This is a genomic window from Epilithonimonas sp. 33E, from assembly GCF_059372615.1.
Map to the genome: position 1 here is coordinate 173015 of NZ_CM182009.1, position 230686 is coordinate 403700.

Consider the following 230686-nt stretch of genomic DNA (forward strand, 5'->3'; position numbering starts at 1 on the left):
AAATCTGCATTTTCCAAATCTCCTTTTATTGTATTAGGCTCATAGAAAAATAAATTTTGCCAAGGCCCCCATTCACAGCTGTTTTTTGTTCGCACTTTAATAATTACAGGTCTCCCTCCGAAGCTATTAAGGTAGACAACGGCTGTTTTACCAATTACCTTTGTTCCATTATTATAAACGTTGGTGTATTCCATACAGCTTGGATAACCATCAGAAACAAACGTAAAGTTCCCATCTACTTTCTCCCACTCAAAATCTGTGTTGTTGGAATCCGACCAACTTTTATCCATCCCGATTGCATCAAAGGTAATACAGTTTTTCTTTCCTGCGGTCATAACATAATTTCTAACTGTGCATGTTGTATCATAAGGATTACAAGTTCCCATATAGGACACTGGACCGCCCATATGTAGATTTTTTGTAACAGTCTGTCCGTTCTGAAATGTTGCTGTAATAATACCCTGTCCTTGATATAATGATTTGACATTTACAGTGTAATCAGTACTGCTTACAATCTGTAAATTTGGAGAAACGTTCCAAATGACTTTACTTGGCAACTTGCAGGGATCTGCAAAACTATAAGATGCAGTCTGATTAACACAGATTTTATCAGTACCCTGTAAGGCATCAGGGGCAATTGGAAACCAAGGAGCTTGTGGCTGACCATCCAGTTCTTTCATAAGCCAATTAACACTATCTTCCGTAAATGAAGTATGCTGAGTATTTTCTGAAGAGCCATAGTAGCTGTCAAATGGCGTCTCACCACTACAAACAAGATTTCTTTGCAGACTTTCTGCCCAGTTTCTGTCAGGGTTTTTAATACCTAATGAGGAAAAAGTAGGAATGAAAGAGTGATTGAATTGGAAATCTCTTAGTTCCCAATAAGAACTTCCGTAGTGATTAGCAAACCAATATCCAATATTATCAGTGGTATATTGCCAGAAACTTCCACGTACACCATCTACAACAGGCTTTCCTAAAATTGCATTAGCTATGTCATTTTGAGCAGGGTACCAACCTCCTGGTACAGTGTCCATATTACCTCTGGAATTAATGTTAGGCGCATAAGCATAGTGATAATCGAATGCTTTTTTAAAGTGAGCTATTTTTTGAAAATCTGTGTTATACGATGGCATGAAATAGCTTTCAAGACTCGCCATATGAATAGTAAAAGTCCATGTCATTCCAAAAATCAATGGAATTGTAACTTTTGTAAATGCTCTAATATTCAGAGCCAATTGATTGTTATTTCCTTGGGTTTTTCCGGTTAAAGAACCATTAGTCAAAGCAATTTTTCTTAGGTTTACAGGATAGCCATTTGAATTTGGCAGGCCATTCGTAAACATATTATTATAGTATTGCTGGTAAAAAGGGTTGCCTGAATTTGTAGAAAATCCCTGTGCAGTTATTCTACCGTTTAGGTTATTTGTATTTGCATTGTAATCATAATTATCACCAATAGTTATAGGATCTCTGTGAAATTCTATTAACTGTTGTCTCGCAGCAGGAGCTCCTAATAAATTGTCATACATCTCTCCTGCATCCAAACTGTTTCCTTCTACTTTCAATAGATGAATCAAAGCTTGGTCACCTAATGGTATGTTTGCACCTAGGTGAGGACTGTCTACACTAATCCAAAGGCGGGTGTTGTGATCAATTCCCTGTTTTTCAAGATTTGCTAAGGCATAACGGGAAATCTGCCCTCCCATGCTTGGTCCCACAATTGCAAGCTTTTCACTGCTTCCATTGAGCTTTAGTTGTGAGTTTAGATTTTTTATAAGCGTTGCCAGAGCAAGAGCATTTCTTTCAATGAAATCTGCACCACCATTTACCTCGCGGGAGTTTACAGAACCACAGGAAACTACATTGTAGGGCGCTACTGTACTTACACAATAGGTGGGCTGATTTACAATGGTTACATCATAACCTTTATCACGAAGTTCTTGTATTAGATCTCTATATTTTGTAACTCCATTTTCTTTATATGGATACATCATCATATCTTGGATAGAATGATCTCTGTCGGGGTTATAATTAACATAATCGCAGGCGAGTATCTTTCTTTTGTCCCCGGGATCGAAACCATCAACTATGATAACAGGCTTCAATAGCTTTTTCTGAGTATTGTTATTATTAGTATGATAAAAAATACGGTAATCAATTTTCCCTTTAAAAGCAAAAGGCTCATTATAGCCTTTAAATTCGGTGTCTGAAACAATAGAAAAATCGTCCGCCAAAGTATCTCCGTTGCAGAGAGATGTTGTTCCTTTTACGGCTTTGGTGGCACCGTCAACATATTTCAGAAAGAAACTACCATAGGTAGTGAGAACAGTATCATCCATAAATGTAAAATCAAATTTCAGGTTTTTGATTCCTGTGGAATTATAATTAACAGTAATACTTGTTGGTTTGAAGAGTCCATCCCCTGTAATCATTCTTGAAACTCCATCTCCAAAATCTACGTATAAAGATTTTATGGGCTTTGAACTATTACTGAAAATAAGATTGTTCTTAAACATAAAAGTTATGCTGCTGCCGGTAGTTTCCTTTTTTAATGGGGATGCCATAGTAAGATCTATTGGCAAGAATGGGGGCCGTCCAGGTATCTGTGCAAATTTTTTAGTGTTAGTATCATAAGTTAGTCCGCCGGCAGATGGATTATCCGGATTATAGTTCAATACATGGAATGTCGTGTTTATGATCCCGACTTCTATGATATTTGATTTGTATCTATTTGCATCTATGATTTGATGAATAGCGGTATTAGAAACAAACTTTGTTTGGTTACTTGCAAAATAAAGGTCATTTAATGTCTGTTCAAAGATTTTCGAATCCGCAGAGTTAAGTCCTGTTGTCATATTATAATCAAAAATAGGCGTGTACATTCCTGATCGTTCATAGATTATTCCACTGCTTACTGAAGATTGATCAACATTTGACAGCTGTTGATCCAGTTTTTGTGCGTATGTCTTTCCTAACCATAAAGACATACAGAGAATCATGATTTTTTTCATAATTTTGAAGTGTTTAAAAGATTAATATTTAATTATTGATTTTTACCAGAGAGACAAATTGCAGTTTGTCTCTCTTTTATTTACATTGGAGTTTGAGATGTCGAAGCTATTATTAGCAGATAGCCTAAGAGTATAATTGCACTGATGATTCCTAAAGTTAATCCGACAGTTTTTATATAGTTTATTTTCTTATTCAGATGTTTGCTACAGCTAACCTATGATCTTAGCTTTCATGTCTTTATATTTGTATTTCCATCAGCTATTTTTAAATTTCTGACTCGTAATCTGAAGTTCCAGTTCGTATGCTATTTTTTGTATTTATGTCAACATTTTATATTCTTCCCAATAATTGTAGCAGCTTAACGCGCAACAAAAGCTTAGGAATAAATATTTCATAAAAGTAAATTGAAGATTATGGAAAGTTTTGGTTGCCAATAGTTGCGGTATTAATATCGAAACGCCCGTCTATGATCTCGATGGTTTCTTTACCATCAGCTGACCTTAACTTTCCTGAGAATGTACCAGATACTATGGGCTGCCCTCCATATTTGGTAATGATAGTTTTGCCGGAATTTTCATACGAGGTGTACCATTTCCATGTACTGGTATTGTAATCAAATGCTTTTACATACACATAATTTTGCATTAGACCATCTATACCGTGTTTAAAATTAGAATCCATCCAGATATACTCTCCTGTACCTTTGGTAGGAATATCATGTAGGTGCATCCAAAAATTATTGATTGGCTTCCCATCTTTAAAATTATTGACATCAAGCTCATCATATTGATATGTGCTAGAAGAACTTCCCCACCAAGTAACAGCGTTGGCGCTTCCGGCAGTACTGAAGCTTCCGTCTCTGGGGTAGAATAATTTTCCGTTAACCAGACAGCCAAAAGTATTGGCACCTGTTTGTGTTTCGGCAGGAAGTTGTGAAGTATTATCTGTTTCAGTATCATTATCTCTACTGCAACAAATTACGATACATAATAGAAGAAAGATTAAATTTTTCATAATATAGGATTATTTTTTTTCTAAAGGTACTTTAACAGCGCAAGCAAAAAAATAATCGTAATTAAGAAATTTTCTACTTTATGTTAAACATAAAAACCGTTTCGGTCAGAAAACGGTTTATTTTTTATAGAAAGCATTTTTTGTTTTGGAGAAATATTCTGGAGTGACGCCAAGATAAGTCGCAATAATTTTATCCTTGACTCTTCTATTGATTTCAATAGAATCGGTAAGGAATTTTTCTACCCTTTCTTTTGGTGTCAGCATATTCATAAACTGGAAGTGCGATAGATGCCGGGCGATAAACTGTTCGAGTATTTTAGCATAAAGCTCGGTCAGAACATGTGACTGCGCAAGCATCTCATAAAAATTTTTCCGCCTGATATAAAATACGAAAGTGTCTTCCAAGGCTTGTATGTTTTCTTTATTCACTGCCTGTCCGGAAAACGAAATAAGATTGGTACAAAATTCATTTTCTAAAATAAAGGTTCTTGTTACTTCAACATTTAATGGGGTAAAATAAAAAATTCTGAGAGAACCCTTGATAATAAAAAATAGCTTGTCACAATCTTCAGTGTCCGAAATGATAATTTGGTCTTTTCGTACTTTAAATAAGTTAAAATTCTCTGAAATCAATTTTTTGTCTGACTCCATTAGTTGTTTACCAATACTTATTCTTTCGAAAATATTATGAATGATCATCTGTGGATTTTCTATAAAAATACACAATTGGCTTAATAAAAAACAACTAATTATATCACTTGTTTAGATTTAAGAAAGTGGTGCAATAATTTTAGAAAGGCATATCATCATCGTCATCATCATTCATTGCGGAGCCGGATAACTGATTATTATTCGGAATTCCAAATGCTGAATGCGGATCACTTGTAATAGTAATTCTGTCGAAACCGGAAGGTTCATCTTTTTGTCCAAAGTTGGAAGGTGTATATTCGTAATTGGTTCCGAGATCAGCAAACTTACCAATGTTCTTATGGAATGCTAATCGAACATCCGCAGTTGCACCATTTCTGTGCTTGGCGATAATGATTTCTGCCTGATTTTCCGTGCTGGTTTCTGCGCCTTCTTCATCATTATCCCAAACCGCAATTTTGTAATATTCGGGACGGAAGATGAAGGATACGATGTCTGCATCCTGCTCAATAGCTCCGGATTCTCTCAGGTCAGAAAGCATTGGTCTTTTTCCGGGTCTCGTTTCCACGGTTCTGGAAAGCTGAGAAAGTGCAATTACGGGAACATTCAGTTCTTTTGCAATTGCTTTTAATGAACGCGAAATCATTGCAATTTCTTGCTCACGGTTGCCACCACCTTTCCCGGAACTGGCTGTCATAAGCTGGAGATAATCGACCATAATGATTTTCACGCCGTATTGCATTACCAATCTTCGACATTTTGCACGGAAATCGAAGATAGAAAGCGAAGGCGTTTCATCAATATAAAGCGGTGCATTTTCCAAAGCCGAAACGTTCGTAAATAACCTTTGCCATTCATCATCAGACATTTGTCCTTTTCTCAGTTTCTCGGAAGAAATTCCGGTTTCGGAAGAAATCATCCTGGTAATTAACTGAACTGAAGCCATCTCCAGGGAAAATAATGCCATCGGAATATTGTGGTCCACACAAATGTTTCTTGCCATTGAAAGGATGAAAGCGGTTTTTCCCATCGCCGGTCTTGCAGCAATAATGATGAGGTCAGAGTTTTGCCAGCCTCCGGTTTCTTTATCCAAAGCAGTAAATCCGGACGGGATTCCTGACAGACCTTCCTTATCTTTTAGGGATTTGATTTTGTCAATCGCTTCTTTTACTAATGAATTGGCTGTGTCGAATCCTTTTTTAATGGTTCCGTTCGTGATTTCGAAGAAAGATTGCTCGGCTTTATCCAGCAATTCGAAAACGTCGGTGGTTTCTTTGTAAGAACTGTCTATAACGTTAGCAGAAACGTTGATCAAAGAACGAAGGATGAATTTTTCAAGGATCACACGCACGTGATATTCGATGTGGGCAGAAGAACTCACACCCATTGTCAGATCGATGATATAATGATCGCCACCGGCAAGGTTCAGTTTTTCATTTTTTTTCAGATCCTGAATCACCGTCATCAGATCGATTGGCGAATTGCTCTCATACAATTTCAAGATTGATGAAAAAATCGTTTGATGCCTCGGATCGTAAAAAACATCGGGCGTTAACAAATCAATAGAATGGTCAAGACCCTTTCTGTCAATCAAAAAAGTACCGATGACGATTTTCTCAAAATCTAATGCGTTGGGCGGCATTTTGCCATCCGAAATAGATAATTCCTTTGCAAAATTACCGTGAATCAAACTCGATAATGTTTCCTTTTCTGCCATTGTACAAAGATAGTTTTTTTGATAGGTTGAGGTCAATGAAAATCCTAACAAAATTATTCACAATTCCTGCAAACACCTTTTGCTGCAAGAAATCGTATGTTAGTAATTTTTAAAAGTCAAAGAAATCTGTAACAAAATGTACAAAATGCGAACTTAATATATAGAAAATCTAATAATATACAGAATTCATTACATTTAACAAAAAATAAACTTTATGCTGCAACGATTCATCAGATTAGAATTCAAAAGTTTTTTCAGGTCAAGTTCCCTGGCAGCCAATATTGTCGTTAAGATTTTCCAGCTTCTGGGAGTCTTATACATTCTTGCCATATTTGTTTTTGCTGCTTTCGGTGCATTTTATTATCCGAAAAAAGAATTACATATCGATCCATTGCCATTTATCAGTAAGTTTCTGATCTATTGGCTTATTGTCGATCTGTTCCTCAGATATTTTTTTCAACAGATGCCGACTCAGAATATCAAACCTTTTCTGACAATGAATATCAGGAAAAGTACGCTGGTCAATTATATGATTAGCAAGACGTTTCTCTCATTTTTTAGTTGGGGCGGACTTTTTATTTATTTGCCTTTGTTAGGGATTCTGCTTTATAACGGCTATGCGGTTTTGGGCAGTTTTTCTTGGGTATTTGCCCTGATTATTTTGAGTTTCACCATCAATCTGATTAATATCCTTCTCAACGGGAAAGATTTAGCTATTTGGATTATCGGTGGACTTTTAGTTCTTGCGGGCGGATTGGACTATTATAATGTTATTGCTTTATCATCGGCTTCTGAGAAGTTTTTTATGCTTTTCTATAATCATTGGTTCGCGATTGTATTGCCGATTGCACTGTTTGCAATTCTCTACACCATTTGCAGAAAATTCATTTATGACAATTTCTATCTTGACAAAGGCCTGGAAATGAAACAGGAAGTCGGGAAAACAGAAAACATCCAGTTTCTTAATAAATATGGCGTTCTCGGCACTTTCATCAACAATGATATCCGAATGATAAAACGAAGCAAGGCTGCAAAATCCATTGCTTTAGGAAGTTTTCTGTTCTTGTTTTACGGTTTGCTTTTGTTCAGTTCCCCAGCCTACAAAACGGCTTATATGCAATTATTTATGGGGCTTTTCGTCACTGGCGGATTTTTGTTTTTGTTTGGCCAAAGAGTTCCTTCTTTCGATAGTTCCTATTATCCGCTGATGATGACGCTGAACGTTCCTTACAAAGAATATCTGAAAGCGAAATGGTGGATGATTGTGAGTGCTGTGGCTGTGAGTATGGTTTTGGCAGTTGGTTATGCGTTCGTAAGTTGGGATCTGTATTTCACGTTTTTGGCGGGCGGACTTTATAATATTGGTGTTAATTCTCAGGTTGTTCTGCTGTCGGGTGCGTTTAACAAAAATCCGATTGACCTGAATGCGAGAGGAAAAACATTAGGCAAGAAAAACAATTTCAGTTTCAAAAATATCCTGCTTCTTTTGCCACAAATGGTTTTGCCAATGGCGGTTTTCGGAGTTTCAAAATATTTTTTCGGAACAACGGTAGCTGTGGCAAGTCTGGGTATTTTGGGATTGATTGGCTTTTTCCTCAGAGAAAAATTCTTCGATTTCATTGTCAAATTGTATAAAAAAGAAAAATACTCAACCATCAAAGCCTTCAAAGGCAATTAGACTTAAAATTTTGTCTTCGTTAAGTTTTACGCCTTTGTGAACCTTAAAAATGTTTTCAATATTAATAAAAAATCTTTGTGGACTTTGTGTTCAAAAAAAACTCTCACTTCTAAAATATAAATAAAATGATAACAATAAATAACCTCTCCAAAGTTTACGAAACCAAAAAAGTCTTATCCTTAGAAAACCTAGAATTTCCAAAAGGTCAAACCATTGGCTTAGTCGGGAACAACGGTGCTGGAAAAACAACCTTATTCAGCCTGATTCTGGATTTGATAGAACCAAGCTCTGGATTTGTTTCCATCGATGGCGAAAAAGTCAACGAATCTGAAAGTTGGAAAAATAAAGTCGGTGCATTCATTGATGAGACTTTTCTCATTGGTTATTTGACTCCGGAAGAATATTTTTATTTCTTAGGAGAACTCAGAGGGCAAAGCAAGGCGAATGTTGACGAATTCCTGAAAAACTTCACCGATTTCTTCAACGGAGAAATCCTGAATGCCAAAAAATATATCCGTGACCTTTCCAAAGGCAATATGAAAAAAGTCGGAATCATCGGAGCATTGATAGGAACGCCAGCTATTATTATTCTGGATGAACCTTTTGCGAACCTTGACCCTTCAACTCAAATCAAATTGAAAAACCTCATCAGAGATTGGTCACAAAACTCAGATTCCACATTCCTGATTTCCAGCCACGATTTGGCTCACACCACAGAAGTTTGTGAAAGAATTGTGGTCATCAACAAAGGCGAATTGGTAAGAGATATCCAAACTTCTCCGGAAACTTTGAGAGATTTGGAGCAATATTTTGCAGACCAAGTTTCAGTTAATGCTATTTAATGTCTCACGGATTGTGCAGATGTTGCAGATTTAAAATTTCATCTGCTCAATTTGCGAAATAAAGAATTGATTAAAAACCACAAAAGTCACAAAAGAAAAATAATATCTTTTGTGACTTTTGTGGTTCAATAATTTATTAATGTGAAGAAACTGCTTTCAATCCTACGATGGAAGCAATCAAGGTAAAAATAAAAAACAAGCGCCAGAATGTCGCCGGCTCTTTGAAGATGAAAATCCCAATCAGAACAGTTCCAACGGCACCGATTCCCGTCCATACAGCATAAGCCGTTCCTAACGGAAGTGTTTGCGTTGCTTTGATGAGCAGAAGCATACTTGCAATCAATGATATTCCGAATCCGGCATACCAAAGGTAAGATTCAGGGCCCGATGTTTCTTTGGCTTTTCCTAAACAAGATGTAAATCCAACTTCAAAAAGCCCTCCAAGAATTAAAAAAATCCAGTTCATTACTTATCAATTTTAATGATGCAAATTTCCAAATTGAATGCTACGGATTTTTTTACAAATGTTAAAAAATTAATCAGATTTCGCTTCGGATTCTGCTCAGGCTAACTTGTGTGATTCCCAAATAAGATGCAATGTAACCCAATTGAACTCTCTGGATAATCTCAGGTTGTTTTGTCAAAAGTTCTTCATAACGCTGACTGGCTGTTCTGAACTGTCTGGAAATGAATAATTCCTCAGTTTTTACCAGTTCTTTTTCAGCTAATTTTCTTCCCCAATTTGCGATATTGATATCGGATTCAAATAATTGCTGCAAAGCATCGATTTTTAATTGATACAAAACACAGTCTTCCAAAAGCTGAATATTTTCATAATTCTGATAATTATCAACATAGCTTTTCATTGGCAAAACCACGTCGCCTTCTTTACCAAACCAAAACGTAAGGTCTTGATTTTCTTGAGGAACAAAAGCTCTTACAATTCCTTTTTTAATAAAATAAACCGTCTTTTCTACTTTTCCGGCTTTGATGATAATACTGTCTTTCGGAAACTCAACTTCTGAAATCAAATTCTTTAAAACTGATTTCGAATTTTCGGGAAGTGTAAAAATTTGGTTAAGAATTGTATCAATATTCATAAGCGAAATTTAATAAAAATAAAAACTCCGAGAATTACCTCGGAGCTTGTCTATTATCTTTTGTCTAAAAAGTCTATCATCTATTTAAGACTTCCTACCATATCTTCTGGCTTAACCCACTCATCAAATTGTTCAGCTGTCAACAATCCAAGATTAACAGCTTCTTCTTTTAGAGTTGTTCCGTTTTTATGGGCAGTTTTAGCAATTTTTGCTGCGTTTTCGTAACCGATGTGTGTGTTCAACGCTGTTACGAGCATCAGAGATTTGTCAACCAATTCTTTGATTCTCGGTTCGTTTGGCTCAATTCCAACCGCACAATGGTCATTGAAAGAAATCATCGCATCTGCTAACAATTGTGCAGACTGCAGGAAGTTCGCAGCCATAACTGGCTTGAAAACATTCAGTTCATAATTTCCTTGCGTTCCAGCAAAAGAAATAGTGGTGTCGTTTCCAAGAACCTGTGCACAAACCATAGTAATCGCTTCATTTTGAGTTGGATTCACTTTTCCTGGCATAATAGAAGAACCAGGCTCATTTTCAGGAATGAAGATTTCTCCAATTCCCGAACGTGGGCCCGATGCTAATAGTCTGATATCCTGAGCAATTTTATAAAGAGAAACTGCCAATTGTTTCAACGCACCGTGTGTTTCCACAATTCCGTCATGCGCAGCCAAAGCCTCGAATTTATTCGGAGCTGTTATAAATGGCAAACCTGTAAAATCAGCAATATATTTTGCTACCAAAACGTCATAACCTTTTGGTGTATTAAGTCCAGTTCCAACAGCCGTTCCGCCAAGAGCCAATTCTTTCAAATGATCAAGCGTATTGTTGATTGCTTTTTTAGCATAATCCAACTGCGCCACATAACCCGAAAATTCTTGTCCCAAAGTCAAAGGTGTTGCATCCATCAGGTGTGTTCTTCCGATTTTGACAATGTTCTGATATTTTTTTGCTTTTTCGTCCAGCGTATTTCTCAGTTTATCCAGAGCTGGCAAAGTCGCTTTTACCACTTTAGTATAAGCTGCGATGTGCATTGCTGTTGGATAAGTATCGTTGGAAGACTGGGATTTGTTCACGTCATCATTCGGATGCACTTCCGTTTTTTCGCCCAATTGTCCGCCACTATTCACGTGAGATTTGTTAGCAACCACCTCGTTCACATTCATATTAGATTGTGTTCCCGAGCCGGTTTGCCAGATTACCAATGGAAATTGGTCATACAATTCTCCAGCAAGAATCTCATCACAAACTTTCCCGATAGCATCTCTTTTTTCATTAGAAAGAACGCCTAATTCCGCATTGGTATAGGCCGCCGCTTTTTTCAGGTAAGCAAATGCATCGATGATTTCGCGCGGCATACTTCCTTCCGGACCAATTTTGAAATTATTTCTGGAACGCTCCGTCTGCGCACCCCAAAATTTATCAGCAGGCACTTGCACTTCGCCCATCGTGTCTTTTTCGATTCTGAAACTCATTATATTTGATTTAAATTTTTAATTACCATAAAAGTCACAAAAGAAATATTCATAAACTTAGAAAAAGTTTTCTTAGCTAAGTTTTAGGGCTTTGCGACCTTAAAAACAGGTTGTTAAATTATAATTCTTTGCGGACTTTGCATTTAAAATAATCTCGCAAAGGCGATACAATTACAACCTTACGAAAATACTAAAAACTGAAAATTCAGCAAAATGAAAAAAATCAAGCGATAAATTTTGTCAGATTTAATTAAATCTTCTATTTTTGCTTAAAATTATAGCATTATGATGTTATCAGCTTTTTGGCCGTTTTACCAATTCCTTTGGACTGTTTATTTCTTCACAATGATGTTGTGCGGATTCTGGTGTATTTTGATGTTCTTCGGATTCATCGTACCACTTTGGCTAACAGAAGGTGTTGCTGAATACTTTGGTAAAATCAACAAAAACTTTGACCCGGAAAAAGTAAGATACAAGAAATTGTACGAGCAGGAAGGTGTAGAAGTTATCTACCAAAGACCAGCAGGCGAAAGACCAGCGAGTCACGGTCACCACCATTAATTAGGCAATTTTCTTTTCGTGAGAGATTGCACTCAAAGCGAAACAATATATAAGAAATCCATTCTTTCGAGAGTGGATTTTTAGTTTTAAACACAAAGTCACAAAGGGGTTCACAAGGAACACAATTAATTGCTAACATATAGATAGAGTTGTATGGTAAATATAATTTGAAAACTTCCGACATCTATCTTCCGCTTCCATCTTAAAACTTAAATCATTATCTTTGCCAACTAAAATTTACCTATGTCTAAGTCATTAATTCCGAAACTGGAAGCGATAAAACAACGATATAATGAAGTGGCCGACCTTATCATCCAACCGGATGTGATAACAGACCAAAAACGATATTCTTCACTTAACAAAGAATACAGCGATCTTGGAAAGATCGTGAAAGTATTCGATGCATATAAAGCGGCGCTTGATACGATTGCAGAGTCTGACGAAATCATCGCAGATGGTTCTGATAAAGAGTTCGTGGAAATGGCGAAACAGGAAAAGTACGAAGCCCAGGACAAGCTTCCGGGTTTCGAAGAAGAACTGAAATATCTCCTCATTCCGAAAGATCCTGCCGATGACAAGAACATCATCCTGGAAATGCGTGCCGGAACAGGTGGTGACGAAGCGGCTATTTTTGTGGAAGATATGTACAGAATGTATTCCATGTATTTCAAAACTAAAGGCTGGAAGCACGAAATCACTGACTCCAGTGAAGCATCCAAAGGTTATAAGGAATTGATAATGAAAGTGGAAGGCGAAAGCGTTTATGGCATTATGAAATTCGAGTCCGGTGTTCACCGTGTGCAACGTGTTCCGGAAACCGAATCTCAAGGCCGTGTTCACACATCAGCCATTACGATTGCAGTTTTGCCGGAAGCTGAGGAAGTGGATGTGGAAATCAATCCTGCTGATATCGAGATGCAGACTTCCCGTTCAGGAGGTGCTGGTGGACAGAACGTTAACAAGGTTGAAACTAAGGTTCAACTGACACACAAACCTTCCGGAATTGTTGTAGTTTGTCAGCAGGCGCGTTCTCAGCTGGCTAACAGAGAATTAGCAATGGAAATGTTGAGAGCGAAATTATATGACATCAAACTTCAGGAAGTGGTTGGTGATATTGCAGCGCAGAGAAAAACAATGGTTTCTACTGGTGACCGTTCTGCAAAAATCAAAACGTACAATTATCCGCAAGGAAGGGTGACGGATCACAGAATCAACAAATCGATTTACAATCTTGATGCTTATATGAATGGTGATATCCAGGAAATGATGGATGCCGTAATAATGGCGGAAAATGCTGAAAAGCTGAAAGGCGAGGAAGAAGGAATTGCATAATAGAGGTTAGATGCAAGATGTTAGAAGTTAGATTTATTCTAAATCCATATCATAAATAAAGCTCAATGGAATCTCATTGAGCTTTTTTATTTGATTTTATCAATGCCTCTCAAACCGTTGAAACGGACGCCATATTTCCAGTTGCAATAAGCGAAGAATTGATATAGTCTGTATTCAAAATCGAATCCGTAATTTTCTTTGGGATCATAATCGATGGCCACTTCGTAGAAGTTGGGATTGACACCGGAATAGAAGCGGTTATTCCATTCGGTTACGAGCAATTGGTTTCTGGCTTTCAGGCTGCTTTCCGTAAACATTGATTTAGGTTGTGCTCTGGTAGCAACGAAAGTTTCATATTCGGTATCAAAAACCGTAATTTCCCATTCGTCAGCAGAATCGGTCTTTTTCTGGGTGGATAAATTGGGCTTGGCATTATCGGATACATGTTTTGGATTTGATGTGCAAGACCAAATCAGTCCGGTAATGACAATGATGGCGAAAAGATTTTTCATTTTAATTGTTCATTTACAGTTAATCAAAATAAATGCTTCACATCGGTTTAACATTGAATCGCACGCAGCCCGACTTGAGCGGAGCTCGTTTTTGTTATTGCGATTGTACCAAATTTCAAAGGATAGCTTTACTTTCTTCGCAATGACAAAAACAGCGGGAGCGGAAGGCGGAAATAGCTGCCATAAAAATAACAAAATTGCTATTCGACGGAGTCAAAGGCTGCCCAAATAAAATTAATAAAAAAACCGTTCCAAAATTTGAAACGGCTGATTTATTTTTAAGGTTCTTTTTGCAGGACAACGAAAGCTGGGAAATGGTCGGAATAACCACCGGTAAACTTGTCGCCGTTCCATGATCGGAATGGATAACCTTTGTAATTGCCTTCTTTTGTAATGAGATAATCCGGTGCATAGATCTCAGCTTTGAAAACTGAATAATCTTTTCTTAACTCGTTATTTGGTGAGTAGAGATTGGCTGAAACGATAATCTGGTCAAATAAGTTTGGGGCATCCTGATAAGCCAAAGAAGCAACTCCTTTTTTGTACAAAGGATACATCAGATTAAGGTAATGATTGTCTTCGTTAAGGTCTTTTGGGTTGCCAACGGCTTTCAGATAATTTTTCAAACTTGGACTGATAGGATCATCATTGAAGTCTCCCATTGCAAACAACTTAGTTGAAGGATCCAGAGCTTTTACGCTGTCCATCTGCTGTTTAAGAATTGCGGCGGCAGCATTACGTTTTGGAAGAGATGCTGCTTCACCGCCACGTCTGGATGGCCAGTGATTTAAGAAGAACGCAACTTTTTCGTTATCAAGAAAACCGGTCAAAACTACGATATCTCTTGTGTATTCTCTTTTACCGCCTTCTCCGAAGATTTTCACTTCTTTTTTCCAGGATTTGGAAGGGGAGAATCTTCTTTTCTGATAGATGAAAGCGACATCAATACCTCTATAATCATAAGAGTTGTAATGGACAACTCCGTAATCGTATTTTGCGATAGCTGGTTCTTTAACAAGATCTTCGACAACCTGTCTGTTTTCCACTTCTATAAGACCAACAACAACCGGAGCGGTATTTGTGTAGGCTCTTCCCATTTCGGAAATCACTTTGGCTTCATTTTGCAGTTTTTGTTTATACACGTTATAGGTGTAATTTTTACCACTTTTTGGGGTAAACTCTTCCGAACCACCTTGTATTCTAACTACTTTTTTACCAATAAGAGATTCGTCATTCCAAGGACCGGCATAATCTTTCTCGGTAACCTCCAGATATTTTAAAGAATCCAAAGGGACGCTTCTGTGAAAAGCAGGATTGCTTCTGTCTTTTGTTCCGTCTATATAATCTGCTGAACGAACGGTATCCCAAAGGTTTTCTACGTTCAAAAATCCAACAGTTGCAGCACGAACTTGTCTTTTTTGTGCAAACACTAAGGAAATGCTAAAAATAGCGATTACGCTAAATAAATTTTTCATAATATAAAAAATGTAGGGCTACAAAAGTAATTTTTTTTATATACCTGCAAAATAAAAATTTAATGTTTTTAAAAAATGTTGTTATAACTGCTGAAAAATTAAAATTTTGTTAAAATAAAAATAAAATGTTAAAAAGTTTTAATTATCAAAAATTTATTTACATTTGCCTTCCCGTGTATAACGGACTGTATATTAGAAAAAAAGAGCAAACAAAACCTAATTGATTTATGATTAAAAAATTATCATTAATCTCCTTATTTACAATGCTTCCGGCATCATTTTACTTTGCACAGACTACGGTTTTTGCATACCTGAAAGATGCTGACGGGAAACCGGTGGAAAAAGCACAAGTTAGTCTAAAAGGAGAAGGTAATGATGTTACGGCAGACAAAATTGGTTATTTCCAGTTCGTAGATCTGAAATCCGGACATTATCAAGTTGTGGTATCCAAGCCTAATTTCGAAACCAAAACTTTGGAATTTGACGTTACTACAGAAAAAAGAAAAGATTTGGGGGTTATTACCCTTTATTCTGCATTGACAGGAGCAGATCAGGGCTTGGCAATCCTTGATAACGCCGATGATGAAGGCAGCGGACAAACCTCAACAGTCGGTCTATTGCAATCATCTCAAGATGTTTTCAACAGAATCGCAAGTTTTGACTTAGGCTTTTATTGGTTCAGACCAAGAGGTGTAGATGGTAGAACTTCTGAGAATATGTTGAACGGACTTTCTATGGTAAAATCTGATAATGGTAATGTTGATTTCTCCAATTGGGGAGGTCTTAATGAAATTGTAAGATATCCGGAAATTGCGGCTAATCATTCACCTTCTGAATATGCTTTTGGTGGAGCTAGTGGTGTTATTTATAAAAATACCAAAGCCAGTGAATACAGAAAGGGATTCCAGGCTGTTTACTCAATTACAAATAGAAATTACAGACAAAGGGTTTCTTTGAGATATACTTCCGGAATGTCAAAAAGTGGATGGGCTTTTACTGTAATGGGGGCTAAAAGATGGGCAGAAGAAGGGATTCAGGAAGGAACTTTCTATGATGCTTACGGCACTTATTTAGGCATTGAGAAAAAGTTGAATGATAATCATACGATTACACTAAATGCTTTTGCGTCTCCTTTCAGGAGATCTACTTCCAGCCCAAATACTCAGGAAGTGTATGACTATAGAGGCGTACATTACAACTCATATTGGGGATGGCAAAACGGTGAAAAAAGAAACGAACGGGTTAGAAAAGGTTTCCAACCCGTAATAATGTTACAGGATTTTTGGAAAATTAATAAGAAATCTAACCTTTGGACGTCTGTTTCCTACCAGTTTGGAAAAGATAAGGGATCAAGATTGGATTGGCAGAATGCTCCAAATCCAAGTCCAACATATTATAGAAATCTTCCTAGCTATATTGCCTCTTTAAATCCAGGGGTATTAACTGCCGATCCCAATAATCTTGGATCATTATCTGGAGCATATGATGCATATCAAACAGCAGTCAGCTTGTGGCAAAACGGAGATCCTACTGTTACACAGATAAACTGGGATAGACTATATGCTAAAAATATGGAACAAGCTCCTGTTACGAATTATGGTGTTACAGGAAGAAGGGCTATCTATTTTCAGGTAAATGATGTGAGTGATGATAAAATCTGGAATGCAGCCACACACTATACCTATAATTTTACAGATACTTCGAGGTTTATATTGAATGTTTCTTATCAGAATTATAGATCAGAACTTTATAGAGAAGTTAAAGACCTTTTAGGGGCTGATTTTGTTTACAATAGAGACCCGTTTGCTGCAACCAATAATCCTGGCACTTCCGGATTGTTTAATGAAGGAGAGGAAAATGTCGCTAAAAAAGTAGGAGACAAAATAGGCTATAATTTTATTTTCCGCAGACAAGAAGTTAAAGTTAATCCAGGATTTAAATTTTCTAACGGGGCATTTGATGTTTTTGTTTCGGGGATGTTTGGATATTCCACATCTAACAGAGAAGGTCTTTTCAGACATTATCTTTATGCAGAGTCACTTGGGAAAAGCTCAGATAAAAATTTCTGGAACTATGGTCTTAAAGGACAAATTATATATAAGTTGAACGGAAGAAATTTCTTAATATACAACGGAGCATACTTCTCTCAAGCACCATTCCTAGAAGATATTTTTATTAACCCTAGACTAAATGGTTCAGTTGCACCTAACCTTAAAAATACTATTATCAATGCAAATGATTTGAGTTATGTTGTCAATACACCTTTTTATAAAATCCGCGCGTCAGTATTTTTAGTTGATACGCAAAATGAGACAAGTGTACAAAGATTTTTTGCAGATGGTATACAGCTTACTGATCTTGGAGATACAAGTGGATCTACAGATAGCAATACAGGAGGACAATATGTACAAAGTGCTTTTGTAACTCAAGTAATGTCGAATGTAGAAAAGAGGAATCTTGGTGCAGAGATTGGAATGGATATCAAAATTTTGCCGACACTATCTTTCCAAGGGGCTGCAAGTTATGGGCAATATACTTATAGAAATAATCCTAATGTATATTTCGCATCAGATAATATAGGTATATTCTCCAACGGATTACCTTACACTGAATTTGGTAAAGCTTACATTAAAAATTATAGACAAGGGGGAACACCTCAGACGGCTTTGTCAGCAGGTCTAAGATATAGCTCTCCTAAATATTGGTGGGTAGGAGCCAACTGGAATTTCCTAGACAACAACTACTTAGATCCGTCAGCATTGATCAGATCGGAATCTTTTGTTCAAAACGGTAATTCTGGAACACCTTATTATAATATTGATGAAGACAGATTGAGAGAAATTTTGAGACAAAATAAACTTCCATCTGCTCATTTCTTTAATGCTAATGTTGGAAAATCATGGATTTTCGGTAAGTACTATCTTTTGATTTCTGCTAGTGTTAATAATATATTTGATAATACAAAATATATTACAGGAGGATTCGAACAATCCAGATATGTGAAATATGATTCTTTTGGAGAAGATTACAATAGAGCTCAAACGCTTTTTGGTCCAAAATATTGGTACACCCAAGGACGTTCATATTTTGTTAACTTACAGGTTAGATTCTAATAAATTTTAAATAATTCACAATGAAAATAAATAAAACTTTAAAAACCGTATTAATGTCTGCCGTGATTATGGGGACATTTACATCTTGTGTGAAAGAGGATGACTGGAGTACGCCGGAGATTCTTTGTAATAACAGATTCGATGCACCTACTATTTCTATGGCTGATTTAGCTGCCAAAGCGCCAGCGCTTACTGGAACTAATTACTCTGCTGCGACTTATAAAATTCCTACAGATGGACCAGCTGTGATTTTTGATGGTTATGTAGTATCGTCTGATGAAAATGGTAACTTCTATAAGACAATCTCTTTTCAGGACAAGATTGAAAATCCTACAATAGGAATGCAGATTGAGATTGACAAATCCTCTAACTATGCAGATTTTCCTGTAGGAGCACATATCAGAATCAAGGCTAACGGACTTGTATTAGGATGGGATAGAGCTACTCTTAAATTAGGTTCAGTTGATCCGACGTATGCGATTGGTAGAATTCCAAGTGTTTTATTAAACAGATATCTTTCAGGTGTTTGTAATGGAAATAATAGATTAGATGTTGTTAACCTAGTTCCAACTGTACTTCCAAATTTACTTAAAGCTTTAGACACTAAATATATTAATACATTAGTTCAAGTTCCTAATGTTCAGTTTGATGAAACTTTAGTTGCTCCAACTCAAAAAACTTATATAGAATATATTGCTGGGGTAGGACAAGATACAGATAGAGCAATAGTAGATAAAGGAAATAATTCAACAGTTTTAAGAAGTTCAGGATTTTCTACATTTGGTTCTCAATTGCTTCCAAAGGAGAGTGGGGATTTGACTTTTGTTGTAAGTAAATACAATGCTAACTGGCAAATGATAATCAGAAGTCTGAATGATGTAAATTTTAAAAACCCAAGATTTTTACCAGGTGCTCCGGACAATCCTTCAGCTTCTGCTGTTAAATTGTTCAATGGTGCAGATTTTGAAAATTGGAATACATTTTTATCAAGTGTAAATAGTTTTGGCCTTAAAAGTTATGCTACTCAAGGGGTTGGACTAGGATTGAATAATACTAATTCTTTACAAATTAAGGGGGTGCCAACAGCTAATGATTACGTCTTTACTTCAATTGCTGCTAGTGGACTTCCAACTGCACCGAAAAGAATTACTTTTTATATAAAAGGTACGGCGACAGGAAAATCTTTATCGTTTAATGTTTACAAAGCATCGGATGACACCAAGTATTATGCATTTAATCTGGGTACTTTTAAAACTGGTGCAATCTTGAATTCTACAGCTGCACAGACTAATCAGTATACAGGATCAATTGATACAAACGGACAATGGAGACTAGTACAACTTACTTTGTCTGATTTAACCGATATTAATATAACTGCAGGCAAAAATGTTTTTGCTCTTAAGACCGGGTCTTCTGGAGTATATGATATTCAAATTGACAATATAACAATTGAATAATAAAAAGAAAGACAAAACAAAAAATCCCGCAACAGCGGGATTTTCTATTTTAAAATATTCCGGAATTCTGCGTTTTCATTTTTCGCCAAAGTTTTCTTCCAAAAAATAAGACAAGAATCAATAAAATAATGGCGAGAATAAAAGCAAGTACAGGCAAAAAAATTGAAAGAATTGACATCAATCCGGCTCCGGCAGTTTCCGTAGTAGCAACTACATTATTCCCAATTCCGGCAGTAGTTGCAGTAGAAGCAGCTCTTGTACCGGCAAATCCAGCTGAAATAGTTGCAGCAGTTCCGCCACCGGCAATCAATGCCAAAGCCCATTGAGGAAAAGTTCCCAATTCCATAAACTGGCTTGCAAAAAGAATAGATCCGGCAATGGTTGCTAACGGAATCGAGATCGTATCAAGAAAATTGTCAACTACAGGAATATAATACGCCAGAATCTCAATAATTGTAGCAATGCCTGTTGTGATAAGAGTTGGCAATCCGGATAGCCATTCGAAGTTATCGTTCATTGGAATCCACCCAAGATAAGATGCAAGACTAACGGCGAACATCGGTAAAAAAACTCTGAATCCCGAAGCCGCAGCCAGGCCAATGCCAATAAAGGTGCTCAAAACGTAAGGTAAAATATCGCTCATTTGTAATTTGTTTGAGAATAAAATTACAAATTAAAAGCTGATGCTATCCTTTTTTCTTTTTACAAAGATTAATAAATTGTTTTTCAACATCAGAAAAATGTTCCGGCAAATCTTTAGAAACCCAGAATAACATAGCTAGCGTTTGTTCCCCAAAAGCATCAAAATAAGTAGCTTTATTAAGTCTGTAAGACTCTCTCAAAAGACGTTTGATTCGGTTTCTGTCTACAGCTTTTTTGAAAAATTTCTTAGAAACAGAAACACCTATTTTACAGGATTCGATCGGATACTTTTCTGATGAACTGAAGTAGATGATTCTCATATTTTCTGCAGACAGCCATTTGCCTTTCTTGAACAGAAGGTCGATCTCTGATTTTTTTTTCAGCTTTTCTCGGGAAGGATAACCGTTGATTTTCAAATTGTTATTTTCTTCCGGTTAAATGATTAATGACTTCTGCTGCAGCATACAAACCAAAAATAGCAGGAATAAAGCTGATCGTTCCATAAAATGAACGTTTGAAGTTGGTTCCATCTGTCATTTTAAGGCTGTTTTCGTCCTGTAATTCTGTAGAGAAAACACATCGGAAACCTTTGTTGATTTTCTCTTTTTTCAGACGTTTTCTTACTTGTCTTGCCAAAAGGCAATTGTTGGTTTTACTGATATCACGAACCATCACTTTGCTTGGGTCGGTTTTTCCGCCGGCTCCCATCGAGGAAACGAGTTTTATTTTATGTCGTCGGCAAGTTCTGATGAGTGTCAGTTTAGGAGTCAGAGAATCGATGCAGTCAAGAACATAATCGAATTTTTCTGATTTGATTAATTCTTCCATTCTTTCCGGCTCCAGAAATTCATTGATTTTTGTAAGCTCTAATTTTGGATTGATATCCATTAACCGGTCACCAACCAATTCTACTTTATGCTGGCCAATTGTGGAATGGAGTGCGGGCAATTGCCTGTTGATATTGGTTATATCAACCACATCACCGTCTGCGATGATCATTTTTCCAACACCGGCTCTTGCCAGGAATTCTGCAGCAAAAGATCCGACACCACCTAATCCAACGACCAAAACTTTAGCATTTTGTAGTTTTTCGATGCCTTCATCTTTAATAAGCAATTCGGTGCGTTCCAACCAAAATTTATCCATAATTAATTACTTTTTGAAGATTTTCCCACATTTGGTTTTTCAGCTCTTCCAGAGAAATACATTTAATTTCCGAAACCTTTTCGTACAATTTTGCAATTTCAAAATCGGCATCATCGGTTTCCAAAAACATCTTCCGAACAGGAAAATCTTCAATCAATTTTTGCAAAGATAAGTTATCTAAAGCTGCTTTTCCAAAACTGAGATAAAAGCCGGCATCCAAAAGCTCTTTTGCCGTGTTTTCTTTCTTGTTGAATCCATGAATGATTAGCGGCACTTTTGCTTTTTTGAAATGGAGAATTTGCGAAAATCTGCGGACACAATGGATGATAATAGGTTTTCTAATTTCTTCTGCCCAGGAAATATGATTTTGGAACACTTTGTTTTGAAGTTTTTCATCGATGTCGATTAATCCATCCAAACCACATTCGCCTAGAGCAAGACAGTTTTTTGAAAGAGAAATTTTTTTGATTCTTTCAAAATCGGATTTCCAGTTTTCCGTAATGTCTTTTGGATGTAGACCTGCAGAAAAATTTACGAACGGGATTTCTTCATTAAGTTCTAAGTTGTAGATCCCGGTCTTATTTTGTTTGTGATGATGAAAATCCAAAAAATCCATAGTCAAAGATATGAATTTAAGGTCTTTTTCTGAACACCGAATTGCTTGCAGCAGACCCCTTTGACTTTGCTCAGGATAAACTGTGGACGGATAAAGCGGATCTAATTATTATGCTGATCATAAAAAGTTAAATTTTGTTAAAATCTGTTGTCGAAACTTATTGTAAATGATGAAAAATAGTTTAATTTTACATTAAATCTTTGGTTGCGAATGAGAAAAAAATTTACTGATAAACAGACAAAAATTCTGGATGTAGCAGAAGAACTGATTGCAAAAAAAGGCTTTGAAGGCACGTCTGTGAGAGATATTTGTTCGAAAGCGAATATCAATGTGGCTATGATTTCTTACTACTTTGGTTCTAAGGAAAAGATGATGTCTTACCTTTATCAGTATCGTGTGCAGAGAACAAAAGAAAGCTTTTCTGAGTTTGCACAGACCATAAAGGAAGGAAAACCCGAAATGCAGATGAAAGAGATTGTGAATTATGTGATCTCTTTGCTTTTCAAATACAGCTATTTTCACGGTTTTGTGACGCAGGAGATGCGTTCTCTGGATAATGTGAAGGATGATCTTTTGGAGTTTTACCAGACTTGTGTCGGCAGATTGGACGAGATCATCAAAAGAGGAATTGTTTCCGGTGTTTTTCATAATGCGCCAAAGTCTGAAGATATCCTGACAATGATTATCGGGTCGACTTTGTTTGTGATCAGGAACAAAAACTTCTATGAGATGTATGTTCCTGCAAACAACGATGCACAATATATGAAAGAAGCTGAGCAGAAACTGAAGAACAGCACTTTGCTAAGTGTATTCGCTTTGTTGGATTATGACGCGGATTAGTTTTTCTCAAACTTCAGGGCTTCGTTAATATAAAATTCGATTTCTTTTGGTCTGTTTTTGAAGTCTTTTTCCGGGGATTCTTTGTTGCCTAATCTCACAATAATCATATCATATTCCGGGACTATAATAACGTATTGACCATTGAGTCCATGCATATAATAATGGTGGATTTTTGTATCATAATTAATACGAACGCCTAAACCATAAGTTCCATTGGAATGTTCAGTCGGCGTTATCATTTGGTCAACAAAATTTTCGTTGATTAACGGGATATTTTCAAATTTCCCTTTATTCAGTAGTAAATATCCAATCTTTGCAAAATCTCTTGCATTGGAATGGATACAGCAAAACGATTTTTCTATCCCAAGATCATCCGTTGTCCATTTCGCATTTTGTTCCATCCCGAGAGGTTTCCACAGTTTTGCAGATGCATAAAAAGACAAAGGCATTTGCACAGCTCTACCAACAGCAAAACCTAAAAGTTGGGGAGCAATTGATTGATATTCGAATTGTTCTCCAGGATTTTGTTTGAATTTGCTTTTGAAAATAATATCGGAAAGGGAAAATCCATAGTATAATTCTGCATTTTGAGAGAGTGGATTTTTGTAATCATTATTCCAGTCCAATCCTGTCTCCATTGATGCAAGATTCGCTAAGGTTAGATTTTTCCCAAATTTGTCATTAGAAAATTCCTGATAGAATGTAGAAAATGGTTGATTAATGCTTGCTATTCTTCCGTCGTCAATGGCCTTTCCTAATAGCAGCGTTGTTATAGTGTTGGCCATCGAAAAGGAATTACTCGGAGTCGCTTTATTATAATTCTCCCAATAATGTTCCTGCAGGATTTTTCCGTGCTGAATGATTAAAAAATAAACTGATTTTGTTTCCTTAAGATGCTTTTCCAGTTCCGGAGATAATGCCGTTTTGTTATAATTAATATCGAGTGGCCAGGGTTTTGGGTTTCCTCTTGAAATAGTTTTCGATGGGAAGTCTGTTCCGTCATTTAACGTTGGTCCGGTTTCACCTCTTAGATAAGTCAATCTTATTCCACGGAAAAGATAATTGTAGCCGGTGATATATACCGTTAAAATAATTCCGGCAATCATCAATAGAACTATATTCAGAATTTTCTTCGCCATTCAGAGAGATTTATTTGTAAAAATATTTATTTTAATCAAATATTGATAATTTTGTTTGGAATGATTTTCGATTTTCCTGATTTATGAATGATGAATTGAAAAAACAGCAGCTCAAACGATATAAAACCCTCGCCACAGGATTATTTATTCTGATGGCCGTTACTTTTGTATCGATGACGATTTTACAAAAAGGAAATCATTCACATTGGATTGGCTATATCAGAGCATTTTCCGAAGCGGCGATGGTTGGTGCTTTGGCGGATTGGTTTGCTGTGACTGCGCTTTTCAATTATCCATTAGGACTTAAAATTCCACACACCAACCTCATCGAAAATTCTAAAGAAAAAATTGGCGATAATCTTGGGAACTTTGTGGTGGATAATTTTCTTTCTCCTCAAAATATCCGTCCTTACATTCAAAAACTAAAAGTTTCGGTTTATGTTGGCGATTGGCTTTCTAAGGATAAAAATCAGAATCTTTTGATTAATGAACTGTCATCAATTCTTAAAGATATTATTAATAAACTCGATGATGAATCTGTTGTGAAATTTATTTCAAATAAAGCTGAGGAAATGACAGATTCTATCCAATTAAATTCGGTCATCGGAAACGGAATCGAATATCTTCTCAATAAAAATGATCATCAAAAAATCATTACCAACCTAAGTTCTCAAATCAAAAAGTATATTCTCGAAAATCAACAAATGATCTCTGAAAGAGTAGGAAAGGAGAGTTTCTTTTTGATTCCCAAATCTGTGGATAATAAAATTGCCGAAAAAATTACAAAAGGTTTAAGCGATTATTTCCTTGAAGTTGAAGAAAATCTTAATCATCCATTACGAGCGGAAATTACCAACAAAATCCTGGATTTTTCAAAAGAACTGAAAGAAGAATCTAAGTGGAAAACGGAGTTTGATTCGATCAAAACGGATTTTCTACAAAGTGATAAGATCAAACAATACTCATCCGATATTTGGCAATCCTTAAAATTATCATTGATGAAAGAATTGTCTGAAGAAGATTCTAAACTAAAATCTTATGTCAAAAAAAATATTGATGAATTTGTTTCTAACCTTCAAAATGATGAAAATTTCCAAAACCGAATTGACAATTGGGTTAGATTGACAGCCTATAAATATATTCTGAAAAACACTCAGAATTTTGGCGAACTCATCAGCACAACTGTCGGAAATTGGGAAGGCAAAGAGCTCAGTCGAAAACTGGAATTAGAAGTTGGAAAAGATTTGCAATTTATAAGAATCAACGGAACAATCGTTGGTGGCTTGGTTGGTTTGCTGATTTACACGATTGCGAATTTTATTTAATGAATAAACCACAAAAGTCACAAAAGAATAATCTTAATGATAAACTTTGTTATATAAATCAAAAAAACTCTTGTTACTTTTGTGGTTCAAAAAAGCCTCCAATTTTCGGAGGCTTCAATTTTTATTTCTTCTCAAGAATTTTCTCGATGATTTTATGAGTAATCATATAAGTTGGTTTTACACCTGTGAGTCCAAGTCCGCCGGAAGATAATGTACTTCCTGTTTCCAATGGATTATCCGATGCATAATAAGCATACATTACAAACAGATCCGGAGAAATGTGATGACGGATCTTGCTCGCCACCTGAATCGCTTTTTGATAATGTGCGCCTTCCATTTCCAGACCTATGGCTTTCCAGGACGTTGTCATAAAGTAAGATAAAATGTCTTTGTTCTGAAGCGATGTTCCCAAAACAGTGATCATCGGTCCTTCGAAAGATTTGATCTCATCATCTACAAAATCAGTTGCCTTTAGAGCATTTTCGAAGACATAATTATCAGCAGTACCTTCAAAGATGTGAGAAGTCGGGATCATAATATCGCCTTTTCCTCCGGTTAAGATGCCGGCTTTACCCATGATCGAAACCGATTTCACTTTCATCATATAGACTTCGCCTTTCACTTCATAAGGTCTTAGTAATTCGTCCATTACCTCAAAAGCTTGTTCTCCAAAAGCGTAATCAAAAACCAGGATCACATCGTCACCTTTATATTTTTGATTGGCGAAAACGGTATTCTTAAGTTCAGTCTTGGCAAGATCGATGATTTGAACATCAATGTTGCTTCCGCTATTGTCATCAATATAGATCATTCCTTCTTTCAGAGCGTGATCCAGCACTTTTTCCTGAAGTTCTTTTTTGTTACTGATGTCAGCAAATAATTTATAATCAACCTCTTTTGTTCCTTTTTTATTAAGAGCATCATTGGCAAAAACCATATTTTTCACAGAGTGCATATTGGCACTGATGATGTGAAGCGGTCTCATATGAAGATTGTTTTCCACCAAAACCTGTTTGATCTTATTTGCCCATTTTTCCCCGAAAAGGTGATGTCCGACTCTTTCCTGAAGAATGGCTGAGAAATAGATTTCTCTCTCTCTTAATTCTTTCCAGTCTTCCAGGCTAATCTGACCGAGCCAGTAAATAATCTTGAACAAGCGGTCGGGATTTTTATCATCTCCAAAGTTGTTATAAGCATTAAGTGTTTCATCAAAAGTTCGTCCTAAGAAGGAAGAAAGATGAATCAATGCAACTTCTTTTTCTTTTCTGCTGTATTTTTTCTCGCCTTTAGCAACTTCTTCGATGATTTTCCAGATGCGTTTCGGGCGACCTTCGTTATCCAGATCGAAACCGATGTTTCTGATTTTGTCTGCTTCCAGATAAAGGAACGTTAAGTGAGTCAGGATGTCATAAATCTCGGAGCGGCCCAAAAGAACTTCGATGTTCATCTGGTGTTCATCTATTCTGTAGCAGTTTCTACGTCTTTTCTTCGGAACGATTGGTTCAAAACTTCCTTTATCGAAGCCTTCGTCGGAAGTTAAATGGATAAAAGAACATTCTTCGATACCTTCCGGAAGACGATCAAGAACATAAAGCAAACCGTCCAGTTCTATCTTATTAGGAACGCTCATACTTCCGTAGATCTCCGGATTGATAATCATTAATAATTTTCTTAATGATTCACCCGACACTCCAGATGGTTTGAAAAATCCTCTATAGAATAAGTGTCTCATAGAGACATATAATCTTTCGATAGCTTCTGTGGTTTCTCTTGCTCTTGAATTTGCCATATATTAAAATTTTTGTAAAAGTCTGCAAAGTTATGAAAATTTATTTAAATCAAAATAAAATGTTTAAATATTTGATTTTGAGATTGTTATTGTCTTTTATTGATTGTTATTGCTTTCTTGACAACAGTTTTTAAAGTTAAACTTTCCTGTCTATATTCTAAAATAAATTTTTATTCATGTTTTGATAATAAAAACTAAACATTCTTTTCTCTTTAACTTGTGTTGATGCTGTGAAATTAAGGGGTTGTTGTTGGTTTAAATTTATTTTATTTGAAAGAGTCTATAAATTTTAAGGGGTAAACTAATTTCGAATTATATTTTTTGTAAATTTGCCTCGTTTAAAATAACACACTTTTATGTCAACATTAAGATTTAAAGCCTTAGCCGAGCTTCCATTCAGAAATTACAGAAAAGATAATTTCATAGAAGTTCCTGCAAAACTGTCTGAATTGTTTTGTCAAAATGTATTCTCAGAAGAAACAATGAGAGAATATCTGACTAAAGAAGCGTTCCAATCTATTTTGGACGCCATTAAAAAAGGAACAAAAATCCAGAGACACATTGCAGACCAGGTAGCTGTTGCGATGAAGGATTGGGCTATGTCAAAAGGCGTTACCCACTACACGCACTGGTTTCAACCGTTAACAGGTGCAACTGCTGAGAAGCACGATTCTTTCTTTACACCTATAGAGGGTGGAAGAGCTATCGAGAGATTCAGTGGCGGAATGTTGATTCAACAGGAGCCGGATGCTTCTTCTTTCCCGAATGGTGGAATCAGAAATACATTCGAAGCGAGAGGGTATACCGCTTGGGATCCGACTTCTCCGGCTTTTATTATGGGAACTACACTTTGTATTCCTTCGATTTTCATTTCTTACACTGGTGAGACTTTAGATTATAAGGCGCCATTATTAAGAGCTTTGAACGCGGTTGATGAAGCAGCGACAGATGTTTGTAAATCTTACTTCGATAAAAACGTAACAAAAGTTTCTCCGACACTGGGCTGGGAACAGGAATATTTTCTGGTAGATACAGCTTTGTATCAATCAAGACCGGATTTGGTTTTGACAGGGAAAACTTTACTTGGACATTCTCCGGCGAAAGGACAACAGCTTGATGATCATTATTTCGGTTCGATTCCTACAAGAGTAATGAACTATATGAAGGAATTGGAAATCGAATGTATGAAGTTGGGAATTCCTGTAACAACGCGCCACAATGAGGTTGCTCCAAATCAATTTGAATTGGCGCCAATGTTTGAAGAAGCAAATGTTGCTGTTGATCACAATTCATTATTAATGGATATTATGGCGAGAATTGCTCACAAGCATCACTTCCATATTTTATTTCACGAAAAACCATTTGCCGGTGTCAACGGAAGTGGAAAACATAACAACTGGTCTTTGGGAACTGACACAGGCGAAAACCTTTTGAGTCCGGGTAAAAATCCGAAGAAAAACCTTCAGTTCCTGACGTTCTTTGTGAATACTTTGAAAGCGGTCCACGATTATGCGGATTTGTTGAGAGCATCTATTGCATCTGCGAGCAACGACCACAGATTGGGAGCTAACGAAGCGCCGCCGGCAATCATTTCTGCTTTCATTGGAAGCCAGTTGTTCGGTGTTTTGGAAGAATTGGAAAAAGTGACGGACGGAAAATTATCTCCGGAAGAGAAAACAGAATTAAAACTAAATGTTGTAGGAAAAATCCCTGAAATTCTTTTAGATAATACTGACAGAAACAGAACATCTCCATTTGCATTCACAGGAAACAAATTCGAAATCAGAGCGGTTGGTTCTTCTGCAAACTGTGCGGAAGTAATGACTGTAATGAACGTAATTGCGGCTAAACAATTGAAAACTTTCAAGGCTGAAGTGGATGCTTTGATTGAAACAGGTCTTAAGAAGGATGAAGCCATTTTCAATGTATTAAGAGAATACATCAAGCAATCTAAGAGCATTATGTTCGAAGGTGACGGTTATTCAGACGATTGGGCAAAAGAAGCTAAGAAAAGAGGTCTTAACAACTTGAAAACAACGCCGGAAGCTCTTAAAATGGAATTGGATAAAAAATTCGTTGAGCTTTATGAAGAGTTAGGAATTTACTCACACCGTGAGTTCGAAGCCAGAAACGAAATCAAGCTGGAAAAATACTCAACAGTCATTGATATCGAAGCCAGAGTTTTAGCAGATATCGCAAGAAACCACATCATTCCTGCAGCGCTTAATTATCAAAACAGATTAATTGAGAACGTTAAAGGGTTGAAAGAGATTTTCAGCGAGAAAGAATTCAAGACTTTGGCAAAAGAACAATTGAGTTTGATTTCTGATATTTCCGGTAATGTTTCTCAGATCAAAGTTGGTGTTGATAATCTTTTGGCAGCGAAAGAAAAGGCTAAAAATACATCAGGAAGCCAAAAACAAGCAGAGGAATACTGTAACAAAGTTAAGCCTCTTTTTGATAACATCAGAGAGGCATCAGATGCTCTGGAAATGATGGTAGACGATGAGCTGTGGCCGATGACAAAATATAGAGAATTACTCTTCACTAGATAAATATCTACAAAAACGTTAAAGAATCTTAACTAAAAATAAAACCGCAAAGTCTAAATAAAGGCTTTGCGGTTTGTTTTTTTTTAACATTCTTAAAAAGACTGTTAAATTATGTTAAACTCAAGAACGCTCAAATTGATTTGAAATGTCCTTTAATGAGTATTGGCTATTTTTGCTATGCAATCACAAAAAACCAACTCAAGTTTAACACAAATAATTAAATATATATGAAGAAAAGAGTTCTAGTTTATATCTTATTTGTGACCACGTTTTTTTCGCTTCAGTCTTGCGTTTCTAACTATGTGGTTTCTAACAATCAAACATACAAAACTGATGCCAAGTTTGCATCATTGGATGTAAACGTAAAACCCGTAACAAACAAATCAAACAACAAAGGACAACAAGTTTTAGCATCTATTGCTAATACCAATGAGGTTATCAAAAGATCTGCTATAGAAAATGCGATCAAATACAGCAACACCATTGACAATATCTTATCTGAAGCTGAAAGTTATCTAGGAACTCCATACAGATTCGGGGGAACTTCCAGAAGCGGAATAGATTGCTCGGCATTCGTGTTATCAGTATTTGGCGCAGCAGCAGGTATGAACTTACCAAGAGTTGCAGCTCAACAATCTCAAGAAGGAGATTCTGTAGAAAAAACAGAACTTCAGAAAGGAGATCTGGTGTTTTTCTCACACAGAGGTAGCAGAATTTCTCACGTGGGAATTGTGGAAGAGGTAACGCCGGAAGGTGAGGTGAAGTTCATTCACGCAGCAACGTCCAAAGGTGTAATGGTTTCTTCTCTGGATGACAGCTATTGGGGACCAAAATTCAAATTCGCTAAGCGAATCGTTAAAGAGAACACATTGAGTGCATTAAATAATTAGAGAGACTGAAAAATATTCAGAAAAAACCTCAGAAGTATTTCTGAGGTTTTTTATTTTATAACATATAAAGGGCGACTATTCTCGATTTATTTTTTAATAAGTTTGATGTTTTGTGTAGATTTTGAACTTTGAACAGAAACATTATAAATTCCCGGTTTAAGATTCGCGATATCATATTTTTCAGAATTAAGATCTGAAAATTCTTTGATCAATTTTCCTGAAAGATCAAAAACTTTTACAGATTCTGGTTTTTCGTTATTTGAGTTTAGCTGAAAGTAGTTGTCTGTAGGGTTAGGATATAGTGTTAAGCTTTTTTTACTAAAATCACTGACTGACATTAATGGGGTAGCTGTTACATTGATATCATCTACACTCAGCAGGTTTCCATTGGTATAGTCGTTTACCCAAGCCAGATAGACAGTTTGCCCTGCATAAGCGGATAAATTAACCGTATATGGTGTTAGCTGACTTGAAATAGGAACATTGGGAGCATGATCTACTGTCTGAATATTAGTGAAAGCTGCTTTTGTAGTATTAGTTGTAGAAATTTTTAGTTTGAAACCATCATCGTAAGGGCTTACATCATGAGATCTTGCAAAAAATTCAAGAGAGATTGTAGAGTTTGAAGGTAAGGTTATAGCCGGAGAGATAAGCCATCTGTCTGCCGGTGCTATTGTAGTAAACCAGGACGGCGAGGAAACTACCGTATTTCCACTTTCCGCACTCCACTTAACAATTTCCCAAGCATTGGAAAATAATGCTGCATATGTACCGTAAGGAGTATTTGTGTCATTGTAAAGTGTCCAGTTTGCACCATATAAGTCTGTTACGTTTTCAAAATCTTCTGTATAAACTGATGTTTGCGCGTGGCATATAACTGATGTAAATAGAGCAGAGAATAGAAGTTTTTTCATATCAAATCATTTTTATTATATATAAAGATATGAAAAAAGCCATAGAATTATATTCTATGGCTATGATATTTTATCTGGAATACTTTTTATTCCTCAGATTTTTCTTCAGTTGTCGGAACAAGTGGAGATTGATCTTTTACTTCTTCTGCCATTTCTTCATCTTCATCATCCATTGCAGCAGCACCTCCTTTCATAGCATTTCTAGACATCTTAACAGCTACGATAACAGCATTGTCCGGATGCATAAAAGTGTAAGCGTCATTTTTAAGAGCCTCAACATAGAATTTGTTACCGATTCTCAATGGTGTTACATCTACAACGATTTCGTCCGGCAAGTTTGCAGGAATCGCTTTTATTTTCAGTTTTCTGAAAGTTTGTCTAAGAACACCACCGGCAACAACACCTCTTGCACGACCAGTAATTCTTACAGGAACGTCCATAATTACCGGCTTATCGTCTGATAATTGATAGAAATCCACATGTAGGATTCTGTCTGTGATTGGGTGAAATTGGATATCCTGAAGAACAGCAGGAATTGTTTGTCCGTCAACCTCAATAGATACCGTGTGTGCTTCAGGAGTATATACCAAACCTTTGAAAGATTTTTCTTCAGTAGAAAAATTCAATGGCTCTTTACCTCCGTAAACAACACAAGGAACTAATTCAGCATCACGTAAAGCTTTTGTAGACTTTTTGCCCACGCTTTCTCTTTTTGTACCTTGAATTGTAATAGATTTCATTATATAATGATTAAAATTTGAGGTTGCAAATATATAATTTTTTTCTTAGATAATGAATTTATCACTAATTGATTTGTGTTCGTGCACGCTATTCATCACATCGGCAAATAAGGATGCGCAGGAAAGCACCTTTATTTTGGAGGATTTATCCATTTTTTGCGGGATAGAATCTGTTACGATAACTTCCAATAATTTAGAATTTTCGATATTTTCATAAGCTTTACCCGAAAGTACACCGTGTGTTGCCATTGCTCTTACAGATCTCGCTCCTTTTTCCATTAAGATATCCGCTGCTTTGCAAAGTGTTCCTGCAGTGTCAATCATATCATCAATAAGAATCACATTTTTATCCTTAACATCCCCAATCAGAAACATCTCTTCAACCACATTGGCTTTTTTTCTTTCTTTATAGCAGATTACGACATCGGCACCCAGATGACCTGCGTAGTTTTTTGCTCTTTTTGCTCCCCCCATATCCGGTGATGCAATGGTAAGATTATCCAGATTAAGTGACTGAATATAGTCCACGAAAATAGTAGAAGCATAAAGATGATCGACAGGAATCTCAAAGAAACCTTGGATCTGATCAGCATGAAGATCCATCGTCATAATTCTCGTCGCTCCTGCAGCCGTCAAAAGATTGGCAACTAGCTTTGCTCCGATTGGTGCTCTCGGCTTATCTTTTCTGTCTTGTCTTGCTAATCCGTAATATGGGATTACAACTGTAATATTCTTTGCAGAAGCTCTTTTGGCCGCATCGATCATTAATAACAATTCCAAAAGATTGTCTGCCGGAGGAAAGGTAGATGCGATAAGAAAAACCCGGCTTCCTCTAACGGATTGTTCCAAAACCGGTTCAAATTCTCCGTCGCTGAAATGCTGAATATTGATTTTTCCCAATGGCTGCCCATAGAACTGAGCAATTTTTTCTGCCAACTCGTGGCTGGTTCTCGTAGAAAACAAATAACTTGCTTGATCTGACATTTTTACTTTTTTGCAAATTTAAAAAATAATGAAAAGTCTCAAAGTCTATTTGTGAACTTTTCATAGATTCTTTTCAGACTGTTCATAACCGAAAGCGTTGTAATACCCATTAACATTGGCATCAGTTAAAATAATTTTCGCTAATATTTCATAAAAAAACCAGAACATCTCTGTTCTGGTCTTAGGTTTTTTATTAACAATACTCTTCGAAAGCGGCCTGAAGATTGGCAGCAATTGCGCCTGCAGGATTACCTTCGATGTGGTGTCTTTCCAGCATATGCACCAACTCGCCATCTTTGAAAAGTGCCACAGCTGGTGAACTAGGCGGGAATGGAGCTAATAATCTTCTGGCTTCTGCTACCGCTTCTGTGTCAAATCCTGCGAAAGCTGTTACCAGATGGTCTGGCTTTTTCTCACCTGTCAAAGAGTATAAAACGCCTGGTCTTGCAGCACCGGCTGCACAACCACAAACGGAATTGATTACTAAAAGTGTTGTCCCGCTTTGCTTAAGCGCTTCATCAACTTGTTCTGGTGTTGTAAGGTCTTCAAAACCTTTATCTGTAAGTTCTGCCTTCATTGGCAATACTAAATCTGCTGGGTACATATTAAATTTATTTAGGTTAATTCGAATTGCAAATTTAATCAAATAATATTTGCATTATCTGATCAATCATTCTATTAAAATTATACCAAATATCTATTGCGCCATTTTGACTGAATTCCCAAACAAAAACCTTGAATCCGAAAATTCAAGGCTTTAATCAAATCGATATGCAAATTAAGTATATCCAGTTTTTATAATTGATAAAATATAAATGATGAATGATATCAATTATCGCTTATCAACTATCATTGATGATTTAAGAAAGTAACTTTTTAACCATTTCTGAAATGCTCTTTCCGTCAGATTTTCCTGCTAATGCTTTGGAAGCAACACCCATTACTTTTCCTAAATCTTTAATAGTCTCTGCTCCGGTTTCAGAAATGATTTTCTTGATTTCTGATTCCAGTTCTTCAGCAGATAATTGTTTCGGTAGAAACTTCTCAATGACTTTCATCTGAGCTTCTTCCACGTCAGCAAGGTCTGTTCTTCCCTGAGCCATAAACTGCTCATAAGAATCCTTTCTCTGCTTTATCATTCTTTGCAAAATCGCAATCTCCTGTTCTGCTGAAACTTCGGCTCCTCTGGCTTCGGTTTGTAGTAAAAGAATCTGAGATTTTACTGCTCTCAAAGAGTCCAAAGCTACACGGTCTTTTTCTCTCATCGCCGTTTTGATGGCTTCGCTTATTGTATTTTCTAAACTCATTTTTTCTGTATTAATGTAAAAGGTATTAATGTATTTATGATAAAATGTAAAACGCTTATCCAATATCGTTAATACATTCTATCATAAATACATTAGTACAATTCTAGTCAACATCTTTGTTAAGAAACCGGTTTTCTCTCAGTTGCATACTTCCATTATTATCAGACAAATAAGTATTAATATTCTGGTCTGATGCATTAGAACCATCAATATTGATGTTCTTTCTTTTGAAAGCAGGAACGGTTTCGAAAACATTCTCATTATCCAATTGCTGGTAACGGGAATTGAATTCTCTTAGCTTATTTCTTCTTTCCATTGCTTTTGAAGAGTCCGGTGTTTTGTTGAAGAAAGTGAATCCACTTTCAGTTTCCTGAACCGGTTCCGGCTTTTTCTCCTCTATGATTTCCTCTTTAGTTTCAATAGCAAAAGAAAATTGAGTTGGTTCTTCAACTTTTTCTTCGATGATTTCGTTAACGGCTTCTTCTTTAACTTCAGAAATAACTTGCTTTTCAATTACCGGAAATTCTTCTTCAATCGTAGGTTCGTTGATTGTGAAAGTCACTTCAACAAGCTTTTCAATTACTTCTTCTTTGAAAGACGCTTTTGGCTTTTCCTCAACTTCGAAAGAAAAAGATTGTGCTTCCAAATCTACTTCTTCATAACTCTCTTCCTCGAAAGTGAAAAGGTTGTATTCCTGCTTTTCGTTATTAAAATTATAATCGTTTGAGAAATCCTGGATTTCCTCGTTTTCGATGATTTCGATTTTTGCTTTTGGCTCTTCTACAAGACTTTCTGCAACGGCATTGGTTGGAAAGCCGGAAGTTCCGAAATCTTCATCATCCTCTAACCGAAAAAAATTTTTCCCGGACTGCACTTCAGGTTTTGATTCTTCCTGGAATCTGCTTTTGAACGGCGATTCTCTGTGAGATGAAGGACTTGGTCTGTCTTCCAAAGAATATTTGATGGTTTCAGTAACGCCGGAATGTTTTTTATTATCGTTGGAGAAACCGGTTGCAATTACCAAAACGCTCACTGCATCGCCCAATTCCTCATCAGAACCAACTCCAAAAATAATATCAGCCGTGTTTCCAGCTTCTTTCTGGATGTGGTCCATAATCACACCGATCTCGTCCATTGTTACTTCAGTCGCACCGCTTCTGATTAGCAATAGAACATTTTTCGCGCCTGTGATTTTGTTATCATTCAATAATGGAGAATCCAATGCTTTTTTAACTGCTTCTTCCGCTTTATTTTCACCGCTAGCAATTCCAGTAGACATCAATGCAGTACCAGAGTTAGCTAAAACAGATTTAGCATCGCGGAAGTCAATATTAACATCGAAATAGCCAGTAATAACTTCTGCCATTCCTTTTGCAGCGTTTGTCAACACTTCATCGGCTTTTGAGAATCCTTGTTTGAAACCAAGATTACCAAATTGTTGTCTCAGTTTATCATTATTAATGACAATCAAAGAATCAACATTATTCCTTAATTTTTCCAAACCTAATTCAGCCTGATCCAATCTTCTTTTTCCTTCAAAACTAAAAGGTACGGTTACGATTCCAACAGTAAGAATCCCCATTTCCTTGGCCACTTTTGCAATCACAGGTGCAGCACCGGTTCCGGTTCCACCGCCCATTCCGGCAGTGATGAAAACCATTTTGGTGTTTTGTCCCATTGATGCTTTGATATCATCAATGCTTTCGATAGCCGCTTTTTCGCCAACTTCCGGGTCAGCACCTGCGCCAAGACCTTCGGTCATTGTTACACCCAACTGAACTTTGTTAGCAACAGGATTGTTATCAAGTGTCTGTGCATCGGTGTTGCAAATCACGAAATCCACGCCATAAATCCCTTTCTCGTACATATGCTTCAAAGCGTTGTTTCCGCCGCCTCCAACACCGATTACTTTAATAATTGAAGAATTGCCTTTTGGTAGGTCAAATGAGAATCCTTGTGTATTATTTATATTGTCCATAGTAGTTATTTTTTATAGTTTATAGTTGATAAATGATAATCGATTTATTTATGATTGCTTTAATCATTTATCAATTATCTTTTATCATTTATGTTTTACTCTTCTACTTCCTCGAAGAATTTTTTCACTTTGTCTAAAATCGACTGACCAAAAGTCGGTTTGTTTCTTTTAGCTTCTTCTTTTGGTTTTGTAACTTCTTCCATCTGCTGAACTTGTTGAGGCTTCTCGACTTCAGCAGTTGGTTGAGCAACTTGTTGTGCCTTAGTTACGGCTTCTTCGATAATTTCTTCTTCTGTTGGAAGGATTTTTTTATCTCTGATTTTAAGACTTTCCATCAATAAACCGATGGACGTTGCGAATTCCGGTCCTTTAAGATATTGGTTTTTATCATTCGCCACATACTCGTTAGCGAAACCAATTCTGCTGTCGAAACCTGTTGTGTAATTCGCTAACTGACGAAGGTTTCTCAGGTTGGAACCACCTCCGGTTAATACGATTCCTGCAATCAGTTTTTTCTTTTGCTCAAAAGCGCCGTAACCTTTCAGTTCGGTGTTTACCATTTCCAGAATTTCTTCAACTCTCGCATTGATAATCTGAGCCAAAACCTTCAACGAAATCTCTTTGTCCGGACGACCGTGCAATCCCGGGATTGTCACGTAAGTACTGTCTTTTTCCAATTCCGGAACAGACGAACCGAATTTCACTTTCAGTTGTTCTGCGTGTTTCTCAATGATTGAACATCCTTCCTTGATATCATCGGTGATAATTCCACCGCCGTAAGGAATCACGCAAGTATGACGAATGATGTTGTCTTTGAAAATCGCGATATCCGTAGTTCCACCACCAATATCAACAATTGCAACACCAGCTTCTTTTTCTTCTTTTGTAAGAACAGCTTCAGACGATGCCAAAGGTTCCAAAGTCAATGCTTCCATTTCCAGACCAGCTTCGCGAACACATCTTGCGATATTTCTGATAGAACCCATTTGTCCCACAACAACATGGAAATTGGCTTCCAATCTTTTGCCGTGCATTCCAATTGGTTCCTGGATCTCGCCTTCAGAATCCACTTTGTATTCCTGAGGCAAAACGTGGATGATTTCTTCGCCAGGCAACATCACCAATTTCTTCACCTGGTCTTTTAGTTTCTCGATATCATCTTCCGTGATGTATCTATCCGGATGCTCTCTCATGATGTAATCCGAATGCTGGAGAGAACGGATATGTTTTCCTGCAATCCCGACAGTTACCTTGTGGATAGGAACGCCAGCGCTGGATTGCGCTTCTGCAACTGCAGTTTTGATGGAATTGATAGTTTGGGAAATGTTGTTCACGATTCCTTTGTGAACACCAAGACTTTTAGCCTTCCCAACGCCCAGGATTTCGATTTTCCCGTGAGCGTTACGTCTTCCGACAATGGCGACAATTTTAGTTGTCCCAATGTCCAGACCTACTGAATACTCTTGATTTTCCATTATATGCTCGATTTGATTTTTTATTCTACTACTACTTTTGCTTTTTTCTTTTTGTCAGAAGTTGGTTTGGATGTTGTTTCCTTTTTCTTTTCCGAAGTTTTTTTCGGTTCAGATTTCTTCTCTACTTTTTTGGGTTTCGAAGGTTCTTTTTTGACTTCTGATTTCTTAGGTTCCGCTTTTTTAATTTCTTTTTTCGGTTCCGGTTTGGGCTCCGCTTTTTTAGTTTCTGTTTTTGCCGGAACCGATGCTAAAAGTTGCGTCGGTTTTTCTTCCGGTTTTGTAATTTCAATTTTTGGTGCATTTCTCAGAATACTGTCGTTTTCTTTGAAATAAGGATTCAGTGTGGTTACAATCTGATTATTGTATTTAACCGAAATCTTTTTGTACTTCTGAGGATTCTGATAAACCAGATATTTCTCTACAAAAGTTTTAAATCCTCTAACCTTGAAATCAATATTATCTAAATCTCCAATCTCAACTTTGTAATTTCCATCGCTTGTCAGAAGATTATAATTGTCTTTTTCTTTTTTGATTCCGATGAAATATTTTTTACTGAAATCATCTTTGTCAATTTTCTCAATCAGCTTTCCGAGTTCCTGATATTCCGAAGCTTCGACATCGCCCATTACTAACATACACGGATAAGAAAAGTTTCTAGAAATCGGGAATTCAACACCTTTTTCGTCCACATAAAAATCCTTTCCGTTTTTATTCAGTCTGAAAATCGGAATGCGTTGTTTGATATCAACATTCAGATTTCCGTTCAGATTCATATAAACATTGGCACTGTCAACAAACGGAATCTCATTAATCTTTTTCTCCAATTCCGGAATCTTAACATCGCCAATCTTTTTTGTAGGATTAAATTGCTTTACCAAATCCTTGATGTCCTTTTCATCCACAAAATAAACCGGCGTTTTGGTCTGGTTCATATTAATCGATACATTCTCCATCTTGGCGTTGTTGAAACGCTTTAACGAGAAACTGAGCAGAAATCCAAAAAGGACGACTGTTACGAGTATCTTCAATATTCTCCACTTGTTTTTCATATTAATTTTTGTATTGACGTATTAATGTAAAATGTACCAATGATTTTAAAAATCGTAAATACATTGATACGTTTTACATTTTACAAACTTTGCATCCATTCCATAATCGGGTCATAAAGTGTATCAATATTTCCCGCTCCGACTGTCAATAAAATATCAAAATCTTTCTCTTTTATCTTTTCAAAAGTCTCCTGTAATGTGCAGACTTCTTTGTTGTCTGTTTCGATTTTTTCAGCTAACCAACTTGATGTGATGCCTTCAAAATTTTCCTGAAGTTCTCTCGCAGGATAAATATCTAATAACAACAAATCATCTCCGTTTTCCAGACTTCTCGCAAAATCTTCTGCAAAATCTCTTGTTCTGCTAAAAAGATGCGGTTGAAAAACCACCAGCAATTTCTTGGTTGGATAAAATGTTTTTATCGAACCAATCACTGCATTCAGTTCTGTTGGATGATGCGCATAATCATCGATATAAATCTTTCCGTTATCAAAAATATGTTTCGTATATCTTCTTTTGATGCCTTTAAAATTGGCAATTGCTTTTTTTAAAGTCTCGAAACCAACACCTAAATTGCTCAGAATCGCCAAAGCAACCGTTGCATTTTCAACATTGTGAATTCCCGGAATTTCCCAGACAAAATCTTCAACCTCCTGCGTTGGCGTATGAAAATCGAAATAGATTTTATCATGTTCCATTCTCAGGTTATCGGAATAATAATCCGCCTCCTCATTCACAGCATAAGTTTTATGTCCTCTTCCGATTGCAATTCCTTTTCTCACAAACAACTGATTATCATTCGGAACTAAAGCAGCGAATTGACGGAAACCATCTTCAATCTGAACTCTATCACCATAAATATCCAAATGGTCTGCATCAATTGATGTTACAACCGCCCAATCCGGAGAAAGGTTCAGGAAGCTTCTGTCATATTCATCCGCTTCGACCACGGAAAATTGGTTGCCGTTGTAATCGAAATTGGATTTGAAATTTTCGGAGATCCCGCCTAAAAATGCGGACGACGGAAGATTCGCTTCTTTGCACAAATGCGCAATCAATGTAGAAGTTGTTGTCTTTCCGTGAGTTCCAGCAACGGCGATGCAATCTGTATTTTCTGTAATCAATCCCAAAACTTTTGCACGTTTCAGAATCTCAAAACTTTCACTTGCGAAGTAATCCAGAATTCCGAGTTTCTTAATTGCAGGCGTATAAATAACCAAAGTTGATTCTTTATCCAACGCTACAATTTTTTCATCAATGACATCTTCAAACGTAATATCAATACCTTCAAAACCGATTTGAGCCGTTAGTTTTGTTGGCGTTTTATCATAACCCAAAACATTTTTGCCGTTGGCGTGAAAATATCTCGCCAGCGCACTCATCCCAATCCCACCGATGCCGATGAAATAGAAGTTTTGATATTTGTTTAAGATGCTCATTTTTTCTTTCTTTTATACCATTTATTGTATGGCTTTGTTGATATGTAAAAAATCTGAAAATAGTCTTTGTCCCTGGTCATTCCCATTCTCAAATATTTGATACTATCATTTTTTTCTGTCTTAATATTGAAAACAAACAGGTCTGAAAAATCTTTTGGGTAAACATTCGTTTTAGCTGCATATAAGCTTCCAATTTCTATTTTTCCATATTTTTTATCGATGTTTTCACACACAGTTTTAATTTTTTCTGGAGAAAAATAATTTTTCATATTAATATCCATATTAAAACCGGTTATTTCAGAATAGTCTTTTTTCCCACATTTAGAAATAAAATTCTCGGCAAAGCTTTTAGCTAAAGTTTGTCTTGCTTGTGTATTATTTTTTGCCGGCATATTATTATACCGATTCATACAGCTTGATAGACCTATCAAACAAAAAAATAATAATATGTGTTTCAATAATTTCATTAAACTATATCACTTTAAAAATCTCATCTACAATTCCTTGTGCCGCTTTTGGCTTGGCAAAGAATTCTAAATTATCAGACATTTCTTTTCTAAGATTTTCATTCTCACAGATTTCTGAAAGTGTGCTCCAGAATTTGTCTTTCATTTCAGAATCTTTGACCATTTTTGCCGCATTTTTCTCAACCAGAGTCAAAGCATTTTTAGTTTGATGATCCTCCGCCGCAAAAGGAAAAGGGACCAATAAAACCGGCTTTTCGGCAACTGCCAATTCTGAAATCGCAATTGCACCAGCTCTGGAAACAATCACATCCGCTGCGGAATAAGCCAAAGCCATATCGGAGATGAATTCTTTAATTTGAATTCCAAACGCTTCGATTCCGCTCATCGTGACATCGCTTATAATTTGCTGGTAGTCAGTTTTTCCGGTTTGCCAGATTAATTGATAACCTTTCTCTTTCAGTCTATCAAAATTATCTTTCCAGCCGTTGTTCAAGGTTCTGGAACCAAGAGAACCGCCAACCGAAAGAATCGTTAATTTATTTTTATCTAGGCCTAATTTTTCTTTAGCTAAATCTTTATCAATCAAATCCGTGGTGATATTCTGACGGATTGGATTTCCTAAGAAATAAGTTTTCGTTCCCGGGAAAAATTTTTCCATATCCGGATAGGCTGTGAAAACGGCTTTCGCTTTTTTAGCATTGAAAACATTCGTCTTTCCCGGCAAAGAATTCTGCTCCTGAATAAAAGTCGGAATTCCCATTTTCGCAGCAATGTACAAAGCAGGTCCGCTTGCAAAACCACCAGTTCCAACCGCAAAATCCGGTTTGAAATTTTTAATGATTTTCTTAGCCTTAATCAAACTGGAAATGATTTTAAATGGAAGCCCGATATTCTTCATAAGATTTCCTCTGTCGAATCCGGCGATGTTCAATCCTTCGATTTTGAATCCGGCTTGAGGAACCTTTTCCATTTCCATTTTTCCATTCGCACCAATGAACAAAAACTCTGCATCGGGAAACCGTTTCTGGATTTCCTGAGCAATCGCAACCGCCGGAAAGATGTGTCCACCTGTTCCGCCGCCGCTCATTAATATTTTTAGTTTTCTGCTCATATTTTTTATAATTGATAAGAGATAATTGATGATTTATAAATTATCGTTCATCATTTATTTTTTATGCGATATCATTTATTTCTTCAATACTTTGTCTTTTACCCAGACCTTCTTCATCAAAAACCTGAATTCTGGAACTTACATTCAGGATAATTCCTAGCTGAATATAGGTTACCAACATCGATGTTCCTCCGTAACTTATTAATGGTAGAGGCTGACCTGTTACGGGAATCAGATTTACGGCCACGGCGATATTCACCGATAATTGAACAAAAATCATCAGTCCAATCGCAAGAACCAGCAGCGACCCGAAAAAAGCAGGCATTTTACTGGCAATCATTACAATCCGGATAATCATTATCATATAAAGGCTAATCAGAACAAAGGCTCCAATCCAACCGTATTCTTCCACAATGATTGCGAAAATAAAATCCGAAACCGATTGGGGTAACGTCTGTTTCAAAGCACTTTTTCCTGGTCCGATTCCGTTGAATCCGCCGTGAACAATCGCTGCTTTCGCCTGCATCACCTGATAGTTTTTTGCTTTGATACTTTCGTCTTCAACATCAGCTGTTTTCTTGGAACTCGTGAAGGTTTCGATACGGCTCATCCAGGTATGAACACGGTTTCCTCCGATTAAATTCGTATTCAAAGCAATGACTAAAAACATCACAACGAAAACTACGGCAACCGAGATAAATCCCGCTACATATTGCCAGGCTAATTGTCCGATAATTAATATAATAATCGAAACCATCATAATCATCAATGCTGTAGAACCGTTGTCTTTTGCTACTAATCCGAATACAATCAGAATTGGTCCGAAGATGTAAATGATGTTCTCAATCGGAACTCTTTCCCTTTTGATTTTCTTAGTGAGATATCGGCACAGATAAATAATCAGCATCAAATAGGCAAATGACGATGGCTGAAAAGAAATCGGTGTTCCTGGGATTTTCAACCAACGCGATGCACTTGCACCTTCGATCTTTTGTCCTGTGAACATTGTAATCAACAACAGTCCAATCGTGAACAAAAGCAGAATGGAACTCAATTTCCCGATGTATTCGTACTTGACCGTTCCTACAAAACGCATAATTCCCAAACCAATGAATACAAAAATGATATGCTTGAAAACGTGACCTGTTGTGGTCCCGTTGTTCACAATATATTCCAGATTCGAACTTGCAGAATAAACCGGAAACACAGAAAGGAAGGATATCAAAATGATAACCGACCAAAGGACTTTGTCTCCTTTCAGTAATTCGAATTTGTTTTCTGTAGTTTGGTTTTCCATTTATTTTTAATGAATTAATATTCTTAATTCTTAATTGTCAATTCTTCTAAAACTTCCTTTTTAAATTGATTTCCACGGTCTTCATAACCATTGAACAAATCAAAACTTGCGCAGCAAGGCGACAATAAAACCACGTCTCCTTTTTCTGCAATTGATTTAGAAACTTCCACTGCTTTTTGCATACTGGAAGTGTCATAAATCTGTGTTTTCTTATCTTTGAAGAACTCAATAATCTTATGATTATCAACCCCTAAGCAAACAATCGCTTTTACTTTTTTCTTGACTAATTCTTCGATTTCTGTATAATCGTTTCCTTTGTCTTTTCCGCCAACAATCCAAACAACCGGCTTTTTCATACTTTCCAAAGCGAAGTAAGTGGCATTCACGTTTGTAGCTTTACTGTCGTTAATAAATTTTACACCTCTGATTTCCGCAACAGGTTCCAATCTGTGTTCAACTGCCTGGAATGTCATTAATGAATGTCTGATACTTTCATTACTTATTTCCAATAACTTTCCAGCAATACTCGCTGCTAAGCTGTTCGCCACATTATGTTTTCCTACCAATGATAATTCGTCAATACTCATTGTGAAACCTTCATTGATATTCACGACAAAATTCTCATCAATTGAGAAAGCACCTTTTTCCAGTCTTTCATCTAATGAGAATGGAACTTTAGTTACTTTCAAATCCAATTTTTCCAGAATCGATTTGCTCATTTTGTCATCCTTATTGTAGATGAAAAAATTATTAGCCTCCTGATTTTCAGCAATTCTGAACTTTGCCAAAGCATATTCTTCATAATTGTAATTGTACTGGTCCAAATGGTCTTTTGACAAATTCAATAACAATGAAATGTAGGGTCTGAAATTCTGAATATCATCCAACTGAAAGCTACTCACTTCCAATACATAATAATCAAAATTCTCCTCAGCCACCTGTTTCGCAAAACTCTTTCCGATGTTTCCACCCAATCCAACATTGAAACCGTCTTCTTTCAGGATGTAATAGATTAAAGACGTTGTCGTCGTTTTTCCGTTACTTCCTGTAATCGCAATGATTTTTGCATTGGTAAATTCCGAAGCAAATTCAATCTCAGAAGATAATCTGATTCCTCTTTCCTGAATCTTCTGAACCATTTCTGCTTTTTTTGGAATTCCCGGACTTTTGATGACCCAATCGGCATTCAGGATTTTTTCTTCGGAATGTGTTCCGTCTTCATAATCAATCCCAAGCTCATCCAATTCTTTTTTGTAATTCTCACGGATAATTCCCATATCCGAAAGAAAGACATCAAAGCCTTTGGCTTTTGCCAGATAAGCCGCACCAACGCCGCTTTCGCCTCCTCCAAGTATTACTACTCTCATCTTTGGTTATTAGTTTTTATCTAGTTTTTAAAGTGATTAGACAAATAATTGCCAGCATTACTCCTAAAATTATCATTCGGTTTACGATTTTGCTCTCGTGAAATCCTTCTTTCTGATAATGGTGATGTAATGGAGACATCTTGAATAATCTATTGTTTTGAGCATATTCCAGCCCATATTTTCTTTTTCTGTACTTGAAAACCCAAACCTGCAGAATCACAGATAAAAGTTCTATCAAGAAGACTCCGCACAAAACCGGAATCAATAATTCTTTTCTAAGGATAATTGCTAAAACCGCAATTACTCCGCCCAGCATCAGACTTCCCGTATCACCCATAAAAACCTGTGCAGGATAAGTGTTGTACCAAAAAAAACCGATAACAGCACCAACCAAAGCGAGGGCGAAAATCGTAGTTTCTCCCATATGCGGAAGGAACATAATGTTCAAATAATCAGCGAAAATCATATTTCCGGAAACATAGGCGAAAAAAGCTAAAGTCAACAAAATCACAACACTTGTTCCTGCAGCCAAACCATCGATTCCATCGGTAATATTCGCTCCGTTGGAAACTGCAGTTACAATGAAAATAACAATAGGAATGAAAACGATCCAAGCCCATTCGTGTGCTTTTGCATCGTCCATCCAGAACAAAATCCCACTGTAATCGAACTCATTATTCTTTGTAAAAGGGACTGTAGAAACCGGAATTTTCTCGTCCGGCATAAAGTTCTGTTCTACATTATTTCTGTTGATAACAGTTGCATCAGCATACTTTCTCTTAACCTCAACATCAGGATGGAAATACATTGTAACACCGACAATTAAACCCAAACCAACCTGTCCGATTACTTTGAATTTCCCGCTCAATCCGTCTTTATTTTTCTTAACTTTTTTGAGATAATCGTCCAGAAAACCGATGGCTCCCATCCACAAAACCGAAATGATCAAAAGAACGATGTAAACATTGGTGATTCTGGTAAACAACAAAACCGGAATGATAGTAGCCAAAATGATAATCAAACCACCCATTGTCGGTGTTCCTTCCTTTTGTTTTTGTCCTTCCAGACCAAGATCTCTCACCAATTCTCCCATTTGCTTTCTTCTTAGGAAATTGATGATTCTTTTCCCGTAAGCCATTGCAATGATGAGCGAAAACAAAACTGCCATCGCTGCGCGGAACGAAATGTATTTGAACAAGTTCATTCCTGGAATGTGAATCCCATGGGCAGTTAAATATTCATATAGATAATATAGCATATAGATCTATTTTCCCATTAATTGTAATAATTCCCTAATCGTTTCTTTGTCATCAAAGTGATATTTCACACCATTGATTTCCTGATATGTCTCGTGACCTTTCCCGGCTACCAGAACAATATCTTTTGGCTCAGCAAATTTGATGGCCATTTTTATCGCTTCCCTTCTGTCAGGAATCGAAGTATATTTGCTGAAGTTCTGTGGCTGAACACCAGCTTCTATTTCTTTGATAATCTGTATCGGATCTTCCGTTCTTGGATTGTCCGAAGTGATGATTGCCAAAGTCGATTTTTTTGTAGCAATGTCTCCCATTTCCGGACGTTTGGTTTTGTCTCTGTCTCCTCCGCATCCGAAAACACAAATCAATCTTTCGTTTTTGGTTCTGATTTCGTTGATGCTATCCAACACATTTTCCAATGCATCCGGTGTATGCGAATAATCGACCACAAAGAAAATTCCGCTGTCGGATTTTATCGTTTCGAATCTTCCGTTCACTCTTTGAAGTTTTGAAATTGCCTGAAGAACTTCTGTTTCGTCCATTCCTAGTTCCAAAGCGATTCCGTAAGCTAGTAACAAATTATAAGCGTTGAATTTTCCTGTCAATGTTGTCCAGAATTCTTTGTTATTAAAATTCAGCAACATGCCGTTGAAGTCCACTTCCAAAACTTTTCCGTGGAAATCTGCCATTGTTTTCAAAGCAAAGGATTTCTTTTTCGCTTTGGTGTTCTGCAGCATTACCAATCCGTTTTTGTCATCAGCATTCGTAATCGCAACTGCCGAATCTTCCAGCTCGTCAAAGAATCTCTTCTTTGCATAAATATAATTTTGGAAAGTCTTATGATAATCCAAATGATCGTGCGTGATATTTGTAAAACCAGCAATTTTGAAATGCAACCCTTCAATTCTATCTTGGGAAATCCCGTGAGAACTGACTTCCATAAAAGCATATCCGCAACCGATTTCAACCGCTTTTGCTAACATTTGATTCAGACGAATCACGTCTGGTGTTGTGTGCGTTGAAGGAATAATCTCTTCTCCGATTCTGTATTCAACGGTAGAAATCAAAGCAGATTGATAACCCAGATTTTTGAAGATATCAAATAATAAGGTTGTTACCGAAGTTTTTCCATTGGTTCCTGTAACGCCAATAAGATTCAATTTTTGAGAAGGATTTCCATAAAAATTAGAAGCCAAATGCCCTAAAGTTTTGGAAGAATCTTGAACTTTAATATAAGTTACCACAGCATTAATGTCCGCAGGCAATTCTTCACAAACGATCACTTTCGCTCCTTTCTCGATGCTTTGATTAATGTAAGAATGTCCGTCTGAAATGGTCCCTTTCAATGCAACATACAAAGAATTTTCAGCAACTTTTCTGCTGTCAAAAACCAATTCCGAAACTTCTCTTTCAAGAGTTCCGATGGTTTCCAGAGTCTGGATTCTTTGTAATAAGTCTTTTAAAATCATATATATAAGCTTTCGCTTTAATTTTTAGTTTTGAAGATTCAAATAAATCTTTTGGTTTTTTCCAATGATTGCGCCTTCTGCTGGAAATTGTCCCGTGATTTTTCCCACACCTTTATAATCTACTCTATAGCCCAGATTTTCAAGCTGTGGAATTACATTCTTGCCAATCATCCCCACCAGATTTGGCATTGAATCTCTTGTGACATTTACCTTTATGTTTGGCGTTGTCATTTTATTAAGGTTAACTTTACGTTCAACCAAAAGTTCTTTTTCAACATTCAACGGGGTTTTGAGAAAAGTTTTTCCTGCAATTTCCTTAAAAACCGGTGCTGAAACTGTTCCTCCATAGAAACCTTTTGATGTATCAGGCTGATTGACAACTACGATACAGGTATATTTCGGATTATCCGCCGGATAAAATCCTGCAAAAGAGGCCTGATATTTCATCGGTCCGTCTTTCTTCCAATATTCGAATCTGGCTGTTCCTGTTTTTCCTGCAATTTTGAGATTGGGTGTATAGATACTCTTTGCAGTCCCTTTTTCAACAGCTTTTGTCAATGCACTTGTCATCATTTCAATTGCTTTATCGGACGCCATTTTTTTAACCATGACTTCCGGTTTTGCTTCATAAAGGATTTTACCGTCTTTCATTATTTTGTCAATGAAAAGAGGCTTCACCATTTTACCTTTATTTGCAATTCCATTATAAAAAGTTACCAGTTGCAAAAGAGGAAATCTTGACGAATATCCATAAGCCAAAGATGCCAATGTTGCCTTGTTCCAACGTTTGCTTTGTGGTGTCTGAATAGACGGTTTAGCAATTCCCGGAAGTTCGATTTGCATTTTGTCGAACATTTTCCATTTTTTAAGATGATCTATAAAAACTTCCGGCTTATCTGCGTAATGCTGTGTGATAATCTTAGCGGCACCAACGTTGCTGGATTTTGCCAAAACATCACTCACGTCATAAGTTCCGCCGCCATGACCATCCGTGATTCTTTGTCCGGCATAGGTCCAGATTCCGTTTCCGATATTGACTTTAGTATTTTCGTCTATAAATCCGTCATCCATCGCTGCCAAAAGCGAAACCGTTTTGAAAGTAGAGCCAGGTTCCTGAGCATCTTTCACAGTATAGTTATAAGCATCAACATAAATTCCCGGCTCGGTTCTTCTAAGGTTAACCATAGCACGAATTTTTCCGGTTTCGGTTTCCATTACGACAACACAACCGTGATCTGCATCAAATTTTATTAACTGATTTTCTAACGCTGAATGAGCAATATCCTGAATTCTCAAATCCAAAGTGGTGTAAACATCCTGACCGTCAATAGGTTCTTTAACCTTCCAGTAATCAATTGGTTTCCATTGTGCTGAATTGATTCTTTGCTCCAGTCTTTTTCCGTCGATCCCTGTTAAAAATCTACTGAAAGCACCTTCCAAACCGGATTTTGATTCGCCATTATCCGCTCCGATGGTTCCGGCTCCGATTTGGGTTGTTGCCAATTCTCTTCGGAAATTTCTTTCTACGATAAAGCCGCCTTTATTTTTACCTTTTTTGAAAATCGGAAACTCACGGATTCTATCGTATTCATCAAAGTCCAAACCTTTTGCTAAAAGATAGTATTGATTATTTTTCTTGTTTTGTGCGTCCAATTTTGCTCTGAAATAACTTCTAGGCTTATCGAACATTTTGCTGAGAGAGTCCGTTAAAGCACCAATATTATTGGAATAGATTGTGTCTCTCATCGATTTGAAATCCAAATAGATATCGTAGCGCATAACCGTTGTTGCCAAGATAGAACCGTCTGAAGCAAACAGATTTCCACGAGCTGCTTTTAAGGTTGCTTCTCGGTAATTTTTGCTGATGTAATTATTTTCGAATTCCTCAACATTCGTATTCTGAAGAATCATAATTCTACCCAAAAAGATGACAAACAAAATGAAAGCTCCCAAAACAAAAAGGTAGCCCCACTTCAACGCATTGGAACGCTTTTTTTCGTAATTGTTATTTGGCTGCTTTATCATCTGTGCTGTCAACTTTTATCAATAATTTCATAGGGTGGCTTTCCAAACTCACCAAAGAATCCTGAACCATTTCTTTTCCCAGTTCGGATTCCATTCTAATTTTGATTAGCCTACTTTGTGCGTAAGCGTTTCTGGATTTATATTCTTCCGTTTCTTCTTTAAGCTTGTTAACGTGTTCTATTTTTTTGTTAACCAAGTGATTACTATAAATCATCACCATCAATAACCCGAAAATGAACAGAAAATATTTGTAATGTGCTTTTACCTCATCACGGTTAAGGAAATTTCCTTTTATGATGTCCATAAAAGTGAGTTTCTTTTTCTGCTTATTATAGGTTGTCTGCTTTGCCACGTTTTTATAATTGATAAGTGATGAATGAAAATTGATAATCATTTATCGCCTAGCATTTATGATTTATAACTTTGTTCCAATTCTCATTTTTGCGCTTCGTGCTCTAGAGTTTTCTTCAATTTCTTTATCATCCGGAATGATTGCTTTGGTTTGCAACAATTCGAATGCTTTTGCATAATTTCCGTAGATATCACGCTGAGGTTCTCCTTCGAACATTCCGTTTTTCAGGAAACGTTTTACCAATCTGTCTTCCAGAGAATGATAAGAAATCACGACCAATCTTCCTTCCTGCTTCAAAATCTTATAAGACTGAACCAACATTTCTTTCAACACTTCCAGTTCCTGATTTACCTCAATTCTTACCGCCTGGAAAACCTGAGCAAAGAATTTATTTTGCTTAAATGCAGGAATATAACTGAACAGATTTTTTAAATCCTCAGTTGTTTCAATTTTTTTTGATTTTCTATGATGAACAATTTCTCTCGCCAATTTTCTTGCTTCTCTCAGCTCTCCATAATGGTAAAAGATGTCCGCCAGATCTTCCTCTTCGTACTCGTTGATGATTTTCTTCGCATCAAGACCTTGCATCACATTCATTCTCATATCAAGTGGAGCATTGCTTCTTGTAGAAAATCCTCTCTCTGCTTCATCAAACTGATGAGAAGAAACTCCTAAATCCGCTAAAATCCCGTCAACTTGAGAAATTCCATAAGCCAACATCGAATTTTCCAAAAACCTGAAATTCTGATTAACTAAAGTAAATCTCGGGTCATCAATGGCGTTTTTCAATGCATCCAAATCCTGGTCAAAAGAAAATAATTTTCCCTTGTCCGAAAGTCGGCTCAAAATCTCACGAGAATGTCCGCCTCCACCAAAAGTGCAGTCCACATAAATCCCGTCCGGATTGGTTACCAGAGCGTCTACACTTTGTTTTAACAAGACAGGATTGTGATACATTGTTTTTATAATTGATGAATGATGATTGATAAATGATTTAATAATTCGGTTTAAAAACCTATTAATTATTTTTTCTTAATTACTAATTTGATTCTTCGGAATCAAGATTTCCCATCACATCTTCCGCCAGACTGGCAAAATCCGATTCGCTGACTGAGATAACCTGTTCATAAGAATCTTTATCCCAAATCTCGAACAATTCGCCGGCGCTTGTAATCACGATATCTTTCCCAAGATTTGCAAATTGTGTTAAATCCTTACTGATTTGCAAACGACCAACGTTATCCAACTCCGCCGTTTTGACTCCAGCCGTAAACATCCTGATGAAATCTGCATTTTTTTTCACAAATCGGTTAAGACCGTTTATTTTTGCCATCAGTTTTTCCCAAGGCTTCATTGGATAAACCTCAAGACACTTCTGAAACACCGACCGCTTGATTACAAATGGCTCATCTGCAAAATGTTCCATCTGCTTCGTAAGCGAAGCAGGCAGTTTGATGCGCCCTTTGTCATCGATTTTACATTCGTATGTTCCAATGAAGTTTTTCATTTGGAGCAAATTTATATAAAAATCTACCACATTTTACCACTTTTGCCCACTTTTATACTTAATGTTTATAACTTTTTTGTCTTACAACTTTCTTGGCTAATGATTTGATTTAAAATCGATTAAAATAGAATGTTGCGAAAAGCCTTACCATAAAGCATTTGCAATGAATAACTTAAAAAATTCGGGGGTAAAGTTTCGTTATTTAAAATGATTCTAACCTAAAATGATAAATGAGTATATTTGTTATATGAACTACTTAGAAGCACTTAACTGGCGATATTCTGTAAAAAAATTTGACGGAAGAAAGATCTCGTCAGAAAAATTGAATAATATTCTGGAAGCCGGAAGGTTGTCTGTCAGTTCTTTAGGACTTCAGCCGTATCATCTTTTGGTGGTGGAAAATAATGAAATGCTCAAAAAATTGATTCCGGCGTTTTATAATCCTTCACAGATCTCGACTTGTTCACATCTAGTAGTGTTGGTTTCAAAAACCAACATCAATAAGAGTTACGTTGATGGCTATTTCGGTCACATTATTAATGAAAGAGGTGTGACTTTGGAACAGTTATCCGCTTTTAGAAATAACATCAATTCATTTATAGAAAGTTATTCTGCCAAAGAATTGGAAAGTTGGTCCGAGAAACAAAATTATATTGTTCTCGGTTCGATGATTATGGCTGCTGCTCAAGAACAGGTTGATACTTGTCCAATGGAAGGTTTCAAAGCAGAAATCCTGGAAGATATCCTGAAAATCGATAAAGCGAATGAAAAAGTGGCCGTAGTTTTAGCTGTAGGTTATCGCTCGGAAGATGATATTTTTCAGAATTTTAAAAAAGTCAGGAAACCTTACGATAAGTTCATCAAATTCTTTTAACTTTATTATACCTTTATTAATTAAGGATTTATTTAACCAAAGATTCTATGATAAAAACAGACGTTCTTGTAATTGGTTCCGGGATTTCGGGCTTGTCTTATGCCATTAAAATCTCCGAACAGTTACCAGAAACAAAAATCATCATCGTAACCAAATCCAACGAAGACGAAAGCAATACCAAATATGCACAAGGTGGATTGGCTGTAGTTACGGATTTTTCCAAGGATAATTTTCAAAAACATATTGATGACACATTACGGGCCGGAGATTACATCAATAACCCGGATATTGTAAAAATGGTTGTGGAAGAAGCTCCACATCGTTTCAATGAGATTGTGGAATGGGGGGCAAAATTTGACCAGGAAAAAGGAAAGTATTCTCTCGGAAGAGAGGGAGGGCACACGGAAAACCGAATTGTACATCACAAAGATATCACTGGTTTCGAGATTGAAAGAGCGCTTCTGGAAACAGTTAATAACTCTCCGAATATTGAAATCCTGCCACATCATTATGTCATCGACCTGATAACACAGCACCACGTTCCGGGAAAGGAATTTGATAAAGGAAATATCGATTGTTACGGTGCTTATATTCTGGATGAGAAAAATAAAAAAATCAAGAAGATCACTTCGAAAATTACTTTGGTTGCAACTGGTGGCGCTGGTCACGTTTATAAAAATACAACCAACCCGATTATTGCAACAGGCGACGGAATTGCCTTTGTTCACAGAGCGCAGGGAAAGGTTTCGAATATGCAGTATTATCAGTTCCATCCAACAGCAATGTACTCTAAAAGAGACGGAATGCTGTTCCTTATTTCCGAAGCTGTCCGTGGCGATGGTGCAAAGCTTCGTACCAAAAATGGAAAGCCATTTATGCAAAAATACGATGAGCGTGAAGAATTGGCTTCCCGTGACATCGTTGCAAGAGCTATTGATAACGAATTGAAAATCAGTGGTGATGATTATGTCGGTTTGGACTGCCGGGAGATGGACAGAGAAAAATTCATCAATCATTTTCCTAATATTTATCAAAAATGCATTGATGAGGGTATTGATCCGTTCAAAGAATTGATTCCGGTTGTTCCTGCCTGTCATTATCTAATGGGTGGGATTGACACAGATAAAAATGGGCAATCTTCTATAAAAAATCTTTTTGCAGTTGGAGAATGTACCAATTCCGGACTTCACGGTGCGAATCGTTTGGCATCCAATTCTTTATTGGAAGGTTTGGTTTTCGGCCATAATGCGGCGATGAAAACCGTTGAATTGTTAAAAGAAAATGATTTCAATTTTGATGATTTGAAAGCAGTTCCCGAATGGAATGACGAAGGGATGAAAATGATGGACGAAATGGTTCTTGTAACTTACCTCAGAAAACAACTTCAGGAGATGATGAGTGACCTGGTTGCGATTGTAAGAAGCAATGCGAGATTGGAATTGGCCAAGAAAAAACAACGCGAAATCTACGAAGCAGTGACGGAACTTTATAATTATTCCATACTTTCACCTCAGCTTTCGGAATTGAGAAATCTTGTGAATGTTTCTTACCTTATTATAAAACATTCTCTGGAGATGAAAGAAAATAAAGGCGCATTCTATAATAAAGATTTAGCTACGAAACCGTTGCTTATAAACGAATAAATCCTTTTTTTAATTTAATTACCCTTTCAAAGTTTGAAACTCTGAAAGGTTTTATATTTTTACGCAAATTTTCAAAGTATGAAAAGACCAGCTTACGCCAGCGATAAAGTTTTAAAAGAATTCATAAAAACAGCTCTGGAAGAAGATATCCAAAACGGCGATCATTCGACATTGTCCACAATTCCAAAAGATTTGGAACAAAGAGCACAACTTTTGGTTAAAGAAAACTGCATACTTGCCGGAGTGGAATTGGCGGAAATTATTTTCAAGACATTCGATAGAAATTTAAAAGTTGAAGTTTTTATTAAAGATGGTCAATCTGCAAAAAAAGGAGATGTTGCTTTTATAGTCTCCGGAAAAGCCAGATCGATCTTGTCAACTGAGCGTCTGGTGCTGAATTGCATGCAAAGAATGAGCGGTATTGCAACAATGACGCACGATTGGGATTCCCGATTAGTTGGAACCAAAACAAAGCTTTTGGATACAAGGAAAACCACACCAAACTTCAGAGTTTGTGAAAAGTGGGCGGTTGCGATAGGTGGCGGAACCAATCACAGATATGGACTTTATGACATGATAATGTTGAAAGACAATCATATTGACTACAATGGAAGCATTACTAATGCTGTAAAAATGGCGAAAGATTATGTCAAAAAAAACAAACTTAAACTAAAAATTGAAGTCGAAACACGTAATCTGGAAGAGGTTGAAGAGGCGGTAAAATCTGGTGCAAACAGGATTATGTTTGATAATATGGATGTGGAAACCATGACCAAAGCAGTAAAAATAGTTAACGGGAAAACCGAAACGGAAGCTTCCGGCGGCATCACCCGCGAAGTGTTAAATTCGGTAGCGAAAACCGGTGTTGATTTTATATCGGCTGGCGCTTTAACCCATTCTTCGAACAATATTGATCTGAGTCTCAAGGCTTTAAAAAATTAACAGTTTATTAACAATACTTATCATTTTTTTTAGGACTTTTGCGGCATAAATCTTAAAAAAATGAAAATGTTATCAAAGAAGCCGGCTTTGGCCCTGATGCTGACAATGACAACGGCAAGTTTTTACTTTGCCCAATCAACAAAGGATACACTATCGAAAACCAACGAAATTGAACAAGTTGTAATAGCAGGAGTCGCTGATATCGCAAAAGATAGAAAGACTCCTGTTGCTGTTTCTACGATCAAAGAAGCTCAGATCATAGAAAAAATAGGAAATCAGGAATTTCCGGAAGTTCTGAATTCTACACCTTCTGTATATGCTACTAAAGGTGGCGGCGGTTTTGGAGATTCAAATCTTATTATTAGAGGTTTTGATCAAAGAAATATTGCAATCATGGTAAATGGTGTGCCTGTAAATGATATGGAATCTGGTGCTGTTTATTGGTCTAACTGGGCCGGATTATCTGATGTGACTTCAGCTATGCAGGTACAAAGAGGTTTAGGCTCCTCAAAACTGGCAATTGCTTCAGTAGGAGGAACGGTAAACATTCTTACCAGAGCTGCGGATAAAAAACAAGGTGGTATTGTCTCTCTTGGAGTAGGAAATGATGATTATCACAAGTCATTATTTGCTTACAACACGGGAAAAAATGACAAAGGATGGTCTTCTTCTTTTTTGATGTCCAGAACAGCAGGTAGAACTTATATTGACAATACACAATTCGAAGGATATAACTATTATTTTGCTCTTGGTTACCAACCAAATGCGAAACATGATTTTCAATTCACTATTACAGGTGCTCCACAAACACATAATCAAAGAACGTTTGCACCTACAATTGCAAATTATATAAAATACAATCCAGATCATGATAATACTCCATACAGACAATATAATTCTGACTGGGGCTATATGAATGGTGAAGCATTCCCAATGCGTGTTAATTACTATCATAAGCCAGTAATTTCACTTAATTGGGATTGGAAAATCTCTGAAAATTCCAAGTTAAATACTGTAGGTTATGGTTCTTTTGGTAGAGGTGGAGGAACTGGAGACATTGGAAAAGTAGGAGGAAAAACTTTGACACAATGGGGTGTTGATAGTAATGGGCAAATGAATTTGGATCAGGTCTATGCCGCAAATGCCTTAATAAATCCTGATACCGCTGCAGCTGGATCTACTTTGGTCAGAAGGACGTCTATCAACTCGCACAACTGGTTTGGTTTGATTTCAAGCTTTAACCACAGGGTGAATGAGAATTTCAACTTCACTGCAGGGATTGACACAAGATATTACTACGGATATCATTATCAGCTGATAACTAATTTGATGGGAGCTAGAGGTTACAAAGATGATAAGAACTCTAACATTGCTCCGAATGTTGTTTCCAGTGTTTATTCAACAAATCCGACTTGGAATCCTTTCGGAGGAAAAATAGATCCAATTGAAGACAGAATAGGATACAGCAATGATGGAGAAGTATTATGGTATGGTGCTTTTGGCCAGGCAGAATATTCTACTGAAAAATTATCGGCATTTGTTCAAGGGGCGGTTTCAAACCAAGGATTTCAAAGAATTGATAACTTTGTGAAGGATGGTGTTACTGTACAAAGAAACCAAATCGTAAATACTAAAACAGGATTCAAAGATATACTTGGATATAATATAAAAGGAGGTGTTAATTATAATTTTGATGATCATAATAACGCTTTCGCAAATATTGGATTCTATTCTAAACAGCCATTCCTGAATTCTGTTTATCCAAGTAATTACCAAGTTGTAAATCCAAATCTTACTAACGAAAAAATCTTTTCTGCAGAACTTGGATATGGATTTAGAAGCAGTATTTTTTCTGCAAATGTGAATATCTACAGAACTTCTTGGGCTGATAGATGGCAGAGAAAGAGTGTTAACTTTGATCCAAGTGCAGGAGCTAGTACTACAACTGGGTATGTGGAAATGTCCGGCATTCAAGAAGTGCATCAGGGTGTTGAATTGGATTTTGTAATTAAGCCGGTAAAAATCCTTGAAATAACAGGAATGTTCTCTTATGGTGATTATTATTATAAAGGCAATGCTAATGGATCATTATTTGATGATAATAACAATCCGGTATCATTCAACAACTCAACATCCAATTCATCTGAGTTATTCCTAGATAAAGCTAAAGTAGGAAATGCGCCTCAAACCACAGCTGCACTAGGACTTAATATAAAACCAGTTAAGGACTTATCTTTTGATACACAATGGAGATATGTTGATAGAAACTATGCTAATATTGATGTGAATACTTTCACTGATCCTATTGTTGCTGCAAAAGGTACATTAGAATTACCAAGCTTCAACCTTTTTGATTTAGGATTATCTTATAAGATTAGATTAAATAACGATAAGCAATATTTCACTATCAGAGGTAACGTTTATAATTTATTTGATACAACTTATATCCAAGAATCTGCTACCAACAATCACGTTAAAAAAGTATCAGACTTTAAGACTTCCAGCAATACGGACGCGCAAGCTCAGGCATTATATGATGCTTATATCAATAATCCAAACAACTTCTATAAAGGTTTAGACACTTCTAACAGAGTTTATTTTGGTTTCGGAAGAACATGGGCGGCTACTTTATCTTTCAATTTCTAAAACAACTAATAATAGTTTAATTAATATCTCAAATCCCGGCAATCTGTCGGGATTTTTCTATCTTTGTCAATCAAAAATCTGGATATGGAATTTTATAACATTCTTTTGCACGCGCACAAAGGTTTCGCTTACCTCGAACTTTTGCTGGTAGCTGCATTTTTAGTTCTTTTGCTTGTAACGATGTTTGGTTACAGCGGTAATATTTCAAAAGGTCTCAAAAAAGTAACATTGTTTACAATGATATTTTTTCACGTTCAATTCTTAGTAGGAATCACTATGCTGATTACGAACATTACAAAAGGATTGGATATGGGCGCTGTAATGAAAAACGCAGACCTCAGATTCCAATATGTGGAACATCCTTTCTCTATGCTGGTTGCAGCAATTTTAATGACCATCATCAACAAAAAAGTAAAATCTAACGACAAATTAACAATTCCTCTTGTATCATTAGGATTGGTTGCAATTGCATTATTCGTATTTGCATTCCCTTGGGCAAGAGTTTTCGGATAAATTACTTAACAATTTAAATTAATCAAAAAACAATGAAAGTAGCTGTAGTAGGCGCAACCGGAATGGTTGGACAAGTTATGCTGAAAGTTTTGGAAGAGAGAAATCTTCCAATTACCGAATTAATTCCCGTAGCATCAGAGAGATCTGTTGGAAACAAGGTCAAATTCAAGGACAAGGAATTTACTATCGTTAGCATGAACGACGCTATTGCAGTCAAACCCGAGATCGCTATTTTTTCAGCTGGAGGTGGAACATCTTTGGAGTTTGCTCCAAAATTCGCCGAGGTTGGAACAGTAGTGATAGATAACTCATCAGCTTGGAGAATGGATCCGACTAAAAAGTTAGTAGTTCCCGAGATCAATGCTAATGTTCTGACAAAAGAAGACAAGATCATTGCTAATCCCAACTGTTCTACAATCCAGTTGGTAATGGTTCTTCATCCGCTGAATCAGAAATATGATATCAAAAGAGTCATTGTTTCAACTTACCAATCTGTTACCGGAACAGGAAAAGCAGCTGTTGATCAACTGAATTCTGAAATTAGAGGGGAAAACCCTGAGAAAGTTTATCCTTACCAGATTTTCAAAAATGCATTGCCACATTGTGATGTTTTTGCGGATGATGATTATACTAAGGAAGAAATCAAATTGATGAAAGAACCTAAGAAAATTATGGGCGATGATACTTTCAATTTGACAGCAACTGCAGTAAGAGTTCCTGTACAAGGTGGACACTCTGAAAGTGTAAACATCGAGTTTGAAAACGAATTTGATCTGGAAGAAGTAAGAAAAATCCTTTCCGAAACGCCGGGAGTAGTTCTTCAGGATAACGTCAAAAATAACGAGTATCCGATGCCATTATATTCCGAAGGAAAAGATGAGGTTTTTGTGGGAAGAATCAGACGAGACCTTTCACAGCCGAAAACGCTCAATCTCTGGATTGTGGCAGACAACCTGCGAAAAGGAGCTGCGACCAACGCCGTTCAGATTGCTGAATACCTTGTAGCAAACAACTTAGTATAAACTAACAAAATCTAAAGAATCTTCGAAATTTCGAAGATTCTTTTTTATTAGAATGGAAACAAAAAAACAAACGGCCAATATTGCCTTCCAAAAATGGATTGCCATTGTTGGTGTTCTCCTTTTCATCGGAAAATTGATTGCATGGAAACTGACCAATTCTGATGCTGTTTTCTCCGATGCAATGGAAAGTATTGTGAATGTCATCAGTGCTTTTTTAGGACTTTATTCCTTGTATCTTGCTGCAAAACCAAGGGATGAAAACCACCCTTACGGTCATGGAAAAGTTGAGTTTGTGACTTCTGCTATTGAGGGTTCCTTGATCAGTATTGCCGGGGTGTTGATTATCTATGAAGGAACCAACAGTTTGATTTCGGGAAAGGTTCTGAGTAAGCTTGACTTAGGAATTTGGATTATTGCGGCAACGGCTGTTATCAATTACGTTATCGGTTACATTTCGATTCAGAAAGGAAAGAAGGAGAATTCGATAGTTCTGATTGCTTCCGGCAAACATCTTCAATCCGATACGATTACAACTTTGGGTGTCGTTGTCAGTCTAGGTTTGGTTTACTTTACAAAAATCGTTTGGATTGATTCTGTGGTGGCTTTGATTTTAGGAATTTATATCATTCTGATTGGTTACAAAATCATCCGTAAATCGCTCAGCGGCATTATGGATGAAGCTGATCCCGAAATGCTTGAAAGATTAGCCAAATTCCTTAATGAAAATCGAAAGCCTGAATGGATTGATGTGCATAATATGAAAATACAGCAGTTCGGAAGTAAGCTGCATATCGATGCTCACTTGACGTTGCCCTGGTATTTTGAACTGAGAACTGCTCACGATGAAATGGAAGAAGTGATCAAACTCATTGCTAAAAATACGGATCGTTCAGTTGAATTTAATTTCCATATGGATGATTGTAAGCCAACATCCTGCGCTATTTGCCAGATTTTTGAATGCCCGGTTCGTCAACACGTTTTTACCAAAAAAATCGAATGGAACGGTGAGAATATCTCCCAGCCGGATAAGCATACGCTGAAAAATTAAGCCTGAGTGATTTTCTTCCGGTAATAAAAAACAGGAATAAGAAGAATAACTGTCAATGGCTGGATCACAAACCGTCTCACATAAAAAGAGAATAGATATCCGAATTGGAACCGGTCATAGATACAATAAAGATAGATTGGGAACACGATCAGAAAAACCAGTGCAATCAATATAAAAGCCTGCTTTGTCAAATCTTTGTTCTGAAAAAGGAAATGAACAATTACTAATGAAAAAAAAGTGTTTAGTCCAAATCTTAAAAGATAACTCAATATTAATTTCTCCCAAATGAAATTAGGAAAAACTTCGTTCTGATTGGCAGATTTGAAAAAATGCAAAAACGGATCGTAGAATAATTTGTCTTCCAAACCGCGAATAGCGATTAATCCTAAAATACCACATATAACCAAAAACCACCTTAGGATTTTTGGAAATTTTAAGCACTGCAAAATTGACATGCGAACAATCATTTTACAAAATATAGATTCTTTGAATAGATAAATGCATTATGAATTGTTCAATCCACAGATTGAAAAATCATAAATTCATTATTTACTTACGAGAGTAAATTTTATAAAACGAATTGAAAGGTATTAGAATCAGGTTGATTCAGTAAGGTGCTGTCAATAATCCCGGAATGGGTAATAATAAATTTATTTTTCATTTTTGAATACTGTGTTAGGATGCAAATTTACAAAATAATTATTATTAGTTGCTAAGAATCAGCAGTTAATGTCTGAAAAAATTAAATATATTAATCGTAACTTATTATTTATCGGCTTTTCTTAAAGCAAAAAACTGAATCCAGATCAGCCAGAGAATGATGACTCCGCCATAGATAATCGCAGGGAAAATATAGTCATGCCCGATTTTTTCGTATTGAGGATATTTGAGAAAAATAATATTGAGTAATACGATTCTGGAAACATTGAGAATATGTAATAAAACTAATCCGCCCAGGACAAACAAAAATGTTTTAGAACCTTTGTAAAAAGCAAAAACAAAAGCAGAAAACAGGATCGCAACGGAGAAAACATTACAGCCTTCCACCATTCTTGTGGTGAATTTTCCGGAAGTCTGAAACAAAACGCTGTGAAGTTTCAGACTGTCTACCAATACAGTGGGAAAACCTAATGCATTCTGGACAAGAGCCACTTGTACAGCCACCCATCTTGTGAAAGGATCTACCACATCATCCATATATGCGTTAAGATAAAACTGGTACAGCAATACCACCACGATATAGATGACCACAAATCTTAACAGAATCTTCAGAACCGGCAGAAAATCTTTCATAAGGTAAAATTACAATTTTTCGTGTTTCAAATTCTATTATTAATTAACTTTGTTCTATGCAGGAACATCAGGATTTTTTAGAAGGATTTTTGAATCGGAAACCGGATACATTTGTTGCGCTTCCACAAAGTGGCTCTTCCAGAATCAACTACATCGCAAGCTCGAATGATCAAAAATATGTAGTGACATATAATGAAAATCTTCTGGAAAATGAAGCATTTTTTTATTTCTCCGGATTGTTTCAAAACCTTGATCTTAATACCCCAAAAATCTTAAAAATCAATTCTGATAGAGATCTTTATATCCAGGAATTCCTTGGAAGCAAGACACTTTCGGAGGTTATTGCTGCAGAAGGATTATCAGAAAGAGTTAAAGATTTCGTCAAAAAAAGTTTGGAAAAATTGTTCGAACTGCAAACCAAAACTTTAGGTAAGGCAGATTTCACAAAGAGTTTCGAATATGAAAGTTATGATGATCTGCCAATTACACATGACCTTTATTATTTCAAAAATTTCCTGATCGATGTTTTGGAGATCGGATATCATAAATCTACTTTGCTGAAAGAGTTTAAAACGATTTCCGGAAAGATTCAGAAACTTGAGCCAAGAACATTGATGATCCGCGATTTCCAATCCAGGAATATATTGTTGAATGACAATGATGAAGTGTTCTTTATCGATTATCAATCAGCCATGGAAGGGCCTGCAGGTTACGATGTGATCTCTTTTCTTTATCAGGCCAAAGCCAATTTTCCTGAAAATTTCAAAGAAGAAATGCTGGATTATTATTTATCACTGTGGCATCTGGAACCGGACAAAAATAACCTAAAGGAATCTTTTAACTGGCTGAAAATGATGCGTTTTCTTCAGGTTTTAGGCGCATATGGGTTCCGCGGCCTGATCCAGAGAAAATCACATTTTTTAGCGAGTCTTTTACAGGGAATTGACAATATTTATGAACTGAATCAAAACTGGAGTGAGATTGCTCTGCAGTTTCCGGAATTGTATTTTATCATTCTAAAATTAAAAAGTCAAGAAATCCAATCAAAAATTGAGGAACTGATTATTGATTGATTTTGTATCAAATTAGCAATGTCATTCCAAACTCACTATTGTAAACAATACGTTTCTTAGTCACTAATACAATACGGTAATTCAACTTTAGTAAAGAAAAAATATCACGACGAGTTCTGTCGCTGCCCGCATCTACATTTGCTTTATCAAATCATTAAAATTATTGCAAATGAAAAAGATCACAATACTCTCTTTAGACGGCGGCGGAATCCGGGGCATTATTTCATGCATCATTCTCCGTTATCTTGAAGAGATTTTACAGCAAAAAGATCATCCGAATGCGAAGCTCGGCGATTATTTTGATATGATTGCAGGCAGCAGCACCGGCGGAATCCTGGCTTCGGTTCTACTTTATCCTGATGACAACAAAAAAGCCAGATATTCTATTAAAAAAGCATTTGAGCTTTATACAGAGAAAGGTGAAGATATTTTTAATGTTTCACTATGGGAAAGTTTGATTAACCCGTTTGGATTATTCAGTGAGAAAATTTCGCAGGATAATCTGGAAAGGCAGCTCAAAGATTTTTTTGGAGGACTTGAGATCAAAGACTTTATAAAACCTTCTCTCATCACGAGTTATGATATCGAAAACAGACGGGCCAAATTATTCAATACCATTAACGCAAAACAAGCCCAGCAGAATTTTTTGGTCAGAGACATTTGTCGGGCGACAGCTGCTGCACCCACTTATTTCTCTCCGGCTCAGATCAGATCATCCTATGGACAGAGTTTTAGCCTGATAGATGGAGGAATGTTTGCCAACAATCCTGCTCTTTGCGCATATGCAGAAGCTAGAAAAATTCCTTTTGCAGATATTTTTGAAAATCCTGAAAAACCTAATTACCCGGCTGTAAATGATATGATGATAGTCTCTTTGGGAACGGGAACGGAAATGAAATCTTACCCGATCAACAAATATAAAAATGTTGGCAAATTAGCCTGGATTGGTCCGATCATCGATATCCTGCTTTCTGCCAATGCAGAAACTGTGGATTATCAGTTGAACCAAATGTTTATGACTCTTGGCAAAAGAAACAGACAGAATTATTACAGAATTAATCCTTCACTTAAAACGGCTTCTCCCGAGATGGATAATGTGAAAAAGAAAAATCTGGAAGCATTGATACAGGCAGGTTTATGCTATGTTGATGAGAACAATGAATTGCTCAATCAGATTGCTGAAAAATTAATTAAAAATAAAATTTGATACGTCAAGTTCTGGCGTCACGACCAACTACTTTTGGATTATAATTAAGGCCTCAATTTAATCTAAATTATTTTTTAACGAAAACCAATTATGATATCAGCAAAACAGCTGGTAAGGACAACTATTACCCAAACACAAAATATAATATGGAAAACCCAACAGAAACAATAAACGAAGAATTTTCCCAAAACCCGATCTATAGTATCGATTGGGAAGATATTGAGAATGAGGAATCAGACTATGATTTCTACCTGGATGAGATTGAAAGCTTTTTCAGGGAAGACTTTGACAACAACATTATTTATTAATCTTTAAAATTAAAATTTTATGAAATCAAAAACAGACTTAAAAGGTTTTTTCGAAACTGGAGATAAACCCACGCAAACACACTTTCATGAGTGGTTGGATTCTTATTGGCATAAGGATGAATCTTCCCAAATAAAGATTAACTCTACAACTGAAATTACAAATCAGACTAAAACCTCAGACGGATTCTCACAAAATGGGAAAAATGTTTTGATTGATAATGGCAGTACACCTATCAACTATAAAATAAATCTGGCAACCGACACTGAAGAAAATTTTCTTATTACAGGTGTAAAATTAGGATCAGGAGTCGTCACTTTTGTCGCTGGATCGGGAACTCCGGTATTAACTCGTATTGATAATACATTAGCTTTGAATGGAGCAAGAGGAAGTCGTTTTATGATTTCCAGAGTAGGTAACACGAATGAATTTTTAATCTTCATAAATAATCTATAATGAATTCAGCAGTTTTTTATCCAATAAATAAGCCTTTTGCAAAGCTTTCTTTGGTGAACTCTCCAAGATGTTGGTTTCATTTATCTACCAGAAAAAGTGATGTAATGATTGATTGGGGAGATGGAACAAAAGAGATAGTAACAGTAAGTAAAAACAAAACAGGTTATGGAAGTATGACATACATTAAGCATCAATATAGTATTAATTATACAGGTGATGTTAAAATATATCCTTTAGGTGGGTTAAGTGATGTACTTTCAATTGCATTTGTTGATGATGCCAGAGAATTTTTTGGGCCTACCGGAGCGTCAAAATGTACACAATACAGATTTTCCAATGAGTTTGTAAAACAATTTCCTAATATCGTTTATTTTCACGCCTATCTTTATTATTATCATGACAATAGTGGTTATGCCGGAGTAGAAATTAGTGGAGATTGGTCTGATATCCCTGATTCTCTGGAAACATTATCATTACCTATGATTAACACAGATTCTATTCCTAATATTAACTGTAGCAATTTTTCTCCTACCAGTAACCTTAAGAACCTCTTAGTGTGTTATGATAGTGCTTATGACAATAATGGTGATGGTACAATAGGGACAGGAACTAGGGTTTTCAGGTTTAATATATTGGGAGATCTGGCTAAATTGCCACCAAATATTCAGCAGGTAAGATTATGGTATTCTAGAGAAACGGCTCCAACATATTCTGGAGGTAGAAATTGGAATGCAACAATGGACTATATATTTTTATTTGGACAAAAGCCATTTTCTGGATCTGTTACTACAAAATATCTTTCCAAAGCAGATAATGATAGATTATTAAATGATTTATCTTACATATCAAGTTGGGTAGGAACTAAAACGATATATACAAGAGGAACACGATCAGCAGATTCTGATCAAGCTGTATCCAACTTACAAGCAAAAGGTGTTTCAGTAACTCCGGCAACAGCAAGTTAAAATAAAATTTGATACGTCAAGTTCTGGCGTCACGACCAACTACTTTTGGATTATAATTAAGGCCTCAATTTAATCTAAATTATTTTTTTAACGAAAACCAATTATGATATCAGCAAAACAGCTGGTAAGGACAACTATTACCCAAACACAAAATATAATATGGAAAACCGAACAGAAACAATAAACGAAGAATTTTCCCAAAACCCGATCTATAGTATCGATTGGGAAGATATTGAGAATGAGGAATCAGACTATGATTTCTACCTGGATGAGATTGAAACCTTTTTCAGGGAAGACTTTGACAACAACATTATTTATTAATCTTTAAAATTAAAATTTTATGAAATCAAAAACAGACTTAAAAGGTTTTTTCGAAACTGGAGATAAACCTACACAAGAACATTTCCACGAGTGGTTGGATTCTTATTGGCACAAGGATGAAAAAATCCCTATGGATAGCCTGAACATTGATGTATCTTCCAAAGCAGACAAAACAGCGGAAAATCTTTCTGCAGAAAATATCGCAAGCTGGAAAACAAAACTTATTGAACCGTCACAGATTACAATCGAGACTACATTAAGCATTGATACAAATAAAGATGTAAACGGTGTAAAAATGCATGGAAGAAATGTGGTAGTAAAGAATGGATCCAGCAATATCAACATACAATGCTTGACAAGTTCTGCTTCGGACTTTATGTGTACAATTACAAAAGCGGGTACAGGAAGCATAACTTTTACGAATGGGTCTGGAGTGACAATTAATCAAGTAGATTATACAAATATATTAAACGGAGGGATTGGCAGTACTGCAAAAATCCAAAGAATTGATAATGTATATTATATAAGAATCTTTAATACTTAAAAATATGAATGTAATAGAACAATATGATGCGAATAATGTTTATTATCCTATTAGTGTTAATAATTGCACTCAGATACAAAAACTTTATTTCGGTACAATTGATGAAAATATATACAAGAGCAAATCAGATTGGGGAGACGGAACTTCAAATAATGTAATTAGCACTTCAAACTATTCTGCTAAAAATTATTCGAATAATTATACAGGGAAAATTAAAATTTATTCTAATCCTAAAAAAGTTAAAGAAATCATATTTGACCTTGGGATATCCAATTTAGGTACAGAAACAAACCCATTAGGCTACATAAAAAATGTTGATTTAACTCCAGATATTTTAGATTTTTTTCCTAATTGTGAAAAATTATTATTTAATCATTATTGTTATGGTTCTGGAGACTTATCTTTTCAGGGAAAAGTGATTGGCGAATGGGCTACTAAATGTGGAAATAAGTTAAAAAATTTAGAACTAAGGAATAATGATTATCCACAGTCTAATCCAACTTTTGATCTAAATTTAATACCTTCTAATTCTGTATTGGAATCTTTGTATTTGGGTAGTGGATATGCTGTTAATAACTCTTTTGTCAACGTATCGGGCAGTTTAAATAACTTGCCATCAAGTTGTAAAATAATATATTTGGGTAATGATAAAACGGGCACAACTAACTCAGTTTCGGGTAATATTTCGCCATCGGTTGAAGAGCTATCGAGATTAGGAAGAAATACAATATCTGGAAATATTAATACTTTTTCTTCTAATTTTCGCTATTTATATCTTTTAGGAAGCAATACTGTTTCAGGGGTTTTACCTTCCTTTCCTTATTTAACTTATATTAATCTAGGAGGAAACAACACAATTTCTGGAAATTTAATAAATATTTCAACTGCTGGAACCATTTCTATAACAGGAATGAACACGATATCAGGTAATATTCCTAACCTGCCTAATACAACTTTATTAACGATAAACGGATCAAATAATCTAACAGGATCAGTTCCTGTTCTAAATTCAATAACTCAATTCACAGTTAATGGTAATAATACTTTAAATGGTGTTCTAAATCTTCCTAATGCTACATTAATAACCGTAGGAGGACAAAATACAATCACTGCTTTAAATCTACCAAAATCAAATGGAGTTGTTATTTCTGGTCAGAACAAAATAACCGGAGATTTGTTCACTCAAATAAATTCTGCAACGAGCAATATACAAATAGGAGGAGAAAATACTATTTCTTCAATTAGTGGAGTTTTTTCTAATTGTAGTACTTTCAGCATAGGTGGGCAGAATACTATTTCAGGAGATATTTTATCAAAATGCCCTAATGCCAATTCAATCGTCATTGCAGGAAATAATACAATGAATGCTTATAATAGTAAAACATATCCTTCTAATATGGGAACTCTTGATATTACAGGCTTAGCGACTTTATCAAGCACAATGGTAGATCAGATATTGATAGATTTAGCAAGAGATGTTACAAATTGGTCTGGGTCTAAAAGAATAACATTAAAAGGTAATTGCCAGCCACCTTCATCAGCGAGCGCAGCTGCAAGAGCAAATTTAACATCTGCTCCCAAAAATGTGACACTGTTAACAAATTAAAATGAAACAAATGATCAAATCAACAAAAAAAGTAAATGATGTCAATTCAGTAATCTTGACTAAGAAATGTATTTTAGTTTGGGATAAAGAAAAGTACCTTATTGTTAATGAAGTTAGTAATACAGGAAAAGTATATCCTGGCATGGAAACTTTTTACGCAGAATTCGACACAGAACAGGAATTACAAGATTACATCTCAGAAAATAATCTTGTAGAATAATCAACGCTCCTTTTTATAGGAGGAAAAATCAATAACAAAAATAGATTCTTAAGCATTCCAATAATAAAAATTACTGGAACAGCTAGAGAAATGTCTAAAAATTAAATAATTAACAAAATGAGCGACACAAACACAACAAACGAAAAAACACCAAATGAAATTTCACAAACTCTTTTTAGATTTGTGAGCCTTAGAAATCCACAGCTTGCAGACACAAGTGAGAAAAACAAGGGATTTGTTATAAGACCGAACGGTACCGAAGGAGTTTTTGACACTCAGATAGAGTCTTGGTCTACGCAGGACCCAAAGAATACCACAAAGTTCCAGGAATTAGAATTGGCTGCTGCCACTTTTGAAGAGCATGCCTTTAAAAAAGAAAAGAGTATAGAATTGCTTCCCTCTGTTTCAGACTATTACAAATTAGGAAAATCCTTAGCTAATAATGAAGATCCGGATTCTGATATCATAGATAGATTAACGACAACAGAGGCACTGAAGATTGATAATTCTGCAATGATTTCTCTTTGGGACAATCTCATTTATCAGGTCGTTACACAAAAAGATTTCTATGTGAAAGAAGCGGTTATCCAGACTTTAAAAGCAGTGCACTATATCGACACTTATAAAACTTCCGAAGCGGATAAATTAGAAAAGAGGCTTGATCTGGCAAAAACAGCAAAAGTTGTTTTACCGGCTAAGCTTTTCGTAGAAGATGCGCCGGTAGAAACTGGTGATGATATTTTTACGATTGATAAAACAGTTATTGGCAACGGCGATCACATCACTGACGAAAGCTCTGCAGCCAGAATTTTGCCGGTACAAGAGCAAAGATCTTTGTCTGTAATGCAGGAAAGTAGGCTGAAAGTAGAAGCTGAGAAAAATCTGCGCGTTACAAATGCTTTGTTAAAAAAAGATATGACACAATCCTTGAAAAAAGAATTGGAAAATCTGCAAAAAGCCTACAACAAAGCTTATAATAACGCATATCAATCGGCTTATGATGAGTACCAAATCATTATAAAACCAATTATCGATAGTAATAACATTTTATTGAGTGATCTGGAAGCAACCTTCGATGAGAATACGACGGAAGCTGAAAAGAAAGCAGCATATGAGCAATTAGAGTTAGCTGAAGTACCAAAATTTGAATTTAATTTCAAAAATGCGATTAACTTTTATGATCTGAACGCCAAATTAAGCACAGAGTCATTCAATCTTTTTATCGAATTATTTGCGGATTATGATTCCGAGGCCATTTCCAATAATATTGATGCCAATATTCCACAGGATTTACAAATCATTTCAGATACTGAGATCAGGCTTTATGGTGAGACGGTTACCTTATCGGATGATGATCTTTCTTTTCGGGATATTTTCGAGAAAGTTAATGAAGAAGTTTCTACACAATCCAAAACGGTATTATCTACTGTAGAAATGCCTCAGCAACAATATGTGAATCTGGGAGGTGCATTGGTGCCGGTTGCAAAGACATCCTTAGTGACACCCCTTTCATATTTATTATATCCTTTTTATATGAAAGTAGGGCTATTTGTATTTAACTATTTACAATTTAGCTTCAATGTTGAGAATGATTCTTGGTCTGTGGCAAAAGCTAAAGTTACTGGAGAAAACTCTACGGGAGATTCACTTGAGCAAACGCATTTACAAATTCCTGTAATTGATAATAAAGTAACTTTTCCTCTAACATTTCAAAATAAATTTAAAAAACTGAATAATCTAAAAATTGAAATTTATTTCGATAATGGTAGAGAAGCGGTTTTAGACCTTTCTCAATTAGATAATGCTGAATATACAGGATTGTTGGCTCTAAAATCTCAAAATGGCAATATCTCAGGAAATGGCATGACCCCAAAACATTTTGGAGTGAAAAGATTGGGTATTGCAGATTATCTTAAGGTACAGCAATCTGTTCATGCTTACGTTCCTGGAGAAGTGTCCAATATTGAAAATGTTATGGCGAGTGAGCTGAGACATAAGTCCTCAGTTTCCAGAGACTATTCCGAGATCACGGATACCACTTCAAAATCTCAGGAAACAGAACAAATGTCTGATACAACCAAGGCTACAAGAACTGACATGCAAACAGAAGTAGCAAAAGAAATAGAGAAGCAGCAAAGCTGGGAAGCTCATACTTCTTTTTCTGCCGGGGGAGCTAAATGGAAACTTGAGGTAGGAGGCAGCTATGCCAACAGCACGGCACAGCACGACAGTACAAGACAAGCTGTTGCTAAATCTCAGGAGCTAACGGAAAGGGCTATGGAGCGCGTACTAACCAAAGTTTCAGAAGAAAGAATCCAAAAAATTATCAAAGAACATACGGAAACCAATGTGCATGAGTTTGATAATCGTGGTAAGGTAACTACAACTACAGATTCTCAAGGAGCAAAACCACAACATATTACTGGTGTTTACAGATGGGTGGACAAGAAGATGAAAAATCAGATTTACAACTATGGCAAGCGTACGATGTTTGAGTTTATGATTCCCGAGCCGGCAAGACTGCACGCTCTGGCAACAAATGCAGTGAAAGAGCAGCTTACCGCTCCGATAGATCCTAGAAGTAATGAAGCAAAAGAGTGGCAAATGAAAGACGCTAATGTGGATGTATTATTTTTACAACACTGGGCAGATTATTATAGTGTGAAATTAACTGATTTGCCTCAAAAAGACATTTTGTATTCTACAAGTAAAGAAGAAGATTTAGACAATAGCGATATTACAAGGTTTTTAAATCTTGTAATACCTAATAATTATAAAGCATATGAGGCGGAAATAAATTATGCTTTTTATAATAGGTTTAAAAAAAATGTTGCACATTTTACATTCGATGATTTAACAGGGAAATTAATCGATAAGCCAGGACCAATAACACAAAGTTGGAATAGTGGGACAGTTGTAACAAAAGATTTACATATTGAAGGTAATTATGACCAGAAATATCACGGAGGTAATGGAACGACTAATATATCATTAGCTCTTAAAATTAAATGTACACTTTCCGATGCTTTTATGTTAAAGTGGAGACAAACCAACTTCGAAGCTATCATTGCGGCCTATACCGTAGCCAAAGAAAAATTTGATGCCGATGTAAAAGCAGCAGCAGAAGCTGCGGCGGCAGCTACAGCCGACAACAAGGAGAAAGTATCTCTTTTCTATAGAGATACGGAAGCCAATGTTCTGAAGCACAATTGTATCGCTTACCTCTTGCAAAACCAACTGGGATATGATTCGCTTGGTCAGACTACTTCAGAAGACTCAAAGACAATGCAAAGTTTCCATATGCTATTTGGGGATAATCTAGACAACTACACATCCCTAGCCAAATTTATGGAGCAGGCGTTTGAATGGAGCATTATGGATTATACCTTCTATCCTTACTATTGGGCAAACAAAGCACACTGGCAGGATCTTTATCTTACAGAGGAGACTGATCCTTTGTTCCGAAGCTTCCTACAGGCTGGTATGGCAAGGATTATTGTAACCGTTAAACCTGGTTTTGAAGATGCCGTTAACTTCTTTATGACAACCGGAAGGATTTGGAATGGCGGTGAAGTTCCTGTCATTGGTGACCCGATGTACATGTCAATCGTTGAGGAATTGAAACAGCCAACGGGTAAACCTCAAGGTAAGTATTGGATCACACGAGTACCAACAGCTTTAACCATTTTGCAGGCAAAATCTGTAGGTCTGGAAGTGACAGATGCCTTGCCGATTTTCCCGGAGAAAGATAACGGAGAAAATTGTGAAAATCCATTAGAGCTAGAATACGAAAGTGCTTTTGAACCTGTAGATGCTGTAATGCAACATGGAGCAGATACTAGTACTTTAGGATAATTTATTAATGGCGACATATGTTGTCGCCATTTCTTTTTTTAACAATATAAAATAAAGCAATGAGTTTAATAAAACCTTTAGGTGTAAACAAAATAAAGAGACTGACTTTAGAAAATCCTTTTGGGACTTCTGTAAAAAAGCAAAATAAACAAAGTAATATTTCTGACAAAATTAATAATTTGGAGGATTACATATTAGATGCTTATTGGACAAACAGATCTGGGCAAAAAGTAACAAGAGCAAAGTTTGGAGATATAGTAAAGTTTAATTTATTAGTTTCTAACGATGTTCCTGAAAATACAACATTCCTACTACAGCCTTATGAAGAAAATAGAATTAAAGATGTAAGTTTAGGGGAAGTAAAAGATATAACTGTTAAGTCAAATGGGAAAAACAAATTTGGGAGTATTGAACTTTTTCTTAATTATGATTGGGATTATATATTAGATGAAATAGGAGAGGGTGCCGAGTTAGAATTATATTGTCAGATATCAAATTGGGGGGAAACTGTTAAATTGCCATTCAATGGTAGAGGTAGATTGGCTGTAGAACTTAGAGATATTCCACAACTAATTTTAGTAAATGGTCATTGGGATAGAACATTGGAAATTTTTAATGTAGCTCCAGGAGGAGGAAGAGAGTATTATTGGGATTATTTTTTAGGCAAATCAAGAAAAAAAATTGGGAAAAATTTTTTTTCGGTGAAAAATCTTGATATTTTAAAAGACAATGCTTGTAGTTATTATGGAATAAAGACCAATAAAAATTTTTTTTACTTTGACGGAAGTAGTTTTGGCGGAGGCACCTCCAGCGGAAATGCTAGGAAACAAATAGGAAAGGAAAAGGCGAAGAAAAAATTTGGAAAATTGCTTGATACGATGAAAGGGAAAAAATATTATTTCATATCACACAGTGAAGGTGGTGCTTTTGCTTCTGGAGTTGCCGAATATTTGGTCGAAAATGGGATTGAGGTGGGAGAACATATTACTTTATCGTGTGATGAAGCCGATGAATTTGAAGCAAATGTCAAAGTTCCCACATATCAACTCAGTCCTGTTTATTTTACAAAAGATTCAAATGTCTTGAAAGAGATAGCTAATGTTATCAGATTTGCATCACATAGCCAACAAATTAAAAAATATGGTAATTATTATGCCGTTGTAGATTGGATGGTAGGAGATTTTTATTTAAAAAACGTCAAAAAATATGGAATAATCATTATCAAAAAAGGAGGCAATTGGAAGACAATACATACTTGCTTAATAAATCCTAACTTATTCGAATGGGTTGATGATTTAAAAGAAGCAAGAGTATTTATTAGTACAAATACTTCACAAGGAGCAGTAAAAAATAAATCTGAATTTTATAAAATAAATGATACTTTTATAACAGAAAATATTCCAAAATAATTATGAAAATAAAAATTTTCAGAGTCCTAAAAATTGCGACAATAAGCGTAATTAGTATTTTTTTGTTTCTTTTCATATTAGCTAAAATAGGTTGTTTCTCTTTAGGAATGAACAAGGAAGAGCCAATTGAATTGTCTTCCAATCTCTCTTCAAAAATTGAAAAATTAGATGATTTCCTTAAACATAAAATTAAAAATATTACTATAATATATTATTATAATGTAGATGACATTGCGAAGATCGAAAAGGATAAGAGCTTTAAAAGTTTAAGTAATACATTTGATATATATATAAAAATTATAGATACAGTTTCGTACAGAAAGGATTCTATAAATTTTAATAAAAGTATCAGTGATTATATGCTATTATCATCTAAAGAATTACAATTAAAGAAGCATTTCGATTCAATTAAAGTTAATTGTAATTTTTATACATCAGAAAGTTATTCTTCCGATATTAGTTATTTTTCAAAAAAAATTGTAACTAGTACGAATTAAAAAAACGAAAGCTCAGATCTACAATCTGTACTATCCAGTCAATAAAAAAAGCAGTGACGAATCACTGCTTTTTTAATTAATACAGCATTAAAATCCACAGTAAATAAAAATTCAGAAAGAGGGCATAAATTTCTCGATTTAATTAATATCCCCCCGCTGGCACGAGCGAGACGCTCGCGCCAGCACCGGGATGTAAAAGATTATTGCTATGGATAAAAATTCTATTTGGTACAGTTAAGATTTATTCAATTCCATACATTATTTTAATTTCATTTTTCGTTTTTTCATCAGCTAACTTGAATCCGAATCCTTCACCCTGGCTTCCAAAGATCTGATAACCATACTTAAGTCCATAAAATCTATCAATCAGCATTTTTAGAGGCCCAGCTTCTATTTCTTTATCAGCCACTGCTTTTTTTATAACAGGTAGATATCTTTCCATCATATCAATATTAGAATGTTGTATAACGGCCCACATGACATTTTCAAATTTCTTCCCCACTAAACTTCTTCCTATGTAGGTTTCATATTTTTTGTAGAGTGCATCAATCATTGTTTGGTTTTCTGCATCTAAAGGCTGCTGCTTGCTTTGTAATTTTAAGGATCTGTATTTTTGGTCATTAAGATTGATGCTATATATTTTTTCAGCAAGGAGACAATTCAAGTTATAAGTCCTGCAGTATTGTGATATATCAAATTTTTCAGTAGTAATATTGGATTTGCATTGAAGTAACTGTTCGTCGTAATCGCCTCGTATAATATCGTACTTTGAATTATTTTTAATTGAATTTTCAAAAGATAAAATATATTCGCAACTTCCTGTGGTGTTAACAAATTTTCTAAATGCGAGATCAATATTTTCCTTTGTCTCTTTCAGGCTGAGAAAAGCGTTCAGTACATTAAAATAATCTGCCAAATTAAAGTTTTCAGGCTTGTTTTTTACGGCATTCCTTGTTTCTTCTAAAATCATAGTACCGTACCGATAATCTTTATCTGAAACATTTTGGTTTTTATTCGGATTGTAGCTTAGTATCTGGTTTTCAAAATTTTCTATGGTGAATTTGACAGGATGTTCCTGAGAATAACAGACTGTTAAACCAAAGATAACTGTTATAATGATTAGTAATTTTTTCATTTGGATTTGAATATTTTCCTATGTCTGGACTAACTATAACCTATCGGATTCAACAGCAGATATTATCCATAGTTTGTACAACGGATCTAAATTACGAATTAAAGAACAGAGTTCTCTCTTAAAACTCTTTTTCTATAAATTATTAAAGGGTTTCTAAAGCTCCAATAGATCCAATAGCGCGGATTTGCAATCCGTGTTTATACAATAATTAAAGTAAAGCAGTCGCACAATGTGTTATTGTTTTTTTATTTTTAGGTTTTTGCAGATCCGTTTTATATTCTAACGAGATAATTTTCACCTTTTGCGATATTGTTTTATATTTCCTTATATCTATTTTATATTATTCCAACATATTTATAACTTATATCAGACAAATTTTATATTCTGACAATACAATTTTACATTTTATCAATATAGTTTTACATTACGCCAATTTAGTTTTAACTTTCATCACTTTTGTTCTCATTTACCTCAATTTTGCATCAAAATTTAAAATCAATTAAGCTATTTGACACAATCTTACTATCTTTAAACAAAAACACACAATGCTAAATCTTAATCTCAAGCCTATTTTCAATGCCCGAGGAATAGAAAGACCCTACACATTCCTTGTAAAAGCCGGCATCTCTCGCGCAACCGCCCACAATATCCTCAACAGCAAGACCCGCGTCTTCCGCTTAGACCATATAGAACTGCTCTGCAGGATCCTCATCTGCGAACCCAACGATCTGCTGTCCTACACACCGGACTCTCAAACCACTCTTCCCGAGACGCATCCTCTCAATAATCTGAGAAAAGAAACAATATCCCACACAAGTATAAAAGATTCTTTGGCGAACATTCCTTACAAAGAACTCAAAGAGATTACCTCTCAGTTGTTTGAGAAAAAGTAAACCAAAACTTATCCACAAATCCAAAACACGACACCTTTTGTCGCATTAAGAATTTATATTTGTTTAACAAATTTTAAAAACTAAGTATCCCCAAGATCACCAATGAAAAAAGATTTCTATTTAACCAGATATGCCCTCATCATCAAGAGACTGGAACGTTCCCCTGCGACCTATCCCGAGCTGGAGTCTTACCTCCTTAGCTCTTTTGAGTTCCAGGATGCCAACATCGTGAGCTATTCCATTCGTACCTTGCAGAGAGATATCAAGGACATCGCGAATCTTTTTAACTTTGATATTCACAACAAGAAAAAAGGCGACAACCGTTACTATATAGAAAGCCGCCCGGTAATGGAGGTGGACGAGTACAACCAGCGTTTGCTGGAATCTTTCCAGATCATGAATGCCGTCAACTCCCAGCCGGATCTTGCACAGTTTGTTTATCCGGAAACACGCACGCCCAGAGGGATTCAGAATTTTTATGACCTGCTTTTTGCCATCAGGAACAAAAGAGTACTGGAGTTCCGACACTTCAAATACAAAGACCAGAGCATCACCTCCAGAAAAGTCCATCCACTGGCACTCAAAGAATCCAAAGACCGTTGGTATCTTGTTGCCCTGGACACCAAAGATGAGAAGCTGAAAGCTTTCGGGTTAGACAGGATCAGTGATTTGGTTGTGAGCAAGGCTGGATTCAAACTAAAGCAGAGATTCAACCTCAAAGAACATTTCAAAAACGCTTTCGGAATCATGAATCTGGAAGAGGAACCGGAAAAAGTCGTAATCAGATCCACCAAAGAGCAGGCAGAATATCTCAAGAGCTCGCCGCTTCATCATTCCCAGCAGATCCAGAAGGAAACGGAAAAGTCGGTCTATTTTACCTATGATCTCTATCCCACCTATGATTTTATTCAGGAGATTTTATCCTATGGAAATCAGGTTAAAGTCACTGAGCCTAAAAGCCTGATGGAGAAGATCAAAGAAACCCTGAAACAATCCATCAGCCAGTACGACGATCCCTTATCAGATCAATAATTCTTGCAATCCGGACACCAACCCGTTTTCCATTCTCAAAATTTATTATATTTGTGAAGAATGGCAACGAAAGCACTTTTTAATACAGTCGTCAATTGGTTTATCCTGCAGCGGATGGATCAGATCGAACATTTTATCAAGTATCCTGTAGAGACGCAGGAGGGGCTTTTGTTTTCCCAGCTTTTCCATGCAGAAGAAACCGAATATGCTCAGAAATATGGTTTCAGCTCTATATCAAATTATCGTGACTTCCAAAAGAAAGTTCCGATTGTCTGTTACGAAGACTTTGAGCCCTACATCGAGAAAGCAAGACAGGGGCAGAAAGATGTCATTTGGCCCGGGCTTATTAAGCAATTTGCCAAATCCTCCGGCACCACCAATGCCAAAAGCAAATACATCCCAATTACTGCAGAAAGTCTGGAAGACTGCCATTACAAAGCCGGGAAAGATATGGTGGCGCTTTATGTCAATAATCATCCGGAAAGCGAATTGTTCCAGCACAAGAATCTTAGATTGGGAGGAAGTGCGGAGATGTATCAGGATTTTAACACCAAGTTTGGAGATCTGTCCGCGATTCTGATTGAGAATCTCCCGTTTTGGGTAGAGATCATCAATACACCTAACAAGAAAATCTCCCTGATGTCCGAGTGGGAAAGCAAGATGAAAGCCATTATCAGCGAGGTCAGAAACGAAGATGTCGGAAGCCTTACCGGTGTCCCGAGTTGGATGATGGTGCTTTTGCAGCGAACTTTGCAGGAAACAGGAAAAAATAATATCGGAGAATTGTGGCCTAATCTGGAAGTTTTCTTCCACGGTGGAATCAGTTTCAAGCCCTACAAAAATCAGTATAAAGATATTATTGGCAGAGATATCAGATATTACGAGATATATAATGCCTCCGAGGGATTCTTCGGGATTCAGGACCAATCGGGAAGTGACGAGATGTTACTGATGCTGGATTACGGGATTTTTTACGAATTCATACCAATGGATCAATATTATGCTGGCAGTCGCGAAGCGATCCCGATTTCGGAAGTGGAAGTAGGTAAGAATTATGCTGTTGTCATCACCACAAATGGTGGACTTTGGCGTTACCTGATCGGCGATACGGTAAAATTTACTTCCATTAACCCTTACAGAATCAGGATATCGGGCAGAACCAAGCATTACATCAATGCTTTCGGAGAGGAGCTGATGATTGATAATGTAGAATCGGCTCTGAAGATTGCCTGTGAACATATGGACGCAAACATTTCTGATTACACAGGTGCTCCAGTTTTTATGACCAACGAGAGCAAAGGCTGTCACGAGTGGATTTTCGAATTCACCAAAAAACCAAGATGTCTGGATGAATTTACAGACGTTTTTGATAAAACGCTTAAAACGTTAAACTCAGATTACGAGGCGAAACGTTATAATGACATCACATTGAGAAAACCAATCGTGCACTCGGCCAAATCAAATTTGTTTTATGAATGGATGGCTAGCCGTGGAAAGCTGGGTGGACAGAATAAAGTCCCTAGATTGAGCAACGACCGCGAGTATATCGATCCATTACTGATTCTTAATCAAGAATTATCCAATTAATTCCTTGGCTTGAGAAATAGCAGCTTCCGTAATTTTGGAACCGGAGATCAGCTGTGCAATTTCTTTCAGTTTTTCGTCTTCCGAAAGCTTTACAATTGTAGTTTTTGTAATGCCGTCTTCATCAAACTTTACCACTTTGTAATTTTCATTACCTTTTGCGGCAACTTGTGCAAGATGCGTGATCACGATTAACTGAAGATCCTGAGACATCTCCTGCATCAGTTTTCCCATCTCTTCAGCAATTCTTCCGGAAACTCCTGTATCGATTTCATCAAGGATTAAAGTTGGGAGCGCGTTGTTTTCCGCCATTATCTTTTTAATCGCCAGCATCACCCTTGACCTTTCCCCGCCGGAAACAGCACTTTGGATAGGTTTTAAAGGAAAGCCGGAATTAGCCTGGAACAACATCTGAATATTATTTTTTCCAAATAAATTAAATGCCGGAGAATTACTTAATTCTATTTTAAGAATCGCTTTTTCAAGACCTAGTTTTTGAAAAATTTCCTTTGCCTGATTTTCAAGAGTTGATGAAAATTTAGTTCTGTTATCCGTTAGTTTTTTACTGAAAGATTCTAATTGAAGTTCTAAAGTTTTAATCAACTTTTCTTTTTCTTCAATTTGATTTTCAATGCTTTCTAAGGAATTTTGACCAGCAGATAATTCTTCTCTGATAGCTAATAATTCTTCTATATTCTCCACTTGATGTTTCAGGAAAAGCGCATTGATTCTATTAATTGTAGATAAAAGATTTTGTAGCAATGCCGGATTGATTTCCAGGTTTTCAGCTTTATTTTCCAGATCAGAATTGATGTCTTTAATTTCCAGATAAGCCGTTTCCAATCGTTGGCTTAACTCTTCATAGTCTGGTGAAAGTTCGGATAGCTTAGCAATTTTGTTCCTGATGTCGGAAAGGCTGGTCAAAACGCCGAATTCCTCTGCATTCAGTTTGGAAAGTGACTGAGACAGTTGTTCACTGATCTGATCCGCATTTTCCTGGATATTCAATTGATTCTGAAGATCATTAAAATCAAGATTATCAAGATCCGCTTCTATAAGTTCTGTCAGCAAAAAGTGTTTATAATCTGACTCTTTGTTACTTTCGGAAAGTGAGGTTTTAAGAGCTTCAATTTCCTTCTTTGTTTTCTGATAATCATTATAAATATCCTGATAGTCAGATAACAGCGTTTTATTTTTGGCCAATCCGTCCAGAATCCCAAACTGGAATTCTTCTGTGAACAGGTTAGACGTCTCAAATTGTGAGTGGATATCAACTAATTTGGAAGATAATTCTTTTAGTACATCCAGTGTTACAGGAACATCATTGATGAAAGCACGGGACTTACCGCCCGGAAGAATCTCTCTCCGGATAATGGTATGTTCTTCGAAATCAAGATCATTATCGTCAAAAAACGTTTTAAAGCTGTCATTAATACTGAATTCGCTTTCAACGATGCTTTTGGTGTCAGCCTTAGCAAAAGACTTGGTGTCCGCTCTTTCACCCATAATGAGGCGAAGTGCACCTAGAATAATTGATTTTCCCGCACCGGTTTCTCCTGTAATGACTTGCAGTCCGTTTTTGAGATCAATTTCCAATCGATCGATCAATGCGAAATTCTGTATAAAAATCCTTGAAAGCATAACGAAATTAATAACTAACAATTAAAATCATTATTTCCATTTGTCCCATTTGGAATCGATATCTTTTGGAGCAAATGTGCTCATCAGCGTTTTTAATTCGCTGATATTTACAGAGGTATTTGGCCCGGAATTAAAAATATTAAAAATCTCCGTACTCTTGGTTTCTAAGAAAAGATTGAATGGATAATTCATCTGGAAATTATTCTCATAGAATTTAAGCTGCATCAGAGATTCGGCAATTGTTTTTTTGGCTGGATTCTGGTCAGGCTTGGATAAGTTGTCCAATCCGGATCTGTGGTAGCTGTAATAAACGGTTCTCAGTGTAGATGTATTTTCGTTCTGAAGGCCGGAGATCAGTGCGCCTCTGTTTCTCTGACTTTCGATGGCGTTCCAGCCGTCATAATTTTGATTCTGTGAATTTTGAGCAATTTTGAAAGCCTTATCAAACCAGGGCTGTCCGCCTTTTAACTGGAAGCTATCCCCGTCATAACCAAGAATGACATAAACATAAAAACTAATCACATCGATGAGGTTTTTCCCCGAAAATTGTCTCTCGTTGAACACAAGGTTCTCATTTTCATTATATTCGAAGGTGAGACGGGTATCATTAATGTTCATCAAAGGTGTTTCATATTGCGAATTGAAAACAGGTCGTGTTGCCTGGACTACTAGAGTCCCTTTAAAGGTATTATTAGAAGGACGCTCAGAAATAACCATTGCGAAATTACACTTCACTTTTTCGAAGTTTTGAAGTTTCTTTCCTGTCCAGCTTGTATTGTTGATGAAGTCACGCAGTGATTTTTCAAGTGTTCTGAAAACCTGGGTGTTACTTCCTGCGATCTGTTGATTGTTAATTTGTACGGTTGCCAAAAGCTCCTGAGAATATGCTGTTTGAGCAAAAAATAATGCACAAATTATATAAAGTAGTTTTTTCATTCCAAATAAAAATGTTTGTAAAAATAAGGAATCTTTGCTAAAGATCAACATCTAAAATCCCCATAAAATCATAACGGAAAAGAGGTTGTTTTCTTACAATTTCTGCTCAACAAAATTCAAAATATCTTTGGCGACATCTTCCTTAGATTTCAATGAAAAAGATTGCTCTTCAGTCGGTGTGAAAATTTTGATTTTGTTGGTGGCATTTGCAAAGCCAGCCCCTTCGTCTCTCAGAGAATTCAGGATAATCATATCCAGATTTTTCTTGACTAATTTTCCCTTTGCATTCTCCTCTTCGTTCTGGGTTTCAAGAGCAAAGCCAACTAGAAACTGATGCGTTTTCTTCTCGCCCATTGTTCGAAGGATATCTTTGTTTTTGACCAGTTCAATCGTTAATTCGTTTTCGTTTTTCTTGATTTTTTCTGTGGCTTTGACTTTTGGTGTATAATCTGCAACCGCAGCGCTCATTATTGCTACATCAACGTTATCATAATATTTGAAAACTTCATCAAACATTTCCTGAGCCGAAGTTACTCTGTGAAGCGTTATATTTTTATTATTAGCTTTCTGAGAAGATGGACCGGAAATCAGAATCACTTCGGCGCCCCTTTCAGCGGCTTCTTTTGCCAGGTCAAATCCCATTTTACCTGAAGAATGATTTCCAATAAATCTCACGGGATCAATATTCTCATAAGTTGGACCAGCGGTAATCAGGAATTTTTTTCCCGCAAAACTCTGTTTGGAATCAGAAAATTGATTTTCTACAAATTTAAAAATCGTTTCCGGTTCGGCTAATCTGCCTTGCCCAACGAGCCCACTCGCCAGCTCTCCATATTCCGCAGGAATGATCTGATGGCCAAAGCTTTCAGCTGTCTGTAAATTTTTGGTCACTGTTGGATGAATATACATGTCAAGATCCATTGCGGGCGCAATGATGACAGGGCATTTTGCAGACATGTAAACTGCCATCAGAAAGTTGTCGCAAAGTCCGTAAGATATTTTGGCAAGTGTATTGGCTGTGCAAGGCGCAATCAGGATGAGATCTGCCCAGAGTGCAAGTTCCACGTGGTTATTCCACGTTTTGCTATCATCATAAAAATCGGTATAAACCTTATTCTTGGAAAGTGTTGAGAATGTTAGCGGTGATGCAAAATCTACAGCAGATTTGGTCAAAATAACTTTGACTTCTGCACCGGATTTTATAAAATCCCGAACGAGATAATTTATTTTGTAAGCAGCAATTCCGCCAGTAATTCCTAGAATCAGTTTTTTGCCTTGCAAGCTCATTTGCTTTGATTTTTATTAACGAAAGTATTAATAATTTTATTAACAAAAAAACCGCCTTCTAGATAATAGAGACGGTTTTGTATTTTAATCAACAGGGATTCTGTTATTTTCTTTCTTCAGTTTTTCTGAAATAGATGTCATCATCCAACCATTCTTTGATTGCAATGGAAGTTGGTTTTGGAAGTTTTTCATAATGCTTGGAGATTTCGATTTGTTCTCTGTTTTCGAAAACTTCTTCCAAAGTAGAGTTATGAACGGCAAATTCATCCAATTTTCCATGAAGTTCAGAGCGGATTTCAGCATTGATCTGTTCTGCTCTTTTACCCATAATCACGATAGCTTCGTAGATGCTACCTACTTTTTCTTCGATTTTATCTTTGTCGTAAGTGATTGTGCTTACTTCAGCTTTTGTATCTTTAACACTCATTGGGCGAAATTATTTTGAGAATGCAAATATAGTAATTATCTTTTAAACTTGAAAGTAGCTTGAGGTTCAGGCGAATTGATCTTCGCGCTGTCTCTTCTGGTTTGCTCTGCTGCCTTTTGCATATCCAGCTGGTTTTTTTCCTGGGCCAGCTCTTTTTTAGCATTTTCTTTAGCCTGGGCGTCTTTCACTTTGGCCTCGTATTCCGCCTTTCTTTTTTCTACTTCGGCCTGGACTTTCGCGAATTTTACTTTTTCATCTTCCAGCTTTGTATAAAGATCATTAGCATTTTTGGCATAATCAGTATTCGGGATTTCTGCTGCAACTCTCTTTGCATATGCCGCTGCAGCATCCAGCCTTTCCTTTTTAAGATCATAGATGGAGTTGACGGCCAATTCGTATTTAGATTTCAAAATGATATCATAGATCTGAGGCCTGAGTTTAGTCGCAGGAAAATCTTCCAAAACATTTTCAAAAGCAACGGATGCTGCTTTGTATTCGGCCATTTTATAATATTGCTTTGCGTTTTCGAAAGCTTTGAATTCTAGTTTATAACTCAATTCATCAATCATCTGGCTGATGTTTTTAGAACGTTCAGAATCCGGATAATCGTTGATGAAATTTTGTAATTCTGTAATTGCTGACTCTGTATTGCTTTGATCCAGGTTGTAATCCAGAGATCCTTCGTAATAACAAAGCGCAGAAAAATAAGCTGCTTCTTCTTTTCTCGGGTCTTGCGGGAAACTGATCACGAAGTTTTTGAACTGGTTCGCAGCCAGTCTGTAGTTCTTGTCATAATAGTTAGCGTATGCAGAATTGAAAACTACATTCGGTGCATCATCTGTACCGGCTACAAGATTAGGCAATCTATCATATAAAGCAAGCGCATCGCTCCATTTCTTTTTAGCAAATTTTTCGTTGGCAACTTTCAAGATAAACTCTTTATCAGCGCTCTTCATTGCTCTATCCATTTCTGTTTTGCAGGACAGCAAAACCACCGACATCATCAGCAAACTAATATATTTCTTCATAGCAATTGTCAGAATATTCTGAAATATTGAATATTAATAATAATCTGCAAAAATAAAACTTTTTTCATCATTCTCTTTTTTTTATGAAAGATTAACGTTTATAATGCTTAGCTTATTTTATTAATAGGATTATTTACCGTAAAAATTGATTGTAATAAATGCTAAAACTTTACTTTTGCAGAAAAATTAGTTGAAATGAAAATCAAATATTTCTTTTTGTTGTTTCCTGTATTATTTTTCTCGCAGAAAACTGTAACAATAAAATTGAGTGAGTCGATAAGGGACAATACAAAAACATTTAAATCTTTGACAGTTATAGATAATCGTGGAGATAAAGAAGTAGGAACAATTACACATAAAAAAGAAACATACCGTTTCGAATTTCCCGATAATGATGCTAAGAAAAGTATTGATAACTGGTTTGTTTCATCCAATAAAAATGCTGTTGGGAATAATGATATTGTTATTCTTTTAGAAAATTTCAAAATATTCAGTGAGGAAGAACTGGGAACTTCATTACCAAAAGCAGATGTTGTTATAAGTTCATTTATATCAAAAAATGGAGGTTATTATTATTTGGATAGAATTAATAGAGTTGTTAATATCGGTCCAAATCTTCCAAAATCTCCTTTTGGCTTATCCATAACACTTTCAAATCTATTACACGAGTTTATCAAAAATTCTTATCAAACTAAACCTGCGGAAATTAAGATTACTGAAAATGAGCTCCCACAATATGCTGAAATAATTACTAAAGAATTACCTGCATATAAAAATAATCAAATTAAAGATGGTGTTTATCCGGATTACAAATCTTTTTTTGACGCAAAGCCGTTAGAGGGCTACGAGCTGGTTAAAAATTCTAAAGGTGAAGTGCTAAGAGCTAAGAAAGGTGATGAAAGAATACCTGCACACAAAATGTTTGTTTATGTAGAAAATGGGAAGATGTATCATCATACATTCAGTGGATTTTTAGAAATGATAAAAGATGATAAAGGATTTTATATTTTTACTAATTATGGCACACTTTTCCCGGTTCAAATGGATTCAACATATGGAATGTTTGGGCTAGTAGGAGGTATTGCCGGAGCTATAGATGCCAATGCAAAGAATAAAAAATTACAAAAAGCCGAAAAGTATAATATCTACATTGATCCACTTACAGGCGATTACATTTTTGAAAAGTAAATTTCATAAATGATATTTTTAAGAGACTTTTCAGTCTCTTTTTTTATCTTTGCAAATTACAAGAGTTATAAATGAAGAATATCAGGAATTTCTGCATTATTGCACATATCGACCACGGTAAGAGCACATTGGCAGATCGTCTTTTAGAATATACAAACACCGTCACGCAGAGAGAACTGCAGTCTCAGACACTGGACGATATGGATCTTGAGAAAGAACGTGGAATTACGATCAAATCTCACGCGATCCAGATGGATTATGAATATAAAGGAGAAAAATTTATTCTTAATCTGATTGATACACCGGGACACGTTGACTTTTCTTACGAAGTTTCCCGTTCCATCGCTGCTTGCGAAGGAGCACTTTTGATTGTTGATGCTGCGCAAAGTATTCAGGCACAGACGATCAGTAACTTATATTTGGCATTGGAGAATGATTTGACAATCATTCCGATTCTGAATAAAATTGATCTTCCTTCTGCCAATCCGGAAGAAGTAACTGATGAAATTATGAATCTTATCGGTTGCGAATATGAAGATGTTTTAAGAGTTTCCGGGAAAACAGGAGAAGGTGTTCACCATTTGTTGGAACAAATCGTAGAAAGAATTCCGGCTCCGGTTGGAGATTCGGACGCGCCGCTCCAGGCATTGATCTTTGACTCGGTTTATAATCCTTTCAGAGGAATCGAGGCTTATTTTAAAGTCGTGAACGGGAGTATTTCTAAAAATGAAAAAATCAAGTTTTTCGCAACGGGGAAAGAATATGGTGCTGATGAAGTTGGTACTTTAAAATTGAAGCAGGTTCCAAAGAAAACGGTTGAATGTGGTGATGTAGGTTACCTGGTTTCCGGGATTAAGGATGCAAGAGAAGTGAAAGTAGGTGATACAATCACTTCGTTTGAAAAACCTGCGGCAGGACCAATAGAAGGATTTGAGGAAGTGAAACCAATGGTTTTTGCAGGGATTTACCCGATTGATTCTGAAGATTTTGAAGAACTAAGATTCTCTCTTGAAAAATTGAGGTTAAATGATGCTTCGCTGGTTTTCGAGCCGGAAAGTTCAGCAGCGCTTGGTTTTGGTTTCCGATGCGGATTCTTGGGAATGTTACATATGGAAATCGTTCAGGAACGCCTGGACAGAGAATTCAATATGAATGTCATCACGACAGTTCCGAACGTATCTTACCACGGATTTACAAAAAAGGATCCAGAAGAAGTAATATTAATTAACAATCCATCCGAAATGATGGATCCAACAACGATGGATCGTGTGGAAGAACCATTTATTAAGGCTTCAATTATTACAAAATCGGACTTTGTAGGATCTGTAATGACACTTTGTATAGAAAAAAGAGGAGAAATTGTCAATCAAAGTTATTTGACATCGGACAGAGTTGAGCTGATTTTCAATATGCCTTTGGCTGAGGTTGTTTTCGATTTCTATGACCGATTAAAATCTATTTCCAAAGGTTATGCATCATTCGATTATCATCCAATTGGCTTCCGTGCGTCTAAGCTGGTTAAAATGGATATTTTGATTAACGGCGATATGGTGGATGCTTTATCTTCATTGATTCACGATTCCAACGCTTATCACATTGGTAAAAAGATGTGTGAAAAATTGCGTGAACTGATTCCGAGACAGCAGTTTGATATTGCAGTTCAAGCCGCTTTGGGAACAAAAGTTATCGCCAGAGAAACGATTAAAGCTCTAAGAAAAGACGTTACCGCAAAATGTTACGGAGGTGATATTTCCAGAAAGCGTAAACTTTTGGAGAAACAGAAAGAAGGTAAGAAGAAGATGAAGCAGATTGGTAGAGTAGAGGTTCCGCAATCAGCGTTTATGGCTGTTTTGAAGCTCAACGACTAACAATAAAAATGATAAAAGCTGCGTCTTAATTGATGCAGCTTTCTTATTAATCGAAAGCTTTTGCGTTTTTTCTGAATAATAAATGATCTAAGCTTATCCTACCAGAACCAAAACATATTAAAGTAATCAGCATAATAATATAATATAATGGTATTTCGAAGCCATTGTCCCCTGAAGAAAATCCGTTTTCCCAATGCACAGTTACTATAGCAACAATCATTGTAACTATAAGTGGAAAGGAAATGATTCTTGTAAAAAGTCCTAAAGTTAATAAAATAACACCCAGAATTTCTGTTCCCGTCGCAAGATAAGCCTGGAAATATGGTGCGGGAATGTTAAGACTTGCAAACCAATCCCCAATGGCATGGATATCCTGAAGTTTTTTCATGGCAGGTTCATAAAATCCGTAAGCCAACGCCAATCTTATAGCTAATAAAGGCAGATCTTGTAATTTGTTTAGTAATAGTTCTAATTTTTTCAGCATTTTTATCAATTTAATTATTTATAACCTAAAATAAGGTTGTTTTCTATGGCAAAGGCAACAAACTCTGCAGTTATTTTCTTGGCGATAGTTTTGTCATTTTCATATTTGGAATAAACTTTTTCTAGTTCTTTCAAAGTAGTGTTTTCTTCATTGAGCTGTATGAGCATCTCTATAAATGGATACGACAAATCATTAAAATATACTTGCTTATCAATATTGTTTCTATGGATGGTTACAAAATATTCACCTATATCTGCTTCTGTAATATCCTTGGTTTTTTTTGTATGAATAGGATATTGCAAGCCTAAAATTTTTATTTCAGGATTCCCAACAAGTATTTTTTGTTTAGATGTTGACTCAGGCACAAACCCAGGAATATCAGCATCTTCCATCATAAAAACTTCTATCTCAAGCCATTCGAATTGTAAAAGCTCTAATAAGAAAGTAAATTGTTTTTTAAATGGAAACGGATTTTCTCTGTAAAAGTCACATAGTTCTGATGGTAGTTTCCAGACTTGTGGCGTTTTACATTTGTGATTGGCAAAAAAATGATGAACCAATTTTTTCCATTTCTTTTTCCCCACAAATTTTCGGGCAATTGGGAAAGCGGTTTTCAAGGTGTCTTTTACAATGCTAAAAACTATTCTTCTGTATTCTGGTGTGTTTTCTTGGTTGCTGGTTTTAGGCGCTTCTAAACCAGTTCTGCAATAAAGACCCAAATCTTGCTGAAGAGCAAATGTATCAGTTTGGGAGAGCAACATTTTTAGATTTTTTTAAAGCATTTTTCTTGATTTTCCTCAAAGCATCTATTTCAGCTTGCAAAATAGAAAATTCGGGGATATTAAAATCTCTTTCCAATAGAACCGGAATGTCTCGCTTCAGCTTTCTCATTGTAAATTCAAACAATTCGTAAACCGGGTCTATGATTTTGCTTCCGTGCGTATCAATAATCAGATTTTCGTTTACCTTAAGATGTCCCGCCATATGAATATATTTTACTCTATCCAAAGGCATTTTTGTGATGAAATTTTTTGCATTGTATCGATGATTGAATGCATTTACATATACATTATTAACATCCAAAAGCAATTCACAATCGCTACGCTTCACAATTTCATTAATGAAATCTTCTTCCGACATTTCGGCTTTTAAAACTGTATAATAACTTCCGTTTTCTAAGATTAATCTTCTGCCTAATAGATCCTGAACCTGCTTGATATTCTCAACAACCCGGTTTATAGCATCCTGCGTGAAGGGTATAGGTAAAAGATCATATAAATGAGCATTATCTACTTTAGAAAATGTGAGATGCTCGGAATATACAGAAACCTGAAAATCTTCTAAAAATTGTTTTACTTTTTTTACGAAGCCTATATCTATTCCTTCAGGACTTCCTACAGAAAGGGACAATCCGTGACAAAATAATGGGTATCTTTCAACAGCTTTTTTTAATTGCTGTTTCCAAAAACCGCCAATTTCCATCCAATTTTCGGGTGCTACCTCTATAAAATCGGGTTTAAGAATAGAGCTTTCTAAAAACGCATCCGAAAAATCTTTCCGATAACCAATTCCTATCATAGCTGTTTGATTAAGTGAATTTAAGATACAATCGGAACTCTTAGTAAGAATCCCGATTGTTACTTGCGGTTAATAGATAATCGAATTATTTGGCAGCAGTTGCTTTTTTAGCCTTTTTGCTACTTTTGTCCCCGCACTTACCATCACCACATTTTCCATCTTTTGTTTTGCCTTTCGCTTTTTTGTCTCCACATTTACCATCGCCGCATTTTCCGTCTTTTGCTTTACCTGTAGCTTTTTTGTCCCCACATTTGGCATCTTTCGTTTTAGCATCCGCAGCATTTCCTCCACCGTGAGTTCCTGTTCCGCAAGTAGAGTCGGATGTTAATTTTTCTGATGAAGAATTAGTTAGGTTTGTTCTTAAATGATCTCCCGTTCCTAAGCTTGAAAAAGTTTTTGCCGATGTCATTGTAAAAGCTCCTAATGCAATTGCGCCTACTAAAATTGATTTTGTTTTCATTTTGATGAATTTTAAAATTATTAAATGATATTTTTATATTAATACCAGTTCAGATTTTAAAATCACCCATTAAATTGCAATAAAATAAAATTTGTTTACAAATGATTGATAATCAGATGTAAAAAATTATTTTTCGATGTTCTTTTCTCTATATCTTTTAATTTGTTGCATGCATTTGTACTTCTGGTTGCTTAAGTTATGTTTCGTTGCATAGTTGTATTTTTTCTGAATTTCATCCAGAGTGGCAGACTTTAGAAATAATTCTTCTATAAGTTCTTTGCAATGATCCGTGATCTCTAGAAAAAAGGCATCTATTTTTTCCTTTTCAGATTTTTCCTTTTCGATATCATCGGATATTTCTTCAAAAAAATCACTTTGGTTTATATGCTCCCAATTCACAATGGTCTTTACACGTCTTAATTTTTTTAGCCAAAGGTTTTTGCATATAGCAAAAATGTAAGTTTTAAGCGAAGCAGATAACTGAAAATTATCCTGACTAAGCTTTTCCAACAATACAATCAGTGCATCTTGATAGAGATCTTCTGCATCAGATGATGTTCCGTTGTTTTGCTTTACATACCAGATTATATCATCTAGATAAGCATAATATTCTGCACCAAATATTTCAGTTTTTTTCATATGGGGTCATTTATGTTTTAGCTTTTGAAGTTTTAAAACAATTTACTAATTTATTAAAAAATATACTATATTAATGCTTTAAAAATGTAATTTTTTAATATGTCGTGAGAATTAGTCAATGTTTATATAAGTTATGATTCATAAAAACCGATTCTTTACATTTGTACTATGAAAAATCTCTCCATTCTCTTCATCCTAATTTCGGTTTTCGGTTATTCTCAAATCCAGACACCTTTCGAAAAAGGCAACGGTAACCAAACCACAACTTTTGAGGAGATGCGAAAATTCTATCAGGATTTATCAAAACAATATCCATCAATCATTTTTGAAACCAAAGGCGAAGATGATAACGGTGCCCCAATCGATGTTGTGATGTTTAATCCTTCAGGAAAAAAATTTGAGGAAGCCAGAAAAGGAAAGTCAGTTTTGTTTATCAATAACGGCATTCATCCAGGCGAGCCAGACGGAATCGATGCAACGATGATGTTGATGCGGGATTTGGCAACCGGAAAAATCGAAGCACCGAAAAACGTCATCTTCACAGCAATTGCAAGTTACAACGTCAGCGGAATGATGAACCGTGGAAGTTTTTCCAGAGCCAATCAAAATGGTCCGGAAGAATATGGTTTCCGTGGCAACGCGAGAAACTTTGATTTGAACCGGGATTTTATCAAAACCGATTCAAAAAACTCCAGAAGTTTCCAGCAGATTTTTCAATGGCTAAAGCCTGATGTTTTTATTGATAATCACGTCAGCAACGGTGCAGATTATCAATACACTTTCACATATATTTCTACGAACAAAGAACGTTTGGGTAATATTCTCGGCAATTATTTCAATGACGAGATGCAGAAAACGCTTCTGAAAAATATGGAGAAAAAAGGCGTGATTTCCGTTCCTTATGTCAACATCCACGGCGATGTTCCGGACGGCGGTTTTCCCGCTTTTGTGGATTCGCCAAGATATGCGACGGGTTATACAACTTTGTTCAATGCCATCGGAATGGTTGTCGAGACGCATATGCTGAAACCTTATAAAGATCGCGTAAAAGTCACTTACGATTATATGGTAGATAATCTGAATTATATCGATGACAATTATAAAACCATTCAGCAAAAACGAGCCGAAAATCTGAAACAATACAAAGTCGGAAATCAATATGCTTTATCTTGGAAACTAGATTCTACAAAATACGAAAATATCGATTTCAAAGGCTTTGAAGCTAAATATAAACCAAGCGATGTTTCGGGAAAAACCAGACTTTGGTACGACAGAAATGCCAAATTTTCAAAACCTGTCAAATTTTATAATACTTATCTTCCAGGCAAAGAAATCACGATTCCTAAATATTACGTCATTCCACAATCAGAATGGAAAATCATCGATTTGCTGAAACTCAACCAAATCAAAATGACGCGGATAAAACAGGACTCTACAATATTGGTTGAACAATACAGAATCAAGGATTTCAAAACCGTTCCTAATCCTTACGAAGGTCATTATCTGCATTACGATACATTTGTGACCAGAGAATCCGGAAAAACCAAATTCAGAAAAGGCGATTTTATTATTCCGCTAAATCAAGATGGTGTGAAATTTCTCCTAGAAACATTAGAACCAGAAGCTGTAGATTCTTACTTCAACTGGAATTTCTTTGATGCGATTCTCGGTCAGAAAGAATATTACTCGGCTTATGTTTTCGAAGATACAGCGAGCAAACTTCTGAAAGACAACAAAGCTTTGAAAACCGCCTTTGAAATGGAAAAAGCTAATAATCCAATATTTGCAGAAGACGGACAAGCGCAGTTGGATTGGGTTTACAAACATTCGGAATATTACGAAAAAACGCATCGGCTTTATCCGGTTTTTAGGGTTAATTAATTACTTCCTCAAACTCAACAAATAGCTCTTTGCATTCATCACAGGAATCAAAGCATTTTTAAAATCCTTTTCGTTTCGGGTAATAATAATATCGCAGCTAGATGCCAGCGCGCTGAAATATTGCATCGCATCCTCAAAATCTTTGAAGTCAGAATGAATCGCTTTTTCTACCACTTCATCATCCATTACAGAAATCGAACATAAAAGTTTGAACTTTCTGATTTTTTCTAATGCAATTTTGGGGCTTTCATATTTTGCTAAGACATAGAAGACATTAGCGATAGAACTTGGAGAAGTATAAACTTGGATTTTCTTTTTATCTGCTAAAGTCATAATTTTTGCAGATGCTTCATAAAGACCTTCTCGTTCTCCAAGGAAATCTATGATGATATTAGTGTCTAAAAATATCTTTTTCATCTACTGATGTTTTTTATCCAAATCATCTATATAATCATCTCTCAAAGTTTTCCAATCCAAATCTGAAGGCACGCTTTTTCCACTGGAAATACTTTTCACAAAAGGTGAAATTTCGAAATCATCATTTTGTTCACGTGTGATAGAATCAAGATAATTTTCAATCAGTCTGGACAAGCTTACCTTCTTGCTGGAAGCATAATTTTTGGCCCTTTCGATAACGTTTTCGTTTAATTTTAAAGTGAGTTTGGAGTCCATAAAAACAATTTACGTACAAATATAAAAAATTAATACGTAAAAATTAAATTTTGATTTTGAAGTAAACTTGTCATTCAACAAAAACTTCCTATTTTTGATAAAATTATTATAAAAATCCTTTCAGAGTTCAAAACTCTGAAAAGGTTGATAAAAATGAATCTATGAAAAAACTGAAATTCTCACTATTCTCAATTCTTTTTTCTCTCATCTTGTCGGCTCAGCAAACTCCATATTATCAACAATACGCCAAATATAAAATGGATATTGATGTGGATGCAGCTAACTTTACTTACCAAGGAAAACAGACTTTGGATTACAGAAACAATTCACCGGATGAGCTGAAAGTCGCTTATTTTCATTTATATTGGAACGCTTTCAAACCGGGTTCTATGATGGATCAGCGTGTGCAGTCTCAGGGTGTGAATGCTGATGGAAGATTGTCAAAAAGAGTTGGAAATACAGTGGTTTCCAGATTATCCGAAATTCCAAAGAATGAAGAAGGCGCACAAAATATCCGTTGGATAAAGCAAAACGGAAAAGATTTGAAATTCGAGATTCAGGGAACTGTGATGAAAGTTTTCCTAGCAGAAGCTATTAAACCAAATTCTTCCACCACTTTTACAATGGAATGGGACGCTAATATTCCAATGCAAATCCGAAGAAGCGGACGCAACAACCGCGAAGGTGTAGATATGACGATGACACAATGGTATCCGAAAATTGCTGAGTACGATTATGACGGTTGGGCAGCATTTGATTATGTGGGAAGAGAATTTCATGCCCCATTTTCTGATTATGAAGTGAATATCAAAATCGATAAAGATTATGTCATCGGAGCTGGAGGAAATCTTGAAAACCCAACAGAAGTAAAAGGTTATGACAGCAATGCCACTATAAAAGAAGATATTTCTAACAAAGTAACTTGGAAATGGACAGCGAAAAATATCCTTGATTTTGCTTGGGCGGCTGACAGAGATTATTCGGTAGAGAGTTTTCCAATTTTGGATGGACCAAAAGTATATTTGGTTTATCAGAAATCTGAGAAGACAAAATATTGGTCAGAAATGAAACCATATATCACAAAATATTACCAGTTGATGAACGCTACTTTTGGACGTTACAAATGGCCAAGTTACTCATTCATTCAAGGTGGTGATGGCGGAATGGAATACGGAATGTGTACTATGATTTTGGGAGAAGCAAATTCGGTGGAAGGTCTTTCTGGATTGATGTTTCACGAGGGAGCGCACTCCTGGTTTCAGCAGATGCTGGCGACCAACGAGAGTGTAAGACCTTGGATGGACGAAGGTTTCACACAGTATGCGGAAGATTATGTGTCTTACAGATTATTTCCACCAAAGGAATCTCAACCGAATCCATTTGTGGGTGCTTTGAAAGCTTATGCTAATTTTGCCAAATCCGGAAAAGAAGAACCTGCAGTTTGGTTGGGCGACCATCACGACAACGGAACAGCTTATACTTATGCTAGTTATATCAAAGGTGAAACGTTTTTGGTTGAATTAGGATACATAGTTGGAGAAGAAAATCTGAACAAGATTATGCTCAAATATTACGACGAATGGGCAATGAAACATCCGACAGAAAGAGATTTCATTCATATTGCGCAATTGGTTTCAGGAATGGATTTGAAGTGGTTCCAGCATTATTGGATTAACACGACAAAAACTATCGATTATGGCATCAAGAATGTGAAATATGACCCACAATCAACAACAATCACTTTAGTGAATAAAGGTGGTGTTCCAATGCCGATTGATTTCAGTATTTTGACAAAAGATAAAAAAGTCATCAACTATAATATTCCACTAAACCTGACAAGAGTTTGGAAAACCAAGGACATTTACGGTAATATCCAGACCCTGCCTTTTTGGGCTTGGACTCAGCAGGAATATAGTTTTACGATTCCTTACACCAAAGCACAATTGTCTGCAATGGGAATCGATTTCAGTCAAAGATTGGCGGATGTGAATCCTGAAGATAATTATCTGGAAGTAAAATAAGAGATAGGATTGAAGGCAAAAGAATCGGTGAATCTTAAACGAGGCAAAAAGCGTGGATGTCGAGGGAAAAAGACTCGCCGATGAAGCAAAAAGGCTCGTCATCCAGTCAAAAAGGGTAGTTTTTGATCCAAAAAGGCTTGTCGTTGATGCAATAAGGGTGGTTTTCCAGTGTAAAAGGCTCAACGAAGAAGCAAAAAGACTGGTTGTTGAGTATAAAAGACTCGTTTTCCTTATGGATAGGCCAATTCTTGAAATTAGTATATTAAAAAAGTAAGTAATGAACTCCATTGTAATCAATATAGGAAATACAAATATCCGTTTCGGACTGTTTGATGATGATAATTGTGACATCTCCTGGGTCATCAATACCAAACCATACAAAACCACCGACGAATTATTTGTTCAGGTTCTGATGCTTTATCAGACCTATAAAATCGAGGTTGATAAAATTGATAAGGTCATTATCGGTTCCGTAGTTCCACAATTGACGAAGGTAGTAGCGAGTGCCATTAAGAAAATTCATAATAAAATCCCTGTGATTGTGGATAGGAACACAGCGTCCGGTGTCATCCCGAAATCCAAACAAATGGGAACGGACATTTATGCCAATTTGGTTGCGGCGCACAATCTGTATCCGAGTCAGAAAAAAATTATTCTGGATTTTGGAACAGCGCTCACAGCAAGTTGTCTGGCTGAGAATGGAGAAACACTAGGCGTCATCATTGCTCCGGGAATTGTGACTTCATTGAACAGTTTAATACAAGGAACTGCACAATTGCCAGAAATCGAATTGGTAAAACCAAAATCGGTTTTAGGACTAGACACCATCAGCTGTATGCAAAGTGGAATGGTTTACGGTTTCCTTGGAATGGTGGAAGGCTTTATAGATAGAATTAATGATGAGGTCAATGATAATTGTTTCGTCATCGCAACCGGTGGCGTGAGCCACGTTTATAAACCATTGACAGACAAAATCAATATTGCTGACCGACTACATACTTTGAAAGGATTATATTTTCTTGGGAAGGATTTATAAGCTATCTTCTATTCCTGAAAAAATCTTTTATGATTGCAGAGCATTCGTTTTCCAGAATACCTGTCACGATTTCCGTTTTTGGATGAAGGGATAAACCTTTGTTGATAAAACCTCTCTGCTCATCTCTTGCGCCAATCACCACTTTTGTGATCTGTGACCAAGCTAATGCTCCGGAACACATGACACAAGGTTCTAAAGTTACATACAAGGTACAGTTCTGAAGATATTTCCCTCCAAGAAAATTAGCAGCAGAGGTTATGGCCTGCATTTCTGCGTGGGCCGTAACGTCGTTCAGGGTTTCGGTGAGATTGTGGGATTTTGCAATGATTCTGTCATTGGATACTATGATGCAGCCAATCGGTACTTCATCTTTTTCCATTGCTTTTTCGGCTTCCTGTAAAGCCATTTTCATAAAATAGTCGTGGGTGAACATTAGAAAGGTGTTTGCTCAGACTTGGTCATATCAGCAATGCTTGTGTCCAAAATAGGCAGCATATTATCACGGACATTGATCAAAAGCTTTCTGATACTACAAGTGGCTTCATCTGTGCAATCATCACACTTTTCGTAAAAATTAAGAGAAGCGCACGGTAGCATTGCTACGGGTCCGTCTACAATGCGGATAACATCAAGAATTTTGATTTCTGACGGGCTTTTCATAAAAGTGTAACCGCCTTCGGCACCACGTTCGCTTTTGAGGATTTTGTTTTGCTTCAGTTCCCTCAGTATCTGTTCCAGGAATTTCAAAGGAATACGTTCGCTCTCTGAAATTTTTTTCGCGGAAAATAAGGAAGCATTGTCCTTGCGGTTAAGGAACAGCAAGGTTTTGATGGCGTATTTGACTCTTTTTGAAAGCATTGGTTGATCTTACGGATGTAAAAATAATCAAAAAATTATATTTCGGAAATAATATCCATACTCAATAAAAAAACCGTTCTTACAAAGAACGGCTTTTATGGTAATATTTTATTCTAATTATGGAAAAGTAACTCCAGAATAAGAATTCGGGCTAATCATAGGAAGATTAGATTTGTATTTAGAATTAATTGCTTTTAAATATTCATTAGCAATGATTGCATAACCTCTTCCTGTCGGGTGAACACCATCAAGAGAGAAGGCTCCTCCAGTTACGAATTTTGATGTATACTTTACACCATCCCATTGGATTCCGGAAGCTGAATTTAATTCAATCATTTTAGCTTTTGAATCCACCAAAGCTAAGCCATATGATGCTGCTAGACTTGTTATACTGGCATTATATGCATCTGTTGCTGCCGTAACCAAAGCCGACTCTGTTTTTGTCAAAACATATTGGTTTTCCAATGGATAAGAAACTCCGTTGATATTAATTGATGCAGGGGCACTAGGGTTAGCTGTAGCGATTACAGAGCTTGCAGGTAGTAAAATAAAATCTGCTGATGTAGCTTGTCGGGCTTGTCCGTATATTTGTCCAAAAGCAGCAGCTGTAGCGGCTCCTAAGGAAGGAGTTAATGCTGCAGTGAGTTGGGCAGATAGATTAGTCAAAGACGTATCTTTGATCAATACAGGATTAGCAGAAGTTGAAGATAATAAATTAATTCTATCTCCGGCGCCAAATGCTGTTAAAGCTTGTTTAAGGGGTCCATACAAACTTGCATTTAAAACGGCAAGGTTAGAACCTAATTTTTCAGGAGTCAAAGGATTATAAGGAACCGTTGTAAAATAAGGAACTGAAGAAACATAAGGAATGTTAGAGATAGCTCCTTTAGTGGTGCCAACAGATTTTAATCCATCAAGAATTCCTTTGATTGCAGCAGCTACTACATTAGGGTCCGAAATATCATTAGATCCATAAGTAGAAGGGTCTGTATTTCCTTTTTGATCAACACCCATTCCTCCGCTTGATGCATAACTTAATACATCATTCGCCCCAATCCAAAGAGAAAAGAAGGTCGGTTTCTGTGCCATGGCATCAGCTAGAACAGTTGTTGAAGCAGAAGAGGCAAATCTTACAAAATATGGATTGGCTTTACCCAAAGCTAGATTAGTAGCGCTTCCATATCCGGGGGTAATTAAATGAAAAGATTTGGCGCCAGGGACACCCATGTTTTGATAAGGTCCTGCAGCAGATATGTTATCTAAATTGGCTGCCGCGGCAGATTGAACTGGGGATAAGGCCCCACCTACAACCTGTAAAGTATATTTTCCTCCAAATCCGGGTATTCCTATAAAACCTCCGGTATTATTAGGCATCATTGGTTGCTTGAACTCACCTCCACCAGCAAGTTTCATTTGCATTGCAAGCATGCTTGGATAAGATTCTGCCTGACCACTTGAATAAAGAGCACCATCTCTATATCCGGCGGTTAATGAATTTCCTAGAGCAATATACTTAGAGAAATTGGCCTCTCCCGAAGTTACAACGACATCTTCTGTGCTGTTTTCAAAATCATTCTGACAGCTAACCGTGAAGAGCAAAGCTGCTGCTATTGTTGATATATATAATTTTTTCATAATAGATTCAATTTTTAAAATGCATTGTAAGATAATCCAAGTCCGAAATAGAACACTTTAGCTTTTGCTTGTCCGGCAAAGCTTATGTTAGGATTGTTGAACGCTCTGCTTTTCGGCATTGCATATGCACCTGAAAGATCAACACCTAATCTGTTGAACTTTAAACCAATACCTCCTGTAATTACGTAGTTATCAAAAGAAGGTGTTTCAGGGATGAAGTGTTTGTCATCATAAGGAGATTGGTCAAAATACCAACCCAATCTACCAAAAATCATATCGTTAAATGCATATTGTGTTCCTACACGCACAGTGGATGTGTTTTTAAAGTTTTTTGGCGAAACCAGAACTGTTGGATCATTCGGCTGGTTTCCTGCTGCTACTTTGTCAAAATCAAGCGTCAGCTTGCTGTATCTTTCCCATCCGTGGTAGTTATAATCTGCAGAGACTAGCCATTTTGGAGTTATTTTATAAGTTACCCCTAGCGTATATTCATCAACCAAAGGAAGTGTAGCTTTAAAATTATCCGTACCACCATTGAAATTTGGTAATAATGAAGTTGGAACCATAAACGTGGCTTTTCCTTCTTTAGCTTTCATATCTACAGGAGAACGGTAAGCGATACTTACATCCCATTTATTATCAGGCTGGAAATAGAAACCAAATCCAAAACCATGGCCTGTAGCAGTATCATCCAAAAGATTAAGCTGTCCGTTGTATTGTGTCAAAGCCTTTGTCCAGTCTACTTTTCCTTTTGCGTAGATATAGCTGGCTCCAAATGATACCCAAGGTGCTAACTTTACAGAAACCATTGGTTGGAAAAAGAAACTTTTAAGTTCCAGTTTCTGAACAATTTCTTTGCCTTCCCAGTCGCTTGGCCATTCTATAGTGCTTCCGAAAGGTGTGGAAAAACTAAAACCAAGGGAAAGATTATCCAAAACTTTGTAAGCTACTGCAGCATAGATCGGTGTCCCTAGCGGATTATCCGTCTCGGTCTGTTGAAGAGTGCTTGTATTTTGATAAGTAATCTTATTGGATACTCCAAATCCACCTGCTGCAACACTTAATTTCGAAGGAATAAAGGATATACCTGCCGGATTGAAGAACGCAACACTTGCATCTTCAGCGTGGGCACTTGTATGAGCCATTGCAAGCTGCTTAACGCCCTGAAGAGATACCCGGAATCCTCCTGCGTATGCCATTACACCGGCAGCTAATGCCGTGGTTATTAAAATTTTTCTCATATAATTATTATTAATGTTCCAAATTTATAATTATTTTAATAACAATTATAAAATTTATTAAAAAAAGTTAAACATTGCTATTCGTAGAATAATTGTTTGATTTGATGATTTGTTTAAGTTGTTGATAATCTTTTGTTTATTGTTTGATTTTGAAAAAAAACTAATTTAGTTTAGCTTTAAACGATCTATTGTAAACCCTGTTAAAATGATGCTTTTGATTTTGGTTTATATTTAACGAATTTTTAATTTTAATAATTAATTGTCAATATTAACCAAGTATTAATTTAAAATTAATAAAAAAATATTTTTAAAAAATATAATCATCAGGCTTAAATAAAAATTATATTAACTTTGCAATCAGACATAAAAAATAACATATGAGTTGTGGATGCAAAACATCCGGCGATTCTTCCCATTCTTGCGGCACAAAAAGCGCAAATGGTTGTAGTAGTGTAGATACCTGTGGTAATAGTTATAAATTAAGTGTTTTTGACTGGCTTTCCGATGTTAATCCATCCGGATCAAAAAGCTCTGAATATGTAGAAGTTCGTTTTAAAAACGATCGTAAATTATATTATAAAAATGTCAACAACCTGCCTTTACATATTGGTAGCATCATTGCTGTAGAATCGAGTCCGGGTCATGATATAGGGGTAATAAGTCTTGCAGGCGAACTGGTAAAAATCCAGATGAAAAAGAAAAACGTCTCCGAAGATAATATACTCAAGGTTTATAGACTTGCCAATCAGAAAGATATAGAAACCTGGCAGGAACTTAGAAAAAAAGAAAATAATATCAAGATTGATGCGCGTAAGATCGCTTATGGCCTCAATCTGGAAATGAAGATCACCGATGTTGAATATCAGGGTGATGGTTCCAAAATAACATTTTATTATACAGCCGATAATCGTGTAGATTTTCGTCAGCTGATAAAAGAATATGCCGGAACTTTCCGTACAAAGATTGATATGAAACAGATCGGATTCCGCCAGGAATCTGCAAAAGTCGGTGGAATTGGATCCTGTGGAAGAGAATTGTGCTGCTCAACCTGGTTGACAGATTTCCGTTCTGTGAATACCAATGCTGCGAGGTATCAGCAACTAAGTATCAATCCTCAGAAACTGGCTGGACAATGTGGTAAACTGAAATGTTGTCTTAATTATGAACTGGACAGTTACCTGGATGTTTTGAAAGATTTCCCTTCGTCAAATACTGTTCTGAATACCGAAAAAGGAAAAGCCTTCTGTATCAAAATCGATGTTTTCAAAAAGAAAATGTGGTTTGCATATGTTGAAAACTCAATGGCTTGGTACGATCTGGATATTTTTGAAGTAAAGAAGCTGGTTTCATTAAACAAGAAAGGTGAAAAAACACCAGCTTTAGAGGAACTTAGGGTAGTTGAAAATCCATTGGTAACGTCTGACCTTATTCAGGAAAACAGTGTAGACCGTTTCGAGAAAAAGAACAGAAAACCGAGACCGAATAACAGAGATAGAAATTCCAAAAATCAAGACAACAGAAATTCAAGACAAAACGAGGAACGAAGTCAAAACGAGAACAGGAATTCCAAACCTCAGGATAATAGAAATCCGAATCAAAAAGAAAATAAAAACCGCTCTTCTGAACAAAGATCTGCAGAAAACAGAAATACTTCTAAACAAAAACCTGCAGAAAACCAGAATTCGAATCAAAATCAAAATTCGAATCAGCAACAGGAAAATAAAAACCATAAAAAACCGTTCAAGAAAGCGAAAAAGAAAACGCCACCTAAAAATGAAGGTAATGCTTAGAATATTTGCTAACCTTGTTTTATTGCTGTCACTTTTTTCTTGTCAAAATAGTGATGATAAAATCCTGACAAAGGATATTGATAGCAAATGGAATAAAAAGGATGTTCAGAAATTTGATTTTGATGTAACTGATGTACAGAATCAAAAAAATATTATTTTTATAGTGAGAAATAATAATGATTATCCTTACAGTAATCTCAGGCTGATTGCAAGTATAGAACATAATAAAAAGACGATCTCGACCGATACACTCAATTATGTTCTGGCAAAACCGAATGGCGAATGGATTGGATCTGGTTTTGGTGACACAAAGGAGATTTTATTTCAATACAAATTGAATTACAAATTTCCTCAGAATGGAAATTATTCTGTAAAAGTCGTGCAGGCAATGAGACAAAATATACTGCCGGGAATCGAAGATCTTGGCGTAAAAATTCAAAATATAAAGCCTTAATAGATATTAATGGAAAATAAAAAATCTGAAAATAAAACTTTCCCTTTACCAGAGAAGAAAAAGTCCAAACCTTTCATAAAAAAATGGATCAAATTTGTTTGGATAGGATTTTTTGCAGTTGTGTTGGGGATTTCCGCATTGTTTTTTGCCGTTTCTCAAGGTTTTGTAGGCGATATGCCTGATGTAAAAGAGCTTGAAAATCCTGATATTTACGTAGCATCGGAGATCTATTCTTCGGATAACGTTTTGTTAGGAAAATTCGAAAAAGAAAAGACAAAACCTGTTACATACAAACAACTTCCGCCGTTTTTGGTTTATGCGCTTCAGGCTAAAGAAGATGAACGTTTTAAGGAACATTCCGGAATTGATCTCAAATCAATTCTTAGAGCCATTAGATTTGGTGGTGAAAGAGGAGGTGGTTCTACTATTACACAACAGTTAGCAAAATTATTGTTTACAGGAAATGCTTCACAGAATAAAATCGAAAGGGCATTCCAGAAACTGAAAGAGTGGTGTGTTGCGGTGAGTTTGGAAAAACGATATACGAAAGAAGAGATTGTCGCTTTGTACTTCAACAAAATGGATTTCCTTTTCAATGCAAAAGGAATTGAAATGGCTTCGAGAGTTTACTTCAATAAGTCTACAAGCCAGCTGACATTACCGGAAGCTGCGACTTTTGTAGCGATGTTGGAAGCACCGAGAAGAAATAATCCTTACAGAAACCCGGAAAGAGCAAAAACAAGGAGAGACGTTGTTTTAAAACAAATGCTGGATACCGGTTACATTGATAATGCAACTTACGAAAAAGCGGTCGCGACCCCTATCGTTGTTGACTTCCATGAGATCAAAACGGTAGAAGAAGGTTATTCAGCTTATTATAAATATTACCTCAGAAAAGAAATCCAGCAGTACCTGGATGCTTATGAAAAAGAAACAGGAAAGGAACTGAATCTTTATAAGAATGGACTCAAGATTTACGTAACACTGGATTCCAGAATGCAAAGATATGCAGAAGAAGCCATCAAGGAACATTTGATCGATCTTCAAAGAAGTTTTGATGGAGAGATGAAACGGAATCCCAACCGACCATATTATAATCTTACAAAAACACAGATCAATGATCTGATGATGGCGGCGGTTAAGAGAACGGGGCGCTATAAGCAACTCAAAGCCGAAGGTATGCCAGAGGATTCTATCATGATGGAGTTTCATGAACCTGTAAAAATGACAAGATTTACATGGCAGGGAGAAGAAGAAGTGGAAATGTCACCTTGGGATTCTATCCGTTATCATAAGCAGATCGCACAGGCAGGATTGATGTCTATGGAACCGGCAACAGGAGATATCAAAGCCTGGGTTGGAGGTATCAACTGGCAACATTTCCAATACGATCATGTCAAACAAGGAAAAAGACAGGTTGGGTCCACATTTAAGCCATTTGTGTATGCAACGGCAATTATGCATCTTGGTATGACACCTTGTTCTACCGTTTCGAATGCAAGTTTTAATAAAGGGAATTATCACGTTCCCGGAAGAGGTGGGATGTTAACTTTGAAAGATGCTTTGGCGCATTCCCAAAACCCGGTGGCTTTACGACTTGCAGAAATGGCAGGAACTCAAAATGTAATTCAGTTAGCAAGAGATCTTGGTGTTACTGATCATATAGATACATATCTGCCAATGGCTTTAGGAACTTCTGATATCACTATATATGAGATGTTGGGAGCTTACAGCACATTTGCGAATTTTGGAAATTACACAAAACCCGAAATGATCTGGAGGATAGAAGATGCTAACGGACGAGTTATTAAGGAAGTGAAACCTGTGGTGAAAGAAGTGATGAATGAGATGTATGCTTACACGATGATTGACTTGATGAAAGGTGTTGCAGAGTTTGGTACAGCCTCTGGAGAATTGAGAAGAAGAGGCATTCCGGCCAATGTAGAAATTGCAGGTAAAACGGGAACCACACAGAAAAACTCAGATGGTTGGTTTATGGGAATTGTTCCGAAACTGGCAACCGGCGTTTGGGTAGGCTGGGAAGACCGGGCAACACATTTCTGGAGTACAGGAGAAGGGCAAGGTGCTAAAATGGGGCTTCCGATTTGGGCCATCTATATGAAGAAAGTTTTTGCTGACAAAGCGCTGAATATATCAATGGAAGATAAGTTTATCAAACCTGCCAATTGGACAGGAAGCTGTTCCGATCTTAATAATCTGAGAAACGGATACGGAGACGATGGCGGATTACAAACCATTGACGAGCTCAAAAATCCGGTAAAGGAAGTTCCTGACAAACCGGTGAAAAAAGAAGATCATTCTAATGAAGCTATTAATTCTTCGGATGATATAGATTTTAATAAATAAAATGTTCCCGTCCGAATGCGAGACGGGATTTTTAATTATGAACACAAAAAACATTACCCATAATTTCACAGAACAATTTCCCGGCGATTTTTCAGGGAATCTGATGCAGAGACAAACACCGGACTTTTTGTTTTGTACTGTAAAACCTGCAGATTTTCACCAAACTGAATTAATTGATTTTAACGAAGAATTATCAATCGAGATTGGTTTAGGAAATTTAGAAAATGATAAAGATTTCCTGGTTGCGCAAAATCTTCCTAACAATATCGAAACTTATGCAACGGCTTATGCAGGACATCAGTTCGGAAACTGGGCAGGACAATTAGGTGACGGAAGAGCGATTTATGCCGGCGAAATTTTCAATCAGGGAAAGCAAACCGAAATCCAATGGAAAGGCGCAGGCGCAACACCTTATTCCAGACATGCAGATGGAAGAGCAGTTCTGCGTTCTTCGATTCGGGAATATCTGATGAGCGAAGCAATGTTCCATCTTGGTATTCCTACAACAAGAGCTTTGAGTCTTTCGAAAACAGGAGAAGATGTGATCCGTGATATTCAATATTCCGGGAATCCGCAGAAAGAGCAAGGTGCAATTGTTGTAAGAACGGCTGAGTCTTTTCTGAGATTTGGGCATTTCGAATTGTTATCAGCCAGAAATCAAACGGATTTATTAAAACTATTAGCTGATTATACGATTGAGAATTTTTACAAGGAAAATAATTCAGAAAATAATCCCAATAAGTACATTGATTGGTTTCAGGCTATTTGCGACAGAACGTTGAAAATGATAATCGATTGGTATCGTGTGGGTTTTGTTCACGGTGTGATGAATACTGATAATATGTCGATTCTAGGATTAACAATCGATTACGGCCCTTATTCTATGATGGACGGTTACGATTTGGAGTTCACGCCAAACACAACAGATTTACCCGGAAAACGATATGCTTTTGGAAAACAGGGGCAGATTTCGCATTGGAATTTGGCTGCTCTAGCCAACGCTGTTTTTCCTTTGATTAATGATTCAGAAGTTTTGGAAAAAATCCTGGACAATTACGGAAAACAATTCTGGACAGGACATGATAAAATATTAGCCAAAAAATTTGGATTTGATGAGGTTTTGCCAGAAGATGAAAGATTCTTCACAGAATGGCAACAGCTGATGCAGGATTTGAATCTCGATTATACTTTATTTTTTCAAAGCCTTGAAAAGCCTTTTTCAGAAATTAAAACCGATGATTTTTCTGATTCCTTTTACCGTCACCTGAGTGAAAACGAAATGACCAGGCTTTCTAATTTCATCAGAAAATATCAAGAACGAAAACGTAAAAATAAAATCTCAGAAACAGAATCTTTAGCAATGATGTCAAAGGAAAATCCAAAATTCATTCTAAGAAATTATCTGTTATTCGAAGCTATTCAGGATGCTGAAAATGGAGATTATAAAATGTTTTTCAAACTGAAAGAAGCTTTGCAAAACCCTTATGAAAACCGCTTTCCCGAGTTCAATCAAAAACGTCCTTCGAAATATGATAATCAAACTGGCTGTAGTCAATTGTCTTGTAGCTCTTGATCTATATTTTGTATAAATATTTTGATAATTCTCAAAAAACCCTTTCAGAGTTTCAAACTCTGAAAGGGTTTTCTCTATTTTTGCAAAAATATTCCAAACTTGAAAATCCTGAATAAAATTCTATCCATCCTGAAAATCATTTTTCCGTCAACCAAAACAGAATTACTGATTTTCTTATTTTTTGTGATTCTTTATGGCGCAAACGCATGGTTCATTGCAGAAAATTTCAGAATTGTTTATGATGACAGAATCCCCTGGGATGGTTATTTCAGTTTTGATAACAGGGCGATTATCCAGACTGGCGGCGGTTTTGAGAGACATCCTTTGTCCAATTATTTTTTTGATTGTATCCGGGATTTTGCGTTATGGATTTCCGGAAACAGGTATGATTCAGTTTTCAGGCTTGTTTTGTCATTGTTTTCAACTGTTGTGATTTCTTTGGCTAATGTCCAGATATTTAAATACCTGAGTAATATTATCCGGCTTCCACTGAAAATCACTTTGTTAATTATAGCTTTCTACGGCTTGTTTGTTACGAATATTCTTTTGTCTTTTACACCGGAAACTTACACTTACACCTTATTATTTCTTTCGATTTTCAATTATTATTCGGCAAAGAAAATTAATGAAGAAAAGCCAATGTCTTTCGGAGGAACTATTTTCGGTTCTGTTTTCATCGGTGGGCTGACGATTACGAATATTGTTAAAGTTTACATCCCATTTTTGTTTGAGAAAAAAATCTTCTGGAACTGGAAAAAAATCGGAATAGCTTTGGCGAAAATTGTGGCTTCGGTTGTTGTTTTCGCATTTCTTTTTATGTTGAGACTGAATTTTAATTTCCAAAATTTCCTCAATAAAACCGAAGAACAGTACGACAAATTCTCTCAGCCAAAAGTAACGCCGCTTTGGGATATGATTTATTCCTGGTTTTTTGGCGGGAATATATTGTTTCCGAGTTTGGTTATCAGAGATTATCACAATAAAAAGGGATTTGAATACAAAGCATTGTTTATGGATGTTTATAGTTCTGTTGTTCCTTATGTCTTCGTCGGATTGATTGTGTTGATGATGATTTGGAGTGTTTTCAAGAATTATAAAAACAAACTGGTTTGGATTCTTGTGATTACATTTTTATTTGATGTTTTGGTTCACTGTATTTTGAAATTCGGGCTTCATACATCTTATATTTATGGTGGGCATTTTGTTTTTGTTTACCCACTTTTGATAGGTTGGTTATTTTATAGCTACCGGGATAAAAGTTTTGCTCTAAGCTTATTTTATGGCTTACTTCTAATAATTACGGTTTATCTTGGAATTAATAATTTTTACAGAATGTCAGAATTCTATCAGTTTATTGAAACTTATTATAAATAAAAAAATCCTGCAATTTGCAGGATTTTATTTCTATTTGGCTTCTACGCAAAAAACAGCGTAAGGAATGACTGTTGCCGAAGGGTAGGCTTTTTTGACATTTTTAAGATCATCGGCTGCACTTTGTTTAGAAAAGTAGCTTCCGGCTAATATTTTATAATTTGGCCTCAATGAAGCATCTGTTTCTACTTTCAAGCTTCTAAAATTACTCCTGAACTCAGCTCCTATTTTTCTTGCCTCTTCGTTGCTTTTAACAACTACAACCTGGATTTTGTATCCCATGATTTTTGGGTTTTTTCTACAGATTTCTGCAGTTGTGAGTTCCCTGCTCGGAACCAGAATTTTTGTTGGCGTTTTTACAGGAGCGTCCGTAGAACGGTTGCAATTGCCCTCTATTTTTTCCAGAGCATCATTGATACGTTCATCCAAAGCAAAAGAAAGTTCGGTTCCCGATAAAGTATCTTTTTTTACAACGTATTGAGCGTCAATTTTGTAAAAACAAAATAACGTTGAGATTATGAAAAGCTTGAGCAGATTGTTCATTTAAAAATTATTTTCAGCAAATTTAAAATAAATTAGACGAAACACAAATGCTGTTATTTAGAACTATTACAAATTAAAAAGAAATGAGAAAATCCATACAAATTGCTCTTCTTAATTTTTGTTAAAGTGCTATTTTTGCGGAATTGAATGTAAACTCAATAAATTTTACTAACCCAAGATTATATAAATGATTAGTTGGAGAAAGCATTACAAAAAGGGTCTGATAGCAATTAGTTTATTGTTGTCAACCGGCGCTTCAGTTTATGCACAAGGCGATCCAAAAAAAGGACAAGACTTGTTTAAGGCAAATTGTACCGCTTGTCACGCATTGGACAAAAAGGTTGTTGGGCCTGCTTTGGGCGGCATTGTTGATAAACTTAAAAAAGAGCAGAATCTTGATACAGATTGGCTTCATAAGTGGATCACCAATAATGAAAAACTCAGAGCATCAGGCGACAAGTATGCCAACCAAGTGTATGAAGAAAATGGAAAGGTTGCAATGCAGGTCTTCGAAGGTAAGCTTTCGGATGCTGATATTGATGATATCCTGGCATACACAAGTAATCCTCCGGCTGAAGAACCGGCTGCTGATAAGGCTGGTGAAACTGCCGTTGATAGTACTGCATCCATTGAAGCTGCAAAAGCGCAACAGCTAAATTCTAAAATCATGATTGCTGCTTTGATTGCGATCGCAGGTTTATTGTTCTGGCTGTTACTGAAGATTCGTCAACTAGTAAAAATTCAGCAATCGCCAGAGTTGTCAGAGCTTGATTCCACAAGAATTACCTCTTTCTCCGCATTGTACGAAAAATACAGTTTTGTAGGAAAAGGTATTGTCGGATTACTGGCATTATTTGCTGCATATGGCGTTTGGAACTGGTTGATGTGGATTGGGGTTTATAAAGGATACGCTCCGGAACAACCGATCTACTTCTCTCACAAGATCCACGCAGGGGAAAATAAAATCGACTGTCAGCTTTGCCACTCAGGGGCTAAGTATGGAAAAGTTTCAGAGATCCCTTCTCTTAACGTTTGTATGAACTGCCACAGGTCTATATCTGAATATAAAGGTAAATATATCGAACCAGGGAAAGACAGAGAGTTCTATACTTCACAAATCAAAACTTTGTACGCTCACGTAGGTTGGGATGAGTCTAAGCAGGCTTACACTGGCAAAACAGAACCTGTTGAATGGACAAGAATCCATAACATGCCGGATTTTGTATATTTCAATCACTCTCAACACGTTATAGCTGGTGAGCAGGCAATTATCAACTCTTTCAATGCTAAGCAGAAAGATGCTGCTAACAAAATAGATGTTGTTTGTAAAGCTTGTCACGGAAAAATTGATACAATGAATGTTGTTCAAATGGCTAACAACTTCACCATGGGTTGGTGTATAGAATGTCACAGAACTACAGAAGTAGATATGAACAATGGTTACAATAAAGAATACTTCAAAAATCTGCATGATAAGTTGAAAAAACAATATGGTGAAGGTGCTAAAATTACCGTAGATGCGATTGGAGGTCTTGAGTGTGGTAAATGTCATTATTAATAACAAAAATTAGAAGTATAAATGGCTTCAAATAAAATACAATTCAGAAGTATTCACGAACTAAAAGATCCGACTTTGAATGCAAAGTTGGCTGCTAAAGAGTTTCAGAATGAAATTCCGGTTGAAGATTTCTTAGATAATTCTGAGAATAATTCAGGAACTTCTCGTAGGGATTTTCTTAAATTATTGGGATTCTCTACAGCTGCAGTAACTTTGGCAGCATGTGAGGCTCCGGTTATCAAAACAATTCCTTATGTGGTTAAACCGCATGATATCATTCCGGGGATTCCTAATTTCTATGCATCTTCTTATTTTGATGGTTTCGACTTTGCAAGTGTTTTAGTAAAAACAAGAGAAGGTCGACCAATCAGAATTGATGCTAATCCTGCGGCTGGTTCTCTTGGTACAACCAATGCAAGAGCTCAGGCAAGTGTTCTTTCTCTTTACGATAATGATAAAGTGAAGAAGCCGGCTTTGAACGGAGAAGAGCAGGAAGATTTTAACAAAGTCGATGATTTCATCCTGAAAGGTTTGACAGAATCTCAGGCTACCGGTAAAAAGATTGTTGTATTATCTCATTCTTTTCCTAGCCCGACTTTCAAAAAATTATTCGGAGATTTCAAAACAAAATATCCTTCAGCTGAACTAGTAACTTATGATGCTTTTCCTTATGCAGCGGCATTAGATGCAGCTCAGGAAGTTTTCGGACAAAGAGCATTGCCAGTTTACGACCTTAGCACTTCTCAGTTAGTTGTTTCTTTCAATGCAGATTTTTTAGGAGATTTTAATGCTTCTAGCTTAGAAGTTTCTTATGCTGCTGCGAGAAAACCGGGAGAAAATATGTTGAGACATATCCAGGTTGAATCCAATATGAGTCTGACAGGTGCTAATGCCGATTCAAGATACAGATTGAAGCCAAGTTCAGTTTTCAAAACTTTAGTAGAAGTTTATAATGGACTGAATGGCGGAACTTCTGATAAAATTGCATCAGAAATCGTAAAAGAGCTACAGGCAAAAGGAAGCAATGCAGTTGTTTTTGCAGACGGATCCAAAGCAGCTTATGTTTTAGCCCATTTGATTAATCAAAAATTAGGATCTAAAGCTTTTACTGGTAAAGCTAATTTCCTTAAAGAATATGACAACGCAAGATTCAATGAATTTGTTTCTTGGCTGAATGGCGGACAGGTTGGTGTTCTTATTACAAACAATATCAACCCGATTTATTCTCATGCAAAAGGACAGGCTTTAAAATCTGCGATCGAAAAAGTACCTTATTCTGTTGCAATCACAGATAAGAAAAACGAATTATATAAAGCTTCTAAGGCAGTTATTCCTTTCGCACATTGGCTAGAATCCTGGGGAGATATTACTCCGGAAACTGGAGCTTACTCATTGATGCAGCCTACTATCCAGAAAATCTATACTTCGAGACAAGTTGAGGAATCTTTATTGGTTTGGATCAATGGTAAAAACAACCCGGCTAATAATTATTACAATTATCTTAAAGCTAATGCTTTAACGCTAAATGGAGGACTTTCTTTCAACAAAAACCTTTATAACGGCTTCACTGCTGGCGGTCTTTCTACAGGATTAGCTTACTCTGGTGGAAATGCTGCTCAGGCTATTGCTGAATTATCAGCTTTCAAACCCGCTCAATTAGAATTACAACTCTATACAAAACCATCTATTGGTGACGGAACACAATCTAACAACCCTTGGTTGATGGAGCTTCCGGATCCAATCTCAAGATTATCCTGGGATAATTACCTGACAATCTCTCCAAAAGATGCAAAATCTTTAGGCCTTGAGAATAAGCTTAATGCAAGAATGCAGTTGGATGGTGATACAGTGAACTTAACTGTAAATGGTGTTACACTGAAGGATGTTCCGGTATTTATACAGCCAGGACAAGCTGAAGGCTCGTTGGGATTAGCGCTTGGTTATGGTAAAAAGGATTCCGGAAAAGTGGCAGAAACAGGGGTTAATGCTTATCCATTATTTGATGGTTACAATACGGTTCTTACCAACGTAAAAATTGAAAAATCAGGAGAAGATTATGAATTTGCAGGAATGCAGCTTCAGAATACCTTGATGGGACGTTATGAGATCGCTAAAGAAGTAAGTTTGGATGATTTCATTAATAAACCAGTTGACGAATGGAACAAACCATTGGCTATGCACACGATTGGAGGGGAACTTCCAATTGGAAAAGTGGATCTTTGGGATGCTTATGATGATACAGATGGTCCTCACTTCAATTTATCAGTGGATCTTAACTCTTGTACAGGATGTGGCGCGTGCGTTATTGCTTGCCAGGCTGAAAACAACGTTCCAGTTGTAGGAAAAGAAGAGGTCAGAATGTCGAGAGATATGTATTGGTTAAGAATTGACCGTTACTATTCTACAGAACAAAAAGTTGAAGTTTACGAAGGTCTTAAAGAGGGAATGGCAGTTCCTGAACTTTACGGAAGTAACCTTTTGGGTATTGAGGGTGCATTGGAAAATGCGGCTGAGAATCCGGATGTTATTTTCCAGCCAGTAATGTGTCAACACTGTAATCACGCTCCTTGTGAAACAGTTTGCCCGGTTGCTGCAACATCTCATGGTAAGCAAGGTCAGAATCAAATGGCTTATAACAGATGTATTGGTACAAGATATTGTGCGAACAACTGTCCATATAAAGTAAGAAGGTTCAACTGGTTCAATTATGCATTGAATGACAGATTCGATTTCAATATGAATAATGACCTTGGTAGAATGGTTCTTAACCCGGATGTTGTAACAAGAACAAGAGGGGTAATGGAAAAATGTTCTATGTGTATCCAATTGACTCAGAACGTTATTCTGGAAGCTAAGAAAGAAGGCAGAAGAGTTCAGGATGGAGAATTCCAGGTGGCTTGTGCTAATGCTTGTTCTACAGGCTCACTGAAATTCGGAGATATGAATGATGTTAATTCGGAAGTTCGTAGCTTGTTCAGCAGTAATAGAAAATATACGTTGTTAGAAGAAATTGGGACAAAACCAAATGTATTCTACCATACTAAAATCAGAAACAGAAAAGAAAGTTTAAATAATAAATAGGTAAAAAATGTCAGGACATTACGAAGCTCCGATAAGGGAACCTTTAATTATTGGTCACAAGACTTATCACGATATTACAGAAGATATCGCAAGACCTATCGAAGAACGTGCAGGTAAACTATGGTGGGCATCTTTGTATGCAGCCTTGATTCTGTTCGTTTACGGATTTGGTTGTATCGCTTACACTATTGGGACCGGAATCGGTGCGTGGGGACTTAACAGAACTATCAACTGGGGTTGGGATATCACCAACTTCGTATGGTGGGTAGGTATCGGTCACGCAGGAACACTAATCTCGGCGGTACTATTATTATTTAGACAAAGATGGAGAATGTCTGTTAACCGTTCTGCAGAGGCGATGACGATCTTCGCTGTTTGTCAGGCGGCTATATTCCCGGTAATTCACATGGGTAGAGTCTGGGTTGGATACTGGGTTTTCCCTTTACCAAACCAATTTGGTACACTTTGGACCAACTTCAACTCGCCGTTACTTTGGGATGTATTTGCAATCTCAACTTATTTCTCGGTATCAGTTGTATTCTGGTTTATGGGATTGATTCCTGACTTTGCAATGATCAGAGACAGAGCAAAAACGCCTTTCAATAAAAAGATTTATACGCTCCTTGCTTTTGGATGGGGTGGAAAAGCAAAACACTGGCAAAGATTCGAAGAATTGTCTTTGGTATTAGCAGGGTTAGCAACGCCACTTGTATTCTCGGTACACACTACGGTATCCTTTGACTTCGCGACATCGGTTATCAAAGGTTGGCACTCGACAATCTATCCACCATATTTTGTTGCCGGAGCGATTTTCTCAGGATTTGCAATGGTACAGACATTATTGTTAGTAGCAAGAAAAGTTTGTCACTTAGAAGATTATATCACAATGTACCATATCGAGATTATGAATATCGTAATCGTTGTAACAGGTGGTATGGTAACTGTAGCTTATGCAACCGAATATTTTATCGGCTGGTATTCAGGTTCTAGATTTGAAGATTTTACATATCTATCTCCTGGTGCGGCTGTTGGACCTTACTGGTGGGCATTCTGGGCATTGATTATCTGTAACCTGGTTGTACCGGCAGCGTTCTGGTTCAAAAAAGTTAGAACTAATATCTTCTGGACATTCATTATCGCATTGATCATTAACATCGGTATGTGGTTTGAACGTTTTGATATTATCGTTATCAACTTGTCAAGAGATTACTTACCGTCATCTTGGACAATGTTTAAGCCAACAGTAATTGACGTTGGTGTATATCTTGGAACAATTGGATTCTTCTCTGTATTATTCCTTTTATATGCAAGAACATTCCCTGTAATTGCGCAGGCTGAATTGAAGAGTATTTTGAAAATTTCCGGTGAAACTTATAAAGCAAAAGAAGGAGATGAGCACCACTAAGATTATATATGGACTTTACGGCGACGACGATGATCTAATGCACGGCGTTAAAGCCTTCAATGATAAAGGGATTAAGATAAACGAAGTTTATACGCCATTCCCGGTTCACGGACTAGATAAAGCTTTGGGCTTAAAAAAGACCAGGATTTCTGACGCAGCATTTATCTATGCTTGTTACGGAGTTACAATTGGGATCACACTGACATGGTATATAATGGATCATGACTGGCCACAGAATATTGGTGGTAAGCCTGCATTTGACTGGGCTCATAATATGCCAGCATTCGTAGACCCAATGTTTGAATTAATGGTATTCTGTTCTGCTCACCTTATGTCTTTGACTTTCTTGATAAGAAATAAAATGTATCCTGGTGCAAAACCTCAGAATCCAGATCCAAGAACTACGGATGACAAATTTATGATGGAGTTTGTGTCTGATGATGTTGAAACGATTAAACAACTGTTGATTGATACAGGTGTTGAAGAAATAACTGTTAAAGATGCCTAAGATGAAGAATAGTATATTAAAATTGACAGCAATCTTTGGTTTAACAACTGTTTTACTGAATTCTTGTGGCCCAAAAGATAATCCACCTTTGGTATATTTTCCGGATATGTATTTCCCCGTGGCTTATGATCCATTGATGAAAGCTAAGGATGCTTATTCTGATCATGAAAACGAAATTCCGGCTTTTGTTGCTCGTAATGGCGAAACTGGTTTGTCCCCTGTTGAAGGAACAGTTTCTCAAAATAAAGATGGAATCGTAAGTGAGGAAACATTACCTAAAAATGTTGATGAATACAACGCTGGATATGATGCTTCAAAATCAATTACAACTTCTCCACTGAAGCCTGAAAATCTTGAAAAAGATTTGGCCAGAGGGAAAGTATTGTTTGATCATACCTGTTCTGCTTGTCATGGTACAGGAGGAGATGGACAAGGCCCAATTGTACAAAGTGGTGCTTATTCCGGAGTTCCTAATTATGCTGATAGGGATATCACGATAGGATCTATCCATTATGTTCTAACAAATGGTAGAAATGCAATGGGATCTTATGCAGGACAATTGAATGTTGGAGATAGATGGAGAGTAGCTCTTTATGTTTATAATACATTCAAAGCACCGTCTCTTAAAACAGCTCCGACAACAGCTGCTCCAGCTGCGACAGAAAAAACTTCTACTGCTCCAGCGGCAGCTGAAGCTAAAACCAATGCTAAATAAAAAAAGAAAAAAATGTATAGTTTTTCACCTAAATTAAGATTATATTCAATTATACTCATTGTTGTAGGAGTTGTTTTATTCGGTATTGGTTATGCACTTAACCACGGATTGGATGATACTGCAATCTCTCATTGGATGGAGTCGGTTCATTCCAAAGGACATGAAGCACCTTCACATTCTAGTGAGTTAGTTGGTCCTCAGGATCATAATGCACACCTAGAACACGCTAAGCATCAGATTCACAATCAGCCTTTAGCAGCTATCCACACCTTTGCAGTATTTGCTTTTGGAATCAGCTGTTGTGCATTATTCTTTTACAGTATCCAACACGCGGCACACGCTGGCTGGTCTATTATTGTAACAAGAGTAATGGAGGCTATTGCATCATATATTCCTTACGGAGGTGCAATTTTGGTTATTATAATGTTACTTAATATTACCCATCAAGGACATCTTTTTCATTGGATGGATCCCAATTTGACGGATCCAAATTCACCAGAATTTGACGTTATATTATTCGAAAAGAAAAGGTTCCTTAATATTCCTTTCTATGCTATCAGAACGTTTATCTACGTTGTGGGTGCATCATTCTTTGTTTGGAAATTAAAAAGTCTTTCTAAGAAGGTAGATGAGAACAAAGGAAACAGAAAGATCTACGCAAGCTTATATAGCTGGAGTGTTGGTTACATCGCATTCTTCGGGTTTGCATCTGCAGCCTGGGCTTGGGATTGGTTGATGTCAATTGACCCACACTGGTATTCTACGCTTTATATCTGGTACTCAATGGTTAGTTGTTTATCAACTTCTATTGCAGTAATGATCCTGATTAGTGTTTATCTTAAGAAAAAGGGTGTATATCCTCAATTCAACAATAATCACCTTCATGATCTGGGTAAGTTCTTATTCGCAACAAGTATGTTGTGGTCTTACCTTTGGTTCTGTCAGTTCATGTTGTATTGGTATGCGAACGTTCCGGAAGAGGTTAACTATTTCTTCGGTAGATTCGAATACTACAGACCGACATTCTTACCGATGCTGATCATCAACTTCTTGGCGCCGCTATTGGTTTTAGTAAGCAGCAGCATCAAGAGAAATTACAAAGTGGTGACCTTTATGGCTTGCCTGGTAATTTTTGGTCACGCTGTAGATTATTTCAATATGGTAATGCCTGGAACGGTTGGTCCATATTGGAACAATGCTTCTAACGCATTATTGGTATTAGGTTCATTTGTTTTCGTAGTAGGTTTATTTACATTCACTGTAATGACAGCTTTAGCGAAATTGAAATTGATGCCAACAGGAAATCCATATTATCACGAATCGGAGATTTATGAATATCCTTTCTAATTAATTTAGAAATCAAAATATAACCCAGCAGCAATGTTGGGTTTTTTTATTAAATTTAAAATGAAATTAAAATACAGATGATTCATAAAATACCCATCGAAAATATTCTTTTCCTAGATATCGAAACCGTTCCTCAAATTGATTCCTGGAATAATCTTGATTCTACAACCCAATATCTTTGGGATAAGAAAACCAAACATCAAAGGAAAGAAGAAGTTGAGGCTTCTGATTTTTATGAGCAGCGTGCTGGCATAATGGCTGAATTCGGAATGATCATTTGCATTTCGATAGGGATGATCGATAACAACACCGGAAAACTAAAAATCAAAACATTTTCTGGCGAGGAAAGAAACTTATTAATTTCATTCTGCGAGTTATTCAATAGTCCTCGTTTGAATAATATTATTCTTTGTGCTCACAACGGAAAAGAATTCGATTTTCCTTATATCGCAAGACGACTTTTAATTCATGGGATCCAACCACCTGTCCCATTCCAAATGTTCGGAAAAAAGCCTTGGGAAATTCCGCATATCGATACAATGGAACTTTGGAAATTCGGAGACTGGAAAAATTATATTTCCCTGGAATTGTTAGCTCACGTCTTCGGAATTCCCACTCCAAAGGACGACATTGACGGAAGTATGGTTGCCGATATATACTACAAAGACGGTGATATAGACAGAATCATTCATTATTGTGAAAAAGATGTCTTAACTTTGGCAAATGTTTTCAGACGGATGCGTCAGGAAGATTTATTAAAAAGATTAGATTAACAATGAAATATACAGATGACCAAATAGCTGATATTGGTGAAGAAATAATCAAGGAACTTAAAACGGTTTTTGACCCTGAAATTCCAGTTGACATCTATGAACTGGGATTGGTTTATGATGTTCAGATTTCGGATGAAGGTGAAGTTTTGGTAATAATGACTCTGACATCACCAAACTGCCCCGTTGCAGAAACACTGCCTGTAGAAGTGGAAGAGAAAGTGAGAGGCGTAGAAGGCGTGAAATCTGCGAAAATCGAACTCACTTTTGAACCAACCTGGACCAAAGAAATGATGAGTGAAGAAGCCAAGTTTGAACTTGGTATGTTATAAAAATAAATCCTGCTAATTGCAGGATTTTTTTATGTTAATCTTGATATTCGAAAAGGAAAATTTTCTTGATGTCTGGATGAAGGCTCAGATAGACCGGAGAGTTTTTTGCAGTATGCTCTATAAATTCTTTTTCCCCCAAAGAGTAAGAGTGAGGGAACTTAAAAACACAGAAAATCTCTCCAATTCTTCTTGGTTCAAAATACATTGTTTTTTTTAATTCGCAAGTTGCACCGGTAATGTCGATGTTTCTATCCTTACCCAAAACAACCAGGGAAGCAAATACACTCTCTGCCAATGCGGTTGCAAAAATGTCTGTCGGAGAAAAATGCTCTCTCACAGTAAAATCATTGGAAGGAATGTAAGTTGAGAAAACTTCACCAGAGGCTTCGTGTACAGATTCGATTTTGGATTCGCCTAAGTAAGTTGTTTTTGAAGTCATAACGTGGATATTAAATTGTTTTTTCTGTAATAAATTTACATCATTTTTTTGAATTTCCGAATTTCATTTATGAATAATTGTTAAAATATGATAAAATTTATATTTTGGACTTCAAATTAAAAATAAAATGTCCTTGTTATATTGTCAAACACTTTCAAATGAAAACCCTTTGAATTTCTAATGCAGAAAGGGCTGCGTTTATTTTTTTATAATTTTTATTGTTTCAAGCCCCTGTTCAGTTTTTATTCTTACCAAATAAGATGCTGGGGTAAGAGATGACAAATTAATTTCTGCTTCATTGCTGTTTCCTTTCTGGTTTAAAACGGTTTGCCCTAGAAAGTTAATCACTTCAACATTTAAAATCGGTTGCTTGGACGTCAGAAACAATTTGTTTGTAACAGGGTTGGGAAAGAATTTAAAAGTCGTTTTTTCTACCGAAGATACACTTAAATAAGTAGTACAGGTAGTTCCGGTATTGATAGTACTATTGCCCACCCAGTTAGAGAAGTTTCCGTTCAACGCAAAGCCATTAAGAGTTCCATGGTAATTATTTCCGCTGCTGTCCAGCAAAGTTGTTACGGAAGTATTATTCGCATTACTGATGCCCTGATTAAATTTATAATATGCAACTAATCCTGTTTTTGGGCCTGGAAGTTCACAGTTCATCGTGTTTGCTATTTCAACGGGAGACAAAGCTCTATTCCAGATTCTTACTTCATCCATAGTTCCTGTAAAACTATTTGCTGCATCACTAAAAGCACCTAGTCTAACCATATTTCCCCCGTCAACTGGATCAACATCAGTATTGGTAGATATCAATCCTCCATCTTTGTATAATTTCAGGGTGGTAGTTGCAGCATCGTACGTTACAGCAACATGATGCCAGGTATTAATAGATATTGGGACACTATCTTCTACAGCAAACCAATCACCATTATGTCCCGCAGAAAGTTTGCCGGAACTATTGGGTATCCAGAAAGCGTGCATCCCATCTGAATCACCACCGGAGATAATGTTGTTTTGGGTGCTTAAACTTTTCACATAAATCCAGGCCTCTTTGGTATAGCTTGTAGGCAAAATGTTTCCACAGTTTACATAATCGTTTACACCATCAAAATCCAGCGCCGATCCTTGCTGGGAAAATCCGAATTGGAAAATCATAAAAAAACATGCAAACCAAAGTTTTTGAAAGTTTAGTTTGGACGGCATTAAAAGTATTTTTCTTTTCATAATAATAATTTTTATTAATTACCTCACAAAATTGTATCATTCTTCCGGAGATTCATACAAGGGGAAACCCTTGAATTGAGGATTGTATAATTTTCAATATTAGAAAATGATACATTTGTAGAAAAATGAATATATGCCTACGATTAAGAAAATTATATTCTTATTATTTATTTTTAATATTATTTTTTCGTGTAAAGAAAAAAAGGAAGATTTTTATTTTGAAAAAGTAACTCCGCCAAAAGAAGAGCCTACAAAAGTTTGGTTAAGAAAAAATGAAAACTATAACGCTAATAGAGAACATTACATAAAGGTTTTTTTAGATTATTATCAAAGTAAAATTTCTAAAAAAGATTACTTGAATGCTTCAAAAATATTAGATGTGGTTACCACTAAATTTGTTTATTTTTATGATTTTGATCCTCGTCTCACCAAAGTTGTAAAAGAATTTGATGAAAAGTATAGGAGTGAATTACCACCATTAAAAACCACTCATATTGATAATTATCTCGCCAATTTAGAATTTGACAAAGACAATTTAAAAAAAGCTAGAGATTACTTTTTAAAAATTACCGCTTTAGAACCTGATGATTATAAAAGCTGTTACAAAATAGCCCGTGCTTATTATGATTTATCATATACCTATTTTATTTTAGGTGACTTAAAAAACAGCATAGAAGCAAATGAAAAATCAAGAATATACTCCATAAGAATTAGAGATAAGGAAAGTATAGCATCTATTGATTTGAATTATATCAATATTTATAAAGCAAATGGTTCTTTTGAGAAGGCTATTGCAAGTGCAGATAATGTTATACAAGTATTTAAAGAAACAGGTAACACTTATGATTACTTCATGGCTAAGTATAACAAATGTTCTGTCTACGGTTTTTTTAATAAACGTCAGTTGAAAAATAAGTATATCCACCAAACTTACAAAGAATATACAGACAGCAAATACGATAATGATGTTCTTCTTCTTTGTATTTCTGATTACGAAATAGAAGCTTTAATTGAAGAAAATAAACTAAACGAAGCCAGAATAGTTTTAGAAAAAATAAAGCCAGTTGCAGAAAAAAATACCTCTCAAAATTGGCAAAAGGATTACCAGGCGACATTAGCTTTATATCAAATCAATAAAGATGTTAAAACTTGTAACACAAAATACATAGAAAATTCACTTCCGAATTTGCTTGAACATAAAAACTACGAAAGAGCCAACCTGTTTTACGATGTTTTACTGGAAAAAGCAATTCAAAGCAGAGATCTGGATAAGGTTGTTTTTTATAATAATGAAGTTTACCGTACAAAGGACAGCTTATCGAGCGCAAAAAGTAGGCTGATCAATTTAGAACTTGCAGCAAAATATGAAACTAAGGAAAAAGAACAGGAAATTAAACTTCAACAGAAAACCATAATCAATAAAAATGCTGTTATTGTGGCTTTAATACTTATTTTTATTGCATTATTATTAATAATTATTATCTATTATTTAAAACAAAAACAAAAGAAGTTGTCTTTAGAAAAAGAACGGTCATTGCAATTTACCAAAAACCTTCTGGATAAAACCGAGGAAGAACGTAAAAGGATTGCATCTGATCTGCACGATAGCGTAAGCCATGAACTTTTGTCTCTTAAGCATTCGTTTGAGGCAAGCCAACTTCAATTAAACGAAAAAGTGGATAATATTATTAATGACATCAGAGCAATCAGCAGAAATTTACATCCCGTCCTTTTTGAAAAAATAGGACTCGAAGCCAGTTTGGAACAATTTGTAGAACGTATCCAGAGTACACATCGTTTTATGATCACCTCAGAAATCAATTATCAGGATGGTCTCACGACTGAAAAAGAATTACAAATCTATAGAATTGTGCAGGAAGCTGTTTCAAATATTATAAAATATGCAGAGGCCATCGCCGCAAAAATAGTTTTAACTGAAAACAAAGACACCGTTACTTTGGAAATTATTGATAATGGAAAAGGGTTTAACGTAGAAGAAACCATGGAAACAAAAGATGCTTTTGGTTTGCACAATATTATAGAAAGAAGCAAAGCAATTGGTGGGCAAGCTCACATCACGTCAACTGACAAAGGCACAAAAATAGTGGTGCAAATAAAAAAATAATACAATGAAAATTCTAGTCGCAGACGATCATCCCTTAACTCTGAATGGAACTGTTTCTTACCTTACCAATTTGGGCTATAATGTCGTTAGTGCTTGCTCTAATGGAACTTCGGCGCTTAATTATATTCAGGTTTATTTACCGGATGTAGCAGTATTAGATTTAAATATGCCAGGTTTGGACGGATTGGAAGTGGCAAAAAAAGTAATGGAAAATAAATGGCGTACTAAAGTGATAATCCTTACCATGCACAATGAAATTGGCGTTCTGAACAAAGCAAAAGAATTTGACGTGGATGGTTATATTTTAAAAGAAAAAGCTTGTCCCGATTTAGAAAAATGTATGAAAGAAATTGCTTTAGGAAAGAAGTATTATTCCGGAGCCTTACTTCAAAATTACACAATAGAGCAAACAGATGATTTAGCCATACTAAATCTCTTAACGCTTTCTGAAAGAAAAATAATAGAATTAATTGCTTCTCAAAAAACCAGCAAGCAAATTGCAGAACTTCTTTTCCTATCCGAAAAAACGGTAGAGGGACACCGTACCAGAATTATAGAAAAACTAGGGATTCCAAAAGAAAAAAATGCGCTACTGATATGGGCAATACAGAATTATAAAAAATCCTTGTAGACTTATAAAATAATTATTAAAAATGAAAAATATCTTTCGCCATGTTATAAGCACTTTCAAAATGAAGTAAATTCTGATGAATATCGATTTTCTCAGATGACATAAATGTAAAAACCTTTTCAGTCGGCATATTTCCCACCAAATCATCTTTCGCCATCGGACAACCGCCAATTCCTTTTATAGCGCTGTCAAATCTTCTGCAGCCTTCGTCATAAGCCGCTTTCAGTTTGATATAAGAATCTTCGTATCGATTATGAAAATGCGCCCCGAAATTAATGCCGGGATATTTCGCAGGAATTTTATTAAACAAAAGCGAAATCCTTTCCACATCACCAACGCCGGTTGTGTCCGATAAAAGAACATCTTTGATGCCGATTTCCTCGAAGCGTTTTGCCCAAAAGTCCACATCTTCCCATTTCCAGCTTTCACCGTAAGGGTTGCCGAACGCCATTGAGAAATAAAGATTCAGTTGTCTGCCTTCGGATTTTGTCAGCTCCAGGATTTTCACCACTTCGGTAAAAGCTTCCTCTCTGCTTTTGTTAGTATTCCTGTGTTGAAAAGTTTCGGAAATTGAAAACGGAAAACCCAAAATATCAACCTGCTCGTGACTCAAAGCCTTTTCAGCACCACGTAGATTCGCAACAACCACAGAGAGTTTTGTGTTGGAAAGCGATTTGTCAATCTCGTCCACCACAATTCCGGAATCAGCCATTTGAGGTATCGTTTTCGGATTCACGAAGCTTCCGCAATCCAGAACATCAAAACGAACTTCCATCAGTCGGTTGATGTAATCTATTTTTTTCTGCGTGGGAATCATTTCTCCCCAACCCTGCATAGCGTCCCGTGGACATTCTGTTAAGAACATTGTCTTTTAATTTTAAATATTTGGGCAGCTTAATCCGCCTTCCGCTCCCAATCTTTTCACTTCACTACGTTGCGTAAAAAGGATTTCCGCTCAAGTCGGGCTGCTGTGATTCGGCGTTCCAATAATACTAATCGGCGCTCGCTTCGCTCGCGCACAACAACATCTCAGATTTTTGATAATTCACAACTTATCAATCATCATATATTATTTGTCGTTCACTGCATAAATATATAACTTTGCGGAGATATAGCAAATTATATGGAAAACATCCAATTAGACGGGATTTGGAGAGAAAAACTTCTTAACAGATTCATCACTTACATCAAAATCTATTCAACCAGCGACGCAGAAAGTGAGACCACACCTTCTACAGAAAGGCAGTGGGATATCGCCAATTATCTATACAAAGAATTGCAGGATTTGGGATTGGAAGATGTGAGTATTGATGAAAAAGGATACGTTTTTGGATTCATTCCTTCTAATAAAGAGGAGAAAGTTCCGCAGGTTGGATTCATAGCCCATTACGATTCTTCACCGGATTTTAATGGCGAGAATGTGAATCCGCAAATTTGGGAAAATTATGATGGCGAAGATTTGTTACTGAACAAAGAAACCGGATTTACTTTGTCATCAACAAAATTTGAATCCTTAAAAAAGTATATCGGGCAAACCATCATCACAACGGACGGGACAACATTACTAAGTGCGGATGATAAAGCCGGCGTTGCAGAGATTGTAACAGCAGCAGAATTCCTTTTGGCCAATCCGCAAATCAAACATGGTAGAATCTCGATCGGATTCAATCCGGATGAAGAGATTGGAAGAGGTGCGCATCATTTTGATGTTGAGAAATTCGGAGCTGAATGGGCCTATACAATGGACGGCGGAGAAATCGGTGAGCTGGAATTTGAAAACTTCAATGCAGCCTGGGCTGTGGTAAAAATCCACGGATTATCTGTGCATCCAGGTTATTCTTTTGGAAAAATGCTGAATGCGGGATTAGTTGCATCAGAATTCATCAATTCACTTCCAGCTAATGAAACACCTGCAACAACGAAAGGTTTTGAAGGCTTTTTCCATTTAACAGATTTTGAAGGTGATGTTTCCGAAGCTAAGCTTCAATATATCATCCGTGATCATGATGACCAAAAATTTGAAGAAAGAAAAAAACTGATTGCTGATAAGGTTGATGAAATCAACAAAAAGTATGGCGATAAAACGGCCGAGATAGAAATCAAGCAGCAATATCTCAATATGAAAAAGCAGTTCGAAGGTAAAATGCACATTGTTGATATTGCAGAACAGGCTATGAAAGATTCCGGGATCGAGCCGAAAATCAAAGCCATCAGAGGCGGGACAGACGGTGCGCAATTATCATATATGGGATTGCCTTGCCCTAATATCTTTGCTGGCGGACACAATTTCCACGGGCCTTACGAATTTGTACCTTTGGAAAGTATGCTGGCTGCAATTAAAGTAATTGTGAATATTGCGCAGTCCGTAAAATAATATGAACCACAAAAGAAACAAAAGTTTAGCATATTTTTTTAAGCTTAGCTTCATAAAAGTAAAATAGATTTTTTGTTCTTTAATTATATCAAGCATTAATAGCTTTGTGCCTTTTGCGGTTTAATAATATAATTTAATTTTAATTGAAATCAATTCTGAATGACAATCAAAGAAAAACAACAGGAACTCATCGATGAATTCGCCTTTCTGGACGATTGGGAGCAGAAGTATGAATATATCATAGACCTGGGGAAGGAATTAAAAGGCCTTTCTGAAGAGAAAAAAACGGATGAAAATCTAATTAGAGGTTGCCAGTCCAAAGTTTGGATTGATGCAGAATTCAAGGATGGCAAATTGTTTTTCAATGCAGATTCTGACGGGATTTTGCCCAAAGGAATTGTTTCACTTTTGGTAAGAATATATAGTGGGCATTCTACACAGGAGATTTTGGATTCTGATTTTGATTTTATTTCAGAAATCGGATTGCAGGAATTTTTGTCTCCGTCCAGGGCGAATGGCTTGATGGCAATGACCAAGCAAATCAAATTTTATGCAGTTGCATTTCAACTAAAGAAGTAGGTGAAAAGAATTCTGGCATATCGTTTTTCTGCATTCGGGGATGTAGCAATGACTGTTCCTGTCTGTGTTGAGTTTCTGGAACAGAATCCTGATGTAGAAATCGTATTCGTCAGCAGAGACAACTTCAAAGACCTTTTTGATAAACATCCAAGACTGAAATTCCACGGAATAAGTTTCGATGAATACAAAGGGATTTTCGGAATCAGAAAGTTAACAAAACAATTGATTAAGCAGTTCAATCCAGATTATGTTGCTGACCTTCACGATGTGATCAGGACAAAAATGATTAATTCGATTTTCTTCAGACATGGCTACAAGATATTTCAAATTGATAAAGGTAAAGACGAGAAAGAGAAACTGACTGATGTCTGGAATCTGGATAAATTTCAATTAAAAAGAACGGTTGAAAGATATGCCGATGTTTTCAGAAGTATGGGATTTGATGTTATATTATCACATCAATTAAGAAATCAATCAGATAACAAAAAAGATATTGGATTTGCACCTTTTGCACAACACAAAGGTAAAATGATGCCTGAAGAGAAATCTTTCGAATTAGCAAGAATTTTGGCTAAAAATCACAAGATTTATTTTTTTGGTGGTGGAAAAGAAGAAAACGAAATCCTTACCAGATGGGAAAAGCAAATTCCCAACACCCATAGTCTATCAGGAAAACTTTCATTGAAAGAAGAGCTGAAAAAGATTTCTGAGTTAAAACTGATGATTTCCATGGATTCGGCTAACATGCATTTGGCAAGTCTTATGGGAACCAGATGTATTTCTGTTTGGGGTTCTACACACCATTACGCAGGATTTCTGGGTTATGGACAAAGTGAAGATGACATTGTCCAGGTAAAAGATTTGTCATGCAGACCTTGTTCTGTATTTGGTGATAAAGAATGTTTCCGGGGAGATTACGCTTGTCTCGAAGAATTGGACATACAAAAAATTATCGATAGGGTATGAAGCTAAGTATTTGTATTCCTGTTTATAATTTTGATGTCAATGATTTGGTTAATGATCTGAATGATCAAATTGTATCCCATAATCTTGATGCTAAAATTATCCTGATTGATGATGCTTCTGACGCTGAATTTGTTCAGAAAAATAAGCCTTTGGAGGATATTGTTAATCATTTTATTTTTTTGGATAACAATATTGGACGTTCCAAAATCAGGAATTTATTTTCAAAATATGCTATATCAGAATATTTGCTTTTTCTGGATTGTGACGGGAAAATAATCAGCAAAAATTTTGTTAAGAATTATTTAGATTTTATTAATGAAAAAAGACCGGATGTCGTTTATGGAGGAAGAAAGGTTGATAAATCAAAACCAAAACCGGAATTCGGATTAAGGTGGAGATTTGCTGTGGAAAGAGAAAATCTACCGGTAAAAGTTCGCATCAAATCACCTTATCTGGATTTCCAAACCAATAATTTTATTGTAAAAAAATCAATTCTTAAACAAAATCCGTTTGATGAATCCATAGGTCAGTATGGCTACGAAGATTTGATTTTTGCTAAAGATCTTTATAAAGCAAAGGTCAAAATTGACCATATTGAAAACCCGATTTTTAATAATGATGTAGAAACCAATGCTATTTTTCTCGAGAAAGCTGATCAATCAGCGAAAAGTCTTGCACATCTTATAAAAACAGATAAGGATGTCGAGAAAAGTTCTAAGATCAAATTAGCTAAAGCGTATTTCAGACTTAAAAAGACAGGCGGTATTTTTCTTTACAGGCTTCTTTACAGGCTATTGAAGCCATTCATACAAAAAAAACTTTTAGAAGGCACTGCCTCATTAAGAATTCTTGATTTTTACAAATTGGGTCAACTTATCTATTATATGAATAAGAATTGACATTTTCATACCCCAATTCCAATTCCAGTTTTATATTAGCAACGTTAAGCCAAGTTGCTAATTTCAATGTTGTATATCCAATAAGCATCCCAAATGTATTAAGAAAAACGTCATCTATATCAGCGGTACCCCTTGCGGTGTAAAGCTGCGCAAGTTCTATCATTGATATCCAGGAAATAAAAAGGAAGAACAAAAGCGGAAGATTATTAAGGCGCTTATCCAGAATACCCAACCACCCATATGGAATAAATACCAAAATGTTTCCAACGATATTTACCAAGAATTTTTGAGAAAAAACCTGGTGATAGCTAAGAAAGTATTTGATGCTCTGAAAAGGGTTGAGTTGAAGAAATCCGAATTCGGGATGTCTGCCACAACCATAAAACATCATGTATAACAAAAAAACTGTGTAGAAAAAAATCAGTACAGCATAATATCTTTTCATAGGTTTCCTTTTGGAGGATTAGTAATAAAAAGGAATTTTCTAGTTCATAAATAATTATTGGAAAATAACAAGTCAATATTGCAGCAAAAATCTTTCCGCAATCAGAAAATTAAACAGACGATTAATTTTTTTATAAAAAATTTAACGATTGTGTTAAGTAAGAATTAATAAATTAAGAAAAGTTTAAGAAAGTGGGCGATACAGGATTCGAACCAGTGACCTCTGCGATGTCAACGCAACGCTCTAAACCAACTGAGCTAATCGCCCTTTTCAGAATTAATATAAAAAAATCTCCCAATAATTTGGAAGATTTTGTGGGTCCTGAGGGATTCGAACCCCCGACCCTCTGGGTGTAAACCAGATGCTCTGAACCAACTGAGCTAAGAACCCGAATTTTTTTAAAAGGTTTCGTTCCTTTTTTGTGGGTCCTGAGGGATTCGAACCCCCGACCCTCTGGGTGTAAACCAGATGCTCTGAACCAACTGAGCTAAGAACCCTCTAATTCTCGTTTAGAGTGGTGCAAATATACAACTTCTCGTGATATTCACAAATTTTTTTCTAAAAAATCTCCCACTACAAAGTTGCTTCCACCGATAAAAATCATTTCGCCATCTTTACAATTCTGTTTTGCAGCAAGATAGCCTTCCTGAACCGAATCGAAAATATTGTAATTCAGATCAGAGTTTTTTAAAAGATATTCATAATCTTCCGGATGTCTTCCTCTGCTAACGCTTGGCTTTACAAAGTAGAATCGAGCTTCCGAAGGTAACACCGGAATTACATCATCAATTTTTTTATCATTCACAAAACCAAGAATAATATGCTTTTGTTGAGAATAACCTTTTAATTGATTGAAAACTTCTTCCAATCCGGCTTGATTGTGTCCTGTATCACAAATGGTTAAAGGTTCTTTTGAAAATTCGAACCACCGTCCAATGAAGTTTGTATTTTGATGAACATTCAAAAGCCCCAGTTGTAAATGTTTATCACTGATTTCCAAACCTTGCTTCCTCAATTCATTGACCAGAGCTAAAACCACCCGGATGTTTTTCTTTTGATAATTACCCTTTAAATCTGAGATTAAATCAGTTTTAATTTCTGTAGCATCAATGAAATCAGCTGTGACTTTAGTTGCTTTTTGATGGATAATTTCCTTTACAACAGGATTTTCATCTCCCGAAATTATCGCAGTCTTTTCCTTGACAATTCCCGCTTTTTCTATTGCAATTTCTTCAATCGTATCACCTAGAATATTTTGGTGGTCAAGCTGAACATTGGTAATAGCTGAAACTAAAGGCTTAATAATATTGGTTGAATCCAATCTTCCGCCCAAACCGACTTCAATAATGGCAAAATCAACTTGTTGCTGATAAAAATATTCGAAAGCCATAATCGTCGTGAACTCAAAAAAAGAAGGACGAATATCTTCTGGTAAATGCTTCAATTTTTGTATAAAATCATAAACAAAACGCTTATCACAATTTTTGCCATTGATTTTGATTCTTTCCGTAAAATCAATCAAATGGGGCGAATTATAAAGTCCGGTTTTGTAGCCTGATTCCTGTAAAACCGAAGCCAGCATATTACTTGTAGAACCTTTTCCATTAGTTCCGCCGATGTGAATCGTTTTGATTTTGTCCTGCGGATTTCCGAAAAAGTCGCAAAGCTTTCTGATGTTATCGAGTCCCGGCTTGTAAGCTTTTTCCCCGTCAATCTGGTAATTCGGCATCTGTACAAAGAGCCAGTCTATAGCTTCCTGATATTCTTGTGAAGTCATATTTCAAAATGAAATACAAATTTAAAAATAAGATGAAATCAAAGGAAATAAATTTAGAAGATTGGATTAATTGAGACAAAAACACCTTGATGGTCGCTTAAAATTTCTTTTTCAACAAATGTTTTCGCTTCTGTAATATTTTCTACTAAAAATTTCGGAATAATGATGTGGTCGATATTTTTCTTAATTTTTTCAGTCGAATTAATAAGATTAAGTTTCTCAAATAGTGATTTTAAAACTTCGGTAGTTTCGGAATTAATACAGTAATGTTTTTCATTTTCAAGAAAAGAAGTTTTCAAATCGCCGATGATTAAAATTTTGGGATTGATTTTCGAAATTCTATTGCAATCATTAATGCAATTTTCCAATTCGTTTTTCGCAAAAGGTTTTCTTTTAAATTGAGTTCCGATAATGGTTGCGTAAATAACCAGATCTCCGAATTCTGTTTTGAATTCCAAGGCCAGACTTGTCTTATTGTCAATCACAGAGAATATCCTTGTTGAAGGAACTTTAGAATAAATAATTGTTCGATAAGCTTTTTCTCCGCTCAGATATTTGGAATAATTTAAACCTTCATATACTGTGTTTTCGGGAATTTGTTCAGAAAAATATTTGAATGGAAATTGAGACAGCTTGAGATTAATAGCTTCTGTCAAAATCAAAAAGTCAAAATTTTGTTGATTTAAAAATGCTTCAACCTTCGCAGATTTAACCTTTTTGCACCAGTCGATGTTGAGCGTTGCAATTTTCATTGATTATATATTCAACAAAAATTAGAAATTAATCGTATAAGTTCCCTGAGAAATATTCTGAGATTTTTTAGCTTTCACATATTGTTTCATCCAGATAACAGCAGCTGTAATATTACAGGCGTCTTTGATTCCGCTGCTTCGTCCTGCGTTAGTCACATTTCCGGATTTGTCCACCGTGAAAAACATAACAAGCTGACCTTTAGTTTTACAATTATGCGACGGTAATTTCCCTGCTTTTCCCATAGTTCCGGGAATAAAAGCTGTAAGGGCACGGTCTTTTCCTATTTTGGTGATTTTGTCATCTTTTGAATCCGGAGTTGCAGTTTCTTTTTTATCGTCTTTTTTGGAAAGTTTCGTATCTGCTTTTTCAGCTTTTGAAGGTTCTTTTTTTTCTTCTTCTTTAACAACAGGAGTTTCCTTAGCAATAGAAACGGTATCAGGCGATAAAACTTCCACATCTGGAACATAGATTTGTGGCTTTATAATAGAATCCGCTTTTGGTTCTTCTATTGGTTTTGGAGTTTCTACAACAACAGGTTTTGGTTGCTCAGATGCTTTGTAATAAAGAGAATTGAACGAAAATAAAAGCACAAAAAATAACAGCGCAACCACGTAAAACGCAATTGGCAATCCGGATAATTTTTTGGTTCTTCTTCGGAATTCCATCTCTTAGGAAGGTTTGTTGATAATGTCTAAAAACTCATTGGTATGATACTGAATTTTCATCAACAGATAATCCACTTTGCCAACTAAAATATTATGAAATATATAAGCTAAAAATCCGACAATCAGGCCTACAACCGAAGGCGCCAAAGCTTTATAAAAATCGGCTGCTAAAAGATTCTGAGCAACAACAGTTTCTGTTTTTGATAATGTTCCGAAAGTCGAGGCCAGAATCAGAACACCGCCAAGAAGTCCCAACATAGGCGCAGCACCGGATAGCGTTGCCAGGAAACCGATATTTTTTTCAGCCTTGTTCAGTTCTATTTGTGCGTGGGTTTCCATTGCGTTGGCAATTTCACTTACAGGTCTTCCCAATCTGGAAAGTCCTTTTTCCACGCTTCTGGATTCGGGAGAATTGTCTCTTCTGCAAAAATCAATTGCCGACTGGATTCTTCCGTCATTGAGAAGGTCGTTGACGTTTTTAAGTAAATAAGGATCAACCTGGTTTTCCCGATTAAGCGAATATAATTTCTGTCCAAAAAAAACGATGGCAGCAATTCCCGAAAATATAAGAATAATGATAAGAGAAACACTTAACAAGCCTCCTCCAAATAAGAATTCCCAGATAGAAATATTTTGATTTACCATAGTTTTTTATTTGCTTTTTAACAGTTTCAAATTTATGAATTAGTTGATGATTAACCCGAACAGATTATGGAAAAATTTACGAAAAATGATTATTAATAGGAATTTTAGAAAACAATTTTATAAGTTCCTTTCGAAGAGACGCTGGCAGCCTCAGCTTTTACATATTGCTTTACCCAGCTTACAGCGGTATTCATTACACAAGGATCGGAAACACCGCTTAATCGTCTTGCAGAAGTCACTTTTCCGGATTTGTCAACGGTATAAGAAATTGTAATGCTTCCGCTTGCAGAACAATCGTGACTAGGCTGTGCTCCGCCTCTTCCCATAGTTCCGGGAATGAAACCGACTAATTTTCTATCCACACCAATCAGACTTGTTCCGTCACCATCACCGCCTAATGGATCGCCATAATTGCCAGGTCCGGTTCCGTTACCTTGTGAGCCGGATTTTGTTCCTCTGCCTTTTAAAAGATTACCGATTGCCGCATTTCCACGGCCGTCACCAGTTGCATTTTCTTTTTTGATATCGCCTTTTGCGTTGGTTTTTCCGGTCGTATTTTTAGTGGAATTAGCAACAGCCGGAGTGTTGGCTTTATCATTAGCTTTCTTAGTAGCTACAGGTGGATTTTTAGTTCTGGTTGGGATGGGAACTGTATTTTCAGGAATATCTTTTTCGACTTTTTCCTTGGCAGCTTTTGCAACTTCGGTAACGATTTCTTTCTCCTGTTTTTTTTCTACGACTGGAGCCGGACTTCCTTCTTCCTCTTTTGGTTCTTCAAGTCCTTTTCCGTTTCTGTTGTCGCCATAATTGATACGCATTTCTGTCAAATCAATAGGAATGATCTTCTCGCTATTTGCTGCGGTTTTCTTTTGCGTTTTTATAAAGGAAATAGGGATAAAAAATAAAACCGAAAACAAAAAAATCCCTACAACCAAAGCTTTGGTAAGCGTGAAATCATAATGTTTACGGAACGCATAAGCGCCATAAGCTTTATGTCTGTCTTCGAAAATAATATCATCCAGATCCTGATACATTGGAAATAGCTTGTTTACGTTATAACTTAACTTTTATAACGACTAGTAAATATAAATATTATTTTCCGGAAAAAATTAGTCGTCTACCTCGATGTCGTCCTGGCGGAAATTACATTTGAGTTTGAATGCGATTGGATCATCAGAGCCCGTATAAAAATCGGTAATGTTTCCTGTCCAGCAAAGTTGCAGGTCATCGTTTTCGTTTTTATCAAAGACTAATTTGTTATCATATAAGAAAGCTTCTTCATCATCAAAGAGATCTGCTTCTGTATAAGTGTCATCATCCGTGTCTTCTACAACAAAGGTTTGCCCTTCCAGTTCAGAAGTTGTGATCGGGAAATCGAAAACGTTAAGTGAAATCTGTGGGAAATTATACTGTAGAGAATCATCATCCACGTGATCGAGAGAATCATCTGTTATAACTTCTACCTCCAAAAAATTCTGCTTGTTGCTATAAACGGATTTGCAATAAGTACTCTTGATAAAATATTTCAGAGTTTCCTCTGGATGATAAATCTTTAATATTCCTTTCATTGTAAGGATAATAAATTATGAAATGATAAATTTTTAAATTGTGTTGAACAAAGATAAAAAATTGAATGAATTTGGAAAATTTTTGCTAATTAATTTTAATATTAATATCAAAAATCATCAAATCTTTTGATATTGTATTAATACTGATAGAATTAGTCAGGAAAATTTATACCATTAAAATCTTATCTTTACAGTATCAAATCTTTATAGGATGAATTCTTTTTATAAAATTACTTTTCTTTTCGCATTGGTTTTCTCTGTTATTTCCTGTAAAAAAGGAGATTCTCCAATTCTTAAAAATACTTATCCTTCATCATCTGATCTGGACTCTATTGCCGCCAATTATTACGAAGAATATTTGAAATTATATCCTTTGGAAGCAACATCGCAAGGTGATGAGAGATATAATGATCTTTTACCAGATAATCTGAGCCAGGATTTTATCAAAAAAGAAATTGCATTTTATAACTCGGTTCAGAATCAATTAAAATCAATCGATTATAATAGTTTGGATAACGACCAGAAAGTGGTTTTTGATGTTCTGGAATATACATTGATCGACAAACAGGAACGTTACGCCTATCACCCGGAATATATTCCTTTTACACAGTTTGATGGTTTGCCTTTGACTTTTCCGATGTTGGGAAGCGGAACGGGCGTTCAGCCATTCAAAACTGAAAAAGATTATGACAATTGGCTGAAAAGGATAGAACAGTTTCCGGTCTGGATGGATTCTGCTATTGAAAATTTCCGCGCCGGAATCAAAAATAATGTTGTACTTCCAAAATCGTTGGTTGTGAAAATGATTCCACAAATGAAAGCCGAAGAAATCACAACTTTCGAAATCGAAAAAAATATTTTTTACGGGCCGATCAGGAATCTGCCAAAAGATTTCAAGCCGGTTATTGCTAACAAATATGCGAAGCTTTATCAGGATGCGATCAAAAATAAGATCATTCCTGCTTACGTGAAAATGGCTGATTTTCTTGAGAAAGAATATCTGCCAAAGGCCAGAACTACAGATGGTTATAATGCCTTGCCAAATGGAAATAATGTTTACGCATATTACGTGAAAAGCTGGACAACGACAGATAAAGCCCCGGACGACATTCACCAGACAGGACTAAAGGAAGTGGAAAGACTTCGTAAGGAAATGGAAAAAGTGAAGAACCAAGTAGGCTTCAAAGGTTCTCTAGAAGAGTTTCTGAATCACGTAAAAACTGACCCGAAAGCAATGCCTTATCAGACCTCAAAAGAAGTTTTAGCGGGCTTTCAATCAATCTTGGATAAAATTACTCCGAAGCTGAAAACAATGTTTAATGTGACTCCGAAAAGTCCTTTCGAAATTCGTCAAACCGAAAAATACCGTGAAGCAAGTGCAAGTGCAGAATACATACAGGGAAGTGCAGATGGAAAACGTCCCGGGATTTTTTACATACCGATTCCCGACCCAAAAAAGTTTAATGTGACTTCCGGGATGGAATCTCTTTTCCTTCACGAAGCCATTCCCGGTCATCATTATCAGGTTTCTTTGCAGCAGGAAAACACCAAGTTGCCTAAGTTTATGAGATTCGGCTGGATCGGTGCTTACGGCGAAGGTTGGGCTTTATATTGCGAATCACTTGGTCCGGAATTCGGGCTTTATACTGATCCGTATCAAAAATTAGGTTCTTTGAGTGATGAAATGTTGAGAGCTGTTCGTCTGGTAATTGATACAGGAATCCACACAGGACAAATGTCACGAGAAGAAGCCATCAAATATTTCCTGAGTAATGTAGCTTATGACGAAGCTGGAGCAACTGCAGAAGTGGAGCGTTATATGGCGTTGCCGGGACAAGCGCTGAGCTACAAAACTGGTTCGATGAAAATAAGAGAATTGAGAGATAAATATCAGAAACAACAGGGAAAGAAATTTAATCTGGCGGCTTTCCACGATGAGATTTTGAGCCAAGGTTGTCTTCCGTTAGAAGTTTTGGAACGTAAAATGGAACTTTGGGCAAAGAAATAAATGATGAAGAAACAAATCAAAAAAAGACTAAGACATACGAAATATATCTTTTATCAGGAAACCCTTGTTGACTTCAAAGATCATTTTTGGTCTTTTCTCGGTGCTTTTTTCGGAATCGGATTGATTGCTTTTTTGCAGTCTCAACATTTGACCGGGGTTGAAAACATTTTTCTGATTGGCTCATTCGGAGCATCCAGCGTTTTGATTTACGGTGCCGTAAATAGTCCTTTAGCCCAACCAAGAAACTTGATTGGCGGACACGTTTTATCAGCATTGGTTGGTGTTACAGCCTATAAATTCTTGCCGGATATCCTTTGGTTGAGTGCATCTATTGCAGTCGCTTCTTCTATTGTCGTGATGCAGATTACCAAGACGATGCATCCGCCGGGTGGTGCAACAGCTTTGATTGCTGTTCTTCCGGCCGGGAAAATTCAGGAATTGGGATATTGGTATGCTATATCTCCGGTTTTGAGTGGCGTTTTGATTTTATTAACGATGGCTTTGATTTTCAATAATATTCCAAAAGGAAGGAAGTATCCGCATCATATCAGACAAACCAAATATTTCCATATGAGAAGAATGCTAAAGAGAAATCATTAGGCTTTATCCGGAAACAAAAGTTTCGGAATAAAATCCTTGTCCTTATTACCTCTCGCAGGCGAATATTCTCTTCCGTAAAAAATAATCTGAAGGTGTAATTTGTTCCAGACACTTTCATCCCAAAGATTCTTAGCATCTCTTTCGGTTTCAACGACATTTTTCCCTGAGGTCAGTTTCCATTGTGTCATCAGTCTATGAATATGCGTATCAACAGGAAACGCAGGAAAACCAAATCCCTGACTCATCACGACTGAAGCGGTTTTGTGACCAACACCGGCCAGACTTTCCAACTCTTCATAAGTTTGTGGCACTACGGAATTGAATTTTTCCACCAAAACTTCCGCCATTTTTTTAAGGTTTTTCGCTTTGGAATTCGAAAGTCCGATTTCTTTGATTAATTCCTTGATTTCTTCAACGCTCAACTTGGCCATTTTCTCAGGCGTATCAGCAACGGCAAAAAGAGAAGGCGTTACCTGATTTACTTTTTTGTCTGTCGTCTGTGCAGAAAGGGCAACGGCAACCATCAGAGTATAAGCGTCTTTGTGATCCAGTGGAATAGGAACTTCAGGATATAATTTTTCTAATTCTTCCTGAACAATCTTGGCTCTTTGCTTTTTCGTCATTTTGATGGTAAATTTGTAGCACAAAAATAGAAATTATGTTGAACGTTGGCGACTCTTTACCGGAATTTATAGGAACTAATCAAAACGGAGAACCAATCGATTCTGAAAAGCTGAAAGGCAAAAAGCTGGTTGTTTTCTTTTATCCGAAGGCAAGCACGCCAGGTTGTACAGCGGAAGCCTGCAATTTGAGAGATAATTACTCAGTTTTGAAGCAGAAAGGTTATCAGCTATTGGGGGTCAGCGCAGATTCTGTGAAGCGTCAGAAAAATTTCGCTGTAAAAAATGAATTACCATTTGATGTCATTGCAGATGAAAATCGCGATATCATTGACAAATTTGGTGTTTGGCAGTTGAAGAAATTTATGGGGAGAGAATTTATGGGAATCGTGAGAACGACTTTTGTTTTCGATGAAAACGGAATTTGTACTCAGGTTATCGACAAAGTAAAAACCAAAGACCACGCTGCGCAGATTTTGGCTTAAACGATATAAAGGATAGGTTCTTTAGCCATCGGTTGACGTTCGGCAATGGTCGCGTGGGGTTAGGAACAGGTCGGTTACGGTTATACACATGTCGCGTGGCGTGGCGTTTGTGTTTCGAGAGGTTCGAAACCTCAAATTATACGTTACTTAACCTATCCGGAAAGCTTCATTACCTCTATAGACCTATTAGGAACCACAACAGATGACTGTGGAACGCCAACCGAATAGTATTTATGAGGTCTGGATATATTCTATGAAGCTATGGAGCTCTATTTTACGGGAATCCATATCTCTTCCTCAGCAGAATTATCATTCGGGTTGTAATCGTCACCGAAAATTTCAAAATGTGGTCTGTGATCAACCTCAAATTGATTTTCCGGAATGAAATTTTGAAATAGATATCTGAACAGTTCCGGCCCGTTGTCCGCTTTACCCTTATAGCTGAAAACCAAGTATTTTCCACTTTCTAATTCGAAAATGTCAAACCCTTCGGGAATATTATCAAAATCAGGAACTTCGGCCAAAGCATATTTGATGAAAGACTGATCGGGCGTGAAATTCTCGGGATAGATTTGAAGCGAGAATAATTGGTTGGAAATTCGGTTTGGGATCTCTCTTCTTCTCATCATAAACTTCTTCCAAACCATCGGTGTTTTGTTATCCTGAAAAGAAGTCGTAATGCTGAATCCAATTAACTTTTTTGACTTAACAACCTCAATACGATGAGGTAGATCGAATTCAGTTTTCATAATACATCAACTCTTCATTATCATTAGGAATGGTTACCATCTTCTGGAACTTCAAGCCTAATTTTTCAATTAATTTTTGGGATGAAAAATTGTCTTTGGTTGTAATTGCAGAGATTTTATTAACTCCAAATTCTTTAGCGGCAACTTCTTTCAGTTTGTGGGCAGATTCATAAGCGAACCCTTTACCTTCGTATTTTTCAAAAAAGGAAAAGCCAATATCCAGAACATCCAGACCTTCTCTTTCAAAGATCCCAACTGCACCAATTTTCGTGTTGTCCTCTTTCAGGATCACAACATAATTTCCGAACCCCAATTTTTCAATCTGAGGAAGAAAGCGATTGGTGATGTAATTTTCCGCATCTTCTTTGGTGCGAAGATTTCGGTCACCAATATATTTGATGAACGATGGCATATTATATAATTCAAGAAAAAAATCTGCATCTTGTACTGCTGCAGGTTTTAGAATCAATCTTTCAGTTTCAAAGGTTTTCATTCATTAAAAATAAAAATTTTACGGAACAATAACTGTAAAAATGTACGCAAAAAGATTGACCAATAGAACAACACCATAGAGAATATTGGTTTTTCCACGGTTTAAAGACAACATCACGGTGTAAAGTGATAATGCTAACAGAACCATAGACTTGATGTCAAGTCCTAAAACAAATGGGAAATCGTAAATAATCGCTACTACAGAAACGCACGGGATTGTCAATCCGATACTAGCAATAGCAGAACCTAGTGCAAGGTTAAGGCTCGTCTGAAATTGGTTTCTTCTTGCGGCCTTGATCGCCGCCATTCCTTCTGGTAATAGGACGACTGCTGCAATGATAACTCCGACTAATGCTTGTGGCGCTCCAAAATTATGGACCATTTTTTCTATCTGAGGCGAAAGCGCTTTTGCCAAGAATACTACAACTCCTAGACAGATAATCAGGAAAATCAGGCTCATTATACTTTCGAAATTACTTGGTGGTTCTGCGTGCGGTTGGTCGTCATTTTCAGGAAGAAAATAATTTCGGTGCCTTACGGTTTGAACCATCAAAAATGTGCTGTAAATAATAAGAGAAGCGATTGAGAAAAATATTAATTGTGTCTTGCTGAATGTTGCTGAGAGTTCGCTGGTGGTATAATTAGGTAGAATCAAAGTCATCACCACAATTGCAACAAGACTTATCAAAGCCATATTTCCTGAAGTTCTGGCGAAAAATTGCTCTTTGAATTTGATCCCGCCAACTAGCAGACATGCACCGAGAATTCCGTTCAGAATCAGCATTACTGCTGCAAATACGGTGTCTCTTGCGAGTGTATGGGTTTCTTTTCCGCCAGCTACCATTAATGAAACAATTAGCCCAACCTCTAAAACAGTAATGGCTATCGCAAGAATAATGGTTCCGAAAGGTTCTCCAACTTTGTGTGCTACAACTTCGGCATGATGAACAGCGCCTAAAACAGACGAAATCAAAAGTGCACCTCCCAAAACAGCGAGCAGAGGACTGTCATCAGCAACACCAAGAGTGTAATAAATCAATGACAGAATAGGGAAAATATAAGACCAATGAAATAAAGATTTTAAACTCATAGAAAATGATTTCTCTAATTTACAAAAAATTACTGAAAATGATTTTAAGAGAATACGGCAACAAAAAAGCCACCAAAATCATGGTGGCTTAGAATATTTTTGATGATAAATTATTTTACCAAAGTTAACTCGCTGATAAGTCTTGTTGCACCAGCATATTTGTCGATAATCCAAAGGACGTAACGAACGTCTACGTTAATGGTTCTCTGTAATTTTGGCTCGAAAACGATGTCGCCACTCAAAGCTTCGCTGTTTCCATCAAAAGCAAGACCGATCAAATGTCCGTTTCCGTCAATGATTGGAGAACCGGAGTTACCGCCTGTGATATCATTATTTGATAAGAAGTTGATTGGCATAAATCCGCCTTTTTTATCCGCATATTGTCCGTAATCTTTTTTCTTGGCAAGATCAAGGACTTTTTGAGGAAGGTCAAATTCTTCGTCACCCTTTTTGTATTTGGCAACCATACCGTTGATGTCAGTATAATAATTTTCCTTGATACCTTTGTAGTTTCTGTCAGCTCTTTCAGGTAATGTTTCAATCGTTCCGTAAGTTAATCTCATAGTAGAGTTGGCATCCGGATAGAATTTTTTCTCTGGTTGCGCTTTTCTAAGTCCGTCCAAGAATAATCTGCTGTTTTTGGCAAAATTCTCATCTACTTTAGAATATTTTTCGATTCCTAATTTTTGATCTTCAACAATGCCGTTGGCGAATTGTCTCAATTTATCACCATCGATTTTCAATCTGTCAGGATTTTCTATGAAAGCTAAAGCAGACTTTTTGTTAGCGAAAATAGATTCGTAAGCTATTGTTGAAAGGTTATTCACATCAGCAGCCATAATAGTTGGTGATGCAAATTCTTTAGCAACTCTTGCTTTGTAAAGGGAAGTCAAAGCTACAAGCATATCACCTTCGACATTGTCGTGGAAACCATCGTAAGCTTTCTCAACAGCATCAAGAACTTTTTGTTTCATAGCAGCTTTCCCGGCATCGTCCTGGTCAGCATAAGTTTTGAACAGGCTGCCTAACTGGTAAGCAGTTCCAATATAGTGTGCATTTCTTTGTAAAATAGAAGCGTAATTTCTCTCTACATTTCTGCCCGAAACCTGAGTGTAGTAAGCTTTGATTTCTGGTAAAACACCGTAATAAGTTTGCTCATTTGGAGATTGAGCTGCCCATTGATTATAAGTTTCCTCCAGTTTTTGTTTTTCAGCAACCGTTCCATTTTTCTTTACCGCATCAATAGTTCCCTGTCTGTTTTTCCAGTAGTTGGCAACACTGGCGTACTGAGAAGCATAGTCTAACTGAGTCGCTTTGTCTTTGTCCATATATTTCTTCATGACATCCATTGCCACTTTAGAAGCTTCTACCCAGGCAGGATAATCTTTATCAACCATTTGTTCGATTCCGTAAGAAGTCAAATAACGGTTGGTTCTTCCTGGGTAACCCAAAATCATTGTGAAATCTCCTGGTTTGTAACCTTTAAGAGAAACGGGTAAGAAATGTTTTGGTTTCAATGGTGTGTTGGCTTCAGAATATTCTGCCGGATTTCCGTTAGCATCTGCATAAACACGGAAGACTGTGAAATCTGCAGTGTGTCTTGGCCATTCCCAGTTATCTGTATCACCACCAAATTTTCCTAATGATGAAGGCGGCGCACCGACCAATCTGATGTCTTTATAATCTTGGTAAACAAAATAATAGAATTCATTACCGTTGAAAAAATCTCTTACTACAACAGTATATTTCCCGTTCTCAGAATTTTCTGCCTGGATGGCTTTATATTCTGCATCGATAACCGCTTTTCTATCGGCTGCAGACATATTGTTATTCAGCTTGGAATTGATTCTCTCAGAAACATCATCCATTCTCACCAGAAATCTGACGTATAAACCTTTAGCATTGAATTCCTCATTCGGTTTCATTGCCCAGAAACCGTTTTTCAGATAATCTTTTTCAGGCGTAGAAGCTGCAGCAACAGCGTCGTAACCGCAGTGGTGATTGGTGAAAATCAAACCCTGGTTAGAAACAATTTCACCGGTACAGAAACCACCAAAGCTTACGATGGCATCCTTTAAACTGGAATTGTTAACAGAATAAATTTCTTCCGGCGTCAAGTGCAGGCCTTCTTTCTGCATATCAACTCCGTTCAGACGTTTAATAAGCATCAGAAGCCACATTCCTTCGTCAGCTCTCATTTGTGCATAGCCCAGAATCAGGGTTAATGCTAAAAATATTTTTTTCATTGAGAATATTATTTTGCTGGCTAATTTAATGATTATTTTAAATCTAATGGTATGAATTTGGCTGAGAGATTCAGTAAATTTGAAAAGATGAGATTTCTAAAGACAATCGGTGTTTTATCATTGTTAATGCTTTTAATGTATTCTTGTAAAACCTCGAATCAATCCGGTTCAATAATGGAAAATATTCACAGAAAATGGATGTTGGTTGAATACAAAGATTTTACAAAAGATGAACTTGTGAAATTAGAAGCCAATATGGATTTGATGAAAAAATCTGAAGCGCCCAACCGTTACACTGCAAAAATGGGCTGTAACGGAATGTTTTTCACAGCGGAATTCAACAAAGGAAAAGCTAAATTTTCAGGAGTTGGTTCTACAATGATGTATTGCGAAGGAAGAATGAAACTGGAGGAATTATTCGGAAAAGATTTACCTAAAATGAATCATTACAAAATTGAAGGACATTTCTTAACTTTAACGGATGGGACAACCTCAATGAAATTTGTCGCAGCAGATTGGGATTAAGAGAAATTCAAGATTAAAGTTAAAAGATTCAAGAATTTAAAATATCACTAAAATATTACCTTATGAAAAGAAGTGCAAAAGCAGTCTGGAAAGGCACTGTAAAAGACGGAAGCGGAGTTTTAACAACCCAGAGTACGACACTCAATGACACACAATATTCTTTCAAAAGCCGTTTCGAAGAAGGTGTCGGAACCAATCCGGAAGAATTGTTGGCAGCTGCTCATGCAGGATGCTTTACAATGAAAACTTCTGCTCTGCTGACGGAAGCTGGTTATAATCCTGAAACTTTGGAAACCGATTGCAAAATAAGTTTGGTTGACGGTAAAATCACTTTATCAGAATTAACTCTTAATGCAAGAATTCCAGGAATTTCAGAAGATGATTTCCAGAAAATAGCGAAAGACGCCAAGGAAAATTGCCCGGTAAGTCAGGCGTTCAGTTTTGAGAAAACATTGACAGCCACTCTTGTTAATTAAAATTGTAAAGCACAGATTTAATACAATCAAAAAATTCAAAACCAAAGATATTCTTTGGTTTTTTTGTTCAAAAATAGTATCTTGTCAGAATCAGAAAATTATTAATTTTAAATGTTAGAAAAAAAAGAACATCAGTATGAAAGAGCGGTTTTAGTTGGCCTGGTCACTCAAAACCAAGACGAAGATAAGCTGACAGAATATATGGACGAGCTGGAGTTTCTGGCCTACACAGCCGGCGCTACAGTGGACCGAAGATTTACTCAAAAATTATCTCAGCCAGATTCCAGAACATTTGTTGGGAGCGGAAAGGCATTGGAAATCAAAGAATATGTTAAGGAACATGAAATCGGAACTGTGATTTTTGATGACGAATTATCGCCCTCTCAATTAAAGAATCTGGAACGTGAAATGGAAGTCAAAATCCTGGACCGTACCAATCTCATTCTTGATATTTTTGCGCAAAGAGCACAAACTTCTTATGCTAGAACTCAGGTTGAGTTGGCTCAATATCAGTATCTCTTACCACGCTTAACCAGAATGTGGACCCACCTCGAAAGACAAAAAGGGGGAATCGGGATGCGTGGTCCTGGGGAAACGGAAATCGAAACCGACAGAAGGATTATCCGCGACCGAATTACTCTATTGAAAGACAAGCTCAAAACCATCGACAAACAAATGTCAACCCAAAGACAAAACCGTGGCAAAATGGTTAGAGTTTCTTTGGTTGGTTATACCAATGTTGGAAAATCAACCTTGATGAATGCGTTGTCCAAATCGGAAGTTTTTGCAGAAAATAAGCTCTTTGCAACCTTAGACACAACGGTTAGAAAAGTCGTGATTGGAAATCTTCCATTTCTTTTGACGGATACGGTTGGTTTCATCAGAAAGTTGCCGACGCAGTTGGTTGAATCCTTTAAGTCGACTTTGGACGAGGTTCGTGAGGCGGATTTGCTGATTCATGTTGTGGATATTTCGCACGAGAGCTTTGAAGACCATATTGCATCTGTGAATCAGATTCTTCAGGAGATTGATGCACATCAGAAACCGATGATTATGGTGTTTAACAAGATTGACGATTTTAGTTACGAGAAAAAAGATGAAGATGATTTGACACCTTCATCCAAAAAAAATATTTCTCTGGAAGAGTGGAAAAAAACCTGGATGGCAAAATCCAAACATCCGACGGTTTTTATCTCGGCTTTGACCAAAGAAAATTTCCCGGAAATGAAGAAAATGATTTATGATGAGGTTCACAGAATTCATATTTCCCGTTTTCCTTATAATGATTTCTTGTTCGAATATTTTGATGACGAAGAATAGAAAACCATAAAGATACTAAGCTTGCACAAAGCGCGCGACGTAATTTGTGAACTTTGTGCAAAACCTATGAGTTACTCATTAATTTCAATATTAATTTATTCAAAAATGGTGTCCGAAGAGTTATCAATCGCAATTTATCATAATTAATAATTAGAAATAACCTTGAGACCTTTGTGAAAACCTTGAGTCTTTGTGTTTAAAAATAAAAATAAATGGAGTTATATTACTCATTTTCAGTTCTTATCGTTTTAGCGTCTTTGTTTGCCTATATCAATTACCGTGTGCTGAAATTACCCAGCACAATCGGGATTATGGTAATCGCCATTATTGTTTCCGTAACTTTGGTTGCATCAGGTGATAATTTTTTACCTAAAACCACAACACATCTAACAAAACTAGTAAACAACTTCGATTTTACTGAAGTACTGATGGGCGCGATGCTTAACTTTCTGCTTTTTGCGGGTGGAATTCATGTTAACATCAAAGATCTGAAGGAACAGTTCGGACCAGTTGTTATTTTTTCGACGGTGGGAGTTATTATTTCAACATTTGCGGTTGGTTTTGGGACATATTATCTTTTGCCTTTGGTTGGCGTTCAGATGCCTTTTATTTATTGTTTGGTTTTTGGCGCTTTAATTTCCCCTACTGATCCGGTTGCGGTTCTTAGTATCCTGAAACAGGCGAATGTATCTAAGTCATTGGAAACCAAAGTAGCTGGCGAATCTTTATTCAATGACGGAATGGCGGTGGTGGTTTTCACTGTCGTTTTACAATTGGCTATAGGTAAAGAAGTTGACCTGAATGTCGAAAACATCGGATTATTGTTGCTTCGGGAAGCTGGAGGAGGGTTGCTTTTGGGGGTTCTTCTCGGTTATTCGGCGTCCAGAGCGATGCGTGTCGTGGATGATTATATTATTTCCGTATTGATCACATTGTCAGTGGTTATGGGCGGTTATCTGATTGCCCGCGAGATGCATATCTCTGCGCCTTTAGCAATGGTTGCCGCCGGATTATTCATGGGAAATTTCAGCGAAAGTTTCAAAATGAAATCCGAAACGCAGGATTATCTCATCAAATTCTGGGAACTGATTGATGAAATTATGAATGCTGTCTTATTCCTGTTTATCGGTTTTGAATTGCTGTTAATCAAAGATTTAAATGAATATCTGGTTGCTGGTGGAATTTGTATTTTGATCGTTTTATTGGCGCGTTGGGTCGCGATTTTTCTTCCAACAAAATTTATGGCTTTTAAATACCGGTTCAGTCCGCAGACAGTGAAGGTTTTGGTTTGGGGCGGAATCCGTGGTGGCGTATCCATTGCGTTGGCTTTATCGATCCCAATGAATGATTACAGCCAGGTTATCATCAGCATTACTTATTGCGTAGTGGTGTTTTCAATTATCGTTCAAGGACTTACAATCGCTAAAGTGGCAAATCCGAAAAAGATTGCGACGGAAGAAAAAATTATGAAAACCGCTGAATAAATGAAAAACTCAATCATAATTTCAGATATTAAACAAGCACTTCAGGATCTTTCCATTCCGGAAAAAGCCGAATTCTTTCCTAAATTTTTCAAAACCGGGAAAGGCGAATATGGTGAAGGTGATATATTTATCGGCGTAACAGTTCCAGATCAAAGAAGTGTTGCGAAAGAATTTTACAATAAAATTTCTCTTGAAGAGTTAAGCGAATTGTTATCTTCCTCAATCCATGAACATCGTTTGACGGCTTTGCTGATGTTAGTTTATAAATTTGAGAAAACTAAAGATAAAATTCAACAAAAAGAAATTGTGGATTTTTATTTGAAACACACAAAATATATCAACAACTGGGATTTGGTTGATACATCGTGCTATAAAATTATCGGAAGATATTGTTTTGAAAATCAGGATTCTAAAATTTTAAATAAACTTTCTCATTCCGAAAATATGTGGGAAAAACGGATGGCAATTGTCGGAACGATGCATCATATCAAGAAAGGAGATTTTGAATTAACCAAAACCTTTGCGCTCAAAAATCTGATGCATCCACACGATTTGATGCACAAAGCCAACGGCTGGCTGCTTCGCGAAATGGGAAACAAGAATGAAAAGGAATTGCTTGATTTTCTTAATCTTCATTACAAAGAAATGCCAAGAACTTGCCTCCGTTATGCGATTGAAAAGTTGGATGAAGAGTTACGACAAGATTATTTAAAAGGAAGAATATAATGGATTACTTTTGGCTAAGGACAGTTCTGCATTATTTCCTACACTTCGTTTTTCCCATTGTAATTGCATATCTGTTTTTTAGGGACAATTGGAAAAAAGCTTATTTCATAATGTTGGCGACAATGTTGATAGATACAGACCATTTACTCAGTACGCCAATTTTTGCTCCTGACCGGAGTAGCATCAATTTTCATCCGTTTCATACCTATTGGGCAATGGGTGTTTATGTTTTATTGTTATGTTTCAAAGGTGTTCCCCGGATCATAGGCGTCGGATTACTGTTCCATATACTGACGGATTGGACAGACTCACTCTGGTTGTAAAGAATTAAGTTTTTTTTAAGTAGAAATTAAGCAATTTTTCACATTATTTCAAAAACTTTGCATAAGTTTTCTAATCAGTTATAAGTGGAAAAGGCAAAACAAATATTCCAGACAGACAATAAAAAACGCTGGAAAAGCGTGAAATGGAGCAGCAGGGTTATTATCTTCGTAATTATTCTGCTTTTTTCGGCTTTGATCTTGATGATGAAGATGGACAAAAATCCGAAACTTCCTTTCCGCGAAGACTATAAAGCTGTAATGACAGCCAGTAAGCCGTATCTTCAGGAAAATAAAATTTCTAAAGAATATAAAGGATTCCGAAACTTCATTCATGCAAAAAAAATGCATACAAATGAAGAAAAAATAGCAGAATCCCGGGCAGAAAAAATAAAGAATCAAAGCAGGGACTGGAATTTGTTTCCGGCAGGAATCCGTTCTGCATTTTATGTAGCCTGGGATCCGCAGTCTCTGATGTCTTTGCGGAGAAATATCAGGCATCTTAATCTGGTATTTCCTGAGTGGTTTTTTATAGATTCCAAAACAGGAGACCTGAAAACCAATGTGGATCCGGAAGGTTTTAAAGTCATCAAAAGAACCGGTGTTGCCGTAATGCCGATTCTAAGTAATAATTCCAATCAGGAGTTTCATTCGGAAGGGATTGGAAAAGTTCTGAATGATCCCCAAAAAAGAATGGTATTGATTAATAAAGTTGCAAATCAATGTCTCAAATACCATTTCAAAGGAATTAATATCGATTTTGAGGACTTGAATCTGGATAATGATCAGGTTCTTGTAGATTTTATGTCAGATCTTTCCAGGATTTTCAAAAAAAATAATCTTCTGGTATCAATGGATGTGATGACAGATAATGATGATTACAATATCAGAAAGCTGGATCCGTTTGTAGATTATTTTGTACTGATGGCTTATGACGAATATTCTGCCGATAGTGACTCAGGTCCTATCTCCTCTCAAAAATGGGTTGAGCAGCAAACAGATAAAATGGCAGATAAAACCAATCCGCAAAAGATAATATTGGGACTTGGAGCCTATGGATATGACTGGAGCAGTAATCCGGATCAGAATACATCGGTAACTTACATGCAGGCTATTACCAAAGCCAATGCCAGCAAAGCAACCATCAATTTTGACGACAATACATTCAATCTCAATTATTCATATAACGATAATAATAACAATACACATACAGTTTTTTTCAATGATGCCGCATCTATTTTCAATACAATGCGGTTTACTTCGGAATACCCGCTTGCCGGGACAGCACTCTGGCGTTTAGGAAGTGAGGACAGCCGTATCTGGAATTTTTATAATAAAGACCTGACATCCAATAGTTTGAGTAATTTTAATATTAAAAACCTCGAAAACGTAAAAGGTCAGACGATGGTTGATTATATCGGTGATGGAGAAGTTTTGGATGTTCTTAATACGCCACATAATGGAAAAATTGCTCTTGAGGTTGATAAGAATGAGAAAATTATTACCGATGAGAATTATCTTTCTTATCCAAGTTCTTATGAAGTCAAAAAATACGGAGCGGCATCTCAAAAAGAATTGGTGTTAACGTTTGACGATGGTCCTGACGATGTTTATACGCCTCAAATTTTGGATATACTGTCCAGATATCACGTTCCTGCTGCTTTTTTTCTGGTAGGAATCAACGCAGAGAAAAATCTGCCTTTGGTAAAACGGATTTATCGTGAAGGCCACGAAATCGGGAATCATACCTTTACCCATGAAAATATAGCGAAGGTTGATCCACAACGCGCACTGCTTGAACTGAAGCTTACAAGATTATTAATAGAATGTATTACGGGACACAGTACTATTCTGTTCCGTGCACCTTATAATGCTGATTCCGAACCGACTACTCCGGAAGAGATTATACCTGTGGCATTAGCGAGACAACAAAACTATCTTGATATTGGGGAAAATATTGATCCGGAAGATTGGCAGCCCGGTGTAAAAGCCGATCAGATTATTGCAAGGGTTTTGGATGGAATTAGAAAAGAAAGAGGTAATATTATTTTACTTCATGATGCAGGCGGAGAAACGAGAGCAGAAACCGTAAAAGCTTTGAATGTTCTGATACCAATGCTGCAAAAACAAGGTTATCATTTTACAAGTCTTACAAATATCCTTCACAAAAGTAAAAATGAATTGATGCCGGCTGTTCCAAAAACCAAGGCTTATTATATCATGCAGCTTAATCTATTGCTTGCAACAGTCATCTATGGGGTTAGTCATTTTCTGGTCGCATTGTTTATGATCTTTATCGGATTAGGAATTGTCCGATTAATCCTGATGATCTACTGGGCAATACGGGAATATCAAAAGGAAAAAAAGCTTAATAATCTGTCAGAACAAAAAAACTATCCCAAAGTTTCGATCATTGTTCCGGCTTATAACGAGGAAGTGAATATTGTTTCATCATTACAAAACCTATTGCACCAGACTTATCCGGATTACAATATCGTGTTTGTGGATGATGGAAGCCGTGATAATACTTTGCAAAAAGTAAAAGAATCATTTGCTGATACCGAAAAAATAAAAATACTGACCAAGGTGAACGGCGGAAAGGCAACCGCGCTTAATTTTGGTATTTCTCACACAGATGCAGAATATGTTGTTTGCATAGATGCGGATACAAAACTTGAAAAGAATGCGGTAAAATATCTCATCGCAAGATTTTTAGATACGGAAAAAGAAAATATTGCTGCTGTCGCAGGAAATGTGAAAGTGGGAAACCGCGTGAACTGGCTCACAAAATGGCAGTCAATAGAATATACAACCAGTCAGAATTTTGATCGTCTGGCCTACGCAAATATCAATGCAATCACAGTAATTCCGGGAGCGATCGGTGCGTTTAGAAGATCGGTGATTAATGAGGTTGGAGGTTATTCTTCTGATACATTGGCGGAAGACTGCGATTTGACAGTCAGGATTTTGAAAAAAGGTTATCACATCGCGAATGAAAACCGTGCAGTGGCTGTAACCGAAGCGCCGGAATCTGTTAAGCAATTCCTGAAGCAGCGTTTCCGCTGGACTTATGGAATCATGCAAATGTTTTGGAAACAAAAGGAAACGTTTTTGAACCCAAAATATAAAGGGCTTGGACTTTGGGCAATGCCTAATATTTTACTGTTTCAATATATTATTCCATTATTTTCACCTTTGGCTGATTTGATAATGTTCTTTGGGGTTTTATCGGGAAATGGGTACAAGATTTTTATTTATTACCTGATATTTCTTTTGGTAGATGCTTCGTTGGCATTTGTAGCTTTCGTAATGCAAAGGCAAAAATGGACGGATCTATTCTACATCATTCCGCAGAGATTTGGCTACCGTTGGCTGATGTATATTGTGCTATTCCGAAGTGTGAAACACGCATTGCAAGGTGAGATGCAGACTTGGGGTTTCCTGAAAAGAACAGGTAATGTAAAAGAGCTAATAGCTGAAAACTGAATCGAATAAAAATAAATACTAATGATTTCTTGCATTGGTCATTTTGAGATGCATAATTCTGGCAATATTGAGTGCTCTTGTAATGGCGTTTTCAGCATTTTCACCTTCAAAATTGTCATGAATCGTTTTTTCCCAAACCTGTAGCCAACGGTTAAAATGTTTTTCTTCCATAGCAACAATATCATTAATTGGAAAATGTTTTGCCATCGGCTGACCTTCATAAACGGGGTTTCCTAAAAGAATACTTTCCCAAAAATTATACATCTTTGGAAGATGATGGTTGAGCTCAATCTTTGCAATATCTGTGAAAAAAAATCCGATGAGGTCGTCTTTTATAACCCGATCATAGAATTCTTTAACCAGATATTCCACATCTTCTCGCGTTGTAATATCATTCATAATTACAAATTTACGGATTTCGCAACGGCTTGAAAATAAGATTAATGTCAGTTTTTTGTATATTTGATAAAAGCATCAGGATGTACACATTCACTATTTTACCGACTTTAGTTGTTTTGGGATTTATTTCAATTACACTGTATAAACATTTTGTAAAGAAAAACAAGCAAGATTTAAAATCTTCATTTCTATTTGTATTAGGATTCTCAGTTCTTTGGGGCGGAATATATTATTTAGTGTTTTCCTGAGAAAACTACTAATTTTGCAAAATGGATCTTGATTTCTATAAAAAACTAGCACAGCAAAAACAGAAGGAACACCAAAAGTTTCTAGATGGGCTCAAAAAGAAGCCACCTAAAAACCTTGATTATGTTGTTTTAGAAAAACACGAAGAAACTTTCGGAGAGATCGATTGCCTTAGTTGTGCTAACTGCTGTAAAACCACAGGTCCGCTTTATACAGAAAAAGACATCGAAAGAATCTCAAAACATCTGCGGATGAAGCAAGCCGATTTCGAGTCAAAATTCCTTAGGATTGATGAAGATAATGACAAAGTGCTCCAGAATCTGCCTTGCTTTTTCCTGAATGGAGACAACACTTGTTCCATCTATGATGTCCGTCCAAAAGCCTGCCGGGAGTATCCTCATACAGATCGAAAGAAAATCTATCAAATCAATAATCTTACAATCAAAAATACTTTGATCTGTCCTGCGACTTATGTTTTTGTTGAAAAAATGAGAAAGGCACTGGAAAAATAAAATATACTAAAGTTTTCCCAAAAATCTTATAATTTCTAAATTCAATATCATCTTGGTTTGATGTTTGGTCTTGATAATCAACACTAAAATAATTATTATGAAAAATTTAATGGCAGGCGCTATGTTGATTTTCGGAACTGTACTTCTGACGGCGCAAGTAACACCAAAACAAGACACAACAAGAACGAAATCGGAGAAAAAGATGAATAAAAAATCTCCGCAAACTGCTCAGCCAAACAATGGTATGAACAGAACGATTGATACAACAGGGCAGAATAGCAATAATAATTGGAATCAGCCTAAAACCACAACCAAAAAAGACACAGTCTGGAACAAGTCGCAACAGCCGACAACCAGATAAAAAAAGGAGCAAATCAATTGCTCCTTTTTTTGTTTATGCTTTCCATTCAACCACCGCTTTTATAAAAGCTTCGGCATTTTCTACAGGGATATTTGGTAAAATCCCGTGTCCGAGGTTGACGATGTATTTGTCTTTCCCAAAACGATTAATCATTTCGTGAACCATTTTTCTTATTGTTTCAGGCTTAGAATGTAATCTTGATGGATCAAAATTCCCTTGCAAAGTCACTGCGTTATTCGTGAATTGTCTCGCTAATTCCGGAGTGATTGTCCAATCAACACCAACAGCAGAAGCTTTAGATTTTGCCATATCTTCCAATGCAAACCAACAACCTTTTCCGAAAACTACAACGTGAGTTAACGGAGCAAGCGCTTCAACAATCTGATTGATATATTGCCAGGAAAACTCCTGATAATCTGCAGGCGAAAGCATTCCGCCCCAAGAATCAAAAACCTGAACCGCAGAAACACCTTTTTCAACTTTTCTTTTCAGATAAGCAATTGTAGTATCTGTGATTTTTTGCAAGAGTTTGTGCGCCGCTTCTGGTTGTAGAAAACAAAAAGACTTCGCAATATTGAAATCCTTAGAACCTCTGCCTTCTATGCAATAACAGAAAATCGTCCAAGGCGAACCGGCAAAACCAATCAGAGGAATCTCATTGTTCAGTTTTTCCAAAGTCATTTCTATTGCATCAAAAACATAACCCAAAGTATCATTTACATCCGGAACGATGACGTTATCAACTTGTTCGGCGGTTCTGATAGGTTCATCCAGCCAGGGTCCAACGGATTCTTTCATTTTGAAATCGATGCCCATTGCCTGCGGAACCACCAAAATGTCGGAGAACAAAATCGCGGCATCCAAAGGAAATCTTCTGATCGGCTGAACCGTGATTTCCGAAGCCAGTTCCGGCGTCTGACATCTTGTGAAAAAGTCGTATTTGTCACGCAAAGCGATGAATTCCGGCAAGTATCTTCCTGCTTGTCTCATCATCCAGACTGGCGGTCTTTCCACGGTTTCCCCGCGAAGCGCTTTTAAATATAGATCGTTTTTAATCATTTTATATATTATTTTGGGCGCCTTTATCCGCCTTCCACTCCCGCTTTTTTTTTTATACAAAAAGAAAAAGAGCTCCGTTCAAGTCGGGGCGCGCTTCGCAAAATACAGCTTTAGCCTTTCAAATCAAATCAGCATTGTCATACTGAGCCTGTCGAAGTAGCTTTTAAAATCAAATTCAATAAGTCAGCTAAAGTGTTTTTCGAGCTTGTAATTATTTTATTATCAGTCAGCTTTTCCAATTCGGAAGTCGTTGTTTTTCCAATCGAAAAAATCTTCACGCCATCCAAACTATTAAACTTTGCAAAACTACGAACTCCACTCGGACTGAAAAAAACAATCGCCTGATATTTCTCATCGATTTTCGGGTAAAGTAGTTCCGTTTTATAAACAGGGAGTTTTTTGTAAGAAATATTCTGCAGAGGAAGCCTTTTGTCCAAAATATCAATCGCAATATTACCGCAAAAATGCAGAAATTTTTCATTCACAGAATTTTCAACAATGAATTGCGAAAGTTCACTCGCATTCTTGCAAAGTTTAAAAGCCCCGAAATTATGTTTCCTCAATTCTTTTTTCGTTTGCGAACCGACAACGTAGATTTTGTTATAATTTTTTGGCACTGTAAAATTCTCATTAGGTTCGAAACCATTCTTAAAAAAGGCTTTAACACCATTCACGCTTGTAAAAATCAGCGAATTGTTTTTTAAACCGAAAGTTTTAGTTTTTAAAATTTCAGTATGAATGACTTCAACAAAATCAACCGAAAAATCTGTTCCCAATTTCTCGGAAACTTTTTCTTTGTCCAATGATTTTGTAAAAAGGATTTTCATTGTGCGGATTTTTAACACAAAGCTCACAAGGTTTTTTCACAAAGAACACAATATTAATACTTAATAAATGAATCTATTTGTGAACATTGTGTAAAATTTTTGTGCCCTTTGCGGTTTAATATTTTACAGGCTTTTTCGGATTTCATCCATCAATTCCTTGCCTCCATTTTTCAGAACTTCCAAAGCAATTTTCTCTCCGAAGTTTTCAGAATCGTTCCAATCAAAAATTTCATCGGTTTCGATGCAGTTTTTCCCATCAAGGGAACAAAGTCTTCCCAGGAATCGGATTTGTCCGTCAACCATTTCAGCTTTTGCGCCAATCGGAGCAGTACAACCACCTTCAAGCGTTTTTAGAAATTCTCTTTCTATCGCTACACAGATTTCTGTTTCTTTATGAGAAATCGATTTTAAAGATTCGTTTAATTCTTTATTATCAGACAAACTTGCGATCGCAACAACCCCTTGCGAAGGTGCTTGCAATAAGAACGGAATCTGTTCGTAGTGGATATCCAGATTCATTCTTTTGATTCCTGCCAAAGAAAAAATAGTTGCATCGGCGATGCCGTCGTCCAGTTTTTTCAAACGTGTCTGAACATTTCCTCTGATATCCGTGAATTCGGTTTCAGGAAATTCCTTCAGCCAGAACGCCCGTCTTCTCAAGCTGCTGGTCGCGATTTTCAGAACTTCCAAATCCAAAGGTTCCGCATCATTATTTCTTACCAACACATCTTCAGGGAAATCTCTTTCCAAAACCGCAGAAATCCGAATGTTTTGTGGCAATTGGGTAGGAACATCTTTCAGAGAATGAACCGCAATGTCTATTTCTTTATTTAATAAGGCAATATCCAAATCTTTCGTGAAAACACCGGTAATTCCCAGTGCATAGAGCGGTTGGTCAAGATTTTTGTCTCCGGAACTCAGGATAGGAACAATCTCGGTTTCAAAACCCAATGCTTTAAGTTTTGATTCAACTTCGTGAGCCTGCCAAAGTGCAAGCGGACTATTTCTCGTTCCTATTCTTATTGTTTTCATAAGATTCTTGTTTATGAATATCCAGAATTTCCTCCATTAATTTAGTGACTTCGTTCGCACGCAAAGGATTTTCCAGGATGTATTTTGCAAATCGATTGGTTAGTTTTTGCACCAGTTTGTTAGATAATTCCATATCTTCAATTTTAGCATAATTGAATTTTTTATGGATGTTGTGCATTTCATGTTCCTCAATCTGTTTCAAAGAGTTTTTGAACTGATTGATATTCGGAGCCAGTTTTCTCTTTTTTTCCCAATCTACAAATTCCTTTGCCATTTCTTTGATAATGCTTTCGGCTTTCGGAATTTCTTTTTTTCGCTGTTCCATCGTTTGTTTGATGGTTTGCGAAAGTTGGTCAACATCAATCAGGGTTACATTTTCCAGCTCACCTATTTCCTTCTGAACATTATTCGGAATCGATAAATCGATGACCAGCATTTCTTTATCTTTTGGAAAATTGGTTTCGTCAATAATATATTTCTGCGCGCCTGTTGCTACAATCAGAACGTCAGTTTGCTTCAGCTCTTCCGGAAACAGATTGAAATCAATTTGTGGGATTTTATATTTATCAGCAATTTTCTCAGCTTTTTCAAAAGAACGGTTGGCTATTTTGATTTTTGGCTGATAGATGTGTTTTACGAGATTTTCAATTGTATTTTGTCCGATTTCTCCAACACCCAAAAGAAGAATATTCTTCTCGTGAATATGCCTTGTATTATTCAATATATAATGAACGGCGGCGTAGGAAACAGAAGCCGAACCTGTACTGATTCCGGTTTCATTCTTGATTCTTTTGGATATTTGAATCGATGAGTTAATTGCTCTCTCAAGATATGGATTAGAAAAGTCCTTATATTTTTTGAACCGCTGATAAGCATTTTTGATTTGGGAAACGATCTCAAAATCACCGATAATCTGACTTTCCAGACCTGCTGCAACGCGGAAAAGGTGGAAAAGTGCATCTTCGCGCTGGATCACATTCACATATTGTAAAAAATCTGAGAGGCTGACACCAACCGTATCGCAGTATAGCTCTGCAATGTGAAGGTAATTTTTGGTCGTTGAATAAATCTCCGTTCTGTTACAGGTAGAAACCACAAAAGCGTCACCATAGTCCTGCTCGTGGATTTGGTTGACAAACGACTTGATGTGTTCATCAAAAAATGCAAATTTTCCACGAGTTTGTGCATCAGCTTTTTCATAACTGATGCTGAGAACGGCAAAATCAGAAGTTTGATGGAATTTATTTTTTTGGCTCATTTTCAGTTGGCAAATTTACAATTTTTAAAACTAAGAGCGTTTATGAATATCATTTTGAAAAATTGACAAAATCTATAAACTTTATCAAAATTAACAACAGATTTTCAAAGATGTAATTAAGTTGTTGAAGTTTTGATATGATGGAAATATTCTGGACTGTTTTTTATAAATTTTTATAAACCTGCGGCTTCAAATTTTAATAAAATTTTAACCAAATTATTTTGAATTGAATATATAGAATGAGTCTAAATTTATATCTTTGTAAACTTAACAATTATTGAACGGAAATGGGTTTATTGGATATGTTCACGCAGGAGATTGCGATTGACTTAGGTACGGCGAATACGCTAATTATACACAACAACAAAATTGTTGTAGATCAGCCTTCTATCGTTGCGATAGAGCGCTCTTCCGGGAAACCGATTGCTGTTGGAGAACAGGCAAAACATATGCAGGGGAAAACTCACGAGGATATAAAAACAATCCGCCCGTTGAAGGATGGCGTTATCGCCGATTTCCACGCTTCCGAACATATGATTAAGGAATTCATCAAACAGATTCCTGGTATCAAAGGGAAGCTTTTTCAACCCGCATTAAGAATTGTTATTTGTATCCCGTCCGGCATTACTGAGGTTGAGAAAAGAGCGGTGAGAGACTCTGCCCAGAAAGTTAATGCGAAAGAAGTTCGTTTGATTTATGAGCCGATGGCGGCCGCAATAGGAGTTGGGATTGATGTTCAGAAACCAGAAGGTAATATGATTATCGATATAGGTGGCGGTACAACAGAAATTGCCGTGGTTGCACTTGGCGGGATTGTTTGTGACAAATCTGTGAAAATCGCAGGGGATGTTTTCACAAACGATATTGCTTATTACTTAAGAACGCATCACAATTTATATATCGGCGAAAGAACAGCGGAAAGAATCAAATTGGAAGTTGGTTCAGCAGTTGAAGAATTGGATGTTCCGATTGATGATATTCCTGTACAAGGTCGTGATTTGATTACCGGAAAACCGAAGGAAATTATGGTCAACTATAAAGAAATTGCCAAAGCGCTTGATAAATCGATTATAAGAATCGAGGATGCGGTAATGGAAACTTTATCTTTGACGCCTCCGGAACTGGCTGCCGATATTTACAAAACGGGTATTTATCTTGCTGGGGGTGGTGCTCTTCTGAGAGGTTTGGCAGACAGACTTCACAGAAAAACCGGACTTCCTGTTTTCGTTGCAGAAGACCCGTTGAGAGCTGTTGTAAGAGGAACAGGGATTGCTCTTAAGAATATGGATAAATTCAATTTCTTAATTAAATAATACAATTATCTGTAAAATTTGAATGAAGTTTGACAGTGTCAAATAACATGTCATTTATAATTTTTCAATTATCATTTATAACTTAGATGGGTGCTTTGCTGAGATTTTTTTCAAAGAATGCATTGTTTGTGTTCTTTATATTCTTACAATTGGTGGCAATTGTACTGATATTCAGCAAGAACTCTATGCAACAAAGTTTCCTGGCGGCAAAAACTGCGGCCTTTAATTCCTGGGTTTCAGGTTACATTGATGAAGGAACATCTTACCTGAAATTAAAACAAATCAATGAAGACCTTGTTACTCAGAACAAAGCTTTGATGAAAGAACTTTACGGAAAGGAAAAGTTGGACAAACCTGTTTTCCGAAGAGTTTATGATACCATCGGAGGTGGGCAGATTTATACCTTTGTTGATGGTGAAGTTGTTTTCAATAGCATCAATAGAAAAGATAATTACTTTACAATCAATAGGGGACGCTTGCAAGGCGTTAGTTCCAAAATGGGTGTTATTGCGCCTCGCGGAATTGCCGGAATCGTCATTAATACAACGGATAATTATTCTTTGGTACAATCGGTTTTGAGTACCAATAAAATCAAAATCAGTGCTTCGCTTAAGAAGTCCGGCTATTTCGGGACGTTATCCTGGAAAGGTGATGATTCCAGAACGATGACCTTATCAGATATTCCTAAATATGTTCCGCTAAAAGTTGGCGATACTGTTGTGACCGATGGAAAATCATCCATTTTTCCGGCAGGAATTATGGTTGGTACGGTTGCCGGTTACCAGGTTGATAGCAAAACAGGATTCTGGGATGTGTCTGTAGAGTTAAGCGAAAAAATCGGAAAATTGAGTACGGTTTACGTTGTAAGAAATCTCAAAAAATCAGAAGTTCAGAAAATAGATGATACTTTAAAAGCTCAAATTAAAAAAGATGGTCAGTAGAAACATTGCATCCGACTTGCTTCTGATAGCATTGCTTACAGCTTTTCAGGTTTTCATTCTGAACAGAATTGCTTTGTTTGGTCAATACATTCCTGTGCTTTATCCTGTGTTTGTGATGTTTTATCCGTTTTTCCGAAATCAGTTCCAGTTTTTAGGATTGAGTTTTCTATTAGGATTATGTGTGGATGCGTTTTTAGGAACCTGGGGGATTAATGCTTTTGCAACAACGGTTATCGCGTATTTTAGAACAATTATATTCCGGACATCTACGGATACAACGACGGATTTTTTCTCTTTCCAAAGTATCCAATGGACACAGTTCATATTTTTTATTATCACGAGTATTTTTATTCACCAATTTTTGGTACAGTTCATCGAATTTTTTAAATTCAACAGGTTCTTTGAAATTTTATTTAATGTAATAGTAACCAGTATAATTTCGTTCGTATTTATATTAGCCTATACATTAGCATTTAAAATCAAGCAAAAAGTCTGAAACCGAAAAATGTGTATAAAAAAACAATCCAAATTTTCTTTGACATGGAGGTTGCATATGTCCTCTTAAAAAAATAGAAAGGTACATATGAAATCACAATATCTCAGAATTATTCTCGCCCTTTCTGTCATTGCACTAATATTTATTGCAAGGTTGTCGTATTTGCAATTATTTACAGACAGATATGCGCTTAATGCAGCCAATACTTCCATTAAAATCGAATATGTCATTCCGCCAAGAGGTGTTATTTTTGACAGGAACGGAAAAATTCTTGTAGGTAACCAGCCGGCATTTGAGATTTCTTACACAGCGGCACTATTAAAACCGGATTTTGATACGCTTGGATTCTGTAAGCTCGTTAACATCTCAAAACCGGAATTCATCAAAACGATGAAAAATATTGAGAAAGAGAAATATTATTCCCGATTGACACCAATGACTTTTATGAAGAATCTGAGTCGTGAGGATATGGCGAGAATTCAGGAATTGATATTCAAATACCCTGCTTTTAGTATTGTTCCCCGTCCGCAAAGACAATATGAAATCAACACTTCTGGAAATCTTTTAGGCTATACCAATCAGGTTAATGATAGTGATATCAAGAAGGACTCACTGTATTATCTACCCGGAGATATTGCTGGAAAAAGTGGAATAGAAAAAGCTTACGAAAAAGAACTCCGGGGTGAAAAGGGGATGAAATATATCCAGAAAGATATTCGCCAAAGAAGCATCGGCTCATATAAAAACGGAGAACTTGATAAAGAAGTGGTTACAGGAAAAGATTTGACTTTAACCATCGATTACGATCTGCAAAGAATGGCCGAAGAAATGCTCGTAAACAAACATGGAGCAATCGTGGCAATTGATCCTAATAATGGCGAGATTCTAACAATGGCAACCGGCCCCGACATCGATCCGAATCTTTTTACAGGACCAAATAAATCCAGAAATCTCTATCGGTTGGCTAACGATACAATATACGAAAACAAACCAACGTTTGACCGTTCTGTTCAGGCGGCTTATCCTCCTGGATCCACATTCAAATTGCTGACTGCGCTTGCCGCTATGCAAATGGGTGTAATGACAGACAAAACGGTTTTTCCTTGTGGAGGTGGTTTTAATTATAGAGGTCTAAGAATCAAAGGTCATGGTGGCGCAGACCCATTGATTCCGTCAATTCAGGTTTCTAGCAACTGTTATTTTAGTTATGCTTACCTTAATATCATTAATAAATACCCGGGAAATCCATCGAAAGGCGTTGATGAATGGAAAAAGATCCTTAATAGCTTCGGCGTTGGAGAATTTTTAAATAATGACTTAGCGGTCGGTGCAAAAGGTAGAATTCCATCCGGAGAATTCTATGAGAAAAGAATGGCACACATCTATAAAGCCAGCGGTTCTAAAAAAGATCCTAAAAACTGGGATCCATTAGCAACGGGAGCAATATTCAACGGAATGGGGCAGGGCGATGTATTGCTTACTCCAATTCAAATGGCCAACTTTGTGGCTGCTATTGCTAACAAAGGCTGGTATTATACGCCTCATATTGTCAAATCGATTGACGGAAAACCAAATCCCGACCCAAGATTCAAGAAAAAGCATTATACATTGGTTCAGAACCCTCAGTTTTATAATGTTGTAATTCAGGGTATGGAAGCCGTAATGCTGAGAGGAACAGGGCGTGGGCTGATGTCCAAAGATTTCACTCAATTGGCCAAAACAGGAACAGCGCAGGTTCCGCAAGGAAAGGATAACTCTATTTTTGTTTTAATTGCGCCGGCAGATAAACCAAAGATTGTTGTAGCTGCCGTTATGGAACACGCAGGATTTGGTGCAACCTGGGCTGGTCCGGCTTGTACAACGATTGCTGAAAAATATATCACAGGAGAACTGAAGAGAGAACACCTTTACAAGAAAATGATTACCTCCAGTTTTATGCCGGAGTATAAACGTCAGTATATTGCCGATATGAAAAGAAAAGGCTGGTACAAAGAACCTCCCGTAGATTCTGTGAAACTCAAGAGAATCAAAGACAGCCTGCAGGCAATTAATGAAAAAAAACTGAAAAAAGACAGCTCAAAAGTTAAACCTTTAAAATCCGGTACAAGATGAAGTGGGCAGAAGGTATAGATAAATTAGGGATTGGACTTTACATCCTTTTATGTGTTTTCGCAATAGTTAACATCAATAGTGTTGATGCAGGTCTAGGAAAGAAACAAATGATTTTCTTCGGGATCTCATGCTTTGTCGGATTGATTATATTCTTCATGCGAACAAAGTTTTTCGAGAATATGTCAGCGATTATCTATGTTGGAGGCGTTTTATTACTGGTCGGGCTTTTTCCTTTTGGAACGGAAATCCTGGGACAGAAAAACTGGTACAAGTTCGGAGGATTTACAATGCAACCGGTAGAATTTGCAAAAATCGGAACCGCTCTTATGCTGGCAAATTATGTCTCGAACCCTGATTTTAATCTCAAGAACAGAAAGGTTCTTTATACCTCCTTGGCAATTGTTGCCATTCCCGGAGTTGTTGTTTTGATGATTCCCGACGTTGGTTCTCTTCTTGTATTTTTTGCATTTTTAATGGCACTTTACAGAGAAGGACTTTCCGGTTGGTTATTCGGTGTAATATTTATTTTTGCAGCCGTTTTTTTGGTTTCAATTGCTGTTAATCCGTTATATGTCGTAATTGCAATTCTAATTATAGCCGCCATTTTTGTTTTCCTTAATTTCTATTCTATACAGGGAAATGTGATGTACATCATCGCAATTGTTCTTACAGTTGGTGTTCTGAGCGCGCTATCTTACGGCTCACCTTATATATTAACAAAGTTGCCAAAGCATCAACGTGAGAGAGTTGAAGTTTTATACAAAGGTGAAAAAGCATTTCGTGATACATCGGGATATAATTTGCTCTACTCAAAAACAGCAATAGGTTCAGGTGGACTTACGGGAAAAGGCTATAAGCAAGGCTCTGTGACACAAGGCAAATTTGTTCCCGAACAGGAAACCGATTATATCTTTTGTACTGTTGGTGAAGAATGGGGTTTTCTTGGTAGTACAATGCTTATACTTTGTTATGCCATTTTTATCGGAAGGATCTATTATCTGGCGGAACAGCAAAAATCCACCTTCAACCGTGTTTTCGGCTATTGTTTTGCATCCATATTATTGATTCACTTTGCCATAAATCTTGGAATGGTTATGGGACTTTTTCCAACTGTTGGGATTCCGTTGCCATTTTTCAGTTACGGTGGAAGTTCGCTTCTGGCATTTTCCATTATGACTTTTATTTTCTTTAAACTCAATTACGCAGACAAAAACAGCCTCGTATAAACGAAGCTGAATGTTTTTTTATATAATTAAATTGAATTAATTCTTAACCAAAACCAGATATTCCCAAGGTTTCAGATTAATAACCGTTTTGTCAGAATTAATATTAAAAATCTTTCCGGTAAATAATTCTCTATATTGTCCGTAATAATATTTGGTATCAACAGAAGTGGGGAGACTTTTATCGGAAAAATTGAAAATAGATAAAACTGCATCGTCGTTCTTCTCTCTGTAAAAAGATAATACATCATTCATCTGGTTGTTGGTTACCCGGATCATTTCTCCACCCCATTTTCCATTCCAGAGCGCTTGATTATTATGTTTCAGATCAAATAATTTCTGGTACATACCATAGAATTTGTGGTCTTTCCAAACGATTTCATCTTTCTCAAAAAACGCAAGACTTCTGTTCAATCCTGCTTCTTGTCCGCTATAAACCAAAGGCATTCCGTTGGCAGTTCCGCAAAGAGCCATTGCCGTTTCCAGGCCTTTTCCGAAATTAGAAAACTGATTGCCTTCCCAGGAATTTTTATCGTGATTATCTGTGAACAACATTCGGTAAGAATCGTAAGGGAAGCTCCCAACATCGTGCGCCATATATTCGTATAAAGCATTGGCGCCCTTTCCGCCAGTTGTCGCCAGTTTTAGTTTGTCCCAAAGCGACCAGGAATAGGTCATGTCAAATGATTTTCTGTAAAGATCGCGGGATTCCCATTCGGCCAGCATAAAAACAGGTTTGATCTGGTCAAGCTCTTCTCTTGCATTTTCCCAAAAATCAACCGGAATAAAACCCGCAACATCACATCTGTAACCATCGATGTTAGCTTCTTTCACCCAATATTTAAGAGCGTCAGTCATATATTCCCGGAAGTCCGGATTGTTATAATCGAAATCGATGACATCATCCCAATCGTACCAAGGTGTCGGTTGGAAGTTTCCTTCTCTCGATTTTGTGTACCAGTCCGGATGTTCTTTTGCTAAAGGATTGTCCCAGGCAGAATGATTTCCTACCCAATCGATAATGACGTACATTCCCATCGAATGGATTTTGTCAACCAAACTTTTCAGATCGCTCAAAGTTCCAAAATCAGGATTAACCCCTTTGAAATCTTTTACTGAATAATAACTTCCTAATTTTCCTTTTCTATGTACTTCTCCAATGGGATGAATCGGCATCAACCAAAGAATATCAACACCCATTTTTTTGAGTCGTGGCAGATGTTTTTCAAATGCTTTGAAAGTACCTTCTTTGGTATATTGTCGGATATTAACTTCGTAAATTGTTGCATTTTTGCTCCATTCCGGATGTTTGAGCTGCACGTAGGGCTTTGGCTGATAACGGGAATCTTTGTTCTGTGACATTCCCAGAAACGGAATTAGCAGAATCAAGAGAAGATATTTTAATGAATTCATAAGGTTGATATATTTTATTAAAATTAAAAAAATGCTTCACTATGTTTTTAATTTATTTTAATATTTTTTCTCTCATTAATTTCAATGCAGCCAAAGTCTCAACCCAACTAGAGGTCGTGTCAACCAAACAAGGCATCGTTCAAAAAAAACAAAGGTTCGTTTCAATCCAACAAAGCATCGTTCTGGGAAAACAAAGGTCGGTATCGATCGGACAAAGAATGGTTTCAATCGAACAAAACGCAGATTCAATTCAACAAAGCATCGTTTCAGTCCAACAAAGCATCGGCTGTATAAAAATAAAAAAGCATCCCAAAATTTGAGATGCCTATATGAAATTTATTTTTCCAATCAGGATTAAGAATACATCTGATCCTGTAATTCTTTGATTTTTTTGTCTCCAAGATATTCGTCGTAAGTCATATCTCTGTCTATGATTCCTTTCGGCGTCAACTCGATGATTCTGTTACAGACAGTTTCCAACAATTCGTGGTCATGAGAAGATAACAGGATGTTACCTTTGAAGTTATTCAAAGAGTTGTTCAAGGTTGTAATACTTTCCAAATCCAGGTGATTGGTTGGCTCATCCAAAAGAAGAACATTAGCTTTCTGAAGCATCATTCTACTGAACATACAACGCATTTTCTCACCACCGGAAAGTACTTTACAAGATTTTAGAGCCTCGTCTCCGGAGAACAGCATTCTTCCCAAGAAACCGCGCATAAACTCTTCGTGTCTTTCCTCATCATTCTTTGTGAATTGTCTCAGCCAGTCTACCAGGTTAACATCATCCTGGAAGTAATCTGTGTTGTCCAAAGGCATATAAGATTGGTTGGTGGTTACACCCCAATTATAAGTTCCTTTGTCCGCTTCAGTTGTTCCGGAAATGATTTGGAAAAACTCTGTAATAGCCAATGAATTTCTGGAGATAACAGCTACTTTATCCCCCTTTTTAAGGTTTAGGTCGATGTTTGAGAACAACAATTCACCGTCTTTTGTTTTTTCAAGACCTTTCACATCCAGAATCTGGTCGCCAACTTCTCTTTCGATATCGAAAATAATGGCCGGATAACGTCTTGAAGAAGGTTTGATATCATCGATGTTCAGTTTGTCAATCATCTTTTTACGTGCAGTTGCCTGTTTAGCCTTCGCTACGTTGGAACTGAACCGTGCGATGAAGTCCTGTAATTCTTTTTTCTTTTCTTCTGCTTTTTTGTTAGCCTGAGCTCTTTGTCTTGTTGCTAACTGAGACGCCTGATACCAGAAGGAGTAGTTACCTGTGTATAGGTTTAATTTTGAATAATCTAAGTCTCCAATGTGTGTACAAACGGCATCTAAGAAGTGACGGTCGTGAGATACTACAATTACGGTATTTTCATAATCTGCTAGGAAATCTTCCAACCAGGCAATTGTTGAGATATCCAGGTCATTGGTAGGCTCATCCAGAATTAGAACGTCAGGGTTACCGAACAATGCCTGAGCTAGCAAAACTCTTACTTTGTCCTTATTTTCCAGTTCCGACATCATTTGGTAATGCATGTCATCTTTGATTCCAACGTTAGAAAGCATTGTTTGCGCATCAGCTTCGGAGTTCCAGCCGCCCATTTCGTCATAGATAACGCCTAATTCTCCTGCTTTGATTCCATCCTCATCAGAAAAGTCTTCTTTAGCATAAAGCGCATCCATTTCTTCTTTGATTTCGAAAAGCCTTTTGTTTCCTCTAAGAACGGTTTCTAATACGGTGAAGTTATCATAAGCGAAGTGATCCTGCTCCAGAACAGACATTCTTTTTCCCGGCTCCAAAGAAACGTTACCGGATGTGGATTCCTGCTTTCCGCTTAATATTTTAAGAAATGTAGATTTCCCGGCACCGTTGGCACCGATTATCCCATAACAATTTCCTTTCGTGAATTTTATATTAACTTCGTCAAAGAGAACTCTCTTTCCGAACTGTAATGATAAATTAGATACTGTTAACATATAGTTTTGTAAATTTGCCAGCAAAAATACGAAAATAAGTTGGGATAGTGAAGTGTCACCAAGCATTAACATATGAAAGTTAAAATCGAAAAATCTGTTAATATTTTTAACAAGCGCGCCCGTTTCGAATATGAGATTCTGGAAGAATATGAAGCCGGAATTGTATTGACGGGAACAGAAATAAAATCGCTCCGTTCTTCCAAAGCATCCATTACAGAAAGCTTTTGCCAGTTTATTGAAGATGAATTGTATATCATTAATATGATGATTGATGAATATAAATTAGGAACTTTTTACAACCATAAAACAAAAAGGGAACGGAAGTTGCTACTGCATAATTACGAATTGCAAAAACTTAAAAAAAAGTTAAAGGATGTTGGGAATACTATAATCCCATTGAAGTTATATATCAATAATAATGGGAAAGCAAAATTGCTAATTTCCCTTGCTAGAGGAAAAAAACTGTATGATAAAAGAGAGGCAATAAAAGACAGAGAAAATAAAGTCAACATTCAGCGATTGTTAAAGAAAAACTAAAAAAACTTTGTTTATAAAGAAAAATTATATTTATTTTGCATTATCAATTATTTAATCATTTAATTCTATGAAAAATCTAAAATTAGGAATTTCAGCATTGGCGCTTACTGTTGCCTCTACTGTTTTCGCACAAACTACTACCAATAAGTGGGTAATAGGAGTAGGTGCTCATGGAGTGAATCACGTTGCTCAAAGAAACAATTTTAGCAATACGTTCTCATTCAACAATTTTAAAGACAATTTATTTGGAGTGTCCAAATATTCAATTACACCACCTCTATCTAAATTAACTGTTGCGAGAAGCCTTGGTAAAGGTTTAGTTCTTGACTGGCAAACTACCGTTGGGAATGTAGATAACAAGAGATTCGGAATGGATAAAGAATTTTTCCTGATGACCGGGCTTGGTATTCAATTTAAAGCAGCTGGTCTTCTTTGGGATGAAGAATCTTGGTTTGATCCGTATTTGAGAGTTGGTGCTAACTATTTGAGACACGACTATACAGGGCTTACTTTCCCTAGAACTGCTGATCCAAAATATGGCGATTATTATGCAGCTTATAATGATGATGGTGATTTAACAGGAAAAGCAAACCACTTTACTGTTAGTACAGGTGCGGGTATTAACTTCTGGGTAACTAAGAACTTCGGTCTTGGTGTTCAAGGAGATTATGTTACTACGCCAGTTGATAAGTCGAATGTTGCCAACTTCTGGCAAGCTTCCGCTTCATTGTTGTTCAGATTTGGTAATACTGACAGAGATAAAGACGGAATTCCAGATAAAGATGACAGATGTCCTGATACGCCAGGTTTACCTGAGTTCCAAGGATGTCCTGATACAGATGGAGACGGTATTCCAGATATCGATGATCAATGTCCAGACGTAGCTGGTCCAAAAGAAAACAATGGTTGTCCTTGGCCAGATACAGATGGTGATGGTGTACTAGACAAAGATGATGCTTGTGTTGACGTTCCTGGTCCAGCAGAAAACAAAGGTTGCCCTTGGCCAGATACAGATGGTGATGGTGTACTAGATAAAGATGATGCTTGTCCTACAGTTCCTGGACTTCCAGAATATCAAGGATGTCCTAAGCCAGCAGCAGCTTATGCTACTGAAGCGACTGGAGCTCTTCAAAATATCTTATTCGATTTCAACAAAGCTACATTAAGACCAGAATCTGCTGGTAAAATTAATCAAGCTGCAGAAATCCTTAAAGGTGCTAAAGAGGCTACATTCTTAGTAACTGGTCACACGGATGCTAAAGGTTCTGAAGCTTACAACTTGAAATTATCTAGAGAAAGAGCAGCTTCTGTTGTTAAAGCTCTTGAAGCACAAGGAGTAAATGCTAACCAATTGAAATCAGTTGGAGTTGGTAAGAGAGATGCTAAAGTTCCTGCTACAGCTTCTGATGCTGAAAGACAAGCTGATAGAAAAGTTGTTGTTGAAGCTGTGAATGGTGCAGCTTGGGACGCTCTTCAAAAATCAGATCTTCCAGTAGTTGAGAAAAAAGTTGTGAAAAAAGCTCCAGCTAAAAAATCAACTAAAAAAAGAAAATAATTAAACATTATTTCTAAATAAAAATGCCTCCAAGTAATTGGAGGTATTTTTTTTATTTCTATAATTCAGTATTTTTGCACAAATAAATAATCACAAAAAATGGGAAGAGCATTCGAATATAGAAAAGCTTCAAAAATGGCCAGATGGGATAAAATGGCCAAAACATTTTCAAAAATAGGAAAGGATATTGCCTTGGCAGTAAAAGCCGGCGGAACTGATCCGGAATCCAATCCAGCATTGCGAAGATGCATTCAGAATGCTAAAGGTGCCAATATGCCAAAAGACAATGTCGAAAGAGCAATAAAAAAGGCAAGCGGTGCAGATGCGGAAAACTATGAGGAAATCACTTATGAAGGCTACGGACAAGGCGGAGTTGCTTTCTTTGTAGAATGTACGACTAATAATCCAACAAGAACTGTAGCTAATGTCAGAGCGATTTTTAATAAGTTCGATGGAAATCTTGGTAAGAATGGTGAATTAGCTTTTATCTTTGATAGAAAAGGTATTTTCACAATCGATAAAGCTCAGATCAAATCCGATTGGGATGATTTCGAAATGGAAATGATTGATGGTGGCGCAGAAGAAATCGACCAGGACGAAAATGAAGTTATGATTACAACAGCATTCGAAGATTTCGGTTCTATGTCTCATAAATTAGACGGACTTGGAATCGAAGCAAAAAGTGCCGAATTACAAAGAATTCCGAACAATACCAAAGGAATGAGCGACGACCAGTTCAAGGCCAATATGAAGATGCTGGAGCGCTTTGAAGAAGATGATGATGTTCAGAACGTATTCCACAATATGGAGTTCACAGAAGAACAATTAGAGTTAATGTAAAAGAGGAACATAATCGTAAAAAAAATCCCGACTGAAAAGCCGGGATCTTTTATTTTTATAAAACGCTGTTGATTATGCGTTTGGTTCAACAGAAACGAAAGATCTGTTGTTTGCTTTCTTTCTGAAAACTACTTTACCGTCTACCAATGCAAACAAAGTGTGGTCTTTACCCATACCAACGTTTTCACCTGGGTGGTGTTGCGTACCTCTTTGTCTGATGATGATGTTACCGGCAATAGCTTCTTGACCTCCGAAAATCTTAACACCTAGTCTTTTAGAGTGAGATTCTCTACCGTTTTTGGAACTACCGACTCCTTTCTTGTGTGCCATTTTATTTTAAGCTTTTTTGGATTAAAAATTATTCAGCAGATTCGCTGGTTTCTGTTACTTCAGCTTTAGCAGCTTTCTTAGGAGCAGCTTTTTTAGCCTCTTTTTTCGCACCGTCAAATCCAGTAATACCAGTTACAAGAATTTGAGTTAATTGCTGTCTGTGACCATTTTTCTTAGCATAACCTTTTCTTCTTTTCTTTTTGAAAACGATTACTTTGTCAGCCTGAACATGGTCAAGAATTTCTACATCTACGGTGATACCGCTTACAGCCGGGGCACCTACAGTTACTGCACCGTTCACAGTAAGAAGAACTTTATCAAAAGAAACTTTTGCTCCTTTATCTCCTTTCAAACGGTTCACAAACAACTTTTGGTTTTGCTCAACTTTGTATTGAAGCCCTGCTATTTCTACAATTGCAAACATTGTTTATAAATTTTTATAATTATTCGAGGTGCAAAAGTAAACAATTTCTTTGAAAATCACAATACTTCTTTGAAAATTTTAAATCTTTGAATCTCAGAATCTTTAATTTTATTTTGGGCAGCTTAATCCGCCTTCCGCTCCCAATCTTTTTGTCTTGCGAACGAAATGAAGCAATCTGTTGAACCTTTGTACACTCGCAATAACAAAAAGGATTTCCGCTTAAGTCGGGCTGCAGATACAAAACAAAAACAATTTTTCAACATAAAAACAGCATTTGTCATTCCGTAAGAAACCTAACGAACTGGTTCGATGAATCAATTTCAACAGTTTAGATTTAGAGCGTATAAAAATTTTTTACTAAGTTTACGGCTTTGCAACCTTAAAACTATTTTCAATAATAACAAAAAGTCTTTGCGGACCTTGCGTTAAAATATATAGACATACACAACTTTTACACAAGAAAGCTATAAATTTGACAATTGAAAATTTTATCAATGCTAAATTTCATTAAGAAAAAGATTGCGCTCATCTGGGCAAAAAAACATATCGAAAAATCCAAAAGTTTTAAAACCAAAGCGATCAAAGATCAGCAGGAATTGCTTTTAGATTTGGTAAAGACAGCGAAAAAAACATTATTCGGAAGAGAACATCAATTTGAAGCTATAAAATCGATTGAAGATTTCCAAAAAAATGTCCCTGTTGCAGATTACGAAGATCTGAAACCATACATAGAGAAAGTCAAAAAAGGACAATCCAAAATCCTTTGGCCGGATTTGCCAGAATATTTCGCCAAAACTTCCGGAACAACATCAGGTTCCAAGTATATCCCGATTTCCAAAGAAGCAATGCCTTTTCAGGTTGCTGCTGCTCAAAGTGCGATTTTCCATTACATCGGGAAAAAAAATAACGCCGATTTTGTTGGTGGAAAAATGATTTTCCTTCAAGGTTCTCCGGAGCTGGAAGAAATCAGCGGTGTAAAAACCGGAAGACTGTCAGGAATTGTCGCTCATCACATCCCGAATTATCTTCAAAAAAACAGATTGCCGAGCTGGGAAACCAACTGTATCGAAGACTGGGAAACCAAGGTAGATAAAATCGTGGAAGAAACCGAGAGGGAAAATATGACCCTGATTTCCGGGATTCCGCCCTGGCTGATTATGTATTTTGAAAAACTCATTGACAGACACAACAAAAAAATTACACAAATTTTCCCGAATCTTCAGTTAATCATCACAGGTGGCGTGAACTACGAACCTTACCGTGACAAGATGAACGAATTGCTTGGAAAACCTGTCGACATTGTTCAGACTTTTCCAGCTTCGGAAGGTTTCTTTGCATTCCAGGATGATTATACAAAAGAAGGATTATTGCTGTTGACCAATCACGGGATTTTTTACGAGTTTATTCCACTCGAACAATATGGAAAACCCAATGCAGAAAGATTGACATTAAAAGATGTTGAGCTTAACAAAGATTATGCATTGATCCTGACGACTAACTCAGGACTTTGGGCGTATTCTATTGGAGATGTTGTGCGGTTTATCGATAAAAATCCTTACCGGATTTTGGTTTCGGGAAGAACGAAACATTTTACTTCGGCTTTCGGAGAACACGTGATCGCATTCGAAGTTGAAGAAGCTTTGAAAGCAACGGTTGAAAAGTTTCCTGCTCAGATTACCGAATTTCACCTCGCGCCAGAAGTTAATCCCGAAGAAGGCTTACCTTACCATGAATGGTTTATCGAATTTGAAAAAGAACCTGAGAATTTTAGTGCTTTCAAATCTGAACTTGATTTACAACTCAGACAACGGAATACTTATTATGATGATTTGATTTCTGGAAATATCCTACAACCGTTGATTATTACGAAGCTGAAAAAAAATGCGTTTCAGGATTATGCCAAATCTGAAGGGAAATTGGGGGGACAAAATAAAATTCCTCGTTTGGCGAATGATAGAAAAATTGCAGTATATTTGGCAAAACTAAATTTACAATGAGAACTTTTTCTTTTATTATTTGTCTGCTTCTTTTGTTACAATCCTGTACTACGACTATCTATAGGAATAATGTGAATAAAAATGATTTTTCTTCACTTCAGGTAGGAAAGAATTATACAGTTTATGAGTACAATAAACCTAAATATAAGATTAGACTTTCCAGTGTGGAGGAAGATAAAATAATTGGAATTGCTAATAGTCAGGAATTAACCATTGCAAAGAATGACATAAGGGTTATTAAAAAAAATAATCCGGGCGGGACAACAGCTATTGTAGTAGGTTCTGTTGTTGGTGTGACGGCATTTGTCGCATTAATTGTGTCATTAGTTAACAGTTCTACTACTAATTATTATTACTACTAAGATTTAAAAGCATAGGTAATACAATCTGATTCTTTTTGAATATTCAGGTTTGACGATGATTCTGAACCCGCTGCGATTGCAATGTAAATCGGTTGAAGCTCCTAAAAAATTATAGTTTATGTGAAAGTAATTGGCGTACAACGACTACTTTTGTATAATGATTTCTTTTACACCACTTCGCGTTTTAAAAAATATAGAATTCCGCCATCTCCTGACAGGAAGATTCTTCCTTATCATCGCTTTCAGGATGCTCGCAACCTTGCTAGGTTGGTGGGTTTATCAGTTGACAAAGGACCCGTTTTCTATTGGATTAATTGGACTTTCGGAAGTGATTCCTGCGGTTTCATGCGCACTGTATGCCGGTCATATCATTGACATGAACGAGAAGAAAAAACTGCTATTGATTTGTAATTATGCCTATGTGGTTCTGATAAGTTTGCTATTGATTCCGGCTTTTTTTGGACACAGGATGCATTTTACAGGACACGAGATTACTTATTTTATTTATGCGGTCATTTTTTTTACGGGAATTTCGCGTTCGTTTCTCGGTCCATTAGTTCCAAGTATGATTCCGAGAATTGTGAAGCAAGAAAATCTGCCTTATGCTGTGACGCTGAACCAGGCAACCTTCTTAATTGCTTCGGTTTCCGGTCACGCTTTAGGCGGTTTTCTGATTGCGCTGATAACAATAAAATGGACACTAGTGGTAATTATTGGCAGTATGTTTTTGGCTTCTTTGTTTTTTTGGACTTTACACCAACAGCAATCTGAAAATAAAAATAAGGATGTGAAAGTTTTCGAAAGTATGAAGGAAGGATTGGCTTACATTTATAAAACAAAAGAGATCTTCGGCGCTCAGATGCTGGATATGTTCGCGGTCCTTTTTGGTGGTGCAGTTGCGATGATTCCGGTTTTTGCAAGCGATATTCTGAAGGTGGGCTCAGAAGGTTTCGGACTTTTGAATGCGGCTTCTGATATTGGTTCGATGTTGATTATTATTACTTTGTCATTAGTTCCATTGAAGAAAAACCAAGGAAAAATTTTGCTTTGTGTAGCAACTGGATTTGGACTGTGTATTATAGGATTTGGATTGTCGAAAATGTATTGGCTGTCATTTGGATTCTTAGTTTTAAGTGGGATGTTGGACGGCATCAGTGTTGTGATTCGTGGAACGATTGTTCAGTTGAAAACACCAGAAGAAATCCGCGGTAGAGTTCTTAGCGTTAACTCGATTTTCATTATGTCAAGTAATGAACTGGGGCAGTTTGAAAGTGGATTGACTGCCAAATTAATGGGTGTTGTACGTTCTGTTGTTTTCGGTGGGACGATGACGGTTTTAACAGCTTTGTTCATTGGCACAACTTCTAAGAAGCTGAGGAATATGGAGTATTAAGCAGATTTTGCCAAAATTGAAGTCTGCAAAATACAAAAACAAGTCTGTTTGAAACCAAATACAAAGTGCGGAATCCTAAAAACAAGCGTGATTGTAACTAATTAAAAAAGGAAGCAAATTTTGCTTCCTTCAATTTTATAACGAATTTGGATTTCTTCGGTTGTCGAAAAAAGCGTTAATTTTTATTGTATTCTTTGTTGTTCGATAGACAATTGAGAAATTTTCAAGCACCAAAACTCTTCTTGAATTCCGTGAAACAACTTCGCCAACAAAAGGATTTTCTGCAATAATATTTATCTTTCGAAGTGTTTCGTCTAATAACTTTTCAGAGTAACTATCAGATTTGTTGTGATTAATCCAAAAATTGAATGTGTTATCAAACTCTTTCTTTGCTCGATTTGTCCATTCTATTTTTCTCATCTACCGTACGATTTCAAAAAATCTTCGTGCGATATTAGTCTGCCTTCCTCTATGTCTTTCTCTCCTTCTTTGATTAATTCAATTTGCCAATCCGTTAACTTTGTTTCGTCGTAATTTTCATTCTTTGAAATTAACGTCTTGATAAAAAGATGAAGCTCTTCCAATTTATTAACCGGAACATCTTTTATTTCTTCAAGAATTGTATTGAGGGTAAGCATCTTGTCTAATTTTTATTAAAATTAATAAAAATATTTTATATCAAACTTTTGATTTTTGCAATCATATCATTGCCCAATTTATCAGCTTCTTCCTGCGAAAAAGCTTCGGTATAAATCCTGATAATCGGTTCTGTATTAGATTTTCTCAAGTGAACCCAATTTTCTGCAAAATCAATTTTCACACCGTCAACAGTAGAGATTTCTTCATTTTTAAATTCATTCTGAACTTTCACCAGCAAAGCATCAACATCAATTTCAGGCGTTAATTCGATTTTCTTTTTGCCCATAAAATAAGCCGGATAACCTGCTCTCAGTTCAGAAACCGTTTTATTTTCTTTTGCTAAATGAGTCAAGAATAATGCAACACCAACCAAAGAATCTCTTCCATAATGCAAATCAGGATAGATAATACCACCATTTCCTTCGCCCCCGATTACAGCATTTTTCTCTTTCATCAGGTTAACTACATTAACTTCACCGACAGCGCTTGCAAAATATTCTGAATCCAGATTTTTAGCAACATCTCTCAAGGCACGGCTTGAAGAAAGATTGGAAATAGCAGCCCCTTTTTTATTTTTCAAAAGATAATCTGCAACAGCAACCAGAGTGTATTCTTCGCCAAACATTTCGCCTTTTTCATCGATCAAAGCCAGTCTGTCAACATCCGGATCCACAACGATTCCCATATCTGCACCTTCTTTTTTTACCAATTCGCAGATGTCACCGAGATGTTCTTTTAAAGGTTCGGGATTATGAGGAAAATGGCCGGTCGGTTCACAATATAATTTCACAACTTCGACGCCTAATTTTTCCAAAAGTGGTGGAATAGAAATTCCTCCAGTAGAATTAACCGCATCCAAAACCACTTTGAATTTCTTAGCTTTTATCGCTTCAACATCTACCGTTGGTAATTCCAAAATCTTCTGAATATGAATATCAAAACCATCTTCTCTGGTTTCATATTTTCCCAGATCATCCACCTCCGCATAATTGAAGTCTTCATTTTCTGCCAAAGCCAAAACTTCTGCGCCGTTTTCTCCACTGATGAATTCTCCTTTGTCATTCAACAATTTCAGGGCGTTCCATTGTTTTGGATTGTGAGAAGCCGTCAGGATGATTCCGCCGTCAGCTTTCAGTTCAGGAACCATAACTTCAACAGTTGGCGTTGTAGAAAGTCCCAAATCAACCACATTGATCCCAAGACCTTGCAAAGTGGCAGTAACCAAAGAAGAAACCATTTGACCGGAGATTCTCGCATCTCTTCCGATAACTAAGGTTAAATCTTTTTTATTTTTATTGTTCTGAAGCCAGGTTCCGAATGCCGAAGCAAATTTCACCACATCAAGCGGCGTCAGGTTATCGTTGACTTTTCCGCCAATAGTTCCGCGGATCCCGGAGATTGATTTTATTAATGACATTTTCTAATTTTAAGGTTTGGCAAAAATACAATAATCTGACATTTGCTAAAAAATAAAGTGTCCGATATGAACACTTTTTATTTTAAGAACAGCCACAATCCGGACCGCAGTTTTTTCCTTTGTTTTTTTTAGAAAATGTTTTTGAGAATTTTCGGACAATAGCATAGATGGCGGCTAAAACAATGACGCCCACGATAACATATTGTATGATTAACGAATTGTCCACGTATAATTTACTTTAAAATCTGATAAACAATCAAAGCCGAAAAGTATGCCAAAAATGTCATTGAGACAGTTTGTAACATTGTCCATTTCAAGCTTCTCGTTTCCCTATAAACAACTGCAATAGTTGAGATACACTGCATTGCAAAAGCATAGAAAATCAAAATCGAAACACCAGTCGCAAAGCTGAAGACTTTTTCGCCGTTGGGTTTAACATCCAGTCTCATTTTCTCGATCAATTTTCCTTCAGGCGCCTCATCGTCCAAACTGTAAAGTGTGGATAATGTTCCAACAAAAACCTCTCTAGCCGCAAAACTGGTCAGGATTCCGATTCCCATTTTCCAGTCGTAACCGAGTGGTGCAATGGCAGGTTCCATCGTTCTTCCGATTCTTCCCAGATAAGAATGGTCCAATGAAGAATTGGTTGCTAGGATTTCATTTTTATGTTGTGGCGGACCAAAATAACTCAAAGCCCAAAGAATAATACTGACGGTGAAAATCACTTTTCCAGCTCCTGAAATGAATTCCCAGACTTTTCCTAACACCAGTTTGAAATCATAACCAAACAACGGCATTTTGTAAGTCGGTAAATCCATTACCAGGAAACTCTTGATTTTGGTTTTGATGAAACTTTTCAATATAAATGACGATAACAAAGCCATTAGAAAACCCAACAGATACATTATCATTAAGGCAATTGCTCTGTATTTGATACCATAAAAATTCTCGTCAGGAATAATCAATCCGATGATAATACTGTAAATAGGAAGTCTTGCAGAACACGTCATAAAAGGCGTTACAAGAATTGTAATCAATCTTTCTTTGACATTTTCGATGTTTCTTGTGGACATTATCGCAGGAATCGCACAAGCTGTCCCAGACACTAATGGAACAATACTTTTTCCATTCAGTCCAAAAGGTCTTAGCATCCTGTCCATCAGGAAAACAACTCTCGCCATATATCCCGAATCTTCTAACAAATAAAGGAAATACAAAAGGATTCCAATCTGCGGTGCAAAAACCAAAATCCCGCCAATTCCCGGAATAATTCCACTGGAAACCAAAGAATTGACCGGCCCTTCCGGAAGATGATCCGCTGAAAAAGCTGATAGCCAGGTGAAAAAATCTTCAATCCAGGTCATAGGATATTCTGCAAGGAAGAAAACGCTTTGGAAAATCAATAATAAAATCAATAAAAAAATCAGATATCCCCAAACTTTATGAACTAGAATCTTGTCTAATTTTTCTGTCAGTAATTCCTTTAACTGCGGTTTTTTCTCAGTAATTTCAGAGGTGATTTTATCAATATTCTGATAGCGTCTTACCGTTTCGGTAATCTGCAAACGTTTTGGAACACTGCATTTGGTGTCTTCCTGAGTAATGATTTCGTGGATGTTTTCAATCTTTCCGAGATAAGTATCTGCGGCTAAAAGTGTCCAGATCTTGTAAAGATTCTTTTCTGACGTATTTGATGAAACCTTGTAAACCAAAGCTTTTTGCTCCAAAGGAATTTCGAAGGAATTAGTCTCCGCAATTTTGAATTCATTATTAAAAACCGCTTCCCGAACTGTTTCTATTCCGACATTATTTTTAGCGTTGGTTTCAAAAACCGGAATGTTCAGAATCTCTGAAAGCTTGGAAATATCAATTTTAATTCCTCGTTTTTCGGCCTCATCCACTTGATTGACTACCAAAACCGCAGGAATTCCCAAATCCTGAATCTGCTGAAAAAGAAGCAGACTTCTTCTCATATTAATCGCATCAGCAATGTAAACAACACCGGAATAATCTTCCTGAATCAGATAACGTGAAAATATAGCTTCATCTTCGGAAGTTGGGTAGATGCTGTAAGAACCAGGCAAATCTATAACCTCGATTTCCTCGTTTTTGTAAATATAATTTCCGGAATGGCTGGCCACTGTAACCCCGGCATAATTACCTGTTTTTTGCTTTCTGTTGCAAAGAACATTGAAAAGTGTGGATTTCCCGACATTAGGATTTCCTACCAATAGAATCTGTTTTTGTTTTTTCTCCTGCATCATTCCGAAACTTCTACCTGAATAAATCTTGCTTCTGCTTCTCTCAGGGCAATTCTGGTTTTGTCCGAGCCATATTCTATATAAAGCGGACCGTTAAAAGGAGCCTGATAAAGAACTCTGAAAGTGGTTTCCGGAAGCAGTCCCATTTCGATGATTTTTGTTGGCATCTGAAGGTTTTCATTATCATAACCAAGAATTTTCCCGATTTTGTTTTTCGGAAAACAACAGAGTTTATCGATGTGTTTTGTTTGCAAGACTAAAATTTTTGGACTACAAAGATAGCTTATTTTAAATAAATCTAAATAAGATGTTTGTCATAAAAAAACCGGAAACTAATTTCCGGTTTGTTATTTATTTTTTCTTTTTCTCTGTGGCCTGAACGACTTCTATTGGATTGTCATTCGCATTGAAAAAATCTTTTGCGATTTTTTCTTGATTTTTCATCATTTCACCTATTGTGATATCGCTGCCCGGCATTTTCATCGTCAGCATGTTTTGGGGAACCTGTGCACGCCATTCTGCCATCGGATCTTGCTTGAAAGCAGCATAGGCTTTTTCGAATTTATCCTTAGGGATAATTTTTTTCTCATTGCTTGTCATGCCGGATTTGGCCTGGATATCTTCTACGTAGGAAAACTCTTTCCAATCCTTCACTGTTTTGTTTCCGGACAACAGCCATGAATAGTTTTTACCTTCATCCTCAATTTTCACGATTAATCCAGGTAATCCGTAGAATTTGTAAGGTCCATCCTGAAAAGGTATATCTGTAGAAAACCAGGCTGTCCATTTTCTGCCACCAAATTCTGTTGTAGCTTTTTGAGTGTTGTATTCTCCGATCTTTTCTTTGTCAGAAAGGATTTTCCAGTCGAATTTTATATTCTCTTCGTAAGCGAAAAGGTTTTTGCTTATTCTGTCCACATATTGCTCCTTCATATCAGGATATAGTTTATATATCTTGAAAGCGAATTTTGGCATTTTTATCGTTTTCGATAAGTCTTTCCAAGTTTTGCTTTTCTGCATTTCTTCCACAGCTATTTTTATGATAGAATCCTGTGCAGTAATTGTGAAATCCTGGTAGATAGATTTGTCTTTGGTGATATCCAAAGTTGCCATTACCTTATCAATTTTTACTGAATCTTTTTTTGGTTTGAAAGAAAGTTCATAAAAGAAACGATTGGCAGTTTCTTGTGCAGAAATCATTAATCCTAATAATAGTAAAGGAAGAATGACTAATTTTTTGAGAGATTGCATGTTTTTTATTTTTCTGTTTTCAATTAATTAGTGCAGGATTCTCAGAAATGTTACATTATTTGTTGTACATTTTTTTTATAGACTCATTCATCAGCTGATATATTTTCAAATGTTCTTCATCAGTAATCAGATCTTCATGAAGTTTCAGAATCCTCTCGTCTCCTCTTACGGCCGGTCCTGTCTGGGCAGATTTTGGTTCCAGATGATGGATTTTTTCTACAGTCTCATCAATCAAAGGGATGAAATATTCGAAAGGTAAATCCTGGGAATCCGAAATTTCCTTCGCCCTCGCAAACAGATGGTTCACGAAATTGCAGGCAAAAACGGCGGTCAGATGAATGTATTTTCTCTTTTCGTAATCCGAGGTTTCCACATTTTCAGAAATAATTGAAGCGAGTTCAAATAGTGATTTTTCATCAATTTGATTTTCGGCCTCAATAAAAAACGGGATTTTGGAATAATCCAGATTCTTGGTTTTAGAAAAAGTCTGCAAAGGATAAAAACTTGCTTTTCTGTAATTGCCTTTCAGGATTTCCATAGGAAGTGAACCGGAAGTATGAGCTACCAATGCATTTTCATTTTTAATCAAATCAGAAACGTTTTCAACTGCAGAATCGGAAACAGCAATAATATATAGTTCCGCATCTTTCAATTGATTCGTTGAAAAAGGAATGTTGAATTCAGTCGAAATTTTTGATAATTCAGCTTCATTCCTTCCAAATATTTGATGAATGTCAATATGATTTTGTTTAAAAGCTTTCACAAGATGGTAAGCGACATTTCCAGAGCCGATGATAACTGTTTTCATACAACAAAGATAATTTTTATATAACCACAAAGTTCACAAAGCTTGGCACAAAGAATATTTATTTTAAGCGGAATAATTATTGATTAATTGTGAACTTGGTGCAAAAACCTTGAGTCTTTGTGTTAAACTAAAAATAAAATTCAAAAAAAAATTTAACTTTGGTCTTATTTTTTAATCAAAAACTACGAAACATCTGAATGAAGCTCAAAGATGAGGAGATTTTAAAACTTTTATTGGCCTCACAAACGCTGGAAAAAGGTCTGCGTGCCATGATGGATGCCTATCAGAGCCGACTTTATTGGCATATCAGGCGACTGATTGTGGACCATGACCTCGCTCAGGATGTTTTGCAGGATACATTTATCAAGGCGTATCAGAACATTCACCAGTTCAAGAGTGATAGCAAATTATACACTTGGCTCTACAGAATTGCAACCAACGAATCTTTGCAGCAGCTCAATAAAATGAACCGGATGAAAAAGACCGATGAAGATGCAGAATACCATATGCAGAATCTGGTTGCTGATAATGCCGGGAAAGATGCGGAGGAAATTCAGATTCTGTTGCAAAAAGCAATTCAGACATTGCCGGAGAAACAGAAGCTTGTGTTCAATATGCGGTATTATGATGATTTGCCTTATGAGGAGATTTCCAAGATATTAGATATGTCGGTCGGGACACTGAAAACGAATTATCATTATGCCAAAGATAAAGTAGAACAATACATTAAAGATAATTACTCTGAAGAGTTTTAGAAAAATAAGAGAATAGTTATGAAATGTCATCGACATTCCATTCCACAAATGAAAAATTAAATAAGAAGAAATGAAAATTGATATAGAAAAACTGAACAGAAAAACACCTTATCCGGAACCTTCGGATGAGTTTTTTAAGATGATTCAGTCTCAAGTAATTTCGAAAATAACGGAGGAAAAAAAGCCTGTTGTTCAGAAAGAAACAAAAGTCTTTTCTCTTAATTTCAAATGGATGGCTGCAGCTGCAGTTGTTCTGATTGGAGGGATTACAGCTTTTCTAGGACTTAATGATAACCCGGAGATGCAGATGGCTCAGCAAAAGCCAATTGTTGACAGCATTTACGAAATCCATTCTACAGAACAACAATCAGTTAGTTCAATGGCTGATAATAATGCTGTTCCAAACCAGATTCAAACGGTAGAACATAAAGAGCATTTTAAACAGAATCCGTCTATTGCAAATCTATCCAGACCTCAAAAGCATAGAAACAGCAGTTTTGACAATACCGACAGACAGGATTATGCCGCTGAAACAAAAATAAAGCCTGAAGCGGAAGTGGAAAAAGTTCTTGCAGCTTTCACGCCAGACCAGATAAAAGATATCGACAGAAACAGCGAACAGGATGTTTACCTGGACCTTTATAATTAATAACAAAAACAGAGAGAAATGAAAAAATTGTTATTGACTATTTTCATCGCCGGATTATTCTCTGCCCATACTGTAAGAGGACAGGAAAGAAGATCAGGAAATGCAGTTCAGAGATCAACGGGAAATTCTTCTTTCAGGAGTGCACCTACATCATCTTTTTCACCAGCAGGAACAGCTATGAGACAACAACAGAGCCAGAATATTCCCAGGGCGTCTGAGTGGAGAACTATGAATATGGATGAGAAAAGAGCGGCTGTAAGTAATATGTCCGTAAAAGAACGTTCTGTTTTCTTACAAAAGATGAAAGAGAATATCACTATTGATGATCTTGATATTCCTGCTGATAAGCAAGAAGAATTCAAAAATCTTTTTACCGAATATCAGAGTAATCAGAGATTGATAAAGGAAAAGTTTCATTCGGATAAGAATTTTGATAAATTGAGTGATGAAGAAGCAACAAGCCGGCTGAATCAAAGTTTTGATGTAGGACAGCAATTGCTTAATAACAGAAGAGCGTATGCAGATAAGTTTTTGAAAATCCTTACACCGCAACAGGTTCTTAAGCTTTTCCAGAATGAAGGGAAAATGCGTGAAAAAATGCTCGATAAAAAAAATGACAAGTAAACCGAAAACCTCTATATTTTAGAGGTTTTTCTTGTTTTATATCTCACATTCACAAATGTTTCGAAATAATTTTTCCTATTCTGTTAAAAATATGTATTTTCGCAGACTGATTATAAACACTTAATATAAAGATGGCAATTTTAGGCGAAATTAGAAAAAGGTCGTGGCTGTTAGTAGGCGTTATTGCATTAGCACTTTTGGCTTTCTTGGTTAATCCTGATACAATAGATAAGGTTTTTGGTAAAAACCCGAATATTCTTGGTAAGGTTAACGGCGAAGAAATTACAAGAGATGAATTCAATGACCAGCTTTTCATTATGCAGCAACAAGCCCAGCAACAAGGACAACAGACAAAAGGTCTTGAAGAGCAGGCTTGGCAGATTCTTGTTCAATCAAAATTAATCAAGCAACAATTTGAAAAAATGGGGCTTAAGCTGACTGATGAGGTATTCTGGAGTCAGTTGCAATATGATCCAATGTTCGCTCAAAATCAAGGCGCTTTTGATGAAAAAGGGAATTTCAAAACTCAGGAATTCAAGAAAATGATTTCGGATTGGCAAGCTACAAATCCTGAACAATACAATTTCTGGCTAAAAAGTAAGAAAGCTATAGAGTACAGAATGATGGCAAGAATGCTGTTTGGTAACATCACATCAGGAATCACTGCAAGCAAAAAAGAAGCGGAATTGATGATGAAGTTCCGTGATGATATGGCAAACATCGATTTTGTAAAAGTTGATTATTTAGAATTCTCTAAAAAGAATGATGTAAAAGTTACAACACAAGATCTTGCAGATTATATCAAACAACATCCGACGAGATTCAAAGCTACAGCAAGCAGAAATTTAGCTTATGCTTATTTTCCTGCGACACCAAGCGCTCAGGATGATGCTGCAACTTTGAACGAGTTGAATAAGCTATACCTTAAAGGGACGGACGCTTCTAACGGGACTGAAAACTTCCAGAATACAAAGAACGATTCTATGTTCGTTGAATTGAATTCTGATGTGCCATTCATTCCTCAGTATGTTAGTCCAACGCAATTGCCGGCAGAATTGAAAGATAAAATTGCAACAGCGGCTATCGGACAGATTTTTGGACCATACAAAGAGCAGAATCTATATGTAGTTTCAAAATTATTAGATAAAAAACCGTCTGATTCTACAGAAACAAGACATATTTTGATTTCTTACAAAGACACAGAAATCGGGAAGCAAGATAAATCTGTTACAAGAACCAAGGAACAGGCTAAGAAATTGGCAGACAGTATCTATGCGGCCGTGAAAGCTAATCCGGCAACTTTTGCAGATGATTTGAAATTCTCTGATGACAAAGGTTCTGCAGCACAAGGTGGTAACGTTGGATGGACCACGCCAGCTCAGCCGAAATTTGTACCGGAATTCCAGAAGTTTGTGAATGATTCTCCGAAAGGTGCAACTGGTGTAGTAGAAACACAGTTCGGTTATCATATCATCAATATCCTTGACAAAAAATCAGGCTCTATGACTTACAAAATCGCTCACTTGGCGAAAAATGTAAAAGCATCAGACAAAACTGAAAATCAAGTTTTGACCCAGGCTACAAGATTTATACAGCAAACAGAAGGAAAGAGCTTTAATCAATTCAAAAACTTAGCTGAAAAAAATAAATACAGATTCGACAATCCTAAAACTGTAGGCCGTTTCCAAGGAACGCTTCCGGGACTTAATACGGATAAAGATGCTGATGTCATTGCATGGGCTTTTGATAAAAAAAGAGAAATTGGTGATACAGATATTTTCACGGTAGAAGGAACAGGTGACAGAATTGTTGCTTATGTTGTCGGAAAACAAGACGAAGGTCTTGCAGACCCTGAAACTGTAAGAGATCAGATTGAACCAATTGTGAAAAATAAAGTTCTTGCGAAGAAAATTATTGAAAAAATCAATGCCGGAAAATATACATCGCTTGATCAGGCTGCAAAAGCTTTTGGAACAACAAAAGGAAATGCGGATGTCAACTTTTTCAATCCTTCTGTAAACGGTGCTATGGAGCCAAGAGTTGCGGGAGCTGCATTCGGTGTTGCAACAAACAAATTGTCTCAGCCAGTTGAAGGAATGACAGGTGTATATCTTGTGGTTAAAAAATCTGTTAAAACGAACAAGCTGCCAGGAGATATCAAACAAATTACTGAGTCTATCAAACAACAGAATTCTCAGCAATTCACAGGAGCTTTCTTGAAGAGTCTTCAGGATAATGCTAACATAAAAGATTACAGAATTGAAGTTTGGGACAAAACTGCTCAACGATAATTTGGCATAATATTGAAAAACAACAAAAGCGGCACAATTGTCGCTTTTGTTGTTTTTTTATTTATAATAATTATAACTCCAATATTCTTATATTTGCTAATTAGTAAACCAATTAAAACGTGAAGTTAAGTAAAGAATTAAAAGCAGGACTGATTGCAATTTTTGCCATTATTGCTTTCGTGATATTATATCAGTTTATGAAAGGGAAAAATCTCTTCACTACAGATAATGTTTTTTTTGCAAAATATGATAATGTAGAAGGCTTATCAGTATCTAATCCGGTCTCAATCAATGGATTGAAAGTAGGACAGGTTGACGAGATAAAACCGATTACTTCAAAAGACGGAAGATTACATTTTGTAGTTAAATTAACAGTTGATAATACGTTTCAGTTTTCCAACCAATCTACTGTTGAGATCTTTGAACCAGGATTAATGTCCGGCAAGGAAATGAGAATCAATCTGTCATATGGCGGAACAGTTGCAAAAGACGGAGATACGCTGAAAGGAAATTATCAGCTGTCGATGCTTAACTCCCTGTCATCTCAGGTAAAACCGGTTAAAGATCAGCTTTCCGGCGTCTTGTTAAAATTAGATTCAACTTTAGCAAGTACCAACAAAATTGTCGATGAGCAAAACAGAAGAGAAATCAAATTGCTGTTAGCTAATCTCAACAAAACAATCGAATCCTTCAAAGCAACATCCGATAGGACCAATGCAATTTTAGCTTCTAATGAGAATGGATTACATGAAGTAGTTGCCAATGCCAATCAGACATTATTAACGGCCAATAAAACTTTGGACAAATATGGTTCGGTTGCAGAACGTGTCGATATCAACAAACTGAATGGAACAATCGATCAGTTTAACCAGACAGCTAACAAGCTAAATAACGTTATTTCCGGCATACAAAACGGAGAAGGTTCCCTTGGTAAATTGATGAAAGATGAAGAACTTTACAATAATCTAACAAAAACTTCAAACAATCTTAATCAGCTGGTAGAAGATGTGAAAGCGAATCCAAAAAGATATGTTAATTTCTCAGTTTTTGGTAAGAACTCAGATAAAAAGTAATTTATGCAATACATTGACAATGTTATTTTTGTAATTCTATTGATTGCCGGCTTTGGACTCTTCGGAAAAAGTCTGAAAGAGCTTTACCGTAATATCAAACTCGGGAGAGAAAGCGACCGAACCGACAGAAAAGCAGAACGATGGGCAATTATGACCAGAGTAGCGCTTGGACAGAGCAAAATGGTAAAACGTCCAATTGCTGGGATTTTACACATTTTCGTTTATGTTGGATTTGTTATTATCAATATAGAATTGCTGGAGATTATCATTGATGGAATTTTCGGAACGCATAGATTTTTGCAGGGAATTTTAGGAGATTCTTTTTACTCTTTCTTTACTTCAACATTGGAAGTTCTTGCGGCATTGGTTGTATTTGCAGTAGTTATATTTTTTATCAGAAGAAATTTTTATGGTGTCAAGAGATTGACAATGAAAGAACTGTTCGGTTGGCCAAAAAAAGATGCTAACTGGATTCTGATTATCGAATTTGCTTTGATGGTCGCTTTTTTCACAATGAACGGAGCTGATTATTATGCGGATTCTACTCGTTTTGCAAGTAACTTTCCAATTTCAGAACATTTGTTTCCTTTCTTTGGAAATTTCAGCTTGGAAACACTTCATGTAATTGAGAAATCGGCTTGGTGGTTTCATTTTGTAGGGATTTTGTTCTTCATGAATTACCTCTATTATTCTAAGCATCTTCATATCATTTTTGCATTCCCGAATACTTGGTTTTCTAATCTAGAGAAAAAAGGAAAATTCAACAATTTGGATTCAGTAACCAAAGAAATCAAATTAATGATGGATCCGAATGCCGATCCTTATGCAGCTCCTGCGGAAGGTGAAGCAGAAGCTCCTTCAAAATTCGGAGCGGAAGATATTTTTGACTTGAATCAGCATCAGCTTTTGAGTGCTTATTCCTGCACAGAATGTGGACGCTGTACTTCGGTTTGCCCGGCAAATATTACAGGTAAAAAACTGTCTCCAAGATTGATTATGATGAAAACCAGAGACCGTCTGGAAGAAGTAGGAAAAAATCTTAATAAAAATGGAGGTAAGTTTGTCGATGATGGTAAAAAGTTACTGAACGATTACATTACCAAAGAAGAACTTTGGGCATGTACAACCTGTAATGCCTGTGTAGAAGCCTGTCCGGTTTTGATTGATCCTTTGTCTATCATTTTCGAGATGAGAAGATTCTTGGTAATGGAACAGTCTGCAGCGCCACAGGAATTAAATCTGATGATGACGAATGTCGAGAATAATGCCGCACCTTGGCAATATAATCAGGCTGACAGACTGAATTGGGCCAACGATTAATCTTGAAGCAAAGATATTTTACATTAATACAAAATACATTTTACAACAAATGGATTTCACTATAAAAACAATGGCAGATTATGCTGCGGAAGGCAAATCTCCGGAAGTTCTCTTCTGGGTTGGTTGCGCCGGAAGTTTCGATGATCGTGCGAAAAAAATCACACGAGCATTCTGCAAAATCCTTAATAAAATCAATGTAGAATTTGCTGTTCTTGGTCAGGAAGAATCTTGCACCGGCGATCCTGCAAAACGTGCCGGAAACGAATTTGTTTTCCAAATGATGGCTTTGACCAATATCGAAGTTCTTAACGCTTACGATGTCAAAAAGATCGTTACAGCTTGTCCACATTGTTTCAATACTTTGAAAAATGAATACCCAAGTCTTGGCGGAAATTATCAGGTTTTGCATCATACCCAATTCCTTAAAGATTTAATGAATGAAGGAAGATTAAAAATCGAAGGCGGAAGTTTCAAAGGGAAAAAAATTACGTTTCACGATCCTTGTTATCTTGGAAGAGGTAATGACGAGTATGAAGCACCGAGAATGCTTCTGGAAAAGTTGGATGCGGAATTGGTTGAAATGAAGCGTTGCAAAACCAATGGATTATGCTGTGGAGCTGGTGGTGCGCAGATGTTCAAAGAACCGGAAAAAGGAAATAAGGATATCAATATCGAAAGAACTGAAGAAGCGCTTTCCTTCGAGCCGAAAGTAATTGCAACTGGCTGTCCGTTTTGTAATACGATGATGACCGATGGTGTGAAACACTTCAATAAAAATACAGAGGTTGAAGTCAAAGATATTGTAGAGCTTTTGGCGGAAGCAGAAGATTTATAAAATCGCGTAAAAATAAAATTTAAAAACCTCAGAATTTCTGAGGTTTTCGTTTTAAGGGATTTAGATAAAAATCCGTAATTTTATAAATTGAAACAACAAATAAAATTGCAGTCAGGCGATTTTGTAAAAATAAATTCATTATTATGAAAATCGAGGAATCCAATATTGTAGAAACAAACGATTACCGCGTTATTATATATCCAGCATCAAGACCTTTTACGGCAAAAGAAAGTAAGACCATTGCAGAAAAATTATATGATTTTTTAGGCGATTGGGCAGCTCATGGCAAAGCATTGTCTTCATCATTCAAGATTGAAAAAAATCAATTCATCATTATTTGCGTTGATGAGGAAAAAGAAGCGGCTTCGGGTTGTAGTATTGATGCGCTTGGAAAGGTAATGAGAGAATTGGATGCAGAATTTGATTTGGGATTATTTGACAGGATGAAAGCTAGTTATGTTGAAAATGGTGAGGTGAAAACCCTCAAATTATCAGACTTCAAAAACAAGATAAGAAGCGGTGAATTATCGACGGATATTGAAGTTTTTGATTTTTCTAAAAATACTTATCTCGATTTTCTAAGTCATTTTTTGCAACCATTTAGCAGAAGCTGGGCATCATCAATCAAATAATTTTATTGGGAATACATATTCAGTTTCTATGAATAATGATAAAATCAAGGATTTTTACAATGATTTCGTAAGCTATCAAACCCAATCAGGAGTCAACGAAAGAATCTATACTTTATATAAAAAAATGCAATCTCTAGGCCTTAATTCTGATTCCAATATTCTGGAATTAGGATGTGGAATTGGAGTAATGACAAAGCTGTTGACCAATTCTGTTAAAACCGGATATATAGAGTCAGTAGATCTGAGTGATAAGTCAATAGAATTAGCAAAATCAAAAATACACAAACAAAACGTATCATTTTATACAGATGATGTAGTAAGCTATCAGCCAAAGAAAAAAAAGTTTGATTTCATAACATTATTTGATGTCATAGAACATATTCCTCTGGAACTTCATCCTGATCTTTTCAGGAATTTGTCAGAAATAGCTGATGATAATACGAAGATCTTGATTAATATTCCTAACCCGGATTTTATTGATTTCCATATGCACGATGAGTCTGCGTGGCTACAAATTGTGGACCAGCCGATTCCTTTGCATTTCGTTGTAGCTAACTCAGAATCTAATGGTCTTCAGGTTTCTAATTTTAATACTTATAGCATTTGGGTGGAGAATGATTATCAATTTTTTGTCATCCGGAAAAAACAACCTTATAAGAAAGTTTTACTCAGCGAAAAAAGAACCATCACTCAAAAAATATCGAATAGATTAAAAAATATCTACATTGGTTTAAGATACAGGTAGTTTTCAAAACTTAATCATGAAACTCAAAGTCCTTTTCATTTCTTCCTGGTTTCCCAATAAGCTGGAACCAACCAACGGTAACTTTGTGCAGCGACATGCAGAAGCCGTTGCAACATTGCATGACGTAGAAATATTGCATGCAATCGGAGATTTTGACCAAAAAGGAAAATTTGTTTTTGATGATAAAGTAGTAAATGGAATCAGAACTCTCATTGTATATTATAAAAACTCGAAAAATCCTGTTCAGAATTTTTTGCGGAGAATGAAAGCTTATAAATTAGGATTTGCTAAGATGCAAAAACCTGATTTGGTTCATGCGAATGTTCTTCATAATAATATGCTTTTTGCAGTTTATCTGAAGAGCAAGTATAAGATTCCTTTCGTGGTGACCGAACATTGGACAGCGCTTAGAAAAATCAATCAGGCAATGACATCTTCAGTGATCAAAAAAATAGCAAAATTCATTGGAAATCGAGCTTCAGTAATTTTGCCTGTAAGCAATGATTTGAAAATCAGCCTTGAAGAATTGGGAATCAAATCGTCGATGAAAGTTGTGCCGAATGTTGTAGATACCAGCCTTTTTGAACCAAATAATTCTCAGCAAGAAGTTTTTACTTTTGTTCATATTTCCAATTTGATTCCGAGAAAAAATGCAGATAAAATACTAAAAGTTGCTATAAAATTATTGAAAGAAGGCTTTCAGTTAAAGCTAAAAATTGGTGGCGACGGCGATACGAAACCATTACGGGAAATTGTGAAAAAAGAAGGTTTTGAAAATCACATCGAGATTTTTGATACGTTAACGCTAATCGAAGTTTCTCAAAAACTAAAAACTTCGGATTGCTTTATTCTTTTCAGTAATGATGAGAATCAGCCTTGTGTGATTGCAGAATCTTTTGCTTCCGGAATCAAAGTGATTTCTACAAACGTTGGCGGGATTTCGGAATTTTTCCCGGAGAATTTCGGAATACTTGTCGATGGGCCAGACGAAATTCTTCTGGAAAAAGCGATGAAACAATTAATTGAAGATCAATCTCCAAAAGATGTTCAAAAAATATCAAGTTATGCAAAACAGACTTTTTCTAAGGAAAGTATTGCAACACAGTTCACGGAGATTTATAAAAATGTGATGCGTTAATGCCGGGATTCAGGATTCATATTGTTGATAATCATGTCAAGACGTCGTCATTCTTTGTTAAGGATTATGACTCTTTTGTGATTAATGATGACCAGGTTGAAATTGCTGTTGAAGGTGTCATTCTCAATAAAAAAAAACTTTTACAAAATTCCGGATTCTCGGATTTCACAGATTTTTTTCTGGATCTTTATCAAAAAGTGAATGTGAATTCTATTAAAGAACTGGACGGAGAATTCCGTGGCTATATTTGGGATAAATTAGGACATAAACTTTTTGTTTTTACTAATCCGACTTCTACGCAAAGTGTTTTCTACACAAAGCATGATCAGCAGATATTTATAGATTCCTCTCTTGTTCGGCTAACCAAAACTCTTAAGGAAAATAAAATCTCTGTTACGCCGGATATTCAGAATATTTACAAGCTATTGACTTTCGGAAATATGCTGGAAAACGATACACCGGTAGAAAATATTTTCAAAATACTGGACGGCCATTTTATAGAGGTTGACCTGAATAATCTTACAATCGTTGAAAAAAAATATTTTGATCTGGAAGGAATCGATTATTATAAAAGCTCCAGAGAAAATGCAATTCACGATCTGGATTTAATATTTTCAGACAATATTCTTATGGAATATGAGAAGGACAACGAATTGAATTCAAAGCATTTTGCCTTACTAAGTGGAGGATTAGATAGTAGAATCGCTTTACTGTATGCGAATCAGCTTGGAGAAAAGCCGGATGAAGCGTTTTGTTTTTCACAATCTGGATATCTTGACGAAACAATCTCAAGACAAATAGCAAAAGATAATGACATTCCTTATACTTTTCAGTCTTTGGACGGAGGAAGTTATCTGAACTATATCGATCAGCTTACGGAATTATCACAAGGTTGCGGACTTTTTACTGGTGGCATCCATATCCAATATGCTTTTGAAAATCTAGAAAACAAAGATTTTAAAATTATTCATAGCGGATCCATTGGAGACGGTATTTTAGGCGGTTTTAATACAGTTCCTTATAAACAAAAGCCGGGAGAATTTAAGATTGTTATTAATGGAAAATTTCTTCCAAAAGTTAAGTCAGATTTCGATAAGATTCTAAATCAATATGAGTCCGAAGAACTTTTCTATCTCAGAAATGTTGCTTATAACAGGACTATTCTTGGATCTAGAGTGATACAGCAATTCGGTTACCAGACATCACCGTTTATGTCCAAAAAAATATTGGAATTTGCGATCAGTCTTCCCGAAAAGTGGAAAATCAATCAAAAACTCTATCTGGATTGGTTGAATCAATGCATGCCAAATGCTGCTGATTATATCTGGGAAAAAACGGGTATGAAACCTAACGCCCAATGGAAAAGTACGATCGGTCCGAAAGTGAAAAAAAGAATTTCCAAAATATGGAATACCAAAATCACTAAGAAACCTAATAAAACAAGTATGTATCCTTATGAGTTTTATTATAATAACTCCCGGGATATCCAGAATTATTATCAGAATTATTATTCGGACAACATCTGGCGACTGGAAAACTATCCTGAACTAAAAAATGATGTCCGGCAATTATTTGAGCAAAAAGATTTTTTTCAGAAAAGCCAGGGAATCAATATTTTGGCTATTTTTAAATTATTTTTCAATTAGTGGGAAACTTATCCGACTTTCTTAGAAATTTTTTGAAAAACAAAGGTCATTTCGTCTTTGGATCATTGCTTATTGCTAAAATTTGTGGATTTATAGGTTCTGTTGTAATCATAAGATTATTGCCTGAAAAAGATTTTGGTTTGATAAGTATTGTCGCTTCGTTATTTGCTGTTTTTTTTGCCTTCAGCGGATTTGGCAGCCAGCAGATTCTTCTCAGATACGGATCTATTGTAAAAACAGAAGAAGAAAAGAACAAACTGTCTTCATATCTTCTGAAACAAGGCTTTTTCTATCAGATTTTGTTGAGTGTTATTTTCCTTATCACATCACTTTTTTATCTGGACAAATTTGAAAAAATCATTTGTCTTTTTGTGGCGTTTGCAATCAGGTTAATTGGCTATTTTTTTTACAATCATATTCAGTCACAATTAAGAATTAGTGGAAAAAACAAAGAATTTGCAAGATTGAATAATATCGTTAATATCTCAGGTTTGCTCCTGATTATTATTCTTACTTATTTTTTTGGAATTACGGGATATTTGATAGCGCTAGTTCTGGCACCGTTCACTGCATTGTTTTGGTTTAAAGATATTAATCTGTCATTAGATATGGATTTTGGTTTCCCCAGAAAAGAACTATGGAAATATGGTCTTTTTACAGCGGGAACAGCCGTTTTGAGTGATGCTTTATTTTCTTTGGATATTATATTAATGGGATTTTTGATGACCGAATCTTCTGTTGCAGATTACAAAGCGGCAATTCTGATCCCTTCCAATCTTACATTCATTGCATTGACTTTTATGCAGAGCGATTTTCCTGAACTAGCCAAAAATCACAACGATAAAAAATTTCTGAGCTACTATATATCCAATTATTATAAAATATTCATTCCGCTATGTGTAGCGATTTTTGGAGTCCTATATTTTTTGAAAGATGATATTGTAGTTTTATTTTTTGGCGAAAAATATAAAGGAATTGAACCGGCATTCATTATCTTAACGTCAGCATTTTTGCTCAATATGTTGCTGAGAAATCTCTACGGAAATCTTCTTTCTGCGGTTGGAAAAATGGAATATAACACGATTATCTCTGCTTTAGCATTAGTTATTTTATTAGGATTATCATTGGTTTTAGTTCCAAAATACGGAGTGGAAGGAATGGCAACCGCACAATCGGTAACATTATTGACAACAGGATTATTATTAATGTCCGGATTCTTTTCTTACATCCGAAAATTGTCATGAAAGTATTTTATCTTTGCAGGGATGAAACTAAAAATATCCATAATTTTATCGGCAATAGTTCTCTTATTCTCTTGTAGAGGAGACGGTGATGATGTCCAGACAATTGATCAGGTTCTGAGACTTTATGTGAAAAATTCTACAGGTCAGGATCTTTTAAATTCTAAAATACCTGGTTCATATTCTTCCGTTACGTTATTGGATCAATTGGATGAAATAACTGCCAATAAGCCTATCTCCGGCTATTCTCTGCTCAAAGATGCAGATACTGTTGTTTATATGGATTATGCTGCGGGCGCTATCAGGCTGTTAAAAGACTCGATCAGTCCGGAACTTAAAACTTACAAATCCCGGTTTATAATCAGATATTCAAAAACGGCTAATTCTCAAACCGTAAATGATGATGACATCATTGAGATTGAATACAAATGGACACCTTCTGTGTTCGAATTATCCAAACTTTGGTACAATAACGAACTCAAATTCACAAAAGTTCAGGGACAGCCAAACATTGTCAGAATCGTGAAATAAAATCCTTAAATTTGCAATTGTCAGAAAAAATTATTCTGATACGAAATACTATCAACCAACAACCCAACTATGTTACAGGTTAATTTTTTGCGCGAGAACAAAGAGCGCGTTTTGGAAGGCTTGAAGAAAAGAAACTTCAAGGAATTAGATTTGGTCGATGCGGCAATCAATGCTGACGACGAAAGAAAAAAACTGCAATTTGAGCTGGACTCACAACTTTCCGAGATGAACAAAATTTCGAAAGAAATCGGAATTCTGATGAAAGACGGTAAAAAAGAGGAAGCTGAAGCTGCAAAATCCAAAACTTCGCAATACAAAGAATCGAGCAAAGAATCGGAATCCCAACTGAAAGAAGTTGAGAAAAACCTTATCAACATCCTCTACCAGATTCCAAATATTCCTAACGAAAAAGTAGTTGCCGGCGTTTCTGCTGATGATAATGAAATCGTTTATGAATCTACAACAGTAGAAGGTCTTGGCGAAAGCGCCATTCCACACTGGGAATTGGCTAAAAAATATAATTTAATCGATTTTGAACTGGGCGTGAAAATTGCCGGCGCAGGTTTTCCTGTTTATTTGGGAAAAGGCGCACGTTTGCAAAGAGCTTTGGTTCAATATTTCCTGGACAAAAATACAGATGCCGGTTATCTGGAAGTGAATCCGCCACACGTGGTGAACGAAGCTTCCGGTTACGGAACGGGACAATTGCCTGATAAAGAAGGACAAATGTATTATGTTGGCGCAGATGATTTATACCTGATCCCAACAGCTGAGGTTCCTGTTACCAATATCTACAGAGATGTGATCATTGATGAGAAAGATTTGCCAATCAAGAACACTGCTTTTTCGCAGTGTTACAGAAGAGAAGCAGGAAGCTATGGTGCACACGTAAGAGGCTTGAACAGACTTCACCAATTCGAAAAAGTGGAAATTGTGAGAATCGAGAAACCGGAAAACTCTTATGCTGTTTTGGAAGAAATGGTAGAACACATCAAATCCATTCTGGAAGATCTGGAATTGCCGTACAGAATCCTGAGACTTTGTGGTGGCGACACAGGTTTTGCTTCAGCAATGACTTACGACTTCGAAGTTTGGAGTGCAGCGCAGGAAAAATGGCTGGAAGTAAGTTCTGTTTCCAATTTTGAAACGTTCCAGGCTAACCGTCTGAAATGCCGTTATAAAGGTAATGAAGGTAAATCCCAATTGGTTCACACCCTTAACGGTTCTGCAATGGCTTTGCCAAGAATTATGGCAGCTTTGCTGGAAAACAACCAAACGCCGGAAGGTATCAAATTACCAAAGAAAATCGCAGAGTATGCGAGATTTGAATTGATTAATTAATTTGAGGAATTAGAATTTATCGCAAAGGCACAAAATTCTATTTTACATAAATCTTAAAAGTCGCAAATTGTACTTTTGCGACTTTTTTGTATTTATATTAAACTAATCTTTGTCATTCCAAAGGAATCTCGACAGTTAAGTTTAGATTTCCTACGGAATGACAAACTTAATGCAAAAGTATTATTGAGGCAAGCGTCTTTGCGAACCTTAAAAATATTTTCAAGAATGTCAAAAAACCTTGCGAACTTTGCGTTTAGAATAAATTATTTCTTCAAATTCAAAAAATAATTCCAGATCAATCGGATTTCTCCGTAATCAAAATCTGAAGGCAAGACAGATTTCCAATCGTTAATATTTTCTTTAGGCTCAGCTTTGAATTGTTTTTCGAAAGCTTCAATTTTACTTTTTGGATAAATTCTCAGCAAGTCATTTCTGTCCAATAAATTTTGCTCGGCATATTTTGAAAGATGACCGAAAATTGTAGAGTTCACCAATCCTCTTTCTTTAGCAATTTCAGCAACAGTTTTCCCATTTTGGAATAGTTGGTAAGTTAAAACGTGAGTTGGAACTTTCTTGATGGTCATAGAGACTTCAATATCTTTTTCTTTATCGAATAAAGGCGTTTCCAATAGGAAAACCTCTTTCAAATCTTTCAGATAATCTTCAATATCATCCAGCCATACGCGAAAATCTTCATTGAAAGCTTTCAACCCTTTAACACCTTTGGTCTCCGAATAGAAATCCTTGAGTGGAGAAAACACCTTCTCATTCACATTCGTGAAAAAGAAATTAACCGCACCTTTTGCCTTGATTTCAATCTCAATCCATTCTTCCTCACCTTGCAAGAATTTCTGAGTTTTCTGAACTAAGATTCTCTCGAATTTTTGAAAGATAGTGATATAATTTTCAATGTCAGCTTTCAGACAATGATAGAGATAATCTGCTTTTTCTTTGTCAATGAACTTACTGCTTCGGCTAATCACCATCCAGTTCTCCAAAGCGGACTGAAACCAGACACAATCAATCCTTCTAATGACTTTTTGGATGCTGTAATCGTATTTTTCCGCATTAATGATTTCCTCAATTTTTGCATTGGCATGCGTTTCATCCTGGAATTTCGAAACCCTTTTATCACTGAAAATAACTTCAGGTGTGATTTTGGATTTAAGGACGATTCCTTCCAACGTTCGACAACGTGATAATGCAACATAAACCTGTCCGGAAGCGAAACTTTTTCCTGCGTCGATGATCAATCGGTCAAACGTCAAACCTTGACTTTTATGGATCGTAACCGCCCAAGCCAAACGGATTGGAAACTGTTTGAAGCTTCCCAGAACTTCTTCTTTGATATTTTTCTCATCATCCAAAGAATATTTTTTCTGTTCCCAGGTTTCCGCTTTTAGTGTGATTTCTTCTTCGCTTCCGTCGAGAATGACAGAGATTTCGTCCTCATCGAGATAAGAAATTTGTGCTAATTTTCCGTTGTAATATTTTTTATCGGACGAAGTATCATTTCGGATGAACATGATCTGCGCACCGACTTTCAGTTCCAGAACTTCATCATTCGGATATTGTGTTTCCTTGAATTCTCCTACGACATCGGCTGCATAGGAATGAAGTTTTCCGCCCAGTTCTTTTAATTTTTTCTGATTGATATCATCCGCCATTTTGTTGTGCGAACAGAGATAAACATAGGCTTCATCTTTCGGATCGAAGTCGGGCTGATACCTTTTGTTCAAAGCTTCAAAATCGATATCTTCTATTATTCCGTCTCGGATGGCATTTAGGATTTCCAGGAAATGTTCATCGGTTTGTCGGTAAACTTTGGTCAGCTCCAGCGTGATAAAATTACTTCCTTCCAAAGCTTTGGCGTTAAAAAAGAAAGGTGAAGAATAATACATCGAAAGAATGTACTCATCTCTTACAACCGGCGGCAACTGGTAAAGATCACCAATAAATAACATCTGAACGCCTCCAAACTTTTGCTGATTCCGACGGACATGTCTCAATGCAAAATCCATCATATCCAGAACATCGGCACGCAGCATTGATGCTTCATCAATAATGATGATCTCGATTTCACGGAGAAGTTTCAGTTTGTCTTTCCGGTATTTGAAATGCGGCATCAGATCCGCAATGTTGTTGGCAAGATTCTGGTCGATTCTTTCCGTGGTTGGCAGAAAAGTCCTGAGCGGCAAACCAAACATAGAATGAATGGTTACGCCACCAGCGTTGATGGCAGCAATCCCGGTTGGCGCTACAACAATGTGTTTTTTCTTGGTTTTTTTTACAAAATCATTCAGAAATGTAGTTTTCCCGGTTCCGGCTTTTCCTGTTAAGAAAATGCTTCTGTTGGTGTGTTCTACGATTTCAAAAAGAGAGTCATTCATCGATTCAAAAATACGGAAAAAAAGAAACAGGAATCAAGTAAGAAGAAACAGGGAAAAGACAGAAGATTTCAAACAAAAATGCTTCGAGAGCCTCAGTCTGACAAAAATCTATCAGTCGTCAACCAACTACTACTTAATCCTATCCGGATTTTGTTTCAAAAAGCTGTCCCATCCGGAGTAAGATTTATCAGTAGAGATATTTCCTGAGTTGAAGTGGTGACAAACGGCAACGGCTAATCCGTCAGATGCATCCAGATATTTTGTCGGGAATTCTTTCAGTTTCAGGAGATTTTGCAGCATTCCTGCAACCTGTTCTTTACTGGCATTCCCATTTCCGGTTATCGCCATTTTTACTTTTTTGGGAGAATATTCTGTAATCGGAACATTTCTGTGAAGACTTGCGGCCATTGCAACGCCTTGAGCTCTTCCCAGTTTCAGCATACTCTGAACATTTTTTCCAAAGAAAGGCGCTTCCAAAGCTGTTTCATCAGGATGATATTCATCAATCAAAGCTAAGGTTTTGTCGAAGATAATTTTAAGTTTGGTTTCGTGATTTTCATATTTTTTGAGAATCAATTCGTGGATTGCAATTAGTTCCATTTTATTTCCCTTAACAGAAATAATTCCAAATCCCATAACACTTGTCCCCGGATCGATACCCAAAATTATTTTTTCGACTAGCATAATGGCAAAATTACGTTAATGTTTTCATAAAAACCTGTCTTTACAATATATTTTCACAATAAAAGTTATTAAATTTAGAAACCAAAAAATTAACAATCAAACATGAAGGATTTTTTACTGACTGCGGCAGTCGTATTCTACGCAGGTTATGCAACACCTGTGTTTTCTCAAAAAGCCGAAACACCAAAATTTATTAGTAATACGGAGGGAATCAAAGAATATTCCCTGAGTAATGGGATGAAGGTCCTTCTGATGTCTGACCCTTCTCAGAGTAACACTGTTGTAAACATTGTTTATAATGTTGGTTCCAAGCACGAAGGTTATGGCGAAAAAGGAATGGCTCACTTGCTGGAGCATATGTTATTCAAAAGCACCAAAAAGTTAGGCGATATCAAAAAAATGCTGTCCGACAAAGGTGGAAACGCTAACGGAACAACTTGGTATGACAGAACCAATTATTATGAGGTTTTCCCTTCTAATGATGAGAATCTGAAATGGTTTCTGGAAATGGAAGCCGACAGAATGGTAAATGCCACAATTCTTCAGTCGGATCTGGATAAAGAATTTTCTGTTGTAAGAAATGAATTCGAGATTGGGGAAAATAGCCCAAGTGGAGTTTTAATGGAGCGTATTATTTCTGCTGCATACCTTTGGCATAATTACGGAAACAGTACGATTGGGAGCAAGGAAGATGTTGAAAGAGTAAAAGCTGTGACACTTAGAAAGTTTTATGAAAAATATTATCAGCCGGATAATGCGACTTTGATTGTTGCAGGAAAATTCGATGAGAAAAAAGCGTTGGAATATATTGCGCAATATTTTTCCACCATTCCAAAGCCTGCAAGAGTTCTGGAAACCCCTTACACAGTAGAACCGGCTCAGGACGGCGAACGTTTTGTGGAACTGAAGCGTGCTGGTGACAGCAAGGTAGTTGGAGCATTGTACCACACTGTCCCTTATGCGGATAAAGACTACGCGGCGCTGGACGCTTTGCAAGAGATTTTGACCGCTGATCCGTCCGGATATCTTTACAAAGCGATGATCGACTCTCACAAAGCAGCGTCAGTCTACGCTTATCAGCCGCTGGTTAGAGATGCAAGTTATATGTATTTTGGTCTGGATATACCGGCGGATAAAGATCTGAAAACAACGGAGAATGATTTCCGTGCAGAGCTGGATAAAATCGCTACCATCAAATATACAGAACAGGATGTTGCAAGAGCAAAAGCTAAAATCCTAAAGCAAATAGAGAACGTCAAAAATAATACGATTGGTTATGCTGTTAATCTGACAGAGATCGTTGGTGCCGGGAACTATAAACTCGGAATGCTTTATCGTGATACGGTAGAAAAACTGACTGTTGCAGATATCCAGAGAGTTGCGACCAAATATTTCAAAACCAATAACAGAACGGTGGGTGTTTTCATCCCTTCAAAAGATGAGGTTAGAGTTAAAAATATCGAGTACACCGATGATCAGATCGCAACGTTGACCAAGGATTATAAAGGGAAAGCTTTGGAAAAAGAAGCAGCTCCTTTCGAAGCTAGCATCAAAAATCTGAAAGCCAATCTTACAGAAGGGAAATTGAGCAACGGAATGAAATATGGCTTGATCAAAAAAGACATCAAAGGTGGCAAAGTACTTGGTAGTTTCCGTTTCCCTGTAAGTAATGCGAAGGATCTGAATGGAAAGGCTGATGTCGGCTCTCTAATGGCTCAGGTGCTTAAAACCGGAACTAAATCTCACACCAAGGAACAAATCCAGGATATGCTTGATGAATGGAAGTCTAACATCAATTTCGGATTCAGTGGCCAGACATTATTTGTGAATTTCAGCACGTACAAAGAAAGTTTGCCAAAAGTAACATCATTAATCAAAGAAATTCTGACCGAATCTACTTTCCCGGAAGCTGAATTAGTAAAGACTGTGAACGAGTATAATACTTATTTGGAAAGTTCATTGAACGATCCGCAGTCTATCGCTTTCACAGAGATCGAAAAAATCACTGAGAATTATCCTAAAGAAAGCATCTATTACACAGCTTCTACACAGGAACAGATTGATAACAATAAGAAAGTGAAAAGAGAACAGCTGGTTGATTTCTACAACAAAATATTGGGAGGTAACAATGGTGTTGGTTCTGTGATTGGTGATGTAGATACCAAAACAACAGCTGCATTATTAGAATCAACTTTTGGAAAATGGAATTCAAAATCAACTTACGAGTTCATCAAACCAGAATTATTCGTTACCAAAAAACAAGACAAAGATTACCTTACTCCGGATAAAGAGAACGGAGCAGCGGTTGGGAAGATCAGTTTCTCTATGGATAGAAAATCTCCGGATTATCCAGCCTTTGTGATTGCCAACGAAATGTTAGGAAGTGGAGGTTTCTTAACGGCGAGAATCCCGACAAGACTTCGTGAGAAAGAAGGAATCAGCTATGGTGCAGGCTCTTACATCAACATTCCAATTGATAACAACGTAGCGTCTTGGGCTTGGTATGCGTTCTTCAATCCGACAAAAAAAGAAGCAGTGAACAAAGCTTTGAAAGAGGAAGTGAACAAAGCAGTTAAAGATGGTTTCACAGAAGAAGAATTCAAATCTAACTTAACGTCTTGGCTTAACTCCAGAAAAACCGGTCTTGGAAACGATAATACCTTGATGGGATTGGTAAATTCTCAACTTCAATATGGTCAGTCTTTGGACGAGTACGATGCTTTAGAAACAAAAGTTTCTGCGCTTAAAGTCTCTCAAGTCAATGATGTCCTTAGAAAATACATCAGCGAAGACAAGATGACTTCAGTTTTTGCGGGAGATTTCAACAAAAAATAATCTCTTAATTATTATTATAGAAACCCTTTCAGAGTTCCAAATTCTGAAAGGGTTTTGTTTTTTATGGGCAGAAAGAATTTTTACTTGGCGCGCTCCATCAGCATTTTTCTTGGGCCTATATTTATTTCCTGCTTCAAGATATCCCTGGTTTTCATATCAATATAATACTTGCTGACAGCCTGTTTAGAGGAAATGTCATCGGTGGCTGTCACTACCCATACATCTATATTGTTAAGCTTGTCTTGTTTTGTATCCAGAACATAAGCCTTGATGACACCTATTGCTGTTTTTGGATTATAATCAAAAATTGAAATTTCTGTTTTGTAGCCTTGTTTCAGTGGCATCCATCTTATAAGCTGTGGATAAAGATTGCTGTCGAAATAGTCGTTTTTGACAGTTTCATTGATGGTGATTTTATTGTTGTCTGCTTTATCCAGATAGAAACCTGTAACATTGGTCTTCGCGAAGTTAAGTTCAATATCCCGCTGCATATTGTAGGACGTATGTTTGACTGGTTGAAAATTTTTGATTTCGCTAACAGACTCGTCCACCCAATCCGGCTGGTTTTTCATTGTAACAGTAGTCGTTACAGATAACGTTTTTTCTTTTTTACTGATTTGAGTAGAGACTTCGCCAATTTCTATTTTGGCTGTATCTTTCACAGCGAACCATTTCATCTTATAAGTTTCATCCTTGACCAGTGAGTGGTCTATGTTGTTGTGCGCCGGTGTCTGGAAGACGTCCTGGGCATAGACGATACTTGTCATCATAGAAAACAAGATTGCGAATAAAGAAAGCTTAGTTGTCATAAAGTTGTTTTAACTATTAGTCAGCTAATTATCTTATATGTTACCATTCATTAAAGTATTAATACCGAGAAATATAAGCATTCAAAATTATAAATTTATCTGCCCAATTGATATCGATCTATATGGTTAAAAAACAAAAAATAATCGAAGGAACCAGAGATGTAACACCGAGGTAACAGAACAGCATATCAAATATTACTGTCAAGACGGCAAAAATAATTCCTGAATCTCAACCAAAAACCACCTCAGATTCTTGAAGTGGTTTTGTATTACTTTTCTACCAGTCGTCTATGATAATTGATCTGCCCGAGATGGTAATTCAGATGCGTCGCCAGATGAACAAGGAAATATTCCGTTGACGTTTTTTTACCTAAAACCAAAAGCGGATATTCTTTTTTCAGATCCTCATCAGATACAGACTTCAGAGAGTCTTTAATTATTGCAATGGTATCCTTAAGATCAGCAATTAGTTTCTCTCTGGGAACATTTTTATCAGCAAATTCCAAATCCCGGTTTCTTACATAAGCAACTCCTCCGATTTCTTTTCCAATGTAAGTTTTGAGATTGCCAATAAGATGCAAAGCAAGATTCCCAGCCGAATTAGAAACGCTGCCTTCCACTTTCCATATATTAGATTCCGATTGATAAAGATTAAGTTCCTCAATGACTTTGTTCAGGTCTCTTTTAAAAAGTGAGATTAAAGTTTCGTTTAACATCGGTTTTAATTTTTGATTCTAAGATCAGAAACAATGATTTTGTAATGGTCACAATCTTCGAAGCAGATGCCGTTTTCTTTCCAGTAAGGATTTTTTGGTTCAATGATGGGAACTTTATGATATTCCAGATTTGCAACAATGTTCTGAAATTCTTCCAGAGTCTCTGGATAGAAAACCAAAATATCATCTTCATCAAATTGAGATTCCGGAATATTATTATCTTGAGTGAATTCCAAATGCCAGTTTTCATTGTGCTTGCCAAGAAAAACACCATCATAACCGTTATGGTCTTTAAAATCTCCAAGAACTTTAAAGTCCAAAACTTTAGTATAAAAGCCAATCAACTTCTCCAGATTCTGAGTATGTCTTGCGTATCGGAAAACCATTGGATTTAGAAATTAATGAAAATAAAAATCGTCCAGCTTTTCTTCACAAAGTGTTTTCACCACATTCACCCAACTTTGTTCCTCATTCAAACACGGGATATAATCGAATCTTTCACCTCCACCGTGGAGGAAGATTTCCTTGCCTTCTTCAGAAATTTCTTCCAAGGTTTCGAGACAATCGGAAACGAAAGCCGGGCAAACTATTGCCAGTTTTTTGATGCCTTTCTTGCCAAGACCTTCCAAAGTAGCATCTGTATAAGGTTCCATCCATTTGTCTTTTCCCAGTCGGGATTGGAAAGTCACCAATGCTTTCTCTTTTGGAATGCCCAATTTCTCACAAACCAACTCCGTCACTTTATAACATTGGTGTCTGTAACAGAATTTGTGCGAAGGATTGTCTTCTTTCTGACAGCAATTATTCATATTGCAGGTCTTCGTGGGGTCGGTTTTGTAAATATGACGCTCCGGAATACCGTGATAAGAAAACTGCAACAGGTCAAAATCTGCAGGCAGTTTCTCTCTGATACTTTCTGCCAGAGAATTAATGTAAATCTCGCGGTCATAAAACGGTTCTACATAATTAATTTTAATGTCCGGAAAGAATTTTAGTCGAACTTCCTCGGCTTTGTCAATCACTGTTTCCGTCGTGCTCATTGCGTATTGAGGATAAAGCGGGAACAACGTGATATTTGTAACGCCTTGATCCACCAATTCCTGAATGCCGGTTTTGATTGATGGCTCCGCATAGCGCATTCCCAGACCAACCGGAACATCCACCAATTCCTGAAGTTTTTCCTGCAGTTTTTTGGAAATCACAATCAGAGGCGAACCTTCGTCTGTCCATACCGTTTTGTAAGCTTCTGCTGATTTCTTTGGTCTGGTTTTCAGGATAATTCCCTGGACCAATAATGCGCGGAAAATCCAGCGGTAATCGATGACTTTTTCATCCATCAGGAACTCATCAAGATATTCTTTAACATCTTTGACATCAGTAGATTTCGGCGAACCGAGGTTGACTAGGAGAATTCCTTTTTTGTTGCTATTTTCCAAAATGAGTTTTTAATAATTTTTAAAAATATTTAATTCTCGCAGATTTTTCCGATATAGCCGATATAAATCTTACTTTAAAAATCTGCAAAATTCGCCAAATCTGCGAGAACCTATTTTATCCATTTACAGCTTCCACATTCTCCACCAATTCCGGAACGAATTGTTTCAGAATACTTTGGATGCCGTTTTTCAGAGTTGCAGTGGAAGATGGACAACCGCTGCAAGCACCTTGAAGAAGCATTTTGGCGGTTTTGTTTTCTTGATCGTACTCAATTAAAGAGATTTTCCCGCCATCGTTTTCTACAGCAGGCGCTACATATTCGTTCAGGATATCACTGATTTTCTGCTCGTCGTCCGTATATTCTCTGTTGATGATTTTCAAGACAGGATTTTCGTGCTGATGAGGATCCAGATTGGAAATCGTTTTTCCTGCCTGCAAAAATTCTGCGATGAAAGAACGAACCTGATTCATAATCTCGTGCCATTGGAATTGCTCATCTTTGGTAACCGCAACGAAATTGTCGCTTACATAAACTTCCTTCACAAAATCGAAAGCGTCGTATAATTCCTTTGCCAAAGGCACTCCGTCAGATTCTTCCTTAGACTTGACTTCAATAAAACCATCCATCAGCATCTTGCTGGAGATGAATTTCATCACCGCAGGATTCGGTGTCATTTCCGAATAGATCTGGTAAGCTTCTTTTCTTTTCTGAAGATAGATTCTCGGGTTGGCCAGCAATTCGTCTTCGATGATATTTTTAAGACTTTCTGCAACGTGTTCCCATTCCACAGTATCTTCTTTTGCTACTGCAATAAAATTGGCTGTGATGAAAATCCTGTTTACAAAAGGATAGTTGAACAATTCCTGAGCTAACGGAATTTCGGAAACGTCAGAATCTCTGTCCAGTTCCAATGAACCGGGAATCAAAGTGTAATCCGTGACGAACTTCATTACTTTCTTGTTTTCCGTAGGTTCTATAATGATTTCTCTCATTTTAAGTATATTGAACTACAAAATTATCGTAATTTGGTGGAAGAAAAAAGCTGATAAATCCCAATGTTATGTTAAGTTTTGATTATGAGAAGCTTTGCGGATTTTCGATTTTTTCTATTGGTTTGATTTTGGCTGAATGAATGTTAAAATTGGATTGAAAGACCAATCTGCGCCCCGGCCTGAGTGGAGCTCTTTTTGTTCTCGCGAGGAAAGCTTCGGCACAAAAAAGCGGGAACGGAGGACGGATAAAGGCGCCCAAATAAATATCACTTAGAAAATCAATTATCATTTATTAATTATCAATTATAAAAATATGGCAATCATCAGAGAACTTTTAGGCAAAACGCCTCAACTTGGAGAGAATACTTTTGTGGCGGAAACGGCTGTGATTATCGGCGATGTGACGATGGGAAAAGACTGTAGTATTTGGTACAATGCGGTATTGAGAGGCGATGTTCATTATATCAAAATGGGCGATAAAGTCAATGTTCAGGACAATGCGATGATACACTGCACTTATCAAAAAAGTCCGACAACGATTGGAAGTAACGTGTCGATTGGACATAATGCTATTGTCCATGGCTGTACAATAAAAGATAATGTGCTGATAGGGATGGGCGCGATTGTAATGGATGATTGCTTAGTAGAAAGTAACTCGATAGTGGCTGCAGGTGCGGTTGTAACTGCCAATACGCATATTCGTGAGGGTGAAGTCTGGGCTGGCGTTCCCGCAAAAAAAGTAAAAGATATTTCTTTGAATTTAATCGAAGGCGAAATCAACCGCATTGCTAATAATTATGTGAAGTACTCCAGTTGGTATAAAGAAGACTAAGTTGGTATAAAGATTGAATTTTCCATCAAAAAGTAAAGAATGAAACATCTAAATTCTTTTTGGGAAATTCTGAAAGAAACATTTAGAGAATGGATGTCATCATCGGCTGCTAAAGATAGCGCAAGTATGGCCTACAATGCCATATTTTCTTTGCCCGGGCTGTTGATTATCATTATTTGGATTGCGGGACATTTTTTTGGTGAGGAAGCGGTGAATGGTGAAATCCGCCGTCAGCTGCAGGGAATAATGGGCTATGATGGTGCCAAAAGTATCCAGGATATTATCAAAAGTGCGATGATCGATAAAGAGAATTTCTGGATGAAAGCACTTGGAGTGGGGACTTTGGTTTTTGGTGCAACCAGCTTGTTTTTCCAGATGCAAAGCACGCTCAACAATCTTTGGGATGTTGAGGCCGCTCCCAAAAAAGCCTGGCAAAAATTTATCCTTGACAGAGCTAATTCGCTTGGAATGATTCTTATTATTGCATTTCTTCTTTTGGTAAGCATGCTTCTTTCGTCATTTATCGGTCTGGCTAATGATTGGATTACCAGATATTTTGGGCTAGAAACTTATGTGATTGTTCAGGCAACCAATTTTATTCTTGGTTTAGCCATTGTCACGGTTCTGTTTGCATTGATGTTCAAAGTTTTACCGGATGTGGAAATCAAATGGAAATCAGTGTGGATCGGAGCTGTTGTTACAGCATTATTGTTCAATGTTGGCAAAATGCTGATGAGTTTTTATTTTGATTTATCAAAGCCAACTTCTATTTTCGGAGCGGCGGGAACTGTAATTTTGCTGATGATGTGGATTAATTATTCCTGTCAGCTGGTGTTTTTCGGAGCAGAATTCACTAAAATTTTTGCCTATAAAAAAGGACACAAGATTGTTCCGTCCAAACATGCCAAATGGAGTAAAGAAAAACTCTATAGAGATTCTGAACAAAAAGAGATATAAATCAACTTCTAATTGCTTTTCAGGATTATTATAAAATAGATGTTGGTACAGATTTGGTTATTAGGTTTTACCTAATACTATTTGTAACAAATTAACGTTTTAAAATACAAATTATGATGAATTTAAATAAATGAAAAATACTAACACTCATAAAATGAATTGGTTTCAGCATTTTCTGATGATTTGTTCCGGAGGGAATATTCATTTGCTGAAAAAGTCACCATCCGAATGGAACAAGTTTGCCGGAATCGGAGGTATCGTTTTATTTACCGCTATTTTTGCGACGTTGTCTGCAGGATATGCAATGTTCACGGTTTTCGATAATCTTTGGGCATCTGTAGGATTCGGTATTCTTTGGGGACTGATGATTTTTAATTTGGACAGATATATTGTGTCTTCAATAAAGAAAACCGGAACCTGGTGGAATCAGATTCTGATGACCATTCCGCGTTTGATTTTAGCGACATTTCTTGGGATCATTATTTCAAAACCTTTGGAACTGAAGATTTTTGAGAAGGAAGTTAACAAGCAACTGAATACAATCATTCAAAGGAATAAGAAACAATTGCAGGCAGAAATGAGCGGAAGAATTTTGCAACAATCCGGACCTTTTGATCTGGAAAAGAAACAGATCCAGACCCAAATCAAAAACTATCAGATGGCTTACGATTCTGCTTCTGTAGAATTAGAGAAAGAAATTCTGGGAAAACAATCCGGCTTAACCAGCGGAAAAGTGGGTTACGGATCTAATGCTAAAAGAAAAGCAGAACTGAAAGAGCAAAAACGTGCCGACCTGGAAAATTATCAAAAACAAATGCAGCCGAGATTGCAATACTTGGATACAGAAATTTCCAAAGTTTATTCTAACCTTGAAACCGAAAGGAAATCAACTGAAGGTATTGAAGACAAATTCAATGGATTTGCTGCAAGATTACAAGCTTTGGATGAATTGGGCAAAAATTCGGCAATCATAGCGTTGGCAGCAAGCTTTATTATGGGATTGTTTATTGTTTTGGAAATTTCGCCGGTTTTGATTAAACTAATTTCTTCGGTTGGCCCTTATGATTATCTTCTGGAAAAAACTGAAAATGAATTCAAGCTTTATTCTAAAGAGAAGATCAGAAAAGGAAACTCATTGACGGATTATCGAATTGATGATTTTGAGGATGACCTTAAAATCCGGAAAGAAAGAAAACGAAATCATCAAAATAATACATAAAAGAAAAGCTTCCAAATTGGAAGCTTTTTATTTTAAATTACCCACAACAAAAGGCTGTTCGGCATTATCATTATAATCTCTCATAAAGCCAATTTCTGTATTTTTTGTAATCACAGATTTTGATGTTCCTGAAAAACCATCCCCAAAATCGATACTGAAATCGATATAACTCAATCGATTCTTGGTAAATTTCATTTTATTGAATACCAAGATGATGTTTTTGTCCTTCAGATTTTTCTGAAGACTCATCAGGTCTTTTCTTGTCATCTCTTTGTTGAAAACAACGGCTATCACTTTCTTATTCGAAGTAAAAGAAAGCATACTAAACACAAAAAGTGATAAAAATAATAGCGAGAAAAGTGTCGTCTTCTTCATTGCAAAAAACTAAGTTGCAAATTTAGAAAATGTTTCATTATAAAAATGTTTTTTTAACTGTTTTTTGGTAAAACTGGCGTAAAATTTCTAACATCTGATAATTTTAAAAAATAAATTTTCCAGTTCGTTTTTTTATTAATTTTATAGAAATAATTCATATGAAAAAATTATCTATTCTGATTTTCATTATGATAGGATTTTCTTTTTCTATCTTAATTAAATCACAGCAACCTTTTATAGGTCAGATTATGTTTGTTCCTTACAATTTTGCTCCGGTAGGCTGGCACGATTGTGATGGTTCTTTGCAGGCTATATCAGAAAATGAGGCTTTATTTGCTTTAATAGGAACAACTTACGGTGGAGATGGGCAGACTACATTTGCGCTTCCCAATGCTAAAGGAAGAGTAATTATTGATGATGGACAAGGACCTGGGCTGAGTAATTATCAATTGGGGCAAATGGGTGGCTCAGAAACAGTTACCTTAACCGTCAATCAATTACCGAGTCATAATCATTCAGTAATGGGAACTTCGGTAGAAGGTAATCAAAATTCTCCTGCAAACGGAGTGCCTGCCAATACTAAGGTATTGGATAAAGAGTATTCTGATTCTAATGCACCAGAATCCAAAACGACTATGAAATCTAGCATGTTAACTGTTGCAGGTGGATCCCAGCCACATAATAACATGATGCCTAGCTTGGCTATGAAATGTGTTATTTCCTTATATGGAATTTTTCCTTCACATAATTAATCATAAATTTAATTATCATGAAAAAAATAAAAATTAAAATATTGGTTTTTTTATTGATGTTATCTCTTAAATTGTCCGCACAAGGAAGTGAACCTTTTTTAGGACAAATTATGTGGGTTCCCTATAATTTTGCACCCAAAGGCTGGGCAGAATGTAAAGGACAAATATTACCTATTTCTCAAAATACAGCGTTATTTTCTTTATTGGGTACTACTTTTGGGGGGAATGGACAGACAACTTTTGCATTACCAGATATGCAAGGCAGAACTATAATGGGAGATAGTGCTGATTATCCTACAGGAACAACAACTGGTGAGGCTAATGTTACATTACTCTCTACAGAAATCCCTGCACATACTCATGTTGTAAATGCCGTAAAAGTAGAAGGGAACCAAAATCTTCCTTCAGGAAATTTCCCGGCAGACACAAAAGCAGGCGATCCGGAGTATTCGGATGCTGTGGCTAATACAACTATGCACCCCCTCATGATTAATCCTACAGGTGGTGGACAGCCTCACAATAATATGCAACCTTATGGAACCTTAAAATGTATTATTGCATTACAAGGTGTTTATCCGCAGAGACCATAAGCATTAATTATAATCAGTAATTTAAAATATCATGAAAAAATATATTTTATTAATGATAATTCTTTTAGGACTTTCTTCCGGAGAATTAAAAGCACAAGGTGATGGTACGCCTTTTCTGGGTCAGATATTATTTGTTTCATTCAATTTTGCACCTAAAGGCTGGGCAGACTGCAATGGGCAAATATTATCAATTGCCCAAAATCAAGCGTTGTTTTCTTTGCTGGGGACAACTTATGGTGGGAACGGATCGACAACTTTTGCCTTGCCTAACATCCAAAGCCGGGTTCTTCTTGGTGATGGAGGCGCCTATACATTGGGACAAAACGCTGGTGAAGAAAATCATACTTTAACACTTAATGAGATGCCGGCTCATAATCATTTGGTAAATGCTGTGACATCAGACGGTAATAAAAGCTCTCCGGAAGGGAACCTCCCGGCAAATACTAAAGTTCTTGATAAAGAATATGCAAGTTATGGAAGTGGAAATATGACAACAATGAATAACGGAGTAGTAGGTCCAACCGGAGGAAACCTGCCACATAATAATCTGCAGCCATATGTAACTTTTAAATGTATCATTGCTCTGCAAGGGATATTCCCTTCCAGAAACTAAAAATTAAAGTCATGAAAAAAATATACATTCTTTTAACAATGGTTTTTTCACTGTGCTCAACTTCTGCACAAATAATTACTTTTAACGGATGCCATGGTTTGTTTAATGACCAGAATTTTATATTTAATAATACTGCTACAGATGGTAATGGTAAAAAAATCTACATAACAACGCCTGTAGATGGTGATCAATCTTGTGGTGGATTGGGAACTTGTGAATTCAAAATTCAATGGAACAATGCACTTACAAGATGGGAATTTTTGGCAGATTCTGGAAATGGAGATTTTATTAATCCATATTTAATTTATTATAATTCAACAGGAAATAATTCTGCAGCTAATCCACCGAATACTTCGACGGGATCATGGGTAGAGAATGTCTTAGTTACTGAAAATGCATGTGGAGGAAATCTTACACCTTCTAACTCTGTGATGACTGGCGATTTGCATACATCTACACTTGCAGTAAACGATTTTTCAAAAGGGCAGATACAAATGTTTCCTAATCCTGTTTTGGATTATATTAATATAAAAGGAGTTGACAATGCTAAAAATATTGTAATTATTAATATGGAGGGTCAAGAAATTTTAAAAACTGATTTTAAAGATCGGTTAGATGTAACTCAGCTTCAAAAAGGAGTTTATTTTCTTAGAATTAATGACACTTATGGGAAATCTTATAGCTTGAAATTTATAAAAAAATAGATATCATTCTATTTTAATAACAAACGGCTGCATTTTTGCAGCCTTTTGTTATTTTGAAAATGTGGTTTTATAATGAGTAATTAGGCGCTTCCTGTGTGATAATAACATCGTGTGGATGAGATTCCTTCAATCCGCTTCCTGTAATCATTACCAGTTTCGAATCTTTTTGCAACGCTTCAATATCTTTTGCGCCGCAATATCCCATTCCAGCACGAAGACCTCCGGTCAATTGAAAAATCACATCTTCCAGTTTTCCTTTGTGAGGAACTCTGCCTTCGATGCCTTCCGGAACAAATTTCTTAGCTTCACTCTGGAAATAGCGTTCTTTTCCACCACGTTTCATTGCAGAAAGAGAACCCATTCCTTGGTAAGATTTGAATTTTCTTCCCTGGAAAATAATTTCTTCTCCCGGAGCTTCATCAGTTCCAGCTAAAAGTGAGCCTAACATAACTGCACCGGCGCCACTTGCAATGGCTTTTACGATATCTCCCGAAAGTTTGATTCCACCATCAGCAATAACCGCTACATTTTTCTTTTTGGCAAATTCGTAAACGTTGTAGATTGCGGAAAGTTGAGGAACGCCGACACCTGCAACAACTCTGGTTGTACAGATGGAACCTGGTCCAACACCAACTTTCAAGACATTTGCACCCGCTTTTATCAAATCTTTTGCGGCGTCTGCTGTTACGATATTTCCACCAACAATATCCAAATCAGGGAAAGTTTTTCTGATTTCTGAGATTTTATCCAAAACCCCTTTCGAATGGCCATGAGCTGAATCGATGGCAACAATGTCAACACCGGCTTTTACCAATGCTGTGATTCTTTCAATCGTGTCTTCACCAACGCCAACGCCAGCGCCGACAATCAGTCTTCCGCTTTGATCTTTGTTGGCATTTGGATATTCTAATTGATTATCGATATCTTTAATTGTAATCAATCCAACCAGTCTGTTTTTCTTGTCAACAATTGGTAATTTTTCAACTCTGTTTTTAAGAAGGATTTCTTTGGCTTTTTCCAGATTGGTGGTTTTGTCAGAAGTAATGAGATTGTCTTTTGTCATTATTTCTTCCACTTTTGCGGCAAGATTTTCCTGATATTTAACGTCACGATTGGTAATGATTCCAATCAATGTGTTGTTTTTGTCAACAACAGGCAATCCGGAGATTTTATATTTTGCCATCAGTTCTTTGGCTTCTGCTAAAGTGTGATCTTTGGACAATGTAACCGGATCAGAAATCATTCCGTTTTCTGAGCGTTTTACGCGATTGACCTGCGCAGCCTGTTCTGCAATTGGCATATTTTTGTGAATGAATCCAAGACCACCAACTCTCGCCAATGCAATTGCCAAATCAGCTTCCGTAACCGTATCCATAGCAGCGGAAACAATCGGAACGTTAAGCGAAATTTTGTCTGTAAGTCTTGATTTTAATGAAACCTGATTAGGTAAAACTTCTGAATAAGAAGGGACTAGAAGCACGTCATCGAAAGTGATGGCTGTCTCTACAATTTTGTTATGAATAGACATCTTTACTTTCTTTGCAAAATTAAGTTATTTTTATGGAATTTGAAAATATCGTAATTTATTTGATAAATAATTAATATTCAGAGAAATGATGACGAATTAAATAATTGATGGTTGATAAATGGTTTTCAAATTCTTATTAGTATCAACTATCATTTATCGCTTATCACTGATTAAAACCTGCTGAGAATTCCCCAATGGATTTTTATTTCGTTGAATTTGAAAGGATTACCGAACTCATTTCCGTTGGAAATCTGGAAACTCATCAAACCAATGGGAAGAAAAAAATTGAAACCCAACCCTAAACTGTAAAGCTTGGGTGTGATTCCCAATGCTTTGTTGGACATTTGTCCGTACTGCGCAAAGATGTCGAAAAAGGCCTGATCATTGACAAGATAGCGGTATTCGGCGCCGGCAAATGCGTAGAAATCGCTGACGAGACTTTGCTCATTGAAACCGCGCAGTGAATTCCAGCCGCCAAACCGAAAAAGTTCGTTGGTTGATAATTCGTTTTTGGAACTGAGCAACGCAGATTCTCCCTTGATATTGAGAAAGTGATTTCCGGACAAATTGAAGTTGTGTTCTGCAAAAATGAAATACCGAATTTGGTCAAATTTTTCCTGCGTGTCGTCGTAAGTCGTTTTCAGGAAATCGGCTTCCAGACGGATGTTGCTTTTGTTTATAAATAGTGGAATGTCGCTCCCTTCCTGATACTGATAATAAACGCCAATCCCTTTTTTGCTGTAATCCCGACCACTCGTGTACAGTGAATCCAAAATCGCAGAAGACTCAAAAGTTCCTTTGAGACCGAGTTTTTGTTTCGGTGAAAGATGATAATAAATGGCGGGTAAAAATTTCACATTCGCAAAAGTAGAATCCTGACGGAAAATATTGACATTCACATTCAGTCCAACATTGCTCCCGAACGTGTACGGTATGTCGGTTTGCAAATCAAAAGTCTGGCCTTTGTCGGGATTTCTCTGCCAATAGATGCCAATACTTTCGAAGCTGTTGAACATATTTTTCATCTGGACATTCAGGGTTCCGTTGACCGTAAATTTCTCAGTTTTATCATTTCCAAAGCCAATCATTCCGTCAAATGTATTGGTTTTCCGTTTTTGGGTGAAGAGAAAAACCTGTGTCGAATCTTTGGTGAATAATGTCTGAGGCGGCTTTTCCAACGACACAAACTGATGATTTTGCAAAGATTGATTCATAGAAACCAGATTCCTGTCATCGTAGTTTTTGCCGAGATATTGTTTGTTGAGGTTCTTAACGAATTGTTTCGGTAAATGCGTATAGCCTTTGAAAACAATGGCGTCAATTTTTCTTTGAGAAGCCGGAACAACTGAGATTTTAACCGATGGAATTCCGTTTTCCATTTTCCGGAATTTGGTTTTCACGCGGTTGAAGGCAAAACCTTTGTCCCGATATTTTTGATTGATGTTTTTTTTGAGTGAGTCTAAATTTTTGGTGTAAATCTCATTCTTTTGAAACTTCAAATCTGTAACTAAAGAATCTGAAAATTGGACTTTAGCCTGATTGAAATTGGGACCTTTGTCGTAATAGATTTCTGTCCGATTGTCTATTTTTTTGACGTCTTTCAGTTCTGTAAAGAAGTAAGAGTTCTCAGCCAAAGAATCCAGGAATTTGACTGCTTTTGCCGAATCGGAAACGATTTTTTTAACATTGGTTTCTTTATCGATGAGCCAATATTCTTTTTTCTGCGCGTTAAAAAGAACACAGAAAAAACAAAAGATAATGGCAATTAAATAATCGATTTTAACCACAATGTTCACAATGATTTTACACAAAGAACACCATTATTAAGCTCATTGTGAACTTTGTGAAAACTTAGTGTCTTTGTGGTTATATAACAAAAAATCAATCCATTTTATTATACTTCTTCATCAGATTTTCATAAGTATTCTGAGGAAGAATCCATTTCAGAGGAACGCCGATTTTCTGTCCAAATTTTCCAAAATAATAATGCGCTTTCCATTTGGATTTGCCCAAAAGTTGTTCAACATAAACTGCAACATCCAAAGGTTCTGTTCCATCGCCAACGTGTGAATTCATTAAAGCATAAACTTTATCAAAGACATTTTTGTAAGATTCGGAAACTTTTGTTTTGACACGGTTTTCGGCAATATTAGTTTTGATATCGCCTAAATGGAGCGAGCAAACGTGGATGTTCCAAGGATAAACTTCGTAACGCATTGCTTCCGTCACTTTGTCCAGAGCCGATTTGGAAGCGGAATAAAATCCTCTGAAAGGTAATCCCATTTCGGAACCGATGCTGGAAACATTAATGATTTTTCCTGATTTCTGTTCCCGCATTTTTGGAAGAACCGCTGTCATCATCTGAACAGCGCCAATCAAATTAAGATTGAATAACTTCGTAATATCTTCTTTTGCTGAATCTTCAACTGCGCCAACCATTCCCATTCCGGCGTTATTAATCAGAACATCAATTCTGGTTTCAGTTTTCAGGATTTCAGAAATCGCATTGTCGATTTGGTCTTTTTCGGTAATGTCTGTTGGAATTGAAACAAAATAATCAGAGTTCACGACCTTTCGGCTCAAACCGTAAACTTTGTTTCCTTTCTTTCCGAAATATTCTGCCAATGCGAATCCAATTCCGGATGAAGCGCCTGTGATGATGATAACTTTTGACATATTATTCAGTTTCTTTAGTTACGGATTTAAAATCCTCCCAAAATTCAGGATACGATTTCTCTACAACATCTTCATTTTCGATATTCAGTTCTTTAATCAAAGCAAACGGCGCAAAAGCCATCGCCATTCTGTGGTCGTTGTAAGTTGCAATCGAAACGTTTTCTTCCGGTTCTATGAATTCCGAAGATTCAATTTTTTCTACTGTGATGTGCGTTTTTCCGCCGATTTTCAACAACTCGTTTTGAAGTGCTACCAATCGGTCGGTTTCTTTCACTTTCAGAGTATGAAGTCCTGTGATGACGAAAGGGATTTTCAGCGCAGTTGCGGTGACACAAAGGGTTTGCGCAATATCGGGACAATCGTTCATATCAAGAGAAATCAATTCAGGATATTCGAAAGCTGGCTCGGGCAGCAAAGAAATCGAATTTTCTGCATAATCAGAAACCGTATTGATTCCGAAATATTTCCAATAGATTTCCTTAATCACGCTATCACCTTGTAAGGACAATGTATGATAACTTCTAAGATTAATCGATTTTCTGCCAATTGCTGCCAAAGAATAGAAATAAGAAGCTGAAGACCAGTCACTTTCCACCTCGTAATGTTCTATTCTTGCATTTTCCGGATGAGGTAAAATTTCGATTCTACTTTTTGCAAAATGAGACTTGATCCCGATTTCGTCCAGAATTTTCAAAGTCATTTCCAAATATGGTCGAGACGTGATCTCGCCTTCCAGTTCCAGTGTCAATCCATTTTCTAACTTTCCTCCTATTAAAATCAAAGAAGTCAAAAACTGGCTGGAAACATTGGCTGAGATTTTAACCAAATTGTTTTCAATCTTCTTTCCGATGATTTGCAACGGCGGAAAACCTTCTTTTTCGAGATAAGTAATGTCCGCGCCAAGAGATTGAAGCGCATCAACTAAAGGTTTGATAGGACGGTTTTTCATCCTGTCAGAGCCAGTCAAAATGGTTTTTCTGCCTTCAAAAATGGAATAATACGAAGTCAGAAATCGCATCGCTGTGCCGGCGTGATGGATATCAATGGTTTCGGAGTCCGATTCCAGAGCTTTTTTCAACAAAGTGGTGTCCTGAGAATTAGAAAGGTTGAGCATATCAATATTCCCAAAGAGTTTCCCTAAAATCAAAAGACGGTTCGAAATACTTTTCGAACCGGTAATTTGTATATTTTTTCCGTCTATTAATTCTGATTTTTTTAATATCATTTTTCTGCATTGATGTAAAACGTATTATAGTATTAATGATTCAAATTCGTGAATACATTTTACATTAATACGTTGTACAATTATTTTAATTTTTCATTATTCTGATGTCGGTCTTTATCTCTATCAGTTTTAATTTTCATTTTTTTATCGAAAGCCGATTGCAAATCCGTCCCAGTTTGATTAGCTAAGCAAAGTGTTACAAAAAGAACATCAGCCAATTCTTCACCCAGATCTTTGGATTTGTCGGATTCTTTTTCTGACTGCTCACCATATCTTCTGGCGATGATCCTCGCAACTTCCCCTACTTCTTCTGTCAGCATAGCCATATTTGTCAGCTCATTGAAATAACGGACGCCGATGGTTTTTATCCATTCGTCAACTTGTTTCTGAAGAGTTGTGATTTCCATTATTGATAAGCTCCGATTGTAGGAATTGGGATGTTTGGATTAGAAGCCCTTGCAACACCAACAATATCCTTTATCGTTACAGTATTATAAGTTGGATTGCCTTTCTTTTTTGCAGGGGAGTCATCTTTCACTCTAAGATTCATTTTCTGGGTGAAATAATTCTGGAATTTCGGATCTTCATTTTTAATATTAGAATTATCAGGATTCAGGCCGGAATTAGAAGTGAACTTTAATAGAGAGTTTTTAAAATCTGTAATAAAACTTCCGCCATCAACTTTAGTATATGCAATCATATCTGGAACATCACCATACACGATAGAATTTTTTACATTCAAAACCGGATTTCCTACAACTCGTTCATCACCGTTTTGATAAATATTACTGGCAAAGATTCCAACAGCAGGCATTGACGAATTCAGGTCCCAATAATTTGCAATGGTGCAATAATTAAGGTTATAAGTTCCACCACCGGCAATTGCGAGGTCAGCCTCACCACAGTTGTTCATCACTAAATTATTAGCAGTAATATCAGCAGCAATACCATAGATTCCTATGTTTTGGAAAGTATGGATGATTGTATTATTAATTTTTGCATCATTCTTTTTCAACTGAAGGCCGACGTTACCGCCAAAGATTCTGGCGTAATTCATATTAAGAAGAGATCCTTCTTCCATTTTGATGCCGTTCCAGTTGGCAGGAAGCGTGTCATATTTGGTGTCACTTCTATCGCCCCGGAAAATTACTTCGTTGTTCAATTCACCATTTACAGTCAATCCGGAATTTTTTGCGAAATTCATACCACTGTTTTTCCGGAAATAGACTTTCGTGCCTTTTTCCATTGTCAAAGTCTTACCTTCTGCAACATTCAGATTACCGAAAATTACTTTTACTTTGTCTTTAGTCCAAGTTGTATTTTCGTTAATTGTTACAGGGTTTTCTCCAGTTTGAATAAAATACTCAGCATCCTGAACGACAGAGAATAGTGTTACTTTTTGTTCGCCGGCAGGTGAGGTGAAAACCACTTTGTCTTCGGCAATTGCTTCCGGAGCATTGGCAACCGGCGCAATTTCTACAAAAACATATAGACTATCTTTTCTTCTCAAGGCTACGTTTTCGAAACTCGTTCCTGTTTTTCCATCCACATTGATTCTGTAAAGAGAAGAATTTCCACCTTCAAGCGCAATTCTTGGAATCAAAACATCCTTATTTTCATTATTGTAAACCTTCACGGCATAAGTTTCCGAACGCATTTGGTTATAAACTGTATCGCAAAAAACGGTGTCAGTAGAGAATCTCAAAAGCTGAGTTGGTGAATCGAAAGAAATATCATCACGATTACAGCCCGCCAAAAGCAAAAGTGACCAAAATGCAATTCCAAAAAGTATTTTAATTTTCATTAATCTTGTTTAATCTTCAAAACTACAAAATTTAAATTTTTATTTTGTGAAGACAAAGATATTTTAATGATATTAACAAAAATCCTTTCAACTGCTGAAAGGATTAAATATTTAAAAAAAAGCAGTTTACTCTTTTATAAATTTTTTGTTAATTTTTTCTCCTGTCTTCGTAGTTCCAGAAATAATGTAAGTTCCTTTCGCCAATTTTAAAACATTAATGGATTTTTCAGAATTGGAAATCTGTTTTAAAATTTTACCAGAAAGGTCACAAATTTTAATATTTAAAAGTTCTTCTGAGAAGTTGATGTTGTCTTTTATGGGATTTGGCGCAATAGTGATGGATTTCAAAGAAATATCCTTAGCATCTAAAGCAGGACCATTTACTGTATATGAAACAGCTTCTGATTCTATATTTCCTGCGTAAACAGCTTTTACATAAACCGTAAATGCGTTAGTGAGAAAATCACACCCATCAGTAATCCCCCAACGTGAATCACACCCTAAAGAAGTCTCAGTTTGAAATCGGTATAATTCATTGCCACGATAGATATTGTATCCAATCAATTCATTACGAGGTGTTTCTGGTTCTTGCCAAGAAAGGGAGAAGATATTATTGTAAGGAAATATATGGGTGTGATACCAATTAAGATTTTGAACAGGATTCGTTTGTGAAACCACTAAATTACAAGCAATAATTGTAAAAATAAAAAGGAAATATTTTTTCATAAGTATTAGTTTAATTAGTTCAAATATAGCATTTTAAATGATGTGATTTAATATCTGATGTTCAAAATTTTAATAATTATTCAATGGAATGTAGGTTTATATAAAACAATCACAAAAAACTAACTAACATTTGTTAGTTTAATAAAAAAGTGTATTTTTGAATAAATCACATTCAATTATCAAAACTGAGAACAATAGATTGAATGTCAAATGTTTAAATATGCAAATCACTGAAAAACATTTTTTAAACAAAGAAATTAACCTGACTGATTTACTGAAATCAGCTTATCGTCTGATGTTTACAGCCAAAACGATGACCGATTTGTTTGAACAGGAAAAAAAAATCACTTCCAAATATGTTCACGCCACTTCTCGCGGACACGAAGCTATTCAATTGGCTGTAGGAATGCAGTTGTTACCACAGGATTTTGTGAGTCCCTATTATAGAGACGATTCAATTTTGTTGGGCGTTGGATTAACGCCTTACGAATTGATGCTTCAGCTTTTAGCCAAAAAGGATGATCCGTTTTCCGGAGGAAGAACCTATTACTCTCATCCAAGTTTAAGACGAGATGATTTTCCAAAAATGATTCACCAAAGTTCTGGAACAGGAATGCAAGCGATTCCAACCACAGGAATTGCAATGGGAATGAAATATAAAGAGGAAATCGGAATTGATGATAATTTTGAACAAAAGCCAATCGCAGTTTGTTCACTCGGCGATGCAAGCTGTACAGAAGGTGAAGTTTCCGAAGCGTTCCAAATGGCGGCTTTAAAACAATTGCCGATTCTTTACCTCGTTCAGGATAACGAATGGGATATTTCTGCCAACGCCAAAGAAATCCGTGCGCAGGATATTACAGAATATATGCGAGGTTTCAACGGCATCGAAACCAGAACCATCGACGGAACAGACTTTATCAAATCTTACGAAACAGTAAAAGAATGTATCAGAATCATCCGTGAAGAAAGACGACCAATGTTGATTCATGCAAAAGTTCCTTTGCTCAATCACCACACTTCTGGTGTAAGAAAAGAATGGTACCGCGATGATTTGGAAGAATGCGCAAAGAATGACCCTTTAATCAAATTAAGAAATAAACTTTCAGAATTTAGTATAGAAGATTCTGAAATTGAATCGATTGAAAAAGAAGTTGTTGAACTGGTACGAATCGATTTTGAAAATGCTGTTTTAGCGGAAGACCCAAAGCCTGAAGATACTTACAAACACGATTTCGCACCAACACCAATTACCGAAGAAAAAGGAGAACGTTCTCCAAGCGGAAAAATCCCAACCGTAATGGTAGATTGCGCATTATTCGCCATCAGAGAATTGATGCAGAAACATCCGGAAGCTTTATTGTATGGGCAAGATGTAGGTTTAAGATTAGGCGGTGTTTTCCGTGAGGCGATTACTTTAGCCGCGCAATTTGGGGAGAAACGGGTTTTCAATACACCAATTCAGGAAGCATTTATCGTTGGTTCAACAGTTGGGATGAGCGCCGTTGGATTGAAACCGATTGTCGAAGTTCAGTTCGCAGATTACATTTGGCCAGGTTTGAATCAATTATTCACCGAAGTTTCCAGAAGCTATTATTTGTCTAATGGAAAATGGCCGGTTTCAATGATTCTGCGTGTTCCGATTGGCGCTTACGGAAGTGGCGGACCTTACCACTCGAGTTCTGTGGAAAGTGTTTTGACGAATATCAAAGGTATTAAAATCGCTTATCCTTCAACAGGCGCAGATTTAAAAGGTCTAATGAAAGCCGCTTTCTATGACCCCAATCCTGTTGTGATGCTTGAGCACAAAGGACTTTATTGGTCAAAAATCGAAGGAACAGAAGCAGCAAAAACGATAGAACCGGACGAAGATTACATCATTCCGTTTGGAAAAGCCAGAGAAGTTTTGCTTTGTGATAATCAAAAAGATAAGCCAACTGTGACAATCATTACTTATGGAATGGGCGTTTATTGGGCTTCGAATGCAGCGAAACAATTTGATAATCAAATAGAAATTATCGATTTAAGAACACTCGCACCTTTGGATGAAAACTGTGTTTTCGAAAGTGTGAAAAAACATAACCGATGCATCGTTTTGACAGAAGAGCCTGTAAACAATAGCTTTGCACAAAGTCTGGCAGCGAGAATCAGTGAAAATTGTTTCAGACATCTGGATGCGCCTGTAAAAGTAGTTGGTGCAAAAAATCTTCCTGCAATTCCTATCAATTCTGAATTGGAGAAAGAAATGCTGCCGAACACAGAAAAATTAATTAAAAAAATAGAACAATTATTGAAATATTAATTAAACCACAAAAGGTACAAAAGGAATTTTAAAAATCAATGATATAAAGAGCAAAAAAGATAATTCTCAAACCATTTTGTCTTTTTTGGACTTTTGAAAAACTTAAAGAAATATGTATAACTTTTGTGGTTTAAAAACTTAGCTGAGCGCCAGCGCCTTTGTGAACCTTAAAATATTTTCAATAATGTCAAAAAAAATCTTTGTGGACTTTGTGTTAAATAAACAAGATTAATAAAATGGAATTAGATTTAATTACAGATAAAAAAATAAAAATCAATAAAAAAGAATTGATTTTATCCGAAGCCGCCAAGCTTTTCAAAGAAAAAGGTTTCGGCGGAACAAGTATGCGCGACTTGGCCGAAAAAGTGGGAATGGAAGCCGCAAGTATGTACAATCATATCAAATCCAAAGACGAAATTCTGGAATTGATTTGTTTCAAAATTGCCAACCAATATATTTCCCAATTACAGGAAATTGAAAATACGAATCAAAGTTTTCAGGATAAGCTGAGAGCGATTATAGGGCTTCACGTTCAGTTGATTATTGAAGACTCGGCGTCGGTTTCTGTAGCGAACAATGATTGGAAATATCTTTCCGAAGAGAAGAAAAATCAATACAAACAAATCAGAAAATCCTATGAAAAAAGCTTTGCCAACATCATAGAACAAGGAATGGAAAGCGGAGAATTCAAAAAAATGAATGTTTCCGTTGCATTATTCACAATGTTATCTTCCTTAAGATGGATAGAACTTTGGTACAAACCAAGCCGCGACATCACACCTCAGGAATTGGAAGAAGACTTGAAAACTTTGCTAATGAATGGTTTAAATAATTAATTAAATCTTAGCTAAATGTAAGCGGCTTTGCGGACTTGAAAATATATAGTTAATCAAAAAACTTTGCGCACTTTGCGTTTAAAAATAAATGTCAGTAGTTTTTCATCCTTTAAGAGTAAAAAAAGTCAAGAAAGAAACGCAGGATTGTGTTTCGGTGAGTTTTGATGTTCCTGCAGAATTATCGGAACAATTCAAATTCACACAAGGACAATATTTGACATTCCGGCAAATGAATGGCGAGCAAGAACTGCGTCGTTCCTATTCGATTTGCGCAAGTCCGTGTGAAGGCGAATTGAAAGTTGCTGTGAAAAAAGTTCCCGAAGGTCTGTTCTCATCATTTATGAATGAAAATCTGAAAGAAGGTGACGTTCTAGAAGTAATGCCGCCAATGGGGAAATTCTACACGGAACTCAACCCTGAAAATAAAAAAACTTATGTCGCTTTTGCTGCAGGAAGTGGAATTACGCCAATTATTTCTATCATCAAATCAGTCTTGAAAAATGAGCCACAAAGTCAATTTATTTTGATTTATGGAAACAAAAATAAAGGAACGATTATTTTCAAAGAAGAAATTGAAGCTTTGAAAAACCGTTTTATGCAACGATTGAGTATTTATCACATTCTCAGCCGAGAAGTTGCAGATGCAGATTTGCTGAGTGGCAGAATCAATTCCGAAAAAGCAGAATCTTTTATAAAGAATATTATTCCGGCAGGAAAAATCGATGAAGTTTTCCTTTGCGGACCGGAAGAAATGATTTTGAGTGTGAAAGATACTCTAATCCAATGCGGTGTTGAAGCCAAGAAAATTCATTTCGAATTATTCTTCAGTGCAGCATCTGCGAAAAAGAAAAAAGAACACGAGCTGGCAATCAATCAATCTGATGATAATTTTAGCAAAGTCACTGTGAAATTAGATGCAACCGCTTTGAAGCTAGATTTGGCTTATCACGGTCCAACGATTTTGGATGCGGCTTTACAAAATGGCGCCGATTTGCCTTACGCCTGCAAAGGCGGTGTTTGTGCCACTTGCAAATGTAAATTAGAAAAAGGTGAAGTAGAAATGGACATCAATTATTCTCTCGAACCGGACGAGATTGCCGCAGGATTTATTTTGTCTTGTCAGGCACACCCGCGTTCGGAGCAAGTAGTGGTGAATTTTGATATTAAATAAATAATAATTATGGCAGCTTAATCCGCCTTCCGCTCCCAATCTTTTTATTTTTTAGCAAAAAAACAAAAAGGATTTCCGCTCAAGTCGGGCTGCGGATTCGGTATAAAAAAGAGAGGTCGTAATCAAAACAATTTTTAAAATTAAAATCTTGGTTAAGCGTAAGCGGCTTTGCGAACTTAAAAACAGTTAGTAGTTAAAAAATCTTTGCGCACTTTGCGTTTAAATAAATTCCATTAAATAAAGACATTATGGAAACAACAGAAATCAATTTAGAAGAACATTTTCAGAATAAAATAGACAGCGAAATCCGTATCGAACCCAAAGACTGGATGCCAGAAGCATATATGAAAACTCTGATTCGTCAGATTTCTCAGCACGCCCATTCCGAGATTGTCGGGATGCTGCCGGAAGCCAATTGGATTACGCGCGCTCCAACTCTAAACCGGAAGAAAATCCTTCTGGCAAAAGTTCAGGACGAAGCTGGACACGGACTTTATCTCTATTGTGCTGCCGAAACTTTAGGCGTTACAAGAGATGAAACGATTAATGATTTGCATTCCGGGAAAGCCAAATATTCCAGCATTTTCAACTATCCGACTTTGACTTGGGCAGATATGGGAGCAATCGGTTGGTTGGTTGACGGTGCTGCAATTCTGAATCAGGTTCCGCTTTGTCGTGCTTCTTATGGTCCATATGCCAGAGCAATGGTGAGGATTTGTAAAGAAGAAAGTTTCCACCAGAGACAAGGTTACGAGCTGATGATGAAGTTAGCTCAAGGTTCGCCGGAGCAAAAAGCAATGGCTCAGGATGCCTTCAACCGTTGGTGGTGGCCAACATTGATGATGTTCGGACCAAAAGATGCCGACTCTGGAAACACAGAACTATCAATGAAATGGCGAATAAAACGTTTCACTAATGACGAACTGAGACAGCGTTTCGTAGATGTTTCCGTGCCACAGGCAGAATATCTGGGATTGACAATTCCAGACCCAGATTTGAAATTCAATGAAGAAACCGGACATTACGAATTCGGAGAAATCGATTGGGACGAGTTTTGGAAAGTGGTCAAAGGCAACGGACCTTGCAACAAAGAAAGAATCGAAACCCGCAAAAAAGCCTTCGATGACGGCGCTTGGGTAAGAGAAGCCGCAACCGCTTATCACGAGAAAAGAAAACTAAGAGAAGAACAAAACAGAAAAACAGTTTAAAATAAGCAGAACGATGAAAGACTATTATCTCTCATCTATCTGTCTCTAATCTGAAATATTATGCAAAATACAGAATGGCCACTTTGGGAGGTTTTTATCAGGAGCAGACAAGGTTTGGACCACAAGCACGTGGGCAGTCTTCACGCTGCTGATGCAGAAATGGCAATCCAAAATGCACGTGACGTTTATACGAGAAGGATAGAGGGTATCAGCATTTGGGTTGTAGAATCCAAGCACATCCATGCTACTAATCCCGATGATTCCGAAGCCTTTTACGAACCTTCGGAAGACAAGGTCTACCGTCATCCGACCTTTTACCACGTTCCGGAAGAGGTGAAAAATATGTAAAAAAATTCCCCTCCCTTGGAGGGGCAGAATTTCAAATATTTTGAAATTCGGGGTGGTTTATAACGCCAATTACAAATGAAACCAATGAACAATAATTATCTCAATTATATATTACAGCTCGCCGACACCAGCCTGATACTCGGTCAGCGCCTCTGCGAATGGTGTGGAAAAGGTCCAGTCTTGGAACAGGATATTGCAATGTCAAATATTGCTCTGGATTTGTTGGGAGAATCTTCCAACTATTATCAGTATGCAGCCGAAATTCAGAATGAAGGGAAAACAGAAGATGATTTAGCTTTCCTGAGAAACGAACGTGAGTTCAAGAATTTGCTTTTAGTTGAAAGAGAAAATGGACATTTTGGAGATACGATTGTAAGACAATTTTTTTTCGATGCCTATCATCATCTTCTATTGATGGAACTGAAATATCATTCCGATTTGAAACTCGCTTCCATTGCAGAAAAGTCTTTGAAAGAAGTCACTTATCATTTAAAATGGAGTAGTGAATGGATGATTCGTTTAGGCGACGGCACAGAAGAAAGTCACAACAAAATCCAGAAGTCAGTGAATGATTTGGTGGATTTCACAGACGAAATGTTCATTCCGACAAACTGGGAATTAGAATTAATTGAACAAAACATCATTCCGGATATCCGAACTTTCCGAACCCAATGGGAAACAAAAGTTCTGGAAATCCTGAATGAAGCAACTTTGTCTGTTGATTTCTCAAAATCGAGACAATTAACAGGCGGAAAAGAAGGAAAACACACCGAAAAAATGGGTTACATCTTAGCCGAAATGCAAATGATGCAACGCACTTATCCTAATATGGAATGGTAGAATTATAAGCAAAGGCGCAAGAGTTGTGAATAGAAAACTGCCTTAAGTCGCAAAATATAGCGCACAACTTTGCGACTTAAAACATTGAATTAATTAAAATTATTTATCGCCTTTGCGATAAAAATAAAATGACAATTACAGAAAACGACATATGGCAAATCTTAAAGGAGGTTCCCGACCCGGAAGTTCCTGTTCTCAATCTTTTGGATTTGGGAATCATCCGCGATGTGAATCTTAATGAAGACGAAATCGAAGTGATTGTGACGCCAACATATTCCGGCTGTCCCGCCACATCAATGATTAATATGTCGATTAAACTGAAACTGATTGAAAAAGGTTTCAATAACATAAAAATTACCAATCGATTAAGTCCAGCTTGGACCACCGATTGGATGACGGAAGAAGGAAAACAAAAACTGAAAGCTTACGGCATCGCACCACCTGTTTATTCAAAAAATAATGAAGAATTATTCTTAAAAACAGATGAGGTCGAGTGTCCACTTTGTAGTTCGAAACATACGCATTTGGTAAGCCAGTTTGGTTCCACAGCGTGCAAAGCATTATACCAATGCGATGATTGCAAAGAACCTTTTGATTATTTTAAATGCCATTAGATATTTATTAGTTGATGATTTATAGTTGTTAGATTTAATAATAAGTCTTTGAGTTCTTGGCTAAGTTTTACGCCTTTGTGAACTTAAAAACATTTAGTAGTAAAAAACTTTGCGCACTTTGCGTTCAAAAAATACATTGTACAAAAAAAATGAAAATAGGAATAGTCGGTAGCGGCGCGATGGGAAGCGGAATAGCACAAGTTTTGGCAACAGCAGGAAACGAGGTTTTGTTGTACGACAGCAATCCGATTGCCGTAGAAAAAGCCGGACAAAATCTCGAAGCTCAGTTCCAAAAATTAGCCGAAAAAGGGAAATTTACTTATGAAGAAGTAGAAACTTATTTCGATAATATCCGATTGAGCGATAAATTATCAGAACTAAAAGATTCGGAATTAATCATCGAAGCGATTATTGAAGATTTGGAAATCAAGAAAGAATTGTTTCAAAAGCTGGAAAGTCTTGTTTCCGAAGATTGTATTTTGGCGACAAACACGTCATCCTTATCCATTGCATCCATTGCATCGGCTTGTCAGAAACCAGAACGTGTGATTGGAATTCATTTTTTCAATCCTGCACCTTTGATGGCTTTGGTTGAGATTATTCCTGCTGTTCAGACGGATAAAGATTTAATTTATAAAGTAAAAAGCTTAGTAGAAAGTTGGAAAAAGCTTCCGGTAATTGCAAAAGATACACCTGGATTCATCGTCAATCGTGTCGCAAGACCATTTTATGGCGAAGCAATTCGGATTTTAGAAGAAGGTATTGCGGACTGTGCAACGATTGATTTTGCAATGACAAGTCTGGGAGGTTTCAAAATGGGACCGTTTCAACTGATGGATTTTATTGGTCACGATGTGAATTACAGGGTGACGGAAAGTGTCTTCAAAGAATTTTTCTACGATCCGAAATTCAAACCGTCATTCACTCAAAAACGATTATTCGAAGCTGGATTTTTCGGGAAAAAGACAGGAAGAGGTTTTTATGATTACTCCTCAAATGCGGAGCAAATAAAACCCAATGAAAATCCAGAAGTATTAGAATTAATATTCAAAAGAATCTTGGTAATGCTGATGAATGAAGCCGCTGACGCTTATTTCTTAAACATCGCTTCCGCAGAAGACATCGATTTGGCAATGACAAAAGGCGTGAATTATCCGAAAGGTCTTTTAAAATGGGCAGATGAATTCGGATTAAAAAATCTCCAAAACGAACTTGACGAACTTTATGATTTCTACCACGAAGACAGATACAGATGCAGTCCGGTTATCAGAAATTTAGTAAAACAAAATAAAAAATTTTATTAAAATCATTTATAGATTATCATTTATCAATCATAAAAAATGAACCAAGTATATATAATAGATGGCATTCGAACGCCAATCGGAAAACTGAAAGGGAGTTTATCTTCCGTTCGTCCCGATGATATGGCGGCTTTTGTCATCAAAAAATTATTGGAAAGAAATCCAAACATTGACCAAAGTAAAATCTACGATATCGTTTTAGGTTGCGCAAATCAAGCCGGCGAGGACAATCGAAATATCGCAAGAATGTCAGCTTTGCTTTCTGGTTTGGATTATCACGTTCCGGGCGAAACGATCAACCGACTTTGCGCTTCCGGTTTGTCGGCAGCAATCAATGCTTCTCGAGCCATTCAAGTTGGTGATGCGGATTTGATGATTTCCGGCGGTGTGGAGAATATGACGCGTGGACCATTGGTCATTTCAAAATCTGAAAGTCCTTTTGGTGGCGATGCTAAAATCTATGATACGACTTTCGGTTGGCGATTCATCAATCCGAAAATGAAAGAAATGTACGGCGTGGACGCAATGGGCGAAACTGCAGAAAATCTGGCTGAACGAGATAATATTTCCAGAGAAGACCAAGATTTGTTTGCTTTTAATTCTCAACAAAAAGCAAAATTTGCTCAGGAAAACGGAAGATTGTCTCAAGAAATTGTTGGCGTTAATATTCCTCAAAGAAAAGGCGAAGATTTGATTTTTGATAAAGATGAATTTCCGAAAAATGATACAACTTTGGAAGGCTTGTCAAAATTAAGAACCGCTTTCAAAAAAGATGGGACAGTGACCGCAGGAAATGCTTCTGGATTGAATGACGGCGCCGCAGTTAATTTGTTAGCTTCTGAAAATGCGATTAAAGAATTTGGATTAATACCAAAAGCAAGAATTGTTTCAAGTGCCGTTGTAGGTGTCGAACCAAAATTTATGGGAATTGGTCCTGTAAAAGCGGCAGAGTTAGCTTTGCAAAAAGAAGGATTGACATTCAACGATATTGATATTATTGAATTGAACGAAGCTTTCGCTGCTCAGAGTTTAGCGTGCATCAGAGCTTGGGAATTGGAGGATAATGATTCCAGAATCAATCCAAATGGTGGAGCAATTGCACTTGGACATCCACTCGGAATGAGTGGCGCAAGAATCCTGAATTCCGCAATGTATGAACTTCATAACCAAAATAAAAAATATGCTTTGGCAACAATGTGTGTAGGCTTGGGGCAAGGTTTTGCAGTGATTATTGAGAAAGTTTAAATCAGACGGATAGATAATAGACGAATAGAATATAGACTAATTTAAATTCTATCATCTATCTGTCTATTATCTCTAAGTCTAAAAATTAAAATTATGCAACTAGAAAATTACGCGCTCGGCAGATGGATAAAAGGAGAAGGAGAAGGGCAGGCTTTATATAACTCCATCAACGGAGAATTGGTGGCAACGGCAACATCCAAAGGTTTGGATTTTGGTGAGATGATGGATTACGCCAGAAAAGTAGGTGGTCAGGCTTTGAGAAAAATGACATTTCAGGAAAGAGGATTGATGTTGAAGAAACTCGCTTTTCATCTTTTAGAAAAGAAAGATATTTTCTACAAAGTGAGTTGGGCAACCGGCGCAACCAAAGCAGACAGCTGGGTTGATATTGAAGGAGGAATAGGAAATCTTTTTGCTAATGCATCTTTGCGAAGACAATTTCCCGACTTACCTTATTATATAGATGGCGATGCGGTGAAACTTTCAAAAGAAGGAACGTTCATCGGTCATCACATTTGTACTCCGAAACGTGGTGTTGCGATTCATATCAATGCGTTCAATTTCCCGGTTTGGGGAATGTTGGAGAAAATTGCGGTCAATCTTTTGGCTGGCGTTCCGGCCATTGTAAAACCTGCAACGGCGACAAGTTTTCTGACGGAAGTTGTGGTTAAAGAAATCATTGCTTCCCAAATTCTACCGGAAGGAAGTCTTCAATTGATTTGCGGCTCAGCCAACGGAATTCTGGATCATGTGACAATGGAAGATGTGGTGACGTTTACAGGTTCGGCTTCTACAGGGAAAATGCTGAAAGCGCATCCAAAAATTGTTGAAGAATCCGTGCCTTTTAATTTAGAAGCAGATTCTCTTAATGCAATGGTTTTGGGTGAAGATGCAAAGCCTGGAACAACCGAATTTGATTTGTTCATCAAGGAAGCCGCTCGTGAAATGACAACTAAAGCCGGACAAAAATGCACGGCGGTCAGACGATTACTAGTTCCTGCAAATTTGGTGGAAGATGTTCAGATTGCGCTTGGACAAAGACTTTCCGGAATTGTTATTGGCGACCCGAATGTTGAAGGCGTGAGAATGGGCGCTTTGGCTAATAAAGACCAGGTGAAGGAAGTTTCTGAGAAAGTTCAGGAATTATCCAAAACTCAGGAAATTGTTTTCGGAAACCTGAATGATTTTGAGGTCAAAGGTGCGGACAAAAACAAAGGCGCATTCATTTCCCCGATCTTATTCCTTAATTCCGACCCTTTTAAATACACGGATTGTCATAATATCGAAGCTTTTGGACCAGTCAGCACCTTAATTCCTTATAATAATTTGGAAGAAGCAATTGAACTGGCAAGAATGGGAAAAGGTTCTCTTTGCTGTTCGGTGGTGACGGCTGATGATGATTTTGCAAGAGATTTTGTCATCGGAGCTGCGTCTATGCACGGCCGAATTCTGATTCTCAATTCAGACTGTGCTAAAGAAAGTACAGGTCACGGTTCGCCTTTACCGATGCTGATTCACGGCGGTCCGGGAAGAGCTGGCGGTGGTGAAGAAATGGGCGGAAAACGCGGTGTTCTTCATTATATGCAACGCACGGCGATTCAGGGCTCTCCAACGACATTGACGCACATTACACAACAATATCAATATGGCGGAAAACAATGGGAAGATAACATTCATCCATTCAGAAAACATTTTGAAGAACTGAAAATTGGCGAAACTTACATCACGGCAAAACACACGGTTACGGAAGCAGATATTACCAATTTTGCCAATGTTTCCGGCGATAATTTCTATGCGCATATGGACGTAACGTCTCTGGAAGGAACGATTTTCGAAGGGCGAGTGGCACACGGTTATTTCATTCTGAGCAAAGCCGCAGGATTATTTGTTGACCCGAGAAAAGGTCCGGTTTTACTGAATTATGGTTTGGACGAATGCCGTTTTGTAAAACCTGTTTATCCAGGAATGACAATTGGCGTGAAGTTTACCTGTAAAGAAAAAATCAGTCAGGAAAAACGTGATGAAGAAGATATCGCCAAAGGAATCGTGCGATGGCTAGTCGATGTTTATGATGAGACTGGAGAGACTGTCGCGATTGCTACGATTTTGACAATGGTAAAAAAACTTAATCAGGAATAAATCAGGAATCAAGATAAAAGTAAAAGAATCAAGAAGTAATTGAGGAATCTATTATGGCAGCTTAATCCGCCTTCCGCTCCCAATCTTTTTTGCAGAAAGTTTCACATTCAATAGAAATTGAGAAAAGCAAAAAAGGATTTCCGCTCAAGTCGGGCTGCAGATTTGATATATGAATAACCATCAACTAACAACTATCAACCAACAACAAAAATGGAAGCATACGTAACATCAACCATACAAAACGGAATCGGAACTATTGAGTTTTTTCATCCGCAAAGCAACTCGATGCCGAGTTCTCAACTTAAAAATCTGGTAGAAGAAATTAATGACCTCAGTAAAAATGATGAGGTCAAAGTTATTATTCTGAAAAGTGGCGGCGAAAAAGCATTCTGTGCTGGCGCATCTTTTGACGAATTAATTTCCATTAAAGACTTCGAAACTGGGAAAACTTTTTTCTCAGGTTTCGCCAATGTTATCAATGCGATGAGAAAATCCTCAAAACTGATTATAGCAAGAATCCACGGGAAGGCTGTTGGTGGCGGAGTTGGAATTGCGTGTGCGGCGGATTATACATTTGCAACGGAAAACGCTTCGGTTAAGTTGAGCGAGTTGGCGGTCGGAATTGGACCTTTCGTCATCGGACCTGTTGTAGAAAAGAAAATAGGGACTTCGTCTTTTGCGCAATTGGCAATTAATGCTACCGAATTCTATTCTGCAGAATGGGCGAGAGAAAAAAATATGTACCAAGATGTTTATGAAACGCCAGAGGAAATGGATGCGGAAATCAATCTCTTGGCAGAAAAATTGGCTAAATCAAATCCAGAAGCAATGTCTCAACTGAAAGAGATTTTCTGGAAAGGAACAGAACATTGGGATGATTTATTATCGGAAAGAGCAGGAATTAGTGGGAATCTTGTTCTCTCAGATTTTACTGTGAATGCTATTAATCAATTTAAGAATAAATAAAAAACCGCCATTCATTTTGAGTGGCGGTTTTAATTTAAACTAACTAAAACTATTAGTTTTACTTAAGTTTTCATCATTATTAGTTTATCTTAATTTTTTGATCAAATGGTTCGCTTTTGTTATACCAAAATTAGTAAGACATTTCTGATTCTGGTAGTGTATAAATTACCAATTTTAAAATTCAGTATTTATACGTAATAGGCTTTATTTTATAAAAAAAGCCTCATCAAAAAATGATGAGACTTAAAAATGTATGGATTGGTTGGTTTTTCAGATTTGTTCCAGAAAATTGTGGTTGTAAGTTTTCAGGACTGCCGGTTTTTCATTTTTACCGTTTCTCATCCGCATGACTTTGAAAACATTTTCCCTGGTTTGGATTACTTCGAACAAGCTATGACTTGTCCCGATAGAAATAAATGGCTTTGCAACGAAGGTTCCTCTTGGCGTTCTCACTGTTGCAGAGACTTCGATAATCGGACAAATTCCACGTTTTTCTGATTTCCAAATAGTGTGAGGCTTTACAAAAAAATAGTGATTGGAACAGAAAACTGTCATATATGAAATCTCACCTGTAATGATATAGTCCGTCGAATTGATTATTTCTAATGGGGTAGACATAAGGTAAATGTTGATTAATTTATTTTTTACATTTTCTTATGTCAAAGTAATAACAAATATGAAGATTATGTTAGAGTAGAAATACTGAATTTGTGGTTATAACTTGATTGGAACAGGATGGATGTCATTGATAACCGCATAAATAACGATCCCAACCGTATTTCTTGCCCCGATCTTATCAAGGATTCTTTGGCGGTGGCTTTCCACAGTCCTTGGACTCAGGAAAAGGATCTCGGCAATTTCCTGATTGGTTTTCTCTTTACATATCAGCTTTACCACATCTATTTCACGCGCGGTCAGCGTTTCTTCGTTT

Annotated in this window: 216 protein-coding genes and 3 tRNA genes (2 of these 219 cut by a window edge); 113 read left to right on the plus strand and 106 right to left on the minus strand. The window is 36.6% G+C overall.

All coding sequences use genetic code 11. The features are described from left to right. The 4 genes from AC5P2S_RS00840 to dnaB form a co-directional block, all read right to left on the minus strand. Nucleotides 1-3014, minus strand: the 5' portion of a protein-coding gene (locus AC5P2S_RS00840; protein ID WP_494555891.1) for a T9SS type A sorting domain-containing protein. Its footprint begins 250 nt before the window's first position; 3014 of the gene's 3264 nt are visible here — the first part of the coding sequence; the start codon lies at nt 3012-3014; its stop codon lies off the left edge, out of view. A gap of 412 nt (nt 3015-3426) precedes the next feature. Next, nucleotides 3427-4029 (minus strand): Riean_0653 family protein, encoded by a 603-nt coding sequence (locus tag AC5P2S_RS00845; RefSeq protein ID WP_494555892.1) that lies wholly within the window; start codon nt 4027-4029, stop codon nt 3427-3429. A 117-nt stretch (nt 4030-4146) separates the two neighbouring features. Further along, nucleotides 4147-4728 (minus strand): Crp/Fnr family transcriptional regulator, encoded by a 582-nt coding sequence (locus AC5P2S_RS00850; protein ID WP_494555893.1) that lies wholly within the window; start codon nt 4726-4728, stop codon nt 4147-4149. Nucleotides 4729-4819: 91 nt separating this feature from the next. Continuing rightward, nucleotides 4820-6394, minus strand: a complete 1575-nt coding sequence (dnaB, locus tag AC5P2S_RS00855; RefSeq protein WP_494555894.1) for a replicative DNA helicase — start codon at nt 6392-6394, stop codon at nt 4820-4822. A gap of 214 nt (nt 6395-6608) precedes the next feature. Here dnaB and AC5P2S_RS00860 point away from each other — a divergent pair, with 214 nt between their 5' ends. Together AC5P2S_RS00860 and AC5P2S_RS00865 are read left to right on the plus strand one after the other, a co-directional pair. Further along, nucleotides 6609-8072, plus strand: a complete 1464-nt coding sequence (locus tag AC5P2S_RS00860; RefSeq protein ID WP_494555895.1) for a DUF5687 family protein — start codon at nt 6609-6611, stop codon at nt 8070-8072. A gap of 125 nt (nt 8073-8197) precedes the next feature. After that, nucleotides 8198-8914 carry an ABC transporter ATP-binding protein gene (locus AC5P2S_RS00865; protein ID WP_494555896.1) on the plus strand — a complete coding sequence of 239 codons (717 nt, stop codon included), beginning with the start codon at nt 8198-8200 and terminating at the stop codon, nt 8912-8914. A gap of 136 nt (nt 8915-9050) precedes the next feature. Here the strand turns inward: AC5P2S_RS00865 and AC5P2S_RS00870 are convergent, their stop codons facing one another. The 3 genes from AC5P2S_RS00870 to fumC form a co-directional block, all read right to left on the minus strand. Continuing rightward, on the minus strand, nt 9051-9380 hold the full coding sequence (locus AC5P2S_RS00870) for a DMT family transporter (RefSeq protein ID WP_494555897.1): 330 nt from the start codon (nt 9378-9380) through the stop codon (nt 9051-9053). A gap of 73 nt (nt 9381-9453) precedes the next feature. Beyond that, a complete protein-coding gene (locus tag AC5P2S_RS00875; RefSeq protein ID WP_494555898.1) occupies nt 9454-10014 on the minus strand; it encodes a Crp/Fnr family transcriptional regulator in 561 nt (186 codons plus the stop codon). Nucleotides 10015-10094: 80 nt separating this feature from the next. Beyond that, a complete protein-coding gene (gene fumC, locus AC5P2S_RS00880; RefSeq protein ID WP_494555899.1) occupies nt 10095-11489 on the minus strand; it encodes a class II fumarate hydratase in 1395 nt (464 codons plus the stop codon). 285 nt (nt 11490-11774) lie between these two features. Between fumC and AC5P2S_RS00885 the strand changes: the two genes are divergently transcribed. Together AC5P2S_RS00885 and prfA are read left to right on the plus strand one after the other, a co-directional pair. Continuing rightward, nucleotides 11775-12050 carry a hypothetical protein gene (locus AC5P2S_RS00885; RefSeq protein ID WP_120211965.1) on the plus strand — a complete coding sequence of 92 codons (276 nt, stop codon included), beginning with the start codon at nt 11775-11777 and terminating at the stop codon, nt 12048-12050. Nucleotides 12051-12293: 243 nt separating this feature from the next. Beyond that, nucleotides 12294-13382, plus strand: a complete 1089-nt coding sequence (gene prfA, locus AC5P2S_RS00890) for a peptide chain release factor 1 (RefSeq protein ID WP_283415722.1) — start codon at nt 12294-12296, stop codon at nt 13380-13382. Between the two features lie 86 nt (nt 13383-13468). On the opposite strand, the gene AC5P2S_RS00895 is transcribed toward prfA, so the two are convergent. Beyond that, a complete protein-coding gene (locus AC5P2S_RS00895) occupies nt 13469-13894 on the minus strand; it encodes a DUF6146 family protein (RefSeq protein WP_494555900.1) in 426 nt (141 codons plus the stop codon). A 278-nt stretch (nt 13895-14172) separates the two neighbouring features. Next, complete coding sequence (locus AC5P2S_RS00900; RefSeq protein ID WP_494555901.1) at nt 14173-15369, minus strand: endonuclease/exonuclease/phosphatase family protein; 1197 nt, start codon at nt 15367-15369, stop codon at nt 14173-14175. A 227-nt stretch (nt 15370-15596) separates the two neighbouring features. Between AC5P2S_RS00900 and AC5P2S_RS00905 the strand changes: the two genes are divergently transcribed. Further along, a complete protein-coding gene (locus AC5P2S_RS00905) occupies nt 15597-18482 on the plus strand; it encodes a carboxypeptidase regulatory-like domain-containing protein (protein WP_494555902.1) in 2886 nt (961 codons plus the stop codon). A gap of 20 nt (nt 18483-18502) precedes the next feature. Next, complete coding sequence (locus tag AC5P2S_RS00910) at nt 18503-19939, plus strand: DUF5689 domain-containing protein (protein ID WP_494555903.1); 1437 nt, start codon at nt 18503-18505, stop codon at nt 19937-19939. A gap of 49 nt (nt 19940-19988) precedes the next feature. Here the strand turns inward: AC5P2S_RS00910 and AC5P2S_RS00915 are convergent, their stop codons facing one another. From AC5P2S_RS00915 to AC5P2S_RS00930, 4 genes are read right to left on the minus strand one after another with little or no spacing between them, the layout of a single operon-like run. Further along, a complete protein-coding gene (locus tag AC5P2S_RS00915) occupies nt 19989-20582 on the minus strand; it encodes a DUF4126 domain-containing protein (RefSeq protein WP_494555904.1) in 594 nt (197 codons plus the stop codon). A 43-nt stretch (nt 20583-20625) separates the two neighbouring features. Beyond that, the gene (rnpA, locus tag AC5P2S_RS00920; RefSeq protein WP_494555905.1) at nt 20626-20997 is read right to left on the minus strand and encodes a ribonuclease P protein component; all 372 of its coding nucleotides are present in this window, start codon (nt 20995-20997) and stop codon (nt 20626-20628) included. Nucleotides 20998-21001: 4 nt separating this feature from the next. Then, nucleotides 21002-21727: a tRNA threonylcarbamoyladenosine dehydratase gene (locus AC5P2S_RS00925; RefSeq protein WP_120211958.1), complete on the minus strand. Its 726-nt coding sequence runs from the start codon at nt 21725-21727 to the stop codon at nt 21002-21004. Further along, nucleotides 21720-22343, minus strand: coding sequence for a TatD family hydrolase (locus AC5P2S_RS00930; RefSeq protein ID WP_494555906.1), 624 nt, complete (start codon nt 22341-22343; stop codon nt 21720-21722). The genes AC5P2S_RS00925 and AC5P2S_RS00930 overlap by 8 nt, the downstream gene beginning before the upstream one ends. A 210-nt stretch (nt 22344-22553) precedes the next feature. Here AC5P2S_RS00930 and AC5P2S_RS00935 point away from each other — a divergent pair, with 210 nt between their 5' ends. After that, on the plus strand, nt 22554-23183 hold the full coding sequence (locus tag AC5P2S_RS00935; RefSeq protein ID WP_120211956.1) for a TetR/AcrR family transcriptional regulator: 630 nt from the start codon (nt 22554-22556) through the stop codon (nt 23181-23183). Here the strand turns inward: AC5P2S_RS00935 and AC5P2S_RS00940 are convergent. Continuing rightward, on the minus strand, nt 23180-24322 hold the full coding sequence (locus AC5P2S_RS00940; protein ID WP_494555907.1) for a serine hydrolase domain-containing protein: 1143 nt from the start codon (nt 24320-24322) through the stop codon (nt 23180-23182). The two genes, AC5P2S_RS00935 and AC5P2S_RS00940, sit on opposite strands and share 4 nt — an antisense overlap. Before the next feature lie 83 nt (nt 24323-24405). On the opposite strand from AC5P2S_RS00940, the gene AC5P2S_RS00945 reads away from it, so the two are divergent. Next, nucleotides 24406-25647 (plus strand): DUF445 domain-containing protein, encoded by a 1242-nt coding sequence (locus AC5P2S_RS00945; RefSeq protein ID WP_494555908.1) that lies wholly within the window; start codon nt 24406-24408, stop codon nt 25645-25647. 121 nt (nt 25648-25768) lie between these two features. Here the strand turns inward: AC5P2S_RS00945 and AC5P2S_RS00950 are convergent, their stop codons facing one another. Beyond that, complete coding sequence (locus tag AC5P2S_RS00950) at nt 25769-27436, minus strand: DUF6909 family protein (protein WP_120211953.1); 1668 nt, start codon at nt 27434-27436, stop codon at nt 25769-25771. Nucleotides 27437-27792: 356 nt separating this feature from the next. Between AC5P2S_RS00950 and AC5P2S_RS00955 the strand changes: the two genes are divergently transcribed. Together AC5P2S_RS00955 and AC5P2S_RS00960 are read left to right on the plus strand one after the other, a co-directional pair. Beyond that, the gene (locus AC5P2S_RS00955) at nt 27793-29991 is read left to right on the plus strand and encodes a glutamine synthetase III family protein (protein WP_494555909.1); all 2199 of its coding nucleotides are present in this window, start codon (nt 27793-27795) and stop codon (nt 29989-29991) included. Nucleotides 29992-30215: 224 nt separating this feature from the next. Then, the gene (locus tag AC5P2S_RS00960; RefSeq protein WP_283415712.1) at nt 30216-30878 is read left to right on the plus strand and encodes a C40 family peptidase; all 663 of its coding nucleotides are present in this window, start codon (nt 30216-30218) and stop codon (nt 30876-30878) included. Nucleotides 30879-30964: 86 nt separating this feature from the next. Here AC5P2S_RS00960 and AC5P2S_RS00965 read toward each other — a convergent pair whose 3' ends face one another. The 19 genes from AC5P2S_RS00965 to mraZ all read right to left on the minus strand — a co-directional run bounded on the left by AC5P2S_RS00965 (nt 30965) and on the right by mraZ (nt 51615). Then, a complete protein-coding gene (locus AC5P2S_RS00965; RefSeq protein WP_494555910.1) occupies nt 30965-31792 on the minus strand; it encodes a choice-of-anchor J domain-containing protein in 828 nt (275 codons plus the stop codon). A gap of 86 nt (nt 31793-31878) precedes the next feature. Then, on the minus strand, nt 31879-32532 hold the full coding sequence (locus tag AC5P2S_RS00970) for a 50S ribosomal protein L25/general stress protein Ctc (protein WP_283415710.1): 654 nt from the start codon (nt 32530-32532) through the stop codon (nt 31879-31881). Nucleotides 32533-32577: 45 nt separating this feature from the next. Next, a complete protein-coding gene (locus tag AC5P2S_RS00975) occupies nt 32578-33516 on the minus strand; it encodes a ribose-phosphate pyrophosphokinase (RefSeq protein WP_283415709.1) in 939 nt (312 codons plus the stop codon). Between the two features lie 193 nt (nt 33517-33709). Next, entirely contained in the window at nt 33710-34120 is a 411-nt protein-coding gene (locus AC5P2S_RS00980; protein WP_283415708.1) for a BrxA/BrxB family bacilliredoxin, read from the minus strand. 256 nt (nt 34121-34376) lie between these two features. Continuing rightward, complete coding sequence (locus tag AC5P2S_RS00985) at nt 34377-34823, minus strand: GatB/YqeY domain-containing protein (protein ID WP_494555911.1); 447 nt, start codon at nt 34821-34823, stop codon at nt 34377-34379. A gap of 103 nt (nt 34824-34926) precedes the next feature. Then, entirely contained in the window at nt 34927-36801 is a 1875-nt protein-coding gene (gene ftsZ / locus AC5P2S_RS00990) for a cell division protein FtsZ (RefSeq protein WP_494555912.1), read from the minus strand. Nucleotides 36802-36896: 95 nt separating this feature from the next. Beyond that, complete coding sequence (ftsA, locus tag AC5P2S_RS00995; protein WP_494555913.1) at nt 36897-38276, minus strand: cell division protein FtsA; 1380 nt, start codon at nt 38274-38276, stop codon at nt 36897-36899. 20 nt (nt 38277-38296) lie between these two features. Continuing rightward, nucleotides 38297-39325 carry a cell division protein FtsQ/DivIB gene (locus AC5P2S_RS01000; RefSeq protein WP_494555914.1) on the minus strand — a complete coding sequence of 343 codons (1029 nt, stop codon included), beginning with the start codon at nt 39323-39325 and terminating at the stop codon, nt 38297-38299. A gap of 80 nt (nt 39326-39405) precedes the next feature. Continuing rightward, complete coding sequence (gene murC, locus AC5P2S_RS01005) at nt 39406-40764, minus strand: UDP-N-acetylmuramate--L-alanine ligase (RefSeq protein ID WP_283415703.1); 1359 nt, start codon at nt 40762-40764, stop codon at nt 39406-39408. Continuing rightward, entirely contained in the window at nt 40761-41231 is a 471-nt protein-coding gene (locus tag AC5P2S_RS01010; RefSeq protein ID WP_494555915.1) for a hypothetical protein, read from the minus strand. Before AC5P2S_RS01010 ends, murC begins: the two co-directional genes overlap by 4 nt. A 4-nt stretch (nt 41232-41235) precedes the next feature. After that, nucleotides 41236-42342, minus strand: coding sequence for an undecaprenyldiphospho-muramoylpentapeptide beta-N-acetylglucosaminyltransferase (gene murG, locus AC5P2S_RS01015; protein ID WP_494555916.1), 1107 nt, complete (start codon nt 42340-42342; stop codon nt 41236-41238). Between the two features lie 61 nt (nt 42343-42403). Next, the gene (locus AC5P2S_RS01020; protein WP_494555917.1) at nt 42404-43639 is read right to left on the minus strand and encodes an FtsW/RodA/SpoVE family cell cycle protein; all 1236 of its coding nucleotides are present in this window, start codon (nt 43637-43639) and stop codon (nt 42404-42406) included. A 23-nt stretch (nt 43640-43662) separates the two neighbouring features. After that, nucleotides 43663-45006 (minus strand): UDP-N-acetylmuramoyl-L-alanine--D-glutamate ligase, encoded by a 1344-nt coding sequence (gene murD, locus AC5P2S_RS01025; protein WP_494555918.1) that lies wholly within the window; start codon nt 45004-45006, stop codon nt 43663-43665. A 16-nt stretch (nt 45007-45022) separates the two neighbouring features. Further along, complete coding sequence (gene mraY / locus AC5P2S_RS01030; RefSeq protein WP_494555919.1) at nt 45023-46264, minus strand: phospho-N-acetylmuramoyl-pentapeptide-transferase; 1242 nt, start codon at nt 46262-46264, stop codon at nt 45023-45025. A 6-nt stretch (nt 46265-46270) separates the two neighbouring features. Continuing rightward, the gene (locus AC5P2S_RS01035) at nt 46271-47731 is read right to left on the minus strand and encodes a UDP-N-acetylmuramoyl-L-alanyl-D-glutamate--2,6-diaminopimelate ligase (RefSeq protein ID WP_494555920.1); all 1461 of its coding nucleotides are present in this window, start codon (nt 47729-47731) and stop codon (nt 46271-46273) included. 24 nt (nt 47732-47755) lie between these two features. Beyond that, nucleotides 47756-49756 carry a penicillin-binding transpeptidase domain-containing protein gene (locus AC5P2S_RS01040; RefSeq protein ID WP_283415696.1) on the minus strand — a complete coding sequence of 667 codons (2001 nt, stop codon included), beginning with the start codon at nt 49754-49756 and terminating at the stop codon, nt 47756-47758. Next, nucleotides 49737-50108: an FtsL-like putative cell division protein gene (locus tag AC5P2S_RS01045; protein ID WP_248878322.1), complete on the minus strand. Its 372-nt coding sequence runs from the start codon at nt 50106-50108 to the stop codon at nt 49737-49739. The genes AC5P2S_RS01040 and AC5P2S_RS01045 overlap by 20 nt, the downstream gene beginning before the upstream one ends. Nucleotides 50109-50171: 63 nt before the next feature. Next, entirely contained in the window at nt 50172-51065 is an 894-nt protein-coding gene (gene rsmH, locus AC5P2S_RS01050; RefSeq protein ID WP_494555921.1) for a 16S rRNA (cytosine(1402)-N(4))-methyltransferase RsmH, read from the minus strand. A gap of 82 nt (nt 51066-51147) precedes the next feature. Further along, complete coding sequence (gene mraZ / locus AC5P2S_RS01055) at nt 51148-51615, minus strand: division/cell wall cluster transcriptional repressor MraZ (protein ID WP_120211939.1); 468 nt, start codon at nt 51613-51615, stop codon at nt 51148-51150. Between the two features lie 247 nt (nt 51616-51862). On the opposite strand from mraZ, the gene AC5P2S_RS01060 reads away from it, so the two are divergent. From AC5P2S_RS01060 to AC5P2S_RS01090, 7 genes are all read left to right on the plus strand, one after another. Next, a complete protein-coding gene (locus AC5P2S_RS01060) occupies nt 51863-52489 on the plus strand; it encodes an NAD(P)H-dependent oxidoreductase (protein ID WP_494555922.1) in 627 nt (208 codons plus the stop codon). 47 nt (nt 52490-52536) lie between these two features. Then, complete coding sequence (gene nadB / locus AC5P2S_RS01065) at nt 52537-54132, plus strand: L-aspartate oxidase (RefSeq protein ID WP_283415693.1); 1596 nt, start codon at nt 52537-52539, stop codon at nt 54130-54132. 78 nt (nt 54133-54210) lie between these two features. After that, complete coding sequence (gene nadC / locus AC5P2S_RS01070) at nt 54211-55074, plus strand: carboxylating nicotinate-nucleotide diphosphorylase (RefSeq protein ID WP_283415692.1); 864 nt, start codon at nt 54211-54213, stop codon at nt 55072-55074. Between the two features lie 60 nt (nt 55075-55134). Continuing rightward, nucleotides 55135-57720 (plus strand): TonB-dependent receptor, encoded by a 2586-nt coding sequence (locus AC5P2S_RS01075; protein ID WP_494555923.1) that lies wholly within the window; start codon nt 55135-55137, stop codon nt 57718-57720. An 84-nt stretch (nt 57721-57804) separates the two neighbouring features. After that, on the plus strand, nt 57805-58233 hold the full coding sequence (locus tag AC5P2S_RS01080; RefSeq protein WP_494555924.1) for a hypothetical protein: 429 nt from the start codon (nt 57805-57807) through the stop codon (nt 58231-58233). A gap of 32 nt (nt 58234-58265) precedes the next feature. Next, a complete protein-coding gene (locus AC5P2S_RS01085) occupies nt 58266-59255 on the plus strand; it encodes an aspartate-semialdehyde dehydrogenase (RefSeq protein WP_494555925.1) in 990 nt (329 codons plus the stop codon). 52 nt (nt 59256-59307) lie between these two features. Next, the gene (locus tag AC5P2S_RS01090; protein WP_494555926.1) at nt 59308-60303 is read left to right on the plus strand and encodes a cation diffusion facilitator family transporter; all 996 of its coding nucleotides are present in this window, start codon (nt 59308-59310) and stop codon (nt 60301-60303) included. On the opposite strand, the gene AC5P2S_RS01095 is transcribed toward AC5P2S_RS01090, so the two are convergent. Together AC5P2S_RS01095 and xrtF are read right to left on the minus strand one after the other, a co-directional pair. Next, nucleotides 60300-60758, minus strand: coding sequence for an exosortase F system-associated membrane protein (locus tag AC5P2S_RS01095; RefSeq protein WP_494555927.1), 459 nt, complete (start codon nt 60756-60758; stop codon nt 60300-60302). The two genes, AC5P2S_RS01090 and AC5P2S_RS01095, sit on opposite strands and share 4 nt — an antisense overlap. A gap of 310 nt (nt 60759-61068) precedes the next feature. Continuing rightward, entirely contained in the window at nt 61069-61596 is a 528-nt protein-coding gene (gene xrtF / locus AC5P2S_RS01100) for an exosortase family protein XrtF (protein WP_494555928.1), read from the minus strand. 56 nt (nt 61597-61652) lie between these two features. On the opposite strand from xrtF, the gene AC5P2S_RS01105 reads away from it, so the two are divergent. The 12 genes from AC5P2S_RS01105 to AC5P2S_RS01160 all read left to right on the plus strand — a co-directional run bounded on the left by AC5P2S_RS01105 (nt 61653) and on the right by AC5P2S_RS01160 (nt 74055). Next, nucleotides 61653-62669, plus strand: a complete 1017-nt coding sequence (locus AC5P2S_RS01105; protein ID WP_494555929.1) for an aminoglycoside phosphotransferase family protein — start codon at nt 61653-61655, stop codon at nt 62667-62669. 169 nt (nt 62670-62838) lie between these two features. Next, nucleotides 62839-63876, plus strand: coding sequence for a patatin-like phospholipase family protein (locus AC5P2S_RS01110; protein WP_494555930.1), 1038 nt, complete (start codon nt 62839-62841; stop codon nt 63874-63876). 146 nt (nt 63877-64022) lie between these two features. Next, on the plus strand, nt 64023-64184 hold the full coding sequence (locus AC5P2S_RS01115; RefSeq protein WP_494555931.1) for a hypothetical protein: 162 nt from the start codon (nt 64023-64025) through the stop codon (nt 64182-64184). Between the two features lie 19 nt (nt 64185-64203). Further along, nucleotides 64204-64638, plus strand: a complete 435-nt coding sequence (locus tag AC5P2S_RS01120) for a hypothetical protein (protein WP_494555932.1) — start codon at nt 64204-64206, stop codon at nt 64636-64638. Next, nucleotides 64638-65603: a hypothetical protein gene (locus AC5P2S_RS01125; protein WP_494555933.1), complete on the plus strand. Its 966-nt coding sequence runs from the start codon at nt 64638-64640 to the stop codon at nt 65601-65603. The genes AC5P2S_RS01120 and AC5P2S_RS01125 overlap by 1 nt, the downstream gene beginning before the upstream one ends. Nucleotides 65604-65762: 159 nt before the next feature. Continuing rightward, nucleotides 65763-65924, plus strand: coding sequence for a hypothetical protein (locus tag AC5P2S_RS01130; protein WP_283415683.1), 162 nt, complete (start codon nt 65763-65765; stop codon nt 65922-65924). Between the two features lie 19 nt (nt 65925-65943). Continuing rightward, nucleotides 65944-66468: a hypothetical protein gene (locus AC5P2S_RS01135; RefSeq protein WP_494555934.1), complete on the plus strand. Its 525-nt coding sequence runs from the start codon at nt 65944-65946 to the stop codon at nt 66466-66468. Between the two features lie 4 nt (nt 66469-66472). Next, entirely contained in the window at nt 66473-68074 is a 1602-nt protein-coding gene (locus AC5P2S_RS01140) for an autotransporter outer membrane beta-barrel domain-containing protein (RefSeq protein WP_283415681.1), read from the plus strand. 10 nt (nt 68075-68084) lie between these two features. Then, nucleotides 68085-68294 (plus strand): hypothetical protein, encoded by a 210-nt coding sequence (locus tag AC5P2S_RS01145; protein WP_283415680.1) that lies wholly within the window; start codon nt 68085-68087, stop codon nt 68292-68294. A 117-nt stretch (nt 68295-68411) separates the two neighbouring features. After that, complete coding sequence (locus AC5P2S_RS01150) at nt 68412-72149, plus strand: hypothetical protein (RefSeq protein ID WP_494555935.1); 3738 nt, start codon at nt 68412-68414, stop codon at nt 72147-72149. Nucleotides 72150-72208: 59 nt separating this feature from the next. Continuing rightward, nucleotides 72209-73558 carry a hypothetical protein gene (locus AC5P2S_RS01155; protein WP_494555936.1) on the plus strand — a complete coding sequence of 450 codons (1350 nt, stop codon included), beginning with the start codon at nt 72209-72211 and terminating at the stop codon, nt 73556-73558. A 2-nt stretch (nt 73559-73560) separates the two neighbouring features. After that, complete coding sequence (locus tag AC5P2S_RS01160) at nt 73561-74055, plus strand: hypothetical protein (protein WP_494555937.1); 495 nt, start codon at nt 73561-73563, stop codon at nt 74053-74055. A gap of 241 nt (nt 74056-74296) precedes the next feature. On the opposite strand, the gene AC5P2S_RS01165 is transcribed toward AC5P2S_RS01160, so the two are convergent. Next, nucleotides 74297-75190 carry a hypothetical protein gene (locus tag AC5P2S_RS01165; RefSeq protein ID WP_494555938.1) on the minus strand — a complete coding sequence of 298 codons (894 nt, stop codon included), beginning with the start codon at nt 75188-75190 and terminating at the stop codon, nt 74297-74299. A gap of 545 nt (nt 75191-75735) precedes the next feature. Between AC5P2S_RS01165 and AC5P2S_RS01170 the strand changes: the two genes are divergently transcribed. The 3 genes from AC5P2S_RS01170 (at nt 75736) to AC5P2S_RS01180 (ending at nt 78702) form a co-directional block, all read left to right on the plus strand. Next, nucleotides 75736-76083, plus strand: a complete 348-nt coding sequence (locus tag AC5P2S_RS01170) for a helix-turn-helix domain-containing protein (protein WP_283415675.1) — start codon at nt 75736-75738, stop codon at nt 76081-76083. A gap of 102 nt (nt 76084-76185) precedes the next feature. Then, nucleotides 76186-77115 (plus strand): helix-turn-helix transcriptional regulator, encoded by a 930-nt coding sequence (locus AC5P2S_RS01175; protein ID WP_283415674.1) that lies wholly within the window; start codon nt 76186-76188, stop codon nt 77113-77115. A 60-nt stretch (nt 77116-77175) separates the two neighbouring features. Then, a complete protein-coding gene (locus AC5P2S_RS01180) occupies nt 77176-78702 on the plus strand; it encodes a GH3 auxin-responsive promoter family protein (protein ID WP_494555939.1) in 1527 nt (508 codons plus the stop codon). Here AC5P2S_RS01180 and AC5P2S_RS01185 read toward each other — a convergent pair. The 5 genes from AC5P2S_RS01185 to AC5P2S_RS01205 all read right to left on the minus strand — a co-directional run bounded on the left by AC5P2S_RS01185 (nt 78691) and on the right by AC5P2S_RS01205 (nt 84018). Beyond that, on the minus strand, nt 78691-80340 hold the full coding sequence (locus tag AC5P2S_RS01185) for a DNA repair protein RecN (RefSeq protein WP_494555940.1): 1650 nt from the start codon (nt 80338-80340) through the stop codon (nt 78691-78693). The genes AC5P2S_RS01180 and AC5P2S_RS01185 overlap by 12 nt on opposite strands. A 30-nt stretch (nt 80341-80370) precedes the next feature. Continuing rightward, nucleotides 80371-81276, minus strand: coding sequence for a type IX secretion system protein PorD (gene porD / locus AC5P2S_RS01190; protein WP_494555941.1), 906 nt, complete (start codon nt 81274-81276; stop codon nt 80371-80373). A 93-nt stretch (nt 81277-81369) separates the two neighbouring features. Then, the gene (coaBC, locus tag AC5P2S_RS01195) at nt 81370-82563 is read right to left on the minus strand and encodes a bifunctional phosphopantothenoylcysteine decarboxylase/phosphopantothenate--cysteine ligase CoaBC (RefSeq protein ID WP_494555942.1); all 1194 of its coding nucleotides are present in this window, start codon (nt 82561-82563) and stop codon (nt 81370-81372) included. Between the two features lie 103 nt (nt 82564-82666). Next, complete coding sequence (locus AC5P2S_RS01200; RefSeq protein ID WP_283415669.1) at nt 82667-82990, minus strand: DNA-directed RNA polymerase subunit omega; 324 nt, start codon at nt 82988-82990, stop codon at nt 82667-82669. 35 nt (nt 82991-83025) lie between these two features. Then, nucleotides 83026-84018 carry an outer membrane protein assembly factor BamD gene (locus AC5P2S_RS01205; protein WP_283415668.1) on the minus strand — a complete coding sequence of 331 codons (993 nt, stop codon included), beginning with the start codon at nt 84016-84018 and terminating at the stop codon, nt 83026-83028. 195 nt (nt 84019-84213) lie between these two features. Here AC5P2S_RS01205 and AC5P2S_RS01210 point away from each other — a divergent pair, with 195 nt between their 5' ends. Both AC5P2S_RS01210 and lepA read left to right on the plus strand, forming a co-directional pair. Next, entirely contained in the window at nt 84214-85206 is a 993-nt protein-coding gene (locus tag AC5P2S_RS01210; RefSeq protein ID WP_494555943.1) for a hypothetical protein, read from the plus strand. A 71-nt stretch (nt 85207-85277) separates the two neighbouring features. Beyond that, nucleotides 85278-87074, plus strand: a complete 1797-nt coding sequence (gene lepA / locus AC5P2S_RS01215) for a translation elongation factor 4 (protein WP_494555944.1) — start codon at nt 85278-85280, stop codon at nt 87072-87074. Between the two features lie 46 nt (nt 87075-87120). Here lepA and AC5P2S_RS01220 read toward each other — a convergent pair whose 3' ends face one another. The 5 genes from AC5P2S_RS01220 to AC5P2S_RS01240 all read right to left on the minus strand — a co-directional run bounded on the left by AC5P2S_RS01220 (nt 87121) and on the right by AC5P2S_RS01240 (nt 90235). After that, nucleotides 87121-87558: an HvfX family Cu-binding RiPP maturation protein gene (locus tag AC5P2S_RS01220; RefSeq protein ID WP_494555945.1), complete on the minus strand. Its 438-nt coding sequence runs from the start codon at nt 87556-87558 to the stop codon at nt 87121-87123. A gap of 14 nt (nt 87559-87572) precedes the next feature. Then, on the minus strand, nt 87573-88319 hold the full coding sequence (locus AC5P2S_RS01225) for an HvfC/BufC N-terminal domain-containing protein (RefSeq protein ID WP_494555946.1): 747 nt from the start codon (nt 88317-88319) through the stop codon (nt 87573-87575). Beyond that, the gene (locus AC5P2S_RS01230; protein ID WP_494555947.1) at nt 88300-89136 is read right to left on the minus strand and encodes an HvfB family MNIO-type RiPP peptide maturase; all 837 of its coding nucleotides are present in this window, start codon (nt 89134-89136) and stop codon (nt 88300-88302) included. The genes AC5P2S_RS01225 and AC5P2S_RS01230 overlap by 20 nt, the downstream gene beginning before the upstream one ends. Nucleotides 89137-89221: 85 nt before the next feature. Next, complete coding sequence (locus AC5P2S_RS01235) at nt 89222-89596, minus strand: HvfA family oxazolone/thioamide-modified RiPP metallophore (protein WP_494555948.1); 375 nt, start codon at nt 89594-89596, stop codon at nt 89222-89224. Nucleotides 89597-89722: 126 nt separating this feature from the next. After that, on the minus strand, nt 89723-90235 hold the full coding sequence (locus AC5P2S_RS01240; RefSeq protein ID WP_494555949.1) for an RNA polymerase sigma factor: 513 nt from the start codon (nt 90233-90235) through the stop codon (nt 89723-89725). 168 nt (nt 90236-90403) lie between these two features. On the opposite strand from AC5P2S_RS01240, the gene AC5P2S_RS01245 reads away from it, so the two are divergent. Continuing rightward, a complete protein-coding gene (locus AC5P2S_RS01245) occupies nt 90404-92116 on the plus strand; it encodes a M14 family zinc carboxypeptidase (protein WP_494555950.1) in 1713 nt (570 codons plus the stop codon). Here the strand turns inward: AC5P2S_RS01245 and AC5P2S_RS01250 are convergent, their stop codons facing one another. Further along, nucleotides 92117-92533: a type II toxin-antitoxin system VapC family toxin gene (locus AC5P2S_RS01250; RefSeq protein ID WP_283415661.1), complete on the minus strand. Its 417-nt coding sequence runs from the start codon at nt 92531-92533 to the stop codon at nt 92117-92119. Further along, the gene (locus AC5P2S_RS01255) at nt 92534-92788 is read right to left on the minus strand and encodes a DUF6364 family protein (RefSeq protein ID WP_283415660.1); all 255 of its coding nucleotides are present in this window, start codon (nt 92786-92788) and stop codon (nt 92534-92536) included. 161 nt (nt 92789-92949) lie between these two features. On the opposite strand from AC5P2S_RS01255, the gene AC5P2S_RS01260 reads away from it, so the two are divergent. From AC5P2S_RS01260 to AC5P2S_RS01270, 3 genes are read left to right on the plus strand one after another with little or no spacing between them, the layout of a single operon-like run. Then, on the plus strand, nt 92950-94809 hold the full coding sequence (locus AC5P2S_RS01260; RefSeq protein WP_494555951.1) for a M1 family metallopeptidase: 1860 nt from the start codon (nt 92950-92952) through the stop codon (nt 94807-94809). Between the two features lie 52 nt (nt 94810-94861). Beyond that, nucleotides 94862-95083, plus strand: a complete 222-nt coding sequence (locus tag AC5P2S_RS01265) for a hypothetical protein (protein WP_494555952.1) — start codon at nt 94862-94864, stop codon at nt 95081-95083. A 3-nt stretch (nt 95084-95086) separates the two neighbouring features. Beyond that, complete coding sequence (locus AC5P2S_RS01270) at nt 95087-95845, plus strand: type III pantothenate kinase (protein ID WP_283415658.1); 759 nt, start codon at nt 95087-95089, stop codon at nt 95843-95845. Between the two features lies 1 nt (nt 95846). On the opposite strand, the gene AC5P2S_RS01275 is transcribed toward AC5P2S_RS01270, so the two are convergent. The 4 genes from AC5P2S_RS01275 to AC5P2S_RS01290 all read right to left on the minus strand — a co-directional run bounded on the left by AC5P2S_RS01275 (nt 95847) and on the right by AC5P2S_RS01290 (nt 99579). Continuing rightward, nucleotides 95847-96278, minus strand: coding sequence for a nucleoside deaminase (locus AC5P2S_RS01275; RefSeq protein WP_494555953.1), 432 nt, complete (start codon nt 96276-96278; stop codon nt 95847-95849). Next, nucleotides 96278-96703, minus strand: a complete 426-nt coding sequence (locus AC5P2S_RS01280; protein WP_283415656.1) for an RrF2 family transcriptional regulator — start codon at nt 96701-96703, stop codon at nt 96278-96280. Before AC5P2S_RS01280 ends, AC5P2S_RS01275 begins: the two co-directional genes overlap by 1 nt. 117 nt (nt 96704-96820) lie before the next feature. Continuing rightward, nucleotides 96821-98338: a G-D-S-L family lipolytic protein gene (locus AC5P2S_RS01285; RefSeq protein ID WP_494555954.1), complete on the minus strand. Its 1518-nt coding sequence runs from the start codon at nt 98336-98338 to the stop codon at nt 96821-96823. 14 nt (nt 98339-98352) lie between these two features. Next, nucleotides 98353-99579 (minus strand): OmpP1/FadL family transporter, encoded by a 1227-nt coding sequence (locus AC5P2S_RS01290; protein WP_494555955.1) that lies wholly within the window; start codon nt 99577-99579, stop codon nt 98353-98355. 377 nt (nt 99580-99956) lie between these two features. On the opposite strand from AC5P2S_RS01290, the gene AC5P2S_RS01295 reads away from it, so the two are divergent. The 5 genes from AC5P2S_RS01295 to AC5P2S_RS01315 all read left to right on the plus strand — a co-directional run bounded on the left by AC5P2S_RS01295 (nt 99957) and on the right by AC5P2S_RS01315 (nt 107137). Then, nucleotides 99957-101369 carry a PSP1 domain-containing protein gene (locus AC5P2S_RS01295; RefSeq protein WP_494555956.1) on the plus strand — a complete coding sequence of 471 codons (1413 nt, stop codon included), beginning with the start codon at nt 99957-99959 and terminating at the stop codon, nt 101367-101369. After that, nucleotides 101353-101823, plus strand: a complete 471-nt coding sequence (locus AC5P2S_RS01300) for a gliding motility lipoprotein GldH (protein WP_494555957.1) — start codon at nt 101353-101355, stop codon at nt 101821-101823. The genes AC5P2S_RS01295 and AC5P2S_RS01300 overlap by 17 nt, the downstream gene beginning before the upstream one ends. Nucleotides 101824-101832: 9 nt before the next feature. Then, on the plus strand, nt 101833-104190 hold the full coding sequence (locus AC5P2S_RS01305; RefSeq protein ID WP_494555958.1) for a penicillin-binding protein 1A: 2358 nt from the start codon (nt 101833-101835) through the stop codon (nt 104188-104190). Nucleotides 104191-104227: 37 nt separating this feature from the next. Then, a complete protein-coding gene (locus tag AC5P2S_RS01310; RefSeq protein ID WP_494555959.1) occupies nt 104228-105763 on the plus strand; it encodes a protein adenylyltransferase SelO in 1536 nt (511 codons plus the stop codon). 99 nt (nt 105764-105862) lie between these two features. Then, nucleotides 105863-107137 carry a DUF6080 domain-containing protein gene (locus tag AC5P2S_RS01315; protein WP_494555960.1) on the plus strand — a complete coding sequence of 425 codons (1275 nt, stop codon included), beginning with the start codon at nt 105863-105865 and terminating at the stop codon, nt 107135-107137. Nucleotides 107138-107167: 30 nt separating this feature from the next. Here the strand turns inward: AC5P2S_RS01315 and AC5P2S_RS01320 are convergent, their stop codons facing one another. Next, nucleotides 107168-107677 carry an SPOR domain-containing protein gene (locus AC5P2S_RS01320; protein ID WP_494555961.1) on the minus strand — a complete coding sequence of 170 codons (510 nt, stop codon included), beginning with the start codon at nt 107675-107677 and terminating at the stop codon, nt 107168-107170. Between the two features lie 187 nt (nt 107678-107864). Between AC5P2S_RS01320 and AC5P2S_RS01325 the strand changes: the two genes are divergently transcribed. The 8 genes from AC5P2S_RS01325 to AC5P2S_RS01360 all read left to right on the plus strand — a co-directional run bounded on the left by AC5P2S_RS01325 (nt 107865) and on the right by AC5P2S_RS01360 (nt 117393). Further along, on the plus strand, nt 107865-109235 hold the full coding sequence (locus AC5P2S_RS01325; RefSeq protein ID WP_494555962.1) for a c-type cytochrome: 1371 nt from the start codon (nt 107865-107867) through the stop codon (nt 109233-109235). 21 nt (nt 109236-109256) lie between these two features. Beyond that, nucleotides 109257-112316 carry a TAT-variant-translocated molybdopterin oxidoreductase gene (locus AC5P2S_RS01330; RefSeq protein ID WP_494555963.1) on the plus strand — a complete coding sequence of 1020 codons (3060 nt, stop codon included), beginning with the start codon at nt 109257-109259 and terminating at the stop codon, nt 112314-112316. Nucleotides 112317-112323: 7 nt separating this feature from the next. Next, a complete protein-coding gene (gene nrfD / locus AC5P2S_RS01335) occupies nt 112324-113721 on the plus strand; it encodes an NrfD/PsrC family molybdoenzyme membrane anchor subunit (RefSeq protein ID WP_283415643.1) in 1398 nt (465 codons plus the stop codon). Further along, complete coding sequence (locus AC5P2S_RS01340; protein WP_283415642.1) at nt 113708-114229, plus strand: DUF3341 domain-containing protein; 522 nt, start codon at nt 113708-113710, stop codon at nt 114227-114229. The genes nrfD and AC5P2S_RS01340 overlap by 14 nt, the downstream gene beginning before the upstream one ends. After that, nucleotides 114222-114944 (plus strand): c-type cytochrome, encoded by a 723-nt coding sequence (locus AC5P2S_RS01345; RefSeq protein ID WP_494555964.1) that lies wholly within the window; start codon nt 114222-114224, stop codon nt 114942-114944. Before AC5P2S_RS01340 ends, AC5P2S_RS01345 begins: the two co-directional genes overlap by 8 nt. Before the next feature lie 12 nt (nt 114945-114956). Continuing rightward, nucleotides 114957-116291: a quinol:cytochrome C oxidoreductase gene (locus AC5P2S_RS01350; protein ID WP_283415640.1), complete on the plus strand. Its 1335-nt coding sequence runs from the start codon at nt 114957-114959 to the stop codon at nt 116289-116291. 77 nt (nt 116292-116368) lie between these two features. Further along, nucleotides 116369-117064: a 3'-5' exonuclease gene (locus tag AC5P2S_RS01355; protein WP_283415639.1), complete on the plus strand. Its 696-nt coding sequence runs from the start codon at nt 116369-116371 to the stop codon at nt 117062-117064. Nucleotides 117065-117066: 2 nt separating this feature from the next. Beyond that, nucleotides 117067-117393: an SUF system Fe-S cluster assembly protein gene (locus AC5P2S_RS01360; protein ID WP_283415638.1), complete on the plus strand. Its 327-nt coding sequence runs from the start codon at nt 117067-117069 to the stop codon at nt 117391-117393. A 34-nt stretch (nt 117394-117427) separates the two neighbouring features. Here the strand turns inward: AC5P2S_RS01360 and AC5P2S_RS01365 are convergent, their stop codons facing one another. Continuing rightward, complete coding sequence (locus tag AC5P2S_RS01365) at nt 117428-117832, minus strand: OsmC family protein (protein WP_494555965.1); 405 nt, start codon at nt 117830-117832, stop codon at nt 117428-117430. A 198-nt stretch (nt 117833-118030) separates the two neighbouring features. Continuing rightward, complete coding sequence (locus AC5P2S_RS01370; RefSeq protein WP_494555966.1) at nt 118031-119062, minus strand: LamG-like jellyroll fold domain-containing protein; 1032 nt, start codon at nt 119060-119062, stop codon at nt 118031-118033. 133 nt (nt 119063-119195) lie between these two features. On the opposite strand from AC5P2S_RS01370, the gene AC5P2S_RS01375 reads away from it, so the two are divergent. Beyond that, entirely contained in the window at nt 119196-121187 is a 1992-nt protein-coding gene (locus AC5P2S_RS01375) for a tetratricopeptide repeat-containing sensor histidine kinase (protein ID WP_494555967.1), read from the plus strand. 4 nt (nt 121188-121191) lie between these two features. Next, a complete protein-coding gene (locus AC5P2S_RS01380; RefSeq protein WP_494555968.1) occupies nt 121192-121818 on the plus strand; it encodes a response regulator in 627 nt (208 codons plus the stop codon). Nucleotides 121819-121834: 16 nt separating this feature from the next. On the opposite strand, the gene AC5P2S_RS01385 is transcribed toward AC5P2S_RS01380, so the two are convergent. After that, nucleotides 121835-122683, minus strand: a complete 849-nt coding sequence (locus AC5P2S_RS01385) for a hydroxymethylglutaryl-CoA lyase-like TIM-barrel protein (RefSeq protein ID WP_494555969.1) — start codon at nt 122681-122683, stop codon at nt 121835-121837. A 258-nt stretch (nt 122684-122941) separates the two neighbouring features. On the opposite strand from AC5P2S_RS01385, the gene pepT reads away from it, so the two are divergent. From pepT to AC5P2S_RS01405, 4 genes are all read left to right on the plus strand, one after another. Further along, a complete protein-coding gene (gene pepT / locus AC5P2S_RS01390) occupies nt 122942-124192 on the plus strand; it encodes a peptidase T (protein ID WP_494555970.1) in 1251 nt (416 codons plus the stop codon). Between the two features lie 159 nt (nt 124193-124351). Further along, the gene (locus tag AC5P2S_RS01395) at nt 124352-124771 is read left to right on the plus strand and encodes a SufE family protein (protein ID WP_283415634.1); all 420 of its coding nucleotides are present in this window, start codon (nt 124352-124354) and stop codon (nt 124769-124771) included. Then, nucleotides 124772-125737 carry a glycosyltransferase family 9 protein gene (locus AC5P2S_RS01400; RefSeq protein ID WP_494555971.1) on the plus strand — a complete coding sequence of 322 codons (966 nt, stop codon included), beginning with the start codon at nt 124772-124774 and terminating at the stop codon, nt 125735-125737. It abuts the gene before it with no gap. Further along, the gene (locus AC5P2S_RS01405; protein ID WP_494555972.1) at nt 125734-126636 is read left to right on the plus strand and encodes a glycosyltransferase family 2 protein; all 903 of its coding nucleotides are present in this window, start codon (nt 125734-125736) and stop codon (nt 126634-126636) included. Before AC5P2S_RS01400 ends, AC5P2S_RS01405 begins: the two co-directional genes overlap by 4 nt. Here AC5P2S_RS01405 and AC5P2S_RS01410 read toward each other — a convergent pair. From AC5P2S_RS01410 to AC5P2S_RS01455, 10 genes are all read right to left on the minus strand, one after another. Continuing rightward, a complete protein-coding gene (locus AC5P2S_RS01410; protein ID WP_283415631.1) occupies nt 126611-127081 on the minus strand; it encodes a VanZ family protein in 471 nt (156 codons plus the stop codon). The two genes, AC5P2S_RS01405 and AC5P2S_RS01410, sit on opposite strands and share 26 nt — an antisense overlap. 192 nt (nt 127082-127273) lie before the next feature. Beyond that, nucleotides 127274-127348 (minus strand) — tRNA-Val (locus tag AC5P2S_RS01415). Nucleotides 127349-127396: 48 nt separating this feature from the next. Further along, nucleotides 127397-127471: transfer RNA gene (locus tag AC5P2S_RS01420), tRNA-Val, on the minus strand. Between the two features lie 32 nt (nt 127472-127503). Next, a tRNA-Val gene (locus AC5P2S_RS01425) sits at nt 127504-127578 on the minus strand. 47 nt (nt 127579-127625) lie between these two features. After that, nucleotides 127626-128858 (minus strand): bifunctional folylpolyglutamate synthase/dihydrofolate synthase, encoded by a 1233-nt coding sequence (locus AC5P2S_RS01430; protein WP_494555973.1) that lies wholly within the window; start codon nt 128856-128858, stop codon nt 127626-127628. A 53-nt stretch (nt 128859-128911) separates the two neighbouring features. After that, the gene (locus tag AC5P2S_RS01435) at nt 128912-129610 is read right to left on the minus strand and encodes a hypothetical protein (protein WP_494555974.1); all 699 of its coding nucleotides are present in this window, start codon (nt 129608-129610) and stop codon (nt 128912-128914) included. A 21-nt stretch (nt 129611-129631) separates the two neighbouring features. After that, nucleotides 129632-130276 (minus strand): hypothetical protein, encoded by a 645-nt coding sequence (locus AC5P2S_RS01440; protein ID WP_494555975.1) that lies wholly within the window; start codon nt 130274-130276, stop codon nt 129632-129634. Between the two features lie 3 nt (nt 130277-130279). Further along, nucleotides 130280-130921 carry a MotA/TolQ/ExbB proton channel family protein gene (locus tag AC5P2S_RS01445; protein ID WP_120211866.1) on the minus strand — a complete coding sequence of 214 codons (642 nt, stop codon included), beginning with the start codon at nt 130919-130921 and terminating at the stop codon, nt 130280-130282. A 104-nt stretch (nt 130922-131025) separates the two neighbouring features. Further along, on the minus strand, nt 131026-131955 hold the full coding sequence (locus AC5P2S_RS01450) for a ferric siderophore ABC transporter substrate-binding protein (protein WP_494555976.1): 930 nt from the start codon (nt 131953-131955) through the stop codon (nt 131026-131028). Nucleotides 131956-132030: 75 nt separating this feature from the next. Beyond that, entirely contained in the window at nt 132031-132489 is a 459-nt protein-coding gene (locus tag AC5P2S_RS01455; RefSeq protein ID WP_120211865.1) for a hypothetical protein, read from the minus strand. Between the two features lie 211 nt (nt 132490-132700). Between AC5P2S_RS01455 and AC5P2S_RS01460 the strand changes: the two genes are divergently transcribed. Beyond that, a complete protein-coding gene (locus AC5P2S_RS01460) occupies nt 132701-134497 on the plus strand; it encodes a DUF885 domain-containing protein (protein WP_494555977.1) in 1797 nt (598 codons plus the stop codon). Beyond that, nucleotides 134498-135097: an HPP family protein gene (locus tag AC5P2S_RS01465; RefSeq protein WP_494555978.1), complete on the plus strand. Its 600-nt coding sequence runs from the start codon at nt 134498-134500 to the stop codon at nt 135095-135097. On the opposite strand, the gene nth is transcribed toward AC5P2S_RS01465, so the two are convergent. Then, a complete protein-coding gene (gene nth, locus AC5P2S_RS01470; RefSeq protein ID WP_283415624.1) occupies nt 135094-135720 on the minus strand; it encodes an endonuclease III in 627 nt (208 codons plus the stop codon). The two genes, AC5P2S_RS01465 and nth, sit on opposite strands and share 4 nt — an antisense overlap. A 35-nt stretch (nt 135721-135755) precedes the next feature. Between nth and bcp the strand changes: the two genes are divergently transcribed. Beyond that, complete coding sequence (gene bcp, locus AC5P2S_RS01475; RefSeq protein ID WP_494555979.1) at nt 135756-136202, plus strand: thioredoxin-dependent thiol peroxidase; 447 nt, start codon at nt 135756-135758, stop codon at nt 136200-136202. Between the two features lie 269 nt (nt 136203-136471). Here bcp and AC5P2S_RS01480 read toward each other — a convergent pair whose 3' ends face one another. From AC5P2S_RS01480 to AC5P2S_RS01495, 4 genes are all read right to left on the minus strand, one after another. After that, on the minus strand, nt 136472-136951 hold the full coding sequence (locus AC5P2S_RS01480; RefSeq protein WP_283415622.1) for a GyrI-like domain-containing protein: 480 nt from the start codon (nt 136949-136951) through the stop codon (nt 136472-136474). Continuing rightward, nucleotides 136941-137444, minus strand: a complete 504-nt coding sequence (locus AC5P2S_RS01485) for a GNAT family N-acetyltransferase (protein ID WP_283415621.1) — start codon at nt 137442-137444, stop codon at nt 136941-136943. Before AC5P2S_RS01485 ends, AC5P2S_RS01480 begins: the two co-directional genes overlap by 11 nt. A gap of 18 nt (nt 137445-137462) precedes the next feature. After that, a complete protein-coding gene (locus AC5P2S_RS01490; RefSeq protein WP_283415620.1) occupies nt 137463-138533 on the minus strand; it encodes a calcium:cation antiporter in 1071 nt (356 codons plus the stop codon). A gap of 110 nt (nt 138534-138643) precedes the next feature. Next, entirely contained in the window at nt 138644-140779 is a 2136-nt protein-coding gene (locus tag AC5P2S_RS01495; protein ID WP_283415619.1) for a S46 family peptidase, read from the minus strand. Nucleotides 140780-140830: 51 nt separating this feature from the next. Here AC5P2S_RS01495 and AC5P2S_RS01500 point away from each other — a divergent pair, with 51 nt between their 5' ends. From AC5P2S_RS01500 to AC5P2S_RS01530, 7 genes are all read left to right on the plus strand, one after another. Beyond that, nucleotides 140831-141304, plus strand: coding sequence for an META domain-containing protein (locus AC5P2S_RS01500; RefSeq protein ID WP_494555980.1), 474 nt, complete (start codon nt 140831-140833; stop codon nt 141302-141304). 62 nt (nt 141305-141366) lie between these two features. Further along, the gene (locus tag AC5P2S_RS01505) at nt 141367-141780 is read left to right on the plus strand and encodes an OsmC family protein (RefSeq protein ID WP_283415617.1); all 414 of its coding nucleotides are present in this window, start codon (nt 141367-141369) and stop codon (nt 141778-141780) included. A gap of 111 nt (nt 141781-141891) precedes the next feature. Next, nucleotides 141892-143100, plus strand: a complete 1209-nt coding sequence (hflX, locus tag AC5P2S_RS01510; RefSeq protein ID WP_283415616.1) for a GTPase HflX — start codon at nt 141892-141894, stop codon at nt 143098-143100. A 212-nt stretch (nt 143101-143312) separates the two neighbouring features. Then, nucleotides 143313-144584, plus strand: a complete 1272-nt coding sequence (locus tag AC5P2S_RS01515) for a cation:proton antiporter (protein WP_494555981.1) — start codon at nt 143313-143315, stop codon at nt 144582-144584. Then, the gene (locus AC5P2S_RS01520; protein WP_494555982.1) at nt 144585-145310 is read left to right on the plus strand and encodes a DNA alkylation repair protein; all 726 of its coding nucleotides are present in this window, start codon (nt 144585-144587) and stop codon (nt 145308-145310) included. Beyond that, entirely contained in the window at nt 145310-145633 is a 324-nt protein-coding gene (locus tag AC5P2S_RS01525; protein ID WP_494555983.1) for a DUF6122 family protein, read from the plus strand. The genes AC5P2S_RS01520 and AC5P2S_RS01525 overlap by 1 nt, the downstream gene beginning before the upstream one ends. Before the next feature lie 84 nt (nt 145634-145717). After that, on the plus strand, nt 145718-149116 hold the full coding sequence (locus AC5P2S_RS01530; RefSeq protein WP_494555984.1) for a trifunctional glycoside hydrolase family 18/polysaccharide deacetylase/glycosyltransferase family 2 protein: 3399 nt from the start codon (nt 145718-145720) through the stop codon (nt 149114-149116). Between the two features lie 18 nt (nt 149117-149134). Here AC5P2S_RS01530 and AC5P2S_RS01535 read toward each other — a convergent pair whose 3' ends face one another. Further along, a complete protein-coding gene (locus AC5P2S_RS01535) occupies nt 149135-149515 on the minus strand; it encodes a group III truncated hemoglobin (protein ID WP_283415611.1) in 381 nt (126 codons plus the stop codon). Between the two features lie 269 nt (nt 149516-149784). On the opposite strand from AC5P2S_RS01535, the gene AC5P2S_RS01540 reads away from it, so the two are divergent. Both AC5P2S_RS01540 and AC5P2S_RS01545 read left to right on the plus strand, forming a co-directional pair. Further along, a complete protein-coding gene (locus tag AC5P2S_RS01540; RefSeq protein ID WP_494555985.1) occupies nt 149785-150273 on the plus strand; it encodes a YkgJ family cysteine cluster protein in 489 nt (162 codons plus the stop codon). Between the two features lie 97 nt (nt 150274-150370). Then, entirely contained in the window at nt 150371-150634 is a 264-nt protein-coding gene (locus AC5P2S_RS01545; RefSeq protein ID WP_283415609.1) for a hypothetical protein, read from the plus strand. 33 nt (nt 150635-150667) lie between these two features. Here AC5P2S_RS01545 and hemE read toward each other — a convergent pair whose 3' ends face one another. The 4 genes from hemE to hemA form a co-directional block, all read right to left on the minus strand. Further along, nucleotides 150668-151693: a uroporphyrinogen decarboxylase gene (gene hemE / locus AC5P2S_RS01550; protein ID WP_494555986.1), complete on the minus strand. Its 1026-nt coding sequence runs from the start codon at nt 151691-151693 to the stop codon at nt 150668-150670. Between the two features lie 137 nt (nt 151694-151830). Next, nucleotides 151831-152520: a uroporphyrinogen-III synthase gene (locus AC5P2S_RS01555; protein ID WP_494555987.1), complete on the minus strand. Its 690-nt coding sequence runs from the start codon at nt 152518-152520 to the stop codon at nt 151831-151833. A gap of 123 nt (nt 152521-152643) precedes the next feature. Next, nucleotides 152644-153552 (minus strand): hydroxymethylbilane synthase, encoded by a 909-nt coding sequence (hemC, locus tag AC5P2S_RS01560; RefSeq protein ID WP_494555988.1) that lies wholly within the window; start codon nt 153550-153552, stop codon nt 152644-152646. Further along, nucleotides 153521-154810 (minus strand): glutamyl-tRNA reductase, encoded by a 1290-nt coding sequence (hemA, locus tag AC5P2S_RS01565; protein WP_283415605.1) that lies wholly within the window; start codon nt 154808-154810, stop codon nt 153521-153523. The genes hemC and hemA overlap by 32 nt, the downstream gene beginning before the upstream one ends. A 287-nt stretch (nt 154811-155097) precedes the next feature. On the opposite strand from hemA, the gene AC5P2S_RS01570 reads away from it, so the two are divergent. From AC5P2S_RS01570 to rodA, 5 genes are all read left to right on the plus strand, one after another. Beyond that, on the plus strand, nt 155098-156123 hold the full coding sequence (locus tag AC5P2S_RS01570; protein WP_072996932.1) for a rod shape-determining protein: 1026 nt from the start codon (nt 155098-155100) through the stop codon (nt 156121-156123). Nucleotides 156124-156209: 86 nt separating this feature from the next. Continuing rightward, complete coding sequence (mreC, locus tag AC5P2S_RS01575; protein WP_283415604.1) at nt 156210-157064, plus strand: rod shape-determining protein MreC; 855 nt, start codon at nt 156210-156212, stop codon at nt 157062-157064. Beyond that, on the plus strand, nt 157054-157560 hold the full coding sequence (locus AC5P2S_RS01580; RefSeq protein ID WP_283415603.1) for a rod shape-determining protein MreD: 507 nt from the start codon (nt 157054-157056) through the stop codon (nt 157558-157560). Before mreC ends, AC5P2S_RS01580 begins: the two co-directional genes overlap by 11 nt. An 87-nt stretch (nt 157561-157647) precedes the next feature. Continuing rightward, nucleotides 157648-159672 carry a peptidoglycan D,D-transpeptidase FtsI family protein gene (locus AC5P2S_RS01585; RefSeq protein WP_494555989.1) on the plus strand — a complete coding sequence of 675 codons (2025 nt, stop codon included), beginning with the start codon at nt 157648-157650 and terminating at the stop codon, nt 159670-159672. Further along, the gene (rodA, locus tag AC5P2S_RS01590) at nt 159669-160898 is read left to right on the plus strand and encodes a rod shape-determining protein RodA (protein ID WP_494555990.1); all 1230 of its coding nucleotides are present in this window, start codon (nt 159669-159671) and stop codon (nt 160896-160898) included. The genes AC5P2S_RS01585 and rodA overlap by 4 nt, the downstream gene beginning before the upstream one ends. A 36-nt stretch (nt 160899-160934) precedes the next feature. On the opposite strand, the gene AC5P2S_RS01595 is transcribed toward rodA, so the two are convergent. Continuing rightward, a complete protein-coding gene (locus tag AC5P2S_RS01595) occupies nt 160935-162308 on the minus strand; it encodes an alpha-amylase family glycosyl hydrolase (protein ID WP_494555991.1) in 1374 nt (457 codons plus the stop codon). Nucleotides 162309-162662: 354 nt separating this feature from the next. Beyond that, nucleotides 162663-164285 carry an ABC-F family ATP-binding cassette domain-containing protein gene (locus tag AC5P2S_RS01600; protein WP_494555992.1) on the minus strand — a complete coding sequence of 541 codons (1623 nt, stop codon included), beginning with the start codon at nt 164283-164285 and terminating at the stop codon, nt 162663-162665. Nucleotides 164286-164357: 72 nt separating this feature from the next. On the opposite strand from AC5P2S_RS01600, the gene smpB reads away from it, so the two are divergent. From smpB to AC5P2S_RS01615, 3 genes are all read left to right on the plus strand, one after another. Further along, nucleotides 164358-164822: an SsrA-binding protein SmpB gene (gene smpB, locus AC5P2S_RS01605; protein ID WP_283415598.1), complete on the plus strand. Its 465-nt coding sequence runs from the start codon at nt 164358-164360 to the stop codon at nt 164820-164822. A gap of 67 nt (nt 164823-164889) precedes the next feature. After that, nucleotides 164890-166377, plus strand: coding sequence for an OmpA family protein (locus tag AC5P2S_RS01610; RefSeq protein WP_494555993.1), 1488 nt, complete (start codon nt 164890-164892; stop codon nt 166375-166377). 99 nt (nt 166378-166476) lie between these two features. After that, the gene (locus AC5P2S_RS01615) at nt 166477-167217 is read left to right on the plus strand and encodes a YebC/PmpR family DNA-binding transcriptional regulator (protein WP_494555994.1); all 741 of its coding nucleotides are present in this window, start codon (nt 166477-166479) and stop codon (nt 167215-167217) included. Nucleotides 167218-167289: 72 nt separating this feature from the next. Here AC5P2S_RS01615 and rpmA read toward each other — a convergent pair whose 3' ends face one another. Together rpmA and rplU are read right to left on the minus strand one after the other, a co-directional pair. Further along, a complete protein-coding gene (rpmA, locus tag AC5P2S_RS01620) occupies nt 167290-167547 on the minus strand; it encodes a 50S ribosomal protein L27 (RefSeq protein WP_007842221.1) in 258 nt (85 codons plus the stop codon). Between the two features lie 28 nt (nt 167548-167575). Continuing rightward, a complete protein-coding gene (gene rplU, locus AC5P2S_RS01625) occupies nt 167576-167971 on the minus strand; it encodes a 50S ribosomal protein L21 (RefSeq protein WP_120211803.1) in 396 nt (131 codons plus the stop codon). 494 nt (nt 167972-168465) lie between these two features. On the opposite strand from rplU, the gene AC5P2S_RS01630 reads away from it, so the two are divergent. From AC5P2S_RS01630 to AC5P2S_RS01640, 3 genes are all read left to right on the plus strand, one after another. Further along, a complete protein-coding gene (locus AC5P2S_RS01630) occupies nt 168466-169968 on the plus strand; it encodes a GH3 auxin-responsive promoter family protein (protein ID WP_494555995.1) in 1503 nt (500 codons plus the stop codon). After that, complete coding sequence (locus tag AC5P2S_RS01635) at nt 169965-170330, plus strand: hypothetical protein (RefSeq protein ID WP_494555996.1); 366 nt, start codon at nt 169965-169967, stop codon at nt 170328-170330. Before AC5P2S_RS01630 ends, AC5P2S_RS01635 begins: the two co-directional genes overlap by 4 nt. A 157-nt stretch (nt 170331-170487) precedes the next feature. Then, a complete protein-coding gene (locus AC5P2S_RS01640) occupies nt 170488-171723 on the plus strand; it encodes an MFS transporter (protein WP_283415593.1) in 1236 nt (411 codons plus the stop codon). 135 nt (nt 171724-171858) lie between these two features. On the opposite strand, the gene AC5P2S_RS01645 is transcribed toward AC5P2S_RS01640, so the two are convergent. From AC5P2S_RS01645 to AC5P2S_RS01680, 8 genes are all read right to left on the minus strand, one after another. Continuing rightward, complete coding sequence (locus AC5P2S_RS01645; RefSeq protein WP_494555997.1) at nt 171859-172143, minus strand: type II toxin-antitoxin system RelE/ParE family toxin; 285 nt, start codon at nt 172141-172143, stop codon at nt 171859-171861. Beyond that, nucleotides 172140-172361, minus strand: coding sequence for a hypothetical protein (locus tag AC5P2S_RS01650; RefSeq protein WP_494555998.1), 222 nt, complete (start codon nt 172359-172361; stop codon nt 172140-172142). Before AC5P2S_RS01650 ends, AC5P2S_RS01645 begins: the two co-directional genes overlap by 4 nt. Before the next feature lie 35 nt (nt 172362-172396). Next, the gene (gene glmM / locus AC5P2S_RS01655; RefSeq protein WP_494555999.1) at nt 172397-173779 is read right to left on the minus strand and encodes a phosphoglucosamine mutase; all 1383 of its coding nucleotides are present in this window, start codon (nt 173777-173779) and stop codon (nt 172397-172399) included. An 82-nt stretch (nt 173780-173861) separates the two neighbouring features. Further along, nucleotides 173862-174005: a FeoB-associated Cys-rich membrane protein gene (locus AC5P2S_RS01660; RefSeq protein WP_379953390.1), complete on the minus strand. Its 144-nt coding sequence runs from the start codon at nt 174003-174005 to the stop codon at nt 173862-173864. A gap of 7 nt (nt 174006-174012) precedes the next feature. Beyond that, complete coding sequence (gene feoB, locus AC5P2S_RS01665) at nt 174013-176043, minus strand: ferrous iron transport protein B (protein WP_494556000.1); 2031 nt, start codon at nt 176041-176043, stop codon at nt 174013-174015. Further along, nucleotides 176040-176294 (minus strand): FeoA family protein, encoded by a 255-nt coding sequence (locus AC5P2S_RS01670; RefSeq protein ID WP_074235714.1) that lies wholly within the window; start codon nt 176292-176294, stop codon nt 176040-176042. Before AC5P2S_RS01670 ends, feoB begins: the two co-directional genes overlap by 4 nt. Nucleotides 176295-176391: 97 nt before the next feature. Continuing rightward, nucleotides 176392-177291, minus strand: a complete 900-nt coding sequence (locus tag AC5P2S_RS01675) for a GLPGLI family protein (RefSeq protein ID WP_494556001.1) — start codon at nt 177289-177291, stop codon at nt 176392-176394. A 55-nt stretch (nt 177292-177346) separates the two neighbouring features. Further along, on the minus strand, nt 177347-178099 hold the full coding sequence (locus tag AC5P2S_RS01680; RefSeq protein WP_494556002.1) for a Rossmann-like and DUF2520 domain-containing protein: 753 nt from the start codon (nt 178097-178099) through the stop codon (nt 177347-177349). Between the two features lie 197 nt (nt 178100-178296). Here AC5P2S_RS01680 and AC5P2S_RS01685 point away from each other — a divergent pair, with 197 nt between their 5' ends. From AC5P2S_RS01685 to serS, 14 genes are all read left to right on the plus strand, one after another. Continuing rightward, the gene (locus AC5P2S_RS01685) at nt 178297-178854 is read left to right on the plus strand and encodes an RNA polymerase sigma factor (protein ID WP_283415588.1); all 558 of its coding nucleotides are present in this window, start codon (nt 178297-178299) and stop codon (nt 178852-178854) included. Between the two features lie 70 nt (nt 178855-178924). Further along, nucleotides 178925-179503: a hypothetical protein gene (locus AC5P2S_RS01690; protein ID WP_494556003.1), complete on the plus strand. Its 579-nt coding sequence runs from the start codon at nt 178925-178927 to the stop codon at nt 179501-179503. Between the two features lie 18 nt (nt 179504-179521). After that, nucleotides 179522-180127, plus strand: a complete 606-nt coding sequence (locus AC5P2S_RS01695) for a hypothetical protein (protein WP_494556004.1) — start codon at nt 179522-179524, stop codon at nt 180125-180127. A gap of 131 nt (nt 180128-180258) precedes the next feature. Continuing rightward, the gene (locus AC5P2S_RS01700) at nt 180259-182418 is read left to right on the plus strand and encodes a peptidylprolyl isomerase (protein WP_494556005.1); all 2160 of its coding nucleotides are present in this window, start codon (nt 180259-180261) and stop codon (nt 182416-182418) included. 119 nt (nt 182419-182537) lie between these two features. Continuing rightward, complete coding sequence (locus AC5P2S_RS01705; protein WP_283415584.1) at nt 182538-183491, plus strand: MlaD family protein; 954 nt, start codon at nt 182538-182540, stop codon at nt 183489-183491. Between the two features lie 3 nt (nt 183492-183494). Next, complete coding sequence (locus tag AC5P2S_RS01710; protein WP_494556006.1) at nt 183495-184811, plus strand: 4Fe-4S dicluster domain-containing protein; 1317 nt, start codon at nt 183495-183497, stop codon at nt 184809-184811. 49 nt (nt 184812-184860) lie between these two features. After that, a complete protein-coding gene (locus AC5P2S_RS01715) occupies nt 184861-185646 on the plus strand; it encodes a (Fe-S)-binding protein (protein WP_494556007.1) in 786 nt (261 codons plus the stop codon). A gap of 143 nt (nt 185647-185789) precedes the next feature. Then, nucleotides 185790-186278, plus strand: a complete 489-nt coding sequence (locus AC5P2S_RS01720; RefSeq protein ID WP_494556008.1) for a hypothetical protein — start codon at nt 185790-185792, stop codon at nt 186276-186278. A gap of 28 nt (nt 186279-186306) precedes the next feature. Next, nucleotides 186307-187023 carry a class I SAM-dependent methyltransferase gene (locus AC5P2S_RS01725; RefSeq protein ID WP_494556009.1) on the plus strand — a complete coding sequence of 239 codons (717 nt, stop codon included), beginning with the start codon at nt 186307-186309 and terminating at the stop codon, nt 187021-187023. A 16-nt stretch (nt 187024-187039) separates the two neighbouring features. Beyond that, nucleotides 187040-188161, plus strand: coding sequence for a glycosyltransferase (locus tag AC5P2S_RS01730; RefSeq protein ID WP_494556010.1), 1122 nt, complete (start codon nt 187040-187042; stop codon nt 188159-188161). Beyond that, a complete protein-coding gene (locus AC5P2S_RS01735; RefSeq protein WP_494556011.1) occupies nt 188161-189807 on the plus strand; it encodes an asparagine synthetase B family protein in 1647 nt (548 codons plus the stop codon). Before AC5P2S_RS01730 ends, AC5P2S_RS01735 begins: the two co-directional genes overlap by 1 nt. Before the next feature lie 32 nt (nt 189808-189839). After that, nucleotides 189840-191051, plus strand: coding sequence for an oligosaccharide flippase family protein (locus AC5P2S_RS01740; protein ID WP_494556012.1), 1212 nt, complete (start codon nt 189840-189842; stop codon nt 191049-191051). Between the two features lie 21 nt (nt 191052-191072). Continuing rightward, nucleotides 191073-191579 (plus strand): hypothetical protein, encoded by a 507-nt coding sequence (locus AC5P2S_RS01745; RefSeq protein ID WP_494556013.1) that lies wholly within the window; start codon nt 191073-191075, stop codon nt 191577-191579. A 69-nt stretch (nt 191580-191648) separates the two neighbouring features. Then, the gene (gene serS, locus AC5P2S_RS01750) at nt 191649-192920 is read left to right on the plus strand and encodes a serine--tRNA ligase (RefSeq protein WP_494556014.1); all 1272 of its coding nucleotides are present in this window, start codon (nt 191649-191651) and stop codon (nt 192918-192920) included. 263 nt (nt 192921-193183) lie between these two features. Here the strand turns inward: serS and AC5P2S_RS01755 are convergent, their stop codons facing one another. Together AC5P2S_RS01755 and ruvC are read right to left on the minus strand one after the other, a co-directional pair. Continuing rightward, nucleotides 193184-195310: a helix-turn-helix domain-containing protein gene (locus tag AC5P2S_RS01755; RefSeq protein WP_494556015.1), complete on the minus strand. Its 2127-nt coding sequence runs from the start codon at nt 195308-195310 to the stop codon at nt 193184-193186. A 129-nt stretch (nt 195311-195439) separates the two neighbouring features. Further along, entirely contained in the window at nt 195440-195994 is a 555-nt protein-coding gene (gene ruvC / locus AC5P2S_RS01760; RefSeq protein ID WP_283415573.1) for a crossover junction endodeoxyribonuclease RuvC, read from the minus strand. Between the two features lie 102 nt (nt 195995-196096). Between ruvC and AC5P2S_RS01765 the strand changes: the two genes are divergently transcribed. Continuing rightward, nucleotides 196097-198829: a M16 family metallopeptidase gene (locus AC5P2S_RS01765; RefSeq protein WP_494556016.1), complete on the plus strand. Its 2733-nt coding sequence runs from the start codon at nt 196097-196099 to the stop codon at nt 198827-198829. A gap of 80 nt (nt 198830-198909) precedes the next feature. Here the strand turns inward: AC5P2S_RS01765 and AC5P2S_RS01770 are convergent, their stop codons facing one another. The 5 genes from AC5P2S_RS01770 to AC5P2S_RS01790 form a co-directional block, all read right to left on the minus strand. Next, nucleotides 198910-199638 carry a DUF3108 domain-containing protein gene (locus AC5P2S_RS01770; RefSeq protein ID WP_494556017.1) on the minus strand — a complete coding sequence of 243 codons (729 nt, stop codon included), beginning with the start codon at nt 199636-199638 and terminating at the stop codon, nt 198910-198912. Nucleotides 199639-199907: 269 nt separating this feature from the next. Beyond that, the gene (locus AC5P2S_RS01775) at nt 199908-200354 is read right to left on the minus strand and encodes a DinB family protein (protein WP_494556018.1); all 447 of its coding nucleotides are present in this window, start codon (nt 200352-200354) and stop codon (nt 199908-199910) included. Between the two features lie 5 nt (nt 200355-200359). After that, on the minus strand, nt 200360-200740 hold the full coding sequence (locus AC5P2S_RS01780) for a VOC family protein (protein WP_283415569.1): 381 nt from the start codon (nt 200738-200740) through the stop codon (nt 200360-200362). 12 nt (nt 200741-200752) lie between these two features. Beyond that, nucleotides 200753-201790, minus strand: coding sequence for a ferrochelatase (gene hemH, locus AC5P2S_RS01785; RefSeq protein WP_494556019.1), 1038 nt, complete (start codon nt 201788-201790; stop codon nt 200753-200755). A gap of 115 nt (nt 201791-201905) precedes the next feature. Then, nucleotides 201906-202784, minus strand: a complete 879-nt coding sequence (locus tag AC5P2S_RS01790; protein WP_283415567.1) for a NifU family protein — start codon at nt 202782-202784, stop codon at nt 201906-201908. Nucleotides 202785-203097: 313 nt separating this feature from the next. Here AC5P2S_RS01790 and AC5P2S_RS01795 point away from each other — a divergent pair, with 313 nt between their 5' ends. The 3 genes from AC5P2S_RS01795 to AC5P2S_RS01805 all read left to right on the plus strand — a co-directional run bounded on the left by AC5P2S_RS01795 (nt 203098) and on the right by AC5P2S_RS01805 (nt 205792). Further along, nucleotides 203098-203616 carry a gamma carbonic anhydrase family protein gene (locus AC5P2S_RS01795; protein WP_283415566.1) on the plus strand — a complete coding sequence of 173 codons (519 nt, stop codon included), beginning with the start codon at nt 203098-203100 and terminating at the stop codon, nt 203614-203616. Between the two features lie 39 nt (nt 203617-203655). Next, the gene (locus tag AC5P2S_RS01800; RefSeq protein WP_283415565.1) at nt 203656-204573 is read left to right on the plus strand and encodes a YihY/virulence factor BrkB family protein; all 918 of its coding nucleotides are present in this window, start codon (nt 203656-203658) and stop codon (nt 204571-204573) included. 130 nt (nt 204574-204703) lie between these two features. Next, nucleotides 204704-205792 (plus strand): DUF4407 domain-containing protein, encoded by a 1089-nt coding sequence (locus AC5P2S_RS01805; protein WP_283415564.1) that lies wholly within the window; start codon nt 204704-204706, stop codon nt 205790-205792. 27 nt (nt 205793-205819) lie between these two features. Here AC5P2S_RS01805 and AC5P2S_RS01810 read toward each other — a convergent pair whose 3' ends face one another. Beyond that, on the minus strand, nt 205820-206167 hold the full coding sequence (locus AC5P2S_RS01810) for a hypothetical protein (protein ID WP_283415563.1): 348 nt from the start codon (nt 206165-206167) through the stop codon (nt 205820-205822). A 248-nt stretch (nt 206168-206415) separates the two neighbouring features. On the opposite strand from AC5P2S_RS01810, the gene AC5P2S_RS01815 reads away from it, so the two are divergent. The 4 genes from AC5P2S_RS01815 to AC5P2S_RS01830 are packed head-to-tail and all read left to right on the plus strand — an operon-like array spanning nt 206416 to nt 208826. Further along, the gene (locus tag AC5P2S_RS01815; RefSeq protein WP_283415562.1) at nt 206416-206919 is read left to right on the plus strand and encodes a phage tail protein; all 504 of its coding nucleotides are present in this window, start codon (nt 206416-206418) and stop codon (nt 206917-206919) included. A 17-nt stretch (nt 206920-206936) separates the two neighbouring features. Next, complete coding sequence (locus AC5P2S_RS01820) at nt 206937-207509, plus strand: phage tail protein (RefSeq protein WP_494556020.1); 573 nt, start codon at nt 206937-206939, stop codon at nt 207507-207509. Between the two features lie 31 nt (nt 207510-207540). Beyond that, entirely contained in the window at nt 207541-208122 is a 582-nt protein-coding gene (locus tag AC5P2S_RS01825) for a phage tail protein (RefSeq protein WP_494556021.1), read from the plus strand. Nucleotides 208123-208133: 11 nt separating this feature from the next. After that, a complete protein-coding gene (locus AC5P2S_RS01830) occupies nt 208134-208826 on the plus strand; it encodes a T9SS type A sorting domain-containing protein (RefSeq protein WP_494556022.1) in 693 nt (230 codons plus the stop codon). A gap of 67 nt (nt 208827-208893) precedes the next feature. Here AC5P2S_RS01830 and guaB read toward each other — a convergent pair whose 3' ends face one another. From guaB to AC5P2S_RS01865, 7 genes are all read right to left on the minus strand, one after another. Further along, nucleotides 208894-210354, minus strand: a complete 1461-nt coding sequence (gene guaB / locus AC5P2S_RS01835; protein WP_283415558.1) for an IMP dehydrogenase — start codon at nt 210352-210354, stop codon at nt 208894-208896. A gap of 170 nt (nt 210355-210524) precedes the next feature. Further along, nucleotides 210525-212150: a BamA/TamA family outer membrane protein gene (locus tag AC5P2S_RS01840; RefSeq protein ID WP_494556023.1), complete on the minus strand. Its 1626-nt coding sequence runs from the start codon at nt 212148-212150 to the stop codon at nt 210525-210527. Between the two features lie 85 nt (nt 212151-212235). Next, a complete protein-coding gene (locus AC5P2S_RS01845) occupies nt 212236-213030 on the minus strand; it encodes an SDR family NAD(P)-dependent oxidoreductase (protein ID WP_494556024.1) in 795 nt (264 codons plus the stop codon). Nucleotide 213031: 1 nt separating this feature from the next. Next, the gene (locus tag AC5P2S_RS01850) at nt 213032-214255 is read right to left on the minus strand and encodes a 3-phosphoshikimate 1-carboxyvinyltransferase (protein WP_494556025.1); all 1224 of its coding nucleotides are present in this window, start codon (nt 214253-214255) and stop codon (nt 213032-213034) included. A gap of 80 nt (nt 214256-214335) precedes the next feature. After that, on the minus strand, nt 214336-214662 hold the full coding sequence (locus AC5P2S_RS01855; protein ID WP_283415554.1) for a nucleotide pyrophosphohydrolase: 327 nt from the start codon (nt 214660-214662) through the stop codon (nt 214336-214338). Beyond that, complete coding sequence (locus AC5P2S_RS01860) at nt 214662-216059, minus strand: hypothetical protein (RefSeq protein ID WP_494556026.1); 1398 nt, start codon at nt 216057-216059, stop codon at nt 214662-214664. Before AC5P2S_RS01860 ends, AC5P2S_RS01855 begins: the two co-directional genes overlap by 1 nt. Nucleotides 216060-216185: 126 nt before the next feature. Next, a complete protein-coding gene (locus AC5P2S_RS01865; protein WP_494556027.1) occupies nt 216186-216785 on the minus strand; it encodes a T9SS type A sorting domain-containing protein in 600 nt (199 codons plus the stop codon). A gap of 220 nt (nt 216786-217005) precedes the next feature. Between AC5P2S_RS01865 and AC5P2S_RS01870 the strand changes: the two genes are divergently transcribed. The 11 genes from AC5P2S_RS01870 to AC5P2S_RS01920 all read left to right on the plus strand — a co-directional run bounded on the left by AC5P2S_RS01870 (nt 217006) and on the right by AC5P2S_RS01920 (nt 229755). After that, nucleotides 217006-219087 carry an alpha-ketoacid dehydrogenase subunit alpha/beta gene (locus AC5P2S_RS01870; protein WP_494556028.1) on the plus strand — a complete coding sequence of 694 codons (2082 nt, stop codon included), beginning with the start codon at nt 217006-217008 and terminating at the stop codon, nt 219085-219087. 236 nt (nt 219088-219323) lie between these two features. After that, nucleotides 219324-219923, plus strand: a complete 600-nt coding sequence (locus AC5P2S_RS01875) for a TetR/AcrR family transcriptional regulator (RefSeq protein ID WP_494556029.1) — start codon at nt 219324-219326, stop codon at nt 219921-219923. Nucleotides 219924-220011: 88 nt separating this feature from the next. Beyond that, nucleotides 220012-221094, plus strand: a complete 1083-nt coding sequence (gene paaE, locus AC5P2S_RS01880) for a 1,2-phenylacetyl-CoA epoxidase subunit PaaE (protein ID WP_494556030.1) — start codon at nt 220012-220014, stop codon at nt 221092-221094. Between the two features lie 248 nt (nt 221095-221342). Next, entirely contained in the window at nt 221343-222302 is a 960-nt protein-coding gene (gene paaA / locus AC5P2S_RS01885; protein WP_494556031.1) for a 1,2-phenylacetyl-CoA epoxidase subunit PaaA, read from the plus strand. Nucleotides 222303-222362: 60 nt separating this feature from the next. Next, nucleotides 222363-222650: a 1,2-phenylacetyl-CoA epoxidase subunit PaaB gene (paaB, locus tag AC5P2S_RS01890; RefSeq protein WP_494556032.1), complete on the plus strand. Its 288-nt coding sequence runs from the start codon at nt 222363-222365 to the stop codon at nt 222648-222650. Nucleotides 222651-222734: 84 nt separating this feature from the next. Beyond that, on the plus strand, nt 222735-223490 hold the full coding sequence (gene paaC / locus AC5P2S_RS01895; RefSeq protein WP_494556033.1) for a 1,2-phenylacetyl-CoA epoxidase subunit PaaC: 756 nt from the start codon (nt 222735-222737) through the stop codon (nt 223488-223490). A 128-nt stretch (nt 223491-223618) separates the two neighbouring features. Beyond that, nucleotides 223619-224104: a 1,2-phenylacetyl-CoA epoxidase subunit PaaD gene (paaD, locus tag AC5P2S_RS01900; protein ID WP_494556034.1), complete on the plus strand. Its 486-nt coding sequence runs from the start codon at nt 223619-223621 to the stop codon at nt 224102-224104. Nucleotides 224105-224253: 149 nt separating this feature from the next. Beyond that, nucleotides 224254-225408, plus strand: a complete 1155-nt coding sequence (locus AC5P2S_RS01905; protein WP_494556035.1) for a 3-hydroxyacyl-CoA dehydrogenase NAD-binding domain-containing protein — start codon at nt 224254-224256, stop codon at nt 225406-225408. Nucleotides 225409-225444: 36 nt separating this feature from the next. Next, entirely contained in the window at nt 225445-226650 is a 1206-nt protein-coding gene (pcaF, locus tag AC5P2S_RS01910) for a 3-oxoadipyl-CoA thiolase (protein ID WP_494556036.1), read from the plus strand. Nucleotides 226651-226743: 93 nt separating this feature from the next. After that, entirely contained in the window at nt 226744-228789 is a 2046-nt protein-coding gene (gene paaZ / locus AC5P2S_RS01915) for a phenylacetic acid degradation bifunctional protein PaaZ (protein WP_494556037.1), read from the plus strand. Between the two features lie 210 nt (nt 228790-228999). Then, nucleotides 229000-229755: an enoyl-CoA hydratase/isomerase family protein gene (locus tag AC5P2S_RS01920; protein WP_494556038.1), complete on the plus strand. Its 756-nt coding sequence runs from the start codon at nt 229000-229002 to the stop codon at nt 229753-229755. 270 nt (nt 229756-230025) lie between these two features. Here AC5P2S_RS01920 and AC5P2S_RS01925 read toward each other — a convergent pair whose 3' ends face one another. Both AC5P2S_RS01925 and AC5P2S_RS01930 read right to left on the minus strand, forming a co-directional pair. Next, nucleotides 230026-230373, minus strand: coding sequence for a hypothetical protein (locus AC5P2S_RS01925; protein WP_494556039.1), 348 nt, complete (start codon nt 230371-230373; stop codon nt 230026-230028). Between the two features lie 96 nt (nt 230374-230469). Beyond that, nucleotides 230470-230686, minus strand: partial view of a response regulator transcription factor gene (locus AC5P2S_RS01930; protein ID WP_494556040.1) — the 3' end only. Its footprint extends 464 nt past the window's final position; only the last 217 of its 681 coding nucleotides appear in the window; the start codon falls outside the window, past its right edge; it ends in the stop codon at nt 230470-230472.

What these genes read in the sequence shown, in the direction of transcription:
- AC5P2S_RS00845 (WP_494555892.1), bottom strand. Translation starts at nt 4,029, where the DNA reads ATGAAAAATTTAATCTTTCTTCTATTATGTATCGTAATTTGTTGCAGT.
- AC5P2S_RS00850 (WP_494555893.1), bottom strand. Translation starts at nt 4,728, where the DNA reads ATGATCATTCATAATATTTTCGAAAGAATAAGTATTGGTAAACAACTA.
- dnaB (WP_494555894.1), bottom strand. Translation starts at nt 6,394, where the DNA reads ATGGCAGAAAAGGAAACATTATCGAGTTTGATTCACGGTAATTTTGCA.
- AC5P2S_RS00860 (WP_494555895.1), top strand. Translation starts at nt 6,609, where the DNA reads ATGCTGCAACGATTCATCAGATTAGAATTCAAAAGTTTTTTCAGGTCA.
- AC5P2S_RS00865 (WP_494555896.1), top strand. Translation starts at nt 8,198, where the DNA reads ATGATAACAATAAATAACCTCTCCAAAGTTTACGAAACCAAAAAAGTC.
- AC5P2S_RS00870 (WP_494555897.1), bottom strand. Translation starts at nt 9,380, where the DNA reads ATGAACTGGATTTTTTTAATTCTTGGAGGGCTTTTTGAAGTTGGATTT.
- AC5P2S_RS00875 (WP_494555898.1), bottom strand. Translation starts at nt 10,014, where the DNA reads ATGAATATTGATACAATTCTTAACCAAATTTTTACACTTCCCGAAAAT.
- fumC (WP_494555899.1), bottom strand. Translation starts at nt 11,489, where the DNA reads ATGAGTTTCAGAATCGAAAAAGACACGATGGGCGAAGTGCAAGTGCCT.
- AC5P2S_RS00885 (WP_120211965.1), top strand. Translation starts at nt 11,775, where the DNA reads ATGATGTTATCAGCTTTTTGGCCGTTTTACCAATTCCTTTGGACTGTT.
- prfA (WP_283415722.1), top strand. Translation starts at nt 12,294, where the DNA reads ATGTCTAAGTCATTAATTCCGAAACTGGAAGCGATAAAACAACGATAT.
- AC5P2S_RS00895 (WP_494555900.1), bottom strand. Translation starts at nt 13,894, where the DNA reads ATGAAAAATCTTTTCGCCATCATTGTCATTACCGGACTGATTTGGTCT.
- AC5P2S_RS00900 (WP_494555901.1), bottom strand. Translation starts at nt 15,369, where the DNA reads ATGAAAAATTTATTTAGCGTAATCGCTATTTTTAGCATTTCCTTAGTG.
- AC5P2S_RS00905 (WP_494555902.1), top strand. Translation starts at nt 15,597, where the DNA reads ATGATTAAAAAATTATCATTAATCTCCTTATTTACAATGCTTCCGGCA.
- AC5P2S_RS00910 (WP_494555903.1), top strand. Translation starts at nt 18,503, where the DNA reads ATGAAAATAAATAAAACTTTAAAAACCGTATTAATGTCTGCCGTGATT.
- AC5P2S_RS00915 (WP_494555904.1), bottom strand. Translation starts at nt 20,582, where the DNA reads ATGAGCGATATTTTACCTTACGTTTTGAGCACCTTTATTGGCATTGGC.
- AC5P2S_RS00925 (WP_120211958.1), bottom strand. Translation starts at nt 21,727, where the DNA reads ATGGATAAATTTTGGTTGGAACGCACCGAATTGCTTATTAAAGATGAA.
- AC5P2S_RS00930 (WP_494555906.1), bottom strand. Translation starts at nt 22,343, where the DNA reads ATGGATTTTTTGGATTTTCATCATCACAAACAAAATAAGACCGGGATC.
- AC5P2S_RS00935 (WP_120211956.1), top strand. Translation starts at nt 22,554, where the DNA reads ATGAGAAAAAAATTTACTGATAAACAGACAAAAATTCTGGATGTAGCA.
- AC5P2S_RS00940 (WP_494555907.1), bottom strand. Translation starts at nt 24,322, where the DNA reads ATGGCGAAGAAAATTCTGAATATAGTTCTATTGATGATTGCCGGAATT.
- AC5P2S_RS00945 (WP_494555908.1), top strand. Translation starts at nt 24,406, where the DNA reads ATGAATGATGAATTGAAAAAACAGCAGCTCAAACGATATAAAACCCTC.
- AC5P2S_RS00950 (WP_120211953.1), bottom strand. Translation starts at nt 27,436, where the DNA reads ATGGCAAATTCAAGAGCAAGAGAAACCACAGAAGCTATCGAAAGATTA.
- AC5P2S_RS00955 (WP_494555909.1), top strand. Translation starts at nt 27,793, where the DNA reads ATGTCAACATTAAGATTTAAAGCCTTAGCCGAGCTTCCATTCAGAAAT.
- AC5P2S_RS00960 (WP_283415712.1), top strand. Translation starts at nt 30,216, where the DNA reads ATGAAGAAAAGAGTTCTAGTTTATATCTTATTTGTGACCACGTTTTTT.
- AC5P2S_RS00965 (WP_494555910.1), bottom strand. Translation starts at nt 31,792, where the DNA reads ATGAAAAAACTTCTATTCTCTGCTCTATTTACATCAGTTATATGCCAC.
- AC5P2S_RS00970 (WP_283415710.1), bottom strand. Translation starts at nt 32,532, where the DNA reads ATGAAATCTATTACAATTCAAGGTACAAAAAGAGAAAGCGTGGGCAAA.
- AC5P2S_RS00975 (WP_283415709.1), bottom strand. Translation starts at nt 33,516, where the DNA reads ATGTCAGATCAAGCAAGTTATTTGTTTTCTACGAGAACCAGCCACGAG.
- AC5P2S_RS00980 (WP_283415708.1), bottom strand. Translation starts at nt 34,120, where the DNA reads ATGTACCCAGCAGATTTAGTATTGCCAATGAAGGCAGAACTTACAGAT.
- AC5P2S_RS00985 (WP_494555911.1), bottom strand. Translation starts at nt 34,823, where the DNA reads ATGAGTTTAGAAAATACAATAAGCGAAGCCATCAAAACGGCGATGAGA.
- ftsZ (WP_494555912.1), bottom strand. Translation starts at nt 36,801, where the DNA reads ATGGACAATATAAATAATACACAAGGATTCTCATTTGACCTACCAAAA.
- ftsA (WP_494555913.1), bottom strand. Translation starts at nt 38,276, where the DNA reads ATGGAAAATCAAGAGTATTCAGTAGGTCTGGACATTGGGACAACTAAA.
- AC5P2S_RS01000 (WP_494555914.1), bottom strand. Translation starts at nt 39,325, where the DNA reads ATGAAAAACAAGTGGAGAATATTGAAGATACTCGTAACAGTCGTCCTT.
- murC (WP_283415703.1), bottom strand. Translation starts at nt 40,764, where the DNA reads ATGAGCATCTTAAACAAATATCAAAACTTCTATTTCATCGGCATCGGT.
- AC5P2S_RS01010 (WP_494555915.1), bottom strand. Translation starts at nt 41,231, where the DNA reads ATGAAATTATTGAAACACATATTATTATTTTTTTGTTTGATAGGTCTA.
- murG (WP_494555916.1), bottom strand. Translation starts at nt 42,342, where the DNA reads ATGAGCAGAAAACTAAAAATATTAATGAGCGGCGGCGGAACAGGTGGA.
- AC5P2S_RS01020 (WP_494555917.1), bottom strand. Translation starts at nt 43,639, where the DNA reads ATGGAAAACCAAACTACAGAAAACAAATTCGAATTACTGAAAGGAGAC.
- murD (WP_494555918.1), bottom strand. Translation starts at nt 45,006, where the DNA reads ATGAGAGTAGTAATACTTGGAGGAGGCGAAAGCGGCGTTGGTGCGGCT.
- mraY (WP_494555919.1), bottom strand. Translation starts at nt 46,264, where the DNA reads ATGCTATATTATCTATATGAATATTTAACTGCCCATGGGATTCACATT.
- AC5P2S_RS01035 (WP_494555920.1), bottom strand. Translation starts at nt 47,731, where the DNA reads ATGATTTTAAAAGACTTATTACAAAGAATCCAGACTCTGGAAACCATC.
- AC5P2S_RS01040 (WP_283415696.1), bottom strand. Translation starts at nt 49,756, where the DNA reads ATGATAAAGCAGCCAAATAACAATTACGAAAAAAAGCGTTCCAATGCG.
- rsmH (WP_494555921.1), bottom strand. Translation starts at nt 51,065, where the DNA reads ATGTATCACAATCCTGTCTTGTTAAAACAAAGTGTAGACGCTCTGGTA.
- mraZ (WP_120211939.1), bottom strand. Translation starts at nt 51,615, where the DNA reads ATGAAAAACTTCATTGGAACATACGAATGTAAAATCGATGACAAAGGG.
- AC5P2S_RS01060 (WP_494555922.1), top strand. Translation starts at nt 51,863, where the DNA reads ATGAACTACTTAGAAGCACTTAACTGGCGATATTCTGTAAAAAAATTT.
- nadB (WP_283415693.1), top strand. Translation starts at nt 52,537, where the DNA reads ATGATAAAAACAGACGTTCTTGTAATTGGTTCCGGGATTTCGGGCTTG.
- nadC (WP_283415692.1), top strand. Translation starts at nt 54,211, where the DNA reads ATGAAAAGACCAGCTTACGCCAGCGATAAAGTTTTAAAAGAATTCATA.
- AC5P2S_RS01075 (WP_494555923.1), top strand. Translation starts at nt 55,135, where the DNA reads ATGAAAATGTTATCAAAGAAGCCGGCTTTGGCCCTGATGCTGACAATG.
- AC5P2S_RS01080 (WP_494555924.1), top strand. Translation starts at nt 57,805, where the DNA reads ATGGAATTTTATAACATTCTTTTGCACGCGCACAAAGGTTTCGCTTAC.
- AC5P2S_RS01085 (WP_494555925.1), top strand. Translation starts at nt 58,266, where the DNA reads ATGAAAGTAGCTGTAGTAGGCGCAACCGGAATGGTTGGACAAGTTATG.
- AC5P2S_RS01090 (WP_494555926.1), top strand. Translation starts at nt 59,308, where the DNA reads ATGGAAACAAAAAAACAAACGGCCAATATTGCCTTCCAAAAATGGATT.
- AC5P2S_RS01095 (WP_494555927.1), bottom strand. Translation starts at nt 60,758, where the DNA reads ATGTCAATTTTGCAGTGCTTAAAATTTCCAAAAATCCTAAGGTGGTTT.
- xrtF (WP_494555928.1), bottom strand. Translation starts at nt 61,596, where the DNA reads ATGAAAGATTTTCTGCCGGTTCTGAAGATTCTGTTAAGATTTGTGGTC.
- AC5P2S_RS01105 (WP_494555929.1), top strand. Translation starts at nt 61,653, where the DNA reads ATGCAGGAACATCAGGATTTTTTAGAAGGATTTTTGAATCGGAAACCG.
- AC5P2S_RS01110 (WP_494555930.1), top strand. Translation starts at nt 62,839, where the DNA reads ATGAAAAAGATCACAATACTCTCTTTAGACGGCGGCGGAATCCGGGGC.
- AC5P2S_RS01115 (WP_494555931.1), top strand. Translation starts at nt 64,023, where the DNA reads ATGGAAAACCCAACAGAAACAATAAACGAAGAATTTTCCCAAAACCCG.
- AC5P2S_RS01120 (WP_494555932.1), top strand. Translation starts at nt 64,204, where the DNA reads ATGAAATCAAAAACAGACTTAAAAGGTTTTTTCGAAACTGGAGATAAA.
- AC5P2S_RS01125 (WP_494555933.1), top strand. Translation starts at nt 64,638, where the DNA reads ATGAATTCAGCAGTTTTTTATCCAATAAATAAGCCTTTTGCAAAGCTT.
- AC5P2S_RS01130 (WP_283415683.1), top strand. Translation starts at nt 65,763, where the DNA reads ATGGAAAACCGAACAGAAACAATAAACGAAGAATTTTCCCAAAACCCG.
- AC5P2S_RS01135 (WP_494555934.1), top strand. Translation starts at nt 65,944, where the DNA reads ATGAAATCAAAAACAGACTTAAAAGGTTTTTTCGAAACTGGAGATAAA.
- AC5P2S_RS01140 (WP_283415681.1), top strand. Translation starts at nt 66,473, where the DNA reads ATGAATGTAATAGAACAATATGATGCGAATAATGTTTATTATCCTATT.
- AC5P2S_RS01145 (WP_283415680.1), top strand. Translation starts at nt 68,085, where the DNA reads ATGATCAAATCAACAAAAAAAGTAAATGATGTCAATTCAGTAATCTTG.
- AC5P2S_RS01150 (WP_494555935.1), top strand. Translation starts at nt 68,412, where the DNA reads ATGAGCGACACAAACACAACAAACGAAAAAACACCAAATGAAATTTCA.
- AC5P2S_RS01155 (WP_494555936.1), top strand. Translation starts at nt 72,209, where the DNA reads ATGAGTTTAATAAAACCTTTAGGTGTAAACAAAATAAAGAGACTGACT.
- AC5P2S_RS01160 (WP_494555937.1), top strand. Translation starts at nt 73,561, where the DNA reads ATGAAAATAAAAATTTTCAGAGTCCTAAAAATTGCGACAATAAGCGTA.
- AC5P2S_RS01165 (WP_494555938.1), bottom strand. Translation starts at nt 75,190, where the DNA reads ATGAAAAAATTACTAATCATTATAACAGTTATCTTTGGTTTAACAGTC.
- AC5P2S_RS01170 (WP_283415675.1), top strand. Translation starts at nt 75,736, where the DNA reads ATGCTAAATCTTAATCTCAAGCCTATTTTCAATGCCCGAGGAATAGAA.
- AC5P2S_RS01175 (WP_283415674.1), top strand. Translation starts at nt 76,186, where the DNA reads ATGAAAAAAGATTTCTATTTAACCAGATATGCCCTCATCATCAAGAGA.
- AC5P2S_RS01180 (WP_494555939.1), top strand. Translation starts at nt 77,176, where the DNA reads ATGGCAACGAAAGCACTTTTTAATACAGTCGTCAATTGGTTTATCCTG.
- AC5P2S_RS01185 (WP_494555940.1), bottom strand. Translation starts at nt 80,340, where the DNA reads ATGCTTTCAAGGATTTTTATACAGAATTTCGCATTGATCGATCGATTG.
- porD (WP_494555941.1), bottom strand. Translation starts at nt 81,276, where the DNA reads ATGAAAAAACTACTTTATATAATTTGTGCATTATTTTTTGCTCAAACA.
- coaBC (WP_494555942.1), bottom strand. Translation starts at nt 82,563, where the DNA reads ATGAGCTTGCAAGGCAAAAAACTGATTCTAGGAATTACTGGCGGAATT.
- AC5P2S_RS01200 (WP_283415669.1), bottom strand. Translation starts at nt 82,990, where the DNA reads ATGAGTGTTAAAGATACAAAAGCTGAAGTAAGCACAATCACTTACGAC.
- AC5P2S_RS01205 (WP_283415668.1), bottom strand. Translation starts at nt 84,018, where the DNA reads ATGAAGAAATATATTAGTTTGCTGATGATGTCGGTGGTTTTGCTGTCC.
- AC5P2S_RS01210 (WP_494555943.1), top strand. Translation starts at nt 84,214, where the DNA reads ATGAAAATCAAATATTTCTTTTTGTTGTTTCCTGTATTATTTTTCTCG.
- lepA (WP_494555944.1), top strand. Translation starts at nt 85,278, where the DNA reads ATGAAGAATATCAGGAATTTCTGCATTATTGCACATATCGACCACGGT.
- AC5P2S_RS01220 (WP_494555945.1), bottom strand. Translation starts at nt 87,558, where the DNA reads ATGCTGAAAAAATTAGAACTATTACTAAACAAATTACAAGATCTGCCT.
- AC5P2S_RS01225 (WP_494555946.1), bottom strand. Translation starts at nt 88,319, where the DNA reads ATGTTGCTCTCCCAAACTGATACATTTGCTCTTCAGCAAGATTTGGGT.
- AC5P2S_RS01230 (WP_494555947.1), bottom strand. Translation starts at nt 89,136, where the DNA reads ATGATAGGAATTGGTTATCGGAAAGATTTTTCGGATGCGTTTTTAGAA.
- AC5P2S_RS01235 (WP_494555948.1), bottom strand. Translation starts at nt 89,596, where the DNA reads ATGAAAACAAAATCAATTTTAGTAGGCGCAATTGCATTAGGAGCTTTT.
- AC5P2S_RS01240 (WP_494555949.1), bottom strand. Translation starts at nt 90,235, where the DNA reads ATGAAAAAAACTGAAATATTTGGTGCAGAATATTATGCTTATCTAGAT.
- AC5P2S_RS01245 (WP_494555950.1), top strand. Translation starts at nt 90,404, where the DNA reads ATGAAAAATCTCTCCATTCTCTTCATCCTAATTTCGGTTTTCGGTTAT.
- AC5P2S_RS01250 (WP_283415661.1), bottom strand. Translation starts at nt 92,533, where the DNA reads ATGAAAAAGATATTTTTAGACACTAATATCATCATAGATTTCCTTGGA.
- AC5P2S_RS01255 (WP_283415660.1), bottom strand. Translation starts at nt 92,788, where the DNA reads ATGGACTCCAAACTCACTTTAAAATTAAACGAAAACGTTATCGAAAGG.
- AC5P2S_RS01260 (WP_494555951.1), top strand. Translation starts at nt 92,950, where the DNA reads ATGAAAAAACTGAAATTCTCACTATTCTCAATTCTTTTTTCTCTCATC.
- AC5P2S_RS01270 (WP_283415658.1), top strand. Translation starts at nt 95,087, where the DNA reads ATGAACTCCATTGTAATCAATATAGGAAATACAAATATCCGTTTCGGA.
- AC5P2S_RS01275 (WP_494555953.1), bottom strand. Translation starts at nt 96,278, where the DNA reads ATGTTCACCCACGACTATTTTATGAAAATGGCTTTACAGGAAGCCGAA.
- AC5P2S_RS01280 (WP_283415656.1), bottom strand. Translation starts at nt 96,703, where the DNA reads ATGCTTTCAAAAAGAGTCAAATACGCCATCAAAACCTTGCTGTTCCTT.
- AC5P2S_RS01285 (WP_494555954.1), bottom strand. Translation starts at nt 98,338, where the DNA reads ATGAAAAAATTATATATATCAACAATAGCAGCAGCTTTGCTCTTCACG.
- AC5P2S_RS01290 (WP_494555955.1), bottom strand. Translation starts at nt 99,579, where the DNA reads ATGAGAAAAATTTTAATAACCACGGCATTAGCTGCCGGTGTAATGGCA.
- AC5P2S_RS01295 (WP_494555956.1), top strand. Translation starts at nt 99,957, where the DNA reads ATGAGTTGTGGATGCAAAACATCCGGCGATTCTTCCCATTCTTGCGGC.
- AC5P2S_RS01300 (WP_494555957.1), top strand. Translation starts at nt 101,353, where the DNA reads ATGAAGGTAATGCTTAGAATATTTGCTAACCTTGTTTTATTGCTGTCA.
- AC5P2S_RS01305 (WP_494555958.1), top strand. Translation starts at nt 101,833, where the DNA reads ATGGAAAATAAAAAATCTGAAAATAAAACTTTCCCTTTACCAGAGAAG.
- AC5P2S_RS01310 (WP_494555959.1), top strand. Translation starts at nt 104,228, where the DNA reads ATGAACACAAAAAACATTACCCATAATTTCACAGAACAATTTCCCGGC.
- AC5P2S_RS01320 (WP_494555961.1), bottom strand. Translation starts at nt 107,677, where the DNA reads ATGAACAATCTGCTCAAGCTTTTCATAATCTCAACGTTATTTTGTTTT.
- AC5P2S_RS01325 (WP_494555962.1), top strand. Translation starts at nt 107,865, where the DNA reads ATGATTAGTTGGAGAAAGCATTACAAAAAGGGTCTGATAGCAATTAGT.
- AC5P2S_RS01330 (WP_494555963.1), top strand. Translation starts at nt 109,257, where the DNA reads ATGGCTTCAAATAAAATACAATTCAGAAGTATTCACGAACTAAAAGAT.
- nrfD (WP_283415643.1), top strand. Translation starts at nt 112,324, where the DNA reads ATGTCAGGACATTACGAAGCTCCGATAAGGGAACCTTTAATTATTGGT.
- AC5P2S_RS01340 (WP_283415642.1), top strand. Translation starts at nt 113,708, where the DNA reads ATGAGCACCACTAAGATTATATATGGACTTTACGGCGACGACGATGAT.
- AC5P2S_RS01345 (WP_494555964.1), top strand. Translation starts at nt 114,222, where the DNA reads ATGCCTAAGATGAAGAATAGTATATTAAAATTGACAGCAATCTTTGGT.
- AC5P2S_RS01350 (WP_283415640.1), top strand. Translation starts at nt 114,957, where the DNA reads ATGTATAGTTTTTCACCTAAATTAAGATTATATTCAATTATACTCATT.
- AC5P2S_RS01355 (WP_283415639.1), top strand. Translation starts at nt 116,369, where the DNA reads ATGATTCATAAAATACCCATCGAAAATATTCTTTTCCTAGATATCGAA.
- AC5P2S_RS01360 (WP_283415638.1), top strand. Translation starts at nt 117,067, where the DNA reads ATGAAATATACAGATGACCAAATAGCTGATATTGGTGAAGAAATAATC.
- AC5P2S_RS01365 (WP_494555965.1), bottom strand. Translation starts at nt 117,832, where the DNA reads ATGACTTCAAAAACAACTTACTTAGGCGAATCCAAAATCGAATCTGTA.
- AC5P2S_RS01370 (WP_494555966.1), bottom strand. Translation starts at nt 119,062, where the DNA reads ATGAAAAGAAAAATACTTTTAATGCCGTCCAAACTAAACTTTCAAAAA.
- AC5P2S_RS01375 (WP_494555967.1), top strand. Translation starts at nt 119,196, where the DNA reads ATGCCTACGATTAAGAAAATTATATTCTTATTATTTATTTTTAATATT.
- AC5P2S_RS01380 (WP_494555968.1), top strand. Translation starts at nt 121,192, where the DNA reads ATGAAAATTCTAGTCGCAGACGATCATCCCTTAACTCTGAATGGAACT.
- AC5P2S_RS01385 (WP_494555969.1), bottom strand. Translation starts at nt 122,683, where the DNA reads ATGTTCTTAACAGAATGTCCACGGGACGCTATGCAGGGTTGGGGAGAA.
- pepT (WP_494555970.1), top strand. Translation starts at nt 122,942, where the DNA reads ATGGAAAACATCCAATTAGACGGGATTTGGAGAGAAAAACTTCTTAAC.
- AC5P2S_RS01395 (WP_283415634.1), top strand. Translation starts at nt 124,352, where the DNA reads ATGACAATCAAAGAAAAACAACAGGAACTCATCGATGAATTCGCCTTT.
- AC5P2S_RS01405 (WP_494555972.1), top strand. Translation starts at nt 125,734, where the DNA reads ATGAAGCTAAGTATTTGTATTCCTGTTTATAATTTTGATGTCAATGAT.
- AC5P2S_RS01410 (WP_283415631.1), bottom strand. Translation starts at nt 127,081, where the DNA reads ATGAAAAGATATTATGCTGTACTGATTTTTTTCTACACAGTTTTTTTG.
- AC5P2S_RS01430 (WP_494555973.1), bottom strand. Translation starts at nt 128,858, where the DNA reads ATGACTTCACAAGAATATCAGGAAGCTATAGACTGGCTCTTTGTACAG.
- AC5P2S_RS01435 (WP_494555974.1), bottom strand. Translation starts at nt 129,610, where the DNA reads ATGAAAATTGCAACGCTCAACATCGACTGGTGCAAAAAGGTTAAATCT.
- AC5P2S_RS01440 (WP_494555975.1), bottom strand. Translation starts at nt 130,276, where the DNA reads ATGGAATTCCGAAGAAGAACCAAAAAATTATCCGGATTGCCAATTGCG.
- AC5P2S_RS01445 (WP_120211866.1), bottom strand. Translation starts at nt 130,921, where the DNA reads ATGGTAAATCAAAATATTTCTATCTGGGAATTCTTATTTGGAGGAGGC.
- AC5P2S_RS01450 (WP_494555976.1), bottom strand. Translation starts at nt 131,955, where the DNA reads ATGTATCAGGATCTGGATGATATTATTTTCGAAGACAGACATAAAGCT.
- AC5P2S_RS01455 (WP_120211865.1), bottom strand. Translation starts at nt 132,489, where the DNA reads ATGAAAGGAATATTAAAGATTTATCATCCAGAGGAAACTCTGAAATAT.
- AC5P2S_RS01460 (WP_494555977.1), top strand. Translation starts at nt 132,701, where the DNA reads ATGAATTCTTTTTATAAAATTACTTTTCTTTTCGCATTGGTTTTCTCT.
- AC5P2S_RS01465 (WP_494555978.1), top strand. Translation starts at nt 134,498, where the DNA reads ATGATGAAGAAACAAATCAAAAAAAGACTAAGACATACGAAATATATC.
- nth (WP_283415624.1), bottom strand. Translation starts at nt 135,720, where the DNA reads ATGACGAAAAAGCAAAGAGCCAAGATTGTTCAGGAAGAATTAGAAAAA.
- bcp (WP_494555979.1), top strand. Translation starts at nt 135,756, where the DNA reads ATGTTGAACGTTGGCGACTCTTTACCGGAATTTATAGGAACTAATCAA.
- AC5P2S_RS01480 (WP_283415622.1), bottom strand. Translation starts at nt 136,951, where the DNA reads ATGAAAACTGAATTCGATCTACCTCATCGTATTGAGGTTGTTAAGTCA.
- AC5P2S_RS01485 (WP_283415621.1), bottom strand. Translation starts at nt 137,444, where the DNA reads ATGAAAACCTTTGAAACTGAAAGATTGATTCTAAAACCTGCAGCAGTA.
- AC5P2S_RS01490 (WP_283415620.1), bottom strand. Translation starts at nt 138,533, where the DNA reads ATGAGTTTAAAATCTTTATTTCATTGGTCTTATATTTTCCCTATTCTG.
- AC5P2S_RS01495 (WP_283415619.1), bottom strand. Translation starts at nt 140,779, where the DNA reads ATGAAAAAAATATTTTTAGCATTAACCCTGATTCTGGGCTATGCACAA.
- AC5P2S_RS01500 (WP_494555980.1), top strand. Translation starts at nt 140,831, where the DNA reads ATGAATTTGGCTGAGAGATTCAGTAAATTTGAAAAGATGAGATTTCTA.
- AC5P2S_RS01505 (WP_283415617.1), top strand. Translation starts at nt 141,367, where the DNA reads ATGAAAAGAAGTGCAAAAGCAGTCTGGAAAGGCACTGTAAAAGACGGA.
- hflX (WP_283415616.1), top strand. Translation starts at nt 141,892, where the DNA reads ATGTTAGAAAAAAAAGAACATCAGTATGAAAGAGCGGTTTTAGTTGGC.
- AC5P2S_RS01515 (WP_494555981.1), top strand. Translation starts at nt 143,313, where the DNA reads ATGGAGTTATATTACTCATTTTCAGTTCTTATCGTTTTAGCGTCTTTG.
- AC5P2S_RS01520 (WP_494555982.1), top strand. Translation starts at nt 144,585, where the DNA reads ATGAAAAACTCAATCATAATTTCAGATATTAAACAAGCACTTCAGGAT.
- AC5P2S_RS01525 (WP_494555983.1), top strand. Translation starts at nt 145,310, where the DNA reads ATGGATTACTTTTGGCTAAGGACAGTTCTGCATTATTTCCTACACTTC.
- AC5P2S_RS01535 (WP_283415611.1), bottom strand. Translation starts at nt 149,515, where the DNA reads ATGAATGATATTACAACGCGAGAAGATGTGGAATATCTGGTTAAAGAA.
- AC5P2S_RS01540 (WP_494555985.1), top strand. Translation starts at nt 149,785, where the DNA reads ATGGATCTTGATTTCTATAAAAAACTAGCACAGCAAAAACAGAAGGAA.
- AC5P2S_RS01545 (WP_283415609.1), top strand. Translation starts at nt 150,371, where the DNA reads ATGAAAAATTTAATGGCAGGCGCTATGTTGATTTTCGGAACTGTACTT.
- hemE (WP_494555986.1), bottom strand. Translation starts at nt 151,693, where the DNA reads ATGATTAAAAACGATCTATATTTAAAAGCGCTTCGCGGGGAAACCGTG.
- AC5P2S_RS01555 (WP_494555987.1), bottom strand. Translation starts at nt 152,520, where the DNA reads ATGAAAATCCTTTTTACAAAATCATTGGACAAAGAAAAAGTTTCCGAG.
- hemC (WP_494555988.1), bottom strand. Translation starts at nt 153,552, where the DNA reads ATGAAAACAATAAGAATAGGAACGAGAAATAGTCCGCTTGCACTTTGG.
- hemA (WP_283415605.1), bottom strand. Translation starts at nt 154,810, where the DNA reads ATGAGCCAAAAAAATAAATTCCATCAAACTTCTGATTTTGCCGTTCTC.
- AC5P2S_RS01570 (WP_072996932.1), top strand. Translation starts at nt 155,098, where the DNA reads ATGGGTTTATTGGATATGTTCACGCAGGAGATTGCGATTGACTTAGGT.
- mreC (WP_283415604.1), top strand. Translation starts at nt 156,210, where the DNA reads ATGGGTGCTTTGCTGAGATTTTTTTCAAAGAATGCATTGTTTGTGTTC.
- AC5P2S_RS01580 (WP_283415603.1), top strand. Translation starts at nt 157,054, where the DNA reads ATGGTCAGTAGAAACATTGCATCCGACTTGCTTCTGATAGCATTGCTT.
- AC5P2S_RS01585 (WP_494555989.1), top strand. Translation starts at nt 157,648, where the DNA reads ATGAAATCACAATATCTCAGAATTATTCTCGCCCTTTCTGTCATTGCA.
- rodA (WP_494555990.1), top strand. Translation starts at nt 159,669, where the DNA reads ATGAAGTGGGCAGAAGGTATAGATAAATTAGGGATTGGACTTTACATC.
- AC5P2S_RS01595 (WP_494555991.1), bottom strand. Translation starts at nt 162,308, where the DNA reads ATGAATTCATTAAAATATCTTCTCTTGATTCTGCTAATTCCGTTTCTG.
- AC5P2S_RS01600 (WP_494555992.1), bottom strand. Translation starts at nt 164,285, where the DNA reads ATGTTAACAGTATCTAATTTATCATTACAGTTCGGAAAGAGAGTTCTC.
- smpB (WP_283415598.1), top strand. Translation starts at nt 164,358, where the DNA reads ATGAAAGTTAAAATCGAAAAATCTGTTAATATTTTTAACAAGCGCGCC.
- AC5P2S_RS01610 (WP_494555993.1), top strand. Translation starts at nt 164,890, where the DNA reads ATGAAAAATCTAAAATTAGGAATTTCAGCATTGGCGCTTACTGTTGCC.
- AC5P2S_RS01615 (WP_494555994.1), top strand. Translation starts at nt 166,477, where the DNA reads ATGGGAAGAGCATTCGAATATAGAAAAGCTTCAAAAATGGCCAGATGG.
- rpmA (WP_007842221.1), bottom strand. Translation starts at nt 167,547, where the DNA reads ATGGCACACAAGAAAGGAGTCGGTAGTTCCAAAAACGGTAGAGAATCT.
- rplU (WP_120211803.1), bottom strand. Translation starts at nt 167,971, where the DNA reads ATGTTTGCAATTGTAGAAATAGCAGGGCTTCAATACAAAGTTGAGCAA.
- AC5P2S_RS01630 (WP_494555995.1), top strand. Translation starts at nt 168,466, where the DNA reads ATGCTAAATTTCATTAAGAAAAAGATTGCGCTCATCTGGGCAAAAAAA.
- AC5P2S_RS01635 (WP_494555996.1), top strand. Translation starts at nt 169,965, where the DNA reads ATGAGAACTTTTTCTTTTATTATTTGTCTGCTTCTTTTGTTACAATCC.
- AC5P2S_RS01640 (WP_283415593.1), top strand. Translation starts at nt 170,488, where the DNA reads ATGATTTCTTTTACACCACTTCGCGTTTTAAAAAATATAGAATTCCGC.
- AC5P2S_RS01645 (WP_494555997.1), bottom strand. Translation starts at nt 172,143, where the DNA reads ATGAGAAAAATAGAATGGACAAATCGAGCAAAGAAAGAGTTTGATAAC.
- AC5P2S_RS01650 (WP_494555998.1), bottom strand. Translation starts at nt 172,361, where the DNA reads ATGCTTACCCTCAATACAATTCTTGAAGAAATAAAAGATGTTCCGGTT.
- glmM (WP_494555999.1), bottom strand. Translation starts at nt 173,779, where the DNA reads ATGTCATTAATAAAATCAATCTCCGGGATCCGCGGAACTATTGGCGGA.
- feoB (WP_494556000.1), bottom strand. Translation starts at nt 176,043, where the DNA reads ATGATGCAGGAGAAAAAACAAAAACAGATTCTATTGGTAGGAAATCCT.
- AC5P2S_RS01675 (WP_494556001.1), bottom strand. Translation starts at nt 177,291, where the DNA reads ATGCAATCTCTCAAAAAATTAGTCATTCTTCCTTTACTATTATTAGGA.
- AC5P2S_RS01680 (WP_494556002.1), bottom strand. Translation starts at nt 178,099, where the DNA reads ATGAAAACAGTTATCATCGGCTCTGGAAATGTCGCTTACCATCTTGTG.
- AC5P2S_RS01685 (WP_283415588.1), top strand. Translation starts at nt 178,297, where the DNA reads ATGAAGCTCAAAGATGAGGAGATTTTAAAACTTTTATTGGCCTCACAA.
- AC5P2S_RS01690 (WP_494556003.1), top strand. Translation starts at nt 178,925, where the DNA reads ATGAAAATTGATATAGAAAAACTGAACAGAAAAACACCTTATCCGGAA.
- AC5P2S_RS01695 (WP_494556004.1), top strand. Translation starts at nt 179,522, where the DNA reads ATGAAAAAATTGTTATTGACTATTTTCATCGCCGGATTATTCTCTGCC.
- AC5P2S_RS01700 (WP_494556005.1), top strand. Translation starts at nt 180,259, where the DNA reads ATGGCAATTTTAGGCGAAATTAGAAAAAGGTCGTGGCTGTTAGTAGGC.
- AC5P2S_RS01710 (WP_494556006.1), top strand. Translation starts at nt 183,495, where the DNA reads ATGCAATACATTGACAATGTTATTTTTGTAATTCTATTGATTGCCGGC.
- AC5P2S_RS01715 (WP_494556007.1), top strand. Translation starts at nt 184,861, where the DNA reads ATGGATTTCACTATAAAAACAATGGCAGATTATGCTGCGGAAGGCAAA.
- AC5P2S_RS01720 (WP_494556008.1), top strand. Translation starts at nt 185,790, where the DNA reads ATGAAAATCGAGGAATCCAATATTGTAGAAACAAACGATTACCGCGTT.
- AC5P2S_RS01725 (WP_494556009.1), top strand. Translation starts at nt 186,307, where the DNA reads ATGAATAATGATAAAATCAAGGATTTTTACAATGATTTCGTAAGCTAT.
- AC5P2S_RS01730 (WP_494556010.1), top strand. Translation starts at nt 187,040, where the DNA reads ATGAAACTCAAAGTCCTTTTCATTTCTTCCTGGTTTCCCAATAAGCTG.
- AC5P2S_RS01735 (WP_494556011.1), top strand. Translation starts at nt 188,161, where the DNA reads ATGCCGGGATTCAGGATTCATATTGTTGATAATCATGTCAAGACGTCG.
- AC5P2S_RS01745 (WP_494556013.1), top strand. Translation starts at nt 191,073, where the DNA reads ATGAAACTAAAAATATCCATAATTTTATCGGCAATAGTTCTCTTATTC.
- serS (WP_494556014.1), top strand. Translation starts at nt 191,649, where the DNA reads ATGTTACAGGTTAATTTTTTGCGCGAGAACAAAGAGCGCGTTTTGGAA.
- AC5P2S_RS01755 (WP_494556015.1), bottom strand. Translation starts at nt 195,310, where the DNA reads ATGAATGACTCTCTTTTTGAAATCGTAGAACACACCAACAGAAGCATT.
- ruvC (WP_283415573.1), bottom strand. Translation starts at nt 195,994, where the DNA reads ATGCTAGTCGAAAAAATAATTTTGGGTATCGATCCGGGGACAAGTGTT.
- AC5P2S_RS01765 (WP_494556016.1), top strand. Translation starts at nt 196,097, where the DNA reads ATGAAGGATTTTTTACTGACTGCGGCAGTCGTATTCTACGCAGGTTAT.
- AC5P2S_RS01770 (WP_494556017.1), bottom strand. Translation starts at nt 199,638, where the DNA reads ATGACAACTAAGCTTTCTTTATTCGCAATCTTGTTTTCTATGATGACA.
- AC5P2S_RS01775 (WP_494556018.1), bottom strand. Translation starts at nt 200,354, where the DNA reads ATGTTAAACGAAACTTTAATCTCACTTTTTAAAAGAGACCTGAACAAA.
- AC5P2S_RS01780 (WP_283415569.1), bottom strand. Translation starts at nt 200,740, where the DNA reads ATGGTTTTCCGATACGCAAGACATACTCAGAATCTGGAGAAGTTGATT.
- AC5P2S_RS01790 (WP_283415567.1), bottom strand. Translation starts at nt 202,784, where the DNA reads ATGAGAGAAATCATTATAGAACCTACGGAAAACAAGAAAGTAATGAAG.
- AC5P2S_RS01795 (WP_283415566.1), top strand. Translation starts at nt 203,098, where the DNA reads ATGGCAATCATCAGAGAACTTTTAGGCAAAACGCCTCAACTTGGAGAG.
- AC5P2S_RS01800 (WP_283415565.1), top strand. Translation starts at nt 203,656, where the DNA reads ATGAAACATCTAAATTCTTTTTGGGAAATTCTGAAAGAAACATTTAGA.
- AC5P2S_RS01805 (WP_283415564.1), top strand. Translation starts at nt 204,704, where the DNA reads ATGAAAAATACTAACACTCATAAAATGAATTGGTTTCAGCATTTTCTG.
- AC5P2S_RS01810 (WP_283415563.1), bottom strand. Translation starts at nt 206,167, where the DNA reads ATGAAGAAGACGACACTTTTCTCGCTATTATTTTTATCACTTTTTGTG.
- AC5P2S_RS01815 (WP_283415562.1), top strand. Translation starts at nt 206,416, where the DNA reads ATGTTTGTTCCTTACAATTTTGCTCCGGTAGGCTGGCACGATTGTGAT.
- AC5P2S_RS01820 (WP_494556020.1), top strand. Translation starts at nt 206,937, where the DNA reads ATGAAAAAAATAAAAATTAAAATATTGGTTTTTTTATTGATGTTATCT.
- AC5P2S_RS01825 (WP_494556021.1), top strand. Translation starts at nt 207,541, where the DNA reads ATGAAAAAATATATTTTATTAATGATAATTCTTTTAGGACTTTCTTCC.
- AC5P2S_RS01830 (WP_494556022.1), top strand. Translation starts at nt 208,134, where the DNA reads ATGAAAAAAATATACATTCTTTTAACAATGGTTTTTTCACTGTGCTCA.
- guaB (WP_283415558.1), bottom strand. Translation starts at nt 210,354, where the DNA reads ATGTCTATTCATAACAAAATTGTAGAGACAGCCATCACTTTCGATGAC.
- AC5P2S_RS01845 (WP_494556024.1), bottom strand. Translation starts at nt 213,030, where the DNA reads ATGTCAAAAGTTATCATCATCACAGGCGCTTCATCCGGAATTGGATTC.
- AC5P2S_RS01850 (WP_494556025.1), bottom strand. Translation starts at nt 214,255, where the DNA reads ATGATATTAAAAAAATCAGAATTAATAGACGGAAAAAATATACAAATT.
- AC5P2S_RS01855 (WP_283415554.1), bottom strand. Translation starts at nt 214,662, where the DNA reads ATGGAAATCACAACTCTTCAGAAACAAGTTGACGAATGGATAAAAACC.
- AC5P2S_RS01860 (WP_494556026.1), bottom strand. Translation starts at nt 216,059, where the DNA reads ATGAAAATTAAAATACTTTTTGGAATTGCATTTTGGTCACTTTTGCTT.
- AC5P2S_RS01865 (WP_494556027.1), bottom strand. Translation starts at nt 216,785, where the DNA reads ATGAAAAAATATTTCCTTTTTATTTTTACAATTATTGCTTGTAATTTA.
- AC5P2S_RS01870 (WP_494556028.1), top strand. Translation starts at nt 217,006, where the DNA reads ATGCAAATCACTGAAAAACATTTTTTAAACAAAGAAATTAACCTGACT.
- AC5P2S_RS01875 (WP_494556029.1), top strand. Translation starts at nt 219,324, where the DNA reads ATGGAATTAGATTTAATTACAGATAAAAAAATAAAAATCAATAAAAAA.
- paaE (WP_494556030.1), top strand. Translation starts at nt 220,012, where the DNA reads ATGTCAGTAGTTTTTCATCCTTTAAGAGTAAAAAAAGTCAAGAAAGAA.
- paaA (WP_494556031.1), top strand. Translation starts at nt 221,343, where the DNA reads ATGGAAACAACAGAAATCAATTTAGAAGAACATTTTCAGAATAAAATA.
- paaB (WP_494556032.1), top strand. Translation starts at nt 222,363, where the DNA reads ATGCAAAATACAGAATGGCCACTTTGGGAGGTTTTTATCAGGAGCAGA.
- paaC (WP_494556033.1), top strand. Translation starts at nt 222,735, where the DNA reads ATGAACAATAATTATCTCAATTATATATTACAGCTCGCCGACACCAGC.
- paaD (WP_494556034.1), top strand. Translation starts at nt 223,619, where the DNA reads ATGACAATTACAGAAAACGACATATGGCAAATCTTAAAGGAGGTTCCC.
- AC5P2S_RS01905 (WP_494556035.1), top strand. Translation starts at nt 224,254, where the DNA reads ATGAAAATAGGAATAGTCGGTAGCGGCGCGATGGGAAGCGGAATAGCA.
- pcaF (WP_494556036.1), top strand. Translation starts at nt 225,445, where the DNA reads ATGAACCAAGTATATATAATAGATGGCATTCGAACGCCAATCGGAAAA.
- paaZ (WP_494556037.1), top strand. Translation starts at nt 226,744, where the DNA reads ATGCAACTAGAAAATTACGCGCTCGGCAGATGGATAAAAGGAGAAGGA.
- AC5P2S_RS01920 (WP_494556038.1), top strand. Translation starts at nt 229,000, where the DNA reads ATGGAAGCATACGTAACATCAACCATACAAAACGGAATCGGAACTATT.
- AC5P2S_RS01925 (WP_494556039.1), bottom strand. Translation starts at nt 230,373, where the DNA reads ATGTCTACCCCATTAGAAATAATCAATTCGACGGACTATATCATTACA.